Raw genomic sequence first — 223,893 nt, forward strand, 5'->3', positions numbered from 1 at the left:
AATTTTATATGAAATATAGTTCTGAAGTAATAAGAGCTTGTAATTCTCCAGACTTATATCATTGGAAATAATTTGACCGGCAAGATTTTCCTTCTCCAAATCTTCATGAAGTTTTTTGGTAGAATCCCTAAGGTTATTCAGCATCTTCTATATTAAATTTATCCAGGTTATTTCTTATTTTTTCAATATTCTCTCGTTGCTCCAAATCATCGGCCTTCATATTATCTAAATAGCTATAAATTTGGTGAACTGCTATTTTATTTTTTCTAATTTGTTCCCTTAATTCATCATGCTGCACCATATTATAAACCACTTGCTTTAAAAGTGGTTCTAATTTTTCGCTAAGATTATCCATATGCTTTTTTAAGATAAACCCCGATGCTCCAGAGAGTATAGTATTTGCAGCAAGTTCGTCGTCATCTAAAGCTCCTGTAACAAAAATAAACGGGGTGTTCTCATCTATAGATTTCACCAACTCCATAATTTCAAGGCCTGTACCGCTTGGAAGATTATAATCTGAAATTACTAAATCTGGTAAAAAGTTGGTGAAAATATTTTTAAAACCGGGTAAGTCCTGTACTACTTTTATTTCAACTGTTTCTACAATCTTAGTTATTTGCCTTTCGATTAACACGGCATCGGTTTCCTCATCTTCAACCAAAATAATACGTAATGGAGTACTAATCATTATTTAGAATTTCCACAAAAATACTAAACTAGTTAATGCAAAAAGCCGCGGCTTTATAAATTTGGGTATATTTTATTATAAAAAATGGAGTTCAACTTCTCTCTATTCCGTCTTATAACCAAATTTCTTTCTTTTACCTCTATTTACAACTGGTTAGTTTGTTTAAAATCAGTTCTTCATCTATAGGTTAGCTTTTAAATAGCCTTTATCCCGTAAATATTGGATAATTAGTAATACGGTTATTGCAAGTGATACACACGTATATAATCGAGTTCCATTACGGCGGGGAACAAAGCATCATCTACTCCATTATCACCAATATACTTACCACCAATAACCATATCTATTAAAAGGTAGAAGGGTTTATCGAAAGGCCAATTGTCTTCATTGGGAGAAGCAGGCCTATCTAAAGTATAAATTATATTTTCCAAATCATCAATATAGAACTTAATATAACGGTCTGTCCACAATATACCGTAAATATGAAACTCTTCTTCTACTGTTTCAAGCTCATTATTTACTCGTATCAGGGAGCCGTTAAAGGAGTTGTTAGCGGTACTATGAACGTTAATATTGAATTCGTTAGGATTATGACTAAAATACTCCATAATATCAATTTCACCACATTGCGGCCATCCTACTTGAGCTTCATTATCTCCAATTAAAACCAATTTAGCCCAAATCCCACTTTTCTCCTGTTCTGGAAGTTTTGCGTTTATTTCAATACGACCATATTCAAAGGCGTATTTACTACTTATTCTTGCCGATGAATATACATCAGCATTTTTTTCGGCCGTAATATTTAATATACCTCCATTTAAATTCACATTTTCTTTCCGGTAAGTTTGTAATTGATCTGCAACATCAGGATTAGTTGTGTTTTTAGGTTCAAAAGCCCAAACGTCATCAGCTAAGGTTGTTCCATTAAATTCTTCATTCCAAACTAATGCAACGTTATTCCAATCAATATCACCATCGCCAGGAGAATCCATTGTAATCTTGGTTCTTTCCTGAACAGGTTCAGGCTCGGGGTCTCCAGATTCCTCTTTAGAATCACAACTTAGTAGAAATAAATTAAGAAGTATAACTACTATAATTCGATCAAAATAAAATTTATGCATTTTCATAACGTTGACTTTAAGTAGTATTTTTTATTACTCTTAAAGTTAACTAAAAGTGAGTAAAGTCTTACTCAAAAACATTAAAAATTATTGAAAATCAGAATTATACACCAAATTTTGCATTACAAAACTAAGTTCATCAAGAGTAATTTAAGTCTCACTCTCCCAGAAAACACGGCATTTTGCTTATATAATTAAGTCCCGTAGCTCAAAAAGGTTTGGATCGATTCAAATCTAAAAATTAAAGAAAAAGGTAGTGCCTTTGTTAGGTTCACTATCCAGCCAAATTTCTCCCCGGTGCTTTTCTATAATTCTGGCTACTATAGATAAACCAACCCCTGTACCTTTAAATTGACTTTTAGAAGCTCTTGAAAAGACTTTAAAAATTTTGTCCCTATCGCCGGCAGGAATTCCAACACCATTATCTTTTATATAAAAAACGTCCTTGTCGTCCTGTAAAGTCGCTCCTATTTCAATCTTTGGATTTTTTGTTTGTTCAGAATACTTTAATGCGTTTCCTAAAAGGTTGCTCCATACTTGCCAAATCATTCGACGATCCCCAAAAGTTTCCGGTAAATTTTCTTTTATTACAACTTCTGAAGACGGATAATTATTCTCTATATTAAAACTCAACAAAAGTTCATCTATTAATTTACGAGTGCTAAAACTTGTTTTTTTAAGGTCTCCGCTAGTTATTTTTGAAAACGATAAAATATCATCTATTACCACTTCCATTTTATGAGAAGTGCTTAAAATAGTATTTATTGCCTTGGTAGCTTCGGCAGGTAATTCCCGGCTAAAATCTTCTTTTAGTATTTTCGCAAAACCATTAATGCCACGTAGAGGCCCCCTAAGATCGTGAGAAATACCAAAACTAAAAAGCTCCAGATCTTTATTGGCTTCCTGAAGCTCTCTATACAACCTGGCAATCTCTTCTTTTTGTTTGGCGAGCAGAAATTGATTTAAACCTTCACCAAAAGCTTTTACCGTTTCAATTTCATAGTCTTTCCAGCTATGAGAGATACCGTCTAATTTCTCAGTCCATTTTTTAAAAGACTTTCGCGGACTTAAACGTTGTTTTTCCTGATTATAAGAAACTTTGTTATTGGGGTTTCCTCCCCAACTTACGGTCTCAGCCATTTCTGGCCTAAACCACATAATAAAACTATCCTTAGACTTTCCCAGCTTAAAACTTAATACCCCCGAAGCGACTTTTTTATAATTTTCAGCACTGCCATATTTATCTTTTAGACTTTTAGTATAGAAAACCGATTGGTTTTTGCCATTTAAAAAGCTACATAAGTCTATCACCTCTTCTTTACTGGGAGTTTTGCCAAAAAGTTCTATTTCCTGATTCAAAATTACTGCACCCCCTGTACTTTCCACTAAAGAAGTAAAAGGAAGGGAAGTTCCTAAAAGGTTCTCAATTAAAGAATCTTCTATATTTAATTCTTCCGTAATCTTTTGCCTTAAAGTAGATTTCTCATTAAACTTTTGATTGAATATTCCGGTTTGTATAGCCGAAACTTTATTAGAAAAAACCTGGGCTAAAAACTTACAGGTTTCCCTATGAAAATAATTAATAAATTTAGCCGAATAATGATGACAGGCTACCAGGCCCCATAAACTCCCGTTTACAATTATAGCAGCCGTTAGAGAGGCTCCTACTTTCATATTTTGTAAGTACTCAATATGAATAGGGGAAACTCCTCTTAATGATGACTTTGAAAGATCCAGGGCTTTACCGGTAATAGGTGAGATTTCCGGGGAGATAGGAACAGGATCATAATTTACATCGGAAATAATCCTTACCTTATGTTTTAGAAATAATTCTCGTGATTGTGCGGGAATATCACTTGCAGGATAGCGCAAATCTAACCAGGTTTCTAAGTGCTTTTCCTTTTGTTCTGCCACCACTTCTCCATTCCACTCTTCATCAAACCGGTATACCATTACCCGGTCATAATTAAAAATGTTTTTTATTAACTTTGCGGCCTTAGCACATAAAGCTGTAGTTTGTTCAACGCCATCCAGGCCATTAATAATACTGGTTAATTGCTGCTGAAACTGTGAAGCCTTCCAGGTTGTGCCAAGCACCTCAAAATCAAGGATAAGGTTGTTTTCAGAGAAATGAGGCAACATTACAAACTCCTGCCCATTGATTTGCAAAGTTTCGGCATTAAAACCCGATTCTTTAGCAATTGCAGTTTCTAAACGTTCAAATGAAAGTTTACCTATTAATCTCTCTAAAGAAAATCCCAAAAAATCTTCATGCGAAATTCCGAAGAATTTCAATGTATTTTCACTTGCCTGGGTTACCTTAAAGGTTTTAGGATTCAGCACAACAACAACTCCGTGCGCCTGGGTCTTGCCAATTAGATGTATAGGTTCTTTTTCACAATTACTAACATCTAAACTAGCAGAAGACCACAACTGTTCTTCGCTCATATATGGTTATGCTTTTAATTTAAAATAAAATGTACTTCCCACACCTACCTGGCTTTCTACCCAAATAGTACCTTCGTGTAACTGAACAATTTTCTCTACGTGCGCTAAACCAACCCCGGTACCTTCATTTGTATCGGTTTCCTTTATTCGGTTAAAAATTGTAAAAATGTTCTTTTTGTCTTCTTCCGAAATCCCATAGCCATTATCGGTTACAGAAAAGACCCAATGGGCACCTTCTCTGTAAGATGCAATACGAACGTCGGGATCTCTCTCTTTTGGGGTATATTTTATAGCATTGCTAATAAGGTTTTGGAATAGTAAACGTAATTCTACCTCATAGCCCATTATTTTTGGCAACTTACCGGCATTCACCCTGGCATTGGTATCTTTAATTCTTTTACCAAGATCATATTTTACCACTTCTACAACTTCATTAATATTTACAAGGCTTTTTTGGCCGTTGCGCCCAATTCTTGAGTGTTCTAAAAGTGCCTTAATCTGTTCTGAAAGACGGGTAGAAGCATCTTTTATATACTTAATATAATCTTTACCCTTTTCATCTAATTTGGTAGCATATAATTTCCCTAACACATCACTACCAAATTTAATAGTGGAAAGGGGCTCCTGAAGGTCATGAGAGCAAATAGAAACGAATTGCTCCAGGTCCCTATTGGCGCGCTCCAGGTCGTCGTGCTGTTGTTTTAGTTGGTTTTCAGCTTTCTTTAAGGCCGAAATATCTACACAGGTATACCTTATAGTCATCACCCTACCATCCAAATCTTTTTCAGCTGTTGCATTTAAGATTACGGGGAGTAAATCTCCGTTAGCCATAAGCATATTTTGCTCCATATTTACGATGGTGCCGTTATTCTTAAACTCCTTATTTGTTTTTAAGGCTTTAAGCTGGGATTCTTCGTTGTAAAGATCGTAGATTGGCTTATCTATTAAATCTTCTTTAGTTTCATAACCCAATTTTGTTACCGCCATTTCATTGCATTGCACAATAAGCTGTGTTTGCGAATCTACACTAATATGAACTACCGGATCTTCTTCATAGAAAGATTTAAAACGCTTCTCGCTGGCTATTAGTTTTTCTTTAGATTTTTGCAATAAACCTACATCAATAAATGTAACTACTACTCCACTTATTTCATTATTAGAATTTATGTATGGTGAGATTCTTCTTAGAAAATAAGAATTATCTTTGGTCATTACCTGTTTTTCAAGAATTTTACCGGTTCTAAGTACGCGCTTACAACGAGTTATAAGGTTACTTTTTCCCATACTTGAAGTAAAGTGTTCTATAGGGCGACCTTCATCGGAGTCTATTAAATTAAAATGCCTTTGGATTGCCGGGGTGAATTTTCTTATCCTTAAACTTTTATCAAGGAAAATCACACCTATTTCGGTACTTTCCAGCAAATTGTTCATATCGGCATTTAAAGCTGCCAAATCCTCTACCTTCTGAAGATTTTCAGCATTTACCGTATTAATTTCTTCATTTACACTTTGCAGTTCTTCGTTGGTACTTTGCAACTCTTCATTAGAAGCCAATAATTCTTCATTGGCTGCCTGTAACTCTTCGTTACTGGTTTCTATTTCTTCTAATGAAGTATTAAGCTCTTCTTTAGTTTCCTTAAGTTCCTCTTCAAGATCTGCAACGTACTCTTTTGTACGCTTTGTAAGAGTTAACTTTTCGAGTGTACCAACATCGTTTAAGTTTATTTCCTTTTCAACAAACGTAATTACAAAATTGGTATTATCATCTTCTCCTTTTTGCTGAAAAGGTTTTACGATAATATCTACTACACCCTGAGAATCATATTTTTCAAATGAGGCATCCTGATACCTAAGTTTTTTATTGTTCTTTTTCGCTTTTTTTAAGGTACTTTGAATAATATATTTTAAATCGGGCCCCAGCATGTCCAATAAGTTTACAGAAAAACCACTAACCGGTAAATTGGCATATTTCCTAAATTCACCAACAGCCTGTAAAATATTGAAGTCTTTATCTACAAACACACTAGCTCCCCCAAAAACCTCCAGGATGGTTTCATTAAGCTCTTCTGTAAGTTTCGCTTTTATAGGGTTTGTTGTTTTTCTAGGCGTGGGACGTTTAATTTCACGTGTATTTGCAGGTAAATGATTCGTTGGAGTTGACTCTGAGATATTTGTATTTAAACGCTTTTCTGCATTTTGGTTTTGAAAAATTTTTGCAGAGCGATCTATAACTTTAAAATTATTTTTTTGAGAAGATACATTTTCACTAGTCCCTAACACTAAAACACCTCCTACTTTTAAGGCATACTGTAGAAAATTTAATGCCTTATTTTGTATTCCGGGCTGAAAATAGATTAAAAGATTTCTACAGGCTACAATATCCATATTACTGAAAGGCGGATTTTTGATAATGTTATGTTTTGAAAACACTACCATTCGTCTCATTTTATCAATTACTTTATAACCGTGCGGTTTACTTATAAAGTACTTCAGTAATAATTCAGAATCGATATCGGCCACAATACTTTCGGGGTAAAGCCCCTCACTTCCAATATTCAAATGCTTCTCAGAAATATCAGTAGCAAAAATCTTTAAATCAATACTTTTATTCTGGCGTTCAATTTCTTCGCTAATAATCATTGCAAAAGAATATGCTTCTTCCCCACTACTACAGGCAACATCCCATAGTTTTATAATTTCACCATTCTTTTTCTTGGCCACCAGTTTTGGAATAACATCTTCCCTTAGAACCTTCCAAACATTTTCATCTCTAAAAAACTTAGTAACTCCAATAAGGAACTCACGATGAAGTATTTCTGTCTCTTCCTCATTATGAATAAGGAATTCGTAATAATCTGAAAGGCTTTTACATTTACAAACATTTACCCTTCTCGCTATTCTTCGCGCCAGGGTAGCGTGTTTATACTCCCTAAAGTCCAACCCGGTTTTTTCATCAACAAAGCGAAGAATTTTCATTAATTCGCTTTCGTTATAGTTTAAATCTCCATCTTTAAAGTGAAAAACAGAAGGAGCATCTATAAAGTTTTTAAGCTCTTTTCCCATTTGGGAAACCGGCAGCACATAATCTATAAGACCAGTGTTAATAGCACTTTGTGGCATTCCATCAAATTTTGCTTCTTCAGGGTCCTGTACCATAACCATTCCATCCCGGTCTTTTATTGCCCTTACTCCCCGTGTACCATCACTTCCGGTTCCACTTAAAATTACTCCAATGGCTTTTTCCTTTTTATGTTTTGCAAGGGATTCAAAAAACATATCTATAGGTAAGTTTAAACTTTGTCCCGTTGGTTTTTTTACAAGATGAAGTTTATTCTTATCTAAAATGAGATTGTTTGCGGGCGGAATTAAATAAATATGACCTTGTTCAATTTTCTTTCCATCCTTCACCTCACGAATAGGCAGGTTTGTATTCTTTTTAAGTAGCTCTCCCATCATACTTTTATAGTCTGGGGAAAGGTGCTGAATAACTACATAAGCATTTTTATCGGTTTCGGGTATGTTTCCAAAAAAAGCTTTTAAAGCTTCTAACCCCCCGGCACTTGCACCTACAGCTATAATGCGTGGTTCACTGATTTTAAGCTTGTTCTCCAACTCAGATTGGGAAGGGTAGTTATTTACTTTTGTCATTTAGAAATGATTAAGTCAGACGTATATAAAATTAATAATAGTGAAAAATCAAAAATATAGGTTACATCAAATAAATATGGCCTCATTTGCAATTTAAAATAACAAAATATCAATAAAAAAGTAGAATATCATCTTAAACAATTTATAAAGCTATTTTTTTTATAGATTTTTTAACTAACCACTTTATTGAAAAACTGGACCACAAATCTTTATTTCCGGGTCAAAAATACACTAAATCTTAATTTCTAAGGAAGCAATATTTAAACAAAAAAATAGGTCTAAAAGCCAACCAATCACTTTTTCATAAACTGATAAATATCATTTCGGTAAAGCCAACCTAGGCTTAAATTTACTGTAATACAGCTTTATGAAGTTTTTTTCCTCATATCAATCAGGTTTTAATTCCTTTTTCATTGAAATAGGGGAAATGGGAAATTTTACGGGACGGTATTTCCGGGAGCTATTCAGTGGTCCATTTGAATTTAGGGAATTTCTAAAGCAATGTTACCAAATGGGAAATAAATCTTTGCTCCTGGTAAGTGTTACCGGATTTATTTTGGGCCTGGTATTTACCCTGCAATCCCGTCCTACCTTACTGGAGTTTGGGGCAGTTTCCTGGATGCCCTCCATGATAAGCATCTCTATTGTTAGGGAGATTGGCCCGGTAATAATTGCACTTATTTGTGCCGGAAGAATTGGCTCCAGTATAGGTGCCGAATTAGGTTCTATGAAGGTAACTGAACAAATAGATGCTATGGAGGTCTCCGGGACCAACCCGTTTAGGTTTCTGGTGGTTACCAGGATCCTTGCGGCAACCTGTATGCTTCCTATTTTGGTAATTGTAGGAGATTTTGTGGCACTAATAGGCTCTGCCCTTATAGAAAACACTAAAGGTGATGTTTCTTTTACCCTTTACTTTAACCAGGTTTTTGAAGCTCTTGAATTTACAGATTTACTTCCTGCTACCATAAAAACTTTCTTTTTTGGATTTGCCATTGGTCTGGTAGGCTGTTTTAAAGGTTACAATAGCAAAAAAGGAACCGCAGGAGTAGGAAAAGCTTCAAACTCTGCAGTGGTCTTTACCTCTATGCTCTTGTTTATATTAGATTTTATTGCCGTTTTTATAACCGATATTTTTTATAACTAAAGATGAAAAGCAACCCAGTAATAGCGATAAATCATTTATATAAAAGCTTTGGAAAACTAGAAGTTCTAAAAGATTTTAATTTAAAGCTTTTTGAGGGAGAAAACCTTGTATTAATGGGAAAATCCGGTTCAGGGAAATCGGTGATGATTAAATGTCTTGTGGGCTTAATGGAAGCCGATAAAGGCGATATTAAAGTTCTGGGAAAGGATATCTCAAAATTAAAACAAAATGAGTTAGATGAATTACGAACAAAAATTGGTTTCTTATTCCAGGGCAGTGCTTTGTACGATTCTATGACCGTTCGGCAGAATCTAGAATTTCCTTTAAGAAGGCATAGTCATAACACCGAAAAGAAAACAGAGGAACTTGTAAAAGAAGCCCTGGCAAATGTTGGGTTACCAGATACTATAGATCTTATGCCCGCCGAGCTTTCTGGAGGGATGCAACGCCGTATTGCTTTGGCGAGGGCACTTATTTTAAAACCAAAGATTATTATTTATGACGAGCCTACTACAGGACTGGACCCAATAACCGCTAAGGAAATTATTTTATTGATGATGAATATTCAAAAGAAATATGCGACCTCATCACTAATAATTACCCATGATGTAGACTGTGCCCGGGTAATTTCAAATAGAATGATCTTGCTACTAGAGGGAAAAGATTATGCTGAAGGAAATTTTAAAGACCTGGCTACTTCTAAAGATCCAAAAATTAAAGCCTTTTTTAAATAGTATGCTATGAAATCTAATTCAAAACAAAATCTAAAATTAGGCCTTCTTATTATAGCAGGTATAATCATATTTAGCCTTGCCGTTTTTTCAATTGGAAAAAAACAAAATCTTTTTGGCGATTCTATATTGATAAGTTCTGTTTTTAAAAATGTAAACGGCCTGCAACCTGGAAACAATGTTAGGTATTCTGGTGTGAATGTAGGAACTGTAAAAGACATTAAGTTCTTAAATGATACTGCCATTTGCGTAGATATGCTTATTAATCGTGAAACGGGGAGTTTAATTAAATATAGCTCCCTGGCAACTATAAATTCTGATGGTTTGGTGGGAAGCATGGTTTTAAATATTCTTCCTAACAGCCAGGCGGCTTCCAGAACAATACAGGAAGGAGACACCCTTGAATCTCTTAGCCAGGTAGCCACTGCCGATATGCTAAACACCTTAAGCCAAACCAACGAAAACGCTGCGCTCTTAACAGCCGATCTTCTAAAAATCACCAATAGTATAAATGCCGGTGAAGGTGTCCTTGGAGGTTTACTTAAAAATGATACCCTCGCAAAAAATTTACAGCAAAGTACCGAAAATTTAAAAGAACTCACCCACTCTACTCGTATGGGAATTAATAAGATAAATGGCATTCTAAATTCAGTAGATTTTGAAAATAGTTTGGCCGGTCTGCTCCTTGCCGACTCCGCAGCTCAACACGACTTTAGTGTTATTGTTAAAGACCTAAAGATTTCTTCTTCACAAATAAAAGCCATAAGTACAGATTTGGAGATATTTTCAAATGATCTTACTTCAGAAAAAGGAGCCTTAAATTATATTATTAAAGATACTGCGTTTGTAGATCATCTGGATAATAGTATGCAGAATATTGAAGAAGCAACTCATAGGTTTAACGAGAATATGGAAGCCTTAAAACATAATATTCTATTTCGTGGATATTTTAGAAAACTGGAACGACAAAAAGCAAGGGAAGAAAAGAAAAAGCAATAAATTATATCTACTACCGAAAAAAGGGAGTATTAATTTAAATATTATCCATTCGCCATCTTTTTAGCTCTGGAAGTTTTTTTATGAGTTGACGTGCTTCCTCAAGACTTATATCTTCCTGTACTTCTGCCATTTCCAGCAACTTGATTTCCAACTGGTGTAAATTAAGGGATTTATCAACAAATGCACCATCCTTATAGCAATCACGGCAATAATCGGTATTTACCGACTTATCCCGATTTGTTCCGGCGTTAGCGGGCACAAAAGGCCATCCACAACTTTGGCAAATTAAAGTTTCCATAATATCATTTTTTACCTGCTAAGCAGTATTTTTAACTTTGAAAGCATTAACAGTTCAGCTTTGTTTTTTCCTGCAAAAGACGCTGCAATAGCATCAGCGGTTTCCCATATTAACTGTTTTATGTTTTGGGTAAATAATTGATGATGCTCTTTTTTATAATCCTTAAATTCGTTAAACGCCCAGTCTGCTGTGGGAGCATTTTCTTGCAACCAATCAAATACTATTTCAATTTGATAGGCTTCATCGGTTCCATACATATCGGTTGCGCTATCTACCGGCACCCATTGTTCTTTAACCAATTTCTTTAAAGTATTTATTTCTTCGGCACGTACTACTTTATCTGATGCTGCTATGGCATAGAAAAGTATCCCAATTTTAGTATAGAAATCTTCGGTGAGTATTGTTTTTTTAGAAATTTTCATATCTGGTTCTATTTTTCACTTAAAGATACACTGGCTATAAGTGGTTAAAAATGATAAAAATCATTATTCATCTATATTTCTGAATAATCTCTTAAAGATATAGCAACCTAATTAATTGACTAAAAGAAATATATAATTTTTATGTTTTATGAATTTTTAAAATTACTTTGTATATTTAAGTGTTGTTTAATGCATTTCGCACTCCCCCATTGGAAATGCAAGGCAGTCTCCAAATCTTTTCTTTTTCTATTAATCGTAAGCTCATTTAGGATGAAGTGTATTGTGTTTTGTTCAGAAAAAGTTAGTGATATTTTTAAACTAGAAAAATCGTCTATTTTAAAAGAGTACGCATTTGTGCATACAGCTACCTTAAAAGATTTAAACGACTTTCTAATTTCCCAAAGGCCAGAGCTAATTATTTGGGATAAAAACACTAACATTCCTACTAGCATTTTTAGAAATAAGCAAAAATTACAGAGCATCCCGTTATTGTCTATTATCCCCGCAAAAAATCTTGATACCTGGCATCCGATTCACAATAGGCATAAGTATGTACTGCGACCTTATTCCCTGGTTGAACTTCAACATAAAATAAAATCTTTAGTACCCATACAGCCACAAAAAAACCAAACAGTAAAAAACAGTAAAAGACCTATAATACCAGATATTGAATCTTTGAAAACCTATATCCAGCAACAGGGAGAACCGGTAAAATGGGATAAAAATAAAATTATATTTAGGGAAAACAGGCATTCCAGCTTTATCTATTTGGTAAACAAGGGACTTCTTAAAACTTTTAGGATGGATCAGTTGGGAAAAGAACTAATTACCGGTATTTATCGTAAAAATGAGTTGCTGGGTCTTTATGGCTTCCACGATAATCTCATTTGTCCCGAAACCGCCAGTAGTATCGAAGCTTCTACAGCTTATCGCTTTCCATATAAAAGCTTTAAGGAACTTTTGGAGAACAATCCTAACCTCGGTTTAGATTTGGCACAACTTTTAACCGATACCGTGGTAAGGCTTAAATCACAACTTTTAGAAATGGCCTATGCTTCAGTTTTAAAAAAAACTTCTACTACCATACTACAATTTGCCGATGATTTAAAGCAACCCGACTTTAATGGCCTAAAAATTTCCAGAACAGATTTGGCCAGTATGGCAGGAATTTCACCTGAAAGCTTTATAAGAAGTCTTTCCTGTCTTAAAAAAGAAGGTATAATAGCCATAAAGGGAAAAAATATAAACATTTTAAACTCAGAAAGACTCCAGGAAATCATATAGCCTTAATTTTTTGTTAAAAATTAAGTTTCTGACATATATCATTATTTCTGAGCTTTTTATAAACTATTTTCATATCCTTGAAATAAAGCAAAATATAAATTTGATTTCCTTGTACTGTTGAGAGTATGGAATCAAATTTTAGAAGATATCAAAGGTATTTTTTAACCAGATATACAAATTTTACTTCGTGTAAGATCACTGATATCATCCAGGTGTTAAAGAGTAAACTTAATATCTTCTTTAGGAAACAGGAGGCAATGGTCTCCTGTTTCTGTGTTTAGATATCTTCCACATGGAACAAAAAAACATAAAAACCTGATTTACATCATATTAAAATTAAATTTTTAAAAGTAATTTAATGTACTCTTTAGAGAAATTATTAACCATTAAATTCTAAATATTATGTCTATCACAAAAAGCAAACGTAGAACTCCAACTATGGAAAGTTCTTTATTGAGTTCGTATCCATTTTTCTCTGATTTAATGGATACTAAAAGAGGAATTTTTAACTTGAACCGTCTCTTTAACGGAGATTTTGATGAGGATCTTCCTGCGCTAAATGTAAAAGAAAAAGAAAACGAGTTTGAAATTGAACTTGCAGCTCCCGGACTCTCAAAAGAAGATTTTAAAATTTCTATTGAAGACGGTATTTTATCTATTTTGGCAGAAAAAGAAAATAAAGTTGCAGAAGAAAATGAAAATTTTGTGAGAAAAGAGTTTAGCTACAACAGCTTTTCCAGAAATATAAGTTTACCAGACGAAGTAGATTTGGACAAAGATATAGAGGCGAAATACAAAGGAGGAATACTCAAGATGAATCTAAAAAAAAGAAAGGGCGAAAAGGCGAAAAAAGCAAAAACAGTAAATGTATCCTAAATTAACTCGTAGCAAGCCTATGAGGAACTACATCTCAATTATAGAATGGAGAAGTAAACTACCTTAAGGCAGTCTCGGGTATTATAAACTTTGGGATATCAATAAAAATGCAGGCTCGTAAAAACGGGGCTGCATTTTGCTTAAAGTTTATGAATCCTCCATTTTCCGTTAGGCCCTTTAACACTTAACAAATTTTCTCCTAGCCACTTTGCATTAATTTCAGGTGCCTCCTTTAGTTTCTTTCGGGATACAGAGACCGGGAAAGGACCTTCCAGATATTTTAATATTTCACCTTCCCTATTCAGAAGCACTATATCATATTTATAAGAAATCACCCTTTTGCCTAAAAGTTGGTTTTCTCCTAGCTCCTCTTTTTCAAGTTTTATTGCAAGTGCCTTCCCATGAGAGAAGTTGCTTAGGTTTAAGTAAACCGGTTCTATGATAGTTTTTCCTTCTGCATTGATAAAACCGTAATAATTAATACCGTTTTTTTGTTTTTTAATGATAGCCCGACCATCTTTTATTTGTGGATATTTTATTCCTGACACTCCAATTGTACCGGGTTTCGGATTTTCATTAGCAATAAGGTCGTTTCTAAAAGATACTACCATATTCCCGTTAGCGTCTAAAAAACCCCAGGTATTGGCATGCCTTACAGCGGTAAACCCATTTTCCTCATTGGCTACATAATCAAACTCTTTAGGCTCTTGTGCAAATAACACAATAGGAAAACTTAATAAGATTCCTAACAGTAAATTTTTCATCTCTAAAAGTTTTAAAACAACTTTTAAATATAACACAAAATACTGTAAATAAAACTGATAGCCGTCATACTAAACAAAAAGCTTTTGTAGCTTTATATGTTTTAAATTGAGAAACAAACTGATTTTCCTCATAGTTTAAACTTAGTTCTTGGGTTAACTTTATAAATCAAAGGTTCAGAAAATGAGAAAGATAATTATACCCACAGATTTTTCGGAAAATGCAAACAATGCTTTACGTTATGCCTGCCAACTTTTTAAATACGAAAAAAGTGAACTTATTCTTTTACATGCCTATGCCGAAAAGGTATATGCCGATGAAAATGTATTAAGCAATGCACTAATGGACGAATTAAAAGCTGTTACAAAAATAAGATCTGAAGAAGAATTGGGTAAAATAAGTTTAAAGGTTCACGATGAATTTTGTAATCCCCGGCATAAAGTAAAATTGATAGCTGCTTTTGGAGACCTTGTAGATGAAGTAAACAGTTTAGTAAATTCAGAAAATGCCGATCTTGTAGTGATGGGAACACGCGGACTTACCAACGACAGCAGCCTGGGAATGGGCAGTAACACCCTAATGGTCTTAAAATACGTACAATGCCCGGTACTGGCTATCCCCGCTAATTTTACATATAACGAGCCTAAAAATATTCTGTTTCCAACCAATTTTTTAATTCCCTATCAAAAAAGAGAATTAAAGGTTGTGGGGGAGATTGCCCGGGATTTTAATTCAAAAATCCACTTTCTCTACTTGTCCAAACATAAAGCTACCTCTTCCCGCCAACAGGATAATTTAGAATTTTTAAAACAACAGTTCTACAATACAATAACCGAAGTACACCAAAAAGATGAACTGAGAAAGGAAAAAGCCATAGAAGATTTCATTGCTACCAATAAAATAGACCTTTTAGTTATGGTAAATTCCCGGCACACATATTTAGAAGACATGCTATTAACCTCCACAATAGATAAGGTAGGTTTACACCCAAGCGTACCCTTGCTTGCTTTACAAAATTTTAATAGAGAATGCGTTTAAAACTTAGAAATCATGAAAAAAATACTCTTACCCACCGACTTTTCTGAAAATGCATACAATGCTATTAAATATGCGCTTACTATTTATAAAAATGAGGAGTGTAGGTTTTATTTGTTAAACACCTATACACCGGTTTTATATGATACCGAATATATTTTATACAACAGTACACAACCTAATCTTGCCGAAGTTTACCAAAAAAATTCTCAAAACGGCTTAAAAAAGGTAGCACAAAAAATTAAACGTGATTTTAATAACCCAAATCATCATTTTGAACAAATTTCAGCTTTCAACCTTTTAATAGATGAGATGAAAGAGCAGGTTAAATCTAAAGAAATAGACCTTGTGGTTATGGGAACCCAGGGAGCTACCGGTGCCGAAGAAATATTAATTGGTACCAATACGGTACAGGCCATAAACAAACTAAGAATTCCGTTACTTACTATCCCTTCTGAATATGAATATGAATCTCCAGCAAATATTCTGTTTCCAACAGATTTTCAATTGCATTTTAGCTCCCCACAGCTGGAACCCATTCTAAATGTTGCCAAAAATCATACATCTAAACTGGATATCCTACATGTTTTCTTCGGAAAAGATCTTGATGAAACCCAGGAAAAAAATAAAAAAAACCTAAATGAAGTCCTTGATGATTCTCCACATCAATTCCACACTATAGAAGATAAAAGTATAACCAGCGCCATTAAAAATTTTCAGGAAAAAAATAAGGTAGATATGCTTTTTATGGTGAATAACAAACATAGCTTTTTTGAAAACTTACTCTTTAGACCGGTAGTTAACAAAATAGGCTTTCATATTAAAGTACCGTTTATGGTGATTCCCTCAGGAAAATTCAGCTAATTATGAAAAACATACTCATCCCCACCGATTTTTCAGTTAATGCCTGGAAAGCTACTGTTTTTGCATTTCGTTTGTTTGAAAATGAACTATGTAATTTTTATTTTTTAAATGCATGCAAACCCGAATTCTATACGCCAGATATAAATGGCCATAGTTTATCTCAAGCAAAAGAAGATAATAAAGCATTAATGGGAAAACTATTAAAGGAAGTAGCTATAGTTAATAAAAACCCGCATCACAGGTTTAAATCTTTAATACTGGAATCCTGGTTAAACGATGCCATAACAGAAATTCAAAAGGATATAATTTTTGATCTCATAATTATGGGAACCAAAGGCGAAAATGAGCCCGACGACAAGATTTTTGGCACCAATAGCATGAATGTTGTAGAAACGGTAGAACATATGCCCGTTCTCTTAATTCCAGATCAAAGTGTATATGTGCCTGAAGTAAAAAAAGAAATGGTTTTGGCCACCCGTTTTGACAAATCTTTTTCTATTGCCGAAATCAATTTTTTAATAGATATGGCCAAAAAATTTAAAGCCAGTATTAGAATTCTCTACATTCAGGACACCGATAATCTTTCTGATGATCAGGAGACCAGAAAAGAAGAATTACATGAGTATTTTAAAGACATATCCCACAGCTTTCATACATTAACAGATATTGAAGTTGCGAAGGGTATTCATAGCTTTATTCAAAGCCGGGGCAGCGACATTTTGGTTTTAAACCATAAAAAAAGAGGTTTTATTAAAACACTTTTTTCTAAATCCCTGCTTAAAGAATTGGGAAGAAAACCACAAATTCCCACCATCTTTATGCCCACAAATTTATAATGTAGAATTCATTATTTTTAAATAAAAGAATAAAAATGGATGTCTCCAACTTACAGGTTATAAAAGCTTCCGGTGAAAAAGTTCAGTTTTCTATAGATAGGGTTGCTGAATCCCTAAAGCGATCTGGGGCCAATAATAAATTAATTAATAGTACACTAGAAAGTCTTAAGAAAGAACTGTATGATGGCATTACTACCAAAGAAATATACACGCGTGCTTTTAGTTTGCTTAAAAAAGGAAATAATACCAGCGCTTCTAAATATAAATTAAAGACAGCAATTTACGAATTGGGGCCAACAGGATTTCCGTTTGAAAAATTTATTGCCGCACTTTTAAACCATAGTGGTTATAAAACTGAAACCGGGAAAATATACCAGGGTAAATGCGTAACTCATGAAATTGACGTAGAGGCAAAATCAGATACAAAATTAATTCTTATAGAGTGTAAATTCCATAATGCCGGTAAAAATAGTGATGTAAAAATTCCTTTATATATAGATTCAAGAATTCGGGATATAAAAAACTTTAGAAAAAACAATAATCATAAACTTGAATTGGAGGAGGCTTGGGTAGTTACCAACACCCGTTTTACTGCAGATGCTATACAGTATGGTAAGTGCAGTAATCTAAAGTTATTAAGTTGGGATTATCCAAAGGGGCAGGGTTTAAAAGATAGAATAGACAGGCTAGGTTTATTCCCCATAACCGTTTCTACCCTACTTTCAGAAAGAGAAAAGAATTTTTTACTTAGCAGAGATATAGTTTTATGCCAGGATCTTATAAATGATAATTTCTACCTGGATCAACTGGAAGTTCATAATCCGCGTAAAAAAAGAATCCTAAAAGAAATGGAAGAGCTTTGCAAACATTAAACCTATGGGAGAAAATATAAAAATCCATTTTTTAGGCGCAGCAGGTACAGTTACCGGCTCTAAATTTCTTTTGGAAACATCGGAATTAAATATTTTGATAGACTGCGGCCTTTTCCAGGGAATTAAAAGTTTAAGAGAGCTAAATTGGAAAGATTTTCCATTTAACCCTACCTCTATAGATATTATTTTATTAACTCACGGCCATCTAGACCATACAGGTTATTTACCGCGATTAGTAAAACAGGGCTATAGAAATCAAATTTTAGGAACACCTCCTACCTTGGGTATTACCGAAATCATCTTAAAAGATAGTGCAAAAATACAGGAAGAAGATGCCGAGAGGGCCAATAATGAAACCTATAGTAAGCACCAACCGGCCTTGCCCCTATATACCACGCCAGATGCTGAAAAAACTATTAATTTATTTGAAAGTATTAACCTAAATGAATGGTACCAGCTTTCAAAAAATATTAAATATCGGTATCAGCCAAATGGTCATATTCTAGGTTCTTCCTTCATTGAACTGGATATTTTCAATAAGCGCTTTGTATTTTCAGGTGACATTGGCAGAAAAAAAGATTTACTTCTAGATCCACCCAATAAGCCCGAAAAAGCAGATTACTTATTTCTGGAAAGTACTTACGGAGATAGACTACACCCCAAAGATAAGTCGGATGAAATACTTACCAAAGCTATAAAAGATACCCTATCGAATAAAGGGAGCCTCATTATTCCAAGCTTTGCAGTAGAACGTTTACAGGGAATCATGTATAAAATTTACTTATTAGCCAGAGAGAAAAAAATTCCCAAAATAGCCATTTATATAGATAGCCCAATGGGGAACAAGATTTTAGGCTTGTTTTACAGTTTTGCCGAATGGCACAAGCTAAGCACTAATGAAATGAAAGGTATGCTTTCCTACTTTAATATTATCACTTCTTATCGTGATACCTGGAAAACCATAGACGAAAAACACCCTAAAATTGTTATTGCCGGAAGTGGAATGGTTACGGGAGGTAGGGTACTTACTTATTTGCGCTATTTAATAGATAAACCTCAAACAACAGTTTTATTAGTAGGATACCAAGCCGAATGTACTCGTGGAAGACAGCTGGAAAATGGAGCCGCGGAAGTGAAAATCTTCGGCAAATACTGCCCTGTAAAAGCAAAAATTTTAAAAGTTGAAAGCCTCTCTGCTCATGCCGATCAGGAAGAATTATTAGACTGGCTTTCTAGCATAAAAAATAATCCCCGAAAAATATTCTTAACTCATGGAGAGCCCACAGCCCTCGACTCGTTAAGAGTTAAAATTAAAGATCTATATAATTCTGAATTAGTAATTCCCAATCTTTATGATATTACCAGCCTAAAACTTTAAAAACCCAGAAATTTCACGAAAACCTTTTCGTAAAATTTAGCACATATATTACTGCAATAATGGCAGAAATATGTCAGTTATTCTATAGAATCAATCTAAATTATCAGTTATAGTTTTTTTCTATGATTTTATCAGGACCGGTCTATAATTATAAAAAGAAAAAAGACTATTTCCTATCAGGGCTATTTTTTATAAGGAAAAAACTCACAGTCCAGTTAATCCCAGGTATAAAGGCTATAGGGGTTCCTAAAGTTTCTAAAAGCTCTCTTCTAAAAAAGCAAAAAGTATCTTTTAGATTAGTTTAACCATATATTTTCTTAGTTCCCACAAAAATAAATTAATTTAATCCTGATTTTAAGTCATAAAACCATTTTGGCAGGAATCGTCGTATGGTCTTTGTTCCCTATGTGAAGGATTTAGTAATCCAAAAGACTAAATAGAATTAATTAACCAAAAAATATAGAATGAAAGTATTAGTTATTGGAGCAGGAAATATGGGATTAACTTACGCTGAAGGAATGGCGAAGTCCAGTTTACTTAATCATCGTAACCTAATGATTTTTGACAAATCGGCTGAGGTAATAACCACCCTTAGCAAGCTAGATCATTTTGATGTTTATGATGATATAGAGGAATGTCTTCCAGAAGCAGATATCGTATTTCTGGCTGTTAAACCATATCACTGCGATGCTTTGTTTGAAGAAATTAGACCATTGGTAAACGATCAGCAAATTTTTGTTTCACTAATGGCAGGTGTAACTATAGATAAAATACAGGAAGGTTTAGACGTTAAAAAAGTTGTGCGTTCTATGCCAAACCTTCCGGCCCAGGTGGGTAAAGGAGTTACCTCGTTTACAGAAGCCGAAGAAGTATCCAGGGTAGAACTATTAATGGTAAGAAACTTACTGGATACTACAGGAGCATCAATTCACGTACAAACAGAAGAATTTATAGATGCTTCTACAGGTATTTCAGGAAGTGGACCAGCGTATGTATTTTATTTTATGAACTCCATGTTAGAGGCGGCCTTAAAAATGGGCTTCTCTAAAAACGATTCTAAAGTATTGGTTAGCCAAACTTTTGAGGGTGCTGTAAAACTATTTAATGAATCAGATCTTTCCCCGAGTACATGGATGGATCGTGTAGCCTCTAAAGGAGGGACAACCCGTGCCGCTTTAGATTCCATGGATGAAAATAATGTTGAAGAGCTTATTAAAGATGCCGCTTATGCTGCTTTTGACAGAGCCGTTGAGTTAGGTAAAGAATAGTTAATTTTAAATAGAAGTTTAAATATAACTTTATAAAATGAAAAAAAAGAGAATTGTAGTTAAGGTCGGAACAAATGTAATGACCAATAAAGATAACAGGATTTTAGGCCCCGTGCTAAAACATCTTGTAGAACAAATAGCTACTTTATATGAAGAAGATGTAATGGTAGTTCTGGTTTCATCAGGATCGGCCATTGCCGGAAAAGAAGTTTTGGGTGATGTAAATATTGAAGATCCCTCTAAAAGAAGGCAGGTATTTTCGGCCGTGGGCCAACCTCGTATGATGCGTCACTACTACAGCATTTTTCACGATTACGGAATGCGCTGTGCGCAGGTACTTGCCACTAAAAGAGATTTTAGCCCGGGAATTCACCGTGAGAACATGATCAACTGTTACGAATCTCTCCTATCGGAAGGAATAATTCCTATTGCTAATGAAGATGATGCCGTTTCAGTAACCATGTCTATGTTTTCTGATAACGATGAGCTGGCAAGCCTGGTGGCCGAATTAATAGATGCAGATTCTTTAATTATCCTTAGTGACACAGACGGGCTTTACACCGGCCATCCCGAGGATGATGATTCTGAAAAACTAAACAAAGTACAGGTAGATGAAAATGTTGAAAAATATGTTCAGGAATCTGGTAAAGGCGAAGGTGAAGGTCGCGGCGGTATGGAGTCTAAAATAAAGATTGCAAAAGGTACTGCCAATAAAAACATTACCACTTATATAGCCAATGGGAAACAAAGAAATGTGATTTTAGATATCGTGGCCGGTAAGCCGGTAGGTACTAAATTCACCGCCTAAACTAATTTAAAGAACTCTTTTAGCTGTAGCTGCAAAATCAATAGATTTCAGCTAGACTTAAAAAATGTCCTAATGTTCATATTTGAACAATAAATTGAAGTTTAATCAAACTAAATTATAACTAAGTAATGAAATTAATAGATTCTAAAACCAAAAATAACGTGCTGCAATCCATGATAAATATCCTGGATAAAAGACGTGAAGAAATAGTTGCCGAGAATAAAAAGGATCTCGATGCCTTTGGTAATGGAGACCAGGCAATGTACGACAGGCTGGTTGTAAATAATGCCAAGGTAGATGATATGATTCGCTCTGTAAAAGAAGTAATGGAGCAGGAAGATCCCGTAGGCCAGGTTATAGAGCATAGAAAATTAGACACCGGTTTAGATATCACCAATAAAACTGCACCCTTCGGGACCATCATGATTATTTATGAATCCCGCCCTGATGTTACTATTGAAGCTGCAGTACTTGCGTTTAAAGCAAATAACAAGATTTATTTAAAAGGTGGTAAAGAGGCAAACCACTCTAATAAAATTCTTGAAGATTGCTGGCACGAGGCACTTTTAGAAAACAATTTGGAGAAAGACTGGATAGAGCTGTTACAAATGAACAGAACTGAAACACAGGATTTCCTTAAAAACCCACCGCAACATATAGACCTTGTAGTACCAAGGGGTGGAGAAAAACTTATTGCCTTTGTTAAAGAACACTCTACAGGAGCTGTATTGGTAAGTGGGCGCGGAAACAACTTCCTTTATGTATCTAAAAATGCCAATTTCGACACTGCAAAAAAAGTAATGTTGAACGCCAAAATAGATAAGATTTCAGGATGTAATGCCTTAGATAAGGTATTAATAGACAAAAACCTTCCTGATTTTGAAAAAAGAGTCCAGGAACTCTATGATATGTTCAAGGAAAATAAAGTTCATATTCAGGTAGATGATGCTATCGCTGAAATCTTACCAAATGAAGAAAAGATAAGTTCAGAAGATACCTGGTACGAAGAGTTTCTAGCCATGAGAATTGTTCTGGGTGCTATTGATGGAAATAACGCTGCCATTAACAAAATCAATAAATATTCAGGAGGACATTCTTCTGTGATTGTTACTGAAGATAAAAATGAAGCAGCCAATTTTATGGAACAGGTAGACAGTGCTGCCGTATACCATAATGCTTCTACTCGCTTTACCGATGGCGGTCAAATGGGAGTTGGAGCAGAGCTTGCTATTAGTACCGATAAACTTCACCACCGTGGGCCACTTGGTTTAAAACAATTGGTAACCAATAAATATTATGTGTTAGGTGAAGGCCATATTAGAGAATAAATATTTCTAATTTCAAAATACTTGGGCCATACCTGGCTTTTAATATAAAGACTGTCTTAACATAATTTAAGGCAGTCTTTTTTTTTTTTGAACATTTCTTTTTTAATAAATGTAACTTTTACAGATTTAGTGAGTCTTATGAAAAAAGAAAAGTTTATACATGAAAAAAGCAATTTATACGCTGGCCTTTATTGGCACTCTCTACAGCTGTAAAACTACCCAAACCCCAAACCAGGATGAACCGGTAATTGCAAGCATAGATCTTGTAAATGTCGAAAACGATAAAGTTTCGGTAGAAATTAATCCCGATAAATTTACCACTGCAAACACTACTTTTTATATTCCCAAAACCGTACCCGGCACCTACTCTACCGATAACTACGGTAAATTCATTGAAAATTTTAAAGCCTTAGATTATAACGGCAATGAGCTGGAATTTGAAAAAGTAGACGATAATTCCTGGTTTGTTCCTAATGCCAAAGACTTAGATAAAGTAAGTTACCAGGTTAATGACACCTACGATATTGAAGGCGAAGAAGGAGTTTTCTCCCCATCGGGTACAAATATTGAAGCCGGTAAAAATTTTATGCTCAATCTTCACGGATTTGTAGGCTATTTTGAAAATGAAAAAGAAGAAGCATACCAATTACAAATAAAAAGGCCACACAGCCTTATTCCCGGAACTGCTCTAAGTAAAACAGTGGCAGCTTCTACCAGTATGGAATTCAAAGAAGACATCTTTTCCTTAAAAAGATACTTTGAGGTTATTGATAACCCAATTATGTATGCCACTCCCGATACTACAAGCTTTATGGTAGAAGGAATGGAAGTGCTAATTAATGTGTATTCACCAAACAAAAAATACACTTCAAAAAGTATAAAACCCGGAATTGAAAAAATGATAAGTGCCCAAAAACAATTCCTGGGCGAGATAGATAATACCGGAAAATATGCCATCCTGCTATATCTTTCAGATAGCGAGACTCAAGATGCCCGTGGTTTTGGAGCTTTAGAGCACCACACTTCTACCGTGGTAGTACTTCCCGAGTCTATGCAACCGCAACAATTAGAGAAAACAATGACAGATGTGGTTTCTCACGAATTTTTTCACATATTAACCCCTCTTAATGTCCACTCAAAAGAAGTACATTATTTTGATTATAATGATCCAAAAATGTCTCAGCATTTATGGATGTATGAAGGAGTAACCGAATATTTCGCCAACCTGTTTCAAATAAATCAGGGGCTTATAGATAAGCAGGATTTCTATGGTAGGATATCAGATAAAATAAAAACTGCACAACAGTTTGACGATACGATGCCATTTACTGAAATGAGCAAAAATATCCTTGAAGAACCTTATAAAGACAGTTATTACAATGTGTACCTAAAAGGCGCCTTAATTGGTATGGCTCTGGATATTCGTTTAAGGGAACTAAGCGATGGCGATATGGGAATTCTAGACCTTATGAAAGCTCTTAGCAATAAATATGGTATGGATAAACCTTTTAACGACGAAGAACTTTTTAATGACATTGTAAGCCTTACTTATCCTGAAATAAGAACGTTTTTAGAAACTTATATTAGTGGATCTACCCCTATTCCCTACCAGGAATTTTTCGAGAAAGTAGGTTTAACAGAATCTGAAGCGCAGGTAAACACCGGCTATTTTATTAAAGGTCAAATTCCTTATATAGATGGTGACCCTGCCACTAAAGAGTTGTTTTTTAGAGAAAACATTGAATTTAATTCCTTTCTTAAAAAACTTGGAGTAAAAGGTGGAGATATTATTAAGTCTGTAAACGATGAGGAATACAATATTCAAAATGTTTACAATTTAATCATGACAGCTGAATCCTGGGAAGAAGGGGAAAAAGTAAATTTTGTAGTAGTACGAGATGGCGAAGAAGTTGAGCTTGGTACAACTGCTTCCCAACCAACAGATACTGAAACTACACTTACCGAAGAAGAATTATCAGAGAATAGTCAAGAAGTTAAACTTAGAAATGCTTGGTTAAAAGGTTAATAGATTTTAATGTAAGTATTCTGGGCGGCGGGAGATTCCCGCCGCTTTTTTATTTCCATAATCGGGTTATATCCTTTAAATTAGGGCGGCCAACTATCTTTAAAATTAATTTATGGAAATACCTATTTTACAGGACATTGTAATTATTCTTGGACTATCAATTTTGATTATCCTTTTATTTCAAAAAATAAAAGTGCCTTCTATTCTAGGCTTTCTTCTGGCAGGAATAATTGCAGGTCCACATGCTTTTAACCTTATTAGTTCTTCGCATGAGGTAGAATTGCTTTCTGAAATAGGTATTATTTTTCTCTTGTTTGTTATTGGAATTGAGCTGTCTGTAAAAGAGCTCATTTCTATGAAAAACACGGTACTAATTGGGGGAGGACTCCAGGTTGGGGGTACCATTCTGTTTACTAGCCTAATTGCTTACTTTCTAGGCTTACCATTAAATTCGGCCATTTTTTTAGGGTTTTTATTCTCTTTAAGTAGTACGGCCATTGTTTTAAAGCTCATACAGGAACGGGGTGAAATTACCGCCCCTCACGGCAGGGTAGCTCTTGGGATTCTTATCTTCCAGGATATCATTGTAGTTCCTATGATGCTGCTAACTCCTATTTTAGCAGGTGATGGCGGCGATATTGCAACTACCGTATTGTTTCTTATTCTTAAAATTTTGGGTGTTGGAGCGGTAATATTTTTATTGGCGCGGTATATTGTACCACGCATTTTTAGTATGGTGGTAAAAACAAAAAGTAAAGAACTTTTTATTTTAACTACAGTCGTTTTCTGTTTTGCAATTGCATGGCTTACTTCTTCTGTTGGATTATCCCTGGCATTGGGTGCTTTTTTCGCCGGACTTATTATTTCGGAATCTGAATATAGCCACCAGGCAACCGTAAATGTATTGCCGTTTCGTGAAATATTTATTAGTTTCTTTTTTATCTCTGTAGGAACGCTGCTGAATTTAGAATTTTTCATTCAAAACATTTTGATAATTTTGGCCCTTGTTATTGGCGTTGTTTTACTAAAAATGCTGGTTGTAGGTGCTACCGTTCTATTACTAAAATACCCTCCCAGAACCATCTTTTTAAGTTTGTTTAGTCTTTTCCAGGTTGGGGAATTCTCTTTATTGCTTTCGGGAGTAGGCCTGGACAATAATATTATCCCCGATAGTATTTACCAGTACTTCCTGGCAATCTCTATTATTACCATGGGCCTTACCCCCTTTCTTATTGATGCCGCACCAAAAATCACCTACGCTATTTTAAAGGCCAGGGTTCCTTCTACGGTAAGGCATAGATTAGAAAGATTTAATAAACAAAAATCTGCGGAAGAAAATACTACTGAACCAAAAAAATTAGAAGACCACCTAATTATTATCGGCTACGGAATAAATGGTGAAAACATTGCAAAAGCAGCCAGAAATGCCGAAATACCTTATGTTGTTCTAGATACCGATCCCGTAACTTTTAAAAAGGCAAAAAATAACAACGAACCCGTTATTTTTGGAGATGCAACCAATTCGCTTATCCTAAAACACCTTCACGTACAGGAAGCACGGGTGGTGGTAATTGCCATTTCGGACCCGGGAGCGACTAAAAAAATTATAAATAATGTTCGGTTATTTACTAAAACAGCTTTTATAATTGTAAGAACCCGCTATGTAAGGGAGATTGAAGAAAATATTAAACTGGGAGCAGACGAGGTAATTCCAGAGGAATTCGAAACATCTATAGAAATCTTTACCCGGGTGCTAAAACAATATCTGGTTCCCTATAACGAAATAATGGATTTTACAGCTAATATCAGGTCATCAGATTACGAAATGCTTACTTCTGTAAAAGGAAGACCACATAAGCCTTCGCTACAACACCTTCATATCCCAAATCGGGAAATTGTAACCTTAAGCGTTCAACAAAACAACAGGGAAATTGTAGGTAAAAGCATTGAAAGTTCAGGAATTGGTAAAAACTTCAGGGTTACCGTATTGGCCATTAAAAGAGACACCCAATATATTACCGAAGTACTTCCCGACACTAAGATAAAACAAGGAGACTTACTTTATATTTTTGGGAATCCAATAAACATAAGCAGGTTAAACGAAAAGCTTTCTTATTAAATACACTAAAGTAAACTACCTCGGAGCAAGCCCACGAGGCACTCGTTGGAAACAAATTTTTAATTTCAAGGCAAACCTCGAGTTATTACACCCTTTGGCGGTGCCAATAAAAGGCTTGTAAATTGCTTATAATAAGCACAAATTAGACGTTTTAAAACTTAATAACCAAATAGCAACAAAAAGCTTTCTTAAATATTAGCAAAAAACACGTATGTGTTCCTGAACCTATTGGTGTTATAATTTTAAATAAATATCTTTAATAATTAGATAACCTAACACCAATAAACTATATGTCTGTACTCCCCGATCATCTTTTACGCTATCAGAAATTTATAGGCTTTATGCTTAAATATTGGAATAGCGATTTGTTTGGAAATGCTGCTTCTAAGGCACTGGAAGGGAATACAGCAAATTCTGAAAACAGCTATGAGCAAACGCCCAACGAGCTGGTAGAAGACCTAAAAAATATGGGGCCTACCTATATAAAAATGGGGCAATTGCTTTCTACCCGCCCCGATCTTTTACCCGATGATTACTTAAAAGCTTTGGCCACTTTACAGGACGATGTCCCTGCCATTCCTTATAACGAGGTTCAACAAATTGTTGAAGAAGAAATAGGGACCAAAATTTCAAAAGCATTTAAAAGTTTTGAAGAAAAACCACTGGCAAGCGCATCTATTGGGCAGGTACATAAAGCTAGTTTAAGATCGGGAAAACCGGTAGCGGTTAAGATACAACGCCCGGGAATAAAAAAGCAATTCCTGTTAGACCTTGATACCTTAAAAGAATTGGCCGAACTGGCCGTTAAACACAGTTCCACCGCGAAAAAATATGCTTTCGACGATGTTTTAGCTGAATTGAGACGAATTTTATTGCAGGAGCTGGATTACAACAGGGAAGCGCAAAACCTAATTACCCTGGGCGAAAATTTAAAAAGCTTTAAAGATCTAATCGTTCCTCAACCTATTCAGGATTATTCTTCGGGTAAGGTACTCACTATGGAATATATTGAAGGGCAAAAAATAACTTCTATTTCGCCGCTTAAACAAATTGAAGTAGACTATGCTCCTTTGGTAGATCAATTGGTGAATGCCTATTTAAAGCAGGTTATCAATGATGGATTTGTACACGCCGATCCACATCCCGGTAATATTCAATTTACAAAAGACGATAAAATTGCACTTATAGATTTAGGCATGGTGGCCAGGTTTAGCCCTGCCATGAAAAATTATATTTTAGAACTTTTATTGGCTATTAGCAGCAATAATGGCGAAGAAACGGCCAGGATACTCCTAAACATGAGTGAGGTAACCGAGAATGCTAATCTAAAATATTTTAAAAAGACCATTAGCGATATTATTATGGCCAGTGAGCATAGTACGGCAAAAGATATGCAAACCGGCCGTTTACTAATACAATTAAATCGACTTGCTGCTGAAAACGGGATTCACCTCCCGGTTGAAGTTAATATTCTTGGTAAAATTCTTTTGAATATGGATCAGATTATTGCGGTATTAGACCCCGATTTTGATCTTAGGGATGCCATTAAAAGACACGCCAATAAAATAATGCGAGATAAAATGTATGAAGAGTTGAAACCTGAAAATTTCTTTTCTTCGGTATTGGCTTCCAAGAAGTTTATAGAATATTTGCCCGATAGATTAAACACCATTTCAAAGAATCTTTCAGAGAATGAATTCAGTATTAAAATAGATGCTTTTGACGAGAAACGGGTTACCGATGGTTTCCAAAAGGTTGCCAACCGTATCACCCTGGGATTAATTATAGCCGCTATGATTATTGGAGCCGCCATGTTAATGCAGGTGCCCTCAGATTTTATGATATTAGGATATCCGGGACTGGCCATGATTTTCTTTCTATTGGCCGCTATTGGCGGAATTATTCTAAGCTATATTATCGTTTTTAGAGATGAAAACCTTAATAATAAAGATTGAGGTATTTGGGTAATTGTGCTTTTCAGTGTATTTTTCGATTCTAAAAATTAGAGCACATGAAAAAAATCTTTACCCCAGTATTTTTACTTGTCTTAATAGCTACGGCCTGGAGCCAAAAAGTTGAAGTTCCTGTAGATACAAGTATCACTACCAAACATTCGGTGAACATTAATTCAAAGAATATAGATTATACCGCTACCACCGGAATGCAGCCACTTTGGAATAATGATGGTGATCCTATTGCCAGCATTTTTTATACCTATTACAAAAGAAGCGATATAAAAAATACCGAAAATCGTCCCCTGGTAATTTCATTTAATGGGGGCCCCGGTTCGGCCTCGGTATGGATGCATATTGCATATACCGGCCCAAGAGTTTTAAAAATTGATGATGAAGGATTTCCTATTCAACCCTACGGAATTAAAGAAAATCCGCATTCTATTTTAGATATCGCCGATATCGTTTATGTAAATCCAGTAAATACAGGCTTTTCCCGCCCTATCCCAAATAAGGAAGGAAAGGTTCATAAAGAAAAATTCTTTGGCGTAGATGCAGATATTAAATATTTGGCCGAATGGTTAAATACTTTTGTAAGCAGAAATAACCGCTGGTTATCACCAAAATATCTTATTGGAGAAAGCTATGGCACTACCCGTGTTTCAGGATTGGCCTTAGAGCTGCAAAACAGCCAATGGATGTACCTTAACGGAGTAATTTTAGTTTCTCCAACCGAATTAGGAATTAAACGCGACGGGCCAGTAGAAGTTGCCAACAGGCTTCCATATTTCGCAGCCGCTGCATGGTATCACGATGCTTTACCGGCAGAACTTCAAAATAAAGAATTAAAAGACTTATTGGAAGAAGTTGAAGATTACACAATTAATGAGTTAACCCCGGTACTTGTAAAAGGAGGATTTACCGCACCTGCAATAAAACAAGCTGCCGCCGAAAAAATGGCTTATTATTCCGGAATTTCCAGGGAAGTGATTCTTCAGAATAACCTGGATGTTGGCTATCGTTATTTTTGGAAAGAGTTAAAAAGAAAAGATGGGGTTACCGTAGGAAGACTGGACTCCAGGTACTTAGGAATAGATGCAAAAGAAGCCGGAGATTCACCAGATTACAATGCTGAGTTAACTTCGTGGTTACATTCCTTTACACCGGCAATTAACCATTACTTGCGTAATGATCTTAAATTTAAAACCGATCTAAAGTACTATATGTTCGGGCCTGTGCATCCCTGGGACCGTAGCGGTAACAATACCGGTGAAAATTTAAGGCAGGCCATGGCACAAAACCCAAACCTGGATGTACTGGTACAGGCCGGATACTTTGATGGTGCTACCACTTATTTTAATGCCAAATATACCATGTGGCAATTAGACCCTAGCGGTAAAATGAAAGACCGTTTAAGTTTTAAAGGTTATGAAAGCGGCCACATGATGTATTTGAGAGCTGAAGACCTTAAAAATGCCAATGAAGATATTCGGGAATTTATAGAAAACAGCCTCCCCGAAGAAGGTGCTCCTGCAAAGTATTAATAATTAAGCTGTTTGGGAAGTCTTTAAACTTGTAATGCTCGTCATTCTTAATTTATTTCAGAATCTAAGTTGAAATACATATTAGACCCTGAAACGAGTTCAGGGTGACGTTACATTGAAAAGTCTTCCCAAACAGCTTTTACTTTATACTACTGCATCAAATACTCCTTCAATTCATCATAATTTGAAATCTCTATAGATTTTTTCTCTTTTTGCATCACCGCACTAATCGATGCGGGAATTTCTACCTTCTCTTCTATTACTCCCTCTACCGTTTCAAGAAATTTAACCGGGTGTGCAGTTTCCAGGAAAACACCATAATATTCAGGGTTTTCAGCTAAAAACTCCTGGAGTCCCAAATATCCAACCGCACCGTGAGGATCCATGACATAATCATACTTTTGCTTTACCTCTTTTATAGCCTTTCGCGTTTCATTATCTGAATAACTAAAAGAAGAAAGTTGTTGTGATAGTGAGTCAAATTTATTTTCAAACAATTCCAGTATCCGTACAAAATTACTGGGATTTCCAACATTCATCGCGTTAGAGATGGTTTGTACGCTTGGTTTTGGAGCGTATTCTCTAGATTGCAAATAACGTGTCACCACATTATTTTCGTTATTGGCAGCGATAAAATGAGCTATGGGCAAGCCCATCTTTTTAGCCAGCATCCCGGCACAAATATTTCCAAAGTTCCCACTTGGCACCGAGAAAGCCAGTTTGTTATCTTTTCCTGCTAATTGTTTATACGCGAAAAAGTAGTAGAACATTTGCGGTAACCAACGAGCTACATTTATAGAATTCGCCGAAGTTAATGGTCGTTTTACACTTATTTCCTCATCGGAAAAAGCTTTTTTCACCATATCCTGGCAATCGTCAAAATTGCCATTTACTTCCAAAGCAGTGATATTTTGTCCTAAAGTTGTAAGTTGTTTTTCCTGAATTTCACTAACTTTTCCTTTAGGGTATAAAATCACCACATCTATACCTTCTACTCCTAAAAATCCGTTGGCCACTGCCCCACCGGTATCGCCCGAAGTAGCTACCAAAACGGTAATTTTACCCAGGTTTCCTTTTTTCACAAAATACCCAAGACAACCGGCCATAAACTCGGCCCCTACATCTTTAAAAGCCAGGGTTGGACCGTGAAAAAGCTCCAGGGTACCGGTATTTTCAGAAATTGGTACCACCGGAAAGTCAAAATCTAATGTCTTGCTTAAAATACTGCGTAAGCCATTTTCATCAATTTCATTGCCCACAAAAGTTTTTATAGCTTTATAAGCAATTTCCTCTTTAGAAAGTTTATCTAAACTTTGAAAAAACTCTTTGGATAAAACTGGAATTTCTTCGGGGAAATAAAGCGCTTTTCCAGGCGCAAGACCTTTAACAACGGCATTCTCAAAAGAAACTTTATGATTTTTATCGTTTAAACTAAAATATTTCATCTATATATTATTTAAGCCAAAATTAGTACTGAACACAGCTCAAAAATGGAAGCCTGTTTCATTCTAATTATTGGGTTTAGCATTTTAAATTTCAATCGGATACTATTTTTATTCCTTCCGCATTAATTTTAGACAGGTGTAGATCGAAATCAATATTTTTATCCTGGTAAAACTCCTGAAATTCGGATTTTAGCTTTTGAGCGACAACATCTCCTTTACACATGGCAAAAACCGAAGGTCCCGAACCTGAAATGCCAAAACCCAGGGCTCCGTTTGCTATAGCTAAAGCTTTAAGCTCGTCGAAATAGGGAATTAATATAGAGCGTACTGGCTCTATAATCTCGTCTTTTAAACTTCTTCCAAATAGTTGATAATCCTTAGTGTATAGTGCACTTACCAACGCGCCCAGGTTTCCCCATTGATGAATCGCCTTAGTCAAAGCCACATTCTGCCTAATAATTGAACGAGAATCTTTTGTTTTAAGCTCGATTAAAGGATGCAAGACCAATATTCGAAATTCTGGTAAACTCGGTAAACTCAATATTTCTAAAGGCTCGTAACTTCTTACCAGGCTAAAATTGCCCAATAAAGCCGGGGCTACATTATCGGCGTGCGCATTTCCGCTGGCAAGACGTTCCCCTTCCATAGCAAATTTTATCAATTGATTTGTGGAAAAAGGTTCTCCCAAGAGTTTATTGATTCCAAAAACAGCACCGGCAGCACTAGCTGCGCTACTACCAATTCCGCTGCCTGCCTTAATATTCTTTTTTATTTCTATATCAAAACCCTGTTTTTCACCTAATTCATCTAGTAAAGCTTTGGCAGCAACACCTGCTACATTCTTATCTACTTCCAATGGCAAGTCCTGCCCGGTAATTTTGGGTATTCTAAGCTTTTGTTCTGAATTTTTAGAAATAAGCATTTCATCGCCCACTCCGTCTAAACAACATCCAAGTACGTCAAATCCGCAAGAAAGATTGGCCACAGTTGCCGGGGCAAAAAGTTTTATCTTATCCATAAGCCTACTTTTTTCCTATTCTTATTACATCGGCAAAAATCCCTGATGCCGTAACCTCAGCTCCTGCCCCGGCACCTTTTACAATTAAAGGTTGCTCTGGGTATCTTTCGGTAAAGAACAATACTATATTATCGCTCCCGCTTAAGTTATAAAAAGGATGCTCTGAGCCTACCGATTGTAAACCTACCACGGCTTTTCCATCTTCTAATTGGGCGACATATTTAAGTTGTTGAGCTTTTTCTTCCGCCGACTTATATATTTCCTGAAATTTTGGCTCATCTTTCTGTAGCAATTCAAAAAAGTCGTCATTATTAGTGGTGGCCAAACTTTCTTCCGATAAAAAATCTTCGCTTTCAATATCTTCCAGTTCCATCTCATAACCACATTCCCGGGCTAGAATCAAGATTTTACGGGCTACATCTACCCCACTCAAATCAATTTTAGGATCGGGTTCGGTATAGCCTTCTTTCATGGCCATTTCTACGGTTTTATAAAAAGGCTCTTTGGCTTTATAAGTGTTAAAAACAAAGTTTAAACTACCGGAAAGTACTGCCTGAATTTTGGTGATCCTATCTCCGGAAGCGACCAGGTTTTTAAGGGTGTCTATAATTGGCAGTCCCGCACCAACATTGGTTTCATATAAAAATGATGCCCCATATTCCCGAGCCAGGTTTTGCAATTCGAGGTAATTTTCAAAACTATCTGCACAGGCAATTTTATTGCAGGTTACCACAGAAACCGAATTAGCCAGATATTCTTTATACCAGGCAGAAATATCGGCACTTGCAGTGTTATCTACAAAAATGCTGTTGCGTAGGTTAAAAGTGTTCACTTTTTTGAAAAATTCAGCTTTATCGGCTTTTTCTCCATTTTCCAGGGCTTTTTCCCAATTATCCAGGTCAATTCCATTTTCATCAAAAAGCATTTTTCTTGAGTTTGATAATCCGTGTACGCGAACTTTCAACCTTAAATTTTCCAAAAGAAATTGTTCCTGTTTCTTTAATTGCCCCAGTAGTTTACTACCCACATTACCCACACCGGTTATAAATAGATTTAATTCTTTAGAGGGTACTTCAAAGAACTGTTCGTGCAGGGTGTTTAGCGCTTTTTTCACATCTTTTTTGGCTATTACAGCTGAAATATTTCGCTCTGAAGAGCCCTGGGCGATGGCGCGTATATTAATATTATTATTTCCTAATGCACTAAACATTTTACCACTTAAGCCATGATGACTTTTCATTCTGTCACCAACCAACGCAATAATGGCTACATTTTCTTCAATTGTTACGGGCTTAATTTTTTTATACTGAATTTCAACCTCAAAAGCTTCGTCTATTGCTTCCTTTGCAAATTGAGCCTCATCGTCTTTTACCGCAATACAAATACTATGTTCTGAAGAAGCCTGGGTAATTAAAACCACATTTATATTTTCCTGAAATAAAACTTCAAAAAAGCGTTTGGAAAAACCGGGGATACCCACCATGCCACTTCCTTCTATATTGAGTAGCTTTATGGAATCTATATGGGTAATTCCGGTAACCCAGCGAAAGTTCTTTTCAGAAGATCTGGAAATTAAAGTTCCATCCTCATCGGGCTTAAAAGTATTTTTAATACGGATACTAATTTGTTTATCCAACAAAGGCTGTAACGTTGGCGGGTATAGCACTTTAGCCCCAAAATGTGATAATTCCATCGCTTCCTGATAAGAAATATCTTTTAACGGATAAGCGTGCGGTACAATTTGAGGGTTTGCCGTGTACATCCCGTTCACATCGGTATAAATATCTACTTCTTTTACCGCTAAAGCAGCACCAAACAAGGCTGCGGTAAAGTCTGATCCGCCTCGACCAAGAGTACTGGGAACTCCCTGTTCATTTCGGGAAACAAAGCCCGGAACAATATACAATGAGGCCTCATTTTCGGTAAAATAGTGCTCGATATTAGTATAGGTTAGTTGATAATTTACCTGTACTTTCTCGTTGGTGTTTTTGCAAACAATTAATTCCCGGGAATCTACATATTGGGAGTTAATTCCTAAATTTTTAAAATATTCAGCAATAATTATCGAGGATAAAATCTCCCCAAATCCAGACACTACGTGGCGGGTTTTATTGGAAAGTTCGTTAAGTAAGTACACACCCTCATATAAGGTTTCCAACCTATTAAGCTCGGTTTTTACTTTACTTAAAATACTACTTTGAGCCTGTACAGGAATTAATTCTTTTACTGCTTGAAGGTGACGTTTTTCATTTTCCAGTAGTAAATCTTTATAAGATGGATCTTCTTTGGAAGCCAAATCTGCCATTTTAAGCAAATTGTTGGTTACCCCACCAAAGGCAGAAAAAACTACCAGCGTTTTATCTTTTTTTAAATGTTTTTGAACTGTTTTAGCTACAAGTTTTATGCGTTCTGGAGATGCCAAAGAGCTACCTCCGAATTTAAGGACTTTCATAAGTCAAGATAGTTAAATTAGAATGATTGTGTTTTAAAAAAACAGGTGTATACCGAAGCGCTATGTAGAATTATACCCCAAAAGGGGTAATACGAATAATTGTCATACCACCAATGCTCAAGCCAGGAATGCTTGCTGCAATATTGAAAAGTATGTTTTTTGTGGTCTTCATCTATGACTTTATTCTGTTGTTAAAAGTATATATTTTAATGGGTAACACAAATAAAATTTAGCATTTGAGGAAAGAATTATGAATTTCCTTCTATATCACAAAAAAAATTCCCCGATTATTAAAATAACCGGGGAATCATCTTCTTGAATTATCAAATAACTAAAGATCACTTATATAGCTTCCGTAGAGATCTTTAAATTGAAGACTTTTAGCAAACCTGTGCTTGCTTAATTTTTTAAATTCTACCAAAGCCCAAAGCAAAAACTCTTTTAAAAAGTAACTATCCTTTTCTGAAATTTCCGGATGGTATTTTTTGATAAGCTCATTTAAAGGCTTCACAGAATTAAGTTTTTGCTTGTATTCTGCATCTGAGAGATCGTCGGGTAATTCGAAACCGCTTTGTTCAAAAAACCAGGCTATCAAATCGTCGTAAGGTGTGGTTTCGTCTGGTCTTTGCAACTTTTCAATTTTAGGAAAATACTGCGGGAATAATGTCTTTATCGCATTGCCAATTAACTGTAAAGCTACGCTGGCTGCTCCTTCTTCTTCCCCTTCATACACCAACTCTACTTTTCCCGTAATAGCCGGTACAACCCCAATGAAATCGCTTAGTCGCAAGAAAGTACTATCTTCTCCAGAATTTAAAGACCTCCTCTCTGCGGTACTTAAAAGGTTCTCGTAAGCAGTAATACTTAACCTGGCACTAATTCCGCTTTTTTCGTCTATAAACTCACTCTCCCTGGCTTCAAAGCTAATTTGTTCCAATACATCTTTGGCCAGTTCCGGAATATAAACCAAATCACTTTGCCTTTTATCTAGTTTGGCTTCCTGCTCAGTAATAGCTTTAGCAATCTCAATATTTTCTGGATAATGTGTTAGAATTTGAGACCCAATTCGGTCCTTTAATGGGGTAACAATGCTTCCACGGTTGGTATAGTCTTCAGGATTAGCGGTAAAAACAAACTGCAAATCTAACGGCAGCCTTAGTTTAAACCCGCGAATTTGAATATCGCCTTCCTGTAGGATATTAAATAGGGCTACCTGAATGCGTGCCTGTAAATCGGGTAGCTCGTTAATTACAAAAATACTTCTATTGGCACGGGGAATCATCCCAAAGTGAATTACGCGGTCATCGGCATAGCTTAATTTTAAGTTTGCAGCCTTAATGGGATCTACATCACCTATCAAATCGGCTACTGTTACATCTGGGGTGGCCAGTTTTTCAAAAAACCTATCTTCTCGGTGTACCCATTTAATTGGAGTTTCATCGCCTTTTTCGTTAATCAATTCCCTGGCGTACCTGGAAATTGGATTTAAAGGATCATCATTTATTTCCGAACCTGCCACAATCGGCATAAACTCATCCAACAGATTAACCATTAGACGGGCTAATCTCGTTTTAGCCTGCCCTCTTAAACCAAGCAAATTAATATTATGACGAGACAGAATAGCCCTTTCTAATTCTGGGATCACACTATCTTCGTAGCCGTGAATACCTGAAAAAGTTTGCTTTTTATTTTTAATTCTTTCAATTAAATTTCCCCTAAGTTCTTCTTTAATCCCCCGGCTTTTATAGCCGGCTTTCTTTAATTCTCCTAAGGTTTTTATGTTTTCAATTTTCATATTTTTTATTTTTCATTCTGTTTGAAATCTGAAGAAAATTTTCCTGATAATCAATTAGATCAAATTGAACCTGCTCATTTATTCAGGCAGAAATACAATTATAAATTATCAAAAACTCAATATTATAAGATTAAAATAGGTGAACTTTATTTTCTCTCAAGCATACTAAGCCCTTTTCCTATATTGATTTTATAAACTTTTCGTCCTATAAATTATATTTTTTAGATTGAATTCAGAAACATAAGTTCAGCAGAATTAGTTTCTACTGCTCGTTAGTTTACCCATACTAAAAACTAACTCCACTAATTGCCCCTAATTCTTTTTTTCCTATTGGTCTCATAATCTTCAAAAATCATTTCACCCAAACCTTTAAGTCCGGTATAAAAAGCCTTTCCCTGGTTGGCATAAGTAAACTCCCTAACAAACTGCATCAAATAAGGGTCTTGCGCTATCATAAATGTGGTAATTGGAATATGTAATTTACGAGCTTGCCGGGCCATGGTATAGCATTTTCCGATAATATATGGATCAAGCCCCATACTGTTTTTATAATAAGAACCATCTCGCTCTCTTAGGCAACTGGGTTTACCATCGGTAATCATAAAAATTTGCCGATTGGTACTTCGCTTTCTTCTTAAAATATCCATAGCTAATTTTAAACCTGCTACCGTATTGGTATGATAAGGCCCTACTTTAAGATAAGGAAGATCTGCTATGGAGACCGGCCAGGCGTCATTTCCAAAAACAATAATATCCAGACTGTCTTTTGGATACCTGGTCGTTATTAATTCGGCAAGTGCCATAGCCACTTTTTTGGCAGGGGTAATACGGTCTTCGCCATAAAGTATCATACTATGGCTAAGGTCTATCATTAGCACTGTGCTCATTCGGGATTTATAGTGCGTTTCTTCTACCACCAGGTCTTCTTCACTCATGTTAAAATCACCTATCCCATGATTAATTTGAGCGTTACGCAAGCTTTCGGTAATTGAAATTTTATCGGGTGCATCTCCAAACTGAAATGCTTTAAAATCTCCGGTATGTTCATCGCCCCTACCTACGTGGTTAGTTCTATGGCTTCCTGAGGCACTTTTCTTTAGTTTTCCAAAAATTTGATCTAAAGCCTGCTTTCTAATAGCACGTTCGGTTTTAGCCGTAATTGCCATCCCACCACCATCATCTTCATTTTCTTCTTTTATATAGCCCTTCTTTTTAAGGTCTTCTACAAAATCATCTAACGTATAATCTTCAGTGGTTAATTTATACTCTTCATCAAGTTGTTTTAGCCAGTCTAAAGCTTCATCTAAATCGCCTGAAGTATGTGTAATCAATTCCTTAAAAACCTCAAATAACCTATCAAAAGGCGACTTTTCCGGTGCTTCAAACTTATTAAAGACAAATCCGCTACCCTGTCTGTAATCTTTCTTTTTCATAATCTTAAAATTACAGTATTTTGGGTAGAATTGGAAAATCTTTAACTGCAGCAGAAACTAAACTTATGTTAATCTATAAGCTCAATTATAATTATTTTAGAACTAACTAGCGTAATACTATAAGGGAAATTGAAAAAATCACGACCAACTTATAAAGTGGACAGCATTAACTTACAAGAGATAAGAGCAAGCTGAAATAGCGTGCTAGACACCTATATTCTATGTTCTATAACTTAATTTAGAGTGATAAAGGCTAAATAATTGCTTCCAGAATTTTAAATGGAACGTGACAAAAAGATAAAGGTTTACTACACCTAATCTCAACTCCAAATTCAAAAAGTTCACTCAAAACATCTGGTTGACTTGCCTCTCTTATTTTGCTTAAGGCTCATCATTCATCATTCTATTTGATTTACCTAATTATTGTATAGCCCTGCATTTGGTAAGTGGGAATATCTATTAAAGCAGATAAAGTTAATTTGATTAAGGGATTCATTTCGGTTTCCGGGTTAATACCTCTTTCGGCAGCTGCCTGTCCGCAAATATTAATAGGAACCCCATAATCTGTCAATTTTTTAATAAGATCCAGGTTAGGATTGCTCTTCCCTTTTTTTAGCTTATAAGCTTTTTCGGTAAGAACAATAGGCGAAGCTTCGCCACTGATAACCGCTGCTACCTGAATGTTCTCTTTAGGAACATGGTTAGCTTCCAACAGATTAATAAGTCGGGCTATTTTCCACAGTGAAGCATTTACTCCATCACGTTCCTTTTTATTTGTTATATGGAAGAACATTTTATATTCCTTTTGTGGGTTAGGCTTTATAGCAACCTCTTCATATTCTATAATTCTACCGTAACCCTCAATAGCCGGTGTTTTCCAACTTTGTGCCTGTATAGGTAAGCTTATAATTACTAATAGAAAGAAAACAAATCTTATCATTTTTTACTTGAATTTATATTTTTAAGATACTTATCAACTCCTACCGGTTTATTTCCCATAATTCTTTAAGGATTTACCGCCTCACTTAAAATAACATTTTATTGATCGTAAAAGTGATAAAATCCTCTTATCTCTCAATAGCGATTAATTTATATACTTTCGGCAAAAATATATTCAAATTTAAATCGTCAGCTATGTTACAAAAGTGCAATAAAAACTAGTTTAGACCGAGACAGTTCCTACTTTTCTTAAATAAATTACCGTAATATTAATGAGACTATAGTTAATTTCGAGGCAAGGCTAGGAGTATTAAATCCTGAGTACGGAGTAAAAATATACACTAAGCATAATTTTAGGTTTATAGTAGTTTTCTCTCAGTAAATATGCGATTCTTTTAATAAGTTTTTCAGCTTTAAAATTTATTTTCTGGGTATCGCTGGCAATGATTTTTTTTTAAACTTATATACCCTTGTCCAAACAGAATATTAGATTTGAGTTTTATAGTGTTATTCTTTTCTTAAATGCTTCAACAATTCCTAAAGAGTTTAGAGATTTGACTGTTATAATATACAGATACATGAAAAAAATAATATTAAGTATTTTTTGCTTAGGCCTGGTTTTTAATTTTTATGGCCAGAACTCACCTTACGAGACCAATACCTGGAAAGACGGTGCTTACATTGCAGGAACTGTGGGTATAAATATCTTAGGCCTCACTTTAATTCAAAATAAGGATGCGCTCACAGAGTCCGAACTACAGGCACTCAATAAAAATGATATATGGAAAATAGACCGATGGGCTGCCGGAAATTATTCTGAAAAAGCAGATGCCATAAGTTATATTCCTTTTTATGCGGCCTTAGGAATGCCCCTGGCGTTTTTACCCGGAGAAAACGAACGCAAGAATTTTGGACAAATAAGCGTTCTATTTATTGAAACAATGGCTACAACAGGGGTGTTTTATACTATGACTGCCGGTTTAATAGATAAAAGTAGACCTCTAGTGTACAATAAAAACCTTCCTGTAGACACACGTGCCGAGGGAGGTGCACAACGATCTTTTATTGCAGGACATACTGCCGTGGCAGCAGCGGGTACATTCTTTGCTGCAAAGGTCTTTAATGATTTTCATCCAGATTCTAAAGCAGTACCTTACATATGGGGAGGTGCCGTTGGAGTTTCGGCACTTATGGGGTATTTAAGAACAAAAGCCGGCAAACACTTTTTAACAGATAATATTGCCGGTTTTATAGTAGGAGCAGCTAGTGGTATTTTAATACCTGAACTACATAAGAAAGACAAGAAACACATTGATCTTTATCCCACTGCAAGTTTTAATATTAATGGTACGGGCATAAACACCAAAGGACTGGCATTAAGCTATAAATTTTAATTGAATTCGCCATGGAGATTTCAGAACTAATAATGCTGGTGGTTTGCGCCATCTTTTTAATTCCCAGTTTAGCATCTGCCACTCGTTTTGATAAATGGTGGATACGGGCTTTCGATTTTCCGCGTATTCAAATTTCAATACTAATAAGTGTTGTGCTTGTGATAGCTATTTTTGTTTTTGATTTTTCTGAGGTAATTCATTTTATAGCAATAGGCTTACTAATTTTAAGCTTATTATACCAATTAGATAAGATCTACCCGTATACCTGGTTTGCAAAAAAAGAGGTAATGCAATTTGAAGATGGAGATCCTACCGATAATATTTCTATTCTAGTAAGTAATGTTCTTACCCCAAACAAAGACTATCATAAACTTCTTGAAATTGTAAACAGAAGACAGCCGGATATTTTATTAACGCTGGAATCTGATAAAAAATGGGAAGAAGCGCTTAAAGATCTTGAAAAAGACTACAAATATTGTGTAAAAGTGCCCCAGGATAATCTTTATGGAATGCATTTATATTCTAAACTTAAATTAGAGGAAACTGAAGTAAGATATCTGGTAAAAGAAGATATTCCTTCTATTCACGGGTTTGTACGCTTAGATGACAACTCAAAAATTAGAATACATTGTATGCATCCCAGGCCACCCAGTCCTTCTGAAGCTCAAACATCTACTAACCGTGATGCTGAATTATTGATGTTGGGCAGAGACGTAAGAAAACAAGATGAGAGTCTCCTGGTATTTGGAGATTTAAACGACGTTGCCTGGTCCAGGACCACCAGGTTATTTCAACAAATGAGCGGCTTAATGGACCCCAGGATTGGAAGGGGCTTTTTTAACACCTTTCACGCCGATTATTTGTTCTTTAGATGGCCACTTGACCATGTCTTTCATAGCAATGATTTTACCCTTATTGATATTGCCAGGGAAAAACATATAGGATCCGATCATTTCCCTATGTATATTAAGTTGAATTTTGAGCGGAAAGCAGAGCTGGAACAAAATAAACCGGAAGCCGAAGACGAAGAGAAAGAATGGGCTCAAAAAAAGATTGATGATGCTAAACCTCGCGAAAACGGAGTTTAAACCCGCTCAAAAAAATGGCTTATTTCAGGAATTTCTTTAATCTTTTCACAATCTAAAGACGCTATTGGCTTTTCAATAAAAGACCGCACCATACTATATTTTTCGACTTCTTTTCTATCTTTATCGTTAATTGAAGAGGTTACCATTACCACATGATAATTAGAGTTTTCCTTATGCGACTCCAAATGTTTTAGAAAATCCCATCCATTTATATTCGGCATGTTGATATCTAAAAAAATCAGAAAGTTTTTATTTTCATTTCGCTGTTGTTGCTCATCTAAATAATTTAAAGCAACCGTAGCCTTGCGGAAACTAATAGGGTTTGAGGCAATATCATGGTTTATTATCATTTTCTCCTGAATAAAAATCACAATCTGGTCGTCATCTACAATAATTACTTCAAGCATTTTAAAGGATTTAGGACAAAAGCTTATAATTCTTCTTCAGTTTTATTGGTAATTTTTCTAATTACCTTATCTAGCTCTTCCGACGAATTTAATATATTATCTATAACTTCATCTATATTGTCCAGGTTATTTCTTTGATTTTTTAGTAAATCAATAAGCCCCATTATTCTGGCCAGAGGCGCCCTAACCACATGAGATTGTGTCCAGGCTATTTCCCGAAGCCTTTCGTTACTGCGCTCTATGGCATTAATATACTGTCTTCTTTCAGTAATATCCTGTATAGAGCCAATAATTCGGGAGGGCTTGTTGTTAGCATCGGTTATTACATAACTTCGGTCCAGAATATATTTATAGTTTCCATCGGCGCATTTAAAACGATATTCAATATTCAATAGCTTTTTATGGTTTGTAAATATTTCGGAAGTAGCGTTAATTACCCGTTGGTAATCGTCTGGATGGAGTTTCTGCTTCCACCAGGATCTAGATACATCGAGTTCCTTTGGACTATAACCGAAGATATCATAAATAGCATTGCTAAATCGAAAAGAATCTTTTTCTATATCGTAATCTGTAATTAAATCGGTGGTAGCTTTAGCAACAATATCGTAACGCTCTAAACTTTCCCTCAGCTCCTTTTCCTGTAACTTAAAACGAGTAATGTCTCTCGAGTTTGCCACCAAACCATTTACGGCAGGATCGTCTCTTAGGTCACTAATAATTGTTTCCAGCCATCGCCAATTACCCGCTACATCTTGATACCTGTAAGAAGGCAATTGATAAGATTTAACTTTACCGATAAATTTAATCTTATCTTCAATGAGAGGGCGATCTTCTTTATGAATAAATTGAAAAACATTTGTCCCTTCCAGTTTTTCCGGACTTACGCCTAGAATGTTCTTAGCGCTGGGACTTATGTAAGAGTAATGAAAATTTTCATCTATAATACTTATTACATCACTGCCGTCTTGCACCAGTGCTTTAAAACGCTGCTGGCTATGTCTAAGTTTTTCTTCCGCCTTGAGTTTTTCGGTTATATCGTGAGCCAGGGTAACCCTTGCTTCACGCCCACCAAACATAATTGGATTGCTTTGTACAGCTATATGGAGTACTTTTCCTGCCTTAGTGAAATGTTTTACATTTATAACAAAAAAATCATGGAAATTATTTTCTACGGTTCTTTCAATTCTATCTTCATCCTCTACCCAAAGATCTCTAACCGTCATTTGCATAAACTCCTCACGTGAGTAGCCATAAAGATTAATTGCAGCCTGGTTTACACTTAAAAACTCAAGAGTATTCCTGTCTAGAACCCACATAGGTAAAGGGCTTGATTCAAATAGGGTACGATATTTTTCTTCAGATTCGTACAACTGTCGCTGTACTCTACTACGCTCTATACTATAATGAATGCTTTTTGAAAGATTGGACGCATTAATTTCATCTTTTAGAAGATAATCTGAAACTCCCCAGGAAAGGGTTTTCATTCCATAATCTTTATTTGCATATCCTGTAAGAACTACCACGGGTGTAGCATTAGCTAAAGCCAGCACCTCCTTAACAAGAACTTCAGGGCTCTTAATATCTGGAAGCGATAGATCTAATATTACGGTGTCAAAGACTGTTGAATAAAGGAATTCTATTGCACCCTTAAAGTTTTTAGCATGCTTTATTTCCAGGCTTGCATGCTCTTCAGAAAGATAATCCTCAATAAGAATAAAGTCACCAGGGTTGTCTTCAATAACTAATATCTTTAATTGCCCGGTTTTTCTTTTCATTTAATTAAAATATACCTATAATATATTGATAAACGTAAAATTATTCTGTGATTAGAAAACAATATTAAGTAAAGATACTAAAATTGTTCTTGCGTTATAAATTAAAACTTTTTATCAGACCAAAATTTGAACATCATCATTTTCTGTATTGATTATCAATACCTATCATTTATTAAACGTCCTATACAATTTATGGCTATCGCTTTATAAAAACACTTTAGAGATAGATACACCGGCACCAAAATTAGGGGTAGCAATTTCACTAAAATCACCACCTAAATGAAGATTTAAATTCACTATATTTTGCAGTAAATTTAAATCTATATAAGTAGAAAACACGTGCTTACCATTTATGTTTGAACTACCTTTCCCACCGTAGTTTTTTCTAAAACTGCCTAAAAATCTATATGGGATTTTATTAAAAGCCATTCCGCTTAAGCCTAAGTGATGTGCAATTATTTTATTATTGGCAATCCTAAACCTGTCCGGGCCAAGGCTAATAAATGGAAGCCCTAAAATCCTGTTTTCATAAGTCCAACCAGATCTATAAAGGTTATTATTAAAGTAATTATCCTCTCCATCGGTAGTTGGCGTGTTTTTACTTTGATTTTTGGTATAGTAAAATTCGTACATTAAAGCTTGAAGCCAGGAATCTAATGGAGCCCTTGTATTTTCTACAAAAACACCATATCGGCCATCGGGTGTATTTCTAAGTAAACTTCCAGAGCCGTCTTCAAACAAATGATTATAAATTAGCTCAACATTATACCCCGATAATTTGGTTTTAATATTGACCTCATAACTTCCAAGATGATTTCCCAACCCATTAATTTCTTGTTCAGAAATTGCATCTCCCGTATTATTGCCTACACCTCTTCCGGTTACCACTCTTGTATATGCTTCAAAATTAGAAGGTAGGTCTCCATATTCAGGATGGGTTCCTCCCCATTGCACAAAATGTCTTAAACCTGCTGAAATCTGGAATTTAGGTGATGACTTATACACCAGGTGAAAGCTTTTATGATGTAATCGGGTATTATCTACAAAGCGTTCATCGTCCATAAGATATTCTTCCAGTGAGGCCCTGAATCCTAATCCTGTATTATTTTTAAAAAATACTGGACGCTTTGTAAAAAAGCGAATTCCGGGAAGAGGTCTGGCGTTTAAAGACCATAATACACTTTGATTCGTGGCACTTAAACCTTTATACAAATCTCTTCGCTGTTTACGACCAATTACTACTCCCAACCAGGAATTATTAAAAGTAAGGTAAGACTCGTCTAATTGTAATTTGTCGGTATACCCATCCTGATAGAGCGCAGCAAGACCAAGTTCTAACGTGGCGTTTTCAGAAATTTTATAAACTCCATTTGTGCTTATAAAACCGGAAAAATTGGTACGTTCATCTACTCTTCCCCTTTTATTGGTATGAAACCAAAAAGGAGAATCTTTCCCAGTGTATGTTAAACCAAAACTATGAACCTCGCCACTAAAGTCGATTTCTTGCGAATGTAGGCTTAGAAAAAATGAGAGAAATAAGAATACTAGTAATTTTTGTTTCATAAGTAGGCATTAAGGCTTTTAAAAGATGCTAAATTCGATTTAAAATTATGTAATTTTATACTTCTAAAACTTAGAAATGCTATCTATTTTTCAGAAAAAATATTTTTTGGCCGATTTGTTGGGCGGTTTTACCGATTTTCATAACCATTTATTACCGGGCATAGACGATGGAGCAATTAGCGTAGAAGATTCTATAGCTATGATTCAGAAGTTTAATGAATATGGGGTCACAAATTTTGTAGCCAGCCCACACGTGATGGGCGAATTTTATCAAAATACCCCTGAAACCATTTTCCCGGCTTTAGAAAAAGTAAAGAAAGCATTACCCAAAGGAAATTCTATTAAGGCAGCAGGTGAGTATATGATGGACTTATATCTCATAGAGCAACTGGAAAAAAACAAGGTACTGCCAGTTACAAGTAATTATGTTTTAGTAGAAATGTCCTATTTCCAGGCTCCAATAAATTTAACCGAGATCTTATTTAAAATACAGAATAGTAATTTAAGACCAATACTTGCACACCCAGAACGTTATGCTTTTTATCACGACAGCAATTTTAGCAAGTATAAGGATCTAAAAGAAAGAGGCTGTGATTTTCAATTAAACATGCTGTCCTTAAGTTCTCATTATGGAAGCAGTATACAGAGAAAAGCCTTTCAACTACTTGAAAACGGAATGATAGATTTTATTAGTAGCGACGTACACCGAATGGAACACCTGGAAAAAATTGGAAATATAAAATTAAAGAAAAAGCAAATTGCCAGTCTGGAGCCTATAATTGAAAAATCTAAAGCCTTATTTCAATAAAAATTTGAATCTATAATTAGATATAAAATTAAGATAGCTAACTACAAAACACTTCGACTTTCCACTCCTGTGACGTCGGCTAGCTTTAAAACGAGTTCAAGGTAACTTTAGCCTCTTAAAGTACGACTACTTTTTGTAGATATTCAAAAAATATAGCCTGAAAACCCTTATTTACTTCCAGACATTTTATTTTTTATTCGCTGCCAGCGAGACTCTTTATCAACGCCATATCCATATCCATACCCATAAGAATACCCATAATTAGCTCCATAAGAAAACTTTGAATAATCTACATCGTTAAGAATAATAGCAGGACTTTTAAGCTTGCCCTGTTGTTTTAGTTCTTTAGAAAAATCCAACATTTTCTTATCGGTAAAATCAGATCGCACTACATACAAAGTTGTATCTGCCAAAGGACTAATCAATAATGTGTCAGTTACTATCATGGTTGGGGCGGTATCTACCAACACAAAATCGTAAATTTGGGCGGCATACTCCAATAAACTTTCCAGCCTATCGTTCATTAGCAATTCTGCCGGGTTAGGTGGAATAGGCCCTGAAAGCACCATATCTACTTTAATGCCCGCTTCTTTTTCTACCGAAATAATCTCCTTTTCGGTCACATCCAAATCGTAAAGATAATCGGAAAGACCTTTTGGAGCAGTATCGCTAATTTCTCCATATCTATGAAGTTTCGGATTCCGAATATCAGCACCTACCAGCAACACTTTTTTACCGGTACTAGCCAGTGTACGTGCCATATTGTAAGATATAAAAGTTTTTCCTTCTCCTTTTATAGTAGAGGTCACAAATATCACCTCTCCCCTGTCCTTGTTTTTATTCTGAAATAAATAAGCCAAATTTGTACGTAATATTCTGAAGGATTCCGCCAGCGGAGTACGATCATTTAACTCTATTCGTTGGTTTTGCTCTTTACCCACCCGCGGTACCTCTCCAATAAATGGAATATGCTTTGTTAATCCGCTTAGCTCACCCTTATGATGAACTTTGGTATCCAGGAGGTTTTTAAGAAAAATAACTAAAATGGGTATAATTAAACCAATTAAAAACCCACCCACCAAAATAAGCCAGGGTTTGGGGTCTACAGGCTCATTATTGGTAAATGCGGCATCTACAACCCTTGCCACCGAGGCTGTTGCAGCAAATGAAATAGCCGCCTCTTCTCTTCGCTGTAAAAGGAATAGATATAGTTGCTCTTTTATTTGCTGCTGACGCTCAATGCTTCTCATGCCCTTTTCCAAACCGGGGAAATTACTAAACTGGCCCTGAGCCATGTTCCCTCTTTGGTTAAGCTCCCTTAATCTTACATTAATTGAACGCCGGGTGCTTTCAATATTTTCAAAAAGATTTTCTCGTAAGCTATCCAGTTGCTGTGTTAACGTTTGTACCACAGGGTTACGTTCTGTACCTCCCTCGAGGTACATATTGCGCTCCATCAAGAGACTGTTATATGAATTTGCCAATCCCGAAACGCCTCCTTCACTAATTCCTACATCGGGAAGTAATTCATAATCCCCCTGGCTTTTTAATAAATCCTCAACCGAATTTAAAAGTTGTAGCTGTGTTTCTAAATTAAAAACTTCCTGTTCGGCTGCGGTAAACTTAGATTGGAATTGGGATGCGCCACTACTAACATCCATTATTTGATTTTCCCTTTTAAAATCGGCAATATTCACTTCAACTGAATCTAATTCGGTAGTTATCATCTCCAACCTGTCCTGGATAAACTTAGTGGTATTTTCTGCCACCTCCTGTTTATCTTTAACGCCTTCCTCGTTGAAACGTTCCATTAACTTAGCCAGAAAATCTTCGGATTTTTTGGGTATTTCCTGCACTAAACTTAGAGCTAAAATGTCTTTTGCCTGCCCTTTTTGAGCTATTTGAAGTTTACCTATATAATTAGCAGCAACAGACCTAAGTGATTGTATTTTAATCGTAACCGGACTGGTTTTTCTAAAAGTTCCTTCCTCTTCGCCAGATTTTGGTAAAATAGTAAATTGCAGATTATCAAGATTAATCACCTCTCCAATACTATGATTTTTTGAATAACCACTGGCTTCTTCCTCCAACATGAAGGAAGTATCAGAGGTTGGAGTTACGACTAAACTTTTGGAAACTGAATGCACTAAACTATCCGGGGTAATAAATTCAATTAATACCGGACTTGATTTATAAGCTTCCACGGCAATTACATTGCCCTCAATAAAATAACTAATATTATGATCTAATTCATCAACAACACTCTCTATAAGCTGTTTAGACCTTAATTTTTCAATATGATTTTGAATACCATCATCCTGTAAAGAAAAAATAGCTCCCCCGCCCGATGGAGTTGCATTCATCGCATTCTTTTCCTGGTCATCTACAATCATCATTGTAGCTCCAGTTCTATATTTTGGAATGGTATATCTATTATAAAGATAGGCAATAAGACCACCCATAAGAAAACCAAACAATATCCATTTCCAATAGGCTAAATACTTATATAGCTCAGCCTTTAGGTCAAAAGTAGATTCTTCCCTCTCCTCGTTAAAATCGTTTAATTCTTCCATCTATCGTGTGAATATAAAAATTAAACTAAGGGTTGAACTAACAAGTCCTAAAATAGCTCCCGGGCTACCAAAAAAACCTGCAGATTTCATTCTGGCATACGTAGGTTCTACGTACACAATATCATTCTGTTTTAAATAATAGTATGGACTTTCAAAAAGGTCAATTTCGGTCATATCTATAAATCCGACCGATTTTACTCCGTCTACCTCTCTAATAACCCTAATATTTTGACGCTTTCCGGTATAGGTAATATCACCACTCATCGCCAGGAGCTCGGGCATAGTTACTCGACCATCGGTAATTTGAACACGTCCCGGCGAACCTACTTCGCCCAAAACCGTCACGCTAAAATTCACAATTCTAACATCAACCACAGGATCTTTTACATATTCTGAAATCTGTTTTTCTAGTTTTTCCTGTATCTGCGTACGGGTTAACCCCTCCACTACTACACTTCCGAGTACAGGGAAATTGATCGTTCCTTCCGGACTCACCAAATAACCGGAAAGTGATTGGTTTTGTCCACCGCCACTACTTCCCTGTCTTTGCTGACTGTTTTGAAAGGGTTGTACTAGTTCTTCGTTTACCGAAGAAGAAGAAACATTAATTCTTAGGACATCGTTTCTTTCAATCTTAGGTTCATACTCCAAGAGATTTACCTGGCCCTCTAATTTTTCAACCTCGTTAAAATAAACCACCTGATCTTTTGTGGCGCAGCTAGTCACTATAATACCTAAGAAAAGAAAACATAAAGCTTTCCTTATTGATTTAAACATGCAGTTTTTTTTTATTCACTTATTACTTCTTCTTTTGTATCCAGGCTTTCAAATAATGAATTATTACTCTTAAATTCAGGGATAAGGATTTTCATTTTCTTAACCATTTTATCGGCTTTTAAGGAATTGGCCGATTTGATAATCTTTTCTATCCTCTCTTTAATTTGTTCGTGATCACGCACTACTTCCTGGCCTATCATAATTTTTTTATGATGTGTTGGAAGTGTTTTACATTCATCATTCAACAACTCTTCATAAAGCTTTTCACCAGGTCTTAAGCCTGTAATTTTTACTTTAATATTTTTATTTGGATCGTAGCCGGCAAGTTTAATCATTTTTATGGCCAAATCCATAATTTTTACCGGTTCTCCCATATCAAAAATAAAGATCTCTCCTCCTTTCCCCATAGCCCCGGCCTCAAGAACCAACTGGCAAGCCTCGGGGATCGTCATAAAATATCTAATAATATCAGGGTGCGTAATGGTTACCGGCCCTCCTCTTTCTATTTGTTTTTTAAACAGAGGAACTACAGAACCATTAGAGCCCAGTACATTTCCAAACCTGGTAGTGATAAACTTAGTAGTGTTTGTATCTTCCTTTATTTTTGAGTGATAAAGGGACTGTACGTACATTTCGGCAGCTCTTTTTGAAGCTCCCATTACGTTACTGGGGTTTACTGCTTTATCTGTAGACACCATCACAAAATGTGAAACTTTATACTTTAAAGAAAGATCGGCAAGATTTTTCGTTCCCAGAATATTAACAAAAACCGCTTCGTGTGGGTTTTCTTCCATTAAGGGAACATGCTTATAAGCAGCAGCATGGTATACTACATCTATTCCCTGGTTTTGGAACATTAGTTCCAATCGTTTAAAGTTTCCTACATCACAAATAATGAATTTACAATTCAAATTAGGGAACTTTGCATTTATTTCAAGACTTAATGAATGTAGCGGAGTTTCTGCCTGGTCCAGAATAATCAATTTCTTCGGATTATACTGGGCAACCTGCCTTACAATTTCACTTCCTATAGAACCGGCTCCCCCGGTTACCAAAATAGTTTTACCTGTTAATTGTTCTATTTTATTTTCGGGGTGAAGCCTAATAGGTTCCCTCTCCAGAAGATCTTCAATTTGCAAGGATTTCACCTTCTTAGCAATAGGTTGCTCGTCTTCTCCCCAGGTAGAAACAATTGGAGCATTAAACACCTTAATATTATTCTCAAGACAATCTTCTACAAAATTGAACTTTTGCTCGGCAGTAAAATTATTTTCGGAGAGTATAATGGCATCTGCATCTAAAGACTGAACCGCTTTATGAATTTTAGTTGAATAATTCACTACGGGCTTATCCAACAGCCTAATACTTTTATTGTGCTTTTCATTGGTTAAAAAACCAACTATTTTAAATCTTCTGGGAATTTCAATATCTAAAGCCCCGGCAATGGAAATCGCATTTTCATCTGCCCCTAATATAACGGCCTTTAAAATATCTTCATCCCTACTAACCAGTTTAAAATACTCGTAAATCTGTTTTACACCTAATCTGAATAAAAACAGTAGGGAGAAAGAGGCACATAAATTAATAAATAAGCCACCTATCAAAAATATTTTCTCTCCTATAGCAAAATAACTTACATAATTAATAAGCAATAAAGTAAAAAATGAACTTATGGTTGCTAAAAGCAATTTTAGTGCATCTATGTTGGAAGAATACCTAATAATCCCCGCGTAGGTTTTAAACACATAAAAGTAGAAAATATGTACCGCTATTACGATAAAAGCCTTATCATAAAAACTAAGAATAGTGTAATAATTTGGGGTAAGGTCTACAATAATTAAAACCGTAAACATGGTAGAAATGGCTACCAAAGAAAGGTCTATTAAATAAACCGCCCACCTGGGCAGATATTTTATATTCCTCAAATCAAGGGCATTATCGGTTCCCGATAGTATATTTCTTAATATTTTACTTAATTTATCTCCCATAATTATCTACTCGTGCATCGAGATTTAATTACTTTTGAGGCCTGGCTCTATGTCAAAAACTGCTTATAGTATCTACTAAAATACCTCGCAGGTTGTTTATTTATATTCTTTTAAGCAGGACAAAATTCCATTTTTAATTCGTTCTTTTTGTTCCTGAGACAAATTAGATCCCGAAGGCAAACAAAGTCCGTTCTCAAACAAGTTTTCTGCTATGCCATCTCCATAAAAAGCTGCGTTTCTAAAAACAGGTTGCAAATGCATTGGTTTCCATAAAGGCCTACTTTCTATATTTAAAGCTTCCAAATGCAAACGCAAATCTTCACGACTTACTCCACCGGTTTTTTCTTTATCAATACTCACAACACTCAACCAATGATTGGAAAAAAAGTCGTTATTTGGAGCACTATGAACTTTAACCCCTTCAATTTCAGAAAACAAATCTACATAAAAATCATGCATTTCTCTTCGTGCACGCACCCGTTTATCTATTACCTGCATTTGGCCACGCCCAATTCCTGCCGAAATATTACTTAATCTATAGTTGTATCCTATCTCGCTATGCTGGTAATGAGGTGCAGTATCCCTGGCTTGTGTGGCAAGAAAAACCGCTTTTTCTTTAGCAGCGGGGGTTTTAGTAATGAGGGCACCACCTCCCGAAGTGGTAATGATTTTATTTCCGTTAAAAGAAAGAATAGCATATTCAGAAAAAGTTCCACACTTCTCTCCTTTATAAGTACTTCCCAAAGCTTCAGCAGCATCTTCAACAACCGGAATATCAAACTCTGAAGCAATTTTATTAATCTTATCTACCTGATATGGCATCCCATATAAATGCACGGCTATTATTGCTTTTGGTTTTTTTCCTTTGGCAATTCTATCTTCAATAGCCCTTTTTAAATGTTTAGGACATAAATTCAGGGTCTCTTCTTCACTGTCGACAAACACAGGAGTCGCACCTAAATAAGCAATAGGATTTGCTGAGGCAGCAAAGGTCATACTTTGACAAAGCACCTCATCGCCTGATTTTACCCCTAGCATCACTAGTGCTAAATGTAAAGCAGCTGTACCGGAACTTAAAGCCGCTACAGCACCTTCTTTAGAAGATTCACTAAATAAATATTTTTCAACATCATTTTCAAAACCATTCACATTAGGCCCTAATGGAGCCACCCAATTCTGCTCAAAAGCCTCATTGACGAATTTTTGCTCAGTTCCCCCCATGTGTGGAGAAGATAACCAGATTTTATCTTTATTCATTCAAGTATTTTATAATTTTTCCCGGATTGCCAACAACAACGGCAAAGTCTGGAACATCTTCAATAATTACGGCACCGGCACCTATAGAAGCCCATTTACCAATTTTCACCCCAGGAATGACCGAAGCTCCCGTACCCACCTGAGCACCTTCACCTATATTCACATTACCAGTAATTACGGTATTGGGTGCTATATGCACAAAATTCTCAAGCTGCACATCGTGCTCAACAACCGCACCAGAATTAATAATACAATGTTCTCCTATGCTTGAACCTGAGTTAATGATAGCCCCGGGCATGACCACAGTACCGGCTCCCATTTTAGTATTGTCTGAAATTATTGCGCTAGTGTGACTAAGCGCTTCAGCTATTGCCCCAGTAAACCGACGAGCAACCGATTTTCTTATCACATTATCACCTATCGCAAAAACAGAAGGGCTGGCAAGCTGATCTTCGGTAGGTTTATGCGTTACCTTTAGGCCAAGAAATTTTTTAATTTCCACATTATCATCAAATATGGCATATATTTGAAGATTCCTGCTTTTTACAATATCAAAAACCACTTTTCCGTGACCACTGGCTCCGTAAATATTCATCTTTAATTTTTACCGTTAAAGGCTTCCGTAGTAGCCATATTTGCTGTGTTTATTCCTTCAGAAATCAACACCTTTTTTATTGTTTTAAAAATAATTTTTAAATCTAATGCAAAAGATAAATTTTCAACATACCAAACATCATACTCAAACTTTTTGGTCCAACTAATGGCGTTTCTACCATTTACCTGCGCCCAACCGGTAATTCCGGGTTTTACATCATGTCTTTTTTTCTGCCTTTCTGAATATAAACTTAAATATTGCGGCAATAAGGGCCTTGGACCAATTAAACTCATATCGCCCTTTAACACATTAATTAGCTGCGGAACCTCATCTATGGAAGTTTTTCTTACAAATTTCCCAACGACAGTTAACCTCTTTTCGTCCGGGAGCAAGTTTCCTTCAGCATCCCGTTCATCTGTCATGGTTTTAAACTTGATAATATTAAAAATCTGTCCATTTTTCCCCGGCCTTCTTTGAAAAAAAAAGGGTTTGCCCGCATTTGCCAAAGCTAATAAAATTATAGTGGGAATTAGTAACGGACTAAACACTAATAATGCCGTAAAAGCAATAAAAAAGTCAAGTATTTTTTTAAAAAAGTGTTTATACATACTAACGCCTTAGACCTTATAATTCCAATATTTTTTTAGCCGCGCAAAACTATGATTTTATATACAGCTTCTCTAATCTTTTGTACTCCTTTAACAAAATTTGCCAAAATTCTTTGCGTTCATAATACTTACAAATCTCTGTACGCGCATTTGAAGCCAGTCTCTGGGTATAATTATCATTTTCAACCAGTAATTGCATCGCTCTTAAAAGAGCTGAAGCATCTTTAACCGGAATGATTACCCCATTAATTCCTTCTACAATTATTTCGTTGCAACCATTAATATCACTCACTATTGCCGGAAGGTTCATTGCACCGGCTTGCATTACCACATTGGGAAAACCTTCACGGTAACTGGGAAATGCAAGGGCATTTGCAATGGCAAAATAAGGCCTTACATCTTCCTGGTATCCCGTGGTGATTATTTTATCGTGCTGCTGAATTGTTTTAAAAGTGTCCTCTTTTAACGGATCCAATTCTTTTTCGAATGGGCCAACCAGTAGCAGCGTACTGTTTTGTTTCTGCTTTTGTAGATTTGTAAACGCGGTTACCAATTCATTGATCCCTTTTTCACTAACCAATCTTCCTATAAAAATAAAAACAAAATCTTCCTGGGGAATACCTAGCGACAGCCTTTTATTCCTTTTTTGGGTTTCATCAAATTGATTAGGATCAAAGTAATGGGTATCGATACCATTTGAGCTTCCTTTCCCCAGTACTTTTAATTTATTTTCTTTAGCAAAACCCTCCATAAGGATGATTTCTCGTAGACCCCGGGAGTTAGGATAAACTTTTGTTGCTAAACTATAGGTAAACTTTTCTACCAAGTTTAAAATCTTTCGTTTACTACCGGTAGTTTCCATAAGTGGCAAACCGGCGACCGTATGCAGTCTAAGTGGTACTCCCGCCATCTTTGCGGCCAGCATCCCTACAATTCCCGCTTTGGGGGTATGTGTATGAACAATCTCAGGCTTTTCTCTTCTAAAATAGTTATATAATTTCCAAACCGCTTTTATATCCTGCACCGGGGTAATAGCCCTGGTCATTTCTACCCAAAAAGTATGTACGCTATTGTTTTCCGCATATTTCTCCAGTCGTTCTTTTTCAGCAGCCACTGCCGTAACCTTATAATGCTGATTCATATAGGTTAGTTGTCCCTCCAGGAGTTTTTCCAGGGATAGTGGGATGGTGGTGATACGGATTAGTTTTTTGGGCATATATTATTATTTACTTTAAACATATCCTTTGATTGAAACCCAAATTTATCTCTTAAAATCTGGAATCTGGAAAGAATAAGTTCCAAATCTTTTAAATTTGCTTCCGGATTATTTCCAAAATTATGCGGATGCCACCATAGATGATAAATTTCACCTTTCCTGGCTGCTTTTTCCATTTCTGAAATAATACGTTTTAATTTTAAACTATTAAGTGTATTCATGCTGCTGTAGGGACGCAAAAGTCTACTAGCCATTTGCGGGACAACTCCAGATTCTATTTGAAAGATTTCTTCCTTTTTATACGACTTATTACAAGGCCCAAGGTAGGCGTCTCCGGTTCTAAAAATTTTTTGCGCCAGACTATCCTTTTGGGTATCCTGCCAATACCAGTCTTTAGGATTAGACCTTATATTGGCAATCCCTAATTCAGCACATACTTTTAGATAATCTTCATTATACTGGTTACGGGGAAACACCAGGGAACGCATTTCAATTTCTTGTTTTTCAGCAAGCCTAATCGCTCTCTTTAAATCACTTTTGAAAGCCTCCCGACCCTGACCAGGCTCCAGGCAGTAATAATGGGAATAGGTATGGGTTCCTATCTCCTGATTTGGAGTTTCAGCAATAAATTTTATAAGTTCCGGTGCAAAACAAAGTGCTTCGGTTTCTTTGCTTTGAATAGATTGACCGTATTGATATGCCGATAATTCCATATTGTTATAAGCAGGTACAATTTTAGGTATATTTTCATTCCATTCGTCCCAACCCTCGTTAAATAGCATCCCTACGGTAGCCCAGGTACAGGAAATTTCGTATTTTTCAAATAGCTTAAGCATCTCAGGAATTATTTTACGGGTATTTTGAAAATACTCTTTCTTTTCTCTCCAGTCTACTTTATCAAATACCCCCCATAAAAGCTCAAAATCCAGGGAAATCACTAAGGTACCTTGCATTTGTTGTTCATTTATTAGTTAGTTGGTGAATTTGTTAATTGGTTGATTCGTTAGTTAGTTAGTTCGTTAGTTTATTTATTGGTTGGTCGCGGGTTGGACTTATGTTAGTTTCGATTAAACGGCAATCTTTAATAGCTATATTAAGAATTTTTAATTTAGGCTTTTTACAGATTCCCGCATTAACAAATCCCCAATCTCTAATTCACTATTTTTCATTCTCCAATTAACTAATATCCAATCCCGAATTAACCATTTTCAATTCTTTATTGCACAACTAAAGCTTCTTCTTTTGCCTTCTGCCTTCTTTTTAATAATCTGCGTTTTTTTAATATTTTATCATACTTTTTTTGCGCCAAATAATAATAAATCACAAAAAACAGAAAATACATCACCATAGACTTTTGACGCATGATAATTCCCAGGTTAGACATTACAAATGCCATTGCGAGGGATGCTAAAAAAAAGGTGGTCAAGCTCATTTTTACGGTAATCGGAGACTTTTTTAAAAACTTAATAAAATCTCCTTTCAATATTTTAAAAAACAAGAGTAGATAAATTAAATTTTCCACCGACACAATAAGTCCCAAAATCCCTGGGGCATCAAAAAACAAAGGGCGGAACCAAAACGTAAATAGTTTAACCGGTAATGGATAGTTGGCCATATCTACTCCTGAACCAGATTTGGCAAGCTCCCCTCCTCTTTCTTCAGAGAACTCGGTAAAGCCTTCAACAAGGTCTTCCGATTCGTTAAGCCCTGCCATACCTAATATGGTATCTTGCACCATAAGTAAACTCCCAATCATTCCAACATAGACCAATAGTTTTTTCCAAAAGGCAATTTTCTCTTTTCCGGTCATAAATCCCAAAATGGTTCCCGCTGCAACAAATAAAAAAACATGGGGTCTAATATAATAAGTTATTAATGAACCTATTAATAATGTACCCCATCTGCTTTTGGGATCTTTAACAGCATAAGCAAACATCATTAAACTCATAAAAATAGGAGCTCCTTTCCCCAAAGATGCTGTCCAAAAATGCATATTTGGCAGAAAAAGAATAAGTGTAAGGAAGTCTATATTAAACACCTTAATTTTAATAGGTATATTTTCCCGGAAAAATAGATAAGCATATACAAAACCAATATAGCCAGACCAGGCAAAAAGCACCATCATCATTTCATAACTAAAGCCTAGCACATTAATAAAAGGCCAGCTCATAAAATCTATAAAAGTGGTACTGGTACCAAAATATTCCCACCATGAGTCGAACATTTGTGGTCTTTCGTAATAACGTTTAGAATCTGATGGATTAAAATAAGCGTATGTATAATAAACACCAAAAAAAAAGAGATGGTATAAAAAGAGCAAATTCATCAGTTTTTTGGAAAACCATCGATATTTTTTTTCAAAACTGTTAAAAAGCCCCTGATTTAACAAGAATAGAAAAAGTATTAATACTATTGCTCCTATCATAATCTAAAACAATTCAAGGTCGCCCAAACTATAGGTCCAGTTTTCTAAGTTTAAAAAATCTGGAGCATGTAAGTTTATAGGTTTATAGGTTAATACAGGGCCAAAATTCCCCGCTATACCCGTTTTAAATTGAATGCCGGTTGTTGGAGCAATACTTAAAACTTGTGCTCCCGAGGATTTTGCCAATTGAAGAATTGCTGTTTTTGCATCCTTTTTTCCATTTGTAGTACAAATCACTTCAGACAACCTAAACTCTTTAAATTTATTTCTTTTTTTAACGTAACCTGCAATAAAATATTCTTTATTACAAATCACGACATAATCCTGCAAAGGATTATTGATATAGCGCCAGGTTAAATACGGTATATTTTTAGGTGTAAAAAGTTGGTTGGTCTTTTTTTGCTTTTCAAAAAATAAAGCTAGCAGGTTTTCACTGGAATTTATTTTTCCCTGAACCTGATAAGCAAACTGCTTATTTTTTTTAAAAGGATTTAAAGCTCGTAACTCAATTTTTAGTTTAGCAACTTCTTTCCATCCCATCTTAAGATAGCCTGGTTTACTTTGGGAATTTGGCGTATTAAACACAAAATGATCACCACGCTCTTTTCCCAGTTCTAGAGCTTTTAAGGTAAGCTTTTTAAAGATACCCTTCCCCTGATGCCCAGGATGCGTAGCTGTATCTACTGCACGAAATGCGCTATATACCTCTTCCCCACGCTGCCATTGCCATCGCATAAAAGCCCTTACACCAATAATTTTATTGTCTTCCTCAGCTACCAATACCAGAGACTCCCCGAATGGATTCTCTATATGCTTATAATGCCACACTCCTTCTGTTTTCTTAGAAGAGGTTTCACCCAAACTGGCTTTTAGTACGCTTAAAATTCCAGGGATATCAGAATGATCGGCTTCTCTTATTTGCATTATTTATTGTTTTATATTATGAGTGTAAGGCTATGATGTAGTGACCTTGTAATCTTGTTAACTTGTGATCCTGTCCCCTACACTAGATCACTCCTCATCAGTCCTTTAATTGATAACCTCCTCACTCATCTCCACATAATAAGCTTCCAACTCCTCCACCATTCGCTGAAGACTAAACGAGTTTACCACCCTTTTCCTGGCCGCCAGTTTCAACCTGTTTAGTTCTTCTGGATTATTAATGAGGCTTTGAACGCTACCTGAAAGCTCCTCCCATTCATCTACAGGAACAACCAGGCCATCTTTTTTATTTCTAATCACTTCCTTAATACCTCCTGCATCTGTAGATACCAACGCACATTCCATACTCATAGCTTCTAACAAGGCTATAGGCAAGCCTTCAAAAGAAGAACTCATCATAAAAATATCCATAGCCTCAAAATAAGGTTTTACATCAGTTTGTAAACCGGAAAAGAAAACCACTTTCTCCAGGCCTAAGTCTTTCCATTCTTTTTTAATCTCTTCTTCCAGGGGACCGGCCCCAACAATTATTCCATAAACATTTGAATGCTGCTCCCTAATTTTCTTAATTACCCTTAACCATTCTACCAGGCGTTTCTGAAAACGAAATACGGCTACATTACCAAGCACTATAGCATCTTTGGGCATCCCTAATTCTTTTCTGATTTCAGAAATACCTGTACTTTGAAAAGATTCGGTATTAACCCCGTTTAGTAATGTTTTAACCGGAATTTTTGGCTGAATATTCTTATTGATGGAATTAGTAACATCCTGCGATACTCCAAGGGCCAGGCTTTGAGAGTTAAATGTAATTTTATTTATCGTTTTAGTAGCTATATGGTAGCGTTCCTGCATATTGTGCTCTGTATACAATACCGGGATTCCTGTTTTTTTATGTACCAATCTACCTACAAAACCGGCCCAGGGCAGGTGGCAATGAATTAAATCAATTTTATGTGCTTTACAATAAGCAATAATTTTTTTGTATTGCGATAATAACCTGATATTATCCTTGGCTTCAAAACAGGAAACTTTACCACCCGCTTCCTCCAAAGCTTCAACCATTTGATCTTTCCAGGGTAAAAAATAGATATAATAAAAATCAAATTTTTTCTGGTTATGCAATTTGAGCGTTTCAGGAAGCAACATTTCGGCGCCTCCCCTGCCCAGAGATTTAATAATATGAAGAATTTTTATTTTTGTCATAGTTTATATCAAAGCGCAAAGTTAATTCATTCTCAAGCTTACACAAGAAATTTATTTTTTTTAGGCTAGAGATACTTAGCCGACCCCGACTTTGCAATTTTAGATTGTACCAGTAACTCTATAAACGTTTTAGTTGACGCTCTGTTGGAATACATTATAAATGGGCGTACATAGCTATTTATAATAAATCGGATGATTTTAGTATCCCGGTTATCTCGGTCTACCGTAAATTTATCATAAAATTTGAAGTGAAAATTCCGTACAGTTTTCGGCTGTTTGAGCCAAACGGATTTTTCTAAATTTATGCAAATGAGTATTGGCAAATTCCAAAAATTCAGGTATTGAACCATCCATCCTGGTAAAATTAATTAAAGCCTGTGCTACACACTTTTTCCTCCTGCACTTCGACAAGCTCACTTCGACAGGCTCACTTCGACAGGCTCACTTTGACAGGCTCACTTTGATAAGCTATCATTAATGGAATGCATAACATATTAACTATCAATATATTAAAGATTATAAAAATATAGCAATTTTTCAAACCTTAAATGAAACTTCATGAATAAAAACGCAACCACCCCTTCTTCAGCTAAGCTAAATTCATCCCTCCTTGCCGGAACAGGCCTATCTAGTATTGAAGGAGAATCGAACCAGCTCCATCCCTTTTAAAGGGAAGGTGGCTTCTTATACGATAGCGGAAGAAGTCGGAAGGGTTAATATCTAATTTAATCAATTAAAGTTAGTTCTTCCACACTTAAAAATAAATGAAACTTTAAATATTCGCGGATTCGTGGCAGCTTTCTTTACGCTTCCAATCTAGATCCCTCGTCAATACTACCGTGTTTTATTTCTTTATAGTAGGTCTCAATGTGACAAATCCTTTAATAATTAAAAGCATAAGGCTAACAAATAAGTTATAAGCAAACTACCTCGGGGTATTCCACCCTTTAGCGATGCCAATAAAGTTACATTAAAACCTCAAGAAGTCTACTTCAATAAATCTTTATATACAGCTTCAAACTCCAAAGCTATTTGACTATTCATATAACTTTCTTTTACCATTTTATAGGCATTTTCCATTTTATGCTCCGGTTTGTTTGCCAAAACTTTCAATATAGCTTTTTTAAAACTGTTTTTATCTCCTTTTTTGATTAAGTAACCAGTGTCATTATTCACAATTTCACCAATACCTCCCACATCATAAGCCACTACCGGGGTTTTACAGTACATTGCTTCTAAAAGCACCCCCGGTAGACCTTCAATAATGCTGGGTAATACCAGCACATCTGCAGCCATACAGAAATCTAAAGGATTATTTACAAAACCATGAAATGTTATGGAGTCTTGCAATCCCTTTTCTTTTACCAGGTTTTCAATCTCCCACCGCAACGGTCCATCCCCTACTAAATGCAGGTGTAAATAAGGTTCGTCTTGTATCACCAATTGAAATATTTCCAGCAAACCTTTATGGTTTTTTTCAAAACTAAAGCCGCCAATATGAACTATATGTTTTACCTCCTGCGGCATGAGTTTAATAGTTTTTGGTATTTTAGACTCAAGTCCCACCGGAAGAACAAAAGTACGGTCTAGTAAAAAAGGAAACAGATGAATAATATCTCTTTTAGAAGCTTGAGATACGGACAACACCAGGTTTACATTTTTATATAAAAAATGATTAAGTTTTTTTTGTAGTGAAGATTTTAAATATTGTCCTACTTCACTGGCATTACGTACAATAATAGGCGTTGACCAACCAAATATTCTTTTAGAAAGAACGGCATATTTTAAGGTATCCCCGGCATTGGCCTGTACTATATCAGGTTGAAAGTCCTTTATATTTTTTGCCAAAGCTTTCCAGGCTTTATAATCTAAAAACCGAATACCGTCATTACCGCCTATATCATCTATCTCTATATTCCAATCTAGCTTTGAATTTCCCGGAAAGATGGCAATTATTTGTACTTCATGCCCCAGTTGTATTAAATGCTTAGAAAGCTGACAAGTAAAAGTTTCGGCGCCCCTGTTTTGAGGTTTTTGTATAAGTTGGAGGATTTTCAACAGAATTATTTAATTATGTGTTAAGTGTTTTTTATATAGCCTTTATTTCCAGAGTAACTAATAATTTTAGCGGGGTTCCCAAGTACAAATGCATTATCTGGGACGTCAAAATTTACAAAGGTTAAAGAAGCTATTAAGACATTGTTTCCAATTTTTATATTACCCACGATTACAGAATTTACTCCTATATAAACTTGATTCAAGATAGCAGGAAACGCCATTTTTTTCCTCCATTTTATCTACCTATAGTAACTCTCTGACAAATATTACAGTTACCCCCTATTTCAGAGCTTTGATTTATTATAATATTTTTAAAATGACCGAAATAAAGCCCCTTCCTAATTTTGTAGTGTGCGGTATTTCAATATTATATGATTTGCTTAGTAATTTCTGCCAAATTCTAAAAAAATCCCCAAAGGATTCTTTGCGGAGTAAACGTTACAAGCTCTGTGCATTAGCACAAATCTTGCTCCAGAATAATTTAAAATTACAGAAACTTGAGATCTAAGTGAGTACACGTTCTTATATCTAAAGACATCATATTTAAGTTCATTATCATTAAACTGAAATTTAGATTAATTTTTTAATAATTTTTGATAGACCTTCTCATAACGACTTACCACATTATTTATTTCAAAATTTTTAATTGAATGGTTGTATAATTCTTCATTTCCCTTTTTATCATTTTGCAATTTTTCTAAGATTGCATCTGTAAGTTGATTGATATTTCCTGTTTCAAAATATTGATTAAAACCTGGGGGAAAACACTCCTGGTTCTCCGGAATATCTGAGACTAAAATATTAGTTTTCGCCATCATTGCTTCTATTAAAGACCCGGGCATTCCTTCAATATAACTTGGAAATATAAAGATTTCACTTAGAGCCAAAAGTTGCGGCACATCAGTTCTATTACCCAGAAGCCTAACATTATTGGTTAAGCCACTCTGTTTAATCTCCAACTCCAAACGAGCACGAAAAGGTCCTTCTCCGGCTATAAATAAAATAGTATCGGGAAAATGCTTTTTTACCTTAGCATAAGCTTTTATCAAATCCAGTTGTCCTTTCGACTCAATTAAACGACCAACATTTAAAAGAACTAATTTATCAACTATCTCAAGTTCCTTTCTCTTAGCCTTTATTTTCTCTTCTGAAATTTCAAATAGTGAAATATCTCTACCTCGGGGAATTACGACAATTTTCTCTTTAGGTACATTTAAAGCGCTGGAATTATCTTTTGCAATACTCTTAGAATTAGAAATGAACAAATCCACTCTTTTTGCACTTTGTCTATCCAAAAATTGAATGTAATACAATTTCAATTTTCTAAGTAAATTTAAAGAAGCATATCTTTCCTTTTTATAGGAATTGCTAACAAAACTATTGATTATAGGAATATCTATATATGCTTTTAATTTCCTGCAAATTAAATCGGAACGAATTAAAGTAGAATGAATAATATCTGGCTCGATTTTATTTATTACATCCAAAACTTTTATTGTTGCTTCTTTGAATTTATACTTCCCATCTAAATCAAGGGAGATAACTTTTATGCCATGATTAATCAGTGTGTTTTTTAAGAAATCACCTTTGTAAATCTGGAGAAATACCGGAGTAATTTCTCGAAACTTAATGGCCATTTCAACCAAACTTTTTTCAGCACCTCCCGAATTAAGCGTATCAATTACAAATAAAACTTTCAATCTACCTATCATCATTATTTTTCTAAAAATTATTGACTATCGACCTAAATAAGCAAGAACCAACCTTCCTAAACTCTTTAAACTTAATGGTTTTAGGAGGTATGCTTTCGCTAAAAGTTTCTTTCCCAAACTTCTCTCTCCTAAAATTAAAGCATTAGTACCCGCAACACTTAAAAAGTTTTTATAGTCTTCTTTATTCTTTTTAAATAATACCTCGTGCTTATTTAAAATATTTAAAGTTCCCTCCAATACTGCTTTATGATTATTGCGGATTTTGGCACCATTATGGCCGTGTATCTTTATAAGAGCCTCCATAACGTTTGCAATAGTAATTCCCTCTACTTGTAGAAGTGGAATTAAACGAAGCAAAAAATCTGTATGATGACCTGAAGAAAGACTAATATCATAACCACCTATTGATGTAAACAAATCTCGTTTTAAAAGAAAAGTTCCCGATAAAAAATAACCTTCTATATTTTGATAAAGCGAACTATACTTAAAAGGAAGTCTTTTCTCTATAAGTTCTTCCTTTTCATTATATCGCTCCATTCCACAACAAACAACCTGAGCTCCATTTATTATTTTTTTATTAATTTTCAATAACCAATGAGGTTTAGCTTCATCATCACTGTCAAGTAAAGTTACATAGTCACCTTTAGCAAATTCAACACCTTTATTTCGTTTATCTGCAGCACCAGAATTTTCTGTAAAATGGTAACTTATTCTAGGGTCACCAAAGGTTTTTACCACAGTTTCTGTATCATCTGTAGAACCATCATCCATTATAATTAGTTCCCAGTCTTGAAAACTTTGATTTAAAACACTTTTTATCATACGTGGTAAAAGATGGGCTCGATTGTATGTAGGGGTAATTATTGAAATCATATTCTAACGAATCTTATGTAATATTGCTTTACGCTGAGAAGGGCATCTTTTTAATTTCAAATTTTCAATTAGCATTTTACAATAACTTAATTTATCTTTCCTCCCTTCCTCACTTATCATTTTTATGATAGACTTTATTAAATATCTTTTACCACTATTCCTTGTATAATAAATTCTATTTAAAGCTATAAGCCTAGATTTATATCTATTTTTTAAATAATTTTCATCCCTTTTTTTACTTATAGATTGAGAATGCGATCTAATATGAAATAATTCTTCCTCCCTAATACCTATTTTAAAGTTTTCTGTTAATGTATAAAAATGAAAAATATATTCCTGGGCATTACTCAAATCTTGAGAAAAAGGATTTATAGTAGCAAGTGAAGACTTTCTCCATAAACCAGCACCCGTTTGCCAGGCGAGTTGCCCTCTTAAATATTCTACAATTGGTTTTTTAGAAAATATTTTATTCCTCCAACTATCTTTTATTTTATTCTCAAATTTTGAGTCATAGACTCCGCAACTAGCCAAAACGCCATCATAATTTGTATTGGTAATATCTTTATATTGTATATTTAAAAAATTGGATGCCATTAAGTCATCGGAATCAAACCATTTAATAAATTCTCCCTTAGCTAAATTATACCCATAATTTCGAGATACATTTGCCCCTTTAGCCATGTGACTAGGTTTCTTAAACAAGTTAAATCTATTATCATCCAGCTCTTGAACAATTTTAGTAGCTTCAGAGAAATTAAATTCATCCGAGTGATCATCCACTATAATAACTTCATAAGACTCAAAAGTTTGAGCCTTTATACTAATAAGGGTTTCCTTTAAAAGCTTATGCCTGCTATAAAAAGGAATAACAATAGAAATTTTTATTTCACTCATTCAGTTCTACTATATAATAGTTTAGTTTATATTTCTTATTTACAGTCGGAACAAAAAAATTAACAAATTTTAAAGTCAATAATTAAATCTGGTAAGGTATTAACTTAGTTTATTTATTGCCCTTATTAAACAAATCAAAATATTGTTTATAATTATCTTTGTTTATATGAGACCACCATTTACTCTCTAAAAGTAATTTGATTTTTTCCTCGCTAAATCTGTATTTAATAACCCTGGCCGGTGTTCCTCCAACAATTGCATAAGGAGGTACTTTACCGTTAACTACCGAATTTGCAGCAACTATGGCTCCATCGCCAATCTCGGAACCTGAAAGTATCACACAGTGTGCACCAATCCATACGTCATTCCCTATAACAATTGAACCCTTCGACACTCTCTCATTTCTCTCTCTATTTTCTAATAAATTCTGTTCTATAAAGTAAGTTGTAAAATTATGACTATTATGATTAAACTCCTGTATTGTTACATTACGAGCTATACTACAAAAGGATCCAATTTTCACTGAATTAAGGGCACAATAAATATCTGTATTTGGTCCAATTATAGAAGTAAAGCGCCCAATTTCCAGATATGACTTATTCGATATAGTTACCCCATTTTCAATTTTGCTTCCCTCACCAATTCTTACTTCGCCCTTAATCTGGGTTTCTCTAAGTGTAACCGTAGGGTGGATAAATGAAGACTTAGTAATTTGAATATTGTTAAAATGTTTTAGATCCCAATGTATTGCATTGACAATTTTTTGCCTAAGTTTCTTTAATAAATTCATCAATTATCGGTTTATAACAAATAGGCACCTGTGTTTCATCATTTATTGTTAAATTAGTACCAGTTATTATTTGTTCTATTAATTGTAATAATCTGGCTTTATCTTTCGATAAACCTGAAAACGCTAACTTTTCTTTAACCAAATCTTTAAAAGATTTTAAACCTATCTCATCAATAATTAGAGATGGCCTATTCATTAATGCAGCTTCCGAAATGGAACCTGAATATTTAGAAACGTGCAAAGAACATTCTTTTAGTAGCAATGGCAATGGCTCGCTGGAAGCCTCTTCTACATTTACTTGCTCCCGAATATTAAAATCAATTAATTTAGAATCCAAGACAGCAAATTCCTCTTTAGTCATTCTCGGATGTAAGCGTAGCCACCAATTATATTTTTGGCAAGTTAAAGAAATTACTTCTAAAAAATAATCATCAATAGCTGGATTCAAAGGCTGCAATGTAAATAATATCATCGGTTTACACTCTTGATATAGTTTTTCATCTTTAAGCTTTTCTTCCAAAAATTGAATCCAGGGATTACCTCCCAAAACAGCAGAGTGATTATTATTTATAGTCCAGTTGGAAATGTTATTAAATGATAGATTATCCCACACCCAAAATTTTTTAGGCAAAATATTATAATCATTTTCTGGCGTTTTATTAAAATAATATGCAAAATGCAGAGGTCCCTGGCTACCGTGCTGCATATCTATTGGAGTCACACCAAGTCTTCTAGCCGCCAAATTCATACCAAAAATTGCAGTGCTGTAATAACAAAGGCCAAAAATATACTTAGCTTTTGTTTTTCTTAGGAAATATTCATACAGTGCAGCCCAACTTAAAACCCCCTGTATATTCCCTACCAATAATTTCTTTAACTCTTGTTCTGCTAAATCAGTCTCATTAACTACTTCTTCTAAGAAAGAAGTGAATTCAGGAAATACATTTCTATCATTCCAAATAGCATTATCAAACTTTATTTTTTTAGAAAAAGCAGGTAAAACACTGGTAATATCAAAACAACGTGAGGGTTTATAAACACTTTTTAAATCCACATTTTTATACTCCAAAAAATAGGCAGCTTCACCTTTACACTCTAAATAATCTGCAATGGGATCAAAATAGCGATTAAATTGGTTATTCTCCCACCTAACCCTATGTGAAGGAGCTCCAGAAAACAAAAAATCAACTTTTTTAATATTAAAGCTTTTTAAGATAAACCATGCTTTTATTTTTTTAAATACATTTTTAATTACTTTTATTATCAATAAATTCCCGCTACTTTTTAATCCTTTAACATTAGGTGCTTTAGACCTATTATGCACTTTAAAAAAGATTATCATTTTTAGAATTGGCCATATATGCACTCCCTGAATCTTCCAGATATCTACCGGATATTCTTTCTCCCAAATATTCAATTTTTCAATTACGGCTAATCGATCTTTAAACTTCATTTATCAATCTATTAAGTCTACGAATAAAAATTAGGGCCAAAATAGAAACTCCCAATGAGATTCCAATTTTAAGCTCCTTAGATAATTCTACAGCATAATAAGCCGTAATCGTTAAAGCCATTGTTAGAGTGATCCAAAAAATAGGATAATAGCTAGCAGAATTAATTTCTTTAAATCCTTTAAAATAATACCCGGAATAGCCCATAAACATATAACCAACAAATGTTGTGAAAGCCGCAACTTCAAAACCAAAAAATGGAATTAATAATAAATTTAATAAAACATTTATTATACCCGCACCAAAGCTTATTTTCCACATTATATTGGTTTTTTCATTAAACATTGTTTTTGTACTAAAACCTAAATACATCGGCCTATAGTTATATGCCATAACAATTATTACTCCTAAATAATACATCTTGGCTAATTCCTCATTTCGTATTAAAAACGAAAAGAGTTCTTTCATCCAAATACATACACCAAAAGTTAATAAAAAGAAACTTATTTGCAGAATAAACACAAGGTTCTTTGCAGGCTCTTCTTTTTTTTCTTTATAATATTTATTTAACAAAGGGCCTATAGCTAAACCACTAGCTGTGCCAAGAGAGTTCATAACACTACCCACCGTATAGGCTACGTTATATTTTCCAATATCACCGGTTCCAACCTTCATAACATCCATCACCATTTTATCAGAACTATTCAATAAATAGCTTGAATAATAATGCGGTACCATTGGCAGGCTTATTTGAAGTGAGTTTTTAATCAATCGGCGTTTAAAATTAAATATTGGTTTTAGTTTTAGAGTAAAGTTTAAGGGATAAAAATATGACAGGTTAGTTAACATCCCTACAATAAAAGTAGACCAAAACCAGCCCATATACCCCATCTTATAATAAGTAATAAAAACAACATTCAGGCCTACTGACAAAAAGCCAAAAACAATACTTCGTATAGCTATTTGTAAAGGTTTTTGTTTAAGTTGGTAATATGTGGAACAAATTGTTTTGGTTTGTCCAAAAAAAACTAAAGGGGCAATATTCAAAAATAAAATTATCCATTTATCTTGTTCTGCAACCTCTGGAATAATTAAATAAATTAAAAGCCCCAGAATAAAGGCGTATATAAAATTCCATAAGTTAAGAAATCCATAAATCTGCCTCCAGGCCCATTTATATTGACCCGGTGATTTAAAAAAAGAATTTACTAAAACAACTCTTAATCCTAAAGTGGCCAATACAGCTAAAGCAGAGGTATATGCCGTTAGCACCCCTGAAACTCCATAATCTACCTCAGTTAGATCTTGAGTGATAATAGGTAAGGCGAAAAAACTGGCAATTTTAGTTATTTGTGGTGCCAGGCCATAAATAGCAGTATGAGAGAAAAGTTTTTTAAGCATTTCGCCTATTCAATAAAAATTCAGCATATTCAAAGTCTTCCTTGGTATCAATATCTACTGAATCCTTTCTATCCATTATATATGCGAAAGAACTATTGGTATAATAATGGCCTATATTTATAATTTCCCTTTTGAATATATATATAGCACCATTAGGAAAAAAGGTTGGCTTTTCTTCCTGTCTATTCTTGATGGTTTCCGGAAATATTGATTTAATTTCACCAAGTTCACTTACATGCTTATGCCAATAAATAGGATGGTTTTCTTTACAAAAACTAATTACAGAATCTGCTTTTCTCGTTTTGAATAAATCTACAGCTGCATCAATGTGTTGCTCAGTTCTAAATGGACTGGTAGGTTGTAAAACTATAAATTCTGTAATTTTAAACTTTTCCTCAACTTCCAGACGATTACAAACAAATTGATAGGTATCAATAGCTTTTGCAGTATCTGAAGCTAACTCACTAGGCCTTATAAATGGCACTTCGGCCCCATACTGCTTTGCAACCTTAACAATCTCCATATCATCGGTACTAACAATAACCCGTGTAATATATTTTGATTTTAATGCAGCTTCTATTGTATATGCAATAAGAGGTTTTCCTTTTAATTCTTTAATATTTTTACCTGGAAGTCCCTTTGATCCTCCCCTGGCTGGTATTATTGCAAGCATTATTTTAAATGTTTTATAAATTCCTGGGCTTGTTTATAATCTACGGGGCTACCAATATCAATCCAAAAGCCGGTAATTGGATTATGAACAAGTTTTCCTCCTTCGTTAACAAGATTATCCATGAGATCTGTTATATCATAAAATTCATTCTTTGGAATCCTATGAACCAATTCTTTTTTTAGTATATAAATTCCGGCATTGGAATGGTATACATAAGATGGTTTTTCTTTAAAAGCTACAACCGCGTCTTCTTTAGTTTCAAAAACCGCATAAGGAACATCTACTTTATATTCGGTAGAGGCCACCGCCATATCCGCATCTTGATTAACCAAATCCAGATATAAATCTTCAAAATCTACATCGGTAAATAAATCGCTATTCATTAACAGCACATGATCCGTTTTAAATTGCTCTACCAAAGAAAGGGCACCTGCCGTACCCAATGCTTTATCTTCCCAAATATATTCTATAGATATCCCTTTACTACTACCATCACCAAAATATTCCTTTATTTGGTCTCCCAGGTACTTTACCGATATATATATTTTTTGAATTCCAAAAGAAATTAACCTATCTATATTATGTTCTATAATAGGTTTTTCTCCCAAAGGTAACATAGGTTTGGGTATGGTATCGGTCAATGGGCTTAAACGTTTGCCTCTTCCCCCGGCCATAATCATACACTCTAAAGGCAACTCAGCATTCTGTTTTTCAAAGTCAATTATTCGCTTAAGCTTTTGTTGCCCATCAAGTACCGGTAAGATTTTTATATTTTTTTTTCTATATTTCTTTAAATCAATATAACCTCCTGTTTCCTCAGTATAACAAAAATTTTTATTACAAATAACTCCTACAGGTTTATTGATATCTCCATCTAATGCCAAAGATCTTCTTATGTCACCATCTGTAAGAGAACCTATTAGTTCTTCTCTATCATTTTGAACAAATAAAATTAAACGACTTATACCTCTAATTTTATTTAATTTATTTAAGGCCTCAAAGATAGTTTCATCTTCTAAAATAAGAATATCAGAAAGTTTCATATTTTTATAATAGATCATTCCACTTTAGCAAATCATCGTCTCCAATATCTCTATTTAATGTTCTTCCCACAACAAATTCTATTTCGTTTGGAGGTATAAAAGTTCCAGGACGTTTAGCCGAAAGATCATTTTTTGTTAAAACGTGACCTTTTTTCAAATTTCTATTTACCACCAAACTTCTTCGGAATTTTAGTTTTTTATTCTCTTCAGCCTCAGAAACTGTTCTTTTAAAATTACCTAAAGCCTTAGAAATATTTTTAGATTCTGTGCAAATTACCTTTAACTCATCAGGGTTTGCAGACACTTCATGATCCCAACCGGGTAAATCTTTATCTAAGGTAAAATGTTTTTCTATTAAACATGCTCCAAGGGCTACCGATGCTAAAGGAATAGAAGTTCCAATAGTATGATCTGAAAACCCAATTGGCAAATCAAATGCATCTTGCAGCATTTTAATATTGTTTAAATGGATATCCTGATACTTAGGTGGGTAAATAGATATACAATGCAATAACACTATTTGCTCATTTCCTACTTCTTTACAAGCATTAATTGCCGTTTCAATCTCAGCCAAAGTTGCCATTCCCGTAGATATAATCATAGGTTTTTGATATGCAGCTACAGCTTTGAGAAAATCGGTATAATTGATATCCATGGAAGCTATTTTAAAGAAAGCTACTCCAAGATCATTCAGCAATTCCGCTTCCTCAATAGAAAATGGCGAGGAAGCAAATTCAATATTGTTTTCGTCACAAAAAGTTTTGATTTCCTTATGCTCAGCATCTGTTAATGCATATTTGGTTACCATTTCTTTCAAGGAACCAAAATGTTTCTTTTTAGAATCATTATAAACCTGATTGTTTTCATATTCCTCCCTGGAAATTAAAGATTTTGGTGTCCAGGATTGGAATTTTACACAATCGGCTCCTGCTTCCTTTGCAGATAAAATCATTTTTTTGGCCAATTCAATATCTCCATTGTGATTTGCTCCGATTTCAGCAATAATATAAGGATCTAAAAAATTTCCGATTTCTCTATCTCTAAACTTTACTTGTTTCATAAATCATTAGTTTCTTCCCACCATAAAAACTCCATATCGGCTTCAAACTGGAGGGGTTTATTATTTAATATTATTCTATTCTTAAGATTTTCAGTATTTTCAACTTCAGCTTTAAAAGAAAGTCCTATTTGATTTAAAGCTAAGTAATGTGAAGATTTAACTTTTAAAATCTCCAATAGTTTTTCCACTGACTTTGCATTATTTAGGCCAGCGATATTATTTTGATGTTGTCGATAAATAGTAGTGCATTTTCCTGTAAAAAAAGCAGTTTTATTATATTGACATAAAAGTTGGTAAAAAATAAACCAATCTACTGCAATTGTCAAATTACTCCTTTTAATCTCATATTCTAAAAGTTTTTTTCTAATTGCAGTATTTCCTAATCCGACGATATTTTTATCAATTAAAAATTCATGATCAAATTCAAAATTTTCACCCAATCTTGGTTTCCATACATTTTCTTTTAAGATTTCACCATTTCTAAATGTATCTAAATCGTTACAAACTAACGAATAGTCATTTAAATAATTAAGAGAAACTTCAATTCTATTAGATGACATCATATCATCAATATCTTGAAATACTAAATTCTCAAAAGTACTATCCTTTAAAATTTGAAGTGAATCAAACCTTATCCCGGCAATAGAACCATCAAGATTTAGAATTTCGACTTTGGGCAGTAATTTTTCAAAGTACAATTCTGCATTTTCAACACCATCATTGAATATTATAACCTGAAAATTATTGACTGTTTGATTTTCTACGGCATGAATAAAATCTGAAAAATACTTAATCGCTTCTGGATAAATATATGTAACCAGTGCATTTCTCATACCTAAATATTTTTTCCGGGATTGCCTACTAATTTAACATTATCAGGTACATCATTGATAACCACCGTTCCTGCTCCAATCACAACATTTTCTCCAATTTTCACTCCTTGTTTAATCACCGCATTAGCGCCAATAAAGGTGTCATTACCCACACTCACATTACCTGTTAATACAGCACCGGGAGCTATATGCACTGCATTGCCTATAGTACACTCATGTTCTACTATTGCACCAGTATTAATAATGCAAAAATCTCCAAGGCTCACCAAAGGATTTATCGCTGCATTCCTGGCTATAAAATTCCCAATCCCCATTTGCAAATGTTCTGATAACAAAGCTGAAGGATGAATAATATTTAGAACTTTTTTGTTTTTGGAAATAATAAAGTTTCCAGCTTTCTGCCTAATATGATTATCGCCAATCCCTAAAATATATTGTTTATTTGTGGTCCAGGCTTCAAACTCTTCATCCCTTTCAAAACCTAAGTACTCCAATTTAAAAGGATTTGAACTAACTTTTTTAGTTTCTGTATATCCCATAATATTTAAACCAGCTAGTTTTGCGGCTTCCGCCACAACCAAACCATGTCCTGAATATCCAACCAATACAACCTCCTTATCTAACACTACTTGGTATATTTACAATTCTATCTTCTAAAAACTCAGCATTTTCCTGACCATCCTTAAAGCAATCTCTATAGATTGGCAGTTTATACATCAATTGCCATATAGGCCGAGTCATCACGCCGGCATCATTGGTTTCTTTTAGAAAAAGATCTCGTTGTTTTTTGTTTTCCAATTCAACACACATGAGCCAGTAATTCGCTGTAGTGTTGGGCATTTCAGTACGAAATCTTATATCCTGATCTTTGAAAAAATAAGCATAGTTTTCAGCTAATTCCCTTTTATTTTTTATAAAACTTTGCAAATTTTCAAGTTGGGCACAGGCCAATGCAGCATTTAGATTGGGCATTCTATAATTATAACCCAATTCATCGTGATAGTATTCATAAGAATGTGGTTTTTTAGCGGTTGTCGTTAAATATTTCGCCTTCTCGCCAAGCTCAATATTATTACTTACAATGGCACCACCACCTCCACATGTCACTATCTTATTGCCATTAAAAGAAAAAACACCCACTTTCCCAAAACTTCCTGGTGATTTTCCTTTAAACTCACTACCTAAAGATTCTGCGGCATCTTCAACTACCGGAATTTTCCAATTGGTACATATTTTAACGATTTCATCAATTCTTACCGGGAAACCAAAAGTATGCATAGGCAAACAAGCCGCTATTTTATTACCGGTCTTTTTATTGTAACAGCCATCTTCCCTAAGTTCCCCAAATTCGTCTAAGAAGTCGTTCAGAGCTTTTGGAGATAAACCCATAGTATCTCGATCTACATCTATAAAAACAGGTTTTGCAGCATTATAAGCAATAGCATTTGCGGTTGCCACGAAGGTAAGAGCCTGAGTAAGCACTTCGTCTCCCTTATTAACTCCAACCAAACGTAAAGCAACTTGAATCCCTGATGTACCGTTTACCACTGCTACTGCTTTATCAGTAGTGGTAATCTCCTGCATCATAGCCTCAAACTTATTTACATATGCCCCTACAGAAGAAACAAAAGTGGAATCTATGGTATTATTTAAATACTTTTTTTCATTCCCTTGAAATCGCGGTTCGTGCAAAGGAATAAATTCTTTAGTATTAAACGTATCCTGTATAAAAGATATGGTTTTCTGAACTGCTATCATTACATTTTCGCATCTAAATATTTACCGGTTTCTTTATGGCCAAAATCCGGTATCATTTTATGGAATAATTCCACAATTTCATTTTTAGACCAGACTCCTCTATCTCTCATTTGAGAAATTTGCTGTTCAAAAAGATTCAATTTTTCTTCTTCGATATTTAAATCATTTTTAATAATTCCAAGATTTTGAAATTTTTCTAGATCTAAAGTCTCTTCTTCAGTAAAAAATTCTTCGAAGCCTTTTTCTCCTGTCGTGTCACTCTCTGTAAAAAAACAAGGCCATTTTTTCTCTTGTGATATTGTTTTTACTAATTCCCGGGCTTCATCTTCAGTTTTACACAAATAGGGCTCATAGCCTAATTGCTCTAAATACTTAACAGCAATATCTGCAAAGGAAATTAAATGTAAACTCTCACTCAGTTTCGGGAAAAATATATCCCTGTTTTCCCCAAAAATACAAGACATTAAACATAACTCACCCGATTCTTGAGGAGTTACAAAATAACGTTTTACATCAGAAGGGGCTACAATAGGTTGTTTCTTTTGGATGCGTTGATTAAACCCGTGTAATAGCGAACCATCAGAAAAAGCTACATTGGCAAAACGAGCTGTGGAGATTGGAATATTTTTACTTTGTCGCATTAAAAACATTTCCATAATACGTTTAGAAGCCCCCATCATATTTACTGGGTTGGCAGCTTTATCTGTAGAAACGCAAAAGTATTTTTTAATACCATTTTCAGAAGACTGCTTAATTGTCTTTTCGGTATTGAAGATATTCACATCTATCATGCGCATTAATGTAAAAGGGTCTTTTTCACTCCGCACATGCTTCAATGCCGACAAATTGAGTACATAATCATATTCTCCATCTGCTTTTATAAAAGCATCATACTCCACAGAGCCAATATCTAAAGCAAAAGTTTGAAAATCACCATCGATATACCCCAAAGAACTACGAATATCCCGAACTAATTCTACCATATTATTTTCACTAATGTCAACTACGTGAAGTTTTTTCGGGTCTCTTTTAAAAATCTCTTTTGTAACTGCCTGCCCTATGGAGCCAGCACCTCCTATCACAAGAAATTTGGAAGCTGAAACTTTAGATCTTAATTCGGCTTCGTATTTAGAAATATCAGGTACAAAAAGCTCAGTACTCCTACCTATTAAATTTAATACATCCATATTTAACTTCCAATTGCATAAAACTCAAACCCAATACCCTCTTTAGTTTTTCTTTCCAACAACCTTCTTCCATCAAACAAAAAGGCAGGTTTTAGCATTTCTTTATATATTTTTTGCCAGTCTAATTCTTTAAATTCATCCCACTCAGTTAACACCGCTACAGCGTGAGCATCTTTAGTCGCTTCATAAGCTCCGTCTACCACTGTTACCCTGGCTCTATTTTCTTCTGAAGAACGGGTATTCAAATAATCTAAATCGGCATAGATCTGTTCTGTTTTTACTTTCGGATCATACACTACGATCTCAGCCTGTTCGTTCAACAAATAGTCTGCCACATAAATAGCTGCCGATTCCCGGGTATCGTTGGTGTCTTTTTTAAAGGCCCAACCCAGTAACGCAATTTTCTTTCCGGAAACAGTGTTAAATAAGGTTTGCACAATTTTAGCGGCAAACCTTCTTTTCTGATGGTCGTTCATAATAATTACCTGCTCCCAGTAATCGGCTACTTCGTGTAAACCAAAAGATTTTGAGATATATACCAGGTTTAAAATATCCTTTTGAAAACAGGATCCTCCAAAACCAACCGAAGATTTGAGGAATTTTGCCCCAATCCTGGAATCCATTCCCACAGCTTTAGAAACCTCATTTACATCGGCCCCGGTTTTTTCACAGAGTTCACTCATTGCATTGATGCTGGAAACCCTTTGCGCCAGGAAAGCATTTGCCGTTAATTTAGATAACTCTGAAGACCAAACATTAGTGGTTAATAGTCGCTCTCTTGGCACCCAATGGGCGTAAACATCTACTAGAGCATCTACGGCTTCTTTTCCTTTAGCAGTATCAATATCGCCTCCTATAAGCACTCGATCTGGATTCATCAAATCATCTACCGCAGTTCCTTCGGCTAAAAATTCGGGGTTAGAGAGAATTTGATAGTTCACTCCGTTACCGGTATTATCTAAAATATTCTTTAAAGCCTCGGCGGTACGTACCGGTAAAGTAGATTTTTCAACTACAATTTTATCATCTTTAGCCACCCTTGCGATTTGGCGGGCACACAGTTCGATGAACTTAAGGTCTGCAGCCATCCCCTTACCTATTCCGTAAGTTTTAGTAGGTGTATTCACCGAGATAAAGATCATATCGGCCTTATCGATTGCTGCATCTACATCGGTAGAAAAAAACAGGTTTCTACCCCTGGCTTCTTTCACCACTTCCGGTAAACCGGGTTCATAGATTGGAATATTTTCTACATTTTCGTCGTTCCAGGCCTTAATGCGCTCCTCGTTGATATCTACAACCGTAACATTAATTTCCGGACATTTTTGAGCTATCACTGCCATAGTGGGACCTCCTACGTATCCTGCGCCTATGCAGCAGATGTTTTTTATGTTCATGCTAGTTAATTAGTTAACTGGTTAATTGGTTAAATAGTTAATTGGAATCCGCCTCCCAAACTATTTAAAATCAACCAATATCTATTCCTTACTCCTATTTCTTAAATATTTGATATAGCCATTTATTAGTCTGAGACAAGATTCTGCTTTATTCCGAAGCGTCTGCAAGACCTCTTCAGAGATGTAGTCACAGTCCTTTGCCTCAATCCCGTGATCTAATATTTCAGCAACTGAGCCTCGCGCATTATAAAGAAATTTTATATTTTCTTTATAATGGTATCTTCCCCAACCCTCAGCAATGTTTGCCGTAGCCGACCTCGCTGACCTTAACAGCTGGGAATATAATTCAAAACGCTCTGTTTTCGGCAATTTGGTTAATATTTCCTTTTTCACATAAAGCTTCAAATCATAACAAGCCTTCCAACAATCCAGATCCTCGAAATTTGATGCCATTTTTTAGTTAATTGGTTAAGCGGTTGATTGGTTTAATGGATATCCATAATAAATATTAAACTGTATTTGATATAAAAAAATTCTTATTCGGAAATATCTGATTTTTAAATCAATCACAAAATAATCGGATATTTTTTTCTAATTAATCAATTATAGTTAAATAAATTCACTAGTCCCGAATCCCTAATTAACCAATCTCCATTCCCAAATTAACTAATCCCCAATTCACCAATCCCGGTTCTCAAATCATGATTCCCGTTTTATTCCAATTTTATTCGGGAACTTACCCAAAATTTATTCAGGGATTAAAGCTAGACCTGGGCTCTTATCATGTTAGATACTGAAACAAGTTCAGCATGACGAATTAATTTAAAATCATCTTAAACTAACAAAAAACCAATCTCGAATCACTAATTAACGAATTCCCAATTAACTATTCTCAATTCCCGATTTTACAACTTCTTATCACATCTATCTCCCAGCACTCCCTTCACATCATACACAACGGTATTTCCGTTTTTCAACTGATCAAGGTTCATTTCTAAAAATTCTTTATGCGCCACAGCTAAAACGACGGCATCATATTTTTCGCCCGGTATTTCTTTTACAGTTGTGAGTCCGTATTCGTGCTTAACCTCTTCCGGATTCGCAAGTGGATCATAAATGGTCACGTTAGTCCCGTACTCCTTGAGATTCTTTATCACATCTACCACTTTAGTATTTCTAACATCGGGGCAATTCTCTTTAAAGGTAATACCCAGCACCAGGATATTAGCTCCTTTTACTTTTTGGTCATTCTGCAGCATAAGCTTTACAACTTCAGAAGCTACATATTGCCCCATAGAATCATTCATTCTTCTTCCCGCAAGGATAATTTCCGGATGATAGCCAATTTCCTGGGCTTTTTGAGCCAAATAATAAGGATCTACTCCAATACAGTGACCGCCAACCAATCCGGGTTTAAAAGGAAGGAAATTCCATTTTGTGCCAGCTGCTTCCAAAACTGCCTGTGTATCGATATCCATCATATTGAATATCTTGGCCAATTCGTTTACAAAAGCAATATTGATATCCCTTTGTGAATTTTCTATCACCTTAGCGGCTTCAGCCACTTTAATAGTGGGTGCCAAATGCGTACCGGCAGTAATCACTTCAGCATAAAGTTCATTAACTTTTTTTCCAATCTCTGAAGTAGAACCGGCGGTAACTTTTAAAATTTTATCTACGGTATGCTCTTTATCTCCCGGGTTAATTCTCTCGGGTGAATACCCAACAAAAAAGTCTTCGTTGAATTTAAGTCCGCTATGTTTTTCAAGCACCGGCACACATTCATCTTCTGTTACACCCGGGTATACCGTAGATTCATAGATTACCACGTCTCCCCTTTGCAGTACTCTCGCAACGGTTTCGCTACTTTTATACAGCGGAGTAAGGTCTGGCCTATTGTTTTTATCTACCGGGGTGGGCACCGTAATGATATAATAGTTGCAATCTGCTATATCCTCAAGATCCGCCGAGCAGTATAAACCATTTCCATTTTCTAAATCTTCCTTTTGAACCAAAGCCGATTGTAATACATCATCCTCCACCTCTAAAGTTGAATCGCGCCCAGTCATTAATTCTTCAATTCTAGACTGATTTATATCAAATCCTATTACCGGATATTTAGTAGCAAAAAGTCTTGCCAGGGGTAACCCAACATAACCAAGGCCTATAACGGCTATTTTTCTATTTCCCATTATTTAAATTTAAATTTAATTTTGCAAAGATAAAGTTCTATTTAAACTCCTCCTTAAATCTTCGTTAAAGCTTCAAATATAATTTTTGTTTTTTCAAAACGAATAACTCTTTCATATCAGAAAAAGGTTTGTTAGAGATAACCTTTAAACCTTCTAAAAAATAGGGAGGCAAATTGTTTAAATAAGAATAGCCTATTTTTTCTTTTAATGGATTATCGTAATTATTCAAAAAATAAAGATATCTTTCTTTCCCATAAACAAAGACTGTACTATTTTTCGGAAAGCACTTCTGCAGTGAATTTGCAATTAGCAGCTGGTGATTGTATTCTCCTTTATATCTGATAACCCTCAAAAACAACAAACTACTTATTAGTAATGCACCCACAGAAATTACAAGAAATGCCCTTTTCCTATATGCATCTTCCCAATTATAAGCCAGCAGCAAAAAGATATAAGGGAAGGTATTGATAAAATAATGTTGAAAGCTCTGGATAGAGGTAGGTATTAAATTTACAAAAACTCCAATTACAAAAACAGTATTTAAATGCGATTTATACTTTTTCCTAATTATAAAAAAACATAGTAGAATAAGAACTATAAAAACTTTACCTCCTAAAAACCAGGCCTTCAAAGATGGAACCCCTTTTACAACATACCTAATATATTCAGATCCGCTTAATTGTTGAACTAAGTTCATAATTGCTACTTCTTGAAAGCCCACAAAATATATTAAGAATAAAGCAAGCGGAATAAGCCCCCCAACACTTAAATACAGAGCTTTTAGAAATGACTTATCCTTTTCTAAAAAAAGAAAAACATAGAAAGGAATAAAATTTAAAATACCATATTGCTTGCAAAAAAAAACTTAAGGCTAGAAATATACCGGTTAAAATAAATTTTTCTTGAAAGAGTAAAAAAAATGCAATAAAAACAAACAGTATTGAATATACTTCAAGGTTAATATAATTTCCATCAGAACTTAAAACACTAATAATTAAAAGTAATGCTAGAGATGAAGCTGTTAGACTCGATAATTTAAATGTTTTAAGAATGCTAAAGTAATAGACCAAAGCACTTAATACAATTATCAAAATTTGAAAAATCAAAAAATTTTTATAAACATCTCCTCCAAAAAATTCAAAAATAAATGTATTTAAATACATCATAATAGGAGTATAAGAAAGATAAATGTCCTTATATGGGATATCTCCATTAGAAATATCCCTAGCCACCGAAAGATAATAAGGGGCATCTGCACTTATATAAGAATAATGTACTGATAGAAATACTCCTAAAATAAGGATGAAAATCAAAAAAAACAAAAGAAGCCTATTATCTATTGTCATCATTATTTACTAATAGACTTTCTAGTTCATATTTGGCATGACGCTGCACGTACTCTAATTCCTCTTCTCTCATCCCTGCATAAATAGGCATTCTCACTATTCTGCCGGCAAAATTTTCGGTCTGCTCTAAATCCTCCGGCTTATAACCTAATTTCAACCCCATCTTAGCAGAATGCAAAGGGATATAACCAATATAAGCCGAGATTCCATTCTTTTCCATTCTTTTAAGGAACTCGTCTCTCATACTTCTATTCGGTAAAAGCATCCAAAAACCGTGAGCATTTGGATGCTTATCTTTACTATATACAGGAATCTTTAAATCGTGTTTAAAAGAAAGTTCATTATACCATTCAATATACTTTTCAAGTATATTTTTTCTTTTTTTAGTTATCTCCCCTTCCTGTTCTAATTGCGCTAAAAGCATAGCAGCAAGAACATCGGCCAAGAGATAGCTTGACCCCTTTTCAACCCAGCTATAACGCTCTTGAATTCCCTGTACAACTTTAGTTCTATCGGTTCCTTTCTCCATAATAAAGGACGCTCTTTCCCTTTTTGAAGTGTCATTTACAATTAAAGCACCGCCTTCACCACAATTATAATTTTTGGTATCGTGAAAACTATAACAAGCCAAATGCGCTCTCTTCCCACTAATTTCACCTTTAAACAACGAAGCATAAGATTGCGCACAATCATGCATCACAATTAAGTTATATTTTTCTGCGATAAGCATTATTTCTTCAATATCACAAGGAATCCCGGCATAGTCTATAGGGATAATCATTTTCGTTTTAGACGTAATAAGTGATTCTATTTTATCAACATCAATATTCATATCTTTTGAATTCACTTCACAAAAGATAGGCTTTGCTCCAAAGATCAAGACAGAGTTTGCTGTAGAAGTAAAAGTGTAAGACGGCATAATAACCTCATCACCAGGCTGCAAATCCACCAACAAAGCTCCCATCTCAAGTGCTGAAGTACAAGATGGCGTAAGAAAAATACCTTCCAAATCGTATTTAGCTTTGACTAAAGCTTTAACCCTTTTAGAAAAATCATAATTTCCTGAGAGTTTTCCGGATTTTATAGCTTCTCCCATATAAACTATTTCATTCCCGGTAATATATGGTTTATTGAAAGGAATTTTCATAAATTATCTCTCTTCCATAAATGATAAACATATTGCGAAGGCAATCTTTTTAATCCGTAACGTTCATAAACTACAAGAGCTTTTCTATTAACTTGCTGTGTAGCACCAAAAACTTCTTTGTAACCCCAATCTCTTAGTTTATTTTCAATAGCACGCATCAAAGCAAACGAGATCCCCTTTCCTTCATAGTCAGGGTGTACCGCAAATAAAGAAATATAAGGAGAATTTTGTCTAATATCGATTATAGCAAAGCCAACTATTTTATTATTAATTTTATATACCAAAATAAAATCGGCAATCTCTTTTTTAACAGACCTTTCTATCCATTCAGTGAATAAATCTCTATATTTTACTTTTGGTATATTTCCATCAATATTGAATCGAGTATGTACACCCGCTATTTGAGCTAACTCAATTAATTCCTTTCCAGCTTCTGTTTCCTGATAAAAGGAAATATTTGGATGAATATTAGTTTCCTTATCCAATACTTTTTTCAAAGGAACTTTTATATCTACCAATTTTACTTCGTAAAACGAGTTATCAAAAAGCTTCTCATCTAAAGCTTCATCATTATAATAGTAAATTAACTTAGCTTTACAGTTAAGATGAACCGACTTTAAAAAAGTTTTACTTAAAGTCACATTTTCAATCTTTGAGACCGGAAAACCAAAAAATTCACTATCCCAACTTAAATCTATAATTTTATCATTCATAACCTAAACAAGCTCTTCCTCTATAATAAAAAGCGGACGATTCTTACTTTCAATAAATATTCTGGAAACATAAACACCCATTAAAGACGCATTTAGACTAACAATACTCATCAGGATGATTAAAATAAGCACCAAGGTTTTTGTTTCTACATTAAAAGTCAAAAAATACATACTCAATAGTAAAAATAATATAAAACTCACTACGCCCATTCCTACCAATAAAAATAACCAAATTGGTCTATTAGAGTAATAAATAATAGCATTTAAAGCGCCTTTAATCAAACCGAAATTATTATAATTAGATTTGCCCGAAAGTCGCTTACCATGCACTACATTTATAGCTGTTCTTTTGAAACCTACTACTTTAACAATAATAGGGAAAGGTCTAAAGTTCTCTCTATACTTTAAAACAGCCTGAATAACTTTCTTATGATAAACACCAAAGTTACCAACTCCCTTTTCAAAATTCAGCCCACTAAAAGCCCAAAAACTTCTATAGAATAAAGAAGAAGTTTTTCTCTTGAACCAAGAATCTTTTCTTGCAACTCGTCTCGCTAATACAATATCAAATCCTTCCTTAGATTTATCCATTAGATTGGATATTTCTTCAGGCCTGTCTTGAAGGTCACAATCCATCACAACAATCCATTCACCCATACAACGCTCTAAACCTGCTGTAATCGCATTATGCTGACCAAAATTCCTACTCAACTTTAAAGCTTTCACATAAGTTTCTTCTTGAACTAATTTAGATACAATAGGCCAAGTCTCATCAGTACTACCATCATCAACCAAAATAAGCTCAAAACTATGTTCTTTTAAAGATTGAAAACTTTTCTTAATTCGAAAATTAAGTTCTATTAAAAGCTTTTCTGCCTGAAAAAGAGGAATTACAATCGATATTAAGTTGTCATTTTTCAATTGAAAACACTATAAATTCTCCCAATACCAAGCAACCGCTTCTTTTAACCCCTCATCAATTCGATGACTAGGCTTATAACCCAATAACCTTTTCGCTTTATCGACTGAAGCCAAAGAATGCGGAATATCACCCGCCCTATTTGGGCCATGCTTAACTTCAACATCCGCAATTTTAGGATCAAATTCAGAAAGATATTTTTTGAGCAGTTGTGTAAGTTCCACCAAATTAGTTCTATCGCCAACAGCAGTGTTATACACCTGGTTTACAGCCTCTTTGTTCTCGGAAGTAATGGCGCGTAAATTCATTTGAATTACATTATCGATATAGGTAAAATCACGAGAATAAGTGCCATCGCCATTAATAATCGGGCTTTCATGCTTCATAAATTGCATCACGAACTTTGGAATTACGGCAGCATAAGCTCCATTTGGATCCTGCTTTCTTCCAAAAACATTGAAATATCTTAAACCGATAGTATCTAATTTATAGGCATCCTGAAAAATATCGGCATATAACTCGTTTACATATTTAGTGATTGCATATGGTGAAAGTGGTTTTCCTATTTTATCTTCCACTTTAGGAAGTTTTTCAGAATCTCCATAAGTAGAAGAACTTGCTGCGTATACAAACCTTTTTACCCCGGCATCTCGCGCTGCTACCAACATATTTAAAAAGCCAGATATATTCACTTCGTTGCTGGTAATAGGATCAGCCAGAGAACGTGGCACAGAACCTAAAGCCGCCTGGTGCAATACATAATCTACATCCTTGCAAGCCTCATGGCAAGTTTCCAAATCGCGAATATCTCCTTCAATTAATTCAAAACTCTTATGATCTTTAAGCTTCTCTAAATTATGCTTATGGCCGGTAGCAAAGTTATCTAAACAAACTACTTTGGTCTTTAAATCTATTAAGGTCTCACATAAATTGGATCCAATAAACCCGGCCCCTCCGGTGACAAGTATTCTTTTGTTTTCTAATTTCCCCTGAAATTCAGTCATTTAAGAATTTTAGTTTAACTTTTAATCAGCGGCAAAGATAGAATTTCTTTATGAGCCTATTGCTAAATAAACCTTAAAGCTTTAAAAACGTTAAGAATTATTTGAAAGACGGTTTTGATATAGACGATAGGCAGTAGATTGTAAACGGTATTTTGGAGCAGTAGGCAATAGGCTTTAAGCTCTAAGCAGTAGGCTTTAGGCTTAAGGCCTACTGTTTAGAGCTTAATTAAACTACCATTCCCGCGGCTAAGGTTTCATTGGTATTTTCATCTATTAGGATGATACTTCCGGTGTTTCGGTTATCGCGGTAGGCATCCAGCATTAATCTACGGGTAGTACGTATTTTAACTCTTGCAATGTCATTCATGCCTAAATCACCATCTTCACTATCGCGTTCAAACGTATTGATGTCCATTTTATACACAACTTCCTTTATCATCGCCCGCTCTTCATTAGAGGTATGTTTAATGGTATATTTTGCCCGGGGTTTTGCAGGGGCGTTATTCAGCCAACACAACATTACATCAAACTCCTGCTCCAATTCAGGCTGATTGTTCTTTCTTACAATCATATTGCCACGACTAATATCAATATCATCTTCAAGGGTCATAGAAATACTCATAGGCGCATAAGCTTCTTCTACTTCCTTTTCGCCGGTATTTATAGATTTTATTCGAGACTGAAAGCCCGATGGCAATACGGCCACTTCATCTCCTACCCGGTAAATACCACTGGCAATCCTACCGGCATACCCCCTATAGTCACGATGTTCGTCACTCTGCGGCCTAAGCACAGTCTGTACCGGGAAACGAGCATCTATTTTATTAATATCACTGCTAATATGTAAATTCTCCAATGTACTAAGCAAGGTCCCGTTGGGGTACCAGGACATGTTTTCAGACCGGTTTACCACATTATCCCCTTTTAAGGCGCTTATTGGGATAAACCGAACATCTTTCATAAGAAGCTTAGAGGAAAATTCCTCGAACTGTGCAATAATATTGTTATACACTTCTTCAGAATAATCTACTAAATCCATTTTATTAACGCATACAATTAAATGCGGAATATTAAGCAAGGAAGCTATAAAAGAGTGACGCTTTGTTTGCTCTATTACCCCGTGACGGGCATCGATTAAAATTACCGCAGCATTGGCGGTAGATGCGCCGGTCACCATATTACGCGTATATTCAATATGACCAGGGGTATCAGCAATAATAAATTTACGTTTGGGAGTGGTAAAATACCGGTAAGCAACATCGATGGTAATCCCCTGCTCCCTTTCATCTTTTAAGCCATCGGTAAACAAGGCAAGGTCTACACCATCATGACCCTTTTTCGCACTGGTTTTACTCACCGAATCCAACTGATCTTCAAAAATTGACTTCGAGTCGAATAAAAGCCTGCCTATCAAAGTACTTTTTCCATCATCTACACTCCCGGCAGTGGTAAATCTTAGTAGTTGGTTATTATCTATTCTCATTTTTTTATTTTTATTTTAGGCCAATTTTTATTTTGGCTCAGACTATTTCACTGATTTTAGCGGATTACACTAATTAATAAATCTCTTCCATTTTAAGCTCTCCTGACCGAAATTAATCAACAACCCCAATTTTTTGTTGGTCGCTTTTAAATAGTTTATCGTTTGGCTCTCCATATTTTTATTTAAAAAAGAGACTGCTTTTATTTCAATAATAATTTGATCAAAACAGAAGAAGTCAGCAATAAAATATTTTTTCAAAGCCTCTCCGTCATACATTAAATTCAACTTCATCTGTCTTTTAAACGGAATATTTTGTACTACAAATTCTTTTTCCAATGCCTCCTGATAAACCGATTCCAAAAAGCCTGACCCCAAAACTCTATGAACTTTCATACAGGCACCTATTATTTTATAGGTTTCCTCTTCATATAACAACTCTTTTACCTCATCCATATCAGTGAAATCCTTTTTTGTTAAATCCGTGAAATCAAAAATACCCCTGCTTCTTCCTATCTTCCATAGCGGTTTCACTACGTTTATCATCCGATCTATCTCCTCTTTCGGTTTTACGCATAGCCGAAACTTCCAGGGCTATCTTATCAAGCGTATCGGCATCAGATTCTATACCACCGGTAATGGTAATATCGCCAAGGGTCCTAAACCTGATCTTCTTTTTTTCTATCTGTTCACCTTCTTCAAGTTTCAAGTATTCAGAAACCGGGATCCAGGAATTACTGCGGAAGACCACCTCACGCTCATGCGCAAAATATAAGGAAGGAATACTAATATTTTCCCTTTTAATATAATTCCAAACATCCATTTCAGTCCAGTTACTAATTGGAAACGCCCTAAAGTGTTCGCCTTCAAAATGTTTTCCATTGAGCAGGTTCCATAACTCCGGACGCTGGTTTTTAGGGTCCCATTGCCCAAAATCGTCGCGATGGCTAAAGAACCGTTCTTTAGCACGGGCCTTCTCTTCATCCCTTCTTCCGCCTCCAATGGCACAATCTATCTTATTCTCTTCTATAGCATCCAGCAGCGTGGTGATTTGCAAAGCGTTTCGCGTGGCATTCTTCCCTCTTTCTTCGGCTACACGTCCCTGGTCTATAGATTCCTGAACAGAGCCCACTATTAATTTAACGCCTAGTTTCTCAACTAAATCATTGCGAAATTGAATGGTCTCAGGGAAATTATGCCCGGTATCAACATGCATCAGGGCAAAAGGAATTTTACTGGGGTAAAAGGCCTTTTTTGCCAAATGCGTCACTAAAATAGAATCTTTCCCTCCCGAAAAAAGGATGACAGGATTCTCAAATTGCGCCCAAACTTCACGCAAAATATAGATCGCTTCCGATTCTAATTCGTCTAAATAGTTTAAATAATATTTACTCATGTTACTTTATTTCAAGTTTCTTTTGAAGCAGTTTAAAAATTCTATGGGTAGCTTCCTCTAAACTTTCTTTTTCTGTATTTATCTCGATATCCGGATTCACAGGATTTTCATAAGGCGCATCAATGCCCGTAAAATTTTTAATCTCCCCTGCACGGGCTTTTTTATACAAACCTTTTACATCACGACGTTCACATTCCTCCAATGATGTATTTACAAAGACCTCTATATAATCCTGTTCTCCAATAATTTCTTTAATTAAATCTCTATTCCTCTGCGTGGGAGCAATAAAAGACGCTAACACCAAAGACCCCGATGCTACCAGTATTTTTGCAACTTCGGCAGCTACTCTAAGGTTTTCTTCCCTATCTTCAGCACTAAAGCCCAGGCTTTTATTTACTCCTTTTCGCAGGCTATCCCCATCTAGCACAAAACTTCTAATTTGCTGCTCATAAAGTAGTTTCTCCAACCTATTGGCAAGTGAAGATTTTCCCGAACCCGATAAGCCTGTAAACCAAACTACAAACGAAGCGTGATTATTCAGGTTATTGCGTTGTTCTTTCCCCACAGAAAAATTAAATGTTCTAATATTCTCCATATTATCTTTTCTAAACTTTCAACAGAGAAAATCACCCGATTTCGCCGCCGATTTTATACTAAATATCTTGTGAAGATAATACATACACATATCCATAACAATTTCCAAAGAACCAGTATTACTTAATTAATTTTTCAGGTCAGATTAGAGACAACAAATGAATTATTCAATAGTTTTTCCCGATTATAAATCATTTCCAATTCGGTTTTCTTATCTATAACCGCTAAGCCCACCGCTTTACAAATAGCGTGACCTGCGGCGGTATCCCATTCCATAGTAGGACCTAGCCTGGGGTATACATCGATAAGTCCTTCTGCCAGAAGGCAAAATTTAAGTGAACTTCCCTTTGGAATAACTTTTACCTCCTGCTCGTATTCTTCTTTAATCCCTTCAATAAAATCTAGCGTCTCCTGATTAATATGTGACCTGCTTCCCGCCACGCTTATTGTATTTTGAGTAACACCCGGAGCTATTTCCACGGCATTTTTCAAAAAACCGTCAATTTCAAATTTATCTTTTACTATAGACTTAAAGGACTTTTGTGCTTTTACATCACCAAAATAAAGTTCCTTGCTCACCGGAATATAAATCACTCCAAAAACCGGTTTATTATTTTCTATAAGCGCAATATTTACGGTAAACTCTCCACTTTTTTTGATAAATTCTTTGGTCCCATCTAAGGGATCTACAATCCAGCAGAAGTCCCATTCTTTCCTTTCTGAATAATCAACTTGCTCATTTTCTTCGCTAATAATTGGTATCCCCGTAGTTTTTAAGGCATCTATAATAATCCTATTCGCCTTTTTATCGGCACGCGTTACAGGTGAGTGATCTTCTTTTTCCTTCACCTGAAAATCGCCGGCCTTATAAATTTGTAATATTTCTATACCTGCCTCTACAGAAGCCTGAATGGCCAACAAGTAATCCTGCTCTATTTTATAGTCTGATTTATTTTGCATGCACTTAATTTTTGATGAGATAGCGATCCCGGGCAAAGATAATATTTCCTATTAGTCTATCGAATTAATAGGGTTTAAATATTTGAGTTTTAAGAAAATTAAGGAAATTGAGCTTTTTGAAAAGAAATATCACAAATTTAAATATCTGAATATCATTATTTTACAAATCAAACAAAACTAGAGAGAAGTTTAAAATAAACATAATAAATTTGGTCCCAATTTTATTCAAAAATCGAGATTTATCCCGGTGGTTTTGGAAACTTCGAAGCTTAGCTCGAGCTTATTTACTTAATAAGTTAATCTTGAAGGATATAAGGATCAAGTTTTTTAAGACAATAAACTCAATAAATATTGCCCATATTCGCTTTTCTCCAGCCCAACGGCAAGCTTATGAAAGCTTTTTTTATTAATATATCCTTTACGGAAAGCAATTTCTTCAGGGCAAGCTATTTTAAGACCCTGCCTTTTCTCTATGGTTTGTACAAAGTTTGAAGCTTCCAACATAGAATCGGGTGTACCCGTATCCAACCAGGCATATCCACGCCCCATAATTTCTACTTTTAATTCTTTTCGGTTTAAATACTCCTGGTTAATACTGGTAATCTCCAATTCACCACGTTGGCTCGGTTTGCATTCTTTTGCAATATCAACAACCGAATTCGGATAGAAATAAAGTCCGGTAACTGCAAAATTACTTTTCGGCCTTTTTGGTTTTTCCTCTATGCTTAAGGCATTTCCATTTGAATCAAAATCTACCACTCCGTAGCGTTGGGGCTCATTTACGTAATACCCAAACACCGTGGCCTGACCATTATCTTTGCAGGTTTTAACCGCATGCTCCAGCAGCGTACTAAAACCCTGCCCATAGAATATGTTATCTCCCAATACCAGGCATACATCCTGATTATCCATAAATTCTTCACCAATTATAAAAGCTTCAGCCAGCCCATTAGGTTGTGCTTGCTCTGCATAAGACAACTCGAGTCCCCAATCTTTTCCATCACCCAATAATTTCTGAAAGTTTGGAAGATCTTCAGGAGTAGCGATAATAAGAACTTCCCTTATCCCTGCCAGCATTAAAACAGAAAGCGGGTAATAGATCATGGGTTTATCATAAACCGAGAGTAATTGTTTTGAAACACTTTTGGTAAGAGGATACAAACGTGATCCTGTACCACCAGCCAGAATAATTCCTTTCATATTTTCCAATTAACACAAATTATTTCGAATTTACAGGAATTTATTCAGCATATTGATCTTTATAATAGTTTTTATAGCTTCCACTAGTCACATTCTCTAACCACTCCTGGTTATTCAAATACCAATCTACTGTTTTCTTTAAACCTTCCTTAAAAGTAACAGAAGGTTTCCAACCGAGTTCTTTATTAATTTTTGTTGCATCTATCGCATAGCGTTTATCATGGCCGGGGCGATCTTTTATAAAAGTGATAAGCATTTCAGATTCACCCTCACTCCTATTCAACTTCTCATCCATAATGCTACAAAGAAGTTTAACAAGATCAATATTCTGCCATTCATTAAAACCACCAATATTATAAGTAGATTTGTTTATTCCTTTGTGAAATAGCAGGTCTATGGCTTTGGCATGGTCTAACACATACAACCAATCCCGGGTATATCTTCCGTCCCCATAAACTGGAAGATTCCTATTTTTAATAATATTATGGATAAAAAGTGGAATTAATTTTTCGGGAAACTGGTTAGGACCATAATTATTGGAACAATTAGAAATTATATAAGGTAAATTATAAGTTTCGCCATAAGCCCTTACAAAATGATCTGAGGCTGCTTTAGAAGCAGCATAGGGTGAATTAGGGGCATAAGCTGTAGTTTCGGTAAACAAACCGGTTTTTCCCAGTGTCCCGTACACTTCGTCTGTACTAATATGGTAGAAAAGTTTATCCTTAAAATCTCCCTGCCAGGTTTCTAAGGCCGCTTGCATTAAATTAAGCGTACCGGTGATATTGGTGTCTACAAAAATACCAGGGTTGGTGATAGAACGATCTACATGAGATTCGGCAGCAAGATGAATTACCCTATCAAACCGATATTTTTGAAATAAAGCTTTTATGGCCTCAGCATCGGTAATATCAGCCTTTAAAAAATGATAATTTGGAGCCTCCTCAATATCCTTAATATTTTCAAGGTTTCCTGCATAGGTTAATGCATCTAGGTTGAAAATCTGATAATTTGGATACCTATTTACAAAAAGCCGGACAACATGAGACCCGATAAACCCGGCACCACCGGTTATTAGAACTTTTTTACTTTCTAATTTCTCTTTATTTACTTTCATTCTGATTGTTCATCGGTAGAAATTCCCAAAAGTAATATTTGGCAATTTAGCTTGTAATATGCCTCTAAACTATAAAAGAAAAAATAAATACCTGCCAAACCCTGTAGTATTCCTTATGAAAGGATAAAGATAAAGTTTTACAATTTGCTTTTATTCTTTGTCTTCCAAGAAATGCTCTCAAAAATCAGTAGATTCCATATGAATTAGCTTGGTGTGTATAGTTTTATTAATGGGCGGTTTTCTATCACTTTTATTTTCTATTCTATCTACTAACAATTCAACTGCTTCCCAACCAATTTGTTCAGGGAATTGTTCAACATAACTAATAGACGGCGTTAAAAACCGGGCTACTTCTTTATTAATAAACCCTATTACTTTTAAGTCTTCGGGAATCTTGATGTTATTTTCATAGGCCATTCTATACACCAACATGGTACTATCAAAATCAGAGCAGAGTATGGCTTCCACCTTATCTTCTACTAAAAGCTTTTTTGTTTTTTCCCGTAAAGTATCTGGTTTAGAAGAGTTGGCGATAAAAAAATCTTCTTTACTTTTTAAGGCATTTCTATAACCGGTAATTCTTAATTTACCAACTCCTAAATGATGAATGGAGGTTGCAATGCCTATTTTCTTAATACCTCTTGCCTGTAGCTTTCGGGTTGCATCCTCAAAACTATTTTCGTCGTCTATTCCAATTTTATCTACGGCAAGATCAAGGTTGGTCCTATCGTAAAGTACCACGGGAATGTCATAATCTACCAAATTGAAAAGGTGTTCAAATTCTTTTGATCTTTGAGTTTCTTCTGAAAATGCAATTAACACTCCATCTACAAAACCTGAAGTTAGCATTTCTGTAATTTGTTTCTCCCTATCTAAACTCTCATTAGAAATATACGTAATAACCTGAAGGCCGGCTTTTTGAGCCCTGGCTTCTATTCCCGATAACACACTGGCAAAAAAGGTATTTTCGATATTCGGAATAATAACTCCAATGGTCCCACTTTTACTACTCTTTAGATTTACTGCAACCGGGTTTGGCCGGTATTTATGCAATTTAGCAAGCTCTTTAACCCTTTCTACAGTTTTGGGACTAATTTCGGGGCTGTCGTGCAAAGCCTTAGATACAGTAGAAACCGATACATTAAGCAATTTTGCAAGTTCCTTTAAAGTGATTTTGTTTTTCATCTGTTTACTATACAATTTAAGCCTACCAGGATACTCCCGGGTTTATAATCATTCTCTTTATCTATACAAACCAATCAGTTGCATTTATTAAAATTTTAGCAATGAATTATATCTTCTTTAATTTTTTACTAAAACTTAAGGATTTACAAATATCTAATAAATTCACAAAGTAACCTCTTTAGATAACATTAATATTTCTATAAATCTTCAAGCTAAAAATAAAAAGATATACTTAAATTTTTATATTAATGATGCACCCTAAGACAAATCTGGAAATTAAGACACTTCAGCTACAGATTAAAAATATCGGAAAATTTGGAATAATATACTATTCCATCTACATTTTCCCTGATAAAAAAATTTAAATTTTATTAATTTTATAATTAAACATTAATACCTAAAAATGAAAATCCCAACCTCTTATTGGTTTTATATCCTTGCAGCACTTGTAACAATTATAGGTTTAGTAACCGGTTGGTATTTCTTTTTTCTACTTGTTTTTCCTTTGGGGATTTTTAATTTCAGAAATAAAAAAAATAACCGCGATTTTTAGACCGAAAACCTATTTTATATAGAGTTCTTAAAAATCGCTTAAGCCTTTTAGAAATGGGGGTTTTAAAGGAGTTAAACTTATCCTAAACAAGTTTCATTATTTGCATATAAAAGCTTCTCCTTGTAATTTGACATTATTAATCAATCAAATTATTTAAAATGAAAGATTACGGTACATTATCGCAAGCAATAAATAAGTTAAAGCTAGAAGAAGGTTATGAGCATGATTTTAACCTTCTGGATGAAGAAATAGAACTAAAAGCTAAAAAAGAAACCTTTGGGGTTGAAGATTTCGACGTTGATAAAGTTCTTAGGTTTGAAGGAATGAGCAACCCAGATGATAATGCTATTTTATATGCCATTACCACTTCTAAAGGTTATAAAGGGGTATTGGTAGATGGTTATGGAATATCAAGCGGCCAGGTCTCTAAAGAAATGATTAAAAAACTGGACCTTAAGGATAACCGGCCTACGAGTTAAGTTTCGTTAAACTTCTATTAAACCAAATTATAATATTGGTTATATAACAAAACTATCATATTTTTGAATTGAATTTAAAAAAATAATAAACAAAAACTATGAGCTATTTAGGACTAGATAAAGAAAAGACAGGTAAAACAGTAGATGAACTTAATGTTTTACTGGCTGATTATCATTTATATTATCAAAAGTTAAGGAATTTCCATTGGAATGTTATCGGTAAAAATTTCTTTGACTTACACGAGAAATTTGAAGAATTATACGATGATGCTAAGTTGAAAGTTGATGAGATTGCTGAGCGTATCCTTACCCTGAGATATACTCCTGTAAGTAACTTAAGCGATTATTTAAAGTCTTCTAATATTGAAGAATCAAAATCGGATTTAACCGATTATGAGATGATTGAAACCTTATTAAAAGATCACGGAACTTTGTTAAAACAAATGCGTGCTGTGGTTGAAACTGCAGATAAAGCAGGGGATGAAGGAACCATAGATCTTATTGGTGCATATATAAGAGAATTGGAAAAAACCAGCTGGATGTTAGATGCATGGAAAATGAAAACTACAGACTCGCATAAACCCAGTTAAAATTTAATTATTTGGAAGACAAGTTTAATTTAAAAGAATCCCTGAAGGGAATAAGTACAAAATTGGTAAGCTGGTTAGATTCGTTAATATTGAATTTACCAAACTTCCTATTGGCAGTTATTGTTTTTGTATTTTTTATTTTCCTGGCCAAATATACAGGCAGATTACTAAACAAACTGCTAGCTAAAAAAGTTAAACAAGACTCCATAAGACATATAACCGTTAAGGTGAGCAAGGCCATTGTGATCCTTATCGGTTTTTTTATTGCCCTGGGAATTCTGGATCTTAACAAGGTCCTAACCTCTGTACTTGCCGGTGCCGGTGTGGTAGGACTTGCTATTGGACTTGCCCTACAGGGCACTTTAAACAACACTTTTTCTGGAATTATTTTAAGTTTTCTCCCCGAACTTCAAATTGGAGATTGGGTAGAAACAAACTCATATGCGGGAGAAGTTACAGAGATTAACTTACGAAATATCGTAGTAAAACAATCAGATAACAATTATGTAGTTATCCCCAACTCCAAGATTGTGGAAGAACCTTTTAAGAACTTTTCAACTACCAACAGATCCCGGGTTATGTTGAATTGTGGCGTAGGATATTCTTCTGATCTGGAAAAAGTAAAAGAAATAACTATTGAAACTATTTCTAAACATTTTCCTTCTCGTGGAAACGAGCAGGTAGAATTCATGTTTACCGAATTTGGTGATAGTTCTATAAATTTTGTGGTTCGATTCTGGACCGATGTTACCAAAAACAGGGACATCTTAGTTGCTAAAGACATAGCAATTATAGAAATTAAAAAGACCTTTGATAAGAATGGCATCAATATTCCATTCCCTATTCGCACCATAGACTTTTCTAATACGTTAAATCTACAAAAACCAGAGTAACTCTAATTTTCCTGATTATCAAACCATCAATCAGTTTAAAGTTTATTGCATTTCAGTTGTATGCGAGAACTGCTTTTAAAATATCATTTATATACTACTTTTCTTAAAAATTGAAAGTTCACCATCCTACAATTAAAGCATTTTTTTTAAATCAAATTTAGAGGTGTTTCTTATTATAGTAGCCTCTAAAAACTACTAAAAGTCAAGAGTCTCAAAAATTCTGGAGTGGAAGAAAAAACCAATTTATTACCTTAAGAAAAGTCTCAGAGTTTTAAATTTCCATTATCGCGTAAAATCACCCCAGGCCTAACCAAAAGACATTCTCAATTGAGCTTAAAAGCAAGTTTCTGACCACTATGTATTTACTAACAAAAAACAGGCAGATTACCCAAATTCATAATATAAAAAAGCTCCCAGTAACATTTCCCGGGAGCTTTTCAAAAGATGTATTTATTATTACTTTTTAAAACTTAAATCCAAATCCAAAAGAGAACCTATACCCCTCACTCCCCTTGAACAAGCTAAAAGTTCCGTTTACGGCTTCAGCACTGTTTACCCAAAGGCCTACACCATAACTATCATGCCATTTATTACTATCTTCGAAATCGTTCCAAACGCGTCCTAAATCATAACCGGTAAAAACTCCTATTTGCAATGGCAGGAACCTGGTTGTAAATTGATCAAAACCATATCTTATATCGGCACCGGTAGCAAAAGCACTTTTACCTGTAAAGCGTTGAATACGATAACCTCTTAGTCCTGTATCGCCACCTAATTGTGCAGCCTGATAAAACTCATAATCATTTCCCATATTTAAATGAGCCTGTACATGGGTTTTTAAAACAAGTTTTCTATTTCTGGTAAGTGCATTATAGAAGCCCCAGTAAGGTTTAAAATAGCCATAGGTTTGTGAAGTTTCAGCCGTGTTCATTTGTCCGCCAAGATTTAGTTCAAACTTCATTCCCCTACTGGGATTTAAGGTATTATCGTAACTTTCGTAACGGTAAAGGGCATCTAAACCGGCAAAATACTTTCTATTAAAAAAGTCGGGGTCGGCACTTGTAAAATTTTCAGTAATAAATCTACCTTCTGTAGCTTCTACTTTATTACCCTCAAAACTTGCCATATACCTAAACATGCTTCCAAATGGAGTTTTGTTTTCAAAACCTGCTTTTACACCAAAGCGGCTAATTTTTACACGGTTATAATCAAAATCAAGTGACTCGTCAAAATTTGGGGTTTCATTCCCATAACCAAAAAAGTTACTGGCATAATTTGGGCTGGCGTAATTAGCCCCAAGTTTAAGATTGTAATTACCGAGTATTAGGGCAAACTCACCTTCGTAATAAAGATCAAATCCGTTCGTCGCAAAATAGTAACCTCCCCCAAAAGTATGTTGGGTAGTAAATGGGTTTCTCTTGAATGCATTTTTTGTGGTAACCATCTCAAGACCAAGCTTAAAACCATCGTCTGGGTTAAATCCAAAAGCCGGTACTACTGCCCCACTGGTAAAGATCTTTTTATCTTTATCATATGTATTTATCTCGTAGTTATCCCTAAACCTAAATTTGGCATTTCCGGCTTCTTTTACAGTATTAGGTTTGGTTTTGTGATCGTAGATTTTAATTTTATTTCCATTCTTTATAGTATAAACGTCATTGTTTTGACCACCTATTATCCTGGTAAAAATATAATTATCTCCTTCTCCATCCACTAAAATTTTATCATCATCATCTAGCGCATACAACCAAATTTCTTTAGTTTCATTTTTATCGTACACTTTTTCGCTTACTACCTCAGCCCTTTCACCATCCTTATTTCGACTAATTTTAACTTTGGTTTTACCGCCTTTCATTCGGGTAATATCAACAAAATCGTCTTTATCGGTTCCGGTAATAATTGCAAGATCTGCGAAATGATCGTAATATCTCATAGCGATATCAACAATGTTATCCCTTCTTGCTTTTACCTTTTCAATTAATTCTTTTGTAGTCTCATCATAGGTTTCGGAAGGAAGTTTTCTAAAGGCTTCTTCAATTACCTCATCGGTCATATTCTCTTTAATGAATTCCGCTTGTTCCTGCCAGGTTTCTTTGCCCACATTTTGCAGCAAAGAACGATCTAAACCGGTAGCTGAAACATTAAACCACTCTACATTATTAATATCTTCGCCATAAACGGCAAACTGCGAGGCAAATCCGGTTAAGGCTCTTAGGGTTCCAAAAAAGGCCCCGTCGAAATTTGAAAAAACCTGGTCCCTATCCCTGGGGATTGGCTTGAAGACCCTATTGCCTTCTTCATCTTCAATTTCAGCCCATCGCCATTGGTCCTGGTGCCTGTCCCAGTCACCTATGAGCATATCAAATATCCTGGCCCTAACATAAGCAGGCTCATCTAAAGAATATTTTTCGTCCCTACGCAGCCTGTCGAACATTCCGGCTGTACTTTGAATATCGTGATTGGGAGAACCAAAACTTTCTTTTCCCAACCAGTGTTCTTCAGGCCTTTCCTCTATCATATAAATAGCGTCGCCATGTTCTTCATTATACTTTCCTAATTTTGGCTGTTTCGGTAAATAATACAATTCTGGATTGGTATGATAAACCCCAATGGCATCTGCCATAGTTGGTATAGCTAAAAATGCATAAGGATGGGCAGCTGTATAAAAATCGGATATAATATCTTCGGCTACCGTATTCTCTAATTGAGTTTCTATAGGAGTATCCTTAAAAGCTACGGTTTGTAAAAACTGAACCGCCTTCTTTTTAATTCTTCGAATATTATACTCCCTATCCAAACTGTCTTTCAACCTTATTGATATGGTTTGATGGCCACCTCCAGCACGCATTGGTGTTAAGCCTCCATAAAGTGTATCCAGATCAGCTATTTTTACATTAATATCGGTACCATATAACTCACGATATCTTTGTCCCCAAACAGTTCTGTGTACTGTCCCTTTTTCGGTATCATCTTTTGGATATACTGACGTTGTAATTGATTCTTCAAATTCTTTTGGAAAGTCTGAAATATCGTATTCTTTAGGTGCCGCAAAAATTTCTTTTTGGTACAATAATTTAGCTTTATTGTTTTCGTTCCCATAGAAGCTTGCCCAGGAAGAGCCGTCTTTAAATACGTCGTAAACTACAAAACCCTGTTCAGGATATGCAAAAAGCCCATCGTTACTCAAGGTTGCGTAGGTAGCTTTTGACGCAGACCCGGTAACAATTTGATTTATTTTACCATGCTCAATATATTGTAAAGAGTGCTCATGACCACTTACAAAGAGCAAACGGTCTGAATTTTGTCCTAAGGTTTCAAGACGTTTTACCAAAGATTTATAACGTTCGTTTTGGGCATCCTGAATAGAAACACCTCCGGTAGTTCTTATCAAAGTGGCTAAAGATCCTAGAATTGGTATTGGTATTTTCTTTTGTGAAGGATATATATGCCTGTTAAAATTATACTGCCCACCATGCACCCCATTGGTAAACAAAGGGTGGTGTATTGCTACAATTATTGTTTTATTCTGACTCTTCTTAAGTTCTGTTTCGACCTCAAGAAACATGGCTTCTCTGGTTTTTATCTCGGCACAATCATCGTTAATGGTGGGATTCTTGTCCCAGTCTTCAAGATACCATTGAGAATCTATTACAATTAAGGTTATCTCATCACCTACATCCATAATCTCAAGTCCACAGCCTGTTTTTGGGCTCCAAATAACATTGTCGCCCAGTTTTTCTTTTAGGTAGGCTTCCTGCCTTTCTAGACCTGCAATACGCTCGCTATACCAATCATGGTTTCCGGGAATAAATAGAACATTTCCATCGTAGCCTTCAATGGCATCCAGTTGAGCATCAATTTTATACTCGGCTTCCTCCCTTTCCGGAGAGTCTTTTTTGGGCATTCCGTCGGGATAAATATTATCACCCAAAAAGATGGTAAAGTTATCGGTTTGCTTTACAGAGTCCAGATAACTTTTAAAAGCTATAAGTCCTTTAGAGCTTCCTCCCGTGGGGGAGTAGCCCCCATCTCCCAATAGGTAAAAGGATTTTTCTATCTCTTTATTACTCGGATATCCAAAATTAGATTTTGGTTCGCCTTTGCGATATTTTGGATCTGAGGACACACAAGAATAAATCACTAACAAGGCCATTAGTGATAGAAAGAAGTTAGTTTTTTTCATAAAGGTTATTCAACATTTTTTGTATTTTGGCTAAACAAAAACCAGCTAAACTATATGAATAATCTCATTGAGAAAGCAGATGATTTTGTTTTAAACCTTTTTAAGGAAAAATTACCGAACACGTTTATATACCATAACTACAGGCATACCCAACGTGTGGTTAAAAGTACTAAAGAATTAATTGCCAATTCCGAAATTAATGTTAAACAAGAGGAAGCCCTGTTGCTTGCCGCCTGGTTACATGATACAGGTTACACACGTACTTTTAAGGGACATGAGGAAGAAAGTGTTGCTATTGCCACAGATTTTCTTAAACAAAATAATGCCACTCCAGAACTTATTGAAGAAGTTGTAAGCAATATAAGGGCAACAAAGATTGATTATATTCCGGAGAGTATTTCCGAGAAAATAATAAAAGATGCCGACTCATCTCATTTCGCTAAAAATTATTTTAACGAAACCAGTGAACTTTTAAGGCAGGAATTAGAACTCCACAACATTAAAAACTTTACCACAGGGGAATGGATACAGGAAAATATAAGAATGTTTACCGAAGAACATCAATTTTATACTGATTATGCTATAGAAGAATGGGGGCCTGCTAAAGAAGAAAATCTGCTTGAATTAATTGAGAATAAAAACAAACAGCAAAAAAAGCTAACTAAAGAGGAAGCGAAAGCCCGAATGAAGGCACGCTATAAAAATGACAATCCCGAAAGAAGTATTCAAACCCTGTTTAGGGTTACGCTAAGAAACCATATTAAGCTAAGTGATATTGCCGATACAAAAGCAAATATTCTTCTATCGGTAAATGCTATTATTATTTCTTTGGCCCTGGCCAATATGATCCCAAAATTAGATGCTGCCAGTAATAAGCATTTATTGATCCCAACCCTTATTCTTATTTTATTTAGCGTGGCTTCCATTATTCTTTCGGTATTATCTACCCGGCCGCAAGTTACCAGTGGAGAGTTTACCAAAGAACAGGTAAAAAACAGGGAGGTAAACCTTTTATTCTTTGGTAATAGCCATAAAATGCCGTTTGAACAATTTAAATGGGGAATGAAAGAAATCATAAAAGATAAAGACTATGTATATGAATCTTTAATGCTGGACCTTCATCTACTCGGTAAAGTATTGCACAGAAAATATAAGATTTTAAGAATTACCTACACCGTATTTATGATAGGAATTATAATCTCGGTAATTGCTTTTGTTGGCGCCTTTTATCTAATGTAATTCTTCCATTAAATTCTCATAAGTAATAGTTCTGTCGGGTTCATTGCTGTTTGGAGTATATAAAACTTCTACCCTCATTGCTTTGAGCCCAACCACTCCCTGTACATCTTCAAGGTCTAACAGTTCTACCTCTTCCCCCAGGTAGTTCTTGGTTTGCAGATATTTAATATACCTTAAATACTCCTTTTCATCTGAACGCTGGCTATAAACTATGGCTATTTTACCTTTTTGAGTAACACGCTCTTCGGTGCCTTTTATGAAGGATTTATCAATACGTTTTTTAATGATCTCGTAACGCGCATTATAAGTTCCATCTACATCAAATTTCTTTTCGTCCATTCGATATCGAATAGACATCGTAGAGTTATAGACTAAAATCAAGGAAGCTGCATCTAATTTAATAGGGGTGTTTTGTTGTAATTGATAAAAACGGTTTTCCATTTCGCACATGGTGCTTAACTGCCAAAGACGTAAATTGTATAAGTAAACCTTATTAAAAGGCCTATCCCTTACCATAGAGGCACCAATGTAGATATTATGGTCTACCCCATCGGTTTTATAGCGTTCAAAATAATGCGGATAAATTTTTTGAGCATCAATTTGCTTTCTGTCTAAGAAGCGGGACATGGTGCGGTTTATTTGTTGTACCGTTTTATCATAGTTTTTTCTATGATTATAAATAATTCCAGTTTCAGGATTCAATTTATTTTGATATTCCTCTACCAGTTTCTTTAATTCGGAAGATTGATTTCGCAAATGGCTCATTATAGGATTAACTTCCTTTTGCAACAAATTAAATACCTTTTGTTCACTAGAAGCATTTAGACTGTTTTCCAGGTCTTCCATAAAATCTGAAATCCTGAACTTTACCTGCTCGTAAATAGGCAGTTTCTCTAAACTGTAAGCCTTATCAATTATGGATTGAATCTCTTTTAATTGATGGAGCAAATCTTTTTGAATGGCCTCATTTCTAGCTTCAGAAGAAGCTACCACATCAATTTGCCCGTATAGCGGATATATATCCTTAAAAACAATATCTTTAAATGAAGCCAGGCCATCATCGTCATAGTCTCTAATATACTTCTTGGCCTCTTTTTCAAAAACCCATAAAACACTGGGATGTATAGAAGTACACTCGCTTTGTATAACAGCTTTCACCCTGTTTTCAAAATCACTACGATTTCTATCTACAGCGGTAGCTATATAAGGTAAAATTTCATCTAACTTAATGGTATTAATACTATTAAGCTGATTTTTCTTCGTTGCCACTAATTCCAAAATCCCTAATAAACGATTGTTTTTTACTACCGGGGCCAGGATACAGCTTTTTACATCACTTTCTTTTAGACGTTTGGAAAGTATATTATTTTTAGTCTTTTTGGCATATTCTTCAACATTGGCAATACTAAAAAAACTAAACTCTTTAAAAATATTATTAAAACCTTCTTCACATACTCCTTCCCTACATTCGCTTATCAATTCATCATTAAGAATATAACTATTTGCATCTTTATATTCCATTTTTTCAAAAACCTCATCTTGCGGATTATATACGGTAAACCCAACTCTTAGATCGGGGATTTTATAGATAGATCTAAATATTTCTTCCAGCTTTAAAAGCTCATCCTGTTCTGATGATTTCTCAAAAAGCAAAGCTGTTTTTAATTCAGATATCGCGTCGTCCATAGTAACATCTGTAAGATTTACAATGGTAAAACCTTTAAAGATCCAACTTTGGGGCGGAAATTTTTCTTTCCACAGATCTATATCCTCTACATTTTGTAAGAGCTCATCTACATCTTCATCGGTTATTTTCCTGGCTTGCTCTTTGGGAAAAATATCTATAAAATCGCCGTTTAAAGCAATACGAAAACGTCTATTAATGCCTTGCTCATCTGGAATATCAAAATATAACGGTCTGGAATAATCTATCTCGTAACCGTAATAATCGTTAAGAATATTAATACATTCCTGCACATAAATACTTTTATTGTCCAGGTTTCTTATCTTTAATTCGAAACCATCAGGAGCCGATTCCATGATCTTTTTTAAACGTTTCGACCTGTTAAATAAAAAATTCTGAAAAGGAACAGACGCTGCTTTTATCTCGTTATTGGTAAGCACACTGGGAAAAAGATCATCAAGGAGAACCCTTACCGGTTCTTTGTATTTCTTAAGCTCATTAAAATCTTTTATTCCATTGGTTAAAGCAGGAAAAGATTTTACATGTTCTAAAATGCTTTTAATATAATTTCGGGCAACTTCATTTTCTTCGTACTCTAATTGCTTCTTATATTGTTCCACTACTTTATGGAAACTAATCTGAATCTCAAAAGGCAATTCTTCTTTCTGCTTTGTCATAAATAGGTAATATCATTTAAAATTACATATTCCTTCAGGCTTACAAATTCCCATTGTTGAAATTAACAATTTTTTATAAAATTACGAATGGATTGCAACACTAGATGTTTATTTTTGTCTTAAACAAAAATAATTCTATGCGTAAAATAATAATGACGTTTGCTATTGCAGCTGCGCTTACTTCCTGCCAGGAAGATAAAGGTTATACAATTTCTGGAGATGCTCCTAAAATGGAAGACGGCAAAACGGTATATGTTTCTGAAATTGATGAAAACACCAACCGCCCTATACGGGTAGACTCTACTACTATTAAAGACGGAAGTTTTAAACTGGACCTACAGGATCCCGAAAGTCCTAATCTAAGTTTTCTTGAGTTTGAAGGAACCCAGGGAAATGTGATTTTTATTTCTGAAAATGAGGAAATAAAATTTAAAATTTACAAAGACAGTTTGCGTTCATCTGAAATAAGCGGAGGGAAAGAAAACAAACTCTTACAAGAGTATTTAGCACACTTAAAACAAGTGAACGAAAAGGTGATGCAAGGGCGTAGCGAAATGCAATCTGCTTTTCAACAAAAAGACAGTACTAAACTTACAAGTCTTCAGGAAAACGAAAAAGAGCTTATAGATAACGATAAGGTTTTCAAAAAGAAAATGGTTCAGGAAAATCCAGGTTCTTTTGTTTCAATCATGGTAATAAGCGATATGCTTAGAATGAAATCCTACCCTGTGAACGAAATTCAGGATATGTTTGCTAAACTTTCTGAAGAAGTACAAAATACAGCTATAGGAAAACAAATTTCTAAAAATCTAAAAGAAGCTAACAAAGTTGCTATAGGAAGTAAAGCACCTAATTTTACGGCCCCAACGCCAGAAGGAGATGAGATTGCTTTAAAAGATGTTATGGGAAAAGTTACCGTAATAGATTTTTGGGCAGCCTGGTGTAAGCCTTGTCGTGTAGAAAATCCTAACCTGGTAAAAACCTATAATAAATATAAAGACGATGGCTTAAGCATAATTGGTGTCTCTTTAGATCGTCCCGGGCAAAAAGATCGTTGGGTTAAAGCTATTAAAGATGATGGTTTACCCTGGCACCAGGTTTCTAACCTACAGTTTTGGCAAGATCCGGTTGCTCAACTTTACGGGATTAAAGCTATTCCTGCCGCTTTTGTATTAAATGAAGAAGGTACTATTGTAGCACGTGATCTTAGAGGCGAAGATTTAGATAAAAAAATTGGAGAATTACTTAATAAGAATTAATTTATTCTAACTAAAACTCATAAAAAAAGCGCCAAATTTGGCGCTTTTTTTATGAGTTTTAGTTAGAAATTATTCCATTAAAAGCTGAAAAGCTACCTGTACCTTAACATTTATTTCCATTTCTCCCGGCGCAATGGTCTGTTGGCCTCCGGTATCTGAAGATGCTTTCATCTCCATAGCGCGATACACCGGTTGGTAACTGTTATTGCTCCCCTCACTTATCATAAAAGCTTTTCCTATAGTTTGGCCTAAAGGTGCCACAAGTGCTTCTGCTTTTTCTTTAGCGTTTAAAACAGCTCTTTTTCTGGCTTCAGCCTTATGCTTTTCAATATCTGAAGATTCGAACTCAATACCGTTAATTCCATTAAGTCCATTTTCTAGAAGTCCTTTCATAATAGCTTCATATCTACTTATATCTTCCAGGGTAATAGCAATAGTTTGGCTGGCTACATAGGTATACGTTTTATCGTTATAATTATACCTCTTATTCAAATTCACATAATTGGTATTGATATTTTTTTCAGCTACATCTTCAGACTTAAGGAATTTAATCACTTTATTCACCACCTCATCATTCTGAGATTTCACCGAAGCAGCACTCTGGCCTTCATGCTCAATTCTAGAATTAATAGTTACCTTGTCTGGGGTTATTTTTACAATTCCCTCTCCGGCTACATAAATTCCAGGAGTCTTACTGTCGTTTTGAGCTTGCATTCCCATGCCTCCTGCTATTAGTGCAAGAACTAATATTACTTTTTTCATAGTTAATTGTTTTTAGTTAGATTTTCCAGTACAAGAAGAGTACCAAATTATATTTTCCCTAATTTTTGTAGCACAAACAAAACTAAAATTGGCAGAGCCAGTAGTATTACCATCAACAAATGTTCTTCAAAAACCCAGCTAGCAAGAAGAAGGGTTAATAGGTAACCCCCTACTGCACCCCCAAAATGGGCGTCGTGACCAATGTTACCCAATTGCCGTTTCATACCGTATATGGTATAGAACAAGTAACCAATTCCAAAAATATAAGCGGGTATAGGAATTATAAAAAATAGACCTAGCATCATATCTGGCCTTAATAAAATAGCAGAATACAACACTCCCATAACAGCTCCACTGGCACCCACTGCAGTATAATGTATATCTTTTTTATGAAAGAAATAAGAAAGTAAGTTACCTAAAACAAGGCTAGCAAGATAAACCAAAACAAAGCCCAAAGTACCAAGGAAAAAAATCACAGAATTGGCGAAAAAATATAAGGTAAGCATATTTACCAAAAGGTGGGTGGTATTCACATGCAAAAACCCTGAAGTAACAATTTGGTATTTGGCACCACGATTAATATCGGCAATATTAAACTTATATTTCTGAAAAAAGGATTCATCATTAAATCCCTTGAACGAAACCAATACATTTAAACCAATAATTATAAGGGTAACCAGGTTTAATTCTCCCATAGCAACTTTAGTTAAATGCCAAATATACCATATATTTGCTGAAAATTATTTTATGCAGGCTGTAGTTTTTTGGCTGATTTATCCCTTACTTTGGTTTATTTCCATTCTTCCATTTTGGCTTTTCTATCGTGTTTCAGACCTGGTTTATTTTATAGTCTATTACCTGGTTGGGTACAGAAAAAAAACGGTTACAGATAATTTAGAACTTGTTTTTCCCGAAAAATCATCAAATGAAATTATTGAAATACGTAAAAAGTTTTATAGGCACATGTGCGACATGTTTCTGGAAATGATAAAGAGTATTTCTATTTCTGAAGAAGAATTAAAAAAACGTTTTGTTTTCACCAATCTTGAAGAACTAAGGCGCATAGAAAAATTGGATAAGAGCATTATTTTAATGTGTGGCCACTACGCCAGCTATGAATGGCTTTTTGCCCTACAGCTCAACAACTTAAAGCACAAGGCTTTTGGAATTTACAAAAAAATTAGAAACCCCGGTTTTGACAAACTTGTTAATGATATAAGAAGAAGATTTGGCGCCGAACTTATTAGAAACTCTACATCTACCTCACGCATTACTCAAAATGAAAAAGAAGGTGTTCGTGGTATTTATGCAATGATAGCCGATCAATCTCCAAAATCTCCAAATTATAGGTTTTGGACAGATTTTATGGGAAAGAAAGTTCCTTTTTATACCGGTTCTGAAAGGATGGCTAAAGAACTTGATATGGCCGTGATATACCTACACGTAGAGAAAATAAAAAGAGGCCATTATAAGGCCTCTTTAATTAATATTGCCGATAATCCTTCTAAAACAGAAGACCATCAAATTACTTTAGAATATAAACAGCATTTGGAGAAACAAATTCGGGAAAAACCAGAATTTTATCTCTGGACGCACAAACGCTGGAAGCATTTGGGGAAAGAAACTCCCCAGAATGCTATAATACGTTAGCTAGACCTTAGCCTACAATTTCTTTAATCTCTTTAATCATATCATGCGCAAGCTTATCGGCTTTATCCTGAGATTTTGCTTCAGTATAAATCCTTATAATAGGCTCGGTATTCGATTTTCTTAAATGGACCCAATTTTCAGCGAAATCAATTTTCACTCCATCTATAGTAGAGATTTCTTCAGCTTTATATTTCTCTTCCATTGCTTTTAAAATTTCGTCTACATCAATTTCAGGAGTCAGTTGAATTTTATTTTTGCTCATAAAGTAGGCTGGATATTCTTTTCTTAACTCAGAAACACTGATCTTTTTTTCAGCTAAATGGGTTAAAAATAATCCTACTCCTACCAAACTATCACGGCCGTAATGCGACTCGGGGTAAATAATTCCGCCGTTCCCTTCACCTCCAATAACGGTGTTGGTATCTTTCATAAGCTGTACAACATTCACTTCACCTACAGCACTGGCTTTGTATTCGCCCCCGTGTTTTTTGGTTACATCGTTAAGCGCTCGGGAAGAAGAGAGGTTACTTACCGTATTACCCGGAGTTTTAGATAACACATAATCGGCACAGGCCACAAGGGTATATTCTTCTCCAAACATTTCTCCATTTTCATCAATAAAAGCCAATCTATCTACATCTGGATCTACCACAATTCCAAAATCGGCTTTTTCCTTTTTCACCAGTTCACAAATATCGGTAAGGTGCTCTTTTAAAGGTTCGGGGTTATGGGGAAAATGACCATTTGGCTCACAATATAATTCTATTACCTCTACCCCCATTTTTTTTAGAAGTTTAGGGATAGCAATACCACCGGTAGAATTCACACCATCTACCACTACTTTAAAACCGGCTTGTTTTATCTTTTCAGCATCCACAAGTTTAAGTTTTAGAACTTCCTCTATATGAACGTCTATATAGTTTTCTTTTCTGGTAATTGTTCCCAAATCATCGACCTCAGAAAAGTTAAAATTATCCTGTTCGGCATATTCCAAGATTTTAGCACCTGCTGCACCGTCAAGAAACTCTCCTTTATTATTTAATAGTTTAAGGGCGTTCCATTGCTTTGGGTTATGGCTTGCGGTAAGGATAATACCTCCATCTGCATTTTCCAGAGGTACCGCAATTTCTACTGTGGGCGTTGTTGAAAGATCTATATCAATAACATTTATTCCCAAACCGGTTAAAGTGTTCATGGTTAATTCCTGAACCATTTTTCCGGAAATTCTGGCATCCCGACCAACTACAACACTCAACTTTTTATTTGTAGAATTATTTTTTAACCAGGTACCATAGGCAGCGGCAAATTTTACTGTATCTATTGGTGTGAGATTATCACCTGTTTTACCTCCTATAGTACCACGTATTCCTGAGATTGATTTTATTAAGCTCATAAATGATTTTTAATTTTATTTTGAATAGGTTAAGTTAGATTTACAAAATGTTTACTTATAAATTTAAGTTTTGTAGCTTTTAAAGCTTCAATTGTTAATTAAATGTTCAACAAATATACAAGTCGTGCATAGGTAGTAATAAAACTTAACAAAAATTAAACAGGAAATCACCTGATTTGAGTAACTTTCAAAAATGAACTTCTTAGCACATATATATCTCTCGAATGAGAATGATAACTTAAAAATTGGAAACTTTATAGCTGATTCGGTTAAAGGAAAGCAATATTTAAACTACCCTACCGAAATTCAAAAAGGAATAGTATTACATCGTGCTATAGATAACTTTACCGATACACATCCTATTGTGAGTAAAAGCGTAGAACGGCTATTTGCCCGTTATGGCCACTATAGTAGGGTTATTGTGGATATTTTATATGATCATTTTTTAGCAGCAAACTGGAAAGATTATAGTGATATCCCACTAAAAACCTATACTAAAAATTTTTACAAACTCTTACAGGATAATTTTGAATTATTACCAAAACCTATTCAAAGTTTTCTACCCTATATGATTGCTGATAATTGGCTTTATAATTACCGAAAAATTGAAGGTATTGAAAAAATACTGTTTCAAATGAATAAAAGAATTAAATACCGAATTAAGATGCACCTGGCCATAGAAGAACTACAAGAGTTTTATACAGAATTTGAGGATGAATTTAAGAGGTTTTTTAAGGAATTAAGAGCATTTGTAAAAGTTGAACTAAACAATTAAAAAAAGAGCCCGGTTTGGGCTCTTTAGTTTTAAAGATTACATTACCACAATTTATATTCCTGGGTTTATATGATCTACGTCATTTAAACTGGTAGGGTCGTTGGTAACATGTATGTTATCCATTCCAAAATCATTTCCTTCCCAGTTTCCATCGGGATCTGAAATTTCGAAATCTATATTTCCAGAACCATCTGCCATAAGAATAAATCCAACTTTAGTCCAGGTATCATAACCGGCCAGATCACTAATCTCAAACAATGCTATTTGTGCACCATTAGCTGTTATTTCAAGCTGAGCGTCATTGCCACCGTCACCTTCATTAGGCGTACTGATGTCTACCAAATCCATGGTTATGTAATAAACATCCCCCTCGCAAACAGTTGGTATGTTTTCTGAAAAATAAACACGTCTAAAGGTTTCATTAGGTTCTAAATCGTCTCCATCAAAAACTACAAATTTACCATTGCTATCATTATCGGCATCCAAAAGGCTTGGGAAACCACTATAGAATTCTTGTGCGTTAGTTACAATATTATAAGTACCGTATGGGTCTTCACCAGTTGTTTCACTCCAGGCATACTCGGTACCTCCTATTGTTACATCTCCAAAACTTTCAGCATTATTAAAGTCTTCTGATTCATTAACTACACTGCCTAATAAACAAGGATCGGAATCTTCGCCGCAATATTCACCACCTTCTCTAAAGTGCCAATAATTATACTGTTCGGTTTCTTGATCGTAGAGTTCGTCAATTTCGGTTGCTGTAAAGTCTCCTCTTCTAATAAGGGTGCCTTCAGTATCCCCCGGCGAATCAAGCGTATATAATTCAGCATAGAAAACCTGCCCCTCCCTATCTGGTAAGGCTATACACAAAGGAGAAGCTTGTGTTACCACGGCATTTTCACCTTCACCGCTCCAAACAGCATCGTTAGAAGCTACCACAAAAGCATCATCTTCATTAAATGTAACATTGCCCAAATCTGAATTAGCTGGATACTCCCATACTTTAATCATGAAGTTAGAAGGATAATGACGCCCCTCATCGGTACATTCATTTCCAAAAATACAGATATATTGTAATGGAAGCATCTCAAAATCGAAGAATAAATAACCGTATTCTTGTGCAAAAACCTCATCATAACAAAGTACTTCTAACTCTACATAAGTTTTAGTTCCATTCTCTAACTGAACACTTTGAGGAAGTGGATTCTCAACAAAATTTTCAAAGTTGGCAGGCCCGTAATTGTCGTTAGAAGATGGAGCCATATAAAGTATCTCTCCAGCAGCATTTCTTACGTCAAAATAAATAATGGTGTATTCACCGTCTTCAAGTTCAAGAAAACTTTCCTCGTAGGTTAACCAGTTTGGCATTCCATCACCATCATTATCATTATCATCTACAGGGATGATATCAATGTCTACTGCTTCAGCGTTGCTACCATCCCCATCATCAACATAATTATTTGAATTTTCATCTCCAATAGCTATTACTGCCCGTATAAAACTGGGTACGGTGTCTTCATTCTCACAGCTGGGTACCTCACCCTCTCCTAAAATATGATTTTTGGTTTGAGCAGCGCGCTCATCTTCAAAGTCTTCCAGGAATACCTCAAAGGAAAGGCTTGATGTGGTACCCTCAGTTGGTCCGTCAGGATCATCAGGGTTGTTGTCCTTACTACAGGAAGTCGTAAACATTGCAGCTACAGCTACAAATGCCAAATAAAACTTAAAGTTCTTCATAATAAATAATTTAGATTAATTAATAAAAGGTTTGAATTATAAGCCTGTAAAAGAACCACCCAATGACAGGCTTATGGGTTTAATATTGTGTGTTATTCATACAAACTGCAGATTAATTGATTATTCACATTTGTGGCAGAGATTAACTGAAAATGATTATCCCCAAAAATTTGTCCCGGATATAATGGCTCTGAACAGCTGGTATGAAGATCATAGCTTACTTCTGAGAGTGTAAATTCCATCTCGGTCCAAACAGAAGGAGTTATGTTTCCTCCTGTTGTTGCCTCTCCTGTTAGAAGTATTATATCGTTTGGATTTACCACGTCATTAAATATTTCGTAAGGAGAATTAGGACCGTTATGGGTAACAACCAAATTTGCTGAGGTATTACCTAAATATTTAACCTCTAAAAGTTTTATTTTACCACCCTGATCATTATCACAAGGCACGCAATTTCCTGGTGGATCCTGGGGTTCTTCTTCACATTCCCCTTCGTTTTCGGTCAGATCATCTAATAAATTAAAATTATCTGCTTCACCGCAACAAGCTTCTCTAAAATGGTAATAATAATACTGTTGTTCTTCCTGGTATATATTGGCAAGGTCTTCAGCATTAAAATATCCTTCCCTTATTAAGGTTTCTGTTTCATCCTCTACGAACCATATTTTTGCATAGTATTCTTCTATTTCGGGAAGTGGAAAACAGAGCGCATCTGCATAATAATGTGTACCATTCTCATCATTAAAGGTCTTTCTTTCATTTTGAGCAACTACTAATAGATCTTCCTCATTTGAGCCTTCCCATACTTTTATCTTAAATTGTGCAGGAATATGTTTTTGGTTTTCATCACATACATTACCGTAACTACACAGGTAAATTAAGTTGGTGGTATTAAAATCGAAGAATAAATAACCAAAGGCAAAAGCGTAATGCTCTTCATAACATAATACCTCTACAGGCTGATAGTATTTTACACCGGGACGAATTTGAACTTTTATAGGTAAAGGCTTATTTACAAAGTTATGATATTGAATACTTTGTGTATAATCTAAGGTACCCTCAGGAATTCTAGGAGCCATATAAATAATATCTTCCTCATCATTACCTGTAGCAGCAGCCACTGCAAAATACTCAATAGAATATTCGCCTTCTTCCAATTCCAGATCGGCTGATTCCTGAGTAAACCAGGCATCTAAATTACCATCGTCGTCCAAATCGGTACCATTAGGGTTTACTTTAATTTCTATTTTATCTATGTTAGAATTTTTATACCAAACCCAATTACCGCTTTCATCTTTAAACTTAATAGCAACCCTAACAAACAATGGAGCTTCTTCTGAACATTTCGGGATTTCATTAGAGTAAGGAAAACGTTGATTTTTTAACTCACTGCGGTTGGCCAGGTCGCTTAATACACTTCCAAAGGAGAGTTTTCCTTTAACCTGAGAATCTTCTAATTCTTTACCAGCTTCTTCTGTAGAACAGGAAAAACAAAATAACATTACAAATAATCCCAGGCTTAGACCTATAAAATTTTTCATAGCTTGACTAGTTAAATTAACCCTTGACAATGAATCAAGTAGTATATTTCAATATTTTGTAGGGAGAAATAATTGAAGGGATAAGATTTTGGCCAGGTAGGATATTGCCTTCAAATCTTAATGCTAATTTATAAGCAGAAGAGATGTTGATGTATAGGGGAAATCCCGTAAGATTAACCGAATTCAGAATATTTAATTATTAAGACATTTCCTACAGAAATTAATACAATCAAAAAGCTTAGGAAGGTTCATTTCATGAAAAATGACAAAAAAACAGATAATCTGCCATTAAGTTCGATAAACTATATGAACTCATATTCTATTAAAAAAGCATAATCTAAATCAAATTTATTAAACCGTTAAAATTATAAACATCTTCATTTTAAAAAAGATTATAAAAATGAAACAATTTTTTTGGAAATTTATTCTTCTGAACTTCTTCCTCCTATAACAACTTTACTTATTCATAACCTTATGTAGAAATTAACCTCAGCCTGTGTAGAAATTAAACCATTTATTCTAAAAAAAACAAAAAAACCCGGGTTGTGATACCCGGGTTTGCATAAAGAATTATAACTTGATATTAAACCCAATACCAACGATTATTTCTTAATTCAACTCTTTTAAAACCATATTTAGTCCAAAAATACCAAAGATCATTGGCCCTAAGCACAGTTACTCCGCTAATAGTATAATACTTTCCATTGATATAGGTGGGTTTACCTCCATCTCCCGGATACATTGCATTAATACCTCTAATGTCTCCTGAAGAAAGCCCTGATCTTTGAACTTTATAAGTACTTCCATCCAGTTTCGTTATGGTAGGCTCACCATTTTTAGAAAAAGAATAAGCACTATACATCATTATTGACCCAAAATCTAAGCTACTTGTGAACTCGTCACCATCAAACCCACTTGTTTCATAAGTATGAAAGTTATGTTCATTACCACTTCGAACATTTTCTAAATTGATATCAATATAATTATTGCGATCTACTCTACTTTGTTCATGCCAAAGCCCAACCGCATGGCCAATTTCATGAATTGTATTACCGGTGGTACAGGCACTTGCAAGGGTAATATTTTGTCGGCCACCAATCATTCCAACATAGGAAGAACAACCAGAACCAGAGGTGAAATAAATATAATTAGATTCACCAGATCTTTGAACAAATTTAAGAGTTGTATTAGCTTCAAAGTGGTCTATGGCATCGTATACACGGTGCTTATCCTGTAAATTATTATCTATAGCATAATAAACCGTATTTTTAGGCCACATACCACTTGTTCTTCCGGTACTTTTTTGCGGGGCCTCATCACTATCTAAAATAAGGCTTTGTGCAGATTTACTGGTTTGATTCACCGGAATTAAAATATCGCCCTGATACACATAATTCCCTTCCTGAGATTCTACGGGTATCTTTTGCCCGCCATAGTAAACCTCTAAAACAGGTCCGATTTGATTGGGATAAGCGACTTCGGTAAGTTGATCATTAATTTCTTCAGGGTTTGATTGCGTTTCTGATTTGTCATCTTCTAAAATTGGATCTTTACTACATGCCAGAATCGCCAGAACAGGTAATAACAAAAATTTGCTTTTTCTCATAAGTAGGGTACTCTTTTTATAAATTAAATAATTAAAAAATTTGAATTTGATTTACAAAGGTCATTCCAAAAATCCACCTCAAAAACACTATAAATATTTAATAGTCAGATTCCTACAAACAAAACCCATAACAGAAAGAAATTGCTTTTTAGAAAAATAATAAGATCAAAAGAAGAATCTCTGGATCTGCTTGCCATTACCGACATTTCAAGTTATTTACAGTGAAATTTATAAGTGAAACTTCAAAATTTAGCTCCGAACATAAATACTTTAAATGAATGCTCTATTTTTTTTAACAAAAAAAGCTGTGCGGATAATCCACACAGCCTCTTTTTACATCTCTCAAAAATAGGGAGAAGTAAAAACTACTCAGCTACTTAGTCACCCCCCGGTAAAAACCAGCTGAGATTATTATTCTCCAGACACATCGCAAACATTTGCTCTAAGGTCTATGGAAATTGGTAGATCACCTTCTGTGATATTTGGTATGGTTACAAATCCACCTTCATCCGGAACAGTAACTACTTCACAAGTTACACTTTGTAGCACTGTAACCTCTATATCTGCAATTTCATATGGAATTATAGGTGTAAGTCCAACAAATAGTCCTCCATTCGTTATTTGTACTGTCCAGTCTCCATAGGACACATTTGTTACATCAGGTCCGGCACTTTCCAGGTTAATGTTTAAAACATCTGTAGATTCACAACCTGTTACTGCTTCTGGCAAGCATGGCTCTAAAACAGCTTCGCCACACTCTAAATCAGGATTTCTTTCACATCCATCATTTTCCTCGTCGTTAGGAATTCCATCTCCATCCATATCAGAGTCACAAGCATCTCCGGTACCATCTTCATCTAAATCACCCTGGCCTTCATTAGGTGTTGACGGACAATTATCTTGCCCATTTGGTATTCCATCATTGTCACAATCATCGGCCGGATTTTCAGGATCGCATTCACCATTTCCATTCCCGGGACTGTCTCCGCCACAATTAAAAAACAAATGCTCATAATCAACCGTTCCATCATCATTTAAATTAGCTGAAATATCATCCCAGGACAGGTCTATTACTAATGGTTCTACACCTACCGGATCTGGATAATTTCCTTCCCAATTAAGCAAAGTTGCGGTTAGGCGTATATAGGGATCTCCACTTTCTTCACCATATTGTGGTGCAGGGACAGCTAAACAAAACGGATCGGCATAATAGTCTCCTGTAGATTCATCATACCCAATACCCGGAAGATTCGCAGTTTCGTGAAGAACCAACTCCTCATCACCTCCAATGTACGTTACAGCTAAACTATAGTTAGCAGTAAAGTGACGTCCGGCATCATTACAGTAATTAGCAAAAACACATAACTCATATAATACTTCCGGAATTAAATCAAAGAATTGATATCCGTATAGATTTACCTCTCGATCATCAAAACACACTACCTCTATATCTACATACTTTTTTGATCCTGCTCTAATGGTAAAATCAAATGGAAGCCCCTGGTTAACAAAAGCACCATATTCACTTGCGGTTGTAGGGGTTATCCAAATTAAATTTGAAGATTCGTCTTCAGGATCCCCATCGTATACCAAAAATGAAGTTAAAGACACTGACGCTGTATTTGTTTCACTATTTGCAACGGGAATTTTAAGCCCTTCATCATAAGCGGTATAATAAGTACCATTATCTTCCATAATTGGAACGTTTATTTCTATAGTTCCCTCTAAATCAGTACCAGCATTATGGGTAAGTTCAATATGAGCATAAGCCGGAGCCTCTGAAGAACACTCTGGAATACTTTGTTTGATAGCAGCCTTATTTAGCATGCTATTTAAGCTTGCTCCCAGACTTAGTTCTGCAAAGCTATCGATTCCCGGATCGTTTGTTATAGTATTGTCTTCCTTGGTACAGGAAGCCAGTAAGAATGAAAATACAGCAATAAATGCCATATATTTTTTTAGTGCTTTCATAATTAAAGTTTTTGGATTAATATTTAGAATGGTTAATATAAATTTACCAGGAGTGGTTAATTCCTGGTAAATAAAGTTTCAATTAATAACAAGCCACGGCGTGTATTATAATATAAAAGTCGTCGCTATAGTCTCTCTCCCAGGTATAGGTAAGGGTGTTCGCATCAATCATATTGTTGAGGTTATATTGGCCGGGTGCAAAAACATTATTCCCAGACGGTGCAGTTTCACTCAAATTAATATGAAGTTCGTCTAAACTCACCCCTGTATTAAGCGTAATTTCCAAAGAGATTTCGTCTCCATCAATAGAAATTTCAGCAGTACCTATATGCTCTCCTTTCGAAGTGTCATTTTGGCCTGCACCAGCCCAAATATCAAAGGTTTTACTAGTTCCGTCATCATCTTCCTGGAAGTGCTCAGCCCAACCCCATCTATTAGCATTTGCCAGGGTATTTAAAGCAGTATCGCCTTCCATATATGCGGTTTCGCAAGTATCACCACCCGGAACAGGACAACCATTATTAGATTCTGGCCCGGCCTGGTATGGACACTCATCAATGCAATCATCTAACCCATCGCCATCTGCATCTCCAATACATTCATCTATTGGGCAACCACCATCTAATGGATCTCCAAAATCTTCAGGACAAGCATCACATCCATCCGGAACTCCATCCTCGTCCATATCGTCCCTATCATCATAACCTGGACATTCATCCTCTGCGTCGGGCACACAATCCCCATCTGTATCTTCCTCCGTAATGGGGCAATCATTAACCTGATCGTTACAGTTAAAGAAAATATGTTCAAAGTCTATAGTATTATCTTCTCCAAAATATTGCTGAACATCATTCCAACTCAACTCAACAACTTTAGAATACTCCCCTGCCGGGTCGCCATAATTATCATCCCAGGGAGTAAGAGTTACAGTAACCTTTAAATAAACATCGGAATCAGTTTCACCATAAATAGGAGCAGGAATAACCAAACACAATGGTTCAGCATACCAATCGCCATTTTCATCATCTTCGGTATTTCCTATTTCAGGAGATTCACCCTCATATAGGTTAATTTCTTCTTCTCCTAACAGGTAATCTATATCTACCTCATAATTAGCAGTGTAATGTCTACCATCATCGGTACAATAGTTCGCAAAAACACAGAATTCATATAATTTTACCGGTATGAGATCAAAGAATTGATAACCGTATAAATTCACCTCTCTGTCATCAAAGCAAAGCACTTCAACCGGGACATATTTTTTAGAGCCAGCATGCAAATCAAACACAATTGGTAACGGATCATTGACAAAATTTTCATAATCGCTACCTTCTTTTGGAGCTATCCATATTGGCATTACCCCATCTCCGGGCTCTTCTGCATAAACCATAAAATCGGTTAGGCTAACTTCGGTTGTAGTTTCCCCGTCTGGAATTGGAATAGCAAGCTGCTCATCATAATCTGTAAACAAACCTGATTCATCTACAAGGATAGGTACTACAACCTCTACATTGCCCAAATCATGGGTTAGCATTATCTGTGCATAAGCCGGCACTTCATCTGAACAAGCAGGAATTTCTCCTTCTGCTTGGCGGGTTAAAAAATCATTTAATATTGGTCCTAACTCAATTACCGCCATCTTCTCATCAACTTCCTGTTTTCCTACTGCCTCATCTTGAGTACAGGAAGTGAAAACAAACAATGCCAATACTAAAGAGGCTATATAATATTTGAATATTATCTTCATAATTCAAAATTTTAATTAGAAGAGGTGTCTCTTTTTTTAAGGACACCTCTTTTGTTTGTTTTTAATACTCTTCAAATTCACCACAGGCAACTGGTGTAAAATCTGCTTCGTGTAGCACTGCTGTTCTATCTTCAATATTAGCAGCATTTACCTCTGCATTGGTTAAAGTAAATGTTCTGGTGTAAAACACATTACCCATAGCATCTGCTTCTGGCCATACTCCTCCGGCATAGTCTAGTGTCCAAATTGGGTTTCCATAATCATCACAAGAAGCGTTTTCGTGAATATGTTGTGGAACATCTCCAGTAGTTAACTCAGTAGCTGCTGTAGTGGCCGTTAACAAGTTTCCTTCTAATTTTAAATAAGCAAAACCAACAGCATTAGCATCTCCTAAATTCTTTAAACAAGCTCTATAACGCTTGGCTTCTACACGTGGATCATCAAATGGTGGAGGGTTATCATTTCCACAACCGTAGTTAAAATGGTAATAATCCATTGTTGAGTCATCTTCATCACTATAGAACATTTTGATTTCGTCATCAGTAATGGGTCCTGAAAGAATTACTTCACCGGCATCTTCCGAATTATATTCATCTGTATTATTTAAAGTAATCTCAAAGTAATACGTATCAGTTTCAGCGGTATCCGGTAACCAGAAACATAATGGATCTGCATAGTAATCGCCCGTAATCTCGTCTTCTACCACGGCATTAGAAACCTCGGTATAAAGCGGATCTCCCGATGCATCAGAACCTTCCCAAACATTTACAGTATAGCCTGCAACATAGTGTCTTCCGTTTTCAGATGGGCAGAAGTTACCGAATAGGCAAAACTTGATCAATGGTATAGGCACCAGGTCAAAGAATTGATAACCGTAAAGATTAACTTCTCGGTCATCAAAACATAATACCTCAACATCAACATACTTTTTAGAACCTGCACGTAAATCAAAGTTTATTGGTAACGCATCATTTACAAAATTTTCATAGTCACTACCTTCTTTTGGGGCCATCCAAATAGGCATGGTCATATCATCTGGCTCTTCTGCATATACCCAAAAATCGGTTAAACTTACAGATGTGGTAATTTCCCCATCGGGTATAGGGATTGCCAAATCCTCATCATAATCGGTAAAATAGGTGGTTCCATCAAACATAATGGGAACTACAACATCTTCTTCTCCCAGGTCATGGGTAATTACTACCCTGGCATACATAGGCGTATCTTCTGAGCATTCAGGAATGCTTTGCTTTAAAGCGTCCTGGTTTTTAATAAAATCATTTAAAACGGCCCCCAAAGAGATAGTTGCCATCTCATCGCCCACTTTGGGTTCGCCGGTAGTTTCATCTTTACTACAGGAAGCAAAAAGCATTGCTATAATAACAATACTTGTAAAGTAATTTTTAAAATTTTTCATAATCGAAAGTTTTTAATTAATAAATATTTAAGAATGGTTAATTATATACATGGCTCTATCTCTAGAACAATTGTATTCAATAATGTAAAAGTTGGGGGCTTAAAAAGTAGAGAGGTGGGGTGACTACTTCTAACTAAAATTGCTAGTATAAATGTAGGTTAATTCTTTCCTACTAAGCTATGGGGGATTTCTTCTATTTTTAGCCTAATTATAGAAGTTACTACACTTTCTGATAGTCAATAAGGTCATGAGTAATGGCATAAATGATGCTTTCCAAGATTGTATCAGAATTAGTACGCTTTATAATATTAGAGCGATGTTTTTCTATTGTTTTTGGAGAAATAAATAAAACTTCAGAGATATCTTTTGTCTTATATCCTTTTATTAAAAGTTGAATTATTTCCTTTTCTCTATTTGTAAATTTAAATTCGTTTAATTGCCCATTTTGCTTAAAGCATGCTTCTACCTCGTGTGAAGAGGTACCAATATTGTTATTTATTTCTTCGTTTTGTTCTAAAAAATCAATAAACATCACAAACTGATGCCCAAAGTTCTTATTCAGTTTAGAAAAATTAATACGTGCATTCCTTAACTTATCGTCCCTTAGCAATAGGGTAGTTTTTGTAGCCGCTTTAATATGCTTACCACGGGCAAAATTCCGTAAACTTTCTTTTACTTTTTGTGAGTTTTCACACTTTACAAAGTCTGTGAGTTTTAATCCCTTGCTATTCTTTACCCTAAAACTTTGCTTAAAAGCATCGTTCATAGCTATTATTTCATTTTGATCTAGCAATAAAACGGGTTTTGAGATAAGATTAAACATTCCCATAAAAGCATCTTTCCAAAAATTAGAAAGCGAACGATTTGCATATACCATCTTAATAATCTTACCACAAAGTGCTTCTATTGTGGGAGAGTATACAAATTCATCTACTACTTTCCTAAACCTGCTTTCGGCTTCGGCCCTAAAGCGTTCTTCGGCATAAACTATAAGCCAGGCCTTGGTAAGGAAATGATTTGATTTAAAATTAGCTATGTTTTTAAAATTTTTGCCCGATCTAAAAGAAGCATAATCTAAAAGAATAACATCGGGTAATAAGTTAAGTGCTATATTAAAGCCGGTGTGTAATGAATTAACTTCGGTTAACTCAAAATGCATACTTACCCCCTCCTGTATGCAGTCTACCATGTCTTGCTTGTTCGTAATAAGCAATAATTGTTTTTTATCCGTAATCATATTAAACTATTTTTTGGCTACTAGCCCGTTACTTAAAACCTGGGGTTAGGGCCCAAGACCTTTTGTTAACAGAATTAAAAACATAAAGGCTTTGGGAACCGATGTTTTAATTCGTAATTAACCTGTAAAAAATAGGGGCAATAAATGTTGGGACAAAAAATAAACCTGTTAACAGGTTTTATATTTCCGGGGGGGTGGAAATTTTAATTGAGACTTGGTATTTCAAATATAGGGGATTATCCTTAATTATCGCAAAAAAATTACGTAATATAATACTGACAATCAAACAAATAAGAGCAAGACAAAAGCTAACTATAAATCGACAAGACCTAATTCTTTTTGAAAACTAATAAATTAACTCATAGTAAATCAGTCAGGCATATAAATCTTAATTATTAAATAGAACACCTAAAAAAGTCTTCAGTACTATTTTGAGCTTATAATAAACTTTAAATCATTATTAACACCTGCCTAATCCTGCTTTCTTTTTAGTTAGCAACACTTTAAGTACATTTGCGTCCTTGATAAAAAATATGGCTAAAACCGAAGAAAATATAGAAGTATTAGGGGCTCGCGTCCATAATCTTAAAAATATAGATGTTACTATTCCCAGAGAAAAACTGGTTGTGATCACCGGCCTTTCAGGCTCTGGAAAATCTTCCCTGGCTTTCGATACCATTTATGCTGAAGGCCAGCGCCGGTATATTGAAACTTTTTCAGCTTATGCCAGGCAATTTTTGGGAGGATTAGAACGACCCGATGTTGATAAAATTGAAGGCCTGTCGCCTGTTATTGCCATAGAACAAAAAACTACCAGCAAAAACCCTAGAAGTACGGTGGGAACCATAACCGAAATTTACGATTTCCTACGTCTTCTTTTTGCTCGTGCCGGGGACGCCTATAGTTATAAGACGGGCGAAAAAATGGTGAGCTACACCGATAGCCAAATTAAAGACCTTATTTTAAAAGATTTCAAAGGGAAAAAAGTGAACGTTTTAGCCCCTGTCATTAAATCCAGGAAGGGACATTATCGAGAACTATTTGAACAAATAGCTAAACAGGGATTTTTAAAAGCCCGTGTAGATGGTGAAGTTCGTGACCTGGTAAAAGGAATGAAACTGGATAGGTACAAAACCCACGATATTGAGATTGTAATAGATAGGTTAAAAATTGATGATAAGATAGACGCGCAAAAACGCCTGGACGAGAGTATAAAAACCGCTATGTACCACGGTACCGATACACTTATTATTCTAGACCAGGATACCGGTAATGTACGTTATTTTAGCAGGAACTTAATGTGCCCTACTACCGGAATCTCCTATCCAAACCCAGAACCAAATACCTTTTCTTTTAACTCCCCAAAGGGAGCCTGCCCTAAATGTAACGGTATTGGCACATTGTATCAGGTGGATATCGATAAGATTATTCCAGATTATTCTAAATCGATTAAAAATGGTGCCTTAGCACCTCATGGGCCTCAGAAAAAGAACTGGGTATTCTCGCAATTGGAATTAATTGCTGAAAGATGGAATTTTAAATTAACAGATCCCGTTTCCAAAATTCCGGAGGCGGCAATGAAGCTTATTCTTCATGGCGGAAAAGAAACTTTTACCAAAGAATCTAAAAGCCTTGGGGTAAACCGGGAATTTAAGATCAACTTTGAAGGTGTAGCCACTTTTATTGAAACCACATTTAACAATAACGATTCCAGTTCCCTGAGACGTTGGGCCAAAGAATATATGGATAAAGTTGAATGTCCGGATTGCAAGGGTACACGACTTAAAAAAGAATCGCTTTATTTTAAGATTTACGATAAAAATATAGCCGAACTTTCTTTAATGGATATTGAAGATTTGGCGAAATGGTTTGTAGGTTTAGAGGAAAAGTTAAGCGAAAAGCAAAACCAGATTGCCGCTGAAGTTATCAAAGAAATAAGAACGAGAATTGGATTTTTGGTAGATGTTGGGCTTACATATCTTTCTCTTAACCGCGGATCTAAATCTCTATCTGGAGGAGAGGCACAACGTATACGCCTGGCTACCCAAATTGGTTCGCAACTGGTAGGGGTTCTTTATATTTTAGATGAACCCAGCATTGGATTACATCAAAGAGACAACGAAAAACTAATCAATTCGCTAGTTTCACTGCGAGATATTGGAAATTCTGTCATTGTGGTTGAGCATGATAAAGATATGATAGAACGCGCCGATTATGTTATAGATATTGGCCCGGAAGCAGGAAAACACGGTGGAGAGATTATTAGCGAAGGGCCACCTTCAGCATTAAAAAAACACAAGACGCTTACCGCCTCCTACCTAAACGGGAAGAAAGAAATTGAAGTTCCTAAAGAAAGGCGTAAAGGAAACGGAAAAAACATAGAGCTTAAAGGCGCTTCAGGAAATAACCTAAAGAATGTATCTATTAAAATTCCGTTAGGAAAAATGATTGCGGTTACCGGCGTTTCGGGAAGTGGAAAATCTACTTTAATTAATGAAACCCTCTACCCTATTATGAATGCGCATTATTTTAATGGGGTAAAAGAACCAAAACCCTATAAAACTATTAAAGGCCTGGATAATGCCGATAAGGTTATAGATATTAACCAAACTCCCATTGGCAGGACCCCAAGGTCTAACCCTGCTACTTATACAGGTGTTTTTTCAGAAATTAGAAGTTTATTTGCTAAAACACCAGAAGCTCTTATTAGGGGATATAAACCGGGAAGGTTTAGCTTTAATGTTAAAGGTGGTAGATGTGAAACCTGTAGGGGTGGCGGACTTCGGGTGATAGAAATGAATTTTCTTCCCGATGTGTATGTAGAATGTGAAACCTGCCAGGGAAAACGATTTAATAGGGAAACTTTAGAAATTAGGTATAAAGGAAAGTCTATAGCCGATGTTTTGGAAATGACCATCAATGAAGCGACTGATTTCTTTGAACCTATTCCAAAAATCTATAGAAAACTAAAAACAATTAAAAATGTAGGCCTTGGCTATATTACCCTGGGACAGCAAAGTACAACCCTATCGGGTGGAGAAGCACAGCGAATTAAATTGGCTACCGAACTTTCAAAACGTGATACCGGAAATACTTTCTATATCTTAGATGAACCAACTACGGGATTGCATTTTGAAGACATTCGGGTTTTAATGGATGTTTTAAACAAGTTAACCAATAAAGGAAATACCGTTCTCATTATAGAACATAATATGGACGTGATAAAAATGGCCGATTATATTTTTGATATTGGCCCCGAAGGAGGGAAAAATGGTGGCCAGGTGATCGCCAAAGGTACACCCGAGGAAGTAGCTAAATCGAAAAAAAGTTATACAGCTAAATTCCTTAAAAAAGAATTACACTAACAATACTGAAGAATACTATGAGAAATAACCGACAAAATAAAGCCTGGAACGAAATAAAAACAAACGATTCCTGGGCCATCTTTAAAATAATGGGCGAATTTGTAAATGGCTATGAAAAGTTAAGTCAAATTGGCCCTTGTGTCTCAATTTTTGGTTCCGCAAGAACTAAACCAGACCAAAAATATTACAAATTAACCGAAAAAATTTCCAAGAAAATAGTGGAAAACGGTTATGGCGTTATTACCGGTGGAGGCCCCGGAATTATGGAGGCAGGAAATAAAGGAGCCCATCTTGGCGGAGGAACTTCTGTAGGACTAAATATAGATTTGCCTTTTGAACAACACGATAACCCATATATAGATAACGATAAAAGCCTGGATTTTGATTACTTCTTTGTTAGAAAAGTAATGTTTGTAAAATATTCGCAGGGGTTTGTGGTTATGCCAGGTGGATTTGGCACTCTAGATGAGCTTTTTGAAGCTATTACCCTTATTCAAACCCATAAAATTGATAAATTTCCTATTATTTTGGTAGGAAGAAGTTTTTGGAGCGGATTGGTAGAATGGGTTCAAAATACCCTTTTAGATGAATTTCAAAACATAAGTGCGCCCGATATGGATTTGGTTATGGTAGTAGATACCGAAGATGAAGTGATTGAAATCCTGAACGACTTCTACGGAGAGTATAACCTGAGTCCTAACTTTTAATTAATTCTTTAGTGGGGATAAAAACTTTGAGTATATTTAAGTCGCAATTCTTTTTACACTAAATATACTCCGCTTGAGGTTTTATCTATTTTATCTATTGTTTTTCGTGGCAATTGGATGGGGTTTTGCTCAAAACTCCATCTCTTTAAAAGCCCATTTAAACGATAGTACCCATATTCTCACAATACAACAGGAATTGGTTTATACCAACTCCAGTAAAGATTCGCTTAGCCATATTTATCTTAATGACTGGGCGAATGCTTTTAGTGCAAAAAATACCCCATTGGCAAAACGCTTTGCCGAAGAATTTGCCAGGCGATTTAGATTTGCCAAAGCCGAAGAGCGTGGCGCAACATTTATTAATAATATCACCGATGCTCAAAACGATAGTTTAAAATGGGAAAGGCCAGAACAAGCTCAGGATCTTGTTAAAATAAACCTGGATAAAGCTTTACTTCCCGGGCAGAGCATAGCAGTTAAGTTAGATTATCACGTTAAAATTCCTATAGATAAGTTTACGCGCTACGGAGTAGATTCAGATAACAATTACAAACTTAGATATTGGTATTTTACACCCGGCGTATATGAAGATGGAAAATGGCAGGTATACAGCCATAAAAATTTAGGAGACCAGTATAATGCACTTCACGATGTTGAAATAGAACTTAGCATACCACCTAAATATTATGTAGGATCTGCCCTAAACCTTAAGGGCGTAAATACTATAAACGGTCAAAAAAAGGTTAAACTTTCAGGTACAGATCAATTAGATAGCAAACTTTACCTCACGAGATCTTTTATATTTGAATCTTTGGCGACCAAAGATTATGAAGTAGTCACCAATGTAGATGATGACGAACTTCAGCCCGAAATAAAAAGCATATTACTAGATCGCATCCTGAATTTTTATGAAAAAAAATTAGGAGAATATCCACATAAAAAGATATTTGTAACCCGTGACGATTACTTAAATAGTCCCATCTATGGTTTAAATCAATTACCGGGTTTTATTCGCCCTTTTCCCGATGGTTTTCAATATGACATAAAGCAATTTAAAACCATTACCAACTACATGCTTGAGAATTCTATTCATATTAACCCCCGTAAAGAGCAGTGGGTACATGATGCTATTCTGGTTTCCTTATTGATAGATTATGTGAACGAGTATTACCCACATATGAAACTTTTGGGGAATTTAAGCAACATTATTGGGGTGCGATGGTTCCACGCTGCCGATTTAGAGTTTAATGACCAATACCAATTTCTTTATATGAATATGGCCAGAATGAATTTAGACCAAGCTTTAAGTTCTGCCCAGGATTCACTGGTGAAATTCAATAAAAATATTGCAAACTCCTATAAAGCCGGTATTGGATTAAAATATGTAGAAGATTTCCTTGGGAATAAAAAAGTTACCAAAGCAGTTAAAGACTTTTACCTACAGCATAATATGCAGCCCACTTCTTCTGAAGATTTTCAGCAAATTTTAGAAAATTATGCCACGAAAGATATCTCCTGGTTCTTTAAGGACTATGTAAATACAAATAAAAAAATAGATTTCAGTATAGAAAAACTATATAAAACCCAAGACTCTCTTCGGGTTACTATTAGAAATAAGAGAAAAAGTAATTTTCCTGTTTCGCTATACGGATTAAAAAACGGAGAAATTGTTTTTAAAAAATGGATTGAAAATATTGATAAGACTAAAACTGTTGAAATTGCCAGGCAGGATGTAGATAGACTAGCTTTAAATTATGAACAAAAAATACCGGAATTTAATCAGCGGGACAACTACAAAGCTGTAACTAAACTTTTCAATAAGCCATTACAAATAAGGCTACTTCAGGATATTGAAGATCCAAGATATTCGCAGTTGTTTTTTATGCCAGAATTTAATTATAACCTATATGATGGCATTTCTATTGGGCCTAAATTGTATAACAAAACGGTGCTATCAAAAAACTTCAATTTTAATATTTCCCCAAAATACGGATTTAACAGTGAGACCATTGTTGGTTCGGCTTCGATTACCAACAGGCATCAATTTGCAAACAAAGAACTTTATGCCATTACATATGGTATTGGGGGAACACGTTATTCTTATGGCTATAATTTATTCTATCAAAAATATACCCCTTTTATTAATTTTTCCTTTAGAAATAAATACCTACGCGATAACGAACGCCAAAATCTTCTCATTAGAAATGTAAATGTAAGGCGGGATATGGACCCCAGCCGGGATTTAGAAGAACCTAATTATAATGTGTTTAACATAAACTATCGTTACAGCAAACCGCATCTGGTAGATTATTACTCGGCCTCTTTCGATTTTCAATTGGCAGAAAAGTTTAGTAAAATCTCAATGAGTCTTGAGTATAGAAAATTATTTAAGAATAATCGTCAAATTAATTTACGTTTTTTTACCGGAACATTTCTCTATAGCGATGCTATGGAAACAAACTACTTTAGTTTTGCTTTAGACAGGCCTACAGATTATCTTTTTGATTATAATTATTATGGAAGAAGTCAGGGGTCCGGTCTGTTTAGTCAGCAAATTATTGTAGCTGAAGGTGGTTTTAAATCGCAATTACAACCCGAATATGCCAATCAATGGCTTACCACTTTAAATGCGAGTACCAATCTATACAAATGGTTCTTTATTTATGGAGATGTAGGTTTGGTAAAAAATCAACATCAAAATGCTAAGTTTTTATATGACTCGGGAGTTAGGCTAAGCCTGGTCGATGACTATTTTGAGATATTCTTTCCGGTCTACTCCAATTTAGGTTGGGAAGTTGCCCAGGAAAATTACGATCAAAAAATAAGGTTTATTGTCTCTTTGGACATTAACACACTAATAAAACTTTTTACCCGACGTTGGTATTAACAAATTTTTAATGGCCTTACTTAATTCTTAGCTTTCCCCACCCTTATTGCATAAAAACCATCATATCACAATATTTCAGACATTTTATTAAAATAAAAACAACAAAAAGCCCTTTGAATACACTTTTCTTAAAATATTTTGATTTTAATGAATTGTGTACAATCTAAGTTTTCGTTACATTTGTTGTTCATCAAGAACCTTAGGCCCTGCCTTTAAGGTATTAATTTGAGAAAGTACATATAAAATTCGAGGGTAACCTTTGAAGTATTAAACCCGCTATTAGGGATTCAAAATAACGTTCATGCAAAGCGAAACACAAACTAAAGATTCAATTTCATTTGAGGATTTTAAGGCCCAGGTAATGGCAGATTATAAAGTTGCCGTTACCAGCCGCGAATGCAGTCTACTGGGTAGACGCGAGGTCCTTACCGGAAAAGCTAAATTCGGTATTTTCGGCGATGGAAAAGAAGTGCCACAATTAGCCATGGCCAAAGCTTTTAAAAATGGTGATTTTAGATCTGGTTATTACAGAGACCAGACCTTTATGATGGCCATTAATGAGTTTAGCATAGAACAGTTCTTTGCCGGCTTATATGCTGATTGTAACCTGGAAAATGAACCTATGTCTGGCGGCAGACAAATGGGAGGCCATTTTACCACACATAGCCTCCAGGAAGACGGTAGTTGGAAAAACCTAATGGAGCAAAAAAACTCCAGTGCCGATATCTCTCCTACCGCAGGCCAAATGCCGAGACTTTTAGGCCTGGCGCAAGCATCTAAAATATATAGAAACGTAAAAGGAATTTCCTCTGAAAAATTTTCAGATCAGGGAAATGAAATTGCCTGGGGAACCATAGGAAATGCCAGTACAAGTGAAGGTCATTTCTGGGAAACCCTTAATGCCGCCGGTGTACTGCAAGTACCCATGGTGCTAAGTGTTTGGGACGATGAATATGGAATCTCGGTACACGCAGCCCACCAAACTACAAAAGAAAGTATTTCAGAAATCGTAAAAGGCTTTCAAAGAGACGAAGACAATAAAGGTTTTGAAATAATTGTGGTAAAAGGATGGGATTATGTCGCTCTTATTGAAGCCTACGAGAAAGCTGAAAAAATAGCTCGTAAAGAACATTGCCCGGTTCTTATTCACGTGATAGAACTGACACAACCGCAAGGCCATTCTACCTCAGGATCGCACGAACGCTATAAAGATGAAAAACGCCTTTCCTGGGAGCGCGAATACGACTGTAATGCTAAGTTTAGGGAATGGATTCTTGAAAACAATATTAGTACAAATGAGGAACTGGAGGAAATAGAAAAAGACATAAAACGTGAAGTTAGAGAAGGCAAAAAAACGGCCTGGAATAATTACATACTCCCTACCAAAAACAAACAAAAAGAGCTACTGGCTATACTTGCTAAACTAGCTAAAAATACCGAAGAGAACGATGCGGTTATTACATTGGCCAAAGACCTAAAAGCCAATAAAGAACCTCTTAAAAAAGACCTTGCCATTGCTGCAAGAAAAACTTTAAGAATCGTTAGAAAAGAGACATCTGAAGAGAAGTCTAAACTTATTGAATGGTTAAATGAATTCAATAAGGCTATGACTGATGATTACAGCAGCCACTTACACGCAGCAGCTAAAAATCTTCAGAACGAAGTTTTACCGGAGTATAACGATGATTCCCCTGAAGTAGATGCAAGAATTATTTTACGTGATAATTTCGATCAAATATTTGAGAACAAACCTGAAACCTTAATTTTTGGAGAAGATGCCGGAGAAATTGGTGATGTAAATCAGGGGCTGGAAGGACTGCAAAAGAAATATGGTAAATTACGTGTTGCAGATGTTGGTATTCGTGAGGCTACTATTCTCGGACAGGGAATTGGAATGGCAATGAGAGGCCTTAGACCTATTGCCGAAATCCAGTATCTGGATTATGTGATGTATGCTTTACAAGGTATGAGTGACGATCTTGCTACTTTGCACTATAGAACCAAAGGTAAACAAAAAGCCCCTTTAATTATACGAACAAGAGGCCATCGTCTGGAAGGTATTTGGCATAGTGGCTCACAAATGGGCGGTATTTTAAACCTCATAAGAGGTATGTATGTTTTAGTACCAAGAAATATGACCAAAGCAGCAGGGTTCTACAATAGCCTGTTAGAACAGGATACACCGGCTTTATTAGTAGAATGCTTAAATGGCTACCGACTAAAAGAGAAAAAGCCAGGCAACCTCTCTGAACTTAGAACCCCCATAGGAAAAGTTGAAACAATAAGAGAAGGTGGCGATATCACTTTGGTCTCTTACGGCTCTACGCTAAGAATTGTTGCCCAGGTGGCTGAAGAATTAAGCGAATTTGGGATTGATGCCGAGGTGATTGATGTACAGTCTTTACTACCGTTAGACCTTGAGCACGATATTGTAAAGAGCGTTGAAAAAACCAATCGATTATTAATTATAGATGAAGATGTACCGGGAGGGGCTTCTGCATTTATCCTGGATAAGGTTTTAAACGAACAAAACGCCTGGAGATATCTAGACAGTAAACCGCAAACCCTTACTGCTAAAGAACATAGGCCGGCCTATGGAACCGATGGTGATTACTTTAGCAAACCTTCGGCAGAAGATATTTTTGAAAAGGTTTATGCAATTTTTAATGAGGTAAATCCTGAAGAATTTTCGGCTATAAAATAGAAGGAACTTATGTAATATCTTAAAATACAAATCCCCAATCTAAAGAGAGATTGGGGATTTTTTATTAGTACCCCCAAAGGTCATAATACCCCAAGGCTTGGCCTAAAATAATTTACTACTTCAATTTTCAAAACAATCATATCCTAAAATAATTCCGGAAGTTTTCAGAATAGGATAGCCACTTTGTACTTCTAATACTTTCCAGGTTTAAAGCCATTTAAACTCACTTATTCTAAACCCAATAAAACAATCGTCTACACAGCCTTTTTCAACAAAACCACAATTAGAAATAATTCCATTTTCATCGGTATCAAAATAGATTGTATTCTCTTCCCGATTTACATTTAAATACTCCGAAAAACAGGTTTCGTACAATTCATCTATAAGCAAAGGGTCGAAACCTTCAGCATTGTTACCAATTTCTTCTCCAGTTTCTATATAAGATTCGATTGCTATTTCTATGGGTTCGCCATCTTCATTTCTATCTTGTTTGTAATACGTATATTCCCTTCTAATTACCGTACCATCTTTTACACTTATATGCGTTCTACTTCCATTACCTGTCCAGGAAATCGAATTTACCGTATAGCTATAACTATCTTCATTTTCAGATTTTAATTTCTTCCATAAATCTTTACTATCACTGTAATTAATTCCACTTTTACCGCTGGTTTCCCCTATTTCTAAACGACTACCTGAACATGATAACATAAAAAGGCTTAGCGTAAAAACGAATAAATAATTTAGAACTCTCATAGCTTAATTTTTAATTTATAAATAATAGATGCGGAAGCCTATAATTGGTTGCGTTGTTATTTAAAAACTAATTTCGCTGTGTCGTGAGATGCTACATCCAGTTTCGCTTACTAACTTCAGCTTTATATAAGACATAATTTATGTATTGCAAAATGTCTTTGCTAACAGCATAAAACTTAAGATCACCACCGGCGGTATGAAAAACAACATTCACCAGGTTTCTTCTGCGATACCAAATAGGTTGCTGCACACTTATAGATTGTATTTTAAACAATTGAAGGGTTTCTTCAGTTTTGTTCCAAAAGCCTTTTTTCTTTTGTAAAAAATCTTCGGTAAAAATTAATTTTCTAGCCCTAAATGCCAGTATTTGTAATGTTATTGCTATCAATATATACACGCCTACCAACATTAGCACAGCCCATAATTTAAAGTCTACAAAATCGGTAAAATACCAGATATAAAGAAAGATTAATATCGGCACCATACTCAATAAAATCTTTCGAAAGAGTAATAAATTATCAGGTTTAAAAACAGTTTTAAAATTAGTATGGGAAGATTCACTGTATAAAAAAGACTTTATCTTCTCTACAATTTGCTTTCCAAGACCCGGAATCTTTATTTTATTCTTCTGAAGTTCATTTTCACTGCTTGATAACGAAATTTGAGCCTCATAAAGGTTAAGCCGCTGCTGTACCGGATTGGTGGTTATCCGCATTAATTGAAGCCTTCTGGGTTGAAGCGATACCTTTGTATTGGTTTTTAAACCCATCTCCACTTCAAGCTTTTCCCTTGTTTGCCGAACTTTAAGTCCATAATATTTAATAAAAACCTCAATAATGGTAATGCCTATACTTAATATTAAAAGCAACACAAAAAGCAAGGCACTATATCCAATAGACTGAAGCACCCCCGAAAATTGATCTACATAAACTTCAACATCATCCAGGCGATCTTTAAAGTAAGTGTTGGCCCGGTTATAAATTCCCATCACAAAGGCAACAACCAGCGATAGCCCACGTAGATAATTTGTGCTTATTCCTATTTTTAAAAGGCTTAGAATACCAACTTTATGCGTCCAAATTTCACGATCTTCGGCCTCTACTCTTTTTTTATCTATTTGATTTGCTTCTACTTTTTCAGATTTAGCTTTTAAAAGAATTTCTGAAAGTCTATTCGCATCATTTTCTGAAATAGCTTGTATTTCTACCTCCTGTTGGTTACTTCCGGCGGTATCTATAACCAGGCTATAAACATTGATTATCCGCTGAAGGATAGAACGTTTAAAATATACCTGTTGAATCTTATCAAAAGGAATCGCTGAATTTTCAGTAGAAAAAATTCCCTTTTCCAATACGAATTCCTCACGTTCATAATCAATATAGAAAATGAATTTAAGGTAATAGACATAACTGTAGATTAAAGTTAAACCCATCAATACCACCAAGCCTATGCCTGTATAAATTAAAGTAGTTTTGCTAGAGCCGCTCAACAATAAGTAAGCACCCATAGCCCAAAATATTTTTACAAGTTTATAGAGACTGGAAATGAAGATGAGTAAAATTCCGGCTATAGATTGTCTTTGTGCAGTATGATAGGCTTTAGAATTCATCTTTAGAAATCTTAACCGCAAGGGCTTCTTTTAGCTGCAATGCCATTTTTGGATCAAGGCCAGGAATCGTAATATCACTTCCGCTTCCTCCCGCCGTAAAAATATTAAGGTTAGAAATACCCAGGATCTTATCCCAAACTCCCCTTGAAATTGAAACATGTTGTACCCTGTTAAACGGAACTATTGTTGTTTTATTAAAGATAAAACCACGCTTATAAACGATATCCTTTTCCCGTACGGCATAGCCCAGGCTTTGTAACAATTTATAATTATTCCAAAATCTAAAAATAAAGGCGGCTATAACAACAGCTAAAAGGATGCCTGTTTGCCACTGGTTTAGTTGAAAAAACCATAAAACACCAAGTATAGTAAACAAGACGAGCATAAATATGCCCGTCTGAATATTCATTTTTATAAGGTATGTAGACGAAACAGAAGAATAAGCTACCGACTCATATTTGGGTAAAGAGGCTAAATCAATCTGATCGTTACTAAAATCTTTACCTAAGGAATCCATTTTTTATCAAAATTGGGTTTTCTTTTCTCTAAAAAGGCATCGCGCCCCTCCTTGGCTTCGTCGGTCATATAAGCAAGACGGGTTACTTCTCCGGCAAAAACCTGCTGGCCAACCATTCCGTCATCAGTCATATTCATCGCGTATTTCAACATTTTTATAGAAGTTGGCGATTTAGCCATAATTTCCTGGGCCCATTCATAAGCCGTATCCTCCAGCTCATCATGAGGAATCACGGCATTTACCATGCCCATTTCGTAAGCCTCTTGTGCCGAATAATTTCTTCCCAGGAAAAAGATTTCGCGAGCTTTCTTCTGGCCTACCATTTTTGCTAAATATGCCGATCCATAACCCGCATCAAAACTCGTTACGTCAGCATCGGTTTGTTTAAAAATAGCGTGTTCTTTACTGGCCAGTGTTAGGTCGCAAACCACATGCAGGCTATGCCCACCGCCAACAGCCCAACCGGGCACAACACAAATTACAGCTTTAGGCATAAACCTTATTAAACGCTGTACTTCCAGTATATTTAACCTGTGATAGCCGTCTTCCCCAACGTAGCCTTGATGACCACGTGCTTTTTGATCTCCACCACTACAAAAAGCCCATTTTCCATCTTTAGAAGAAGGGCCTTCAGCTGAAAGTAATACACAGCCAATTGTGGTATCTTCATGCGCATCGTGAAAAGCGTCTAAAAGCTCTGATGTAGTTTTAGGTCTAAACGCATTTCTAACTTCCGGACGGTTAAAGGCAATTCGGGCAACACCTCCGGCTTTTTTATAAGTAATATCTTCGTATTCTTTTACAGTTTTCCAATTAATTTCACTCATAATTCTTTATTTTATCCAAAAATAAGCTTTTCAAATTATCTTAATATCTTTGTAGAGCAAATAGATTTGCATTGTTTTTGCTATACTAAAACAAAAGCCCTGATAATGAAATTTCGTTTACTCCTTATAAGCACATTTTTTTTAAGTATAACACCTGTTTTTTCTCAGGAATACTGGGACATGGCCGATTTTGAAATTAGCAATTATAGCATTGAACCCGCCTGGAGCGATCTAAGTTTTGGGCAACAATTTTTTCAGGGGGATTTTGATCTTCCCAGTGGAGAATTTCTAAATGTAGACCAAAATAAGCGTGCTACCGTAGATATGGTAGGAATTCTTGAGCAGCAACGCAATATGAAAAAACGCAGCGTAGATATTGGAACACCTTTACCTACAACTACTCAGAAAAAGAAAGCTTTCGAAATTTCTAATAATTATAGGCTTAGAGATAATGATGAAGTGTATAACGATGCGCTTAACTCAAATCCTTATTATCAAAACCAGCGAATTTATCAAAATGCCTTACATAGGCAACACCAGCGCCGAATGTATTACGGCTCTTACTATTATGCGCCTCGGGGCCGTTATTATTAGTCTTCTTTAAGATAAAGGCCGTTATCCTTAATCTCTATTTTTCTTTGCTTATAAAGCGTACCGGCAGCACGTTTAAAACTCTTTTTACTAATTCCCAATTGACCGTGAACAGCTTCGGGAGAAGACTTATCGGTAAGGTTTAAGTAGCCATCATTTTGTTTCAGCTTATCTAGAATAAGTTGGGCATTTGGCTCAATACTTCTATAACCCGGCCTTTGTAAACTTACGTCAATTTTACCATCAGCACGTGTTTTCTTAATAAATCCGCGCATTTCATCCCCTACGTTTATTTCCTGAAAAACATCGTCATGATAGATTAAACCTAAATGCAGTTGATTAATAATCACATTATAGCCTAAATCGCTTTTATTGCTTATTATTAAATCTACTTCTTCGAAAGGAGCTACGGTTAAGGACGAATTATCCAGGAATGCATGTACTTTACTGGAAGCAACCAAACGGTTGGTATCCTCATCTAAATAACAAAATACAAGGTAACGCCCACCTTTTTTCATGGGGTAAGCCTGTTCTTTAAAGGGTACAAAAAGATGTTTCTCCAGCCCCCAATCTAAAAAAGCACCAAATTCTGTAGTCTCTACGCATTTTAAAAAAGCGAATTCATCTAATTTCACCAGGGGTTCTAAAGTGGTTGCAACCGGACGTTCTTCGTGATCAAGGTATACAAAAACTTCAATTTCCTCCCCTATTTCAAATGTTTCGGGAATGTATTTATTGGGAAGTAAAACTTCATTCCCATCTTCATCGGTTAAAAATAATCCGGGTTCGGTTTCCCTTACAATATGAAGTGTATGATTTTCGCCAATTCTAAGCATAAGCTATATTTTGGAAACAAAGATACTTTATATTTACGGGCTTTTCTGCAAAACAAAAAAAATCCGTTTTCATACTCGGAAAACGGATTTCTATATAGTTTTAAAATCAAGTTTATTTAAAAACACTTTCTTTCTTAAAATGTTTGGTAAGTAGGTAATATACCACCGCACGATATTTGTTACGATTAGATTTACCGTATTTTTCCATAACGGCATTTAAACCAACATCCAGCTTTTCATCATCTTTTAAACCTAATTTTTTAATAAGAAAATTACGCTTCACGGTTTCCATTTCAGATTCTGAAGAACTGGAAACAGTCTCGGCATCACTTCTAAAAATACTGGGACCACAAGATTCTGTTACTTTTCTCAATAAATCTACATCGGGATTTTCTCCAGTTTTATCTTTTACATCCTGGATGTACTTACCTACCTTTTCATCGGTTTTTGTACTCATAATTAATAGTTTTTAGTTATTCTTCACTAATTTACTCAAAAGAGCCATATTTAAAAATTAAAATGCTCAAGATTTCATAAAATTAAAATATTCCAAAAGTACCTCGTCATTAATTTTTCTTGGCGTAAAAATTTCCAGGAGTTTTGGCTTTTCAGCAGGTTTAAAAAATTCTTTAAGATGCTCTTGTATCTCCTCAGAATTTTTAGCCGCTTTATACTGAAAACCATACATTTCACTCAGGTGTTTCGCCTGAAGTTGGTGTGTGGTTTCAAAATACTTTTCAAAATTATCGGTATTCTTATTTCCGGGGAGGATCCTAAAAATTCCACCACCGCTATTATTTATAACGATTATCCTAAAATTTTTAGGGATATAATTATTCCATAATGCGTTACTGTCGTAGAAAAAACTAAGATCTCCAGAAATTATTAGTGTTGGTTCAGCTTTTACACACGCAGCTCCTACTGCCGTTGAAATGCTTCCGTCTATCCCACTGGTGCCTCGATTACAAAAAATACGTAAACTTTCTTTCCACTTAAATAATTGCGCATATCTAATGGTAGAACTATTGCCCAGGTGTAACATATAATTTTCGGGCACATGTGGAACAATCTCCTGCATAGCCTTCAAATCTGAATAAGGAATTTCATTCATATATTCCTCATGACGCACTTGCCGATGGCTTTTTACTTCTTTCCAATAAGTTCCATAATCGCTTTGAACTTTATCTGTTAGCGGAAAAAAATGAGTAAAGAAAGAGTTTACTGTGGTCTCAAAATGTTTATTTAAGCAAAAAAATGTATTATATGCCTTCTTAGGATCAATATGCCAGTGTTGCTGTGGTTGAAAGTTCCTTAAAAAGGCTTTAATCTTCTTAGAAACAATCATGCCTCCAAAAGTAAGTAAGATTTCCGGTTGAAGCTTTTTAAACAGTTCCTCACTATCCCGATCTTTTTCTATAGGACCAATTAGGGTATCTATTCTTGTGAAAAAATCGGGGTGATTTAAATTGGAAGTGGTTTCGGTAAGCACAATAACCGACTCATCTCTGGCCAGTACTTCTAAAAATTCCTGCTCAACAATATTGGGTTGTGCTACCCCAACTATTATCATTTTACGTTTTGCCTTATTCCAAAGCTCGGCATAGCCCTGTAGCTGTTTTTGGGTATAGCTTCGTTCTACAATTTCAGGTAAGATTTGCAATGGGTTTACGTTCACATTTTCCACCAAATCATATAAGGGCTCATAAAATGGCACATTAATATGAACCGGCCCTTTCCCCTCTATCGCTTTGTTAAGTGCCAGATTTATTTCACGTTCATTGTGCTTTTGAGACTCAAACTGCTTTTGCTGAAGTTTTTTGTCGGTAGCTTCAGCATCCAAAACCAATTCGGAGTGTAAATTTGCTGAATACAGAATATGGTTTTCAAAAACGTTTTTTTGCCTAATGGTTTGACCATCCCCAATATCTATACGCTCTACGGGCCTGTCGGCCGAAATTATCACCAAAGGAATATCGCTGTAAAAAGCTTCTACAATAGCCGGGTAATAATTTAACAAAGCAGAGCCCGAAGTACAAACCAACGCTACAGGCTTTTGAAGCTGCTGTGCCATTCCCAGGGCGTAGAAAGCAGCACATCTTTCATCTACAATACTGTAAGGCTTAATACTTGGATGATGTGTAAAGCCAATAGTTAATGGAGCATTTCTGGAGCCGGGGGAAATTACTACGTGATGTATGTTTTTAGCAACGCATAGCGCTACAATAGATCTTGCAACAGGTATTTTAGAATATTTCACAAAGTTTATTTTTAAAAGCAGGTCTTATGAAAACCGTACAAGGTTCCAAAACCTGGAAGGCCATAAATTTTTAATCACGTCAACCTGAACTTGTTTCAGGTTCTAAGCCGAATAACTACATAGATTCTGAAATAAATTTAGAATGACGAGAAAGTTTATAGTAGACCTTATAGTATTTAAAACCTAATTGGTCATTATAATCAACTCAAAATTACAATTTCAAAAGCATTTTGAGAGAAAGTTTTGCCCTTATTTAACAAGTACAGATTTTATGGTATGAGACTTATTCACCGTCTCCTCCCATTCATCAACAGGATTGGAATCTTTTGTAATTCCGCCCCCAATAAACAGGCTGGCCCTGTCGGCTTCTAATTTCATACAGCGAAGGTTTACAAATAACGAAGTATGCTTTAAAACACTCGCGTAGGCCTGGTTTTCCTGATTTCTTCGATTACTGCTACGTTTAACTTCTTTTTTCATATTCATTTCTCCCAAAAATCCAGAATAGAACTCACGCTTATAGCCTTCACTTTTAAGAATAAACCTTTGTGCTTTTATCTTTGGAAGACCGCATACGGCGGGAGTTGGATGCAAAGCTAAAATTAAACTTTTAAGCTTAGATTTTTCCAAATCCAGTATTCCCTGAATATCTGTTTGTAAATGCAATAAATTTCCAGCTTTGGTAGTATAGGGCTCAGATCTATAAATTTTGCCCGAAACCTTATCCTGCAGGTTTTCCAGGATAGAATCTGTAACAATTTGTTGCTCTTCAATTTCTTTCTCTCCCCAATTTACATTACTTGTTCCTGCAAATGCCTGCGTTCCGGCAAGAGACATGGTTTTAAACTTATTGCGCTCTACATTTAAAAGGGTTTCGGGCGTGGCACCCAACCAGGTTCCTGTTTCGGGGTGGAACCAATAGTACACAAAAGCAGTCTCATATTTCTTGAGTAGATTTTTAAAAATCTCAACCGCATTAAGTTGTGTTTGCACGTCTTCTTTTCGGGATAACACTACTTTTTTAAATTCATCCTGTTGAATAGCTTCAATTCCTTGCTGAACCAATTCTTCGTGCTGTATTTTAGATTCAGTATTGGTTAACTCGGGAGGAAAATGCTGCTCTTCCTGCTTTTCTATAGCCGAAGTTGTAGGCGAATATTCTGTAGCAATACTTTCTGCACTTTCAGAAGGAACAAAAAGTGCACTCTTAGGGTTTTCAAAAGGGGCAAAAACAAAACCGCTTTCCTCATAAGATGATGTTTGGTAAGTTTTATCTGAATCCTGAAGCAAAGCCCTTGTCAACCCATTTTTGTCATTAGGATTTCTATATGCCACAAATGGATTTCCACTACGAATTTGCATCTCTAATTTTATAAAAAAATCTTCGCTATTCATTTTCTACTTCTTTTTAGGCAATGCTATGGTAGTAAGTTTTACGATAGAAATAAGGTTTTTATCCTCATCGGTAACCTTTATTTCAAAAAGTTGGGTGGTACGGCCTTTATGAACAAAGCTGGCTTTAGCATAAACAACACCTTCTGAAATACTTTTTACGTGATTGGCCGAAACTTCAATCCCGCGAACATAAAATTTATCGGTATCCAAAAAAACATAGCTTGCCAAACTCCCTACACTCTCTGCCAAAGCCACACTGGCCCCACCGTGCAATACACCATCGGGCTGGTGAACTTTTGAAGTAACCGGCATTTTAGCGATTAAATAGTCTTCTCCTACCTCGGTAAACTCTATCTCAAGAGTTTCCATAAGCGTATTTTTACAAACTTTTTTAGAAAGCTCCAGAAGTTCTTCTTTGGTCATAGCAATAAGATTGGTTTCTTTGCAGGCCACCTCGGGTAAACCGAGAGGCACTTTATAAAAATCTTTTTTGATTCGCAGTAAGCTTCGAATCATTTAAGCCTTTATTATTGAGTAAAAATACAAAACCGCCCTAAAAGATGAGTATTGAAAAGGAGCTTTCTTATCAAATTACCAATACGTATAGTGTTTTAAACCATTTCACTGAAAAAACAAAAACGGTATGGCTGGTTTGCCACGGAATTGGTTATTTGAGTCGCTATTTTCTTCGGCATTTTTATCATTTAAATACTGAAGAAAATTATGTGATCGCCCCACAGGCACAATCCAAATATTATCTCAATAACCAATATAAACACGTAGGTGCCTCCTGGCTTACCAAAGAAAGAACCGAGGCCGAAATAGAAAATGTACTAACTTATTTAGACGGGGTTTATACAGCCGAAAATCTTAAAAATGCACCAAGGCTTATTATTTTGGGGTATTCTCAAGGAGTTTCGGTGGTAACCCGTTGGATAGCCTCCCGTAAAATTAATTGCGAAGAACTGATTATGCATTCAGGAAAAGTTCCAGCCGAATTAACAAGAGAAAGCTTTCAGTTTTTAAAAAATACTAACTTCAGTTTTATTTATGGAACCGAAGATGAATACCTGAAAAACGGAATTATTAAAGTGGAAAAAGAACGATTAAAAGATCTTTTTCCACAAAATTTTAAAATAAAAACCTACAAAGGTGGTCACGAATTTAATACTGCACTTATAACGGAATTTGCTTAAATTGACTTTTCGGCTACACATTCAAAGCTTTTAAATGAAACAAAAAATTACTTCTAAAAAATCTATCCTAAAAAGTATAGGGCCGGGCTTTTTGTTAGCCGGGGCTGCAATTGGTGTTTCACATTTAGTACAGGCCACAAGGGCCGGTGCCGATTACGGTTTTATCTTAATTTGGGTTTTAATTATAGCTTGTGTTTCAAAATATCCATTTCTGGAATTTGGTTCTCGTTTTGCCGCAGGTACCGGAAACCATTTAATTACCGGCTACAAAAAACTCGGAAAATTCCCTTATTGGATTTATATCCTAATCACCATAGGAAGTATGTTTATTATACAAGCTGCAGTAACCATTGTCACTGCCGGTTTAGCCGAGCGTTTATTTAATTTTGGTTGGCCGCCATTTCTATGGAGCGCAATTATTCTTATTGCCTGTATCGCTCTGCTTTTAATAGGAAAATATCCCGGCCTCGATAAAAGCATGAAAATTATCGTTACGGTATTAACCCTTGCAACCCTGGCTGCCGTTATCCTGGCCTTTAGCCCCGAAACTATAAATAATGCAATAAGCACACAGCCACCTTCGCTTTGGACAACAGCAAGCCTGGGGTTTATAATCGCTTTTATGGGCTGGATGCCTATTCCTCTAGATGCTTCGGTGTGGCATTCTATATGGACTCGCGAAAAAGCCAGCCAGAACAAAAACAAAATTTCGGTTAAAGGAGCTTTTGCCGATTTTAACCTGGGATATCTTTCGGCCGCATTTATTGGTTTACTTTTCTTTTTACTGGGAGTTTTAGTAATGTTTGGCAGCGGTACTTCATTCTCCAGCAACAGTGTAGAATTTTCAAGTCAGTTGGTAGATTTATACGGAAAGACCCTTGGCGAATGGAGCAAACCTTTAATATCGGCAGCTGCTTTTATTACCATGTTAAGTACGGTTATAACAGTTACTGATGCCTATCCAAGAGTGATTTCAGAATTAAAAGATCCTGAAAAAGATAAACCTGAAGATAAAAAAGGCAAATGGCAGGTATACTGTGTTTCTATCTTTATTATCCCTATTCTTTCACTTTCAATTTTGTATTTTCTTTCAGGATCATTTACCATTTTGGTAGATTTTGCTGCCGGACTTTCATTTCTTTCAGCTCCCTTTCTGGCCTGGTTTAATTACAAACTGGTAAGCGGAGAACAAATGCCGGAAAAACATAGGCCGGGAAAAAATTATAAAATTTTCAGCTTAGTTTGTTTTGCGCTTTTAGTGGCCTTTAACTTTGTGTATTTATATTATAATTTTTTGACTTAGTTTTTTAATCAAATGATTCTTGCACACTAAGTTCACCTTAAGTAAACTACCTCTTGGCAAGCCCACGAGGCATTCGTTGGAAACAATTTTTTAATTTCGAGGCAAGCCCCGGGGTATTAAATCCTTTGGCGGTGCCAATTAAACACAGGAATTTTTATCAACCGAAAACACTTTTTCTTTTAATACTTCAATATCACCATTAGCTGTAAGCTTAAGGTGATACCTATTGGTTTGAATTGGCGTGCAATAACTAACAGTTTTTAATACTATAAGTTCAAAACTGGAATTTGTAGCTTTTATAGCACCGCCATCAATATCATTAATTCTATAATAATAATCGTTTGCACGAATCCAAAGCAAAGCCTCTTCCTTTGTATTTATAGCACCTAAAAATTGCAGTAAATCGTCTGTAGAAGCAACCAGGTTGTTTTCATTATCGGCTTGATATTTTAAATAATAAAAACATAATCCCGGTAAGCAACTGGGAGCAAAACCGTATTCCGGTTTTAAATTGTTAAACTCCTCCTTGCACATATCGTCTTCTTCACTGGCACATAGCACTCCGTTTTGACCTATAATTTTTTCGTTAAAATCATTCGGGCCGTTTACCAAAGCATATACAAGCTCCCAATAATTGTTTTCTATACCGGGATCCAGGTCATGAAAAGGATATTCTTCTGAAATTGGCTCAAAGCCTTTGGTAGAAATAGTGTCGTCAGTACTACAGGAAACAAAAAGAACGAGTGTAAAAAACAATATTGATATTTTCATAATAATCGATTTCTTAATAGATACAAAATCCCTAAAAAGTTGCGTTTAAAAATAAAAAAAGCGCAATCAAATTAATGATTACGCTTTTTGGTATTATTATTTAAGCTCGATTTTTAAAGATCCCGAAACAGGTTCGGGGTAAGCGATTCGCACACTTTTCAAAAACTCCAAACGAAAATTGAATTTTTCGAGGAGGCTGTCTAAAAAGTCTATTCTCGTCAAGCTGAACTTGTTTCAGCTTCTAACATGTTTTTAATTACCAACACGTTAGATCTTGAAATAAATTCAAGATGACGGTTTTAAAACCTTTTCTGACAGCTTCAAGCGATTCGCACATTTTTCAAAAACTCCAAACGAAAATTGAATTTTTCAAGATCCCGAAACAAGTTCGGGATAAGCGATTCGCACATTTTTACAAGCGCAAAGCGCCTGTAAAAATGGCTCTCTGCTTACTTCACTTCTTCAAAATCTACATCTTCTACGTCGTCTCCGCTTTTAGAGTTTCCTCCGGCTTGCTGGCCGCCTTCGGCTCCGGTAGCACCTTGTTGCGGTCCTGCCTGGCCTCCCTGGGCTTCAGCTTGTGCTTTATACATTTCTTCGGAAGCAGTTTTCCAGGCTTCGTTCAATTTGTCTAAAGCAGGAGTAATTTGATCCAGCTCTTTAGTTTCGTAAGCTTTCTTCAATTCTTCTAAAGCTTCTTCTACCGGCTTTTTCTTATCTTCAGAAATCTTATCGCCAAATTCTTTTAACTGCTTTTCAGTTTGGAAAATCATAGCATCAGCTTCGTTAAGCTTATCTACTTTTTCTTTGGCTTTCTTATCGGCATCAGCATTTGCTTCAGCTTCCTTCTTCATTTTCTCGATTTCTTCCTCGGTTAACCCTGAAGATGCTTCAATACGAATATCCTGAGATTTTCCGGTTGCTTTATCGGTAGCACTTACTTTAATGATACCATTGGCATCAATATCAAAAGTTACTTCAATTTGAGGTGTTCCTCTTGGCGCTGGTGGAATTCCGTCTAAGTGGAATCTACCAATAGTCTTGTTATCGGCCGCCATTGGACGCTCCCCTTGCAATACATGAATTTCTACTGATGGCTGATTATCGGCCGCGGTAGAGAATGTTTGCGATTTCTTGGTAGGAATGGTAGTATTGGCTTCAATAAGTTTTGTGTTCACTCCTCCCATAGTTTCAATACCTAAAGAAAGTGGTGTAACGTCAAGTAGCAATACATCTTTTACATCTCCGGTAAGTACACCACCCTGGATAGCTGCACCAATAGCAACAACCTCATCTGGGTTTACTCCTTTAGAAGGTTTTTTACCGAAAAATGCTTCTACTTCTTCCTGAATTTTAGGAATACGGGTAGAACCACCAACAAGAATTACCTCATCGATATCGCTTTTTGAAAGCCCGGCATCACTAAGTGATTTTTTAACAGGCTCCATAGAACGAGTCACCAACTCTGCAGCCAATTGCTCAAACTTAGAACGGGTAATTGTTTCTACAAGGTGCTTTGGGCCACTTGAAGTTGCAGTTACATAAGGTAAGTTAATTTCAGTTTGACTTGAAGAAGACAACTCGATTTTAGCTTTTTCAGCAGCTTCTTTTAAACGCTGAAGTGCCATTGGGTCTTTTCTAAGATCTATATCTTCAGCCTTTTGGAAAGTATCTGCAAGATAGTCTATTAACACCTCATCAAAATCATCACCACCAAGGTGCGTATCACCATTTGTAGATAATACTTCAAATACACCATCACCTAATTCAAGGATAGAGATATCAAAAGTACCTCCACCAAGGTCATAAACTGCAATTTTTTGATCCTGGGATTTCTTATCTAAACCGTATGCAAGCGCAGCTGCAGTAGGCTCGTTTATAATTCGGCTTACTTTTAAACCTGCAATCTCCCCGGCTTCTTTTGTAGCCTGGCGCTGAGAATCGTTAAAATATGCCGGTACGGTAATTACTGCTTCATTTACTTCCTGCCCAAGGTAATCTTCTGCTGTTTTCTTCATTTTCTGAAGTACCATTGCAGAAAGTTCTTGTGGAGTATATTTTCTACCATCTATTTCTACACGAGGGGTATCATTATCACCTTTTACTACTTTATAAGGTACCCTACCGGCTTCTTTAGAAGACTCAGAGTATTTATTCCCCATAAAACGCTTAATAGAAGAAATAGTTTTGGTTGGGTTAGTAACTGCCTGACGCTTGGCCGGGTCACCAACTTTTATTTCGCCACCTTCTACAAAAGCAATTACAGAAGGGGTAGTTCTTTTTCCTTCAGCATTAGGTATTACCGTTGGTTCATTTCCTTCCATTACGGAAACGCACGAGTTGGTAGTACCTAAATCAATTCCAATTATTTTACTCATAACTTTATACGTTGAATTTTATATTATTGATTTCAATTCTTCGAAGTCTTAAAGTCAATCTTTATGCCAGCGAAAAACTTATGACAGGTTGTCATTTTTTCAACCAGGCACTTGTCAAATATGCGCTTTTCCTTGTAATAAAAAGTAATTCAACACAAGTCAGGTTCCCTTGTAATAAATTACCTCCTGGCAAGTTAACAAGGCATTAAATGGAATATTTTTTAAATTCGGGGCAGTCTTAGAGTATTTATATATCGAATAAAACACAATAAGAATACTATTAAATTTGAAGTATTTGCTCAGCATAAAGATGTTAGCAGTTTTTAATTTTTAATGTGATTTACTATTTACGAAATCGTTTTAATATTTCAATAAAACATTCTCTTTCATGTTAGCAAATCCTTACTTTTGCGGTAAAATAGGAGATTTATAATGCGGAAAATTGAATGTATTAGCGTTTTTGATATGTTGAAGGTTGGTGTAGGTCCCTCCAGTTCACATACCTTAGGTCCCTGGCGAGCTGCCCAAAGATGGATTGCAGAGTTAAAGAAAAAAAGAACTTTTGAAGAAGTTAAACATATTCACATAGATCTTTATGGCTCTCTTTCGCTTACCGGAGTGGGTCACGCTACCGATATCGCTACTATTTTAGGTCTTTGCGGACATGATCCTGTAACTATGGACATTTCTATTATTGATTCTGAAATCCAAAACATCAAAGAATCAAAGAAACTTCTACTTAATGGTGAAAAGAGCATTGATTTTAGTATCACTAACGATATAAAATTCAATAAGAAATTCCTTGAATTTCATCCTAATGGAATGACATTCCGTGCAGAACTTAAAAGCGGTAAAAAAACATCCTCATCTTTTTACTCTATTGGTGGCGGTTTCGTGGTAAAGAAAGAACGTAAAAACGCCAGTAAGAAAATGAAAAGCTTTATGGAGTTTCCATTTTCTATTGAAAAAGCTACCGAACTACTGGCCTATTGTAAATCTGAAAACAAGCCTATTTCTGATATTGTTCTTGAAAATGAAAAATCCCTTAGAAGCGAAGAAGAAATAAACGCCGGTTTAAAGCAAATTTGGGATGTAATGCTAGAATCTATGTACATTGGTTGCCATACCGAAGGTATACTACCCGGCGGCCTTAACGTAAAACGCCGCTCTTTTGAAATGCACCAACGCCTTATTGGCGAAGAAAAATATGATTCTCCTGAAGATTGGATTACCGCGATTAGAAGGACCGAAGTAAAGTTTAGGCAAATTCTTAAATGGGTTAGCTGCTTTGCCATAAGCGTTAACGAAGTAAACGCGTCTTTGGGACGTGTGGTTACCGCACCCACCAATGGTAGTGCAGGTACTGTTCCTGCAGTGATGATGTATTATATGGTGATAGAAAACCACAAAGCTACTTTTGAAGATATGAAGCGTTTTATGCTGGTAGCAGGTGAGATTGGCAGTCTGTTTAAAAAAGGAGCCACTATTTCTGCTGCTATGGGCGGTTGCCAGGCAGAGATAGGTGTATCATCGGCGATGGCGGCCGGTGGATTAACAGAACTACTGGGAGGAACCCCGGAACAAGTACTTATGGCTGCCGAAATTGCTATGGAACACCACCTGGGCCTAACCTGCGACCCTATAGCCGGTTTAGTACAGGTACCCTGTATTGAAAGAAATGCCATGGGCGCCATAAAAGCCATTAATGCGGCAGAAATAGCCCTGGAAAGCGATGCAACAAAAGCAAAAGTACCTCTGGATAAAGTGATTGAGACTATGTGGGATACCGCCAAAGATATGAATTCGAAATATAAAGAAACTTCAGAAGGCGGCCTCGCAGTTAAAGTGAATTTAAGCGATTGTTAGCCTGTTTTCGGTTGTGGGTTTTCAGTTTGGCATTTTTCGTTCGTGGTTTATTGTTTTTAAAAGTCTGCTGAGACTGTAAACTGCTTGATGAGTTCATCCTGTTCTCGCTTCACGGCATTGTGCGAAATAGAAAAGGTCTTTCAATAAAAATTTCGTGAATTTGTGGCTTAAAACAAATACAGTTTTAAATTGCAGTAATATTTAAAATAAAAATCTTGCAGTTCCCTAAAATACCACCTAAAGTCGGTAACCTGTTTCGCAATTATTGGTTGATGATAGGATCCTATTTTCTGTTTTTCTTTTTAATGGGATTCTTAAATACTTTTTTACCCGACTTAGACCTGGAAAAATATCAGCAAACCGAGTTATTTAATTTAATGAACGAAAGTCCCCTGGCTTTTGTTATTATGGCAGTGATTATTGCCCCGGTGTTGGAAGAAAGTATGTTTAGAACGCTTATTAAACCCTCTTTTACCGAAATACATATTTTCTGTTGTGCTTTGCTTGCCTTTTTCGGCTTAGGTTTTATACCCCAGGAGGCTGATTCTTTGCTAAAATATGGACTGGTAATTTTAGCGGCTATTATCATCTTTCTTTTCTTACAATCTCTTAAACCTTCACGAATCATTAGAATATTCCGTATTCTTCTATACCGATATTATAGAGTTGTATGGCTACTTACCGCAGCTCTTTTTGGTTTGGTTCACATCTGGAATTATGTTGAAGGTTGGCAATTTGATCTCATTTTATTTCTCTTAATTTTCCCAAGAATTATTGCTGGTTACTTTTTTGGAAAAATAAAAATTGAAAACAATAGCCTTATTTGGCCAATTGCCATGCACGCTATGAATAATGGTGTTGTGGTTATATTTCTTCTCCCAAAGATTTTGTAAAAGAAGTAAACTAGCTCGGGGTATTATAGCCGTTAGCGATGCCAATAGATGTTGGCAAATAAGCAGACTTAAACTCACCTCTCTGGTAATTCCAAATCTTCTCTACTCCAAGCATAAGAAAATCAAAACATTATTATCCTAAAAATAGATTTGCAATTTATTCTATAAAATTTTCGGGTCGGGTATTTTTATGCGTTTGAATTACTTCTTTATCTTTAACCAAAATTCTAAGTATGCGATTCTCTTTTAACCCAATGATCCTGGCCTTTTTAATTGGTTTGTTTTTTAGCTGTAAAAACCAGGAAGATAAAAAACCTGAAACTCACACGGCAGATCTTCAGGAAACTGAAAAATCTTATCATGAGGCGTATATGGAGGAAATTGCTGAGATTAAAGAGCGAGATTCAGTATCAACCTCAGGTATGCTTAGAATTGAAGGTGGGGAATATTTGATGGGCGGAAATTCAGACCAGGCCCGGCCAGACGAATTTCCACAACATATAGAAAAAATAGCAACACTACTGGTAGACGAAACCGAAGTAACAAATGCCCAATTTAGGAAATTCATAAACAGTACCGGTTATGTTACCACGGCTCAACGCAGTTTTGAAGTGCAAGGGCAAACTTTCCCTCCCGGAGCCCTTATTTTTAATGAAAACAACCCACAAGCCTGGTGGAAATTTAAAGAAGGGGCTAACTGGGAAAATCCTTATGGACCAGGCAGTTCTATTGAGGGAAAGGATGACCATCCCGTAGTACAGGTTTCCTGGTATGACGCCATGGCCTATGCAAAATGGGCCGGAAAAAGATTGCCAACCGAAGCCGAGTTTGAATATTTAGCGCGAGGTGGAAAAGAGGATGAAATTTATCATTGGGGAAATGACTTTAAAAAGGCTACCCAATTTGTTAACTTCCATCAGGGTAATTTTCCGGTTACCAATGAAGTTCAGGACAATTTCGAGAAAACAGCTCCGGTAAAAAGTTTTCCTCCAAATGACTTTGGACTTTATGAAATGGCAGGAAATACCTGGGAGTGGGTATTGGATACCTATTATCCAAATGCCTATTCAAAACTGGAACAGCGCACCGATGGCTACTTTAAAGAATATTATAATGCTGAACAGCAAAAAGTAATTCGCGGCGGCTCTTTTCTGTGCAGTGAATCTTATTGCACCGGCTACAGAAACGCGGCCAGAATGAGCTCTACCCCCGAATCTGGTTTAGAGCATTTAGGTTTTAGGTTAGTTAAAGATATAGAGTAAATTATTTCATGGTAAGTCCACGAGGTATAAAAATCTCGATTATCGAGTATATCCTCTATTCACAGCCTAATTTGCTGCGTGTATCTACCAGATAAATTATTTTCCACTGGCCTTTAAATTTCATTAGTTGAAAAGTATTTACGCCACAATGACTTAATTCGTCATTTACATAAAATGAATACGGAGTACTTACGTTTGCAATCACTCCATTTATATGAATTTTAAATCCATGTAGTTTTTCTCTAAACTTAGTGGTTTCTGGAATTGAGGCAATAGCCCTCAAAAAATCAGTATAATCTTCAGTAGAGAGCATTGTTTTTCCGTTAACATCTATAGCAACTGAATGCATTTTTATCTCAGGGTGCGCAAAATTCTTTAAAGCAATAGAGTCCTTTGCGTGAAAAGCACTAAAAAAGTTTTCGATTAAATTTTGAAGATTTTCTTTTTCTGAACTTTGACTATAGCCTAATTGACAGAGAAATAGAAAACTAATTAGGAAAAACTTATTCATTGGCCTATTTTTATAGAATAGCTAATTTAATATTTTAATACACTCAAGCTAATCCTTTATATTATGAAAAAAGCATTGGTGCCCTCCCTCCTATTATTTTTAGGTTTTGTTTTAAATACCTGGACTGTAAAAGCACAGGAAAAAGTTGTAGGTTATATTGTAGCCGGAAATGTTGATGATAAATTTAATGAGATTACGGCAAAAAAACTTACACATGTTAATTATGCCTTTGCTAATATTGAAAAAGGGAAAATTGTAGAAGGTAGTCCTAAAGACAATGAACGTTTAAAAAAAATTAATGGTTTAAAACAAGACAATCCCGATTTAAAAATCTTGATATCCGTAGGTGGCTGGGCTTGGTCTGGTGGCTTTTCTAAGGCTGTTGCTAATAAAATTAATCGTGAGCGTTTTGCAAATAGTGGAATTTCTTTCCTTAAAAAACATGATATAGACGGCATAGATCTAGACTGGGAATACCCGGGACAACCGGGAGCCGGAAACCTACATTCGCCGGAAGATAAACAGAACTTTACTACTATACTTAAATTGTTTAGAAAAAAACTGGATTCGCTAGGAAAAGTTAATTCCAAAAATTACTTGTTGACCATCGCAACCGCTGCAAACAAGGAGTATTTAAAACATGTTGAATTAGGTAAAATTCATCCTCATTTAGATTTTATAAATATAATGAGCTATGATTACCGGGGTGGTTGGAACAATTCTACCTCGCACCATACCAACTTATACGATTCAGAAACCGATCCTGAAACATATAAAAGAAGTACAAATACCGCTGTAAAAGAACATTTGGCAACCGGTGTTCCTTCAGAAAAGCTTGTTATTGGAGTTGCCTTTTACGGCAGGGGTTGGCACGAAACAGAGAATAAAAACGCAGGCCTGCATCAAAGAGCTTTCGGAAAATCTTTCAGCATAAATTATCGCGAAATAAAAGATAGTTTAAAAGATGGCACATACAGCCGTTTTTGGGACAAATCGGCCCGGGCACCCTATTTATGGCGCAAAGATACCGGCACTTTTATCACCTATGATGATCCCGAATCTATAAGACAAAAAGTAAATTTTATAAAAGAGCACAATCTTGGTGGTATTATGTTTTGGCAATATCACGGAGACGATGGTGAATTACTGGAAACACTTTACACTGAATTTAAAAAACAATAAAAGCAGCTTAGTGACATAAAACCGCTCGATTTTGTACTTTTACCTTCCAAAATTGAAAATATGTCTGTAGCTAAGAAAGAATACAAAAGAGTTACCACCAAGTCTTTGGTAGATATGAAAAAGAATGGCGAAAAAATCGCTATGCTTACCGCATATGATTACTCGATGGCGAAAATTGTAGATGGTGCCGGAATAGATGTAATTCTTGTGGGCGATTCTGCCAGTAATGTAATGGCGGGACACGAAACTACACTTCCTATTACTTTAGACCAAATGATCTATCACGCAACCAGTGTGGTAAGAGCTATAAATAGAGCACTTGTTGTAGTAGACCTTCCCTTTGGAAGTTACCAAAGCGACCCAAAAGAAGCCTTAAGATCGGCGATTAGAATTATGAAAGAAAGCGGTGGTCACGCCGTTAAACTTGAAGGAGGAAAAGAGATTAAAGAATCGCTAAAACGTATTCTACACGCCGGGATACCGGTAATGGGACATTTAGGCTTAACCCCCCAATCTATCTATAAGTTTGGTACTTATACGGTAAGAGCAAAAGAAGAAGCTGAAGCCGAAAAATTAAAATCTGATGCACTATTACTGGAACGCCTTGGCTGTTTTGCCATCGTTTTAGAAAAAGTACCGGCAAAACTGGCAAAAGAAGTAGCAGAAAGTATAAACATTCCTGTAATTGGTATTGGTGCCGGAAATGGCGTAGATGGCCAGGTATTGGTAATACACGACATGCTGGGAATGACCCACGAATTCAATCCAAGATTTTTAAGAAGGTATGCCGATTTACATTCAGAAATGACGAAAGCTTTTGAAGGCTATCGCGACGATGTAAAAAGCAAAAGTTTTCCATCTGATGATGAGCAATATTAATTTAAGTAGCAATACCCGGTTGAAACTCAAAGCTCTTATAACATAATTAGTTTGGAAAAAGCAATTTCGAATAAAAACAACCTACAGGTCCTTTTTGAAGACAACCATATTATTGTAGTAAATAAACGCCCCGGTGATATTGTACAAGGCGATAAAACCGGGGACAAACCGCTTAGCGAAGTGGTGAAATTGTATTTAAAGGAAAAATACAATAAACCCGGAAATGTATATTTGGGCGTAGTACATAGGCTTGACAGGCCAACTAGCGGAATTGTTCTATTTGCGAAAACCTCGAAGGCCCTACCCCGGCTCAATAAACTTTTTCAAAAGAAAGAAGCGCAAAAAACATACTGGGCCATTGTAAAAAATGCTCCTCCCAAAAAATCAGATACTTTAGTCCATTTTTTAAAGCGAAACCAAAAACAGAACAAATCTTACGCTCACATTAAAGAAGTACCCGATAGTAAAAAAGCTATTTTGGAATACAGAATAGTAAAGAAACTTGATAATTACTTCCTACTCGAAATAGATTTACATACCGGGAGACATCATCAAATTAGGAGCCAGCTTTCGGCTATTGGCAGTCCTATTAAAGGTGATTTAAAATACGGTTTTAACCGAAGCAATAAAGACGCAAGTATTCATCTACACGCCAGGGAATTAAAATTTATCCATCCGGTAAAAAAAGAAGAGGTTCATATAATAGCCCCTCCACCCCGGGAAGTGCTTTGGAATAATTGTATAGGCTAAACTGAAATCAAAATTGCTTCTTAAAATTTTTTCAACCTATTTTCAGGCTTTGTTGTCTCCAAAATAATTACCTACCTACCAAAGCTACTTTTTCAGCGATTACATCAGCTACGGGGCGGTTTTGTATTTTACTTTCCAACCACGAAATAATATCCAGGTAAAGAAATGCCCTGCGTTCATAAGGGTGATTTTCATACTCCTTTAGCTTAGCGTGCAATTTTCTAAATTCATCTTTTATTTCCAGAGGAGAGATTTCAGGCAAATTTCTTAGGAAAATTATCATTTGTTTTTGAACCTCGTGCAAATCGTTCATTTTAATCAAAAATTTATAAGTAGATTTCACCAACCTATCTAAATGATAATCCAGGCCTGCTTCATAATGAGCTACCAGGCTTAAAATACGGGCAAAGCACATTAAGTCTTCCCGCATTTCCAAAGATTTATTATTAATAATTTTATTTAGAAATTCTATACATTTTTTATTGTCACCATCCCCAAAATAAAGACAGGCTATCTTGTAGTAAAAAACCATGATGTGATGCTCATCTATACGGTCTTTATATTTTTTTATACGTTTCTGAATTTTTTCTACCAATTTATCGCCATTGGCAAAAGCTCCCTTCATAAACCGTAAATTCAATTTATTGGAATATAGATAAAGAAAGGCCAAAGCTTTAATATTATCATCGTCTGGAATCTTGGCATCTTTCAGCATACCTTCAAGATTTTTAAGCGTCTTTTCGAATAAATTAGTATGATTTAAATAAAACAAAGACTCCAACAAATAATGGTTTCCTTTTAAATAAGAAACGGGGTGAATGGGCACCAGGTGCTTCTGGTCGTTAAAAAGATCTATCCATTTCATAGAATAGCGATAGCAAGCCAGGAAATCTTGCGTAATAAAACTAAACCATAAGTGGGCTTTATAAAGCCATAATTTCTCCCTAAAACCTATGTTTTTTATTTTGTACTCGGGAAGATTCTGGTAAAAGTAGTTCCTAATACTATCTGCTTCTTCCTGGGTTCTGGCATACCCCATCTTTAAGAAAATGGCATATAACTGTAAAGATAAATTAGAAAGCTTACTGGATATTAAATTAAGCTCACTCAAACTCTCGGTTTGTTGAATTAAGCTTTCCGCCCTGTTTTCTATACTTCGAGTAATATATTGGGATTCGATAATTTTCTCTAACTCCAGGATTTCATAGGCCAGGTTTTTTTCTTCATACTCCAGTGCCTGGGTTTTTATTTTATCCAATAACTTCAGGCTTTGCTTATAAAGCCCTTTTCTATATAAGATATAGGCAAAATCAAACTGCTCCCTAATTTGAACCGGAATACTTTGGTGAGCCGGGTTCAATCTTAAACTAATAAGTATTTGCTTATATAAATGAGCTTTTACATTTGAAAGTTGTTGCTTACTAATCTTAGTTTTTAGAAGAATCTCTTTCTCGTTATATTTCTTCAATTTGGTCATCACCTTAAATAAATTCAAAAATTTACTATCGGTATTCACCCCAATTCTTCCAACATACAACGAAAACTGTCGCTTTTCCGACGGTGAAAGCGACTTAATTAAAGAAAATAAGTTATCGGTTAAATCATTAGTCATTGTAACAAAATCGTTTATAAACAACTGATTATCAGTATTATTACATTCTATTTTTTAAGTTAATTATCGTAATACCCTTATGGGCTAAGGCCTGGAGTGTTTAGTTAAGCAATACTTTAGTTAAAGATAAAGTAAAATAAATCTCTTATGAGCACAGAAAAGGTAGAAATTTTTGACACGACGTTACGAGACGGAGAGCAGGTTCCAGGTTGTAAATTAAACACAGCCCAAAAGCTAAAAATTGCCGCACGTCTCGATGAGCTGGGAGTAGATGTGATTGAGGCAGGTTTTCCTGTTTCCAGTCCCGGCGATTTTCAATCTGTTAATGAAATCTCTAAACTGGCAAAGAATGCCTCCGTTTGTGGGCTCACCCGTGCTGTAAAAAAAGATATAGAAGTTGCTGCAGAAGCTTTAAAACATGCTAAAAGACCACGTATACATACTGGAATTGGCACATCAGATTCACATATTAAGTTTAAATTCAACTCTACAAGAGAAGAAATTATTACTCGTGGTGCAGCTGCCGTAAAGCACGCTAAAAACTTTGTAGACGATGTAGAGTTTTATGCCGAAGATGCCGGAAGAACAGATAACGAATTTCTTGCTCGCGTTTGTACAGAAATGATTAAAGCCGGTGCTACTGTATTAAATATTCCCGACACCACAGGCTACTGCCTACCAGAAGAATATGGAAGAAAAATAAAATATCTAAAAGACAATGTAAAGGATATTGATAAAGTCATTATTTCATGTCATTGTCATAACGATTTAGGTCTTGCCACAGCTAATGCAATTGCAGGGGTTATGAATGGTGCCCGCCAAATAGAATGTACCATTAATGGTATTGGTGAGCGTGCAGGTAATACAGCTTTAGAAGAGGTCGTCATGATCTTAAGGCAACACCCAACTTTGAATTTAAATACCTTAATAGATCCAAAATTCCTTTTTGATACCAGTTGTATGGTTTCACAGGAAATGGGAATGATGGTTCAGCCTAACAAAGCTATTGTGGGTGCCAATGCATTTGCACACAGCTCGGGAATACATCAGGACGGTGTGATTAAAAATCGTGAGACTTACGAAATTATTGATCCTGCAGAAGTTGGAGTAACCGAGTCGGCTATCGTTTTAACCGCAAGAAGTGGACGAGCAGCTTTAGCCTACAAGGCGAAAAAAATGGGCTACGAGTTAACCAAACTTCAATTAGATGAAGTTTACACCGAATTCCTGAATTTTGCCGATGCCAGAAGATGTGTAGAGGATAATGATATTCACGAAATCATGGAAATTTCAAAAAGAAAAATAAGGGCAATAGCCTAATAAAACAGTTGTAGAACTTCAGAATAGCAGTATGCTACTTCCAGAGGCCAGCCTCGGGATATTAAGTAAAACATAAAACTTTTATGTATTCCTTATAGGGAGTTGAATTTATAAAAAACAAATGAAAAAAACTTTATTCGATAAAATTTGGGATTCCCATGTGGTAGAATCTATACCCGATGGGCCGGATATTTTATATATCGATAAACACCTAATTCACGAAGTTACAAGCCCACAAGCTTTTAACGAACTTAAAGAGCGGGATATTTCGGTTTTTAGACCGAACCAAATTGTCGCTACGGCCGATCATAATACCCCAACTGAAAACCAGCATTTACCAGTTAAAGATTTATTATCCAGAAAGCAATTAAAAGAATTAACCCAAAATTGCGAGGATAATAATATTACGTTATACGGTCTTGGGCATCCCTATAATGGTATTGTTCATGTTATGGCCCCTGAACTTGGAATTACCCAACCCGGTATGACCATGGTTTGTGGAGATAGCCATACCTCTACCCACGGTGCTTTTGGCACCATAGCTTTTGGAATTGGAACCAGCCAGGTATCACAGGTTTTTGCCAGCCAGTGTTTATTGGTGGAAAAACCTAAAAAACTTAGGGTAAATGTAAACGGTAAACTGAAAAAAGGGGTTTTACCAAAAGATGTGATCCTCTATATAATTAGCAAACTGGGTACAAATTCTGGCACCGGCTATTTTTGTGAGTATGCCGGGAATGTTTTTGAAGAAATGTCTATGGAAGGCCGTATGACGGTTTGCAACATGAGCATTGAAATGGGCGCTCGTGGTGGTCTTATTGCTCCTGATGAAACTACTTTTGAGTATGTAAAAGATAAAGAATTCGCCCCAAAAGGTGAAGAGTTTGAAGCTATAAAAGCTTATTGGGAGACACTGAAAACCGACGAAGATGCAGCGTTTGACCAGGAATATTCTTTTGATGCCGAAGATATTGAACCCATGATCACCTACGGAACAAATCCGGGGATGGGTATTAAAATTACCGGATCTATCCCAATGGAAGGTGGTAAAAGCGATGCCAAAGCCCTGGCTTATATGGGCTTTAAACCTGGAGAAACTTTACTTGAAAAACCTATTAACTGGATTTTTATTGGAAGTTGTACCAATTCAAGGATTGAAGATTTTAGAGCAGCAGCAGCCTATATAAAAGGCAAGCAAAAAGCCGAAAATGTAAACGCATTAATTGTACCCGGTTCCCGCCAGGTGGCGGCCCAAATTGAAGCTGAAGGCCTACGCGAAGTATTTGAAAACGCCGGTTTCACCTTAAGACAACCGGGGTGTTCAGCCTGCCTGGCCATGAACGATGATAAAATACCAGCCGGAGAATACTGTGTCTCTACCAGTAATAGAAATTTTGAAGGAAGACAGGGACAGGGTTCCAGAACTATATTAGCAAGTCCGTTAACAGCCGCTGCAACCGCAGTTTCTGGTAAAATAACCGACTTCACAAAAAATTTAAATTAATTAAATGGAAAAGTTTATCACATTAACCGATACGGCGGTTCCTTTAGAAATAGAAAACGTAGATACCGACCAGATAATCCCTGCCAGGTTCCTTAAAGCCACCGATAAATCTGGTTTTGGAAAAAACCTGTTTCGTGACTGGCGTTTTGATAAAAACGATGAGCCAAATCCCGAGTTTGCTTTAAACAAACCAGAATATAAAGGTGCCATCCTGGTTGCAGGAGATAATTTTGGTTGTGGATCCAGCCGTGAGCATGCCGCCTGGGCCATAAAAGCGTACGGATTTAAAGTAGTTGTCTCCAGTTATTTTGCCGATATTTTTAAAGGAAATGCCTTGAATAATGGCCTGCTTCCGGTACAGGTAAGCCCTGAATTTTTAGAAATTCTTTTTACTGAAATAACCAAAGACCCTTCGGTAGAAATTAAGGTAGACCTGGAAGCGCAGAAAATTGAAATTACAAAGAAAAATATATCTGAAAGCTTTGACATTGATACCTATAAAAAAACCTGTTTAATCAATGGGTTTGATGATATAGATTTTCTGGTAAGCAAATTAGACGCCATAAAAGAATTTGAAAATAAGAAAGCGCAAAAATTACAAACGACTAAATCCTTGTAAGTTGGAATTGTTTTCGTCAAGCTGAACTTATTTCAGCTTCTAACGTGATAAAACAAACAAAAAAAGAACTTAGATCCTGAAAATAAATTCAGGGTGACGCAATCAAAAGCTTTCTGAAAATATTAAAAATAACCACACATATTACAAAAAAATGAAATTAAAAATAGCAGTTTTACCCGGAGACGGTATAGGTCCCGAAATCACACAGCAATCGGTTAAAATTTTAAAAGCTGTAGCAGATCGTTTCGATCACCAATTTGAATTTGAAGATGCCCTGGTAGGGGCAACAGCTATAGATTTGCTGGATAACCCGTTGCCTGAAGCTACCCTTGATTTGTGTAAGAAATCTGATGCTGTGTTATTTGGGGCTATTGGCCATCCAAAATACGACAATAACCCCGATGCAAAGGTAAGACCGGAGCAAGGGCTACTAAAACTAAGAAAAGGACTGGGGCTTTATGCCAATATTAGACCGGTTAAGGCCTACGATAAACTAGTTGAACAATCTCCATTAAAAGCCGATCGTATTGCCGGTGCCAATATGGTTATTTACCGGGAGCTTACCGGTGGCATCTACTTTGGCGATAAATTTACTGCCGAAGATGGGCAAAGCGCTACAGATGTTTGTTCCTATTCAGTAGAAGAAATCTCTAGAATGGCACACCTGGCTTTTAAAGCTGCTCAACAACGCTCTAAGAAACTAACGCTTGTAGACAAAGCCAATGTATTGGAAACCTCAAGGCTATGGCGAAAAACAGTAGCTAAAATTGGCGAAGAGTATCCCGATGTGAACCTGGATTTTCTTTTTATAGACAATGCCGCGATGCAAATGATTTTAAATCCAACTCAGTTTGACGTGATTTTAACCGAAAATATGTTTGGAGATATCTTATCAGATGAAGCTAGTGTAATTGGTGGAAGTATTGGTTTACTGGCCTCGGCATCTGTAGGTAAGGAAAATGCAATGTTTGAACCTATTCACGGTTCCTATCCGCAAGCAACAGGTAAAGGAATTGCTAACCCTGTGGCTTCTATTTTATCGGCAGCCTTATTACTGGAACATTTTGGGTTAATTGAAGAAGCTGAAGCCGTTAGAAAAGCTGTAGAACTAAGTATTAAATTGAATGTTTGTACTATAGACATTAATAAAGATAACCATTATACCACCGAAAAAGTGGGCGATTTCCTGGAAGGGCTTATTAGTGAAATTGATAATATTAATATCAATAACGAAAACCTAAACCTGGGACAAATGACCATCATTTAAGATTTTTTTTCTTCATTCATTTATGTTTTGAACCCTTCGCATTTCGTGTGGTTTTGCGGAGGGTTTTTTAGTGAAGCTAATTTTTTCGAGAATTAAAAATCCTCTATAAATCTTAGATGAATAAACCCCGATGAAAATCGGGGTTTTATATTTATTTTTTATGCATTAAAATTCGGAAGGTATACAACTCTTTATCCTCCTATACCTCGTCCTTCTTTTTCTTAATCTCTTCTAAAGCCAAATTATCCTTACTTCCCAAATGCGAATGTTTCTTGCCTTCAACAGCCTTATAGGTTCCATCCTGAACCTCCCCGCCAATTACCTGGTAAGCTTCTCTAAAAGATTTTCCTTGCATCACCAGGTCATTAATACTATCTACTGTAAATAAGTACTTATATTTTTCATCTTGCAAATCAATATCTTTCACCTTAACTAGCGCGATAGAATGAATAAAAATATCCAGCACCTCTTTAATATTTTCAACAGCATACATACTGTTTTCCTTAATTAACTGGTAGTCTCTATGGTAACCACTGGGAAGGTTGTTTGTTATTAAAATCATTTCATTGGCGATACTCTGTAGTTTATTACATTTCCCACGAATAAGTTCAAAAACATCGGGATTCTTCTTATGAGGCATAATACTGGAGCCTGTGGTGAGTTCATCGGGAAAACTTATAAAATCAAAATTCTGACTCATATACAGGCAAATATCCATCGCAAAACGAGCTAAGGTATTAGCGACCGATGAAATATTAGCAGTTACCGTTCGTTCGCATTTTCCGCGACCCAATTGTGCGGCCACTACATTATATTTTAAGGTTGAAAAGCCCAATTCTTTGGTGGTAAAATCACGATCTATAGGAAAAGAAGAACCATAACCGGCTGCAGATCCCAAAGGGTTTTGATCTACAACCTTTAAACCGGCTTCCATTAAATAAAGATCGTCTATAAGCAACTCGGCATAAGCTGAAAACCATAAACCAAAACTTGAGGGCATGGCCACCTGCAAATGCGTATACCCGGGTAACAATTTTTCCTGATGTGTGTCTGCAAGGCCTAAAAGAACATCTATCAATTGCTTTGTTTTAGCCGAAATCTCCAACAGGTTTTCTTTAAAGTATAACTGCATAGCTACCAAAACCTGATCATTTCTAGAACGGGCGGTATGAATTTTCTTCCCGGTATCTCCCAGTACTTTTGTAAGTTCGAACTCGATTTTAGAATGTACATCTTCAAAATCTTCTTCAATCTGAAAAGTTCCATTTTCAAATTGTTGTTGAAGTTTATCTAATTCTATTTCTATAGCCGCCACTTCTTCTGAAGTTAAAATTCCTACTTCGCCCAACATTTTGGCATGTGCCTTTGAAGCTAGCAAATCGTATTCAACAAGGTGCATGTCCAGCTCGCGGTCATTTCCCACCGTAAACTTTTCAATCTTTTTATCTATTGATATTCCTTTATCCCAGAGTTTCATAGAATTTATTTTAAGTTAAAATTAATTACAAACGTCATTCTCCATTTATTTCAGAATCTAAGTTGTTACATACCTGGAACGTATTAGAAGCTGAAACAAGCCCGCCTGACCGGACGGGCAGGTTCAGCTTGACGTAAATTTTTCTATCAGTCTACTTATAGTCTTTATATTCTCAACGCTTTTTCCAATAACGTAATATACTTTTCAATCCCTTCTTCTATTTCCTTAACATAAATAAATTCATCGGCTGAATGTGACCTGGTAGAATCACCCGGCCCCAATTTTAAAGACGGGCAACTTAACATAGCCTGGTCTGAAAGGGTGGGCGAACCGTAAGTTTCCATTCCTAAGGCTATCCCGGCTTTTACCAATTCGTGATTTTTAGGAATAAATGATGAATTTAACCTAAGCGAACGTGCCTTAATTTCATCTACCGGAGCCTGCTTTTGCAAAATCTCCTCTATTTCCGCGTTAGAATAGGCGTCATTTACCCGAACATCAATCACTAAATCTACGTGACCCGGTACCACATTATGTTGGCTCCCGGCATTGATTTGGGTTACGGTGAGCTTCACTTCTCCCAATGCTTCAGATGCTTTTGGAAACTTAAATGCCTCAAACCATTTTAAAACATCTGCGGTTTTATAAATAGAATTATCATCGTTGGGATGTGCCGCGTGAGATGGAGTTCCTTTTACCTTAGCATCAAAAACAACAAGGCCTTTTTCAGCAATGGCCAGTTGCATTAAGGTAGGCTCCCCAACAATAGCTACATCAATTTTCGGCATTTTTGGTAATAAACTGGCAATACCATTTTTACCATTTATTTCTTCCTCCCCTGTTCCTGCAAAAACCAAATTATAATCCAGGTCTTTAGCTTCATAAAACCAGGTAAATGTTGCAAGTAAGGATACAAGACAGCCACCGGCATCATTACTTCCCAATCCATATAGTTTCCCATCTTCAATGCTAGCCTTAAATGGATCTCTGGTATAAGCAGAATTTGGTTTTACCGTATCGTGATGCGAATTAAGTAACAGGTTAGGTTTAGCTGAATCGAAATATTTATTGGTTGCCCAAACATTGTTTAAATCTCTCGTGAAAGGTATCCCTTTCCCCTTAAACCAGGCTTCCAGCAATTCAGCGGTTTTATCTTCTTCTTTTGAGAAAGATTGTGTTTCAATAAGGTTTTGCAACAAGCCCAGGGCTTCTTTTTGTAGTTCTTCAAGCTTCATTACTTACTTATTTTAGTGTATTTAGATTCCTTTTTTAGCAACTGAAAATCACCCAAAAATATTTGCTTAACACCATGATCTAATGCCTGAAAACAGTTATGCAATTTTGGTAACATGCCATCACTTATTACTTTGTCCGATAACAACTCCTCATATTTTTCGCGATTAATTTCGCCAATTACAGAATCATCATTTTTCGCGTCGGCTAAAACGCCTTTTTTCTCAAAACAGAAATAGAGTTCGGTTTCATAAATTGAACTCATTGCCTGGGTAATCTCAGCGGCAACAGAATCTCCATTGGTATTTAACAATAATCCTTCTTCAGTACAGGAAATGGCCGAAAAAACAGGTGTGATATTTTGCGCTAAAATGGAGTCTATAAAATTAGCGTTTACCTTCTTCACATCACCTACAAATCCAAAATCAACCTCCTTAATGGGGCGTTTTTCAGAAATAATACTCAATCCGTCTGCTCCGCAAAGTCCTATAGCGTTATTTTGAAGCCCCTGTAATTTAGCAACAATATCTTTGTTGATAAGACCTCCATAGACCATAGTAATTACTTTAATAGAATTGGCATCGGTAATTCTTCTTCCTTCAAACATTTGGGTTTTATAGCCTAGTTTACCCGCCATCTCAGTGGCCAGGTTTCCACCGCCATGCACAAGGATTTTTGGACCTTCTAAAGCAACAAAATCCTTTAGAAACTCAGTGAATTTCGCTTCATTTTCAATAAGTTTACCGCCAATCTTTACTACTTTTAGAACCTTTTTTTTCATACTTTGTTAATATTGTAGAATCGAGTGCTTCTTAAACCAGGCACGCGTTATACATTTTTTCCTAAATCTTTTACTTTTTCTTCTAAAATCTTTTTTAAGACGGCTTGTGCAGCAAAGGTTCTATTTCCGGCCTGTTGAATCACTACCGAATTTTCTGAATCCAACACCTCATCGGCAATGACCATGTTTCTTCTTACCGGTAGGCAATGCATTACCCTTGCGTTATTGGTTAATTTTAATTTTTCGGCAGAAAAAGTCCAGTTTCGATCTTCATTTAACTTTTCTCCATAAGTATCATAACTGCTCCAATTCTTCACATACACAAAATCGGCATCTTTTAATGCCTCTTCCTGGTTGTGGATAACAGGGACGTTTTTAGTGATTGCAGGATTAAGATCATAACCTTCGGGATTAGTGATTACAAATTCGGCGTCCAGTTTTTGAACAACTTCAGCAAAAGAATTTGGTACACTCTGGGGTAAAGCCTTTGGGTGCGGTGCCCAGCTAAGTACAATTTTTGGTTTATCTTTTTTGTTTAATTCTGAAATAGTAATCGCATCGGCAAGTGCCTGAAGCGGGTGACCTGTAGCACTTTCCAGATTTACTACCGGTACTGAAGCATATTTTTTAAAACTGTTTAAAACTATCTCAGCTTCGTCTTTCTCTTTATCTTTTAGATCGGGAAACGCCCTTACTGCAATAATATCGCAATACTGAGATAATACTGCGGCAGCTTCTTTAATATGTTCTGCTTTATCGGCATCCATAACCGCTCCATCTCCAAACTCAAGCTTCCAGCTATCGCTCCCTGCATTCATTACCATAACATCCATTCCCAGTAATTTCCCTGCCTTTTCTGTACTTAAACGCGTACGCAAACTAGGATTAAAGAATAACATCCCCAGGGTTTTTCCTTTCCCTATTTCTAAGGCAGAAGTAGCTTTTTTAAGCTCCAGGGCTTCGGTAACCAAGCCTTGTAAATCTTGTATATCTGATAATTCTGTATAATTCTTCATGGTATTTTCTTTCTTTTGAAACAATCTTAAAACTTTGAAAAACTAAGTTATTAAAAGCTGAATCAAATTCAGCTTGACGACTTTTTAGAGAATGCTTCTTTTACTATTGAAATTAATTTAAACCTAAGCTTTTTTAAAACTTCAAAACCGTTCAATCTAAAGCAATCTTTAAAGCTTTAAAAAACGTATCAAAGTGTTGTTTTTGAAGGTTTAATGGTGGTAAAATTCGCAGTAGATTTTTATTAGCAGCAGCACCGGTAAAAATTTGATGTTTATACAACAAGTCTTTTCTTAACTGGGCGATGGGAAAATCGAATTCCAGGCCAATCATTAAACCACGTCCTTTTACTTTTTTTATTTGAGATATTTCTGAGGCTTTTTCCTCAACATATTTAAATAGCCCGGCAGCATTTTCTACCAGATTGTCCTTTTCAATAATTTCCAGAACCGAAATTCCGGCGGCACAAGCCAGGTGATTTCCACCAAAAGTTGTTCCCAGCATCCCGGTTTTTGCTTCAATGGCCTTATCAATCAAAACTCCACCAATAGGAAAACCATTGCCCATACCTTTGGCTATAGATATTATATCGGGCCGAATACCGTGTTTTTGATAAGCAAAAAAGTCTCCCGTCCTTCCATAACCAGACTGTACTTCGTCTGCAATGATGGCTGATTGATACTGCTTACATAATTCAGCTATCTTTTTATAAAATGCCGAGCTAGCTTCATCCAGGCCTCCCACTCCCTGTATCACTTCAAAAATTACCGCGGCAACATCTCCTTTTTTCAATTCTTCCTCAAGTGTTTCGGTATCTTCAAGAGCAAGCTTTGTAGCCTTGTGATTTTGGTTAAAAGGTGCTTTAATATTATCATTATCGGTTACTGCAACCACACCGGAAGTTCTTCCGTGAAAAGCGTTATCAAAGTAAATAACCCGATCTTTACCTGTATAAAAAGAAGCTACTTTTAATGCATTTTCATTGGCTTCGGCCCCAGAATTACATAAAAATAAATTATAGTCTTTTATTCCTGAAACTTTTTCCAACTTATTAGCAAGTTCTTGTTGTAAAGGGTTTTTAATCGAGTTTGAGTAAAATCCAAGTTGAGCTACTTGATTGGTAATAGAGTTTACATAAGCCGGGTGGGAATGCCCAATAGAAATTACCGCATGCCCCCCATAAAGATCTAAATATTTATTTCCTTCTTTATCAAAAACATAAGCGCCCTTTCCTTTCACTGGGGTAATATCATAAAGCGGATAAACATCAAATAATTGCATAGTTAATTGGTTGTAATAGTGTTTATTTTTTTAAATGAGGATTGGATTCCTTTAATTAGAGAAGAACTCAAGCCATTATGTTCCATTTCGTTTAAGCCTTCTATTGTGCAGCCCCGCGGCGTGGTTACTTTATCAATTTCCTCTTCGGGATGTTTACCAGACTCTATAAGCAAGCTGGAAGCTCCCAAACAGGTTTGCATCGCTAATTGCTGTGCATCTTTAGCGTCAAAGCCCAATTGCACGGCCCCTTGCGTGGTGGCACGTATTAACCGCATCCAAAATGCAATTCCACTTGCACAAATTACCGTAGCTGCCTGCATTTTGTTTTCTGGGATAATGATACTGCTACCCAAACGATTAAATATTGCTTCTGCAATAGCGATACGTTTCTCTCCCTTTTTGTTACTACAAAGGCAGGTCATGGATTTTCCAACAGCAATAGCCGTATTGGGCATAGCCCTTACAATAAATTGCTCCTCCCCCACTATGGCTTCCATCGCAGGAATTTTAAACCCTGTTACGGTAGAAATAAGTACGTGCTTATCGGAAAGATCGTCCTTAATCTCTTCCAGAATCCCACCCATTTGTGTAGGTTGTACGGCAAAGATTAAAATATCTGAATTTTGAACTGCTTCCCTGTTATTAGCTGTTACCTTTAGCTTCGCATATTCTTCATAATCCTGAATATCTTCTGCTTTTCTTTTGGTTAAATACAAACTGGTGAAGGCATTGCTCACAATAAGGCCTTTCGCGATAGAAAGTCCTAAATTACCGGCTCCTATAATGGCTATTTTCATAATTCTTGGTTTTAGTTGGCTGGGCTTGTTATAAATTCACTACTATTCTTTTTTAATAGTTTTTATTAGTTAATGGTATTATGATTCGGACTTTTACCTGGAGGTAATTTTTTGTTAAAAATAAGTGGCCTTTAGTTTTAGTCCTAAGCTTTCTTCAAATCCAAACATCAAATTCATATTCTGAACTGCCTGTCCTGAAGCTCCTTTTAACAAATTATCAATAATACTGGTAATCAAAAACTTATCACCAAATTTCTGTAATTTCAATAAACATTTATTGGTATTTACTACTTGTTTTAGATGCAATGCCTCCTCAACCAAAAATGTAAACGCCGAATCTTTATAAGCTTCGGTGAAAATAGCTTTGGCTTCTTCTAAACTTCCATCAAACTTTGTATAAGCCGTGACGTGGATTCCTCTTGAGAAATTTCCCCTATTTGGAATAAAATTCAATTCTGGTAACTTATTGTCCTGAAGTTTTTTTAAACTCTGCCCTATCTCGTTTAAGTGCTGATGTTCAAAAGCTTTGTAACTGGAAAAATTATTATCCCTCCAGGTAAAATGTGTAGTGGCAGAAAGGGAGGTTCCTGCACCGGTTGCCCCGGTAACCGCGTTAATATGAACATCGTTTTGTAGCAGCCCCGCTTTTGCCAAAGGTAAAATAGCTAAGCTAATAGCTGTAGCAAAGCAACCGGGATTGGCTATAAAGTTGGCGTTTTTAATCTTCTCCTTATTGAACTCAGGTAAACCGTAAACAAACTCGTGCTCACCATCCATCCTATAATCGGTACTTAAATCTATGATTTTGGTATTTTCTGAAAACTGGTTTTCAGCAAGAAATTTCACTGAATTTCCATGTCCCAAACATAAAAAAACCACATCTGTATTTTTATTGATTTCACCGCTAAATTCCAAATCGGTTTCCCCCAGTAAATCCTGGTGTATTCCAGCAACCGGTTTTCCCGGTTGCGAAGTGCTATAAACAAAATCCAGTTCCACCTCCGGATGATGTATTAAAATCCTGATAAGTTCTCCTGCCGTATATCCGGCACCACCTATTATTCCTGCTTTTATCATTATTCTCCTTTTACATGTTGATAAACCTTACCGGCATTAGATAAAATTTTTATAAAGCCTTTAGCATCATTTGCCGTCCAGGCCTTATTTTCCTCTCCATAATTTCCAAAGCTTGAATTCATTAAATCGTTTTTAGATTTAATTCCATCAAGTGTAAATCTATACGGATGTAGGCTTACAAAAACTTCCCCGCTAACCTGTTTCTGTGAACTTTCTAAAAAAGCTTCTAAATCTCTCATTACAGGGTCTAAATATTGGCCTTCGTGCAAATGTGTCCCGTACCAATTGGCTAAATAATCTTTATGTTGTAACTGCCATTTGCTAAGGCAATGTTTTTCTAGCAAATGATGTGCTTTAATGGTAATTTGTGCGGCAGCAGCCTCAAAACCAACCCTTCCTTTAATTCCAATTATAGTATCCCCAACATGGATATCCCTTCCTATGGCATATTTTGAAGCTATATTTTCAAGAATTTCAATATTTTTTTCTGGCGAATTCTCTTCTCCATTTATTGCTGAGAGTTCACCCTTTGTAAAACTCAAACTAATTTGTTTGGACGCTTTTTCCTGAAGTTGTGAAGGGTAAGCCAACTCGGGTAAAGGTTTTTCTGAAGTTAAAGTCTCTTCTCCTCCTACACTGGTTCCCCAAAGACCTTTATTAACCGAATATTTTGATTTCTCCCAACTCATATCCACTCCATTTTCCTGTAAATAGGCAATCTCTTCCTGGCGACTTAGTTGTTTATCCCTAATAGGTGTAATAATTTCAATTTCGGGAGCTATAATTTGAAAAATCATATCAAACCTCACCTGGTCATTTCCAGCTCCTGTACTACCGTGTGCTATATATTTTGCATCAATACTTTTGGCATAATTTACAATTTCTATAGCCTGTACAATCCTTTCGGCACTTACCGAAAGTGGGTACGTATTGTTTTTTAAAACATTTCCAAAAATCAGGTACTTTACCACTTTCTGATAGAATGAGGAAACAGCATCTATATTCTTATAGGTTTTTGCCCCTATTTTTTGCGCATTTTCCCCAATTTTCTTAACTTCTTCTTCTGAAAAACCTCCGGTATTCACACTCACCGCATGAACCTCGAAATTTTCTTCTTTAGACAAATATTTTGCGCAATAAGAAGTATCTAAGCCTCCACTATATGCAATAACTACTTTCTTCATTTTTATTTAATTTTTTAAAACGCCAAACTGAAATTGTTTCAGGATCTAACTAATTTAGAAGATGACTTCTCGACTCCGCTCGAAGTGACACGCTCAGGTTGACGATAAGTTTAATTTTAATTCTCGTTTTTCTCCTTTTTATAAAACAAGGTTTGTTTAATATTCTTCAGCCTTTTAAAGGCTTTCTTATTTAAGCTTTCTTTTTTCTGATTTTTTTGGAGCTCTTTTTTTCTTTCAGGATCGTACATCATTCCTGTACAAAGACACATATTTCGCTCTGTTCTGGTAAGGATATCGTAATTTTTACAGGTTTGACAACCTTTCCAAAACGAATCATCGTCGGTTAATTCAGAAAAAGTTACGGGCTGGTACCCCAGTTCATAATTTATTTTCATCACGGCCAGACCGGTAGTAATCCCGAAGATCTTTGCATTGGGATACAACTTTCTCGAATGGTCAAAGACCACTTCTTTTATTCTTTTGGCCAGTCCCTGGTTCCTAAAATTAGGGTGTACAATAAGGCCCGAGTTTGCCACATACCTGTCGTGACTCCAGGTTTCAATATAGCAGAAACCGGCAAATTCTTCACCTTCTAAGGCAATAACCGCGTTTCCCTTTTCCATTTTCCCAATGATATATTCAGGGGTTCTACGGGCAATACCTGTACCTCTAACTTTGGCAGATTCTTCTATAGTTGTACAAATAATCTCAGCATATTGAGCATGAGATTTATTAGCAATGATTATCTTCATTTGCTAAGAAATTAGTGAGAAAATAAATTTAATTTGGTCTTTTTGAGAGGGGAACCGGACTCACCTAAGTTCCATATAAATTATACACGCACAAACGTGCGACGCGGGAAGCGGCGGCGAATAACTATATTTTCAGAAGCAATTCTGAAATTAAATTTGGATAGTATGTTTTGTAAATCTTTCAAGGTATAGTTAAAGTCAAATAATATTAAAAAAAGGAAATAACCGTATTCTTCCTAGCAGCGGCGGCGCGGGAAGAAGCGAAAAACGGGAAATATTATTTTCTTTATTGAAAGCATAACGCAAATGTACATAATTATTTTAACCAACAAAATATTTATACTAAATACTGAAACAAATTAGGCTTGTCATTAAGATATTCCCCATAAAAATTATTCGCTTTCATTCTATCAAGCAAAGGTTGAAAATCTGCCGGGTCATTGAGTTCTATCCCAACAACCGCAGGAGCATTCTCCCTATGATGCTTTTTTGTGTATTCAAAATGGGTGATGTCATCATTAGGTCCCAACACCTTGTCTAAAAAATCTTTTAAAGCGCCTGCCCTTTGCGGGAAACTTATTACAAAATAATGCTTTAAACCGGCATACAGTAAAGCACGTTCTTTAATCTCTGCTGTCCTGGTTATGTCATTATTGCTACCACTAACAATACACACCACATTTTTACCTTTAATTTCTTCGGCAAATAAATCTAGTGCACTTATGGCCATTGCTCCGGCGGGTTCCACTACAATAGCATCCTGGTTATATAAATCGAGGATAGTTTGGCAAATCTTGCCTTCCGGAACCGTGATCATTTTATCCAGGTTCTCTTTACAAATTTCGAAATTACGACTTCCAACTTTTTGTACTGCGGCTCCATCTACAAAGCGTTCTATAGATTCCAGCTCTACCAATTTACCTTCCTTTAAGGAGGTAGTCATAGATGCTGCGCCTTCGGGTTCAACGCCAATAATTTTAGTATTTGGAGAAATCTCTTTAAACATAGAAGAAAGCCCGGCCAATAAACCACCTCCACCCAGTGGGGCGAAAACATAATCTATAGGTTCATTTGCCTGTTCTAATATTTCGAGACCAATAGTAGCCTGTCCTTCAATAACCTTTTCATCATCAAAAGGATGAATAAATACAAGACCAAATTTCTCGGCATGTTTCATAGAGCTCTTAAAAGAGTCATCAAAAGTATCGCCTTTAAGTACTACTTCTACCCAATCTCCTCCAAACATCTTAGTTTGATCTACTTTTTGTTTGGGTGTAGTAATTGGCATATAAATCACGCCCTTTGCCTGCAACTTATTGCAGGCAAAAGCAACACCTTGCGCGTGATTTCCTGCGCTGGCACAAATAACCCCTTTATCCAACTGCTGCTTTGGCAAGCTTGAAATCTTATTATAAGCTCCGCGTATTTTATAGGAACGAACTTGTTGCAAGTCTTCTCTCTTCAACATTACATTTGCCGAAAACTTCTTGCTATACGTAAAAGATGGTGTTAAAGGTGTCTTTACAACCACTTTAGAGATACGCTCTACCGCTTCTTTTACAGCTTTCAATTGAGGTTTGTATATTTTTTTATCTGCCAGCAAAATATCCATATTTATTCGTGTATTCTTTTCATTGCGGTCATTGCTTTTCGCAATCTTCCACCTACTTTTTCTACCGGATGTTGTCTAATGCCATCATTAACAGCAATAAGCTCCTGGTTATCTACCCCGGTATATTCGGTCCCAAAAGAATGGCCAATCACCTCTTTTGGTAAGGCATTTACATAATCTTTAATAAGCGGTTTTGCCGAATGGTCAAATAAATAACAACCGTATTCTGCCGTATCGGAAATGATCCTATTCATTTCAAATAATTTCTTTCTGGCTATAGTGTTGGCAATTAGTGGAGTTTCATGCAAAGATTCGTAATAAGCAGAATCTGCAATAATACCGGCTTCAACCATAGTTTCAAAAGCTAATTCTACTCCAGATTTTACAAAGGCTACCAATAGCACCCCTTTATCAAAATATTCCTGCTCCTTTATTTCTTCTGAAGTGGCTTCAGATTTTTCAAAAGCAGTTTCACCGGTTGCTGCTCGCCACTCCAGTAATTCCTTATCATTATTCCCCCAATCTTCCATCATTCTACTGCTAAAAGCTCCAGAGATAATATCATCCATATGTTTTTGAAAAAGCGGACGCATTAATTTCTTCAGTTCTTCTGAAATTTCATTAGCCTTAATCTTAGCAGGATTTGAAAGCCTATCCATCATATTGGTAATACCACCGTGCTTTAAGGCTTCGGTAATAGTTTCCCATCCATATTGAATAAGTTTAGAAGCATAAGAAGGCTCTACACCTTCAGCCACCATTTTATCATAACTTAGTATAGAACCAGTTTGTAACAATCCGCATAAAATGGTTTGCTCTCCCATTAAATCAGATTTTACCTCGGCAACAAACGAAGATTCTAAAACCCCGGCACGATCTCCACCGGTAGCCACAGCATAAGCTTTAGCCCATTCGAAACCAATTCCCTGCGGATCGTTTTCAGGATGTACCGCTATTAAAGTAGGAACACCGAAACCTCTTTTATATTCTTCCCTCACTTCACTTCCCGGGCATTTAGGGGCTACCATAATTACGGTAATATCTTCCCTAATTTTCATTCCCTCTTCCACGATATTAAATCCGTGGGAATAAGAAAGTACCGCATTCTTTTTGATATGTGGCTGAATAGCCTTTATAACTGAAGTATGTTGCTTATCTGGTGTTAGGTTAATTACCAAATCGGCTTTAGGAATTAATTCTTCATAAGTTCCTACCTCAAAATTATTCTCTGAAGCATTTTTAAACGACTGGCGTTTCTCCTTAATGGCACCTTCGCGCAGGGCATAGGAAATATCCAGGCCGCTATCGCGCATATTTAAACCCTGGTTAAGGCCTTGTGCGCCACAGCCAACTATTACTATTTTTTTTCCTTTTAAAGCAGCCACTCCATCGCTGAATTCATCGCTATTCATAAACCTACAGGTTCCCAGCTGGGCTAATTGTTCACGTAAAGAAAGACTGTTAAAATAATTCGTCATCACTTTTATTTAATTGGTTGTATCAAATTGTTCTAAAATATTCGAAATCTGCATTTCATTTTTGGTTACCGCAATAGTACCCGAACGTACAAACTGCATCAAACCATAAGGCTTTAATTTTTCATAAAGGTTATCGGTTTCGTGACGTTTTCCGGTTTTTTCAATCACAAAAAACTTTGGGGTAACCGTTACAATTCTTGCATTAGATTCTTTTATAAAATCCTGTATATTAAGATCTTCCACAAATTCTGCCGAATTTATCTTATAAAGCGCAGTCTCCTGGTAGATCATTTCCTTATCAGTATGATAAAAAGCTTTAATTACTTCTATTTGCTTTTCTATTTGCCCCACGATCTTTTTTACCTGTTCTTCTGTTACCTGCACCACAATTATAAATCGCATAACCCCATTCACCTCACTTCTGGAGGCAGTTATACTTTCTATATTAATATGTCTTCGCTGAAAAATAGCAGCAATACGACTTAAAAGGCCGATATTGTTTTCGGTATAAACCGAAACAGTAAAATTCTTCTTTTCCATTACTCTAATCTTATATCTGAAACTGAAGCCCCGGTTGGAACCATTGGGAAAACATTTTCTTCCTGTTCAACTTTTACTTCAAGGAAATAAGCTTCATCTGATTCCATCATTTCCTTAACCGCATTTTTTAAATTTGCCCGTTCACTTACCTGCCGGGCTTTAATATGATATCCTTTGGCAATAGTTATAAAATCCGGGTTAATCATTTCTGTAGAAGCGTAACGTTTTTCAAAAAACAACTGTTGCCATTGTCTCACCATTCCCAAAAAGTCGTTATTTAATACAACTATCTTTACGGGAACTTTCGTTTGAAAAATGGTTCCTAATTCCTGTATGGTCATTTGGTAACCACCATCTCCAATTATAGCTACCACGTCTCGTTTGGGCGCACCCATTTTAGCTCCAATAGCTGCCGGTAATGCAAAGCCCATAGTTCCCAATCCGCCAGAAGTCACATTACTTCGGGTTTGATTAAATTTTGTATATCTACAGGTTGCCATTTGATGCTGCCCCACATCTGAAACCACTACAGCGTTGCCATTTGAACAGGTGTTTATTTCATCAATAACTTCCGCCATTCCTATTTTACCCCGTTCAGCATTCAAATCGTTTTTTATAACCTTATCAAATTCAATTTTATAATGCTCTTTGAACTTTTGGTGCCAGGCTTCGTGTTTATTCGGTTTTAAATGTTCTAATAAAACTTTAAGGGTTTCATTTACATTTCCTAAAACAGGAATATCGGCATAAACATTTTTATTGATTTCGGCAGGATCTATTTCAAAATGAATCACTTTTGCCTGCTTCGCATATTTCTCCAAATTTCCGGTAACCCTATCATCAAATCGCATCCCAATAGCGATCAAGACATCGCACTCATTGGTTAGTACATTAGGACCATAATTACCATGCATTCCTACCATCCCTACATTAAGCGGATGATCTGTTGGAAGGGCCGAAAGACCCAAAATTGTCCATGCAGCCGGCACGCCCGACTTTTCCACTACTTGTTTAAAAAGTTCTTCTGCACCCCCTAGAATTACTCCCTGACCAAAAACAATCATCGGTCTTTTGGCATTATTAATGGCCTGGGCAGCTTTTTCAATTTGGTTAGGGTCTATTTTAGGAATAGGCTTATAACTTCTAATTCCTGAACATTTTTTATACGAAAAATCCAAACTTGCAAACTGTGCATCTTTAGTGATGTCTATCAATACCGGTCCAGGTCTTCCAGATCGGGCTATAAAAAAAGCCTTTGCCAAAACTTCAGGAATTTCTTCTGCTCTGGTAATTTGGTAATTCCACTTGGTAATAGGGGTAGAAATTCCAATAATATCGGTTTCCTGAAAAGCATCACTTCCTAATAAATGAGACCCTACCTGCCCGGTAATACATACCATTGGGGTAGAATCTATTTGTGCATCTGCAATTCCAGTGACCAGGTTGGTGGCACCCGGTCCCGATGTTGCCATAGCAACACCTACCTTTCCGCTTACCCTTGCATAGCCTTGCGCTGCGTGAGTTGCAGCCTGCTCGTGACGGGTAAGGACGTGGTGAATTTGTTTCTGATATTTATACAATTCATCATAAACGGGCATAATTGCTCCGCCGGGATAGCCGTAAAGCGTATCCACTCCTTCCTCCAACAAACATTTTATCACCGCTTCAGCTCCTGAAACTGTGGTTGTTTTTGGAGAAGCTGTTTTCTCGAAACTAGCTGTTTTAACTTCCATAATTCACCTAATTAAAATTCATCGGTAACGCAGCCCTGTGAGGCCGAAGAAACCGTTCTTGCGTATTTATAGAGCACACCCTTGTTAAATTTTAAATCGGGGGCTTTCCAGTTTTCTTTTCTTTTCTTTATTTCTTCTGCTGAAAGTGCCACATCAATTTTATTGCTTTCGGCATTTATTGTAATCTCATCTCCATCTTTCAAAAATGCCAGTAATCCACCCTCTTGTGCTTCAGGAGTAATATGGCCAACAACAAAACCGTGGGTTCCTCCAGAAAATCTTCCATCGGTAATCAAGGCTACGTCTTTACCAAGTTTTGCTCCCATAATTGCAGAAGTAGGCTTCAACATTTCAGGCATTCCGGGACCTCCTTTAGGCCCTTCGTACCTAATGACGACCACATCGCCCTTTTTTACTTTTCCTTCAGAAATTCCATCGTTAGCTTCATACTCACTATCAAATACTTTAGCTGTTCCGGTAAATTCCAAACCTTCTTTTCCCGTAATTTTTGCAACCGACCCCTTTTCTGCCAGATTCCCATAAAGAATCCTAATATGCCCGGTTTTCTTAATTGGGTTATCTAATGGCCTAAACACATCCTGCCCTTCTTCCATATCGGGAACATCGGCTAAGTTTTCGGCAAGGGTTTTTCCGGTTACCGTAAGGCAATCGCCATGAAGCATATCATTTTTCAACATATATTTTAGAACCGCTGGAATCCCGCCAATTCTATGTACATCTTCCATAGCATATTTCCCACTTGGCTTTAAATCGGCCAAAAACGGGGTACTGTCACATATTTTCTCAAAATCTGTTAAGCTAAAATCTACTTCAGCCGATTTCGCTATAGCCAAAAAGTGCAGCACCGCATTGGTAGAACCGCCCAATACTGTAAGTAAACGAATAGCATTTTCAAGCGATTTACGTGTTACAATATCACGAGGCTTTATATCTTTCTCTATAAGCAATCGCACGGCTTTACCGGCTTCTTCACTTTCTGCTTTTTTTTCTTCCCCTTCGGCAGGGTTAGAAGAATTATAAGGCAAGGCCATTCCCAGAGCTTCAATAGCAGAAGCCATGGTATTGGCGGTATACATCCCGCCACAAGCACCTGCACCAGGGCAGGCTTTTTCTATAATACTATCGTATTCTTCCTTATCTATATCGCCGGCAGTTTTTGCTCCCCAGGCTTCAAAAGCTGAAACTACATCCAGTTTCTTTCCGTTGTGACATCCAGAGGCAATTGTACCGCCATACACCAAAATAGCCGGTCTATTAATTCTCAACATCGCCATTAATGCACCGGGCATATTTTTATCGCAGCCTACCACCGTAATCAATGCGTCATAAGACATCGCGTGAATTACCGTTTCCATAGAATCTGCTATAATATCACGAGACGGCAGTGAGTAGCGCATACCCGGGGTACCCATGGAGATCCCATCGCTAACACCAATAGTATTAAAAATTAAACCAACCAGTTCATTCTCATTTGCCCCTTTTTTAACCAGCTTAGCTAAATCGTTAAGATGCATATTGCAGGGATTACCTTCATAACCTGTACTGGCTATTCCTACAAAAGGCTTTTTAAAATCTTCTTTGGTTAATCCTATAGCGTGCAACATGGCTTGTGATGCCGGTTGCGAATCACTTTGTGTTAATATTTTGCTATATTTATTGTACATATATTAAGCTATATCTTATTTATAAAATTAAAAGTACTTTCCTCTTTAGTTTATAGTGATGTATTCACGACTTCAAACCTATTTCCGTGACCAAGCAAATAGTTTTAATGAACTGTATATCATACAATTATACTTTATTTTATTACGATTGCTGAATTCACGTTTTTTTTCATAATTTTCTATTTACCTCATATCAACGCAAAAAAAAACCATCCCGGAAGGATGGTTTTTGCTTTTATAATGCACATCAATTCCGGATCAGATTCCCAGGGGGAAAATAATCTCGACAATAATTGACGTATTACTATTTTTATTTATTCTTTGCATCTTGACCAAAAGTAATCTTTTTTAAAAACAAACCAAATTTTTATTTTTTCTTTTTTAATGAATATAAATCTTTTCGTCGATCTTTCATATTTCTTACGCTTCCAAAAGCATGTAGCTCTTTTAAAAGGTCTAAGTCTACATCTACAATTAAGGTACTCTCGGTATTTGGAGTGGCTTCCGCTTTAATACCATTTACAGGAAATGCAAAATCTGATGGTGTTAGCACGGCACTTTGGGCATATTGAATATCCATATTATTTACTTTAGGCAAATTTCCTACAGATCCCGCCATGGCCACATAGCATTCGTTTTCAACCGCCCTGGCCTGGGCACATATTTTTACGCGAGAATATCCGTTTTGGGTATCTGTCATAAATGGAACAAATAAAATATTCATTCCCTCCTCTGCCAAAATTCTTCCTACTTCCGGAAATTCAACATCATAGCAAATAAGTACACCAATTTTCCCACAGTCGGTATCAAAAGTTTGCAGTTTACTACCGCCCTTCATCCCCCAGGCAGCTTCTTCTGCAGGGGTAATATGCAGTTTCTCATAACGTTCGTAACTTCCATCCCTTCGGCATAAAAAGCCCACATTATACATATGTTCCCCAATAACCATAGGCATACTTCCGGTAATGATATTTATATTATAATTCACCGCAAATTCCTGGAAAGTCTCCAGCAAACGTTCAGAATAAGTTGAAAGTCCCCTGATGGCTTCAGGCTCGGTCAATTCATTAAACTGCGCCATAAGCGGCGCATTAAAAAGTTCTGGAAAAAGTATAAAATCACTCTGGTAATCACTTACTGCATCTACAAAAAATTCAATTTGTGAAACCAGCGCATCATAATCCTTAAAGAGTCGCATTTGCCATTGCACCAAACCAAGCCTTACTACAGTTTTTGGTGTATCTATTAGCTTTGTAGTTTTGGTATAATAAATATTGTTCCACTCCATGAGTACCGCATACTCCTTACTTTCAACATCACCGGGCAAATAGCCTTTTATCACTTTTTTTACGTGAAAATCGTTAGAAAGTTGAAAAGACAACACAGGATCATGGATTTCCTGAAGTTTTACTTTTTCTATATACTTTTTTGGTGTAAGCTCTTTAGAATAAGCACCATAATTGGGTATTCTTCCCCCAAAGGCTATAGATTTTAAATTAAGCTGCTCACAAAGCTCTTTTCGGGCTTCATATAAACGTCTTCCCAGACGCATTCCGCGATAATCGGGATGAATAAAAACATCTATTCCATATAAAATATCACCATTTTTAGTGTGGTTGGAAAAATTTTCAGCACCTATAATTTCTTCATAGGTATGGTCTTCATCAAACTTTTTAGAATCTATCATAATGGCAAGCGCACAACCGGCAATCTTATTATCTATAATGATACAAAACTGCCCTTCGGGAAATTTATTTACCAGATTCCTTATTTCATCTTTGGTCCAGTAGTCCTCTGGCATTTTCTGATAGCTTTTTATCATAGAAACCTTTAGTTCCTGATAGTCTTTAAGCTTTAAATTTCGAAGTTCTATTATAGGAGTTTCGTTCACGAAAGTCGGTATTTATTTATACGAAGATACTGTAGAAAATGTTGGTTTGAAAGTCCGTAATATTTAAAGAAGAATTTAATGAAATTTAACTGAAACAAGAATAGCTTTTATTTATAAAACTTTTAGTCAGGCAAATGTTTGATTTGACCTGCCCTTCATTTCTTTTGCTCGTCCAAAAGAAACGAAGCAAAGAAAAAGACGCCTTTTTCAAGGAATTTTTTGGCGAAAGGCCAAAAACCGTGACCAAAACCCCGCGGATAACCGATTAAAATAATCGCTCATCCTGAATCTCGGGATTTTGTCCACATATTCTGCGAAAAAGGATAAAAAAATAATTGAATTAATAAACCGATTTTTACTTGCGTCAAACTGAATTTATTTCAGAGCCTGCTCCGAAATTTATCGGAGGTCTAAGTAGAGCGTAACTAGTTTTCATATTAGATTCCCGAAGAAAATTCGGGATAAAGTCTGAAACAATCCCGAAGTGTCGGGACAGCATGACGTTCTATGATAAGACCAGAATTATTAGAAACAGATCCAAATAATCTTAATTCTGTTTAAAATTTCCGTAACTCCCCCTTTGGAGCCTGTACAGAATTTACTTCGGGAGGCTGGGGACCTTACAACAACAAAATCCTGTGCTTAATCGCATAAAGCACCAAACCGGTTCGGCTTCTTACGTTTAGTTTCTGGAATAAGCTTTCTCGATATCCATCTATAGTTTTTGGGCTAAGGTTCATTTCGTGGGCCACTTCTTTATAGGTCATTTCAGAACAGGCCAGTTCAAGAAATTCCAATTCGCGTTTAGTAAGATTGGTGAGTTTATTTTCTTTATCCTTATTTTTAATAGCTTCCGAAACTGCATCGCTATAGAAAAAGCCTTCCTTTATCACCTCATCCAGCGCAAACTTAAACTCATCTGGATCTATATCTTTTAATAGATAACCGCGGCAACCCAATTTCACCATAAAAGTCACGGTTTCCTCATCATCTTCCATAGTAAGCGCCAAAACTTTTTGGTCGGGATAATTTTCTTTGAGCCAGGCCATCGTTTCAGGGCCATCCATTATTGGCATTCTAATATCCAACAACACCAAATCGGGTTTAGGCTGGTTGGCTTTAAATTGAGTCACCAGTTCCTGCCCGTTTTTATAAATGCCGGAAACCTCGTAATCCTCAAAAGAATTCACCAGGTTTTTTAAAGATTGTGAAAATAAAGTGTGATCGTCTACAATTGCTACTGTATTATTCATCTTGTTGCCCCATTAAAGAATAACGTAAAGATAAGGAAGTTCCCGCGCCTATAGAAGTTTCCAACTCAAACTTTGCCCGTATCAGCGCTGCCCTGCTTTCCATATTGAATAATCCTGAATTCTTCTTTACCGCTTCCATATCAAATCCCTGCCCGTTATCTTTTGCAGTAATAATAATTTCTTCGGAAGTAAAAGCAATATGAACCCTTAATGCTGAAGCTTTCGCGTGTTTGATCACATTAGAAAAGAATTCCTGAAGGATCCTGAATAAAATTATACTGTGCTGTTGCGGAATTTCCTGTTTTTCTCCGGTTACTTCAAAGTGGGTTTCAATAACGCCCATACGCTGAAACCTTGACAGTTCATTTTCTACCGAAACCACCAAACCGGCATAACCAACCACCTGGTTGTTTAAGGACTTTGAGAGCGAACGCACTTCCTGAAGTGAATTCGCCACGGTTTCTTTAATTTCTAAAGCCGAGTTTTTTTCGGCTTCAGGTAGATTTCTTGAAAAAATATTCAACTGCATATTGGCAACAGAAAGTAACTGACCAATATTATCGTGCAATTCCCACCCCACATTTTTTAAAGTTTGTTCCTGCATTTCTAAACGCGATTGTGAAATTTCCCGCTCAAAACGCTGTTTAGCCTCAAATTGCTCTAGCAGCATTTTATTTTTACGCCTTTGGTACACTACAAAAAATACGATCACAAAAGCCGTTAGCAGCAAGATGACTACCACAAAATAGATGATAAGTAAAATCTCTTCTTTAGAAAGCATTCTCTAAATTCTTAGAACTTGTTTTTTTCTTATTGGCCAGGGATAAAAAGGCAATGCTATAGGCACCATACATAAATATATTCATTGCGATCATAACCGAACCACTCATCTCCACAAATTCCGGACTTCTATTATTAAAATATTTAAAATAAATAATGATAGGTGTTGTAGTTAAAAAAAACAGCAGTGCTGGAAAGGAAATATAAAAACTAATTTCCCTTTTGATATTTAGAATTTTAGAACTTAGTAAAATTTCAAAGTAATAATAGAAAATAACTCCTACCAGCAAAAAACTTCCTAGTATATAAGTCACTACAGAATGGCTTTGAAAAAATACATCAGAAAAAATCAAATTAAGAATACAGATCACAACAAATAAAATCAAGCTCTTATTAATAATATTTTTTACTCTCTCATTCGAAATATTCCACTTAAAATATAGAATATAAACAACAAAACTGATAATCAGGTAAGGGTTATAAAGCCAGAAATTGCTATACCAAAAAGTTTCTTTCAAGAAATGCAAGGACTCATTCCAATAAATCATCGTAGGAATTAAAGCTATTGCTTCTACAAAAAATGTGAGTAACAAAAAATAAGAAAAAAAACCGACCGCTTTATCAGTCGGTTTTTTTTGATAATAATATAATCCGGAAATGGCAGCAAAACCTTCAAGTAGAAGAACTAGAAACCTGATATCATGCATTAATAATCTTTTGGAGGATAACCACCATGGGTTATATTCATTGGCTCAATTTCATAATTATTAGGGTCAGTGTCTTCCTCGGTACTTTCAGTATCTCCCTGGGCCTCTTTGGTGGGAGAGAGAAACATGGTAGAATAACCTTTTTTCTCATTTGTAGTAGGATAAGCCCCTAAATAAAACCGAATTCCCGGTTTCTCTACACCCTGCTCCTTTGATTTCTCCTTAACGTAATCCAGGTATTCCTGTAATTCGTCTACACTGTACCAGAATTCCCGGGTATCTTCATAACCCTCGGCTTCCCTGATGTCTTTTCCGCGGGTTCTTACCCATTCGTCCTGTTCCTTACGCGCCTCTTCAACGCTAATGCATTTTTTTGGTTTTTTCATTTAATTGGTTGGTTGAAAAACTTAATTTTTTGTTAAGGTAAATTTAGTAGATTTTTTCATTTTCACAAATCTTTGATTTTCAGTTATCGGTTGTTGGTTGTCAGTTGTGGTTTTCTGTTTTCGAGTAATTCGGTTAAGCGTGTGGTTTGCAGTTTGGTGTTTATTGTTCAAGGTTTAAGGTTTGTTGTTTGGCGCCACGAATGCACGAATATTCTTTGCTGTTATCAGTTGTGGGTTCTCAGTTGTCAGTTGTCGGTTGTGGGTTTGGCCCAATTGAACCGGTCGCAGATTGAGAGTTGCGGGTTTGATGTTTATGGTTTGTTTTTAAGGAATTATGTATATCTCAGATTCCTTTCTCTTGGCTTTTTTTTCTTGCTTCTTTCATTTCCGTTCGTTGCGAGGAGGCGTTAGCCGACGTGGCAATCTGTTCTAAATGAGTTCTCGGTTGTGGGTTATAAGTTTTCTGTTACTGTATGTTTCGGGTTTGCGCTTGGCATTAGACAGTTTATAGTTCGGGGTTTATTGTTTGTTGTTGAAGATTTACAGAATATAATCTTACTCTCTTTTTCCTTGCTTTTTCTTTTCACTCTTAACTAATCACTTTTCAACTTTTAAACATAAAGCACTTCTCGATACTTTCCGACTCAAGTCGAAACACTCGAAGTGACGGCTCACTTCAAACAAAAGATCGCCGCACTCCTTCCTCACTCACGATGACGGAAAGAAAAAGAAGCGTCATTGTGTGGAGGCAATAGCCGACGTGGCAATCTGTCTGGATGATTACTACGTTGTGAGTTTTGAGTTCTCGGTTGTCAGTTCTCGGTCTGTTTTCGGGTAATTCGGTTAAGCGTGTGGTTGGCAGTTTGATGTTTATTGTTCGAGGTTTGTTGTTTGGCGCCACGAATACACGAATATTCTTTGCTGTCATCAGTTGTGGGTTCTAAGTTGTCGGTTCTCTGTTATTGTATATTTCGGGTTCGCGTTTAGAATTAGTTAGTTTATGGTTTATAGTTCGGGGTTTATTGTTTGTTGTTGAAGATTTACAGAATATAATCTTACTCTCTTTTTCCTTGCTTTTTCTTTTCACTCTTAACTAATCACTTTTCAACTTTTAAACATAAAGCACTTCTCGATACTTTCCGACTTACGTCGGAACACTCGAAGTGACGGCTCACTTCAAACAAAAGATCGCCGCACTCCTTCCTCACTCACGATGACGGAAAAAAAGTAGCGTCATTGCGAGGAGGCGTTGACTGATGTGGCGATCTATTTTTAGTCTGCTGTCTGTTTGGTATTCAAGGGTGGATTCAACCTAGATTCTGAAACAAGTTCAGAATGACATTCTGAAGAAAGGGGATTTTTCCCCTTGTAACGAGCGTACTTATCTTCTACTTTTGACATAGTCATTTTAGTTAGCTAAAGTGTTTTGGGGCAAAAAAGTGTCGTCGACGGTGAGGAGTTTGATTGGTAGGGTAATCAGATTTCTCGTAAACCAAGACGGCACTTTTTTATTTTAGTGAGCCTATATTCTAAAAAGACCTCCTGTATTAGAACGAAGCTATCCCTATTTTACATCAGGAATTAAATCGCCCGAATCAAATCTTATTTTGCATCAATCTCAAAACATGCACCAAATTTCATTCATAGATATTTCATCTTAATTTATCGAAATCAATTCGAGAATAAGAGGGGGTTTTTCCCCTTGCTATGAACATACTCATCTTCTACTTTTGACACGGTCATTTTAGATAGCTAAAATGTTTTAGAACAAAAAAGTGTCGTTAACGGTGAGGAGTTTGATTGGTAGGGTAATCAGGTTTCTCGTAAACCAAGACGGCACTTTTTTATTAGTGAGCCTTGATATTCATAAGGCCTTTGGCCGTAATGAATATTCTAGAGCGATCTAATCCCGGTTTTAAAGCCCCTAACCCCCATAGGGGGAACTTATCTCCCTCTTTCTTTGCTTAAAATAATTCTTCAACCTGAACTTCATTCAGAACCTACTACGAACTTTATTCGAAGGTTTATCGTGTTAGATGCTGAAATAATCCCGAAGCATCGGGACAGGATGACGTAAATATAAAGAAAAATATAACACAACATTTTCAGGATAATGCTTCTCCCCCTATGGGGATTTAAGGTCTAACATATTAGATGCTGAAAAAAAATTCAACATGACGTAAAAAGAATAGTTAGGATTTCCACAAAAACCCTATACTATCCCCCGCCTTTTTCTGCGCCATCATATTAATTCCTTTTTCGCTTAGTTGCAAAACCCTGGGATATCCACCCGTGGTTTGGCAATCGCGCATAAGAACGATTAATTTTCCGCCGGGAGTAAGTTGAACAGTACCGGGAACCACCGGGCCGGTAATAATTGGCTGCAGTTCGTTCTCTAAGCTCTCGCTCAGCTGAATCGCCATTCTATTATTATTTTTATCAATACTAAACTTACTCTGTCTCAAATGACTTTTTAAAGTTTCAGGCAGTTTTTCAAATTCAGGGCCGGGAAAAACTTCTATTTCGTCAGAACTCAAATATTCCTCATCAAACTTTATCCCAGCATGAGTCTCATATTTTTCCTCCTCAGAAGCTTCGTATTGCAACTTCATCCCTTTCTCTAGCTTTTCGTGGCTGGTAATATCTTCGTACCAACTACGGCTTCCAAGAATCTTTTCAGTTTTAAATCCGTCGAGGACTGCTAAATAAGAACGTATCCCAAGTTTTGGCCTCCCAAAAGATAAAATATCACCTTCGTGAATTTTCACCACCTGGTTATTGTCAATTTCAATATCGTTCAGTTTTGGAGAAAGATTTGCTCCGCTAATGGCAATTTTTGTAGCTGCCGAAAATTTAAGTTTTGGCCCCATTTGGGTAATTTCCATCACCGCGGCGTCGGCCTGATTTTGCAAAATAAGGTTGGCGGTTTTTAAAGCGATTCTATCCATCACTCCACTTAAAGGAACTCCATATTTTTGAAATCCGCGACGGCCAAAATCCTGTATCGTGGAAAATAATCCGGGATGTAACACTTTAACTTCAGCCTTCATAATTCTCTTTTTTTAGTTGAAAAGTTCCTTCGGAAATTTGCTCTGAAATCTCTTTAAATTCCTCCCTGGAAACCGAATAAAATTTCACTTTATCTCCGGCCGAAATCTCACACGGAGGATTGTTATTTTTATCAAAAAATTGCACGGGACAATTACCTAAAATCTGCCATCCGCCGGGACTGGATTTCGGGTAAATTCCGGTCTGGTTTTCGCCTATTCCAACAGCCCCTTTTTCGATCTTCATTCGGGGTTGATCTTTACGTGAAATTTGAAGCTTTTTATCCAGTCCTCCCAGGTATAAAAATCCGGGTAAAAAACCTGTAAAAAATACAGTATAAAACGGCTTGGTATGAAGCTTAATGATTTCTTCTGTAGAGAGCTTTTTCTCTTTGGAAATGTATTCCAGGTCCCAACCGAATTCCTTCTCATAGCAAACCGGTAAATAGAAAATTTGCTGGTTATTTATTTTTCCTATCTTAGCCTCCCCAAACAGCTTTTTGATGGCTAAAACCTCATTATAGATGTTTTCTATAGTAAACATATAACTAATTAATAACGAGTTATATGTATTAATTACCTCAATGTTTACTTCATCATAAAACTCCTCCAACTTATTTTTATAAAAAATCAATTTTTCAAGAAGATTTTCATTTATTTTAGGCTCAAATTCTATTAGAATTCCACGCTCCCCCATCGGTGTTATCTTAGGAAAATCATTCATTTCACATTCTTAATTTTAACATTATGCTCAGCAAATTTCTGTTCTAAAAAACTCATAATTTCCACTGAATTTGGTGTGTCGCTATGCAGGCAAAAAGTAGTGGCACTGCAACTGATTTTCGACCCGTTATCGCTGGTAATTTTCCCTTCAAAAAACATAGAAAAAAGATGCTCAAAAACAGCTTCTTTTTGGCTTATCAAGGCGTTGGATTTTGAACGCGAAACAAGGCTATAATCCGGGTTATAATTTCGATCTGCAAAAGCTTCAAAAACTATTGGAATTTTCCCTCTCGCCAGTTTAGAAATCACTGAATTTAATGGACAAAAAAGGGCTATTTTTTGATCGAATTCCAGTAAGGAATCTATGATAATTTGAGCTGTTTTTTCATCTTTTGCAGCTTCATTATAAAGTGCTCCATGAGGTTTTACATGGGTAAGTTTTACCCCTTCTGCTTCGGCCAATTGTTTTAAACTTAAGATTTGCGCAATAATAGAACGCTGCAATTCTTCCGCAGAAATCTCCATAGTTTTTCTCCCAAAATTCTCCTTATCGGGATAAGAAGGATGTGCTCCTATTTCTACCCCATGCTCTACAGCAAGTTTAATAGTTTGCTGCATAGTGTCCAGATTTCCGGCATGGCCTCCACTAGCAATATTACAGGCAGAAATATGCGGCATTAAAGCGGCATCAAATTCGCCACCTTCACCTAAATCGCAGTTTATATGGATTTCTTTCATTTCAAAATTTTTCTAATCATTAATGTTATTCATTTTTTCCATCGATGAAAAAACGAATCAAAAAAATCTAGGCTTACGAATATTTATCTAAATTTATCGTTCTTCACCTAAATTTTAGGAACTCGCCATCATCATCTTATTAAAGATGAAAAGTCATTTTGCTCAAACAGCCTAAAATTTTACGGTGCTTTCACTTCAAATTTATACGATAAATTTTCGCTAGGCCAAAAAACAAGGAAAAACCTATAGCAATAGATTAAAATCAAGCTTAAGACCTATTAATATAAGATTTTAGAAAGCTTACAGTAAGATAAATTGACTAATTCCACACAAATTATTAAAAGCTTTGTAAAACGCTTAGAATCGCTTTAATCCCTAAAAATACGGAAAGCGCAATAACAAGTATTCCCAGTATATTTTGCAGTTTGGAATTGCGGTGTTTACCCAAAACCGAAGCTTTATTGACTACCCAAAATAAGAAAATGGCAATAACAGGCAATAGGATTCCGTTAGCGATTTGAGCAAAACGTATAATTTCAATCGGATTAATTTGCAGGGAAGAGAAGAAAACGCCTAAAATAAGCACTGAAGCCCAAACCATTTTAAATTTTAATGATTTCATTCCCCCCTTCCATCCAAAACAACCTTTTACTACGTAAGCGGCCGCCAAAGGTGCTGTAATAGAAGAAGTGATTCCGGCAGCCAAAAGCCCCAAAGACATAAACCAGGTGGCAAATTTTCCAAATAATGGCTCCAGGCTCACCGCCATATCAGCTGCAGAATTTACATTAGTTAATCCCGAGGAAGCCGCACTAATAAGAATCGCCATAGAAACAGTACCACCAAGAATTATAGAAACTATAAGTTCTTTCCTGGCAATAGATAAATAGGAAGCTTCTTTCCATTTTTCACTAACAAGAGAAGCGTGTAAAAACAAGTTATAAGGAACCACCGTTGTACCTACAATAGCCATTACCGTAAGCAAACCGGCAGCATTGCTTGTTGGAATAAGTCCGTTTAAAATTTCTAAAATATCCGGTTTTGTAAGAATAGCAGTAAGCACAAAACTTATACTCATTAATAAAACCAGGCCAATAAAGACCTTTTCAAGGGTTTTATAACTACCGGTAAACAAAAGTATAAAAGCGACAGAGCCAATAAAAATACTCCAAAGGTTGAGCTTAAAATCGCCAAATTTGATGTTTTGAACTCCGAAAATAGCTTCAGCCCCTAAAACGGCACCGGTTATATTACCTGTTTCGTAGGCAGCATTACCAATAACTATCGCTGAAAAAATAAGAATAATCGCTAAAACCCTGAAAATTGGTTTTTTGATCTCTTCCCGAATAACATCGCTTAAACCTTTTTGAGAAACCACACCCAACCTGGCTGCCATTTCCTGTAAGATTATACAGGAAAAAATAGAAAGTAATAACGCCCAAAGCAGGCTATAACCAAATTCAACCCCGGCAAGTGTACATACTGTAACTGTTCCCGGACCAATAAAAGCCGCAGAGACCAGTATTCCCGGACCCAGATTTTTAAGGAAATTTCGCACTATAGGCCTTTAGATTCCTGTAAGGCATAAATAGCAAAAGACCCCAACCAATGGCCACCTTCGTAGCTATCGCCTACCAAATTGGGGAAGGAGTAAGCCATATGCTTATCGGCCAGACCTTTTAAATGAGAGAACTTTTCAGGATATTGATTGATAAGTCCGTAGAAAACCCAGGCACGACTAAAGTTAAGTCCGTCAAGGTGTACCAATTTTCCATCAGTCCTATCTGAAACTTCCCCAACTTTCATTTGAAAATCTTCCGATCTCAATTGCGGAAGAAAATCATCCAGCCACATTTCAAACGCATTTTTAGGCAGAACCCGGCGCATAATATTTATTTCTTCCAGGCAGGGAGAAAGAAAATCGAAACCACTAGGTTCCCAGCTTAAAGGACAATCGTCGTCTTTTAAATAAAAGTCTTTAGCGCGTTTTGAAATGAGCTGTTCTAACTCGGCGTTTTCTGCAGCAATAGCATAATCGTAAGCAAAGCTAAGTCCGAAGGCCGTATTGGTGTGCTCCCCCACTCTAATAGGGTAATTCAATTTTGGCAGGAATTCTATATATTTTTCAACTATAAGATTGGTTAAAGGAGCTAAATTTTCACTAAGCTCATCTGCAAGAGGATCGTTCCAGGTTTCTAATTCTTCAGCCAATTTTAATAGCCAGGCCCACCCGTAGGTACGCTCAAAAGAAGCACTCTCCTCTCCTTTAAAGTACGCTATTTCCCCCTGAATATTTTCTGCAGAAAGAGACTCCTTTAATTTTCGTCTAATAGTTTCTGCTTTTTCCAAATCGGGAAACTGTTTCAGCAAGCTTAACATAGACCAATGTGCATGCACGGAAGAATGCCAATCGAAACACCCATAAAATGCCGGGTGAAGCTCTGAAGGCTCACCCAATGCTTCTTTATTCTCCAAGGTTTGGCCCAATTTATTTGGATATTCGGTATTAATGCAATTTAACGGAAGCTCCGCCAGGTTATTTGCTTCATTTAGCGTAAATTCCACCCGATTTTCTTCAAGCAATTCACCATTTAAAATACTTTTGTCTATAATACTATCGTTATCAATTTTTGAAGCATCTTTCCCTTCAGGGTCACCTTTACAGGCAAAAATTAAAATCAATATTAGCAAGGATAAACTTTTTTTCATAATAGTCCGGTCTTAGCAAACAAACTCCTTCAAATGCTCTCACGAGCCAACGAAAGGTTAAAACAAGCTGAATTTAAATATATGTATTTCTTTAAGAGGTAAATATAAATTAAAAGTTGACAAAATTTAAAGAGCAAAGCTTTTAAAAATATCAAAATTTACTTAAAAATCAACCTAGCCACCCATCGCGATCCAGGCTTCGGTATTGAATAGCTTCACTGATATGATTTCCATGAATATTCTCTGAGTTTTCTAAATCGGCAATGGTTCTGGAGACTTTTAAAATACGATCGTAGGCACGTGCAGAAAGGTTTAAACGTTCCATCGCGGTTTTAAGCAATGCTTTTGAAGCCTCGTCTAAAGCACAAAATTCCCGAATTTGCCCTACACTCATTTGCGCATTATAATGAACCGAATCGGATTCTTCAAAACGTTGGGTTTGAAGCTGGCGTGCCTGTGTTACCCTTTTCCTAATTTCCACACTGCTTTCACCCCGTCTTTCTTCACTTAACTTTTCAAATGGCACCGGGGTCACTTCAATATGAATGTCTATTCTATCTAAAAGAGGCCCGCTAATTTTACCTAAATAACGTTGCATTTCTGCGGGAGAAGATGTTGCCGGCGCATCTGGATCATTAAAATAACCACTGGGACTGGGGTTCATACTAGCCACCAACATAAAACTCGAAGGATAAGTTACGGTAAATTTAGCCCGGGAAATAGTAACCTCCCTATCTTCCAACGGTTGGCGCATCACCTCTAAAACACCTCGTTTAAATTCGGGTAATTCATCTAAAAACAAAACCCCATTATGAGAAAGCGAAATTTCACCCGGTTGAGGGTAAGCTCCACCACCAACCAGCGCTACATCTGAAATTGTATGATGGGGACTCCTAAAAGGTCTTTGAGACATTAAACCTACATGCTCCTTCACCCTTCCCACCACACTATGTATTTTTGTGGTCTCCAGGGCTTCATGCAAACTCATTGGAGGCAAAATACTAGGCAAGCGTTTAGCAAGCATGGTTTTCCCTGCTCCAGGAGGACCTATTAAAATAATATTGTGTCCACCGGCTGCAGCTATTTCCATACAGCGCTTTATAGATTCCTGACCTTTTACATCGGCAAAATCATGTTCCGGATGATCCAGGCTTTTATAGAATTCTTCGCGTGTGTTTATTAAGGTAGGTTCTAAAGCTTCATCTTTGTCAAAAAAGTTAATGACTTCGGTGATATTTTCCACCCCATATACATCAAGTCCGCTTACTATTGCAGCCTCTTTTGCATTTTGTTTAGGAAGGATAAAACCTTTAAAACCCTCTTCCTTAGCCTTAATAGCAATGGGCAAGGCTCCCTTTATAGGTTGTAAGCTTCCGTCTAACGAAAGCTCACCCATAATAATATAGTTTGATATATTTTTAGCATTGATTTGGCCTGAAGCTGCCAAAATCCCAAGACTTAAGCTAAGGTCGTAGGCAGAACCTTCTTTTCTAAGGTCTGCCGGTGCCATATTAACAATAATTTTCTTTCCGGGAAATTTATACTTGTTATTCTGAAGGGCTGCCGCAATTCTAAAACTACTCTCCCTTACGGCATTATCGGGTAGCCCTACCAGATGATAACCAATACCAGTTGCCACATTTACCTCTATGGTAATTGTTGTAGCCTCTACCCCAAATACAGCACTCCCATAAACCTTTACTAACATTTAAGAACAAAATTTCCTAAATGTACTAAATTTTATAAGAAAAACTTACTATTTAGCAACAAGCACTTTTTCTCTATAATATTCTATTAACCCATCAATGGGTCTACGTACAATATTTCCTATTTCAATCCCGTAAGGTTGCGCTACTGCCCGTATGATATCTTCGCTAAAATGAGCAATTGTTCCAATAAAGTGTACCGGTGTATTTTGCGCTTGTTTGTAACACATTACGCGAGAATGCATAAAATCGGTAATACCCTCGTGAACTAATTTATAGAAATATCCATTACGTTCGTTAGAAAAGATAAATTCAGCAAATGATGCTAAATATGTATTTGGATTTTCCTTACGATAAAGGTTTTTCTTAATCTCATCAGAATCAAGATTGTATTTCTTACCGAATTCTACTGAAAGTTCAGGAGGCATTCTTTTGTAATAATAATCTCTGATAAGCCTTTTTCCAAAATAGTTCCCACTAGCTTCATCCATAAGAATATATCCCAGGGAATCAACTGACTGATGTATATCTTTACCGTCAAAGAAACAGCTATTGGATCCTGTACCAAGAATACAAACAATTCCAGGCTCTGTAGTCGCCGCATAAACAGCAGCCACCATATCTTCCAAAATTATCACTTCCTCTACATTGGTGAAGAAATTGGTGAAAATTCCTTGCAATAGTTTACTAGGTGTTTCAGTACCACAACCAGCACCGTAAAAATGTACTCGTTCTACTTTATCCTTTACTTCTCTTAAATCGGCATTTTCTTCAACACGTTGTTCCAGCACTACCTCTGGAAATACCGCGGGATTTAAGCCTTTAGTACGGGTTCTAAGTAATTCTTCTCCCGTTGCACTAAGTAAAATCCAGTCGCATTTTGTTGATCCACCGTCAGCTATTAGTATCATTTATATGAATATGATTTAAATTAAAAAGCCTGAGGAAAGCGCTAAGAGGAAAAACCTAAGCATAACTTTCTTCAGGCTCTAATGTAAAATATTAAATTGAATTAACGTGTGCCGCTAAATCCAAAAGTTTGGCTGAATAACCATACTCGTTATCATACCAAGCGATTAGTTTAAAAAAGTTATCGTTAAGAGCTATACCAGCTTCAGCATCGAAATTACAGGTATGTGCATCTGATACGTAATCTTGAGAAACAACAGCATCCTCTGTATAAGAAATCACTCCATTGTAAGAGCCTTCTGAAGCTTTTTTGAATGCAGCTTTTACATCGTCGTAACTTACAGATTTTTCTGTTTTAACTGTAAGGTCTACCACAGAAACATCGGCAGTTGGAACTCTAAAAGCCATTCCGGTAAGTTTTCCATCTAACTTAGGAATTACTTTACCTACTGCTACGGCTGCTCCAGTTGAAGAAGGTATAATATTCATAAGTGCACTTCTACCTCCTCTAAAATCTTTTGCTGATGGCCCATCTACTGTAAGCTGAGTAGCTGTAGTTGCATGAACCGTGGTCATTAAACCTTCAACAAGACCAAACTCATCATCTATTACTTTGGCAAGTGGTGCAAGACAGTTAGTTGTACAAGAAGCATTAGAAACTATAGTATCTTCCGGCTTTACATCCTGGTGGTTTACACCCATTACAAACATAGGTGCGGTTTTAGAAGGTGCAGAAATCACAACTTTCTTAGCACCTGCTTTAAGGTGGGCACTTGCGCTATCTTTTTCTTTAAAAATTCCGGTACAATCAACAACAACGTCTACTCCTACATCTCCCCATTTAAGGTCTTCTGGATTTTTTTCTGCTGTAATACGAATATCTTTACCGTTTACTACAAGGTTTCCGTCTTTAACAGCAACATCTCCTTTAAATTTACCGTGAACAGAGTCATATTTCAGCATATATGCCAAATGATCTACATCTAACAAATCGTTTATTGCTACAACTTCTACGTCACTTTTTTCAGCCGCGATTCTAAACGCTATACGTCCAATTCGGCCAAAACCATTAATTCCAATTTTTGTACTCATAATTTAAATTTTAAAAAATTTACACAGAAGTGATGTTTGCCACCCTTCTTAATTCCTGATCAAATTCCCTGTCTTCTTTTAAAGCGGTTTCCAAAGGCACATGCACCACTTTTTTATGATCCACTCCCACCATGATATTGGTTTTACCATCGGTTAATGCTTCAACCGCACCAACGCCAAGCTTACTGGCCAGAACACGATCAAAACAACTTGGGGAACCTCCTCTTTGAATATGACCCAGCACAGAGACTCTAATATCATATTCTTTGTGACTTTCCGAAATAACTTCGGCTAATTGAAAAATATTTTTACCACTCTTCTCACCTTCAGCTACTACGATAATACTGGAAGTTTTTCCTGATTTTTTACTTTTCTCCAAAGACTCCATCATTCGCTGAATCCCGCCGTCTTCTTCGGGAAGCAATACTTCTTCGGCACCAGCCCCAATACCACTATTCAAAGCAATATCTCCTGCGTCACGCCCCATAACTTCAATTAAAAACAAGCGGTTATGAGAACTTGCTGTATCGCGAATCTTATCTATAGCCTCTACTACCGTATTTAAAGCGGTATCGTAACCTAAAGTATAATCGGTTCCATTAATATCGTTATCTATGGTAGCAGGAATTCCTACAATTGGAAAGTTGAATTCACCACTAAAGTAAAGGCCACCCGTAAAGGTTCCGTCACCTCCAATGACCACCAAAGCATCTATACCGGCATCCGAAAGGTTCTTGTAAGCTTTCTTTCTTCCTTCTTTAGTTTTAAATTCTTCAGATCTGGAAGATTTAAGAAAAGTTCCTCCTTTATTAATAATATTCCTAACCGATCTAGCGGTAAGATCTTCAAAATCCTTTTCTATAAGCCCCTGGTAGCCTCGGTAAACACCAACGCACCCCAGGTTATAATATGAACAGGATCTAACAACCGCTCTAATGGCGGCATTCATCCCGGGAGCATCTCCACCGGATGTTAAGACTGCTATTTTATTAATTTTCTTTGCCATTAGGTCAAAGCTATTTTAATTCTACCATATAACCTAATTTCCTAAAAAACTAAAACGTTTTCGGTTAATAACTAAGAAAAATAACTTTTTGCGAGACCTGTTTTTATTTTTTTAGTAAAAAAATTATTTATTTATCAAGATCAGATACTCCCAGGCTTCTAATTTCATATCTTTTTCTTTTGAGATTGTAAATGTCTCTCCTGAAAAATAATTTTTAAATATTCCATCTAATTGAATATTAAAATTGATATTTTTCTTACTCATATTCGCTATAAAAATGAGTTTTGCCCCGTCTTTTTCTCTCTTAAAAGCCAAAGCTTTTTCTTCTTCTGAAGTTTTATTTTTTTTTAAAGAAAAAGGCTTATGATTATTAAAGAAGACCAATTAATAGGAATACACACGCTTTTTATAAAGTTTAAATGAATTTATTTCTAAAAAACAAAAGGATACAAAAAAAACCGAGATTAATTATATATATTAGCGACCAAAATAATTAAACGGAAAACGTTCAAATTAATTGAAATAGTGTTACTATATTAAACAACAGTAACAACTCAAATTATGTCCCTACCTCCGATGAAAACGGAATGGTCACGATTGAAGCTCCGGCGAATGGATATTCAATTTATTCCATAACAAAATAGGTTTTATTTTGAATTTTCATAGGTGTTAATTCAAAGATTGGCTGGTTGTTAGCTCAACCAGCCTCTTTATTTTTATAAACCCGCGTTTTTCTTAAACCAGATTAGCCTTTTTTTTCAGACTTTGCCACCCCTAAAAATTAATTGATATCGGCCGGTAGGAAATCATTGGCTGTGGTGACATAGTATTAAACCCCATTTTTCACATTCAATTATTTATTGGCACCGCCAAAGGATATAATATCCCGAGGCTTTCTTCGAAATTAAAAACTTGTTTCCAACGAATGCCTCGTTGGCTTACCCAGAGGTAGTTTACTAATTAATTAAAATTAAAACACTGTAACACCTCAATTTATAACAAAAAATAACATTTAGGTCGTTTAAGCTTAACAAAAAAGCAGTTATTTAATGCACAAGTTTAAATTATATTTTTTTACAAATTTGTCAACTTACAAATGTTGATAAATTTACAATTTACTGATAAACAGTTTATTAACAATTTTTGTTTGATAACTTTTTTCAACAGGATTTTATATTCTTATACTTCTTTGTCTATATTTACAGTCTGCTTGAAACTATTACTAATCCAAAATCTAAAATTAATATGGGTGTGAACACTACTACCGCCACTCCTAAAATCTATAGCCAGGAAGAGGCCTTTAAAGCTTCGCTTGACTATTTTAAGGGAGATGATTTAGCCGCACGGGTGTGGGTAAATAAGTATGCGCTTAAAGATTCTGAAGGGAATATTTATGAGCTTACGCCAAACGATATGCATCGTAGAATTGCAAAGGAAATTTCCCGTGTAGAGCAACGCTACCCAAACCCAATGAGTGAAGATGAGGTTTTTGACCTTATTAAAGACTTTAAATATATTGTTCCCCAAGGTAGCCCTATGGCGGGTATAGGAAACCCCTATCAAATTGCATCCCTTTCTAACTGTTTTGTTATTGGCAACGATGGTGATTCAGACTCTTATGGCGGAATCATGAAAATAGACCAGGAGCAGGTGCAACTTATGAAGCGTCGTGGTGGTGTTGGGCATGACCTATCTCATATTCGCCCAAAAGGATCGGCAGTTAAGAACTCGGCCCTTACATCTACCGGGATAGTTCCTTTTATGGAACGTTACTCTAACTCTACCCGCGAAGTTGCCCAGGACGGCCGTCGTGGAGCACTAATGCTTTCGGTTTCTATAAATCACCCTGATTCTGAAGACTTTATAGACGCTAAAATGGAGCAGGGCAAGGTAACCGGGGCCAATGTTTCAGTGAGAATTGATGACGATTTTATGCGTGCGGTTAAAGAGGAGCGCAATTATGTTCAGAAATATCCAATTTTTAGTGAAAATCCTAAGAAATCTAAAGAGATTGAAGCCAATAAGCTTTGGAAAAAAATAGTACATAACGCCTGGAAATCGGCAGAACCGGGAATCCTTTTCTGGGATACGGTAATTAACGAGTCGGTACCAGATTGTTATGCAGATCTTGGTTACAAAACGGTTTCAACTAACCCTTGTGGTGAGATTCCACTTTGTCCTTACGATTCTTGCAGGTTATTAGCGATAAACTTATTTTCTTATGTAGAGAATCCGTTTACGAAAGATGCTTCTTTCAACTTTGAACTTTTCAAAAAACACATCGCAGCTGCGCAACGTATCATGGATGATATCATTGATCTTGAACTAGAAAAGATTGATGCTATTCTTGCAAAAATTGAAGCAGACCCTGAAGGAAATGAAATTAAAGGTGTAGAATATAACCTTTGGAAGAATATACAAGCCAAAGCAAAAGAAGGTAGAAGAACCGGAATAGGAATCACCGCAGAAGGTGATATGTTAGCCGCTTTAGGTATAAAATATGGAAGTGACGAAGGTGTAGATTTTTCAGTAGAAATACATAAAACCATTGCTTTAGAAGCATATAGAGCTTCAGTTTACGCCGCGAAAGATAGAGGTGCTTTTGGAATTTTTGATTCTGAAAGGGAAAAAGAAAATCCATTTATCCTTCGACTTAAAGAAGCCGATGAGAAATTGTATTACGATATGCTGGAATATGGTCGTCGTAATATTGCATTACTCACTATAGCCCCTACCGGAACTACCAGTTTAATGACGCAAACAAGCTCTGGAATTGAGCCGGTATTTATGCCTGTTTATAAAAGAAGAAGAAAAGTAAATCCGAACGATAAGGATTCACGAGTAGATTTTGTAGACGAAGTTGGCGATTCATGGGAGGAATACGTGGTTTTCCACCACCGTTTTAAAGAATGGATGCAAGTAAACGGTCACGCCATAACCGATGATTATACGCAAGAAGAATTAGATAAGTTGGTTAAAGCTTCTCCTTACTATAAGGCTACTTCTAATGATGTAGATTGGCTAAGCAAGGTAAGAATGCAAGGGGCAGTACAAAAATGGGTAGACCACTCTATTAGTGTGACTATTAATTTACCAAACGATGCCACTGAAGAATTGGTAGGCGAATTATATCTAGAGGCCTGGCAAGCAGGCTGTAAAGGTGTTACAGTATACCGTGATGGTTCTCGTTCTGGAGTTTTAATTTCTAATGATGAGAAAAAAGAAGAAACAGAAGAAGAAAATAATACACCATTCCCAACTACACGTCCGCAAACATTAACCGCAGATGTAGTTCGTTTCCAGAACAATAAAGACAAATGGATTGCTTTTATTGGCTTGATAGACGACAGACCTTACGAAATATTTACCGGTTTTGCCGACGATGAAGAAGGAATTTTATTGCCTCGTTGGGTTACTGAAGGTGTTATTATTAAAGCCAGAAATGAAGACGGAACTTCTCGTTACGATTTCCAGTATCAAAATAAACGAGGGTACAAGACAACTATTGAAGGCCTGTCTCATAAATTTAATCCAGAATACTGGAATTATGCGAAATTAATCTCTACTACTCTTAGGCATGGTATGCCAATTGAAAAGGTAGTAGACTTAATAAGCAGCTTACAACTGGACAGTGAATCTATAAACACCTGGAAAAATGGAGTTGCCAGAGCCTTAAAACGCTTTATTGCAGATGGTACTGTTGCAAAAAAACAAAAATGCCAAAATTGTAATTCATCTAATCTTATCTATCAGGAAGGTTGCCTTACCTGTCAGGATTGCGGTTCTTCTAAATGTGGATAGATAGCTCTTGTTAGATTAGATAAAAAACAGCCTTTTGAAAATTTCAAAAGGCTGTTTTGTTTATTGCTCTAAAATATTTTAAAATGAACTCTCAAAAATACTATCACCAAGCTTGTCTTGATTAGAGCTTATTTGAATTATTTAAAAGTTAAAATAAATTCAGTGTAAAGAATGTATAAACTAACCTAAGCCGTTTTATATATTTTTCGTTTTCTAAGTTTATTTAAATGATATTCCCTCGCCATTTTTATTTTTGAAACTAAACATCACAAATTTCAATAGCCTTTCTTAGCGATAAAATTTCATCAGGGTTGGTGGGAATAAATTCCTGGGCTACATAACCGGTAAAGCCGGTATCTACAATTGCCTTCATAATTGCCGGATAAAATAACTCCTGAGTATCATCAATTTCGTTTCTCCCCGGAACTCCGGCTGTATGATAATGACCAATATAGTTATAGTTCTTTTTAATACTAGCAATTATATCACCTTCCATAACCTGCATATGGTAAATATCAAAAAGAAGTTTAAAATTATCTGCCTGGATTTCTTTAGCCAGGGCAACTCCCCATGCGGTGTGATCTGCCATATAATCGGGATGATCAACCTTACTATTAAGAAGCTCCATAACCAGAGTAACATTTTTCTTTTTTGCATACTTCAGTAGTGGCTTTAATCCTTTTGCACAATTTTTAATTCCGGTTTCCTCATCCATACCTCGTCGGTTTCCAGAAAAAACAATCACGTTTTTTATATTATGCCTGGAAGCTTTATTAATTAAGCCGCGATATTTTTCCTGAAGATTACTATGATTTTCCGACTCATTAAATCCGTTTTCAATACTGGCAAAATCATCAGTAGCCATAGAACAAACCAATCCATACTCCTCTACTGTATCCCACTCGGAAGGTTTTAGAAGGTCTATTGCCTGAATCCCCATGCTGGCACAGGTTTTTGCAAATTTATCTAAAGGAATATCCTGAAAGCACCAACGACATACCGAATGCTTGATGTTGTTTTTAGGCTTATTTAACAAAGTGTTATTGTCTATATAATTCATAGCAGCAAAAGAAGAGGCTACACCACCAATACTTAAAACTCCTGAGCCTATGGCAATGCTTTTTAAAGCATCTCGTCTTGAAAAATTTTTATTCATAATAATTGGTTTTGGCTGGTTACTATTTTCGAGATAAAAACTGCGAGCTTTTAAGCTTAAAAGCAATTATCTCAGTAAATTGTAATTTGCAAAGCATTTTACAATAAGTGTAAATTTTACAATTATTATTTAGAAAAAAATTTTTCGATAAATTATTTTTTAAATTTTTCTTAACTAATTTTTACATGCTGTTTTTTTAGGTCTTAGGCTATTTTAAAATCATAACCTGACTCTAGAAGCTCCTGATAATTCTCATGATCAAATTTATAGAGAAAAGCCCCTCTACGGGAAGTAGATTTATCTTTTTCGTCTAGTTTTACGAGCACATTAAGAGATAACACCTTTTTACGAAAGTTTCGTGCATCCAATTCTTTCTGGTAAATAGCTTCATAAAGCTGTTGTAACTGCGGAATAGTAAATTTTTCAGGGAGTAATTCAAAACCAATGGGTTTATACCTTGCTTTTCTTTTTAATCGCTCTAAAGCATCTTCCACCATTTGATTATGATCCAATACCAATTCTGGTAATTTATCTATTTCATACCAATGTGCCCCATGCTTTTTAACCAGTTCTTTATCATATTCATCTAATCTAATCAATGCATATTGCCCTATGGAAATTGAACGAAAACCGGGATCCCTTTCAGCTTTGCCGTAGCTTCTAAGTTCTTCCATAAACACATTTTCCAAACCGGTGATTTCTGTTAGCACACGTTTTGCCGCCTGATCTACATCCTCTTCCAATCTTACAAAACTCCCTATTAAAGACCAGGAATTTTTTAAAGGTTCAACCCTTCTTCTAAATATTAATAGCTTTAGTTTACCTTCATCGAAACCAAAAATTATACAATCGGTAGCGACATACATTTTATCGTTCTTACTGTAAAAATCTTCCTGGAGTCGAATCATTTATATTTTAAAAGTTTGGGTTTACATAGGTTATCCCTTAAAAATACTCAGGATTAAAAAATTATTATTTCTCAATTAAAAACCTCTTATTAGTTCCGAAAGCATCATTTAAGATATATTCCGTAAAAAGAGAGATTGTCTAAAAAGCCTTAAGTATATACGTAAATTTCAAAGTTTAAAGACTTTCCAGACAATCCCTTTATTTTTTTATTTACCAGAACATGGCGTAAAGCATAGTAACAATTAAAAGGATTGCAAAGGCACCAATATTAAATGCCGGGCCAGTATTAAACAATTTACTGCTAAGTTCAATCCCTTTTTCGTGATCACGCCCTTTATTTTCAGCCAAACTAATTACTACCATAATCAGCATGGTTAACAACCAGGTTATCATCATTTGATGCATAAACGGAAGGGTTACAAATATAGCACTGTCTATCCATCCGTTAGGTCCTACCTTAAAGAATAAAGCGATTGGGATAGAAGCCAGCACACCAAATATAGCAGCTTTGTTTGTGGTCTTTTTCCAGAATAAACCTAACATAAATACGGCTAAAATTCCGGGACTAACCACCCCTGTATACTCCTGAATATACTGGAATACCTGACCTAAGTTCTTTAATTGCGGAGCAAGAATTACGGCTATCACCAAAGCAGCAGTTGCAGAAAGCCTTCCTACTTTTACAAGATTCTTTTCCGAAGAATTCTTACCAAAATATGGTTTATAAATATCCATGGTAAAAATAGTGGCTGTAGAGTTAAGCATAGAAGCTACCGAAGAAACAATAGCTGCAGCAAGAGCTGCCAATACCAATCCTTTTAAACCTGCCGGCACAAATTCCTGAATAAGCCATGGGGCGGCGTTATCATTTATAATATTTCCAGTATCACTAAAGAAAGAACTATCGGTAAAATCCAGGGAAATAGCACCATCTGGTCCCGTATTCATTACGAAGGCAATAATCCCGGGAATAACTACAATTAACGGAACAATTAACTTTAAGAATCCCGCCAGGATAATCCCTTTTTGCGATTCCCTAAGGCTTTTTGCTGCCAGGGTACGCTGAATAATATATTGGTTAAACCCCCAATAGTATAGGTTTGCTACCCATAAACCTCCAATTAAAACAGCAAGGCCTGGAAGGTCCCACCAGGCATCCTTTCCATTTGGTGTTATGATTTCACCTTTATCAAGAATCATAGAAAATTTTTCGGGAACCTGCTCGTAAACCGCAACCATTCCAGAGATTACACCACCATCTTCGGTTACGTGAGACAATGCGATAAAGGTAGTAATAAGCCCTCCAATAATTAGTAATACCACCTGTACAACATCGGTCCAGGCCACTGCCGAAAGTCCGCCATACAAAGAATAAGCAGCCGCAAAAAAAGCAAGACCAATAATTGCATATATAAAGAAAGAGCCATCACCGGTACCCATAATAGTATCTAGCGCAGTAGCTCCAAGATATAGTACCGAGGTTAGGTTAACAAATACAAAAAGGCAAATCCAAAAGACTGCCAAAATTGTTTTTAAATTAGAGCCATACCTAACTTCTATAAACTCCGGGATAGTATACAAGCCTTTATCAATAAAAATGGGCAGGAAAAATTTCCCAACCAATAGTAAGGTAATTGCCGCCATCCACTCATAGGAGGCAATGGCAAGGCCAATAGCAAAACCCGAACCCGACATACCTATAAACTGCTCGGCAGAGATATTGGCAGCTATTAAAGATGCTCCAATGGCCCACCAGGGCAAGCTTTTGTCTGCCAGAAAATAACCTTCAGAAGAATCTCCTTTTCCTCGTGAAACGTACAAACCTACGCCCACAATTAAAAGTGCATATGCTGCAAAAATAATTTGATCTAGTAATCCAAATTCCATAAGTAAGCTGTTAAAAACCCATATTTAATTGGGTGTTAAAATTAAATGTTAGAAAATTTTATAAGGGTGAAGTTCAAACTTGTTATTTCGAGACTAAAAACTTATAACTTATTCTGTTATAATATGTTTCTCCTGGTTTTAATACGGCATCAGGAAAGTTCCTAAAGTTTGGGGCATCAGGAAAATTCTGAGCTTCCAAACATAGCGAAGGATACTCTTCTGCAATTGGCGTATAATAATTTAGGTCTTCGGGAAGAGTCTCAGGAGCATAAGCTACCATGGCTTTTTGATTGGTCTTTACCTCCATTTTTATGCCGGTTAATGGTGCAAAAAGCCTTGCAGCCACTTCATCTTCTCCAGATTTTAATACAAAACTATCATCCAGGCTCCTATTACCAATTAATTTACTTTCGCTAAAGTTTTTAGGGTGCTTTTTTAGTTTGGTTAAATTTCCGGTTGGCATTAAGTTTTTATCTACCTCCAAAATCTTTTCAGCATTAATCTTTAAAAAGTGATCGCTTATACTTCCTCCGCCATTAAGGTTAAAATAAGTATGATTCGTAAGGTTAATCACCGTCTTTTTATCGGTGTGTGCCGAATATTCTATTTGCAGTTCATTTTCTTCTGTAAGGGTGTATTTCACTTCAACCTCAAGGTTTCCGGGATAATATTCTTCTCCATCCTTACTAAGATAAGATAGTGTAACCGAAGGGTTGGGGGCTGTAGTTTCCTCCTTAATTTCCCATATTTTATATTGAAAACCTTCCCGGCCACCATGCAAATGCACTCCATCCTTTTCAAAAAGCTTATAAGTAGTTTCATCCAATTCAAACTCGCCATTAGAAATCCTACCTGCGTAGCGTCCCACTGAAGCACCAAAACATTTATTGTGCTCTTTATAAACCGAACGAATAAATTCTTCTGCACGGGGACTCACTACTACGTTTACAAGGTTCCCGCTTTTATCTTCCAGTTTAAATTTAAGCACTGCAGCACCGTAGTTTAGAATATCCAATTGGCTACCTTTGTTATTTACAAGGCTTACGGTTTTAAGGTCTTCTTTTTGTAAAATTTTCAATTTCTTTATTTTAAAGGTTATTTTTAGAAATCCAGGCGTTTACTTTTTCTGTAAGGATATTCAAAGGTAAGGCTCCATTAAGAAGAATCACATCGTGAAACTCCCTAATATCAAAATCTTCTCCTAATTGCTCCTTAGCATGCTCCCTTAGCTCTAAAATCTTATTCATTCCAATTTTATAGGCTGTTGCCTGGCCGGGCATTACAATATGCCTTTCTACCATTTTAATACAATCACTTTCAGCATTTGGGGTGTTCTCTTTATAATAGGCTATCCCCTCTTCCCGAGTCCATTTCTTAGCATGAATTCCGGTGTCTACTACCAGCCTACAAGATCGCCAAAGCTCCATGGCTAATCTTCCAAAATCTGAATAAGGATCCCGGTAATAACCTATTTCCTTTGGCAACAATTCACTGTAAAGTCCCCAACCTTCAACATAAGCCGTGTAAAAACTAAATTTTCTAAACTGTGGCACATCCTCTAATTCCTGCGCGATAGCAATTTGCATATGATGCCCTGGGATACCTTCGTGATAAGCCAAAGCTTCCATTTGGTAGGTAGGCATTGCCGCCATATCGTATAAGTTTGCATAATAGGTTCCCGGTCTGGAGCCGTCTTTTGCCGGTTGTTGATAAAAGGCTTTTCCTGCACTTTTCTCCCTAAAAGGCTCTACCTGCTTTACTACCAATGCTGCATTAGGAGTAGTTTTAAAAAGTTTATCTAAATCTCCTTTCATCGTATTGATGATAGCTGTAGCCTCTTTTAAGTATTTTTGCCTCCCTAAAGAATCATTGGCATAATAAAATTGCTCATCTTCACGCATAAACGCAAAGAAATCCTGCAATGTTCCTTTAAAACCAACTTCTTCCTTTATTTTTTCCATTTCAGCATGAATTCGGGCAACTTCGTTTAATCCTATTTCATGAATTTCATTTGCTGAAAGATTTGTAGTAGTGTTTGTTTTTAAAGCATAGGCATAAAACTCTTCCCCTTTTGGAAACTTCCAGGCTCCCGCATCGCTATTTGCTCGTTTTTGTTGGTTTTCCAGAAACAAAATTAAAGCTTCATAAGCCGGTTTCACTTTTTTAATGAGCGCAGTTTCAGCTTTGGCCACCAGGTCTCTTTTTAGGTCACCAGTAATTTTAAGCTCGTTTATTTTTAATTTAAAATCTTCAAGCAAAGCGCTGTTCTCTGAAGATTTAACAAAGGGTTTAGCCTTAATCAAATTTCTACTGGATTCCAAGACCCTATCAAAAACAAATTTTGGAGGTATTACACCATTTTGTTCTCGTAGTTTTAGGTTTCCAATAACGTCTTCCATTACCTTAGGAAACCCCTCTAGTCTTGAAATATAAGCTTCGGCATCACTTATTGAATCTATACGGTGCATATTGATTAAAAAAGCGGGAAGCTCTGCATGGTAGCCATGCATTTGGTTTACCGGGTAATTGTAAAACCTATAATTATAATCTTCTAATTGATTTTTCTGCTTTTGAAGATACAACTCATAGCTTAAACGAGTTTTTTGGTTTAGGCCGGAGGCATCTATTTTTTTTAAGTATTCTAAACGTCTTTTTGCCTTATTACGTTCTTCTACGTACTTTAAATGAGAAAAATCGTCCCATTTCCCATAGTTGGTTTTTTGCCCAAGCCGGGTTTGCATCATGGGAGATTCAGCCACATCCTTTTGAAACTCTTCCTCAAAATACCGATTCAATTCGGCCGAATTTGCTTCAATTTCTTCTGCGGAATAATTTTCTTTTTGCTGATTACAGGAAATAATAAAAACCAGAATGCCAAAAAAGAAGATTTTATGAATTAGTCTGAAGCTCATAAGTTATTCTTTAATTACTGAAAATTCTATCGAAGAATCCCCAAAAACAGTATGGGTTTGGGCCTGAAAATCTTCTACTTCAGCTTTAAAAATATTAGGCACATAAGTTTGCGGGTTTCTATCTATAAGCGGAAACCAGGTACTTTGAACCTGAATTTGCAATTTATGGCCTTTTTTAAAAGTATGATTAATGTCCTGAAGCGTGATATTCACCTCTGTTTTCTTATTCGGTTCAAATGGCTCTGGGTTTTCGAAACTATTTCTAAACCTACCGCGCATCACTTCACTGCGTACCATCATATGGTAATTATCCATATCTAAATGTTCCATGGTCTCCTCATAATCTTCGGCAGCTGGTGGATAAACATCTATTACTTTTACAACCCAATCTGCCGCAGTTCCGGTAGTGGCCACTTTTAACCGGGCTTTAATCTCCCCGGTTAGTTTTAAATCTTCTTCCAAAACTTCGGTTTCAAATACCAACACATCGGGCCTTCTAGCCGCGAAGCGCTGGTCTCCCGTCATATATTCCCTTGGCGTAAATACAGCTTTTATTTCGTTATTGTAAGAAACCGGTTTTGCCGGGTCACTTACAAAGCTTTCTTTATTATTGGTAGCTTCTAAGCTTAGATCCTGATTATCCCCAAGATAGAAAACTTTCTTTTCTGTGTTTTTTGGAGGCCAGGCAGGATAGGAGTTCCATTTTTTGGCCCCGGTATCGTAAACATAGGCTTCTGCAAGGTCTAAATCTCCTTTAGCATCGCCTTTTAGAAAATGATTAAAGAATTTAGTTTCAATATTCTTTTGGTAATCTTCAGAGATATTATCACCAAAATATACATTCCCTACGGCCTGTCTTTTGGTTTGCCTGGCCCAATCGCCGTGACTCCAGGGACCAAAAACCATAATATTGTAGTTATCGCTGGTTTCTTCAATCTTTTTGTAGGTATTAAACGGGCCATAAAGATCTTCGGCATCAAATAAACCACCCACAACCATAACCGCTGGTTTAATGTCTTCTATATGCTGGATAATTCCGCGAGATTGCCAAAACTCGTCATAATTAGGGTGCTCTTTTAGTTGTTGCCAAAAAATATTGTCTTCGCCATAATATTTATCCAGGTTACTAAGAGGCCCTACATCTAAAAAAAACTGGTACTGATCTTGCGTTCCTAATTCGGGTAAACTGTACCAGCTTTCGGTAGTAGGCCCGGTTTTATCGTATCCAAAAAGTGCCGTTGCCCGCCAATAACTTAATAGATAAGCTCCATTATGGTGAAAATCATCAAAAAAGAAATCACCAATTCCCGCTTGCGGTGACGAAGCTTTTAGGGCCGGATGCGCATCTATCAAAGAAGCCACCGCATAATGCCCGGGGTATGAAATGCCCCATGTTGCTACCCTGGCATTATTGTTTTCTACATTATTAATAAGCCATTCTATAGTATCGTAAGTATCACTGGACTCATCAAATTCATTTCCTTTTTTATTGGGGATTATAGCACGCATATTGTCGTACTTTCCCTCGCTCATCCAACGGCCACGAACATCCTGATAAACAATAATATTGCCCTCTTTCATCAAATACTCATTAGGCCCAATTAAGGAGCGAAATTGATCTTCGCCATAGGGTCTTGAGCTATATGGAGTACGCTGCATTAAAATTGGATATTCTTTAGAAGTATCTTTTGGAGAGTAAATAGTAGTGTGCAGCCTGGTACCGTCGCGCATGGGTATCTCCACTTCTGTTTTATTGTAATGTTCTTTTACATTATATTCTTCCTGCGCATGAACACAAAAAGTTAAGAAACTAAAAAACAGAAATATAACATTAAAGCGGAGTGATTTCATAAATAAGGCAGATTTTAAGCCCCCTAAGATAGAAATTACACCGGTAAACCTAAAAGAATTTTACTCGATAATCGAGTTTTAAATAAATTAGGACTTGATTTTAAATTAAATACAAATTCTAATCAATAACTTTTAAGCCTGCCAGGAAATAAATTCAGGTTAATCAGTACATGGTTTATACAAATTCTTAAGAGGTTTATTTCGATGTTTCCTGAAACTTTGCAAGTCCCTCCTTTAACCACGCCAGATATTCTGAAGCCTTTGGGGTATAACCTACCGGTTCATTCAACATATCAACTTCGTTATCTAAAAGCACATAAAATGGCTGGGAGTTATTCTTAAAGTTCAGCGTTTGAAAAGTAGCCCATTTATCACCAATAGTTTTAATGGGTTTTATACCACCTTGCGGCTTCATATAATTAAATTGTGCTTCTTCCGGAAGTTCTTTTCTATCGTCTACATAAAGAGAGATAAGTACATATTCATCATTCAATATATCAAAAACTTCAGGGTCGCTCCATACCTGTTCTTCCATTTTTCGGCAATTCACACAAGCCCAGCCGGTAAAATCTAGAATAATAGGCTTATTTTGCTGGCGGGCAGCTTCCAGGCCTTTATCCCAATCTTTATAAGCTTCCAAACCTAAAGGTGCTTCGGTTCCTTTATCGTAGATACTATAAAATAAGGGTGGAGGAAAACCACTAAGCAATTTAAGGTTTGCTGCAGAAGTATTGGTTAAACCCGGAATTAAATAAAGTACAAAGAAAAAAGTAACGACACCTGCTCCAAACCTGGCTTTACTAATCCTCTTTTTAGGACCATCGTGCGGAAAGCGAATAAGCCCGAATAAATAAGCCATAAGTCCCAATCCTACAAGCACCCAAATTCCTATAAAAATCTCACGCTTTAAAAATCCCCAATGCTCCACAAGGTCGGCATTAGAAAGAAATTTAAAGGCTAAACCTAGTTCGATAAAGCCTAATGTAACTTTTACGGTATTTAACCAACCACCACTTTTTGGTAAAGAATTAAGCCAATTGGGGAATAATGCGAACAATGCAAAAGGCAGTGCCAGGGCAAGGCCAAAACCTCCCATACCCATAGACAATTGCATAGCTCCGCCATCGCTGGTTAATGAGCCTCCAAGTAGCGAACCTAAAATAGGGCCGGTACAGGAGAAAGAAACCAAAGCAAGGGTAAGCGCCATAAAAAAGATCCCTACAATTCCCCCTACACTAGAAGCTTTATCGTCCATTTTATTGCTCCAGGAACTAGGTAAGGTAATCTCGTAATACCCGAAAAAGGAGAAAGCAAAAATGATAAAAATGATAAAGAAAACGATATTTAGCGTAACATTTGTAGAAATATTATTAAGTATTTCGGGGTTCACACTGTCTAATAAATGAAAAGGCAGGCTAAGCAAAAGGTAGATGGCGAATATAAAAACCCCATAAAGAATGGCATTTACCAACCCTTTTTTTCTGTTTTTAGCGCCTTTTGTAAAAAAAGAAACCGTTAACGGAATCATAGGAAAAACACAGGGAGTTAAAAGCGCAATTAAGCCCCCTACAAAACCAAGCAGGAAAATATTTAAAAAGTTATTTCCTTCTTCTTCCTCTTCGGGAGCAAATTTTTCCATTCCTGAAACATTAATATTCAATGCTTCGGTAAGTTCTTTATCTTTTTCTGAAATTTCCAGATTGGTAAAACCTTCGGTAATTTCATTATCCTGAAGGGAAATATTAAAACGTTCGGTATCGGGGGGCAAACATTTTTCGTCATCACAAACAGAGAAATAAATCTCGGCAACAATCTTAGGATTACTCCCGGGTTGCACTTTAATTTGCTGTGTAAAAACAGCTTCACCTTCAAAATAGGTAATATCGGCTTCAAAAACCTGGTCGTAAATAGGTGCTACATCAGGTTCTTTGGTATCTTCTATTAGCTCATAATTTTCCTCTTCATAATTATAGGAAAACGAAGTAGGTATTGGTGCGATATCAATATCGGCTTCTTTTTGGGAATATAAATGCCAACCTTCTTCCAGGTTTGCCGTAAAAACCAAATTAAATATGCTATCGTTTTCTTTTTCTACGGCAGCTTCCCAGGTAATAGGATCGTCCATTTGGAAGTCTTCGCTACCATCGTTAAAATATTGCGCCTGTAACTGAAGAAATGGAATAAAAAACAAGAGCAGACTCGATAGATATTTCATAAACTAAAAGTAATTTTTATTATTTTTTGATCGGGTGAAGTTATGGAAAACCGTCTATCGGCCCGCTGATTTACCACCCAAACAATTTTTTCGCCAGAGCACAGCAACCAGCTGTTTTCTTTTTGCGGCAAAGATAATTTTTTGTTTTTAAAGAAGTCGCTTAACTTTTTCTTTCCTTTCATACCAAAAGGATAAAATATATCCCCCTGCTGCCATTTTCTAACTTTAAGAGGAAATTCCAGTTTATCGGGATCTACATAAATGCAATTTGAAACTTTCTCATCTATATCAGCTACTTCTAAAAATGAAAATGTTCCCATAGGAAGCATCACAAAATCTTCATCTTTGGAGATTTCGTAAATTTTATCTTCGGTTTTAGCAATTTCTGTAAGCAACAAGTAATCCCTATCTTTCACTAACCTGTGGGAAGTAGAAAAAACCATTTTACCGGGTTGAGCGTCTAATAAATGGTACACATCATTCCACTCGGTAAAACCAAAAGATTTTAGTAATTGGTATAAAACTGCAGCCTTATTAGGGATTTTTTTTAAATAATTTATATCCAGGCTATAGCCATAATCTGTTTTCTCAACAATTTTTGGATAAAGCAAGCTTAAATAATCCTCAACCAATTGTTCATTTTCTTTTAAATGCGATTGGGTCTTTAAAAAAGTATCTAAAAATTGCGGGTTCATTTCTTGTAAAATAGGTACCAGATCGTGCCTTATTTTATTGCGAAGGTATTTAGTGGAGGCGTTGGTACTGTCTTCCTTCCATTCAATAGTATTCGCTATGGCAAAAGCCTCAATTTCCTTTCGGGAAAACTTCAACAAAGGCCTTATTATGTAATTGCTATCCACATTTATTCCGCTTAAGCCCTCCAAACCGGTTCCCCTTATTAAGTTAATAAAAAAAGTTTCCAAGTTATCGTTGGCATGATGTGCGGTTAAGATAAAATCAAATCGATGTTTAAGGCGTAGCTCTTCAAACCATTGGTACCTGAGTTCACGTGCCGCCATTTGGGTAGAAAGCTTATTGTCTTTTGCATATTTTACAGTATCAAAATTCTCTACAAAAAGCTCTGCTTGCAGTTCTTTTGCAAGATTGGCAACAAACTCTTCATCGGCTTTACTTTCTTTGTCCCTGAGATTAAAATTACAATGTGCCAGGCTCAAATCCAGTTTAGCTCTTTTACATAGATGAGTAAGAACCACGCTATCTACACCCCCACTTACGGCAAGTAAAATTTTACTGTTACACAAATAAGGAAATTGTGATTTAATCTCGTTTTTGAAAGCTTTTTCCATAAGAAATCAAAGATACAAAAACAGTTGGCAGTGTTTTAGCAAGCAGCAGGCGGAAATTAGAATACTGGTTTTTATAGCAAACTATATCGATCTATACTAAGAAAGCACCTTTCTCATAGCCAGGGCTTTTAGCAAGCATTCTTCGTACTCCTTCTCTGGTATAGAGCCGGCAGTAATTGCGCCACCTACCGAAAAAGACACATATTTTTTATTCGAATTATATAAAATACTTCTTATAACCACATTAAAATCGAAATCGCCCTCTGGGGTAAAATAACCTACTGCCCCACTATACAATCCGCGTTTGGTTTCCTCCAGCTCTTCAATAATTTTCATTGCTGAAATTTTTGGAGCACCGGTCATGCTCCCCATGGGAAAAGTAGCCCGCAACGCCTCTACCGGTGGAATACCATTATCAATTTCAGCCGAAATGGTAGAGATCATTTGATGCACTTGTTTAAACGAATAAACTTTACAAAGTTCATCTACGTTTACACTGGCTTTTTTCGCAATTTTAGAAAGGTCGTTTCTCACCAAGTCTACAATCATCACGTTTTCAGATTGTTCTTTGGGGTCTTTTGAGAGTTCTTCGGCAATTTGAAAGTCTTCTTCGGGATTTTTAGAACGCCTTGCGGTACCTTTTATGGGCTGGGATATTAATTTAGAGCCTATCTTTTTTAAATAGCGTTCTGGAGAAGCCGAAAGCAAACAATGCTCTTCCAATTTTAAAAAAGTAGCAAAGGGAGGGCCCGAAATTTCGTTAAGGTCCCGAAATACTTCAAATGGTTCTATTTCCCTGTTGTCTACAAAAAATTCCTGACAAAAATTAGCTTCATAAATATCGCCACGCTGAATATAGGCGAGCATTTTATCAAGCTTTTGCAAATATTCTTCTTTTGAAATTCGGGATTGTATTTTCGCTTTTAAATCATCTCTTTTCGGTTGATGGCTATCGGCGACTGAGAGGTTTAAAATTTCACTGAAATCTTCTTCTATTTCATCATCCAGCATTCTTAGGTAGCGCATTTCCAATTGATCGCCTTTTAGCAAAAATAATTTTTGAGGCTGAAAAAAATAAAGATCGGGAAAAGCTAAACCATCAAAATTCTTAGAAGAAAGATTTTCCACGTCATTCTTAAGGTCGTAAGACAAATAGCCAAAAATCCAGTCTTTGGTGGTTTGCTGGTACTCCTGAAGCTTTGCAAAAGCCTGGTGATAATCGGTTTTTACAGCTGTAAATGCGCATACGGCCAGCAATGCATCAAACTCTCCGTGATTTTGATGATAATTATTACTATCTAGCCACGCAATTTCCTCAAACCGCTTGCTCCATTGTAAAAGTTGCTTTTTAAACCTTAAAGGCTCTTTTAAAGTAAAGATAGTTGTTGTGCGCACCGACTATTAATTTGGAGCGCAAAGGTAAAAACAATTTAACGTAGTGCCTACTTTAATTCTTTTGCAGTTTAGCTTAAAAGCTTTTTAAAATATCGGCATTTAAAATTTTACAGAAATAGGTGTAAATACTTATTGCGGTTCAAATAAAAATCTTTACTATACCAAATCGTGATTACGTGCACGATAAAAATAAGAATTAACTATTTTCTATGCTTACAGATACTGAAAAACTTACTTTAGCCGATATTGAAAACCTTGACTTCACAACTGTTATTTGGGTAGTAGCCCCACTAATGTTCTTTTTTGTACTACTTGAATTTCTTATTGGAAGAAAAAAATATAAAAACCTATACTCCGGAAAAGATTTTCTTGCCTCTACTGCCATCGGGATTGGAAATTTAATTTTGAACGGTTTTATGAAAATTGGGGTTTTTATGGTGTTTCTATTCTTTTTTAATTTGGCTCCCTTTAAAATACCACATACCTGGTGGTCTTATGTTTTATGTTTAGTTTTATTGGATTTCAGCAGATATTGGGCACATAGATTGGCGCATGAACAACGGTTTTGGTGGTCCACACATGTAGTACATCATTCTTCTGAACATTATAACCTATCTACTTCTTTTAGATTGTCCTGGACACAGAATTTAAAAATAATCTTTTTTCTACCTGTGGTTTTATTAGGTTTTCATCCCCTGGTATTTTTTATTGTACATCAACTGGAAGTGCTGTATCAATTTTGGATTCATACCGAATTGATTAAAAAATTACCCAGACCTATAGAATATGTATTTACCACACCATCGCATCACCGGGTTCATCATTCGGTAAATGAAAGGTATTTAGATAAAAATTACGGCTCTACTTTTATAATTTGGGACCGGTTATTTGGAACTTTCCAGGAAGAAGATGAAAAACCTCGTTATGGCATCACCAAACCGGTAAACTCTTACAATCCCTTTTTCCTGGTTTTCCATGAATGGATTGAAGTTGGTAAAGATATATGGAGAGCAAAGTCGCTTAAAGAAGCCTGGATTATTCTATTTGGCAGCCCCGTTGATAAGCATAAAGAAGATATGGGAATTACCGGGAAAACTGAAGCCGAACTAAACAATTTGGGAAAAGCCAATGAGAAATTTACTCCTGAAATAAAAAAAGCAAATTAACTGTATTTGTCAGATTTCAATTGGTGAGAGAATGTGGTTAATACATCTTCTATTCCCATATCCAGCACCTCGTTTAGTATTTTTTCGTTTTTAAAATTATCCTGAAAAGATGGTAGACTAAAACTTTCTATTACCTCGCCGCCAAATCTTGGTAAAATACCTTTTGTATATTCTAGCGCAGATGCTGCCCCTCGCCTACCTGGAGAAGTACTAATTAATAATATGCGCTTATTGGCCAGAAAATTACGGTCTAATCGTGAGAGCCAATCTATCATATTTTTAAAATAAGCAGATACATTCCCGTTATGTTCGTTCACGGCAAGAAGCAGGGCGTCGTGCTCCTGGATAATTCTATTGATTATTTTAACACTTACAGGAATACCTTTTTCCCTTTCCCTATCGGCACTATACAAAGGTAATTCATACTGACTGAAATCCTGGATTTTGATGTCGTGGCCGGCAAGCCTTTTGGCCACGTGCTGTAATAATTGAAAATTAATTGAGGTACTGCTATTAGAACCGGCAAAGGCAAGAATTTTTTTCATCTAAATTATTTTGATTAAAAATAAGGAAATAAATGATGTAACTGCTTATTGATAAATCGAAAAACTTGTAAACTCTCCTTTATTCTTAGTTTGTAATTCATCGTCACCTTCAACTGGTTTCAGCGCCTGCTACAAAATATAGTTGGAGGTATATTTGAGTTTTACATTTATTCATGCTAGATGCTGAAACAAGCATGACGGTTTTTGAAAATAAATTAATTCAGAAAGTTTAAAGATTATTTCCCGCCCTGCGGTGGGATTAGTTCAACTAAACTAACTACTTTAAAAGTGCCACAGAAGAAAAAAGGCACTTGAGATCCCGCCCTGCGGCGGGATTAGTTCAACTAACTACTTTAAAGTTGGCACTGAACAAAAATAAAAAGGCATCTGAGATCCCGCCCTACGGCGGGATTAGTTCAACTAACTACTTTAAAAGTGCCACGGGCAATTTTAAAGTAGAGTTTCACTAACTTTGTGCATTCATAAAAACTTCATTTAGTGACTTTTCAGGATTTAAATATTACCACACCCTTGCGCAATGCGCTGGAAGATATAGACATTACCACGCCCACACCTATTCAGGAGCAATCTTTTTCTACTATTATGTCTGGAAAAGATATGGTAGGAATTGCACAAACCGGTACCGGGAAAACCTTTGCCTATATGCTTCCCATTTTAAGAATGCTTAAATATTCGGAACAAAAGAATCCCCGGGTTTTGGTTTTGGTACCCACACGGGAATTGGTGGTGCAGGTGGTAGAAGAGATCGAAAAGTTAACTGCATATATGAATGTTCGTATCGCCGGTGTTTATGGTGGGGTAAATATAAATACCCAGCATCAGTCAATTATGCAAGGGCAGGACATTGTAGTGGCTACTCCGGGCAGGTTATATGATCTTGTACTTAGGCGTGCCATCCAATTAAAATCTATTCAGAAATTAGTAATAGATGAAGTAGATGTAATGTTAGACCTGGGCTTTAAATTTCAGATCAATAATATTTTAGAATTGCTTCCCCAGAACCGGCAAAACATTATGTTTTCGGCCACCATTACAGAAAATGTAGAAAAGTTAATCGAAACCAACTTTAAAAGTCCGCAAACTATTTCTGTGGCCGCTAGTGGAACTCCCCTCGATAACATTCAACAAACCGGTTATAAAATACCAAATTTCTATACCAAGGTAAATTTGCTAAAGCATATCTTGGCCGATAAAGAAACCTATTCTAAAGTCTTGATTTTTGTAGCTTATAAGCGAATGGCCGACAGGCTTTATGCAGAATTAGAACAATATTTCCAGGATGAATGTACGGTAATTCACTCCAACAAAACCCAAAACTATAGATTGCGCAGTATCAAACAATTTGGCAGCGGATTTTGCCGAATTTTAGTAGCCACCGATGTTATGGCACGTGGGCTGGATATTGAATCGGTAAGCCATGTGATTAACTTTGATACGCCAAAGTATCCCGAAAATTATATGCATCGAATTGGCCGTACCGGTAGGGCCGAAAAAGAAGGAAATTCTATATTAATGACTACGGAAGCTGAAATGGAATCTTTAGAAAAAATTGAAGCTTTAATGCAAATGAAAGTTCCGCAAAAGGAAATACCGGTGGAAGTTGAAATTTCTTCAGAATTAATTCCGGAAGAGCAGCCCAAGGCCTTTGAAATTAACAATCCTGGAAAAATTAAAGACGAGGATGCTCCCGGCCCAGCTTTTCACGAGAAAAAAGAAAAAAATAAAAAAGTTAATCTGGGTGGTTCTTACCGCAGGGAAATTGCCAAAAAATATAAAAAGCCAAAAACTCGCGGCGATAAAAATGCAAACAGAAAAAAGAAAAAATAATTTTGAAATGCACGAATTACAGAACGATTTTTTAAGTATACAGGTAAAGCAGGTAGGCGCTGAATTAGTTAGCCTTAAAAATAAAGAAACCGGCATTGAACATATATGGCAGGGCAACCCCGAGTTTTGGACCGGCCAGGCTCCCAATTTATTTCCCGTAATAGGTATTTTAAAAGATGGGAAGTTTATATATGAAAACAAGGAGTATACTATGCCCAAACATGGTTTTGTAAGGCATAATGAACACATTCAGTTAAAAGAGAAAACAACCGATAAATTGGTTTTTCAATTAGATTATTCTGAAGAAACCCTGGCTATGTATCCTTTTAAATTCAGGTTTGAAATTTCTTTCCAACTCAAAGGTAAATCCCTTAGTGTAAATCACCAGATCTCTAATTTAGATGATAAGCCTTTATATTTTTCCTTAGGTGGGCATCCAGCGTTTAATGCGCCAATTAGCACCCATGAAGTTTATGAAGATTACTATCTTGAGTTTGATAGGAAAATGGACCTTAAAACTTATCTTTTAAATGAAAACGGATTGGTTAGCAATACAACCGAGGGAATTTTGGACAACGAAGATAAAATTAGATTGCATAAAGATCTTTTTATTGATGATGCACTTATTTTTAAGAATATTCCTTCTAAAAAAGTTAGCTTAAAAAGTAAAAATTCAGGTAGCGTTTTAAGCGTTGAGTATAAAGATTTTAAAAACTTAGGAGTTTGGGCAAAACCGGGAGCACCCTACGTATGCATAGAACCCTGGCTGGGCATTGCCGATGTTGAAGACACCGACCAAAATCTAAAAACCAAGGAAGGGATTGAAAGCCTGGCAGTAGGAAAAGATTTTCAGGCGTCCTATACAATTGATATCGCCTAGAAAGAGAAAGAGGCTGTCTTAAATGTCTACTTCCGTTAAGCTGAACCTACCCGTCCGGTCAGGCGAGCTTGTTTCAGCTTCTAAGATGTTTTGGTTATCACTATTTTAGGAGGCTGTCTAAAAGTCTATTCTCGTCAAGCTGAACTTGTTTCAGCTTCTAACGTGTTTTTAATTTATCGACACGTTAGATCTCCGAATAAATTTCGGAGCAGGCCTTGAAATAAATTCAAGATGACGGTTTTAAAAACTTTTCAGACAGGCTCTTTTATTTAAAACCTTTATTAAGTTCTATTTTTTTTCTTTGCGGCCTTTGCAGCGCGCTTTTCCTTTAAGCTCAAAACAGGCTCTTTCCTGGCCGATTTCTTTGAGGGTGATTTTTCTTTTGGCATAACTTCCGAATAATTAAAAATTAACCTGATAAAGATAGTGAAAGAAAGCATTCAAAATTTAAAATTCAGCCATTTCAATGCTATATTTTCAGAGTTAATAAATGTCTATTTTAAGACTAAATATTTGGTGAATTAAGAAATACAAGATTGTGAATATCTATTCCTATTTTTTATCATGGAGGCTGCCTAGAAATTCTATTTTTGGCTTCCTAAAAAATATAGAAATGAGCGTAACTTGGTTTGAATGTAAGGTGAAATACAAAAAAACACACGAGACAGGAGAGCAAAAAATGACTACAGACACCTATCTTCTTGATGCAGTATCTTATACAGAAGCAGAAGCGAGGATTACCGAAGAAATGACGGCTTATACCAGTGAAGATTTTAGAATAATGAATATAAAAGTAGCTAATTTCTCAGAGGTTCATCCTTTTGAGAATTCAGATCGCTGGTTTAAATCTAAAGTTTCCCTGGTAGCGATGGATGAAGAAAGCGGCAAGGAAAAAAAGACCAATATTTATTTGCTGGTTCAGGCCAACGATATCAAAGAGGCTTTTGAAAATACTACCACGGCTATGGAAGAAACCATGGGAGATTATAGTATTCCTTCTATCACAGAATCTCCAATACTGGACGTTTTCCCATATTTTACGGGAGAGGAAGAACAATTAGAAAAATTTAATGTGCTGGATTCTGTTGAAAATGAAGTAGAAACCGGAGAAAAAGAAGAAGAAGAAGAAACAGCCTAAATTATCTAAAACTTATTTTTAAAGAGGCTGTCTAAGAATGTTTCTTCATAAAATTGGACTGATTTATATTTCCTTTAGACAGCCTCTTCCTAGTAGGTATTTCAAACAGCAGTATTCCTACTTTCTAATCTCTTCAATCTCCTTTAAAACCTCGTTTGCTTCATACATTTTTTCATCGCTTTTACTACGATTGGTAGTAGAGAGCTGATGCGCTTCTTCCAGAAGTTTTTTGTATTTCACTTCCAGTTTTTCAACTTTTGACTTTTTCCTGAATAATCTGAACATTTCCTTTTTTACTTAAATATATTACAAACACTAAAGCAAATAAGAAAAATCACACTAATTAACCTTTGTTTTATCCCTGCTTTACAAAGGTGAAATTTGAAATCTCTTCTCTATGGGAAATAAATATTTTGGGATTTAATCAATTTTAATTACGATTATTCCTTCAACAATTTTTTCCATCCTTCAAGCATCCTTAGTTTTGCTTGTTGCTGAATCAACAATGAAATTCCATGTTAAAAAAGATTAATAGTTTGCTTTGAGTTGTATAATACTCATTTTAAACTATTATAGTCTTTCTATATTTTTCGAAAATAGAACCAAAAAGCCTGTATGCACATAATTAATGCCCATCAAAATAACTTAAAAAATATTGATTTAAGTATTCCCGAAAATCAACTAATAGTAGTCACAGGTCTGTCTGGATCGGGGAAATCTTCCCTGGCTATGGATGTTATTGCAAACGAAGGCTATCGTTATTTTTTAGAAAGCCTTCCTGCCTACAGCCAACAAAACGGCCAATTAATTCCAACTGCCGAAGTAGATGATATTAAAGCACTGCCACCAGTTATCAAGGTAGCGCAATCTAAACGTTTCCAGTCTATCAACACCACCTTCGGTACACTCTCAGAACTCACAGCCGTTTTTAGAATTTTATTTGCACGCTTTTCAGCTACTAAATCTATGAGTAAGTCACTATTTTCCTTTAATCACCCAAAAGGTGCTTGTGAGGTATGCCGTGGCATTGGGGAAGCAGAATATATTGATCTTAAGAAGTTAGTGGGAGACAAAAATAAAACGCTAAGAGAAGGTGCTATTACCACTACTCTTCCCAATGGTTATATTGTTTACTCCCAGATTACTGTAGAAGAATTAAACAAAGTTTGCAAAGCGCACGGTTTTAATGTAGACATTCCCTGGAAGGAACTCACTGCCGAGCAACAGGATGTAGTGCTAAACGGAAGCAATCGTATCAAGGTTTTCTTTGGTAAACACGGCCTGGAATCCCGACTTAGATGGAAAGGTATTAAGGCCAAGCCCCGCGAAGAAGGATTTTATAAAGGAATGCTTCCTATAATGAAAGATATTTTACGGCGGGATAGAAACCCTAATATCTTAAGATTTGCAAGCTCCAAAATTTGCCCGGCCTGTAAGGGAGCCCGAATTAAAGCCGAACATTTAAACTACAAATGGAAAGGTTTAAATTTTAAGGCCTGGATGGAACTTTCGTTAAGTGAATTATATGATAGGCTAAAGTCGCAAACCTACAAGCCCGGGGAACAGATATTAGTAGATAAAATGAGTAGCCAGTTATATGACCTTATTCGCCTGGGGATGGGGCAATACAAGTTAGGTACACCAAGCCATGCTATTTCTTCAGGCGATGGGCAGCGCATTAAACTCATTAACCAGGTAAACAGTAAACTACAGGGTATTTTATATGTTTTTGATGAACCCTCTATTGGTCTATCTCCAAACTACCAAAAATATTTGCTTCATATTCTAAACCGACTAATACTTAGGGGAAATACAGTTATGGTGGTGGAGCACGACTTAGATTTTATAAAATCGGCCGATTGGGTCTTGGAATTAGGTCCGGAAGCCGGGGTACACGGTGGCGAAGTGGTTTTTAACGGCCCCATAAGTAACTTTTTACAAACAAAAGACCTAAACAGTCCAACTTTAGCAGCATTAAAGGAGGTAGAAAATGAAAAAAAACTAAAAAACCAGCCCAAAAAAGTGTCGGCTAATTCCTTTCAACCCGGTAAAAAGGAGCTTACAACAGTGAGTCGCAAAACACCTCAAATTATTGATAGCATCACCGAGTTTTGTAAAAATGAAGGTCTAAATCTTCTAACCGTAAACGACCAGCCCATTGGTAAAACTCCCCGAAGCAATCCGGCGACTTATACAGGCCTGGCAGATAAAATAAGAGACCTGTTCGCCAAAACGACTGAAGCAAAAACTTCGAATTTATCCAAAGGGGCCTTTTCCTTCAACAATAAAATCGGTAGATGTGAAACCTGCGAAGGAGCGGGCGTTATCACATTATCTATGAGTGCGCTAGGCAGTATCAACCAGGTTTGTCCTGGCTGTAATGGTAAACGTTTTAAGCCGGAAATACTTCGTGTTGAATGGAAAGACAAGAATATTGCAGATCTCTATAAGCTAAGTATCGAAGAAGCTTATGATTTCTTTTCCGAGGAAAAGAAAATCAAAGAAATTCTGTCTTTAATGCTACAGTTAGGACTTGGTTATATTAAACTGGGGCAGCCCTCCAACACCTTATCAGGTGGTGAGGCGCAACGCATTAAACTCACTAAACATTTTGCTAAAAAATCAGAAAAAACACTTTTAGTATTAGAGGAACCAAGTATAGGACTGCACCAACAAAATGTGCATCAGTTGCTGAATGCCCTGCATAAGTTAAAGCAACAAACCGCTGGCATCCTTTGCTTCGAAAACCATTCACTTTTCACATCTTCCTGTGACAGCCTGGTAGAAAATGTACTTAAGGATCAACCTATTAAACTTAAAAAAGAAGTCCCCCGGCAATTAGATAAAATTTCCATTAGTGGAGCGCGAACGCACGCGCTTAAAAACCTCAACCTAGAACTACCTAAACATAAATTAACAGTAGTTACCGGGATTTCGGGATCGGGAAAATCTTCTTTGGTTATTGATACCCTACACGGCTTTGGACTACAGGAAATGAGCCGCCAATTTTCCAGCTATCAACAGTCTAGAGTGGGGGTGAATTTTCAATTAGAGGTAGATACAATTGAAGGACTTAGCCCTACTATTTGTATTACGCGCAAGCACAAAAACTACTCACAGCGTACAGATTTAGCAAAACAAACCGGTATTGATAAAGTTTTACGTTTTGCTTTTTCCAGAAAGGCGCAATATGAAGGCTGGGAATTATCGGCCAGTCATTTTTCGAATAACCATGAATTAGGGAAGTGTGCTGTTTGCGAAGGCCTTGGAGAAGAACTGCTCCCCGATCTAAACAAACTCATTTTAGATGAAAATAAAAGTATTGCCACGGGGCTATTTGCCCATAATAAAGCAATCGCTTATTATGGAGATCCGCAAGGCAAGCATATGGCTATTCTAAAAGAGATAGCAAAAGAAAATCAATTTAACCTGGAAACTCCTTTTAAAGATCTAAAAGAAAAACAAAAAGAAATATTACTTCACGGAACCGGCGACAAAGTATGGAAAGCCAATTGGTTGTATAAAACCAAAACAAGGGAAGGTGTACAGGCCTTACAGATGAAATGGGAAGGTCTTTTTCAATACCTACAGGAAGAATATTATAAAACCAGAAAGAACAAAAATATTAATCAGCTCACCGCCCTCTTTTCTAATAAGAAATGCGGGCACTGTAATGGTAGTGGGCTAAAAACTGAACGATTGAATTTCAAAATAGCCCACAAATCTATTCACGAGATAAAATCTATGGATTTTAGGGTATTTGGGCGATGGATTACACAAAATTCAAAAAAGGAAAATATAGATGGAAAATTATTGTCTAAAATAGCTCCGCACCTAATTAATACTATTAACAGGGCAAAACAATTACACATTGACCACCTTCAATTGAGCCGAAAATCACCTACATTATCAGGAGGCGAAAATCAAAGAATTGAGCTAATAAAACAATTGAATAGCCCTCTTAAAGGCATTACTTATTTGTTAGATGAGCCTTCTGCAGGATTGTCTAACAACAATATTCACGATTTAATAGAACTGCTAAAGGAACTTATTGAAAAAGGGAATACTGTAGTGGCTATTGAGCATAATAAAGATATTATTCACCAGGCAGACCATATAGTTCAAATTGGCCCTAAGGCAGGAAAGTTTGGAGGGTACATCACTTACGAAGGCCATACCAAAGGTTTATTAGAACAAAGCGATTGCCATCCTTATCTAAAATCCCCTTCCCAAAGGCCGAACCTTAGAGAAGGCGATAATCATATTAATATTGGCAAAGTGGCAAAGCACAGCCTGGTTAGAGAGTCTATAGCATTGCCTATAGGAGGAATTACTGCTCTTACAGGGAAGTCTGGTATTGGGAAAACCACGCTGGTAAAGGAAATTTTGATTCCCAGCATTAAAAAAGCCCAGCCGGTAAATTGTAAACGCATAGATTTTCCTAAAAAATATGAGGAAGCAAATTATTTTGAACCTAAAAAGTTAAGATCACACGCGTCCACTTTATTGGTTTCGTATTTAGATATTCTGAAAGACATCAGTAAAATATTTGCTACCAAAACCAATTTAAAAGCAAAGGACTTTTCGTATAAAACAAAAACAAGTCAGTGCCCAAACTGCAAAGGAAAAGGTTATATAGAAACCAGCCTGGATATTGTCGCCAATACTATTGAAGAATGCGAAGTTTGTAAAGCACAACGTTATCAACAGCATATTTTAGAACATAGTGTTGAAAATAAAAATATAGCAGAGGTGCTTGCCCTGAATATTCTAGAGCTAAAAGACTGGTTAAAAAAGCTGAAGCTTTCTGCCAAAAGCAGGCAATTTCTAGATCAATTGAAGGAAATAGGCCTGTCACACCTTAGTTTAGAGCAACCGGTACAATCGCTTTCTTCAGGAGAAAAACAACGCTTGTTATTATTAAACTGGTTGCAGGAAGAGCGTAGCGATGTCCTATATATTTTAGATGAACCCAGCACCGGGCTACATTATGCCGATATTGATTTGTTGTACACCATACTTCAAAAGCTCGGCGGGGGCAACGATATTCTTATTATTGACCACAACCCATACCTCTTAGAAAAAATTGGGGTTGGCCTGATTTTAGAATGATTTATTATTAAAATTGGCTAAACAAAAAACTCCCCCGGGAACAGGTTCTCGAGGGAGTTAATTCTAGTTTCAGGGCAAAATACGTATCCTTCTACTTTATTATTTTTAAATTACAAGGTTTCTTCCAACCATTTAAAGAATTCTTTTTGCCAGATGATTCCGTTTTGCGGGCTTAAAATCCAGTGGTTTTCCATAGGAAAATAAAGCAACTTGCTTTTTAAACCTCTTAGCTGGGCTGCCTGAAAAGCTTCCAATCCCTGCCCAATAGGAACTCTAAAATCTTTACCTCCCTGAATAATTAGCATAGGTGCATTCCACTTTTCAACAAAATTAATAGGATTAAATTCGGTGTAAGCTTTAGGGCTTGGCGTTTGCCAATATGGGCCTCCCATATCTTTATTTACAAAGAACAACTCTTCTGTAGTACCATACATGCTACGCGTATTAAAAATACCATCGTGAGCAATAAAAGTTTTAAAACGATTATCGTGATGACCTGCCAGGTAATACACCGAATAACCACCATAACTTGCACCCACTGCGCCTATTCTGTCTTTATCTATAAAGTCTTCTTTACTCACTTCGTCTATAGCCGAAAGATAATCTTTCATATTTTGGCCACCCCAATCGCCGCTTATTTGTTCATTCCAGGCTACACCGTGACCCGGCATTCCACGTCGGTTTGGTGCAACCACAATATAACCATTGGCAGCCATCAACTGGAAGTTCCATCTAAAAGAATAAAACTGCGATAGTGGAGATTGTGGTCCACCCTGTAAATAAAGAAGTGCCGGATACTTTTTATTTGGATCAAAATCTGGCGGATAGATTACCCAGGTAAGCATTTCCTTCCCATCGGTGGTTGGGACCATTCTTTTTTCTACCTGGCTTAGTTTGATAGTATCATAAAAACCATCGTTTACACGACTAAGCTGGTCCATCTTTCCGTTTCTAAGATTTACCGTATATATTTCTGAAGCGTGGTTCATATCGGTTCTGGTCACCACCATGGTATTATTTGACTGCCCAACCATTGCTGTGATATCGAACTGACCCTGAGTAATTTGTTTAATTTCAGCTGAAGCTTTTTTAGGAAGATTCACTTGAAATAATTGCTTTGTTCCCGCAATAGGAGCTATAAAGAAAAGTTTCTTTCCATCCTCAGCCCATAAAAAACTACTCACTGTTCCATCCCATTCTTTGGTAAGATTTAGTTTTTGACCATCTCTAAGAACTATGATGTCATTCTTATCGGCTTCGTAACCCGGCTCATCCATTTGCAACCAGGCAAGTGTTCCATCTATAGATATGGCAGGCGAAGTATCATAGCCTTCATTATCATCGGTTAAGTTCGTTGTGGTTTTCGAAGCTAAATCATAAGCATAAATATCGGTATTGGTGCTTTCAGCATATTCTCTTCCTTTTACTTTTTTAGAAACATAAAATACCTTGCTACCATCCTGATTCCATATATAATCTTCGGCACCTCCAAACGGCTGCAAAGGAGTGTCATGCGGCTCTCCTTGCATAATATCCCATTCTTCACCAGTAGAAATATTTTTCACAAATACATGGCTGTACTTACCATCTTCCCAGGTGTCCCAATGCCTGTAATTAAGATCATCGTAGATAAAGACATCAGACTTTTTCATTTCAGGATAAAAATCGTCTCCATAAACCGGCTGTATTTTCACTTCTTTAGAAAATATTTTGTATTCGCCTGAAGGAGACACCTTTGAATCTTTGAAGATACTATCATAATTTGTTACTTGGATTGGCTCACCTCCTTTAAGAGAAAGCACAAAGGTTTTGGCACTACTGGTATTACTGTTAATATCGTAAGAGCTGCTGGAGTAAATAACCTGCTCTCCATTGGTGGTTAGACCTATTGGTGAGATTCGTTTTAATTCCCATAGTTTTTCTGGGGTCATTGTTTGGCCTGTAGCAGACAGGCATATTCCCGAAAGTATCAGGAAAATATATAGCTTTTTCATTGAATAAAAGATTAATTATAAACGGCTATAAAGATACACAGGAAGCGGGAGAAAGTTTAGTATACTAATGAAATATTCTTCTTTTTTGTAAATAAGACTTTACATTAAAAAATTTTTACTAAATTTGTAAAGCAAACATTACATTTAGTAAACTCTTAATTACAACTAAAATGAAAAAAGAACGTAAAAAAAACCTTTACAACCTGGCCATTTGGACCTGGACCTGGGTAGGTACTTTGGCAATTGCCACATTTGGGCCCAAATATATTTGGGACAATCATACTGTTTTAACTGCTTTGGCTGTTTCAATAAATTTTGTTCACGGCATTCTAATGATTGTGGCCAACCGAAAAGTGTTTAATGATTTTGATGAGTTGCAGCGAAAAATTCATTTAGAATCTTTGGCTTTAACATTGGGGTTAGCGGTAGTAGTAGGATTATCTTACTCTCTACTTGAGGTCACCAATCTAATAACCAATAATGCAGAAATAAGTTACCTTATAATATTTATAGGTTTAACTTACTTAATACTGGTTACTATAAACACCAGACGTTACGCATGAAAAACAAGTTAAAAATACTTAGAGCCGAGCATAGTTATACACAGGAAGATTTAGCAGATATTATTGGTGTTTCCAGACAAACCATTAATGCCATAGAAAAAGAAAAGTTTGACCCCAGTTTACCTACAGCTTTTAGAATTTCAAAACTTTTTAAATTACCTATAGAGGCTATTTTCCATTTTGAGGAGTCCTAATTTATGGTTATATGGATTAAATTGATTCCTAATATTTTTCTACAAAAATTTTAAAGCTTAATATAAATACTACTTTCATGCTGGTACAAAAAAAGCCATCTGAATAAATCAGATGGCCTTTCACAAACTAACCAGAACTAACACTTTTAATGCTCTATCATCACTTCAGCATAAACCGGTAAATGATCTGAGGCATATTTTTCATCTATTACCTTATGTAACTTTACATCGAATTTATCCTGAGGATGCTTATAAAAAATAAAGTCTATGGCCCGACTGGGGTTATTAACCGGAATTGTAGGCGGGCACGAATTACATGTTCTGGTAAACTCTGAATCCATTAAATTAATGGTTTCCGAACCCGAACTTGCATTAAAATCGCCTGCAATTATAATTGGAATAGGTGAAGATTTTGAATGTTCAATTATACGTTTTACTTGTAAAATCCTACTTTTAGATTCTTTTTTATAGTCTAAATGCGTACTTCCAAATAAAATTTCTAAACCTTCAACTTTTACTAAACCAAAAGCTACAACCCTATCTTCGGTAGATTCTCCAGGATCATTAGGTAGTTTTAAAGTTTCCTAATTTTTATATTTCTAAACCAGGTAAAGCTTCCGTGATCCTGCAATCCAATGAAACCAGATTTGGCTTTAGCGTAATCAGGATAATCTTTCCATTTACCTTCTCTTTTTCTTTGCTTCCATTCTTCTGACCAGGGCTCGAACTCTACTGTTTTTTGACCATTTAACCAATAGGTCACTTTCTCTTCAGTAAACCTGATTCTGGTGGTATTCCATTCCCCCACAGGTCTAAGGTCTTTTTCATCGTAATCAGAAGCATACATACCATAATCTGCACCGATAGAATTCTTCGGTTTTAATTCATGCGGAAATCCTTTTTGATCAATAATTTGATATTCGGGAGCGACAAAATAAGGGGCAGCATAGGCCTCATCTTCTACTACATGATAGAATATTCCACTATTACCTTCAGGTGATATCTTCCATTCCAGGTACAATTCAAATTCGCCAAACTCTTCTTCACCATATACAATATCACCACCTATATCCCCTCCTTTTCCCAATGATTTTAAGGTTTCGTCTTCTACTACCCATCCCTGTGGAAGTTCCTGTGCATTAGTGTCATTATACCCACGCCATCCATCAGCATTTTTGCCATCAAAAAGATATTGCCATTCTTCTTTATTACTGGCAGTATCTTCGGCATTTTGCTTTTCATCAATTACTGCTTCCTTACCCTTATTTTCATCTGCATTTTTACAAGCCATCAAACTTGCTACAAAGATTACATTTACTATTATTTTTTTCATCTTTAAATTATATCAGGTTATACTAATTTCATTTTTTCCGGATCCCAGTTTATAAATTCATTCTTTTTATAGCTTTCATTACATAATAAAGCCGGTGCGGCTGCACGGAACCCAAAAGCAGGATCTTGTGCTACCGAGCCATTTTCACGAATTGCCATAAAGAAATTGGCAAAATGGTCATAATGCGCTCCTTTGTAGCCATCTTCTGCGCGGTAAACGGTTTCTAAAGGTGGAACCAGTTTTTTACGATCTGGCCTGCCAGAATTTTCTTTTGCTTTTTCTGCCAGGAAAGGATCATCACTTCCTCCACCGGCATTGCGCTTTAATGTAAGGCTGTCCCAGGCTATATCCATAGAACCTTTACTTCCTACCAGTTTTAAGAACGTACTTCCGCT

180 protein-coding genes and 1 pseudogene (1 of these 181 cut by a window edge) are annotated in these 223,893 nt (G+C 36.0%); 53 read left to right on the plus strand and 128 right to left on the minus strand.

Annotated features, from left to right (window positions below):
• The 5 genes from GUB10_RS02400 to GUB10_RS02420 all read right to left on the minus strand — a co-directional run.
• Positions 1-144: the start of a biliverdin-producing heme oxygenase gene (locus GUB10_RS02400; protein ID WP_193709842.1), read on the minus strand. 429 nt of this gene lie to the left of the window's left edge; 144 of the gene's 573 nt are visible here — the first part of the coding sequence; the start codon lies at positions 142-144; its stop codon lies off the left edge, out of view.
• The gene (locus GUB10_RS02405; RefSeq protein ID WP_193709843.1) at positions 134-688 is read right to left on the minus strand and encodes a response regulator; all 555 of its coding nucleotides are present in this window, start codon (positions 686-688) and stop codon (positions 134-136) included. Before GUB10_RS02405 ends, GUB10_RS02400 begins: the two co-directional genes overlap by 11 nt.
• Positions 689-927: 239 nt before the next feature.
• Complete coding sequence (locus GUB10_RS02410) at positions 928-1,815, minus strand: glycoside hydrolase family 16 protein (RefSeq protein ID WP_193709844.1); 888 nt, start codon at positions 1,813-1,815, stop codon at positions 928-930.
• Between the two features lie 228 nt (positions 1,816-2,043).
• Entirely contained in the window at positions 2,044-4,257 is a 2,214-nt protein-coding gene (locus GUB10_RS02415) for an ATP-binding protein (RefSeq protein ID WP_193709845.1), read from the minus strand.
• Positions 4,258-4,263: 6 nt separating this feature from the next.
• Positions 4,264-7,905, minus strand: coding sequence for a chemotaxis protein CheB (locus GUB10_RS02420; protein ID WP_193709846.1), 3,642 nt, complete (start codon positions 7,903-7,905; stop codon positions 4,264-4,266).
• Positions 7,906-8,272: 367 nt separating this feature from the next.
• Between GUB10_RS02420 and GUB10_RS02425 the strand changes: the two genes are divergently transcribed.
• From GUB10_RS02425 to GUB10_RS02435, 3 genes are read left to right on the plus strand one after another with little or no spacing between them, the layout of a single operon-like run.
• Entirely contained in the window at positions 8,273-9,052 is a 780-nt protein-coding gene (locus GUB10_RS02425) for an ABC transporter permease (RefSeq protein ID WP_193709847.1), read from the plus strand.
• Positions 9,053-9,054: 2 nt separating this feature from the next.
• The gene (locus GUB10_RS02430) at positions 9,055-9,786 is read left to right on the plus strand and encodes an ABC transporter ATP-binding protein (protein ID WP_193709848.1); all 732 of its coding nucleotides are present in this window, start codon (positions 9,055-9,057) and stop codon (positions 9,784-9,786) included.
• 6 nt (positions 9,787-9,792) lie between these two features.
• Entirely contained in the window at positions 9,793-10,782 is a 990-nt protein-coding gene (locus GUB10_RS02435; protein WP_193709849.1) for an MlaD family protein, read from the plus strand.
• Between the two features lie 34 nt (positions 10,783-10,816).
• On the opposite strand, the gene GUB10_RS02440 is transcribed toward GUB10_RS02435, so the two are convergent.
• Together GUB10_RS02440 and GUB10_RS02445 are read right to left on the minus strand one after the other, a co-directional pair.
• Positions 10,817-11,080, minus strand: coding sequence for a zinc ribbon domain-containing protein (locus tag GUB10_RS02440; protein WP_193709850.1), 264 nt, complete (start codon positions 11,078-11,080; stop codon positions 10,817-10,819).
• 11 nt (positions 11,081-11,091) lie between these two features.
• Complete coding sequence (locus GUB10_RS02445) at positions 11,092-11,502, minus strand: hypothetical protein (RefSeq protein WP_193709851.1); 411 nt, start codon at positions 11,500-11,502, stop codon at positions 11,092-11,094.
• Positions 11,503-11,772: 270 nt separating this feature from the next.
• Here GUB10_RS02445 and GUB10_RS02450 point away from each other — a divergent pair, with 270 nt between their 5' ends.
• Both GUB10_RS02450 and GUB10_RS02455 read left to right on the plus strand, forming a co-directional pair.
• The gene (locus tag GUB10_RS02450) at positions 11,773-12,786 is read left to right on the plus strand and encodes a Crp/Fnr family transcriptional regulator (protein WP_193709852.1); all 1,014 of its coding nucleotides are present in this window, start codon (positions 11,773-11,775) and stop codon (positions 12,784-12,786) included.
• Positions 12,787-13,188: 402 nt separating this feature from the next.
• Positions 13,189-13,662 (plus strand): Hsp20/alpha crystallin family protein, encoded by a 474-nt coding sequence (locus tag GUB10_RS02455; RefSeq protein ID WP_193709853.1) that lies wholly within the window; start codon positions 13,189-13,191, stop codon positions 13,660-13,662.
• Positions 13,663-13,802: 140 nt separating this feature from the next.
• On the opposite strand, the gene GUB10_RS02460 is transcribed toward GUB10_RS02455, so the two are convergent.
• The gene (locus GUB10_RS02460; protein WP_193709854.1) at positions 13,803-14,426 is read right to left on the minus strand and encodes a WG repeat-containing protein; all 624 of its coding nucleotides are present in this window, start codon (positions 14,424-14,426) and stop codon (positions 13,803-13,805) included.
• Between the two features lie 181 nt (positions 14,427-14,607).
• On the opposite strand from GUB10_RS02460, the gene GUB10_RS02465 reads away from it, so the two are divergent.
• The 12 genes from GUB10_RS02465 to GUB10_RS02520 all read left to right on the plus strand — a co-directional run bounded on the left by GUB10_RS02465 (position 14,608) and on the right by GUB10_RS02520 (position 30,454).
• The gene (locus tag GUB10_RS02465; protein ID WP_193709855.1) at positions 14,608-15,462 is read left to right on the plus strand and encodes a universal stress protein; all 855 of its coding nucleotides are present in this window, start codon (positions 14,608-14,610) and stop codon (positions 15,460-15,462) included.
• A gap of 12 nt (positions 15,463-15,474) precedes the next feature.
• The gene (locus GUB10_RS02470) at positions 15,475-16,323 is read left to right on the plus strand and encodes a universal stress protein (protein ID WP_193709856.1); all 849 of its coding nucleotides are present in this window, start codon (positions 15,475-15,477) and stop codon (positions 16,321-16,323) included.
• Between the two features lie 2 nt (positions 16,324-16,325).
• A complete protein-coding gene (locus GUB10_RS02475; protein ID WP_193709857.1) occupies positions 16,326-17,159 on the plus strand; it encodes a universal stress protein in 834 nt (277 codons plus the stop codon).
• A 35-nt stretch (positions 17,160-17,194) separates the two neighbouring features.
• Positions 17,195-18,031: a restriction endonuclease gene (locus GUB10_RS02480; RefSeq protein ID WP_193709858.1), complete on the plus strand. Its 837-nt coding sequence runs from the start codon at positions 17,195-17,197 to the stop codon at positions 18,029-18,031.
• 4 nt (positions 18,032-18,035) lie between these two features.
• Positions 18,036-19,409 (plus strand): MBL fold metallo-hydrolase RNA specificity domain-containing protein, encoded by a 1,374-nt coding sequence (locus GUB10_RS02485; RefSeq protein ID WP_193709859.1) that lies wholly within the window; start codon positions 18,036-18,038, stop codon positions 19,407-19,409.
• 464 nt (positions 19,410-19,873) lie between these two features.
• A complete protein-coding gene (proC, locus tag GUB10_RS02490; RefSeq protein ID WP_193709860.1) occupies positions 19,874-20,677 on the plus strand; it encodes a pyrroline-5-carboxylate reductase in 804 nt (267 codons plus the stop codon).
• A 37-nt stretch (positions 20,678-20,714) separates the two neighbouring features.
• A complete protein-coding gene (gene proB / locus GUB10_RS02495) occupies positions 20,715-21,485 on the plus strand; it encodes a glutamate 5-kinase (protein ID WP_193709861.1) in 771 nt (256 codons plus the stop codon).
• 128 nt (positions 21,486-21,613) lie between these two features.
• Complete coding sequence (locus GUB10_RS02500) at positions 21,614-22,813, plus strand: glutamate-5-semialdehyde dehydrogenase (protein WP_193709862.1); 1,200 nt, start codon at positions 21,614-21,616, stop codon at positions 22,811-22,813.
• Positions 22,814-22,973: 160 nt separating this feature from the next.
• A complete protein-coding gene (locus tag GUB10_RS02505) occupies positions 22,974-24,839 on the plus strand; it encodes a peptidase M61 (RefSeq protein WP_193709863.1) in 1,866 nt (621 codons plus the stop codon).
• 112 nt (positions 24,840-24,951) lie between these two features.
• Complete coding sequence (locus GUB10_RS02510) at positions 24,952-26,958, plus strand: monovalent cation:proton antiporter family protein (RefSeq protein WP_193709864.1); 2,007 nt, start codon at positions 24,952-24,954, stop codon at positions 26,956-26,958.
• 290 nt (positions 26,959-27,248) lie between these two features.
• Positions 27,249-28,913: an AarF/ABC1/UbiB kinase family protein gene (locus GUB10_RS02515; protein WP_193709865.1), complete on the plus strand. Its 1,665-nt coding sequence runs from the start codon at positions 27,249-27,251 to the stop codon at positions 28,911-28,913.
• 56 nt (positions 28,914-28,969) lie between these two features.
• Positions 28,970-30,454 (plus strand): S10 family peptidase, encoded by a 1,485-nt coding sequence (locus tag GUB10_RS02520; protein WP_193709866.1) that lies wholly within the window; start codon positions 28,970-28,972, stop codon positions 30,452-30,454.
• Positions 30,455-30,603: 149 nt separating this feature from the next.
• Here GUB10_RS02520 and thrC read toward each other — a convergent pair whose 3' ends face one another.
• The 6 genes from thrC to GUB10_RS02550 form a co-directional block, all read right to left on the minus strand.
• Positions 30,604-31,899 (minus strand): threonine synthase, encoded by a 1,296-nt coding sequence (gene thrC / locus GUB10_RS02525; RefSeq protein WP_193709867.1) that lies wholly within the window; start codon positions 31,897-31,899, stop codon positions 30,604-30,606.
• 91 nt (positions 31,900-31,990) lie between these two features.
• Positions 31,991-32,917 (minus strand): homoserine kinase, encoded by a 927-nt coding sequence (locus tag GUB10_RS02530; RefSeq protein ID WP_193709868.1) that lies wholly within the window; start codon positions 32,915-32,917, stop codon positions 31,991-31,993.
• A 4-nt stretch (positions 32,918-32,921) separates the two neighbouring features.
• Positions 32,922-35,369, minus strand: a complete 2,448-nt coding sequence (thrA, locus tag GUB10_RS02535) for a bifunctional aspartate kinase/homoserine dehydrogenase I (protein WP_193709869.1) — start codon at positions 35,367-35,369, stop codon at positions 32,922-32,924.
• Positions 35,370-35,700: 331 nt separating this feature from the next.
• On the minus strand, positions 35,701-37,164 hold the full coding sequence (locus GUB10_RS02540) for a magnesium chelatase (RefSeq protein ID WP_193709870.1): 1,464 nt from the start codon (positions 37,162-37,164) through the stop codon (positions 35,701-35,703).
• A gap of 302 nt (positions 37,165-37,466) precedes the next feature.
• A complete protein-coding gene (locus GUB10_RS02545) occupies positions 37,467-38,597 on the minus strand; it encodes a VWA domain-containing protein (RefSeq protein WP_193709871.1) in 1,131 nt (376 codons plus the stop codon).
• A gap of 412 nt (positions 38,598-39,009) precedes the next feature.
• A complete protein-coding gene (locus GUB10_RS02550; protein WP_193709872.1) occupies positions 39,010-39,537 on the minus strand; it encodes a DsrE family protein in 528 nt (175 codons plus the stop codon).
• Between the two features lie 577 nt (positions 39,538-40,114).
• Between GUB10_RS02550 and GUB10_RS02555 the strand changes: the two genes are divergently transcribed.
• A complete protein-coding gene (locus tag GUB10_RS02555; protein WP_193709873.1) occupies positions 40,115-40,930 on the plus strand; it encodes a phosphatase PAP2 family protein in 816 nt (271 codons plus the stop codon).
• Positions 40,931-40,941: 11 nt separating this feature from the next.
• The gene (locus tag GUB10_RS02560; protein WP_193709874.1) at positions 40,942-42,018 is read left to right on the plus strand and encodes an endonuclease/exonuclease/phosphatase family protein; all 1,077 of its coding nucleotides are present in this window, start codon (positions 40,942-40,944) and stop codon (positions 42,016-42,018) included.
• On the opposite strand, the gene GUB10_RS02565 is transcribed toward GUB10_RS02560, so the two are convergent.
• The 3 genes from GUB10_RS02565 to GUB10_RS02575 form a co-directional block, all read right to left on the minus strand.
• Positions 42,015-42,425 carry a response regulator gene (locus GUB10_RS02565; protein WP_193709875.1) on the minus strand — a complete coding sequence of 137 codons (411 nt, stop codon included), beginning with the start codon at positions 42,423-42,425 and terminating at the stop codon, positions 42,015-42,017. The genes GUB10_RS02560 and GUB10_RS02565 overlap by 4 nt on opposite strands.
• A gap of 23 nt (positions 42,426-42,448) precedes the next feature.
• Positions 42,449-44,200, minus strand: coding sequence for a PAS domain S-box protein (locus GUB10_RS02570; protein ID WP_193709876.1), 1,752 nt, complete (start codon positions 44,198-44,200; stop codon positions 42,449-42,451).
• Between the two features lie 204 nt (positions 44,201-44,404).
• Positions 44,405-45,763: a capsule assembly Wzi family protein gene (locus tag GUB10_RS02575; protein WP_193709877.1), complete on the minus strand. Its 1,359-nt coding sequence runs from the start codon at positions 45,761-45,763 to the stop codon at positions 44,405-44,407.
• A 76-nt stretch (positions 45,764-45,839) separates the two neighbouring features.
• On the opposite strand from GUB10_RS02575, the gene GUB10_RS02580 reads away from it, so the two are divergent.
• Positions 45,840-46,571, plus strand: coding sequence for a tyrosine-protein phosphatase (locus GUB10_RS02580; protein ID WP_193709878.1), 732 nt, complete (start codon positions 45,840-45,842; stop codon positions 46,569-46,571).
• Positions 46,572-46,738: 167 nt separating this feature from the next.
• Here GUB10_RS02580 and GUB10_RS02585 read toward each other — a convergent pair whose 3' ends face one another.
• From GUB10_RS02585 to GUB10_RS02795, 42 genes are all read right to left on the minus strand, one after another.
• On the minus strand, positions 46,739-49,144 hold the full coding sequence (locus GUB10_RS02585; protein ID WP_193709879.1) for a tyrosine-protein kinase: 2,406 nt from the start codon (positions 49,142-49,144) through the stop codon (positions 46,739-46,741).
• Positions 49,145-49,921 (minus strand): polysaccharide biosynthesis/export family protein, encoded by a 777-nt coding sequence (locus GUB10_RS02590; protein WP_193709880.1) that lies wholly within the window; start codon positions 49,919-49,921, stop codon positions 49,145-49,147. It lies immediately after the preceding gene.
• 11 nt (positions 49,922-49,932) lie between these two features.
• Entirely contained in the window at positions 49,933-51,909 is a 1,977-nt protein-coding gene (locus GUB10_RS02595) for a nucleoside-diphosphate sugar epimerase/dehydratase (RefSeq protein WP_193709881.1), read from the minus strand.
• 96 nt (positions 51,910-52,005) lie between these two features.
• Entirely contained in the window at positions 52,006-53,166 is a 1,161-nt protein-coding gene (locus GUB10_RS02600) for a DegT/DnrJ/EryC1/StrS aminotransferase family protein (protein WP_193709882.1), read from the minus strand.
• On the minus strand, positions 53,159-53,761 hold the full coding sequence (locus tag GUB10_RS02605; protein ID WP_193709883.1) for an acetyltransferase: 603 nt from the start codon (positions 53,759-53,761) through the stop codon (positions 53,159-53,161). Before GUB10_RS02605 ends, GUB10_RS02600 begins: the two co-directional genes overlap by 8 nt.
• A 2-nt stretch (positions 53,762-53,763) precedes the next feature.
• Complete coding sequence (locus GUB10_RS02610; protein WP_193709884.1) at positions 53,764-54,369, minus strand: sugar transferase; 606 nt, start codon at positions 54,367-54,369, stop codon at positions 53,764-53,766.
• Between the two features lie 49 nt (positions 54,370-54,418).
• A complete protein-coding gene (locus GUB10_RS02615; protein WP_193709885.1) occupies positions 54,419-55,585 on the minus strand; it encodes a glycosyltransferase family 4 protein in 1,167 nt (388 codons plus the stop codon).
• Positions 55,570-56,538 (minus strand): polysaccharide deacetylase family protein, encoded by a 969-nt coding sequence (locus GUB10_RS02620; protein ID WP_193709886.1) that lies wholly within the window; start codon positions 56,536-56,538, stop codon positions 55,570-55,572. Before GUB10_RS02620 ends, GUB10_RS02615 begins: the two co-directional genes overlap by 16 nt.
• Positions 56,539-56,801: 263 nt before the next feature.
• Positions 56,802-57,911: a hypothetical protein gene (locus GUB10_RS02625; RefSeq protein ID WP_227740292.1), complete on the minus strand. Its 1,110-nt coding sequence runs from the start codon at positions 57,909-57,911 to the stop codon at positions 56,802-56,804.
• Between the two features lie 102 nt (positions 57,912-58,013).
• Positions 58,014-58,934, minus strand: coding sequence for a GNAT family N-acetyltransferase (locus GUB10_RS02630; RefSeq protein ID WP_193709888.1), 921 nt, complete (start codon positions 58,932-58,934; stop codon positions 58,014-58,016).
• Between the two features lie 105 nt (positions 58,935-59,039).
• Positions 59,040-60,158 carry a glycosyltransferase gene (locus tag GUB10_RS02635; RefSeq protein ID WP_193709889.1) on the minus strand — a complete coding sequence of 373 codons (1,119 nt, stop codon included), beginning with the start codon at positions 60,156-60,158 and terminating at the stop codon, positions 59,040-59,042.
• A gap of 987 nt (positions 60,159-61,145) precedes the next feature.
• Positions 61,146-62,216 (minus strand): glycosyltransferase family 4 protein, encoded by a 1,071-nt coding sequence (locus tag GUB10_RS02640; protein ID WP_193709890.1) that lies wholly within the window; start codon positions 62,214-62,216, stop codon positions 61,146-61,148.
• Between the two features lie 575 nt (positions 62,217-62,791).
• Positions 62,792-63,931 (minus strand): glycosyltransferase, encoded by a 1,140-nt coding sequence (locus tag GUB10_RS02650; RefSeq protein WP_193709892.1) that lies wholly within the window; start codon positions 63,929-63,931, stop codon positions 62,792-62,794.
• 21 nt (positions 63,932-63,952) lie between these two features.
• Positions 63,953-64,801: a glycosyltransferase family A protein gene (locus tag GUB10_RS02655; RefSeq protein WP_193709893.1), complete on the minus strand. Its 849-nt coding sequence runs from the start codon at positions 64,799-64,801 to the stop codon at positions 63,953-63,955.
• Between the two features lie 3 nt (positions 64,802-64,804).
• Positions 64,805-65,695 (minus strand): glycosyltransferase family 2 protein, encoded by an 891-nt coding sequence (locus GUB10_RS02660; RefSeq protein WP_193709894.1) that lies wholly within the window; start codon positions 65,693-65,695, stop codon positions 64,805-64,807.
• A 109-nt stretch (positions 65,696-65,804) separates the two neighbouring features.
• The gene (locus GUB10_RS02665; RefSeq protein WP_193709895.1) at positions 65,805-66,485 is read right to left on the minus strand and encodes a CatB-related O-acetyltransferase; all 681 of its coding nucleotides are present in this window, start codon (positions 66,483-66,485) and stop codon (positions 65,805-65,807) included.
• Positions 66,463-67,938 (minus strand): hypothetical protein, encoded by a 1,476-nt coding sequence (locus GUB10_RS02670; RefSeq protein ID WP_193709896.1) that lies wholly within the window; start codon positions 67,936-67,938, stop codon positions 66,463-66,465. The genes GUB10_RS02665 and GUB10_RS02670 overlap by 23 nt, the downstream gene beginning before the upstream one ends.
• Positions 67,928-69,337 (minus strand): lipopolysaccharide biosynthesis protein, encoded by a 1,410-nt coding sequence (locus GUB10_RS02675; protein WP_193709897.1) that lies wholly within the window; start codon positions 69,335-69,337, stop codon positions 67,928-67,930. Before GUB10_RS02675 ends, GUB10_RS02670 begins: the two co-directional genes overlap by 11 nt.
• Positions 69,330-70,010, minus strand: a complete 681-nt coding sequence (locus GUB10_RS02680; protein WP_193709898.1) for a cytidylyltransferase domain-containing protein — start codon at positions 70,008-70,010, stop codon at positions 69,330-69,332. The genes GUB10_RS02675 and GUB10_RS02680 overlap by 8 nt, the downstream gene beginning before the upstream one ends.
• On the minus strand, positions 70,010-71,071 hold the full coding sequence (locus GUB10_RS02685) for a nucleotidyltransferase family protein (RefSeq protein ID WP_227740283.1): 1,062 nt from the start codon (positions 71,069-71,071) through the stop codon (positions 70,010-70,012). The genes GUB10_RS02680 and GUB10_RS02685 overlap by 1 nt, the downstream gene beginning before the upstream one ends.
• Complete coding sequence (locus tag GUB10_RS02690) at positions 71,058-72,113, minus strand: N-acetylneuraminate synthase family protein (RefSeq protein WP_193709899.1); 1,056 nt, start codon at positions 72,111-72,113, stop codon at positions 71,058-71,060. The genes GUB10_RS02685 and GUB10_RS02690 overlap by 14 nt, the downstream gene beginning before the upstream one ends.
• Positions 72,110-72,946, minus strand: a complete 837-nt coding sequence (locus tag GUB10_RS02695; protein WP_193709900.1) for a hypothetical protein — start codon at positions 72,944-72,946, stop codon at positions 72,110-72,112. Before GUB10_RS02695 ends, GUB10_RS02690 begins: the two co-directional genes overlap by 4 nt.
• A 2-nt stretch (positions 72,947-72,948) precedes the next feature.
• Positions 72,949-73,572: an acetyltransferase gene (locus tag GUB10_RS02700; protein WP_193709901.1), complete on the minus strand. Its 624-nt coding sequence runs from the start codon at positions 73,570-73,572 to the stop codon at positions 72,949-72,951.
• Positions 73,562-74,704 carry a LegC family aminotransferase gene (locus GUB10_RS02705; RefSeq protein WP_193709902.1) on the minus strand — a complete coding sequence of 381 codons (1,143 nt, stop codon included), beginning with the start codon at positions 74,702-74,704 and terminating at the stop codon, positions 73,562-73,564. Before GUB10_RS02705 ends, GUB10_RS02700 begins: the two co-directional genes overlap by 11 nt.
• Entirely contained in the window at positions 74,704-75,891 is a 1,188-nt protein-coding gene (locus GUB10_RS02710; RefSeq protein ID WP_193709903.1) for a UDP-N-acetylglucosamine 4,6-dehydratase, read from the minus strand. The genes GUB10_RS02705 and GUB10_RS02710 overlap by 1 nt, the downstream gene beginning before the upstream one ends.
• A gap of 2 nt (positions 75,892-75,893) precedes the next feature.
• Positions 75,894-77,288 (minus strand): UDP-glucose 6-dehydrogenase, encoded by a 1,395-nt coding sequence (locus tag GUB10_RS02715; protein ID WP_193709904.1) that lies wholly within the window; start codon positions 77,286-77,288, stop codon positions 75,894-75,896.
• Between the two features lie 81 nt (positions 77,289-77,369).
• Entirely contained in the window at positions 77,370-77,741 is a 372-nt protein-coding gene (locus GUB10_RS02720; protein ID WP_193709905.1) for a four helix bundle protein, read from the minus strand.
• A gap of 452 nt (positions 77,742-78,193) precedes the next feature.
• Positions 78,194-79,480, minus strand: a complete 1,287-nt coding sequence (locus GUB10_RS02725; protein WP_193709906.1) for a nucleotide sugar dehydrogenase — start codon at positions 79,478-79,480, stop codon at positions 78,194-78,196.
• Between the two features lie 64 nt (positions 79,481-79,544).
• The gene (locus GUB10_RS02730; RefSeq protein WP_193709907.1) at positions 79,545-80,177 is read right to left on the minus strand and encodes a hypothetical protein; all 633 of its coding nucleotides are present in this window, start codon (positions 80,175-80,177) and stop codon (positions 79,545-79,547) included.
• 94 nt (positions 80,178-80,271) lie between these two features.
• Entirely contained in the window at positions 80,272-80,829 is a 558-nt protein-coding gene (locus tag GUB10_RS02735; protein ID WP_193709908.1) for a hypothetical protein, read from the minus strand.
• Positions 80,813-81,973 carry a dTDP-4-amino-4,6-dideoxygalactose transaminase gene (rffA, locus tag GUB10_RS02740; RefSeq protein ID WP_193709909.1) on the minus strand — a complete coding sequence of 387 codons (1,161 nt, stop codon included), beginning with the start codon at positions 81,971-81,973 and terminating at the stop codon, positions 80,813-80,815. The genes GUB10_RS02735 and rffA overlap by 17 nt, the downstream gene beginning before the upstream one ends.
• Positions 81,970-82,686 carry a GNAT family N-acetyltransferase gene (locus tag GUB10_RS02745; protein ID WP_193709910.1) on the minus strand — a complete coding sequence of 239 codons (717 nt, stop codon included), beginning with the start codon at positions 82,684-82,686 and terminating at the stop codon, positions 81,970-81,972. The genes rffA and GUB10_RS02745 overlap by 4 nt, the downstream gene beginning before the upstream one ends.
• Positions 82,687-82,689: 3 nt before the next feature.
• Positions 82,690-83,607, minus strand: coding sequence for a glycosyltransferase family 2 protein (locus GUB10_RS02750; protein WP_193709911.1), 918 nt, complete (start codon positions 83,605-83,607; stop codon positions 82,690-82,692).
• 9 nt (positions 83,608-83,616) lie between these two features.
• On the minus strand, positions 83,617-84,609 hold the full coding sequence (locus tag GUB10_RS02755) for an SDR family oxidoreductase (RefSeq protein WP_193709912.1): 993 nt from the start codon (positions 84,607-84,609) through the stop codon (positions 83,617-83,619).
• Positions 84,610-84,835: 226 nt separating this feature from the next.
• Positions 84,836-86,092, minus strand: a complete 1,257-nt coding sequence (locus GUB10_RS02760; RefSeq protein WP_193709913.1) for a sulfate adenylyltransferase subunit 1 — start codon at positions 86,090-86,092, stop codon at positions 84,836-84,838.
• Between the two features lie 69 nt (positions 86,093-86,161).
• Positions 86,162-86,545, minus strand: coding sequence for a GxxExxY protein (locus tag GUB10_RS02765; protein ID WP_193709914.1), 384 nt, complete (start codon positions 86,543-86,545; stop codon positions 86,162-86,164).
• A gap of 34 nt (positions 86,546-86,579) precedes the next feature.
• A complete protein-coding gene (gene cysD, locus GUB10_RS02770) occupies positions 86,580-87,485 on the minus strand; it encodes a sulfate adenylyltransferase subunit CysD (protein WP_193709915.1) in 906 nt (301 codons plus the stop codon).
• Between the two features lies 1 nt (position 87,486).
• Entirely contained in the window at positions 87,487-88,080 is a 594-nt protein-coding gene (cysC, locus tag GUB10_RS02775; RefSeq protein ID WP_193709916.1) for an adenylyl-sulfate kinase, read from the minus strand.
• 134 nt (positions 88,081-88,214) lie between these two features.
• A complete protein-coding gene (cysQ, locus tag GUB10_RS02780; RefSeq protein ID WP_227740284.1) occupies positions 88,215-89,039 on the minus strand; it encodes a 3'(2'),5'-bisphosphate nucleotidase CysQ in 825 nt (274 codons plus the stop codon).
• A 327-nt stretch (positions 89,040-89,366) separates the two neighbouring features.
• Complete coding sequence (gene rfbA, locus GUB10_RS02785; protein WP_193709917.1) at positions 89,367-90,239, minus strand: glucose-1-phosphate thymidylyltransferase RfbA; 873 nt, start codon at positions 90,237-90,239, stop codon at positions 89,367-89,369.
• Positions 90,240-90,279: 40 nt separating this feature from the next.
• Positions 90,280-91,356: a dTDP-glucose 4,6-dehydratase gene (gene rfbB, locus GUB10_RS02790; protein ID WP_193709918.1), complete on the minus strand. Its 1,077-nt coding sequence runs from the start codon at positions 91,354-91,356 to the stop codon at positions 90,280-90,282.
• Between the two features lie 177 nt (positions 91,357-91,533).
• Positions 91,534-92,541: a LacI family DNA-binding transcriptional regulator gene (locus GUB10_RS02795; RefSeq protein ID WP_193709919.1), complete on the minus strand. Its 1,008-nt coding sequence runs from the start codon at positions 92,539-92,541 to the stop codon at positions 91,534-91,536.
• A gap of 711 nt (positions 92,542-93,252) precedes the next feature.
• Between GUB10_RS02795 and GUB10_RS02800 the strand changes: the two genes are divergently transcribed.
• The 3 genes from GUB10_RS02800 (at position 93,253) to GUB10_RS02810 (ending at position 95,056) form a co-directional block, all read left to right on the plus strand.
• Entirely contained in the window at positions 93,253-93,573 is a 321-nt protein-coding gene (locus tag GUB10_RS02800) for a phosphoribosylpyrophosphate synthetase (RefSeq protein WP_193709920.1), read from the plus strand.
• 98 nt (positions 93,574-93,671) lie between these two features.
• Positions 93,672-94,163 (plus strand): Dps family protein, encoded by a 492-nt coding sequence (locus GUB10_RS02805; RefSeq protein WP_193709921.1) that lies wholly within the window; start codon positions 93,672-93,674, stop codon positions 94,161-94,163.
• Positions 94,164-94,174: 11 nt separating this feature from the next.
• The gene (locus GUB10_RS02810; protein WP_193709922.1) at positions 94,175-95,056 is read left to right on the plus strand and encodes a mechanosensitive ion channel family protein; all 882 of its coding nucleotides are present in this window, start codon (positions 94,175-94,177) and stop codon (positions 95,054-95,056) included.
• Positions 95,057-95,519: 463 nt separating this feature from the next.
• Here GUB10_RS02810 and GUB10_RS02815 read toward each other — a convergent pair whose 3' ends face one another.
• A complete protein-coding gene (locus GUB10_RS02815; RefSeq protein WP_193709923.1) occupies positions 95,520-99,239 on the minus strand; it encodes a metallophosphoesterase in 3,720 nt (1,239 codons plus the stop codon).
• A gap of 54 nt (positions 99,240-99,293) precedes the next feature.
• Here GUB10_RS02815 and GUB10_RS02820 point away from each other — a divergent pair, with 54 nt between their 5' ends.
• The gene (locus tag GUB10_RS02820; RefSeq protein ID WP_193709924.1) at positions 99,294-100,478 is read left to right on the plus strand and encodes a Pycsar system effector family protein; all 1,185 of its coding nucleotides are present in this window, start codon (positions 99,294-99,296) and stop codon (positions 100,476-100,478) included.
• Here the strand turns inward: GUB10_RS02820 and GUB10_RS02825 are convergent.
• Positions 100,470-102,839, minus strand: coding sequence for a GAF domain-containing protein (locus tag GUB10_RS02825; RefSeq protein WP_193709925.1), 2,370 nt, complete (start codon positions 102,837-102,839; stop codon positions 100,470-100,472). The two genes, GUB10_RS02820 and GUB10_RS02825, sit on opposite strands and share 9 nt — an antisense overlap.
• Positions 102,840-102,976: 137 nt before the next feature.
• Here GUB10_RS02825 and GUB10_RS02830 point away from each other — a divergent pair, with 137 nt between their 5' ends.
• Positions 102,977-104,098 (plus strand): TlpA disulfide reductase family protein, encoded by a 1,122-nt coding sequence (locus tag GUB10_RS02830; RefSeq protein WP_193709926.1) that lies wholly within the window; start codon positions 102,977-102,979, stop codon positions 104,096-104,098.
• A gap of 69 nt (positions 104,099-104,167) precedes the next feature.
• Here GUB10_RS02830 and GUB10_RS02835 read toward each other — a convergent pair whose 3' ends face one another.
• Both GUB10_RS02835 and GUB10_RS02840 read right to left on the minus strand, forming a co-directional pair.
• Entirely contained in the window at positions 104,168-104,860 is a 693-nt protein-coding gene (locus GUB10_RS02835; RefSeq protein WP_193709927.1) for an SIMPL domain-containing protein, read from the minus strand.
• Between the two features lie 47 nt (positions 104,861-104,907).
• Positions 104,908-105,555: a rhomboid family intramembrane serine protease gene (locus GUB10_RS02840; protein ID WP_193709928.1), complete on the minus strand. Its 648-nt coding sequence runs from the start codon at positions 105,553-105,555 to the stop codon at positions 104,908-104,910.
• Between the two features lie 52 nt (positions 105,556-105,607).
• On the opposite strand from GUB10_RS02840, the gene GUB10_RS02845 reads away from it, so the two are divergent.
• A complete protein-coding gene (locus GUB10_RS02845) occupies positions 105,608-106,510 on the plus strand; it encodes a lysophospholipid acyltransferase family protein (protein WP_193709929.1) in 903 nt (300 codons plus the stop codon).
• A gap of 7 nt (positions 106,511-106,517) precedes the next feature.
• Here the strand turns inward: GUB10_RS02845 and glmM are convergent, their stop codons facing one another.
• Positions 106,518-107,903, minus strand: a complete 1,386-nt coding sequence (glmM, locus tag GUB10_RS02850; RefSeq protein ID WP_193709930.1) for a phosphoglucosamine mutase — start codon at positions 107,901-107,903, stop codon at positions 106,518-106,520.
• 193 nt (positions 107,904-108,096) lie between these two features.
• Here glmM and GUB10_RS02855 point away from each other — a divergent pair, with 193 nt between their 5' ends.
• Positions 108,097-108,678 (plus strand): ACP phosphodiesterase, encoded by a 582-nt coding sequence (locus tag GUB10_RS02855; RefSeq protein ID WP_193709931.1) that lies wholly within the window; start codon positions 108,097-108,099, stop codon positions 108,676-108,678.
• A gap of 51 nt (positions 108,679-108,729) precedes the next feature.
• Here GUB10_RS02855 and GUB10_RS02860 read toward each other — a convergent pair whose 3' ends face one another.
• The 7 genes from GUB10_RS02860 to GUB10_RS02890 all read right to left on the minus strand — a co-directional run bounded on the left by GUB10_RS02860 (position 108,730) and on the right by GUB10_RS02890 (position 119,937).
• Positions 108,730-110,418: a hypothetical protein gene (locus GUB10_RS02860; protein ID WP_193709932.1), complete on the minus strand. Its 1,689-nt coding sequence runs from the start codon at positions 110,416-110,418 to the stop codon at positions 108,730-108,732.
• A gap of 92 nt (positions 110,419-110,510) precedes the next feature.
• Positions 110,511-111,959, minus strand: a complete 1,449-nt coding sequence (locus tag GUB10_RS02865; protein ID WP_193709933.1) for a hypothetical protein — start codon at positions 111,957-111,959, stop codon at positions 110,511-110,513.
• A gap of 583 nt (positions 111,960-112,542) precedes the next feature.
• Positions 112,543-113,565, minus strand: a complete 1,023-nt coding sequence (locus GUB10_RS02870) for a M12 family metallopeptidase (protein WP_193709934.1) — start codon at positions 113,563-113,565, stop codon at positions 112,543-112,545.
• Between the two features lie 411 nt (positions 113,566-113,976).
• Positions 113,977-115,536 carry a thrombospondin type 3 repeat-containing protein gene (locus GUB10_RS02875; protein ID WP_227740285.1) on the minus strand — a complete coding sequence of 520 codons (1,560 nt, stop codon included), beginning with the start codon at positions 115,534-115,536 and terminating at the stop codon, positions 113,977-113,979.
• A gap of 82 nt (positions 115,537-115,618) precedes the next feature.
• The gene (locus tag GUB10_RS02880; RefSeq protein WP_193709935.1) at positions 115,619-117,283 is read right to left on the minus strand and encodes a hypothetical protein; all 1,665 of its coding nucleotides are present in this window, start codon (positions 117,281-117,283) and stop codon (positions 115,619-115,621) included.
• Positions 117,284-117,344: 61 nt separating this feature from the next.
• On the minus strand, positions 117,345-118,700 hold the full coding sequence (locus GUB10_RS02885; protein WP_193709936.1) for a hypothetical protein: 1,356 nt from the start codon (positions 118,698-118,700) through the stop codon (positions 117,345-117,347).
• Positions 118,701-118,920: 220 nt separating this feature from the next.
• Complete coding sequence (locus GUB10_RS02890; RefSeq protein ID WP_193709937.1) at positions 118,921-119,937, minus strand: response regulator transcription factor; 1,017 nt, start codon at positions 119,935-119,937, stop codon at positions 118,921-118,923.
• Positions 119,938-120,470: 533 nt separating this feature from the next.
• Here GUB10_RS02890 and uvrA point away from each other — a divergent pair.
• From uvrA to GUB10_RS02910, 4 genes are all read left to right on the plus strand, one after another.
• A complete protein-coding gene (gene uvrA / locus GUB10_RS02895; protein WP_193709938.1) occupies positions 120,471-123,302 on the plus strand; it encodes an excinuclease ABC subunit UvrA in 2,832 nt (943 codons plus the stop codon).
• A gap of 17 nt (positions 123,303-123,319) precedes the next feature.
• Positions 123,320-124,009 (plus strand): TIGR00730 family Rossman fold protein, encoded by a 690-nt coding sequence (locus GUB10_RS02900; RefSeq protein ID WP_193709939.1) that lies wholly within the window; start codon positions 123,320-123,322, stop codon positions 124,007-124,009.
• A gap of 73 nt (positions 124,010-124,082) precedes the next feature.
• Positions 124,083-126,896, plus strand: a complete 2,814-nt coding sequence (locus GUB10_RS02905; protein WP_227740286.1) for a metalloprotease — start codon at positions 124,083-124,085, stop codon at positions 126,894-126,896.
• A 301-nt stretch (positions 126,897-127,197) separates the two neighbouring features.
• Complete coding sequence (locus GUB10_RS02910; protein ID WP_193709940.1) at positions 127,198-129,600, plus strand: thiamine pyrophosphate-dependent enzyme; 2,403 nt, start codon at positions 127,198-127,200, stop codon at positions 129,598-129,600.
• Positions 129,601-129,807: 207 nt separating this feature from the next.
• Here GUB10_RS02910 and GUB10_RS02915 read toward each other — a convergent pair whose 3' ends face one another.
• The 4 genes from GUB10_RS02915 to GUB10_RS02930 form a co-directional block, all read right to left on the minus strand.
• On the minus strand, positions 129,808-130,356 hold the full coding sequence (locus GUB10_RS02915; protein ID WP_193709941.1) for a hypothetical protein: 549 nt from the start codon (positions 130,354-130,356) through the stop codon (positions 129,808-129,810).
• Positions 130,357-130,447: 91 nt separating this feature from the next.
• The gene (locus GUB10_RS02920) at positions 130,448-131,965 is read right to left on the minus strand and encodes a PH domain-containing protein (protein WP_193709942.1); all 1,518 of its coding nucleotides are present in this window, start codon (positions 131,963-131,965) and stop codon (positions 130,448-130,450) included.
• Entirely contained in the window at positions 131,955-132,482 is a 528-nt protein-coding gene (locus tag GUB10_RS02925) for a PH domain-containing protein (RefSeq protein WP_193709943.1), read from the minus strand. The genes GUB10_RS02920 and GUB10_RS02925 overlap by 11 nt, the downstream gene beginning before the upstream one ends.
• Positions 132,470-133,309, minus strand: a complete 840-nt coding sequence (locus GUB10_RS02930; protein ID WP_193709944.1) for a 1,4-dihydroxy-2-naphthoyl-CoA synthase — start codon at positions 133,307-133,309, stop codon at positions 132,470-132,472. The genes GUB10_RS02925 and GUB10_RS02930 overlap by 13 nt, the downstream gene beginning before the upstream one ends.
• Positions 133,310-133,414: 105 nt before the next feature.
• Here GUB10_RS02930 and GUB10_RS02935 point away from each other — a divergent pair, with 105 nt between their 5' ends.
• Positions 133,415-133,903 (plus strand): hypothetical protein, encoded by a 489-nt coding sequence (locus GUB10_RS02935; RefSeq protein ID WP_193709945.1) that lies wholly within the window; start codon positions 133,415-133,417, stop codon positions 133,901-133,903.
• On the opposite strand, the gene GUB10_RS02940 is transcribed toward GUB10_RS02935, so the two are convergent.
• The 5 genes from GUB10_RS02940 to GUB10_RS02960 all read right to left on the minus strand — a co-directional run bounded on the left by GUB10_RS02940 (position 133,900) and on the right by GUB10_RS02960 (position 138,811).
• On the minus strand, positions 133,900-134,736 hold the full coding sequence (locus tag GUB10_RS02940; RefSeq protein WP_193709946.1) for a S1 RNA-binding domain-containing protein: 837 nt from the start codon (positions 134,734-134,736) through the stop codon (positions 133,900-133,902). The genes GUB10_RS02935 and GUB10_RS02940 overlap by 4 nt on opposite strands.
• 112 nt (positions 134,737-134,848) lie before the next feature.
• Entirely contained in the window at positions 134,849-135,193 is a 345-nt protein-coding gene (locus GUB10_RS02945) for a DUF2853 family protein (protein WP_193709947.1), read from the minus strand.
• Between the two features lie 66 nt (positions 135,194-135,259).
• Positions 135,260-136,993, minus strand: a complete 1,734-nt coding sequence (gene menD, locus GUB10_RS02950) for a 2-succinyl-5-enolpyruvyl-6-hydroxy-3-cyclohexene-1-carboxylic-acid synthase (protein WP_193709948.1) — start codon at positions 136,991-136,993, stop codon at positions 135,260-135,262.
• 249 nt (positions 136,994-137,242) lie between these two features.
• Positions 137,243-138,388 (minus strand): chorismate-binding protein, encoded by a 1,146-nt coding sequence (locus GUB10_RS02955; RefSeq protein WP_193709949.1) that lies wholly within the window; start codon positions 138,386-138,388, stop codon positions 137,243-137,245.
• Positions 138,389-138,391: 3 nt separating this feature from the next.
• A complete protein-coding gene (locus tag GUB10_RS02960) occupies positions 138,392-138,811 on the minus strand; it encodes a PaaI family thioesterase (protein ID WP_193710018.1) in 420 nt (139 codons plus the stop codon).
• 137 nt (positions 138,812-138,948) lie between these two features.
• Between GUB10_RS02960 and GUB10_RS02965 the strand changes: the two genes are divergently transcribed.
• Positions 138,949-139,584: an alpha/beta hydrolase gene (locus tag GUB10_RS02965; RefSeq protein WP_193709950.1), complete on the plus strand. Its 636-nt coding sequence runs from the start codon at positions 138,949-138,951 to the stop codon at positions 139,582-139,584.
• A 34-nt stretch (positions 139,585-139,618) separates the two neighbouring features.
• On the plus strand, positions 139,619-140,887 hold the full coding sequence (locus GUB10_RS02970; RefSeq protein ID WP_193709951.1) for an NRAMP family divalent metal transporter: 1,269 nt from the start codon (positions 139,619-139,621) through the stop codon (positions 140,885-140,887).
• A gap of 138 nt (positions 140,888-141,025) precedes the next feature.
• On the opposite strand, the gene GUB10_RS02975 is transcribed toward GUB10_RS02970, so the two are convergent.
• Complete coding sequence (locus tag GUB10_RS02975; RefSeq protein ID WP_193709952.1) at positions 141,026-141,658, minus strand: hypothetical protein; 633 nt, start codon at positions 141,656-141,658, stop codon at positions 141,026-141,028.
• A 449-nt stretch (positions 141,659-142,107) separates the two neighbouring features.
• Positions 142,108-144,036, minus strand: coding sequence for a molecular chaperone DnaK (dnaK, locus tag GUB10_RS02980; RefSeq protein WP_193709953.1), 1,929 nt, complete (start codon positions 144,034-144,036; stop codon positions 142,108-142,110).
• Positions 144,037-144,468: 432 nt separating this feature from the next.
• On the opposite strand from dnaK, the gene GUB10_RS02985 reads away from it, so the two are divergent.
• The 3 genes from GUB10_RS02985 to GUB10_RS02995 all read left to right on the plus strand — a co-directional run bounded on the left by GUB10_RS02985 (position 144,469) and on the right by GUB10_RS02995 (position 148,057).
• The gene (locus GUB10_RS02985; protein ID WP_193709954.1) at positions 144,469-145,902 is read left to right on the plus strand and encodes an L-serine ammonia-lyase; all 1,434 of its coding nucleotides are present in this window, start codon (positions 144,469-144,471) and stop codon (positions 145,900-145,902) included.
• 272 nt (positions 145,903-146,174) lie between these two features.
• Positions 146,175-146,795, plus strand: coding sequence for a type II CAAX prenyl endopeptidase Rce1 family protein (locus tag GUB10_RS02990; protein ID WP_193709955.1), 621 nt, complete (start codon positions 146,175-146,177; stop codon positions 146,793-146,795).
• 233 nt (positions 146,796-147,028) lie between these two features.
• Positions 147,029-148,057 carry a formylglycine-generating enzyme family protein gene (locus GUB10_RS02995; protein ID WP_193709956.1) on the plus strand — a complete coding sequence of 343 codons (1,029 nt, stop codon included), beginning with the start codon at positions 147,029-147,031 and terminating at the stop codon, positions 148,055-148,057.
• A 55-nt stretch (positions 148,058-148,112) separates the two neighbouring features.
• On the opposite strand, the gene GUB10_RS03000 is transcribed toward GUB10_RS02995, so the two are convergent.
• A complete protein-coding gene (locus GUB10_RS03000) occupies positions 148,113-148,568 on the minus strand; it encodes a nuclear transport factor 2 family protein (RefSeq protein ID WP_193709957.1) in 456 nt (151 codons plus the stop codon).
• Positions 148,569-148,631: 63 nt separating this feature from the next.
• Between GUB10_RS03000 and GUB10_RS03005 the strand changes: the two genes are divergently transcribed.
• The 3 genes from GUB10_RS03005 to GUB10_RS03015 are packed head-to-tail and all read left to right on the plus strand — an operon-like array spanning position 148,632 to position 151,379.
• The gene (locus GUB10_RS03005) at positions 148,632-149,750 is read left to right on the plus strand and encodes a glycoside hydrolase family 18 protein (protein WP_193709958.1); all 1,119 of its coding nucleotides are present in this window, start codon (positions 148,632-148,634) and stop codon (positions 149,748-149,750) included.
• Positions 149,751-149,810: 60 nt separating this feature from the next.
• Complete coding sequence (gene panB, locus GUB10_RS03010; protein ID WP_193709959.1) at positions 149,811-150,629, plus strand: 3-methyl-2-oxobutanoate hydroxymethyltransferase; 819 nt, start codon at positions 149,811-149,813, stop codon at positions 150,627-150,629.
• 51 nt (positions 150,630-150,680) lie between these two features.
• The gene (locus GUB10_RS03015) at positions 150,681-151,379 is read left to right on the plus strand and encodes an RluA family pseudouridine synthase (RefSeq protein WP_227740287.1); all 699 of its coding nucleotides are present in this window, start codon (positions 150,681-150,683) and stop codon (positions 151,377-151,379) included.
• A 67-nt stretch (positions 151,380-151,446) separates the two neighbouring features.
• On the opposite strand, the gene GUB10_RS03020 is transcribed toward GUB10_RS03015, so the two are convergent.
• Complete coding sequence (locus tag GUB10_RS03020; protein WP_193709960.1) at positions 151,447-152,991, minus strand: hypothetical protein; 1,545 nt, start codon at positions 152,989-152,991, stop codon at positions 151,447-151,449.
• A 147-nt stretch (positions 152,992-153,138) separates the two neighbouring features.
• On the opposite strand from GUB10_RS03020, the gene GUB10_RS03025 reads away from it, so the two are divergent.
• The 4 genes from GUB10_RS03025 to leuB all read left to right on the plus strand — a co-directional run bounded on the left by GUB10_RS03025 (position 153,139) and on the right by leuB (position 157,701).
• The gene (locus GUB10_RS03025; RefSeq protein WP_193709961.1) at positions 153,139-154,311 is read left to right on the plus strand and encodes a 2-isopropylmalate synthase; all 1,173 of its coding nucleotides are present in this window, start codon (positions 153,139-153,141) and stop codon (positions 154,309-154,311) included.
• Positions 154,312-154,432: 121 nt separating this feature from the next.
• Complete coding sequence (gene leuC, locus GUB10_RS03030; RefSeq protein WP_193709962.1) at positions 154,433-155,815, plus strand: 3-isopropylmalate dehydratase large subunit; 1,383 nt, start codon at positions 154,433-154,435, stop codon at positions 155,813-155,815.
• Positions 155,816-155,819: 4 nt separating this feature from the next.
• Positions 155,820-156,434: a 3-isopropylmalate dehydratase small subunit gene (gene leuD, locus GUB10_RS03035; protein WP_193709963.1), complete on the plus strand. Its 615-nt coding sequence runs from the start codon at positions 155,820-155,822 to the stop codon at positions 156,432-156,434.
• Positions 156,435-156,585: 151 nt separating this feature from the next.
• Positions 156,586-157,701, plus strand: coding sequence for a 3-isopropylmalate dehydrogenase (gene leuB, locus GUB10_RS03040; protein ID WP_193709964.1), 1,116 nt, complete (start codon positions 156,586-156,588; stop codon positions 157,699-157,701).
• Positions 157,702-157,900: 199 nt separating this feature from the next.
• Here the strand turns inward: leuB and argH are convergent, their stop codons facing one another.
• The 29 genes from argH to GUB10_RS03185 all read right to left on the minus strand — a co-directional run bounded on the left by argH (position 157,901) and on the right by GUB10_RS03185 (position 191,676).
• Positions 157,901-159,178, minus strand: a complete 1,278-nt coding sequence (argH, locus tag GUB10_RS03045) for an argininosuccinate lyase (RefSeq protein ID WP_193709965.1) — start codon at positions 159,176-159,178, stop codon at positions 157,901-157,903.
• Between the two features lie 164 nt (positions 159,179-159,342).
• Positions 159,343-160,413, minus strand: a complete 1,071-nt coding sequence (locus tag GUB10_RS03050) for a M20 family metallo-hydrolase (protein WP_193709966.1) — start codon at positions 160,411-160,413, stop codon at positions 159,343-159,345.
• Positions 160,413-161,192, minus strand: a complete 780-nt coding sequence (argB, locus tag GUB10_RS03055; RefSeq protein ID WP_193709967.1) for an acetylglutamate kinase — start codon at positions 161,190-161,192, stop codon at positions 160,413-160,415. The genes GUB10_RS03050 and argB overlap by 1 nt, the downstream gene beginning before the upstream one ends.
• A gap of 47 nt (positions 161,193-161,239) precedes the next feature.
• Complete coding sequence (locus GUB10_RS03060) at positions 161,240-162,208, minus strand: N-acetylornithine carbamoyltransferase (protein WP_193709968.1); 969 nt, start codon at positions 162,206-162,208, stop codon at positions 161,240-161,242.
• A 151-nt stretch (positions 162,209-162,359) separates the two neighbouring features.
• On the minus strand, positions 162,360-163,487 hold the full coding sequence (locus GUB10_RS03065; RefSeq protein WP_193709969.1) for an aspartate aminotransferase family protein: 1,128 nt from the start codon (positions 163,485-163,487) through the stop codon (positions 162,360-162,362).
• Between the two features lie 2 nt (positions 163,488-163,489).
• Complete coding sequence (proC, locus tag GUB10_RS03070; RefSeq protein ID WP_193709970.1) at positions 163,490-164,284, minus strand: pyrroline-5-carboxylate reductase; 795 nt, start codon at positions 164,282-164,284, stop codon at positions 163,490-163,492.
• Positions 164,285-164,398: 114 nt separating this feature from the next.
• Positions 164,399-165,361: an N-acetyl-gamma-glutamyl-phosphate reductase gene (argC, locus tag GUB10_RS03075; RefSeq protein ID WP_193709971.1), complete on the minus strand. Its 963-nt coding sequence runs from the start codon at positions 165,359-165,361 to the stop codon at positions 164,399-164,401.
• On the minus strand, positions 165,361-166,545 hold the full coding sequence (locus GUB10_RS03080) for an argininosuccinate synthase (RefSeq protein WP_193709972.1): 1,185 nt from the start codon (positions 166,543-166,545) through the stop codon (positions 165,361-165,363). The genes argC and GUB10_RS03080 overlap by 1 nt, the downstream gene beginning before the upstream one ends.
• A 116-nt stretch (positions 166,546-166,661) precedes the next feature.
• Entirely contained in the window at positions 166,662-167,297 is a 636-nt protein-coding gene (locus GUB10_RS03085; protein ID WP_193709973.1) for a GNAT family N-acetyltransferase, read from the minus strand.
• A gap of 337 nt (positions 167,298-167,634) precedes the next feature.
• The gene (gene ilvA, locus GUB10_RS03090) at positions 167,635-168,909 is read right to left on the minus strand and encodes a threonine ammonia-lyase IlvA (RefSeq protein WP_193709974.1); all 1,275 of its coding nucleotides are present in this window, start codon (positions 168,907-168,909) and stop codon (positions 167,635-167,637) included.
• 2 nt (positions 168,910-168,911) lie between these two features.
• Positions 168,912-170,387 (minus strand): ketol-acid reductoisomerase, encoded by a 1,476-nt coding sequence (ilvC, locus tag GUB10_RS03095; protein ID WP_193709975.1) that lies wholly within the window; start codon positions 170,385-170,387, stop codon positions 168,912-168,914.
• A gap of 9 nt (positions 170,388-170,396) precedes the next feature.
• Positions 170,397-170,927, minus strand: a complete 531-nt coding sequence (gene ilvN, locus GUB10_RS03100) for an acetolactate synthase small subunit (protein WP_193709976.1) — start codon at positions 170,925-170,927, stop codon at positions 170,397-170,399.
• Positions 170,927-172,660: a biosynthetic-type acetolactate synthase large subunit gene (ilvB, locus tag GUB10_RS03105; RefSeq protein WP_193709977.1), complete on the minus strand. Its 1,734-nt coding sequence runs from the start codon at positions 172,658-172,660 to the stop codon at positions 170,927-170,929. Before ilvB ends, ilvN begins: the two co-directional genes overlap by 1 nt.
• Before the next feature lie 11 nt (positions 172,661-172,671).
• A complete protein-coding gene (gene ilvD, locus GUB10_RS03110) occupies positions 172,672-174,345 on the minus strand; it encodes a dihydroxy-acid dehydratase (RefSeq protein ID WP_193709978.1) in 1,674 nt (557 codons plus the stop codon).
• Between the two features lie 367 nt (positions 174,346-174,712).
• Complete coding sequence (locus GUB10_RS03115; protein WP_193709979.1) at positions 174,713-176,236, minus strand: bifunctional GNAT family N-acetyltransferase/carbon-nitrogen hydrolase family protein; 1,524 nt, start codon at positions 176,234-176,236, stop codon at positions 174,713-174,715.
• A 620-nt stretch (positions 176,237-176,856) separates the two neighbouring features.
• A complete protein-coding gene (locus tag GUB10_RS03120; protein WP_193709980.1) occupies positions 176,857-177,489 on the minus strand; it encodes a response regulator transcription factor in 633 nt (210 codons plus the stop codon).
• Positions 177,482-178,270: a sensor histidine kinase gene (locus GUB10_RS03125; protein WP_193709981.1), complete on the minus strand. Its 789-nt coding sequence runs from the start codon at positions 178,268-178,270 to the stop codon at positions 177,482-177,484. The genes GUB10_RS03120 and GUB10_RS03125 overlap by 8 nt, the downstream gene beginning before the upstream one ends.
• Complete coding sequence (locus GUB10_RS03130) at positions 178,260-178,976, minus strand: hypothetical protein (protein WP_193709982.1); 717 nt, start codon at positions 178,974-178,976, stop codon at positions 178,260-178,262. The genes GUB10_RS03125 and GUB10_RS03130 overlap by 11 nt, the downstream gene beginning before the upstream one ends.
• On the minus strand, positions 178,976-179,362 hold the full coding sequence (locus tag GUB10_RS03135) for a hypothetical protein (protein ID WP_193709983.1): 387 nt from the start codon (positions 179,360-179,362) through the stop codon (positions 178,976-178,978). Before GUB10_RS03135 ends, GUB10_RS03130 begins: the two co-directional genes overlap by 1 nt.
• 2,192 nt (positions 179,363-181,554) lie before the next feature.
• A complete protein-coding gene (locus GUB10_RS03140) occupies positions 181,555-182,412 on the minus strand; it encodes a biotin-dependent carboxyltransferase family protein (RefSeq protein ID WP_193709984.1) in 858 nt (285 codons plus the stop codon).
• Positions 182,402-183,133, minus strand: coding sequence for a 5-oxoprolinase subunit PxpB (pxpB, locus tag GUB10_RS03145; protein ID WP_193709985.1), 732 nt, complete (start codon positions 183,131-183,133; stop codon positions 182,402-182,404). The genes GUB10_RS03140 and pxpB overlap by 11 nt, the downstream gene beginning before the upstream one ends.
• The gene (gene pxpA, locus GUB10_RS03150; protein ID WP_193709986.1) at positions 183,130-183,870 is read right to left on the minus strand and encodes a 5-oxoprolinase subunit PxpA; all 741 of its coding nucleotides are present in this window, start codon (positions 183,868-183,870) and stop codon (positions 183,130-183,132) included. Before pxpA ends, pxpB begins: the two co-directional genes overlap by 4 nt.
• Positions 183,871-184,207: 337 nt before the next feature.
• Positions 184,208-185,428 carry an Nramp family divalent metal transporter gene (locus tag GUB10_RS03155; RefSeq protein ID WP_193709987.1) on the minus strand — a complete coding sequence of 407 codons (1,221 nt, stop codon included), beginning with the start codon at positions 185,426-185,428 and terminating at the stop codon, positions 184,208-184,210.
• Positions 185,428-186,579 carry a DUF2891 domain-containing protein gene (locus GUB10_RS03160; protein ID WP_193709988.1) on the minus strand — a complete coding sequence of 384 codons (1,152 nt, stop codon included), beginning with the start codon at positions 186,577-186,579 and terminating at the stop codon, positions 185,428-185,430. The genes GUB10_RS03155 and GUB10_RS03160 overlap by 1 nt, the downstream gene beginning before the upstream one ends.
• Positions 186,580-186,748: 169 nt before the next feature.
• On the minus strand, positions 186,749-188,287 hold the full coding sequence (locus GUB10_RS03165; RefSeq protein WP_193709989.1) for a YifB family Mg chelatase-like AAA ATPase: 1,539 nt from the start codon (positions 188,285-188,287) through the stop codon (positions 186,749-186,751).
• A 48-nt stretch (positions 188,288-188,335) separates the two neighbouring features.
• A complete protein-coding gene (locus GUB10_RS03170; protein ID WP_193709990.1) occupies positions 188,336-189,196 on the minus strand; it encodes an N-acetylglucosamine kinase in 861 nt (286 codons plus the stop codon).
• 91 nt (positions 189,197-189,287) lie between these two features.
• Positions 189,288-190,286: a type I glyceraldehyde-3-phosphate dehydrogenase gene (gene gap, locus GUB10_RS03175; protein WP_193709991.1), complete on the minus strand. Its 999-nt coding sequence runs from the start codon at positions 190,284-190,286 to the stop codon at positions 189,288-189,290.
• Positions 190,287-190,305: 19 nt separating this feature from the next.
• Positions 190,306-191,292: a 6-phosphofructokinase gene (gene pfkA / locus GUB10_RS03180; protein WP_193709992.1), complete on the minus strand. Its 987-nt coding sequence runs from the start codon at positions 191,290-191,292 to the stop codon at positions 190,306-190,308.
• A gap of 123 nt (positions 191,293-191,415) precedes the next feature.
• Positions 191,416-191,676: an alpha-glucosidase C-terminal domain-containing protein gene (locus GUB10_RS03185; RefSeq protein WP_370591068.1), complete on the minus strand. Its 261-nt coding sequence runs from the start codon at positions 191,674-191,676 to the stop codon at positions 191,416-191,418.
• A 149-nt stretch (positions 191,677-191,825) separates the two neighbouring features.
• Here GUB10_RS03185 and GUB10_RS03190 point away from each other — a divergent pair, with 149 nt between their 5' ends.
• Both GUB10_RS03190 and GUB10_RS03195 read left to right on the plus strand, forming a co-directional pair.
• Positions 191,826-191,936: an alpha-amylase domain-containing protein gene (locus GUB10_RS03190; protein WP_193710020.1), complete on the plus strand. Its 111-nt coding sequence runs from the start codon at positions 191,826-191,828 to the stop codon at positions 191,934-191,936.
• A 601-nt stretch (positions 191,937-192,537) separates the two neighbouring features.
• Positions 192,538-195,093 carry an adenosylcobalamin-dependent ribonucleoside-diphosphate reductase gene (locus tag GUB10_RS03195; RefSeq protein WP_193709994.1) on the plus strand — a complete coding sequence of 852 codons (2,556 nt, stop codon included), beginning with the start codon at positions 192,538-192,540 and terminating at the stop codon, positions 195,091-195,093.
• A 259-nt stretch (positions 195,094-195,352) separates the two neighbouring features.
• On the opposite strand, the gene GUB10_RS03200 is transcribed toward GUB10_RS03195, so the two are convergent.
• From GUB10_RS03200 to pabB, 9 genes are all read right to left on the minus strand, one after another.
• The gene (locus GUB10_RS03200) at positions 195,353-196,249 is read right to left on the minus strand and encodes a hydroxypyruvate isomerase family protein (protein ID WP_193709995.1); all 897 of its coding nucleotides are present in this window, start codon (positions 196,247-196,249) and stop codon (positions 195,353-195,355) included.
• Between the two features lie 203 nt (positions 196,250-196,452).
• Complete coding sequence (locus tag GUB10_RS03205) at positions 196,453-197,157, minus strand: NUDIX domain-containing protein (protein ID WP_193709996.1); 705 nt, start codon at positions 197,155-197,157, stop codon at positions 196,453-196,455.
• A 211-nt stretch (positions 197,158-197,368) separates the two neighbouring features.
• Positions 197,369-199,045 carry a sodium/sugar symporter gene (locus GUB10_RS03210; RefSeq protein ID WP_193709997.1) on the minus strand — a complete coding sequence of 559 codons (1,677 nt, stop codon included), beginning with the start codon at positions 199,043-199,045 and terminating at the stop codon, positions 197,369-197,371.
• Positions 199,046-199,127: 82 nt separating this feature from the next.
• On the minus strand, positions 199,128-200,123 hold the full coding sequence (locus GUB10_RS03215) for an aldose epimerase family protein (RefSeq protein WP_227740288.1): 996 nt from the start codon (positions 200,121-200,123) through the stop codon (positions 199,128-199,130).
• A 10-nt stretch (positions 200,124-200,133) separates the two neighbouring features.
• Positions 200,134-201,957, minus strand: coding sequence for a DUF885 family protein (locus GUB10_RS03220; RefSeq protein ID WP_193709998.1), 1,824 nt, complete (start codon positions 201,955-201,957; stop codon positions 200,134-200,136).
• A 3-nt stretch (positions 201,958-201,960) separates the two neighbouring features.
• Complete coding sequence (locus tag GUB10_RS03225) at positions 201,961-203,808, minus strand: CocE/NonD family hydrolase (RefSeq protein WP_193709999.1); 1,848 nt, start codon at positions 203,806-203,808, stop codon at positions 201,961-201,963.
• A gap of 196 nt (positions 203,809-204,004) precedes the next feature.
• Positions 204,005-206,023, minus strand: coding sequence for a thioredoxin family protein (locus tag GUB10_RS03230; protein WP_193710000.1), 2,019 nt, complete (start codon positions 206,021-206,023; stop codon positions 204,005-204,007).
• Positions 206,020-207,330, minus strand: a complete 1,311-nt coding sequence (gene tilS / locus GUB10_RS03235) for a tRNA lysidine(34) synthetase TilS (protein WP_193710001.1) — start codon at positions 207,328-207,330, stop codon at positions 206,020-206,022. The genes GUB10_RS03230 and tilS overlap by 4 nt, the downstream gene beginning before the upstream one ends.
• A gap of 96 nt (positions 207,331-207,426) precedes the next feature.
• Positions 207,427-208,725: an aminodeoxychorismate synthase component I gene (pabB, locus tag GUB10_RS03240; RefSeq protein WP_193710002.1), complete on the minus strand. Its 1,299-nt coding sequence runs from the start codon at positions 208,723-208,725 to the stop codon at positions 207,427-207,429.
• A 209-nt stretch (positions 208,726-208,934) separates the two neighbouring features.
• On the opposite strand from pabB, the gene GUB10_RS03245 reads away from it, so the two are divergent.
• On the plus strand, positions 208,935-209,891 hold the full coding sequence (locus GUB10_RS03245; protein WP_193710003.1) for a sterol desaturase family protein: 957 nt from the start codon (positions 208,935-208,937) through the stop codon (positions 209,889-209,891).
• Here the strand turns inward: GUB10_RS03245 and GUB10_RS03250 are convergent.
• Complete coding sequence (locus GUB10_RS03250; protein WP_193710004.1) at positions 209,888-210,436, minus strand: NADPH-dependent FMN reductase; 549 nt, start codon at positions 210,434-210,436, stop codon at positions 209,888-209,890. The genes GUB10_RS03245 and GUB10_RS03250 overlap by 4 nt on opposite strands.
• Before the next feature lie 498 nt (positions 210,437-210,934).
• Between GUB10_RS03250 and GUB10_RS03255 the strand changes: the two genes are divergently transcribed.
• From GUB10_RS03255 to GUB10_RS03265, 3 genes are all read left to right on the plus strand, one after another.
• Complete coding sequence (locus GUB10_RS03255) at positions 210,935-212,284, plus strand: DEAD/DEAH box helicase (RefSeq protein WP_193710005.1); 1,350 nt, start codon at positions 210,935-210,937, stop codon at positions 212,282-212,284.
• Entirely contained in the window at positions 212,259-213,164 is a 906-nt protein-coding gene (locus GUB10_RS03260; RefSeq protein ID WP_227740289.1) for an aldose 1-epimerase family protein, read from the plus strand. The genes GUB10_RS03255 and GUB10_RS03260 overlap by 26 nt, the downstream gene beginning before the upstream one ends.
• Positions 213,165-213,777: 613 nt before the next feature.
• Entirely contained in the window at positions 213,778-214,302 is a 525-nt protein-coding gene (locus GUB10_RS03265) for a DUF4494 domain-containing protein (protein ID WP_193710006.1), read from the plus strand.
• A gap of 117 nt (positions 214,303-214,419) precedes the next feature.
• On the opposite strand, the gene GUB10_RS03270 is transcribed toward GUB10_RS03265, so the two are convergent.
• On the minus strand, positions 214,420-214,587 hold the full coding sequence (locus GUB10_RS03270) for a Lacal_2735 family protein (protein ID WP_193710007.1): 168 nt from the start codon (positions 214,585-214,587) through the stop codon (positions 214,420-214,422).
• Positions 214,588-214,917: 330 nt separating this feature from the next.
• Here GUB10_RS03270 and GUB10_RS03275 point away from each other — a divergent pair, with 330 nt between their 5' ends.
• Complete coding sequence (locus tag GUB10_RS03275; protein ID WP_193710008.1) at positions 214,918-219,414, plus strand: ATP-binding cassette domain-containing protein; 4,497 nt, start codon at positions 214,918-214,920, stop codon at positions 219,412-219,414.
• A gap of 110 nt (positions 219,415-219,524) precedes the next feature.
• On the opposite strand, the gene GUB10_RS03280 is transcribed toward GUB10_RS03275, so the two are convergent.
• Positions 219,525-221,408 carry a S9 family peptidase gene (locus tag GUB10_RS03280; protein ID WP_193710009.1) on the minus strand — a complete coding sequence of 628 codons (1,884 nt, stop codon included), beginning with the start codon at positions 221,406-221,408 and terminating at the stop codon, positions 219,525-219,527.
• A 170-nt stretch (positions 221,409-221,578) separates the two neighbouring features.
• Here GUB10_RS03280 and GUB10_RS03285 point away from each other — a divergent pair, with 170 nt between their 5' ends.
• Both GUB10_RS03285 and GUB10_RS03290 read left to right on the plus strand, forming a co-directional pair.
• Entirely contained in the window at positions 221,579-221,971 is a 393-nt protein-coding gene (locus GUB10_RS03285) for a hypothetical protein (RefSeq protein ID WP_193710010.1), read from the plus strand.
• Complete coding sequence (locus GUB10_RS03290; protein ID WP_193710011.1) at positions 221,968-222,165, plus strand: helix-turn-helix transcriptional regulator; 198 nt, start codon at positions 221,968-221,970, stop codon at positions 222,163-222,165. The genes GUB10_RS03285 and GUB10_RS03290 overlap by 4 nt, the downstream gene beginning before the upstream one ends.
• A 146-nt stretch (positions 222,166-222,311) precedes the next feature.
• Here the strand turns inward: GUB10_RS03290 and GUB10_RS03295 are convergent, their stop codons facing one another.
• From GUB10_RS03295 to GUB10_RS03305, 3 genes and pseudogenes are all read right to left on the minus strand, one after another.
• A complete protein-coding gene (locus GUB10_RS03295; RefSeq protein WP_193710023.1) occupies positions 222,312-222,662 on the minus strand; it encodes an endonuclease/exonuclease/phosphatase family protein in 351 nt (116 codons plus the stop codon).
• Positions 222,663-222,739: 77 nt separating this feature from the next.
• Complete coding sequence (locus tag GUB10_RS03300; RefSeq protein WP_193710012.1) at positions 222,740-223,498, minus strand: DUF1080 domain-containing protein; 759 nt, start codon at positions 223,496-223,498, stop codon at positions 222,740-222,742.
• A gap of 17 nt (positions 223,499-223,515) precedes the next feature.
• Positions 223,516-223,893, minus strand: a pseudogene (locus tag GUB10_RS03305) (gfo/Idh/MocA family oxidoreductase); the annotation flags it as partial.

It is taken from the genome of Salegentibacter sp. BLCTC (genome assembly GCF_015143665.1).
In the GTDB taxonomy this organism is placed as follows: domain Bacteria; phylum Bacteroidota; class Bacteroidia; order Flavobacteriales; family Flavobacteriaceae; genus Salegentibacter; species Salegentibacter maritimus.

Bases quoted from the DNA above. Each gene is read 5' to 3' on its own strand.
- GUB10_RS02925 (WP_193709943.1), bottom strand. From the start codon at position 132,482: ATGGATTCCTTAGGTAAAGATTTTAGTAACGATCAGATTGATTTAGCC.
- GUB10_RS02470 (WP_193709856.1), top strand. From the start codon at position 15,475: ATGAAAAAAATACTCTTACCCACCGACTTTTCTGAAAATGCATACAAT.
- GUB10_RS02760 (WP_193709913.1), bottom strand. From the start codon at position 86,092: ATGAGAATAGATAATAACCAACTACTAAGATTTACCACTGCCGGGAGT.
- GUB10_RS02845 (WP_193709929.1), top strand. From the start codon at position 105,608: ATGCAGGCTGTAGTTTTTTGGCTGATTTATCCCTTACTTTGGTTTATT.
- pfkA (WP_193709992.1), bottom strand. From the start codon at position 191,292: ATGGCAAAGAAAATTAATAAAATAGCAGTCTTAACATCCGGTGGAGAT.
- GUB10_RS02575 (WP_193709877.1), bottom strand. From the start codon at position 45,763: ATGAAACAAAAATTACTAGTATTCTTATTTCTCTCATTTTTTCTAAGC.
- GUB10_RS03270 (WP_193710007.1), bottom strand. From the start codon at position 214,587: ATGTTCAGATTATTCAGGAAAAAGTCAAAAGTTGAAAAACTGGAAGTG.
- GUB10_RS02965 (WP_193709950.1), top strand. From the start codon at position 138,949: ATGAGTATTGAAAAGGAGCTTTCTTATCAAATTACCAATACGTATAGT.
- GUB10_RS02855 (WP_193709931.1), top strand. From the start codon at position 108,097: ATGAACTTCTTAGCACATATATATCTCTCGAATGAGAATGATAACTTA.
- GUB10_RS02485 (WP_193709859.1), top strand. From the start codon at position 18,036: ATGGGAGAAAATATAAAAATCCATTTTTTAGGCGCAGCAGGTACAGTT.
- ilvD (WP_193709978.1), bottom strand. From the start codon at position 174,345: ATGTACAATAAATATAGCAAAATATTAACACAAAGTGATTCGCAACCG.
- GUB10_RS02555 (WP_193709873.1), top strand. From the start codon at position 40,115: ATGAAAAAAATAATATTAAGTATTTTTTGCTTAGGCCTGGTTTTTAAT.
- GUB10_RS03260 (WP_227740289.1), top strand. From the start codon at position 212,259: ATGCAAACAGAAAAAAGAAAAAATAATTTTGAAATGCACGAATTACAG.
- GUB10_RS02860 (WP_193709932.1), bottom strand. From the start codon at position 110,418: ATGAAGAACTTTAAGTTTTATTTGGCATTTGTAGCTGTAGCTGCAATG.
- GUB10_RS03245 (WP_193710003.1), top strand. From the start codon at position 208,935: ATGCTTACAGATACTGAAAAACTTACTTTAGCCGATATTGAAAACCTT.
- pxpB (WP_193709985.1), bottom strand. From the start codon at position 183,133: ATGAATGATTTTCCTAAGATAACACCGATGGGGGAGCGTGGAATTCTA.
- ilvA (WP_193709974.1), bottom strand. From the start codon at position 168,909: ATGGATATTTTGCTGGCAGATAAAAAAATATACAAACCTCAATTGAAA.
- GUB10_RS03120 (WP_193709980.1), bottom strand. From the start codon at position 177,489: ATGAATAATACAGTAGCAATTGTAGACGATCACACTTTATTTTCACAA.
- GUB10_RS02800 (WP_193709920.1), top strand. From the start codon at position 93,253: ATGAAAGATTACGGTACATTATCGCAAGCAATAAATAAGTTAAAGCTA.
- GUB10_RS02720 (WP_193709905.1), bottom strand. From the start codon at position 77,741: ATGGCATCAAATTTCGAGGATCTGGATTGTTGGAAGGCTTGTTATGAT.
- GUB10_RS02615 (WP_193709885.1), bottom strand. From the start codon at position 55,585: ATGCCCAAAAAACTAATCCGTATCACCACCATCCCACTATCCCTGGAA.
- GUB10_RS03085 (WP_193709973.1), bottom strand. From the start codon at position 167,297: ATGAAGATAATCATTGCTAATAAATCTCATGCTCAATATGCTGAGATT.
- GUB10_RS02970 (WP_193709951.1), top strand. From the start codon at position 139,619: ATGAAACAAAAAATTACTTCTAAAAAATCTATCCTAAAAAGTATAGGG.
- tilS (WP_193710001.1), bottom strand. From the start codon at position 207,330: ATGGAAAAAGCTTTCAAAAACGAGATTAAATCACAATTTCCTTATTTG.
- GUB10_RS02440 (WP_193709850.1), bottom strand. From the start codon at position 11,080: ATGGAAACTTTAATTTGCCAAAGTTGTGGATGGCCTTTTGTGCCCGCT.
- GUB10_RS02530 (WP_193709868.1), bottom strand. From the start codon at position 32,917: ATGGATAAGATAAAACTTTTTGCCCCGGCAACTGTGGCCAATCTTTCT.
- GUB10_RS02550 (WP_193709872.1), bottom strand. From the start codon at position 39,537: ATGATAAGATTTGTTTTCTTTCTATTAGTAATTATAAGCTTACCTATA.
- GUB10_RS03205 (WP_193709996.1), bottom strand. From the start codon at position 197,157: ATGATTCGACTCCAGGAAGATTTTTACAGTAAGAACGATAAAATGTAT.
- GUB10_RS02815 (WP_193709923.1), bottom strand. From the start codon at position 99,239: ATGAAAAAAACTAACTTCTTTCTATCACTAATGGCCTTGTTAGTGATT.
- GUB10_RS02840 (WP_193709928.1), bottom strand. From the start codon at position 105,555: ATGGGAGAATTAAACCTGGTTACCCTTATAATTATTGGTTTAAATGTA.
- GUB10_RS03230 (WP_193710000.1), bottom strand. From the start codon at position 206,023: ATGAAATATCTATCGAGTCTGCTCTTGTTTTTTATTCCATTTCTTCAG.
- GUB10_RS03195 (WP_193709994.1), top strand. From the start codon at position 192,538: ATGGGTGTGAACACTACTACCGCCACTCCTAAAATCTATAGCCAGGAA.
- GUB10_RS03135 (WP_193709983.1), bottom strand. From the start codon at position 179,362: ATGAAAAAACCAAAAAAATGCATTAGCGTTGAAGAGGCGCGTAAGGAA.
- GUB10_RS02730 (WP_193709907.1), bottom strand. From the start codon at position 80,177: ATGAACTTAGTTCAACAATTAAGCGGATCTGAATATATTAGGTATGTT.
- GUB10_RS02590 (WP_193709880.1), bottom strand. From the start codon at position 49,921: ATGTTTAAATCAATAAGGAAAGCTTTATGTTTTCTTTTCTTAGGTATT.
- GUB10_RS02455 (WP_193709853.1), top strand. From the start codon at position 13,189: ATGTCTATCACAAAAAGCAAACGTAGAACTCCAACTATGGAAAGTTCT.
- GUB10_RS03165 (WP_193709989.1), bottom strand. From the start codon at position 188,287: ATGTTAGTAAAGGTTTATGGGAGTGCTGTATTTGGGGTAGAGGCTACA.
- GUB10_RS03025 (WP_193709961.1), top strand. From the start codon at position 153,139: ATGAGCACAGAAAAGGTAGAAATTTTTGACACGACGTTACGAGACGGA.
- GUB10_RS02510 (WP_193709864.1), top strand. From the start codon at position 24,952: ATGGAAATACCTATTTTACAGGACATTGTAATTATTCTTGGACTATCA.
- GUB10_RS03170 (WP_193709990.1), bottom strand. From the start codon at position 189,196: ATGATACTAATAGCTGACGGTGGATCAACAAAATGCGACTGGATTTTA.
- GUB10_RS02695 (WP_193709900.1), bottom strand. From the start codon at position 72,946: ATGAGAAATGCACTGGTTACATATATTTATCCAGAAGCGATTAAGTAT.
- GUB10_RS02420 (WP_193709846.1), bottom strand. From the start codon at position 7,905: ATGACAAAAGTAAATAACTACCCTTCCCAATCTGAGTTGGAGAACAAG.
- GUB10_RS02890 (WP_193709937.1), bottom strand. From the start codon at position 119,937: ATGATTACGGATAAAAAACAATTATTGCTTATTACGAACAAGCAAGAC.
- GUB10_RS02580 (WP_193709878.1), top strand. From the start codon at position 45,840: ATGCTATCTATTTTTCAGAAAAAATATTTTTTGGCCGATTTGTTGGGC.
- GUB10_RS02435 (WP_193709849.1), top strand. From the start codon at position 9,793: ATGAAATCTAATTCAAAACAAAATCTAAAATTAGGCCTTCTTATTATA.
- GUB10_RS02480 (WP_193709858.1), top strand. From the start codon at position 17,195: ATGGATGTCTCCAACTTACAGGTTATAAAAGCTTCCGGTGAAAAAGTT.
- GUB10_RS02825 (WP_193709925.1), bottom strand. From the start codon at position 102,839: ATGACAAAGCAGAAAGAAGAATTGCCTTTTGAGATTCAGATTAGTTTC.
- GUB10_RS02680 (WP_193709898.1), bottom strand. From the start codon at position 70,010: ATGCTTGCAATAATACCAGCCAGGGGAGGATCAAAGGGACTTCCAGGT.
- GUB10_RS03225 (WP_193709999.1), bottom strand. From the start codon at position 203,808: ATGAAATCACTCCGCTTTAATGTTATATTTCTGTTTTTTAGTTTCTTA.
- GUB10_RS03020 (WP_193709960.1), bottom strand. From the start codon at position 152,991: ATGACTAATGATTTAACCGATAACTTATTTTCTTTAATTAAGTCGCTT.
- GUB10_RS02880 (WP_193709935.1), bottom strand. From the start codon at position 117,283: ATGAAGATAATATTCAAATATTATATAGCCTCTTTAGTATTGGCATTG.
- GUB10_RS03220 (WP_193709998.1), bottom strand. From the start codon at position 201,957: ATGAGCTTCAGACTAATTCATAAAATCTTCTTTTTTGGCATTCTGGTT.
- GUB10_RS02820 (WP_193709924.1), top strand. From the start codon at position 99,294: ATGAATAATCTCATTGAGAAAGCAGATGATTTTGTTTTAAACCTTTTT.
- GUB10_RS02835 (WP_193709927.1), bottom strand. From the start codon at position 104,860: ATGAAAAAAGTAATATTAGTTCTTGCACTAATAGCAGGAGGCATGGGA.
- GUB10_RS02935 (WP_193709945.1), top strand. From the start codon at position 133,415: ATGAAATTTCGTTTACTCCTTATAAGCACATTTTTTTTAAGTATAACA.
- GUB10_RS02565 (WP_193709875.1), bottom strand. From the start codon at position 42,425: ATGCTTGAAGTAATTATTGTAGATGACGACCAGATTGTGATTTTTATT.
- GUB10_RS02660 (WP_193709894.1), bottom strand. From the start codon at position 65,695: ATGAGTGAAATAAAAATTTCTATTGTTATTCCTTTTTATAGCAGGCAT.
- proC (WP_193709860.1), top strand. From the start codon at position 19,874: ATGAAAGTATTAGTTATTGGAGCAGGAAATATGGGATTAACTTACGCT.
- GUB10_RS02560 (WP_193709874.1), top strand. From the start codon at position 40,942: ATGGAGATTTCAGAACTAATAATGCTGGTGGTTTGCGCCATCTTTTTA.
- GUB10_RS03250 (WP_193710004.1), bottom strand. From the start codon at position 210,436: ATGAAAAAAATTCTTGCCTTTGCCGGTTCTAATAGCAGTACCTCAATT.
- cysC (WP_193709916.1), bottom strand. From the start codon at position 88,080: ATGGAGAATATTAGAACATTTAATTTTTCTGTGGGGAAAGAACAACGC.
- GUB10_RS02755 (WP_193709912.1), bottom strand. From the start codon at position 84,609: ATGACTGAATTTCAGGGGAAATTAGAAAACAAAAGAATACTTGTCACC.
- GUB10_RS03005 (WP_193709958.1), top strand. From the start codon at position 148,632: ATGAAAAAAGCATTGGTGCCCTCCCTCCTATTATTTTTAGGTTTTGTT.
- GUB10_RS02655 (WP_193709893.1), bottom strand. From the start codon at position 64,801: ATGATTTCAATAATTACCCCTACATACAATCGAGCCCATCTTTTACCA.
- rfbB (WP_193709918.1), bottom strand. From the start codon at position 91,356: ATGAAAGTAAATAAAGAGAAATTAGAAAGTAAAAAAGTTCTAATAACC.
- GUB10_RS02945 (WP_193709947.1), bottom strand. From the start codon at position 135,193: ATGAGTACAAAAACCGATGAAAAGGTAGGTAAGTACATCCAGGATGTA.
- cysD (WP_193709915.1), bottom strand. From the start codon at position 87,485: ATGAGTAAATATTATTTAAACTATTTAGACGAATTAGAATCGGAAGCG.
- GUB10_RS02405 (WP_193709843.1), bottom strand. From the start codon at position 688: ATGATTAGTACTCCATTACGTATTATTTTGGTTGAAGATGAGGAAACC.
- gap (WP_193709991.1), bottom strand. From the start codon at position 190,286: ATGAGTACAAAAATTGGAATTAATGGTTTTGGCCGAATTGGACGTATA.
- GUB10_RS02415 (WP_193709845.1), bottom strand. From the start codon at position 4,257: ATGAGCGAAGAACAGTTGTGGTCTTCTGCTAGTTTAGATGTTAGTAAT.
- GUB10_RS02995 (WP_193709956.1), top strand. From the start codon at position 147,029: ATGCGATTCTCTTTTAACCCAATGATCCTGGCCTTTTTAATTGGTTTG.
- GUB10_RS03000 (WP_193709957.1), bottom strand. From the start codon at position 148,568: ATGAATAAGTTTTTCCTAATTAGTTTTCTATTTCTCTGTCAATTAGGC.
- GUB10_RS02515 (WP_193709865.1), top strand. From the start codon at position 27,249: ATGTCTGTACTCCCCGATCATCTTTTACGCTATCAGAAATTTATAGGC.
- ilvB (WP_193709977.1), bottom strand. From the start codon at position 172,660: ATGGAAGTTAAAACAGCTAGTTTCGAGAAAACAGCTTCTCCAAAAACA.
- GUB10_RS02635 (WP_193709889.1), bottom strand. From the start codon at position 60,158: ATGACAAAAATAAAAATTCTTCATATTATTAAATCTCTGGGCAGGGGA.
- thrC (WP_193709867.1), bottom strand. From the start codon at position 31,899: ATGAAATATTTTAGTTTAAACGATAAAAATCATAAAGTTTCTTTTGAG.
- GUB10_RS02430 (WP_193709848.1), top strand. From the start codon at position 9,055: ATGAAAAGCAACCCAGTAATAGCGATAAATCATTTATATAAAAGCTTT.
- GUB10_RS02665 (WP_193709895.1), bottom strand. From the start codon at position 66,485: ATGAATTTATTAAAGAAACTTAGGCAAAAAATTGTCAATGCAATACAT.
- GUB10_RS02930 (WP_193709944.1), bottom strand. From the start codon at position 133,309: ATGAGTGAAATTAATTGGAAAACTGTAAAAGAATACGAAGATATTACT.
- GUB10_RS03275 (WP_193710008.1), top strand. From the start codon at position 214,918: ATGCACATAATTAATGCCCATCAAAATAACTTAAAAAATATTGATTTA.
- rfbA (WP_193709917.1), bottom strand. From the start codon at position 90,239: ATGAAAGGAATTATTCTGGCTGGTGGTACAGGATCACGTTTGTATCCT.
- GUB10_RS02805 (WP_193709921.1), top strand. From the start codon at position 93,672: ATGAGCTATTTAGGACTAGATAAAGAAAAGACAGGTAAAACAGTAGAT.
- GUB10_RS02585 (WP_193709879.1), bottom strand. From the start codon at position 49,144: ATGGAAGAATTAAACGATTTTAACGAGGAGAGGGAAGAATCTACTTTT.
- GUB10_RS02940 (WP_193709946.1), bottom strand. From the start codon at position 134,736: ATGCTTAGAATTGGCGAAAATCATACACTTCATATTGTAAGGGAAACC.
- GUB10_RS02795 (WP_193709919.1), bottom strand. From the start codon at position 92,541: ATGAAAAACAAAATCACTTTAAAGGAACTTGCAAAATTGCTTAATGTA.
- GUB10_RS02465 (WP_193709855.1), top strand. From the start codon at position 14,608: ATGAGAAAGATAATTATACCCACAGATTTTTCGGAAAATGCAAACAAT.
- GUB10_RS03130 (WP_193709982.1), bottom strand. From the start codon at position 178,976: ATGCATGATATCAGGTTTCTAGTTCTTCTACTTGAAGGTTTTGCTGCC.
- GUB10_RS02685 (WP_227740283.1), bottom strand. From the start codon at position 71,071: ATGATCTATTATAAAAATATGAAACTTTCTGATATTCTTATTTTAGAA.
- GUB10_RS02765 (WP_193709914.1), bottom strand. From the start codon at position 86,545: ATGGATGAGGTAAAAGAGTTGTTATATGAAGAGGAAACCTATAAAATA.
- GUB10_RS03060 (WP_193709968.1), bottom strand. From the start codon at position 162,208: ATGAAGAATTATACAGAATTATCAGATATACAAGATTTACAAGGCTTG.
- GUB10_RS02725 (WP_193709906.1), bottom strand. From the start codon at position 79,480: ATGGGAAATAGAAAAATAGCCGTTATAGGCCTTGGTTATGTTGGGTTA.
- GUB10_RS03300 (WP_193710012.1), bottom strand. From the start codon at position 223,498: ATGAAAAAAATAATAGTAAATGTAATCTTTGTAGCAAGTTTGATGGCT.
- uvrA (WP_193709938.1), top strand. From the start codon at position 120,471: ATGGCTAAAACCGAAGAAAATATAGAAGTATTAGGGGCTCGCGTCCAT.
- GUB10_RS02600 (WP_193709882.1), bottom strand. From the start codon at position 53,166: ATGAATAAAGATAAAATCTGGTTATCTTCTCCACACATGGGGGGAACT.
- GUB10_RS02475 (WP_193709857.1), top strand. From the start codon at position 16,326: ATGAAAAACATACTCATCCCCACCGATTTTTCAGTTAATGCCTGGAAA.
- GUB10_RS02605 (WP_193709883.1), bottom strand. From the start codon at position 53,761: ATGAATATTTACGGAGCCAGTGGTCACGGAAAAGTGGTTTTTGATATT.
- GUB10_RS02610 (WP_193709884.1), bottom strand. From the start codon at position 54,369: ATGTATAAACACTTTTTTAAAAAAATACTTGACTTTTTTATTGCTTTT.
- GUB10_RS02745 (WP_193709910.1), bottom strand. From the start codon at position 82,686: ATGAATGATAAAATTATAGATTTAAGTTGGGATAGTGAATTTTTTGGT.
- GUB10_RS03080 (WP_193709972.1), bottom strand. From the start codon at position 166,545: ATGAAGAAAGTAGTTATTGCATATAGTGGAGGCTTAGATACTTCTTAT.
- GUB10_RS02505 (WP_193709863.1), top strand. From the start codon at position 22,974: ATGAAAAAAGCAATTTATACGCTGGCCTTTATTGGCACTCTCTACAGC.
- GUB10_RS02675 (WP_193709897.1), bottom strand. From the start codon at position 69,337: ATGCTTAAAAAACTTTTCTCTCATACTGCTATTTATGGCCTGGCACCA.
- GUB10_RS02630 (WP_193709888.1), bottom strand. From the start codon at position 58,934: ATGCAAATAAGAGAAGCCGATCATTCTGATATCCCTGGAATTTTAAGC.
- GUB10_RS03050 (WP_193709966.1), bottom strand. From the start codon at position 160,413: ATGAAGCTTGAAGAACTACAAAAAGAAGCCCTGGGCTTGTTGCAAAAC.
- GUB10_RS02955 (WP_193709949.1), bottom strand. From the start codon at position 138,388: ATGAATAGCGAAGATTTTTTTATAAAATTAGAGATGCAAATTCGTAGT.
- GUB10_RS02920 (WP_193709942.1), bottom strand. From the start codon at position 131,965: ATGAATTCTAAAGCCTATCATACTGCACAAAGACAATCTATAGCCGGA.
- GUB10_RS02985 (WP_193709954.1), top strand. From the start codon at position 144,469: ATGCGGAAAATTGAATGTATTAGCGTTTTTGATATGTTGAAGGTTGGT.
- GUB10_RS02520 (WP_193709866.1), top strand. From the start codon at position 28,970: ATGAAAAAAATCTTTACCCCAGTATTTTTACTTGTCTTAATAGCTACG.
- GUB10_RS03140 (WP_193709984.1), bottom strand. From the start codon at position 182,412: ATGAAGGCTGAAGTTAAAGTGTTACATCCCGGATTATTTTCCACGATA.
- GUB10_RS03065 (WP_193709969.1), bottom strand. From the start codon at position 163,487: ATGCAATTATTTGATGTTTATCCGCTTTATGATATTACCCCAGTGAAA.
- argH (WP_193709965.1), bottom strand. From the start codon at position 159,178: ATGAAACTCTGGGATAAAGGAATATCAATAGATAAAAAGATTGAAAAG.
- GUB10_RS02910 (WP_193709940.1), top strand. From the start codon at position 127,198: ATGCAAAGCGAAACACAAACTAAAGATTCAATTTCATTTGAGGATTTT.
- GUB10_RS02715 (WP_193709904.1), bottom strand. From the start codon at position 77,288: ATGAACATAAAAAACATCTGCTGCATAGGCGCAGGATACGTAGGAGGT.
- GUB10_RS02705 (WP_193709902.1), bottom strand. From the start codon at position 74,704: ATGATAGCAGTTCAGAAAACCATATCTTTTATACAGGATACGTTTAAT.
- glmM (WP_193709930.1), bottom strand. From the start codon at position 107,903: ATGAGCTTAATAAAATCAATCTCAGGAATACGTGGTACTATAGGAGGT.
- thrA (WP_193709869.1), bottom strand. From the start codon at position 35,369: ATGAAAGTCCTTAAATTCGGAGGTAGCTCTTTGGCATCTCCAGAACGC.
- GUB10_RS02410 (WP_193709844.1), bottom strand. From the start codon at position 1,815: ATGAAAATGCATAAATTTTATTTTGATCGAATTATAGTAGTTATACTT.
- GUB10_RS02670 (WP_193709896.1), bottom strand. From the start codon at position 67,938: ATGAAGTTTAAAGATCGATTAGCCGTAATTGAAAAATTGAATATTTGG.
- GUB10_RS03210 (WP_193709997.1), bottom strand. From the start codon at position 199,045: ATGGAATTTGGATTACTAGATCAAATTATTTTTGCAGCATATGCACTT.
- GUB10_RS02885 (WP_193709936.1), bottom strand. From the start codon at position 118,700: ATGAAAAATTTTAAAAATTACTTTACAAGTATTGTTATTATAGCAATG.
- GUB10_RS02870 (WP_193709934.1), bottom strand. From the start codon at position 113,565: ATGAGAAAAAGCAAATTTTTGTTATTACCTGTTCTGGCGATTCTGGCA.
- GUB10_RS03285 (WP_193710010.1), top strand. From the start codon at position 221,579: ATGAAAAAAGAACGTAAAAAAAACCTTTACAACCTGGCCATTTGGACC.
- GUB10_RS02735 (WP_193709908.1), bottom strand. From the start codon at position 80,829: ATGATGACAATAGATAATAGGCTTCTTTTGTTTTTTTTGATTTTCATC.
- ilvC (WP_193709975.1), bottom strand. From the start codon at position 170,387: ATGACGAATTATTTTAACAGTCTTTCTTTACGTGAACAATTAGCCCAG.
- GUB10_RS02425 (WP_193709847.1), top strand. From the start codon at position 8,273: ATGAAGTTTTTTTCCTCATATCAATCAGGTTTTAATTCCTTTTTCATT.
- leuB (WP_193709964.1), top strand. From the start codon at position 156,586: ATGAAATTAAAAATAGCAGTTTTACCCGGAGACGGTATAGGTCCCGAA.
- GUB10_RS02690 (WP_193709899.1), bottom strand. From the start codon at position 72,113: ATGAAACAAGTAAAGTTTAGAGATAGAGAAATCGGAAATTTTTTAGAT.
- GUB10_RS02990 (WP_193709955.1), top strand. From the start codon at position 146,175: ATGATAGGATCCTATTTTCTGTTTTTCTTTTTAATGGGATTCTTAAAT.
- GUB10_RS02865 (WP_193709933.1), bottom strand. From the start codon at position 111,959: ATGAAAAATTTTATAGGTCTAAGCCTGGGATTATTTGTAATGTTATTT.
- GUB10_RS02625 (WP_227740292.1), bottom strand. From the start codon at position 57,911: ATGAATTTGCTCTTTTTATACCATCTCTTTTTTTTTGGTGTTTATTAT.
- ilvN (WP_193709976.1), bottom strand. From the start codon at position 170,927: ATGGAAAAGAAGAATTTTACTGTTTCGGTTTATACCGAAAACAATATC.
- cysQ (WP_227740284.1), bottom strand. From the start codon at position 89,039: ATGCAAAATAAATCAGACTATAAAATAGAGCAGGATTACTTGTTGGCC.
- GUB10_RS02540 (WP_193709870.1), bottom strand. From the start codon at position 37,164: ATGAAAATTGAAAACATAAAAACCTTAGGAGAATTAAAGAAAGCCGGC.
- leuD (WP_193709963.1), top strand. From the start codon at position 155,820: ATGGAAAAGTTTATCACATTAACCGATACGGCGGTTCCTTTAGAAATA.
- GUB10_RS02960 (WP_193710018.1), bottom strand. From the start codon at position 138,811: ATGACCAAAGAAGAACTTCTGGAGCTTTCTAAAAAAGTTTGTAAAAAT.
- GUB10_RS02460 (WP_193709854.1), bottom strand. From the start codon at position 14,426: ATGAAAAATTTACTGTTAGGAATCTTATTAAGTTTTCCTATTGTGTTA.
- GUB10_RS02570 (WP_193709876.1), bottom strand. From the start codon at position 44,200: ATGAAAAGAAAAACCGGGCAATTAAAGATATTAGTTATTGAAGACAAC.
- panB (WP_193709959.1), top strand. From the start codon at position 149,811: ATGTCTGTAGCTAAGAAAGAATACAAAAGAGTTACCACCAAGTCTTTG.
- GUB10_RS02915 (WP_193709941.1), bottom strand. From the start codon at position 130,356: ATGAGAGTTCTAAATTATTTATTCGTTTTTACGCTAAGCCTTTTTATG.
- GUB10_RS02450 (WP_193709852.1), top strand. From the start codon at position 11,773: ATGAAGTGTATTGTGTTTTGTTCAGAAAAAGTTAGTGATATTTTTAAA.
- proB (WP_193709861.1), top strand. From the start codon at position 20,715: ATGAAAAAAAAGAGAATTGTAGTTAAGGTCGGAACAAATGTAATGACC.
- GUB10_RS02900 (WP_193709939.1), top strand. From the start codon at position 123,320: ATGAGAAATAACCGACAAAATAAAGCCTGGAACGAAATAAAAACAAAC.
- GUB10_RS02975 (WP_193709952.1), bottom strand. From the start codon at position 141,658: ATGAAAATATCAATATTGTTTTTTACACTCGTTCTTTTTGTTTCCTGT.
- argB (WP_193709967.1), bottom strand. From the start codon at position 161,192: ATGAAAAAAAAGGTTCTAAAAGTAGTAAAGATTGGCGGTAAACTTATT.
- GUB10_RS02620 (WP_193709886.1), bottom strand. From the start codon at position 56,538: ATGCAAGGTACCTTAGTGATTTCCCTGGATTTTGAGCTTTTATGGGGG.
- GUB10_RS03290 (WP_193710011.1), top strand. From the start codon at position 221,968: ATGAAAAACAAGTTAAAAATACTTAGAGCCGAGCATAGTTATACACAG.
- GUB10_RS03265 (WP_193710006.1), top strand. From the start codon at position 213,778: ATGAGCGTAACTTGGTTTGAATGTAAGGTGAAATACAAAAAAACACAC.
- proC (WP_193709970.1), bottom strand. From the start codon at position 164,284: ATGAAAATAGCCATTATAGGAGCCGGTAATTTAGGACTTTCTATCGCG.
- argC (WP_193709971.1), bottom strand. From the start codon at position 165,361: ATGATAAAAGCAGGAATAATAGGTGGTGCCGGATATACGGCAGGAGAA.
- GUB10_RS02875 (WP_227740285.1), bottom strand. From the start codon at position 115,536: ATGAAAGCACTAAAAAAATATATGGCATTTATTGCTGTATTTTCATTC.
- pxpA (WP_193709986.1), bottom strand. From the start codon at position 183,870: ATGAAAGAAATCCATATAAACTGCGATTTAGGTGAAGGTGGCGAATTT.
- dnaK (WP_193709953.1), bottom strand. From the start codon at position 144,036: ATGAGTAAAATAATTGGAATTGATTTAGGTACTACCAACTCGTGCGTT.
- rffA (WP_193709909.1), bottom strand. From the start codon at position 81,973: ATGAAAATTCCTTTCAATAAACCATATATTACCGGGAATGAAATAGTT.
- GUB10_RS02595 (WP_193709881.1), bottom strand. From the start codon at position 51,909: ATGGGAGATAAATTAAGTAAAATATTAAGAAATATACTATCGGGAACC.
- GUB10_RS03125 (WP_193709981.1), bottom strand. From the start codon at position 178,270: ATGCTTTCTAAAGAAGAGATTTTACTTATCATCTATTTTGTGGTAGTC.
- GUB10_RS02830 (WP_193709926.1), top strand. From the start codon at position 102,977: ATGCGTAAAATAATAATGACGTTTGCTATTGCAGCTGCGCTTACTTCC.
- leuC (WP_193709962.1), top strand. From the start codon at position 154,433: ATGAAAAAAACTTTATTCGATAAAATTTGGGATTCCCATGTGGTAGAA.
- GUB10_RS03280 (WP_193710009.1), bottom strand. From the start codon at position 221,408: ATGAAAAAGCTATATATTTTCCTGATACTTTCGGGAATATGCCTGTCT.
- GUB10_RS02545 (WP_193709871.1), bottom strand. From the start codon at position 38,597: ATGAAAAAGAAAGATTACAGACAGGGTAGCGGATTTGTCTTTAATAAG.
- GUB10_RS02445 (WP_193709851.1), bottom strand. From the start codon at position 11,502: ATGAAAATTTCTAAAAAAACAATACTCACCGAAGATTTCTATACTAAA.
- GUB10_RS03200 (WP_193709995.1), bottom strand. From the start codon at position 196,249: ATGAATAAAAATTTTTCAAGACGAGATGCTTTAAAAAGCATTGCCATA.
- GUB10_RS02710 (WP_193709903.1), bottom strand. From the start codon at position 75,891: ATGGATGTATTAAATTTAATAGGTAGGAGTACTGAGCTTTTTGTACCT.
- GUB10_RS02650 (WP_193709892.1), bottom strand. From the start codon at position 63,931: ATGATGATAGGTAGATTGAAAGTTTTATTTGTAATTGATACGCTTAAT.
- GUB10_RS02500 (WP_193709862.1), top strand. From the start codon at position 21,614: ATGAAATTAATAGATTCTAAAACCAAAAATAACGTGCTGCAATCCATG.
- GUB10_RS03160 (WP_193709988.1), bottom strand. From the start codon at position 186,579: ATGAAAAAAAGTTTATCCTTGCTAATATTGATTTTAATTTTTGCCTGT.